Genomic DNA, 224,950 nt, shown 5'->3' with positions numbered 1-224,950 from the left:
GGTCCGAAGTTGGGTCGACCATCTTACCTGTGCGTCGGTTCCGCCCTACTTAATCCCATAGAATCGCCGCGAGGGCGAGGTCGCTCTACCGGTCCCGAGTGACGCTCTCGCCGGGGGCCGTCGTCGCGCCGGGCGAGAGGACGACGCCGGGGTTGAGGCTGGTGTTGATGGCCGTTCGAGCGCCGTCGCCCGCGACGACGCCGAACTTCCGGCGGCCCGTCGAGACGCGGTCGCCTTTCACCGTCAGCTTCACTTCCGTGCCGTCGTGGCGGAGGTTCGCCACCTGCGTCCCCGCGCCGAAGTTCACGTCGTGACCCAGCACGCTGTCGCCGACGTAGGAGACGTGCGGGACGTTCGAGTCGGCCATGACGACGGTGTTCTTGATCTCGACGCCGTGACCGACGTGCGCGTTCTCGCCGAGCATCGTCGCGCCGCGGACGTACGCGTTCGGCCCGAGGTGCGCGCCCGACCGGACGAGCGCCGGTCCCTCGATGGTGACGCCGGGCTCGATGACTGCCCCCTCTTCGACGACGACGTTGCCGCGTAGCTCCGCGTCGCCGCGGACGTCGCCGTCGATGCGGCGGGTCTGCTCGTCGAGTTTCCACTCGTTGGCTTCGAGTAGTTCCCACGGCCGGCCCACGTCCAGCCAGCGGTCCACCTCGACGGCCGTGACCGAGCGCTCCTCGATGACGCGGGCGACCACGTCGGTGATCTCGCGCTCGCCGCGGTCGCTGAGGGGGACGTCCAGCCACTCGCGGGCTTCGGCGGGGAAGACGTACGCGCCGGCGTTCGCCAGTTCCGTCGGCGGCTCTTCCGGTTTCTCGACGACGTCCGTGACGCTGTCGCCGTCCGTCGAGAGGACGCCGTAGTTCGAGGGGTCGCCGACGCGAAACGCCGCGATAGAGGGGGCGGCGTCGAACAGCGTCGAGATGCTCTCCTCGTCGTAGAGGTTGTCGCCGTTGAGAACGGCGAACGGCCCGTCTAAGTATTCGTACGCTGCGCTGACGGCGTCGGCCGTCCCCTGCTGTTCTTCCTGAACGGCGAAGGAGACCGGCGCACCGCGGTACGTCTCGCCGAAGTACGACCGGACGGCGTCCGCTTCGTAGCCCACCACGAAGATCAGTTCGTCGGCCCCGGCCTCGATGGCCATGTCGGCGGTGTGGGCGACGAGCGGTCTGTCGGCGACGGGCAGCATGGGTTTCGGCGTGTTCGCGGTCAGCGGACGCATCCGTGTCCCTTCCCCGGCCGCGAGAACGACTGCTTGCATGTGGACTGTGCGTCTCGTGGACCGCGGAAATAGCTACTGCCTTCACTCTCTTACTGTTCGTTTCGGCGACATCCGCTCCCGGTATCGGTGAATAGTCGCGAAGTGATTGCGAGTCTCACGGATGGACGCCGTCGGTGTTCGCCACGCCGCAAACAAATCCTTCGACGATCTGACCGTCGCCGCTTACGATGTCTCGATACCGTCTGAGAACGTCGCGGCCGCTCCATCGCTCCGTTGCTTCGATAGAAATGTGCTCGGTATGGGATTTGAACCCATGTCCTCGGCTCGAAAGGCCAAGATGATTGGCCGGACTACACCAACCGAGCGCATTCTGGCGTTTCGGGTGCTCCAATTTAACCCCATCGAAATCTCGACTCTCTGGGGCGCGGTCACACGCGCCGCTCGGCCCGTCTCCGAGGCCGTTCGACAACTGGCGAAGTACGGTACGAAAACCGACGCATCGGGTGAGACGAGGGTAACTGACTCGGCGGCGCTGCTTCCCCTGGAAATCGGGCTCACTTCCGTCAGAGCGAGCTCTTACGACGGTTTCCTCACTTCCCTTGGAAGTTCGGTTCTCCGTCGCCCATGAAGGCCGTGATCCCTTCCATCACGTCCTCCGTACCGATGAGGTGGCCGAAGGCCTGCGACTCGACTTCGAGCCCGGCCTCGGTGTCGTCGCGGCCGGCGAGCATCGCCCGCTTGGTGAACTTCTGGGCGACCGGCGGGCCGGCGGCGAGGTCGGCGGCCAGTTCGAACGCGCGGTCTTCGAGTTCGCTGTTGCCGACGACCTCGTTGATGAAGCCGTAGTCGGCCATCTCCTCGGCGTCGTAGCGCTCGGCAGTGAAGATGATCTCCTTGGCGCGGCCCTCGCCGACGATGTTGGCGAGACGCTGGGTGCCACCCCATCCCGGCAGGAGGCCGAGATCGTGTTCGGGTTGACCGAGCTCCGAGCGCTTCGAGGCGACCCGGAGGTCCGCACAGGTGGCCAGTTCCATCCCGCCGCCCAGCGCGTAGCCGTCGATGCCGGCGACGACCGGCATCGGGCATTTTTCCAGTTTGCCGAAGGTCTCTTGGCCCTTCTTCGAGAGTTCGACGGCTTCCAGCGGCGTCGCGTTGGAGGCCATCGACTGGACGTCGGCCCCGGCGGAGAACGCCTTGTCGCCGGCCCCGGTCAGCAGTATCGCGCGGATCTCGTCGTCGTCGCTGAGGATGTCGACGGCGTCCGTGAGTTCGTCCATCAGTTCCGGGCTAATGGTGTTCATTCGGTGGGGGCGGTCGAGTTCGATGCGACCGACCATCTCGCCGACGTCGGCGACGTTGATGTTCTCGAACGTCGCTTCCGAGTCCTCGTCGGCGCCGTAGAAGCCACCCGCCTCGGCGGCCGAGCGCAGACCCTCAGAGACTTCGTAGCGCTCCTCGCTGGTCTCCTCGTGGACGGTCTTGAGCGTCTCGACGAGCGAGTCCAAGCCGGCCTTATCGGCGAGTTTCGCGGGGCCTTCGGGGAAGCCGCCGCCGAGCATGACCGCCTCGTCGATGTCCGCGACGGGCGCGACGTCGTTCTCGACGAGCTTGCCGACTTCGTTGGCCATCACGGCCAGCAGGCGATTCTCGACGTCTTCGCGACCGGCGTCGGTCGGGATGTCAGCGCCGCCGTCGTCGTAGTCGTAGAAGCCCTTGCCGGTCTTCTTCCCGAGTTCCTCGCTATCGACTTTCCGTTCTAAGAGCGGACACGGCTCGTAGGCGTCACCGAGCATCTCGTGCATGTATTCGAGGACGTGCAGGCCGACGTCGTTGCCGACCTGGTCCGAGAGCTCGAACGACCCCATCGGGAGACCGATGTCGAACTTCGTGGTCGAGTCGACCTCCTCGATGGTGGCGACGTCGTCGTGGACGAGCCAGCAGGCCTCGTTCATCAGCGGGACGAGGATGCGGTTGACGATGAAGCCGGGCGAGTCTTTGCGGACGCGGACGGGCGTCTTATCGAACGCCTCGGCGAGTTCCTCGATGGTGTCGAGCGTCTCGTCGGCGGTGTACTCCCCGGAGATGACCTCGACGAGTTGCATCCGGACCGGGGGATTGAAGAAGTGCATCCCGCAGAACTGTTCGGGGCGCTCGGTGACCTCCGAGAGCTCGGTGATGGAGAGGCTGGAAGTGTTCGTCGCGAAGATGGCGTCGTCTTTGGCGTACTTCTCGACGTCGGTGTAGACGTCTTTCTTTATCACCATCTTCTCGGGGACGGCCTCAATGACGACGTCGGCGTCGCTGACGGCGTCCTCGACGTCGACGAGCGCGGTGACCCGACCGAGTGCCTCGTCGGCCTCTTGTTGGGTGAGCTGGTCCTTCTCGGCGAGCTTGTTCAGCGACCACTCGATGTTGTCGTAGCCGTCCTGGACGAACTCCTCTTTGATGTCGCGCATCTGCACCTGGTAGCCGGCGAGCGCGGCGACCTCGGCGATTCCGTGACCCATGTTGCCCGCGCCGAGCACCGCGACCGTCTCGATGTCCTCGAAATCCATGACATATGTCCCCACTGCCGGCCCACGTTTCAACGTTTCTCTCGCCGAAGAACCTCTATCGAGTTTATTTCAGATTACGAACCATTAATTGGGTGCCACGCGAACACATCGCACATGGACTTCGCACTGTCCGACGAACAGCGTCAGATTCGCGACGAGGTACGGCGCTTCGCCGAGAACGAGGTCGCGCCCGTCGCTACGGAGTACGACCGCGAGGAGAAGTTTCCCCGCGAGATCGTCGAGAAAGCCGCCGAGATGGGCCTGACCGAGGCGAACGTCCCCATGGAGTACGGCGGGGTCGGCTACGACACGCTGACCAACGCCGTCATCGCCGAGGAACTGTTCGCCGCCGACCCCGGCATCGGCCTGTGCATCCAGTCCGCGGCGTTCGGCGCGGACGCGCTCGTGGGATTCGGGACGGAGGCCCAGAAGGAGGAGTACCTCGAACCGGTGGCGGCGGGCGAGGCGATCATGGGGACGGCGATCTCCGAACCCGACACGGGGTCGGACGTCTCGTCGGTCTCGACGCGGGCCGAGAAGGACGGCGACGAATGGGTCGTCGACGGTAACAAGATGTGGATAACCAACGGCACCGTCGGCGACTACTTCGTCGTCCTCTGCCGGACGGACCCCGAGGCCGAGGGTCGGTACAACGGCTTCTCACAGATCCTCGTCGAGGCCGACCGCGACGGGTTCGATGCCGAGAAGATAACGGGCAAACTCGGCATCCGCGCGTCGGACACGGCGGAGTTGCGCTTAAACGACGTGCGCGTTCCCGAGGCGAACCTCGTCGGTACCCGGGGGGCCGGCTTCCTGCAGTTGATGCAGTTCTTCGACGAGACGCGGACCGGCGTCGCCGCGCAGGGCGTCGGCATCGCCCGGGGCGCGGCCGAACGCGCGCTCGAATACGCCAAAGACCGCGAGCAGTTCGGTCGATCCATCTCCGAGTTCCAGGCCGTTCAGCACAAACTCGCCGAGATGTTCACCGAGATCGAGGCCGCGAGACAGCTGACCTACAAATCGGCGTGGAGCGTCGACAACGCCGACGACCGGCTCACGAAACTCGCGTCGATGGCCAAGGAGAAGGCCTCTCGGGTCGCCGTCGAGACGGCCGACGAGGCGGTCCAGATCCACGGCGGTGCGGGCTACGTCGACGACTTCGACGTCGAACGGTTCTACCGCGACGCGAAGATCACCCAGATCTACGAGGGGACGACCGAGATCCAGAAGAACATCATCGCCCGGGAACTACTCGGCAAGGGAATGGTATAGCGCGACCGTCGTGAGCCGCCGAAGGACGGCTTACTCTCGTGACAACGCGAGCGCAACGCCGTCACGGTGACCCTTCTACCCGTACTCGCTGGGTAACTAAGCGTCGCCCGGGCGTGTCAGAGGGCGATGACTCGACAGTCACCGTTCGACGACGTGGAGGCGTGGCTCGAACAGATGAGTCGGCAGTTCGAAGAAGCGGCCCAGCGGTGGGGGTCCGGATTCGAGACGCGGTCGGCGAATGCGTCGATGCCGCAGGTTGACCTCGTCGACGCGGACGACGAGTTCGTCGTCACCGCCGACCTGCCCGGCTTCGAGACGGACGACGTCGACGTGTACATCACCGACCAGACGCTCAGCATCGACGCCGAACGCAGCGAGGAAGCAGACGAGTCCGACGCGAACTACGTTCGACGCGAGCGATCTCAGAAGTCGGTCTCCCGTCGGATTAGGCTCCCGAGCGAGATAGACGACGAGGACGTCGCCGCTTCGATGACCAACGGCGTGCTGACGGTCCACGTCGGGAAGGCGGATCCGATCACGGCGGGCCATCGCATCGACATCGACTGACGGACCCTCGACGGTCGAGCGGCTTCTGTGGTCTCCGTCCGAGACACCTCCCATTTTATACCGCTCCGGCTACGAATATCGGGTATGTCCGCCGGGTGTTCGTCCCGCGACCGAACCGTCCGTGCGACCGCACAGCGCGCCCTCACGGTCGGCTGTCGCTGTCGCTACTGAGTCCTGTTCTCCACGTCGCACCTGCTTTCGACCACCCGACACCGTATCCACGATGTTCGACATACCCACGATACTCGACACGGTCCGCGAGGACGTCCGGACGGCACAGGCGAAAGACCCCGCCGCGACCAGCGCCGCGGAGGTCGTCCTCACGTATCCCGGCCTGCACGCCGTCTGGTTGTACCGCCTCGCCCACGCGCTGTGGGCCGCAGATCACCGCTTCGCCGCCAGACTGCTCTCGCACCTGACGCGCTTTCTCACCGGCGTCGAGATCCACCCCGCCGCGGACGTCGGCGAGCGGCTGTTCATCGACCACGGGATGGGCACCGTCGTCGGCGAGACGGCCGACATCGGCGACGACGTGCTGCTGTACCACGGCGTCACGCTCGGCGGCGCGTCGATGCGCCGCGAGAAACGGCATCCGACGCTCGAAGACGGCGTCACCGTCGGCGCGGCCGCGACGCTCGTCGGTCCGATCACCGTCGGCGAGAACGCGACCGTCGGCGCGGGAGCCGTCGTCGTCGACGACGTGCCGCCCGAGACCACCGTCATCGGGAATCCGGCGAAACCCGCCGACGAGGCCGAACACGAGCGCGACGGGACGCCCGACCCCGCGATCGTCGACGGCTGACCGCTCGACGTTCGAACGACGACAGGCGGCAGACGCCCTACGAATCGGACTCGTAATTCGCCCAGATGTATTTCGTGGCCGCTGAACGATGGGGACGCCAGTTCTCCGCTATCTCGCGCATCTCTTCGCGAGTCATGTCTTCGCCGTCGCCGTATAGGTCTGCGATACCTTTCCGTACTGCGAGGTCCCCCAACGGGAGGATGTCGGGACGCTCCATCACGAACAGCAGATACATTCGGGCGGTCCACTCGCCGATTCCCTTGATCTCGGTGAGTCGTTCGATGATCTCCTCGTTCGAGTGGTCTGACAGCCCCTCGCGGGAATAGTCTCGCTCTTGAAAGGCTTCCGCTGCGTTCTGCATGTACTCGACTTTCATCCCCGACAGCCCGGCGTCTCGGAGCGCTTCCTCGTCGGCGCTCAGCACTCTCTCGGGGGTGACTTCCTCGTCGAGCAACTCGAAGACCCGTTCTTTCACCGCCGCCGCGCTCGCGGTGGAGAGCTGTTGGTTGATTATCGAGATACACAGCCGTTCGAACTCGGTCCAATCGGGTTCAGCGTACGGGTCGTATTCTTCTACCAACTCCGCCATCACGGGGTCTTCCGCTAGTACCGGTTTGGCCTCATCAACCATTCTTAGTGCAGAGTTCGTACGTCGTCAGACGGCAAAAGGACAGGGCCTGTTTCTTATCGTCTCGAATCTGAGTGGCGACGCCCTATCGCATATCAATCACGGTTCGTAACGAAACTGTTAGCAGTGGGTGCCCGATCGGAGTAACGCGACGCTCTCCATTTAGCGGGCGGAAAGAGACATCGCCGAGAGCGTCGCGGAAGTAACGGACTGACCCGGCAACGCTATGCGCGCCCACCGCTTGCTTCTCTGTCATGCCCGTCCGGCCGAACGTGCTCGAACGGCTGCTTCTGTTCCGTCTGAACGAGGGGCCCGCGCCGATACTGGATCTGTTCGGCGCGGGGGCGTTCCGCGCCGTCGCGCTCGCTATCGACCTCGGTCTCTTCGAAGCGCTCGACGGGAGCGACCGGCCGCTCTCCGCGACGGCGCTCGCCGACAGCGTCGGCGCACATCCGGACGGATTACGACCGCTGCTCCGGTTGCTCGCCGCGACGGGGTACGTCGAGAGCGGGTCGGCCGGCTACGAGCTGACCGGGACGACCGAACGGTGGCTCACAACCGGGAGCGAGACGAATATGGCCCCGTGGTTCGCGTTCTGGGACGAGCTGGTGTTTCCCTTCTGGACGGAACACCTCGAGACCACCGTTCGAGAGGGCGAACCGCCGCGCTCGATGTACGAGTGGTTCGACGAGCGACCCGAGCGCTGGGAGCTCGCCCAGCGCGGGTTTCGGGCCGCGGCGACGGTGCTGGTCGACGAGATCGCGTCGAAGCTGACCGTGCCGGACGACGCGCGGACGCTCCTCGACGTCGGCGGCGGCCACGGGCTGTACGCCGTCGAACTCTGTTCTCGACACCCGAACCTCCGCGCGACGGTGTTCGACGCGCCGGCGGCGCTCACCGTCGCCCGCGAGGAGATAGCGGCGACCGACTTCGCGGACCGCCTTCGGGTCAGAGCGGGCGACTACGAGACCGACGCGCTCGGGGAGAGGTACGACGTCGCGCTCCTGTTCAACGTTCTCCACGCGCACGACGCCCCCGAGTGTCGCGCGCTGTTCGAGCGGGTGGCCGCCTCGCTCGGTCCGGGCGGTCGGATCGCCGTTCTCGACCAGTTCGCCGACGCCGGCGGCTCCTCACTCGGGCAGACGGGCGTCGGATTCGTCGGGCTCACCTACCGCGTCACGCTGGGAGCGGATGTCCACGCGTACGAGGACGTCCGCACCTGGCTCGAACAGAGCGGCTTCGAAGCGGTGACCGAGAAGACGGTTCGGCGCGGCGGCCCGGGCAACTCGCTGGTCGAAGCCCGACTACCGTCCTGAGCTATTCGAGCGTCGACTCCTCTTCCTCTTCGGAGTCCAGGTCGTCGTACTCGTCGTCCGCGCGTCGGTTGACGTTCACCTGGTAGTGCTTGAGGATGTCCCGGCCCAGCAGGAGGGGGTACTCCATGTGCGAGCGGTCCTCGACGCTGGCGGTGACGGTGTGTTGGGTCCCGCCGATCCCGACGACGAGGTCCACGACCGGCCGCGAGCGGCCGGACTTGACGCTTCCGGACTTCACCTTCACGATGTCGAGGATGGGTCCGGTGCCGATGTCCGCGGCGAGCTCGGCGTCGATGCTGGTCCGGGTCGCCCCGGTGTCGGACTTGGCGAGGACGGTCTTGTTGCCCCGCGTCCCGGAGACGACGACCTCCTCGATGTAGCCGATAGTGACGTTTTCCGGGGTCTGTGTGGTCGGTGTCCGCGGCATCGCGGTCGGTCGGGAGTCGTCGAGCGTGCCGGTGAGTTGCTCGACGTCCTCGTCGGGGACGCTCCCGCCCGCTCGCTCGATAGCCAACTGCGCGATGTAGGGGGCCGGGCTGACGCCGCTGGCTTTGAACAGGCCGCGGAAGCCGGCGGTCGGATTGACCTCGAGGACGTAGTAGCCGTCGTTGCCCTGAATGATGTCGACGCCCGCGTAGTCGAGTCCGATGGCGTCGGTGGCGTTCAGCGCGATCTCCCGAACTCGCTCGGGGAGGTCGTCGGTCATGTCCTCGACCTCGCCGCCGAGCGCGACGTTGGTCCGCCACTCGCCGTCGGGCGCGTAGCGGTTCATCGCACCGACGATCCGGTCGCCGACGACGTAGATGCGCAGGTCGTGGTGCCGGCTGTCGTCGTGGTCGAGGAACTCCTGTAAGAAGGCGTGCCGCTCCCCGACCTGCGCGTTGACCGGGTCGTCGAGTTCGACCATCCACGTCCCGCCGCCGTGGGTACCGATCGCCGTCTTGTAGACTGCTCGTTCGCCGAACCGGCCTCGCTCCTCGTTCAATCGCTTATTCGACAGGGAGAGAAGCGCGTCGGGAATCGGGATGTCGGCGTCGGCCAGCGCCGCGGCGCTGGCGAACTTGTGCAGCGCCGTCGTCGCCGCGGTGGGTTCGTTCAGCATCGGCGCGAGGCGGTTGAGCGTCAGCGCCAGGCCGATTCCCTCGACCGGGTACTCGTCGCTAGAGAGGAGAAGCCGATTGGCGACGACGTCGACGTCCGGGTCGAGGGTCATCTTCCCGTCGGTCACCGAGACGGTCGTGTTCTCCTCGCGGAGCCACTCGGTGTCGTATCCGAGGCTATCGGCCGCGTTCAGGATAGCTTTCGTCTCCTTGCTCGAATGGAGGCTCAGAACACCGACGGTGATATCTTCGTCACTCATGATGTGGTCCTTCAAGTGGCGGTAGGAAAACCCTGATGGGTTCCGATGACCCTGTCGAACGTCACCTAATCGGTCGATGCGCTGGGTCGGCGGGTCGGTGAGCCGACGGGCCGATCAACGGGCGGCTTCAGAGACGGGCTCTCAGCTGAAGGCGTCCTCCAGCGGCGGCACGACCTGCTTCTTCCGAGACATGACTCCCGGCAGGAACGCTTCCCGGTCCGCGAACGTCGTATCCAGGGCTTCCGCGACGGTCTCCTCGTAGTCGCCGGCGAGGAGGGCGGTCGACTCCTCCTCGAGGAGGTCGGTGACGAGCAACAGGAGCGTCGCGTACTCACGCTCGTCGACGACGTCGTCCATCGCGGCGAGGACGGCGTCTCGCCGCTCCAGTACCGCCGCCGGCTCGACGGTCTCCACCTGGCCGATCCCGACCTGGTGCGCGCCGAATTCGAACTCCTTGAAGTCGCCGAGAACCATCTCTCTGGGGCTCTTCTCCCCGATCTTGCTCTTCTGCTGAAGGAGCTCCTTGCCGTACTCCTCGACGTCCAGACCGGCCAGTTCGGCCAGTCGTTCGGCGACCGTCCGGTCCCTGTCGGTGGTCGTCGGCGAGCGGAGGACGACGGTGTCGCTCAGGAGGCCACTGAGAAGCAGTTGCGCGGTCTCCTCGTCGATCGGCTCGTCCGCCGCGTCGTACAGTTCCGCGAGAATGGTCGCGGTGGAGCCGACCGGCTCGTTCCGGAAGAAGATGGGGTCGCTGGTCGTCACGTCGCCGATCCGGTGGTGGTCGACGACCTCGACGATCTCCGCGTCCCGCGCGCCGGAGACGGTCTGACTGTGCTCGTTGTGGTCGACGAGCACGAGCCGTTCGCCCGCGGCGTCGTCTAAGAGCGTCGGCGTCTCGACGCCCGTCCGATCCAGGACGAACCGGGTCTCGGGGTTCACTTCGCCGGCCCGCGCCGGAACCGCGTCTGTCCCCTGCCTCTGTTTCAGTCGAGCGTACGCGATCGCGGAGCAGACCGTGTCGGTGTCGGGCTGTCGGTGCCCGATGACGTAGAGTGGCCGTGCCATGCGGCGACGTACGCAGCCGTCCCGCATAGTTCCATCCAAAGTCGGCCCCCGATGACGGGGCGAGCGCCACCAGGCCGATCTGCGCCATCCAGCGGTCGGGGGGGTTTTACCACGGGGTCTCCCTTGTACCCGCATGGACGAGGCCGAACCGTTCACGTACGACGGTGGGCGGGTTGACCCGGGGGAGACGCAGAACGTGCGGTACACGGTCAGTGAGACGTACATGGGCGATCCGGTGCGGGTGCCGGTCACCATCGTCAACGGCGAGCGCCCGGGACCGACCGGCTTCCTCTCGGCGGCCGCCCACGGCGACGAACTGAATGGCATCGAGGTCGTCCGCGAGGTCGCCCACGAGTGGGACCACTCGACCCTCGCCGGCACGCTGATCTGTCTGCCCGTGTTGAACGTTCCCGCCTTCCTCGCACAGGAACGGTACCTCCCGATTTACGACCGGGACCTGAACCGTTCGTTCCCCGGCAACCCCGACTCGACGAGCGCGAAGCGGATGGCCGACCGCATCTTCCGGAACTTCCTCGAACCCTGCAATTTCGGGCTGGACTTCCACACCTCGACGCGCGGCCGGACCAACATGCTCCACGTCAGGGCAGACATGGAAGACGAGCCCGTCGCGCGAGTGGCCAACGCCTTCGCCTCGAACGTCATCATCTCCTCGCGCGGGCCGTCGGGGTCGCTGCGCCGCGAGGCGAGCGATGCCGACGTCCCGACCATCACGGTCGAGATGGGCGAAGCCCACCGCTTTCAGCGACCGCTCATCGACCAGGCCCTCGACAGCGTTCGGTCGGTACTGGCCGAGTTCGGTATCCTCGATACCGAAGTCGTGCGCTGGCCCGGCTGGCGGACCGTCATCGAGAACAGCGACGAGAAGACGTGGATACGCGCCGACGCCGGCGGCCTCGTCGACATGCACCACAGCGGGGGCGAACTCGTCTACGAAGACGAGGTCATCTGTACCATCGGCAACCCGTTCAAAACGGAGAATACGACGATCAGAGCGCCGTTCACCGGTCTGCTGGTCGGCGTCCTCGAGAACCCGCTCGTCTATCCGGGGAACCCGCTCTGCCATCTCGTCCGCCTCGACGACCGGACCCGTCGCGCCGCCGAGCGGAGTCAGACCGTGGACGTCGAACGAACGCCATCGTCGTAGTCGGGTACGCCCCTCGTATCGGCGAGTCACTCGGCCACCGCTCCGGCGCTGCCAGCGGCTGTTGCTCTTTCGGCACCGTTTTATAGGTAACAGTGGAAATTCGCGATAGCCGACGTCTACCGGTGTCGGAAACTAACCCATCGTTCCGGAGCAGTGACGAAGTCGACAGGTCCGGTACTCGAGACGACCGACAGAGAGTCGATTCCAACCGGTCTGCGGCATGATCCGAGCGGTCCACGCACGACCCGCACCGGTGAAGGTGTGAGACGATACGCATGATCGAGGACGACGCTCTTCCACCGTCAGTTCGCATCGTCGAAGCGCTCGCTCGGTACTACGATACCGATCCGCTCGCCCTCCCGTTCACGCTGGAGGAGAAGATCGATACCGACGCGCTCGACGCCCTTTTCGCCAGCGACCGGCGGTCCGTGTCGGTGACGTTCACCGTCGACGATCATCGCGTCGCCGTCACCCGCGAGACGGTCAGTATCGACGGGCGGGAGTTCGGCGGCGAGGAGTGAGGATAGCTGACAGGATCTGCCGGCGGAGAAATTCACTCGGCCGGATTCCGGCGAGACACGCACGCGGTAGTAACTACTATTTGTCCCCGGACTAACCCCCGAGTGTATGAGTCAGTCTTACAATCGCGGCACCGTCGAGGATTTCGGACGGTGGCGGGAGTTCTCGGCCGGGATGTGGGCCTGGATATTCCACAAGTTCACCGGCTGGGTGCTCGTGGGGTATCTGTTTACCCACATCGCCGTCCTCAGTACGTCCCTCGGGGGTGCGGAGCTCTATACCGGTACGTTGCAGGGGTTAGAGGCCCTGCTCGTCGTTCGCTTCCTCGAAGTCGGACTGCTCGCCGTCGCCGTCTTCCACATCCTCAACGGGATACGACTGCTGATGGTGGACCTCGGCGTCGGCCTCGAATCACAGGACGTGAGCTTCTACGCGTCGCTGGTGCTGACCGGCGCGATCGTCGTCGCCAGCATCCCGACGTTCCTCGGGGGGCCACTAGCCTAATGGCGGAGCACTACTCCTCCTTCGAGCGCGGCGGCCGTCGATGGCTCTGGCAGCGGCTCACGGCGGTGTTCCTCATCGGCGTCCTCGCGTTCCACTTCCTGCTGTTGCACTTTGCCAACCACGCCGCAAACATCACGTTCGCCGGAACGCAGGCCCGGATGAGCCAGATCAGTTACTTCGCCACGATGTGGCTCTTCCTCGTGACGGCGACGTTCCACGGCGTCAACGGCGTCTACAACGCGCTGGTCAACCAGGGCATCGACGGCACCCAGAAGAACGCCGTCAAGTGGGTCCTCATCGTCGCAGGCCTGCTGCTTATCGCGCAGGGGACCCGAGTGGCGCTAGCGATGAACGGATTCCTCTAACTCATGAGCACACAGATAGAGAAACAGGAGACGGAGACCGAAGAACAGGAGAGCGAACCGGCCGTCGAGTCGCCGGGCGAGAAGCGCCGGGAGCAGAAACGACAGCGTCAGGCCGAACGCGAGGCCCAGCGAGAGACCGAAGAGGCGACCCTCGACGACGAGGAGACGGTCATGCTGAAGGTCTTCCGCTACGACCCCGAGGTCGAAGGCAAGCAGGAACCCCGGTTCGACGACTTCCGGGTCCCGTTCCACAAGGGGATGACGGTGCTGGACGCGCTCATCTACGCGCGGGACCGCTACGACTCCTCGCTGACCTTCCGACACTCGTGTCGACAGGCGGTGTGCGGGTCGGACGCGCTGTTCATCAATGGCCGACAGCGACTCGGCTGTAAGACCCAGCTCTCGGACCTCGACGGCCCGGTTCGCATCGAACCGCTCCCGCATCAGGAGGTCGTCAAGGATCTCGTCGTGGACATGGAGCACTTCTACGAGCAGATGCACGCGGTCGAGCCGTACTTCGACGCCGACGAGGTGCCCGAAGACGACTTAGCAGAGCAGCGCCAGAGCCGGGAGAACCGCGAGAAGGTGAAGATGTCCACGCGGTGTATCTGGTGCGGTGCCTGCATGTCATCGTGTAACATCGCCGCCGGCGACAACGAGTACCTCGGTCCCGCGGCCATCAACAAGGCGTATCGCTTCGCGATGGACGAGCGCGAGGGCGAGAACCGCAAGCAGGAACGCCTCCGCATCATCGAGCAGGAACACGGCGTCTGGCGCTGTCAGACCCAGTTCTCCTGTACCGAGGTGTGCCCGAAGGACATCCCGCTGACCGAGCACATCCAGGAACTGAAGCGCGAATCGGTGAAGAACAACCTCAAGTTCTGGTAGTCGGAACGGTAACACACGCAACTATATCACACAATGTACGAACACGACGTTATCGTGGTCGGCGCGGGTGGCGCCGGCCTCAGAGCGGCGATCGCGGCACACGAGGAGGGCGCGGACGTCGCCCTCGTGACGAAACTCCACCCGGTTCGGAGCCACACGGGCGCGGCGGAGGGCGGCATCAACGCCGCGCTCCAGGAGGGCGACTCCTGGGACCTGCACGCCTACGACACGATGAAGGGGTCTGACTACCTCGGGGACGCCCCGGCCATCGACACCTTCGCGAAGGACGCCCCCGAAGAGGTCATCCAGCTCGAGCACTGGGGGATGCCCTTCTCCCGGGAGGAGGACGGACGCGTCTCACAGCGACCGTTCGGCGGTCTCTCGTACCCGCGGACGACCTACGCCGGGGCCGAGACCGGACATCACCTCCTGCACACGATGTACGAGCAGGTGGTCAAACGCGGTATCGAGGTGTACGACGAGTGGTACGTCACCAACGTCGCGGTGACCGACCACGACGACCCCGAGAAACGCGAGTGTCACGGCTGCGTCGCCTACGACATCAAGTCCGGGAAGATAGAGGGCTTCCGCGCCAACGGCGGCGTCATCCTCGCCACCGGCGGCCTCGGACAGGCGTTCGACCACACGACCAACGCCGTCGCCAACACCGGCGACGGCTGTGCCATCGCCTACCGCGCCGGCGCGCCGATGGAGGACATGGAGATGATCCAGTTCCACCCGACGACGCTCCCCTCGACGGGCGTCCTCATCTCCGAGGGCGTCCGCGGCGAAGGCGGGATCCTCTACAACGACAACGAGGAGCGGCTGATGTACGAGTACGGCTACGCGAACAACGACGGCGAACTCGCCTCCCGCGACGTGGTCGCTCGCGCCGAACTCACGGAGGTCAACGCGGGCCGCGGCATCGACGACGAGTACGTCCACCTCGACATGCGCCACCTCGGCGAGGAGCGCATCATCGACCGACTGGAGAACATCCTCCACCTCGCGGAGGACTTCGAGGGCGTCGACGGCCTCGACGAGCCGATGCCCGTCAAGCCCGGCCAGCACTACGCCATGGGCGGCGTCGAGTGCGACGAGAACGGCGAGACCTGCATCGAGGGGCTCTACGCCGCCGGCGAGACGGCCTGCGTCTCGCTGCACGGCGCGAACCGCCTCGGCGGCAACGCGCTGCCGGAACTGCTCGTCTTCGGCGCTCGCGCCGGCTACCACGCCGCCGGCAAGGACATGAAGGCCGCCGAGATCCAGACCGGTCCCTCCGCCGAGAGCGAGGCCGGCGACGTCGAACCGCCGGTCGAACCCGGCGCTATCGACAGGGGCGGCGAAGACGTCGCCGCCGACGGCGCGGCCGTCGAACCGACGAGCGTCATCGAGAACACTGTCGAGCGCGAGCGCACGCGCATCGAGATGCTGCTCGAAAAGGACGGCATCAACCACGCCGAAGTCCGGGCCGACGTCCAGGAGACGATGACGGACAACGTCAACGTCTTCCGCCAGGAGGAGGGCCTGAAGACGGCGCTGCGCGACATCCGAGAGGCCCGCAAGGAGTACGAGAACGTCGCCGTCTCGGACCCCTCGCGCACCTACAACACGGACCTCATCCACACCATCGAGACGCGGAACCTCCTCGACGTGGCCGAGGCCATCACGCTCGGCGCGCTGGCCCGCGAGGAGTTCCGCGGCGCGCACTGGCGCGCGGAGTTCCAGGAGCGCCGTGACGACGAGTGGATCAAACACACCATGCTGGCGTGGGAGGACGGCACGCCGCGCCTGTACTACAAACCGGTCATCCTCGAGGGCGACGAGGAGACCTACGAGCCGAAAGAGCGCAGCTACTAGGGCGCGCCGACGAGGACGAACTGGCTCTCGGTCTCGCCGTTCCGGATCTCTCGTTTCGCGTCCGGTTCGATCCGAATCGCGTCGCCGGCCGACATCGACACGTCGTCGCCGTCGACCGTCACCGTTGCTTCGCCGTCGACGAGGACGTACACTTCCTCCTGTCCGTCGTCGCTGTGGTCGTGCGGCTTCCCGCTCCAGCCGGGCTCGCAGTCGAGGACGCTGACGCCGACGTTCTCGCAGTTCAGTTCGTCTCGGAGGAAGTGAAGCCCCCCACCGACGGCGTCGGTATCCGCGTAGTGCTGTTTCGTGTAGCTCACAGCGGGCGTTGGGACGGATCGGATAAGTATGGCTTGGCCACCGACGGTGGAGAGCGGCAGTCGTGTGCGTCCGCTCTCCGCCGGTCCCGTCACCTATTTAGTCGCTACGACCCAAGGTTTCGCTGTCTGGAAGGGTGGCTCAGTGGTAGAGCGCTGCCCGCCAACGTGCCAGAAATTGGCGGCAGTTTCCCTCGCAGGGCTCCGCGTGGTTCGAATCCCGCCCCTTCCATTTTGCGATGTCATCGTGAGCGAAGCGAACGATTGCTGACGACGAGCGCAGCGAAGTCGGCGTGAACGGACGTGAGGAGCAAATGGAAGCGAGGGGTTCGAGCACGTCTGGCATCGGTTCGAACCCCGCCCAGCGGTCTCGTGACGTTCTGATAGCGCAGGGTGTACGACCGGCGGCGGCCGCTCGTCGATGAAAAGTACGGAAAGTAGGGGGTGGGGGTGCAGGGCACCGGAACGGTGCCGTATCTGAAGAGTAAGAGGGAGTGTATAAAAATCCCCCGCCCAGATTATCAGAATTGGTATTTAGCGAGGAAACGGCGACCGCAGTCGTTGTCGCTCGTTTCCGAGATCGACATCGAGAACCGAGATGGCAGTCGCAGACGCTATACGCGCTTCTCGGGAAAGTTGCTTCGAAAGGATTGTGCGTGGGTGCTGATCCCGGGTAGGGAGAGCACCTGCATCGTGTGGCGGCATCGCCGCCACGGTGTCGAGGGCGACGCCCTCGCGTGCGATGCGTGGGACCGGATTTGAACCGGCGGACCCCTACGGGACAGCGCCCTCAACGCTGCGCCGTTGGCCTGGCTTGGCTACCCACGCTCGCTCTGTCTTACTGCACTCATTCGTTCCCCGTGGGCCAATAAAAGGGCTTTCGTTTGCGCCGCGCCCCGAGAGGGTGTGTCATTCCACCGAACCGGACATTTCAAATACGACGAAACCGCTACCGGGGGCATGGCCAAATACTCGACCGGTAGCGGGGCCGACAGCGCCGGTGGGAGCTGCGAACTCTGCGGTGCCGACGGCGGCGACCTGCAGACCGCGAACGTCGCGGGCGCGACCCTTCAGGTCTGTTCGGACTGCGCGCAGAACCACGGCGAGAACGACCGCTCGCAGTCGAGCGGCGGCGACTCGAACGACGATCGGGACCGGCGTCGCCGCGCCGCCCAGAACGCCGCGAAGATACGGGACTCACAGAAAGCCGACGCCTCCCACTGGGAAGAGGGGGCAGATTACGACGGCGACCAGTTGCCCTACCTCGTCAGCGACTACGGGACGCGCGTCACCGAGGCGCGACAGGAGGAGGGCCTCCAGACGGCCGAACTCGCCGAGGAACTCGGCCTCGACGAGAACGACGTGCTCGCGGTCGAGCAGGGTCGGGCGACGCAGGCGAACGTCGGCGGCTCGACCATCGCCGCCCTCGAATCGTTCCTCGACGTGGAGCTCGCGGACTCTCGATAACTGTCTCTCGTCTTCTTCCGACAGTAGACCTTTGGCAGTCCCACGCATACCGCCGGTATGGACCTCTCGCCCGAACAGCGGGCCGTTCGTGAGACCGTTCGGTCCGTCGCCGCCGAGGAGGTACGGCCGACGGCGCGCGAGGCCGACCGCACCGAGGAGTTTCCCGAAGGCGTCTGGGACAGCCTCGCGGATATCGATCTAACGGGACTGACCACACCGACCGAGTACGGCGGTTTCGACGCCGATAAGCGCACCTACGCCATCGTCAACGAGGAGCTGGCCCACGGCTCGCTGGCCGTCGCCACCGCGCTCTCGGTCCACTGTCTGGCCACGTCCTGCATCGCTCGCTTCGGCGACGAGTCGGTGCGCGAGGAGTGGCTCCCTGATATGGTCGGCGGGCGGCCCGTCGGCGCGTTCGCGCTCTCGGAACCGCAGGCCGGGTCGAACCCGCGAGGGATGACGACCGTCGCGCGGTCGGACGGCGACGAGTACGTCCTCGACGGCGAGAAGCAGTGGATTACCAACGGCGAGCGCTCGGGCGTGGTCGTCGTCTTCGCCAAGACGGACCGCGACGACCCCGATTCCGTCACGCAGTTCCTGGTCCCGAAAGACAGCGACGGCCTCTCCGTCGGCGAGAAGGAGGACAAACTCGGTCTGCGGGCCAGCGACACGACCGCGCTCACGTTCGACGGCGTCCGGATTCCCGAGCGCTACCGCCTCACCGAGGTCGGCGAGGGGCTGGCGGCCGCCCTCTCCATCCTGAACGGCGGTCGGGTCGCCATCGCCGCACAGTCCGTGGGGCTCGCCCAGTCGGCGCTGGACGAGGCGCTCGACTACGCGGCGGAACGCGAGCAGTTCGATCGGCGAATCGCCGAGTTCCAGACGATCCAGCACAAACTCGCGGAGATGGCGACGACGGTGCGGGCCGGCCGACTGTTGACCTGGGACGCCGCGAGTCGGATGGACCGCGGCGAGGACGCCCGCCAGGCCGCGAGCATGGCGAAGTACTTCGCCAGCGAGGGGGCGGTCGAGGTGGCGAACGAGGCGGTCCAGATCCACGGCGGCTACGGCTACACCACCGAGTACCCGGTCGAGCGTCTCTACCGCGACGCGAAGGTGACGACGATCTACGAGGGGACCAGCGAGATTCAGAAGAATATCGTCGCTCGCGCCCTGTTGGAAGGGCGCTGACGGGCGAAGCACATTTGCGAGGGGCTTCCCTACCTTCGGTCGTGAGCTACGACGCCGTAGTGTACGACCTCGACGGGACGCTGGTGCAGTTAGCAGTGGACTGGGACGCGGTGGCGGAGGACGTCGCGACGCTGCTTCGAGAGCGCGGCGTGGACCCCGACGCGGGCGACCTCTGGGAATTACTGGAACGTTCTGACGAAACCGGTCACCGAGCGGCTGTCGAGGCGACCATCACCGACCACGAACGCGTCGGCGCGCGCGAGTCCGAGCGCCTCGCGTTGGCCGACGGGCTGCCTCACGCGGTGCCGGTCGGCGTCTGTTCGCTGAACGCCGAGGAGGCCTGTCGGCTCGCCTTGGAGACCCACGACCTCACGTCGGCTGTCGGTTCCGTCGTCGGCCGCGACACCGTCGGGTCGTCGAAGCCCGACCCCGAGGGGCTCCTCTCGGTCGTCGAGCGGCTCGACGCCGACGCCGAGTCGACCGTGTTCGTCGGCGACTCCGAGCGGGACGCCGAGACCGCTCGCCGCGCCGGCACGGCCTTCGCGTGGGCGAGCGAGTTCGATCAGCGGCGATACCGGGCGTAGAGATAGGCGGCGACGGCCGTCAGGAACCAGATGACGGCGCCGACCCGGACGGCGAATATCGCCCGGCTCGTCCAGGTCGGGAGCGCGGTCCCGATAGAGGCGAAGACGACGATCGGCGACCCGACGAGGATGGTCGTGACGAAGGTGACCTGCATCACCCAGCCGAAGTCCACGCCGTCGGGGTTCGTCTTCTCGACTGCTGGCACGGTCGGGGCTTTCCGTGGCACTCTCAAGCAACTTCCGGTTCGGCGGTCGACCAGACGTTACTTGGGCCGCTCGGCCGAAGCGGCTGTCTATGACAGCGGACGAGGAACTCCCGAAGATACCGGTCGTCTGTACCGCGTGTGATACCCGAAGTCGCGTCGCCTTCGACGACGTCGAGTCGGCCGTCGAGCGTCACAACGAGCAACTACACGACGGGGACGCCGTCGCCGAAGTCGACCCGGACGTGATGGACCAACTGGCGGACCGCGTGGCCGAGGACCTCGGCCTGTACGAGTGACCCGGTACCGACGACGCTCGCGATGATTCGCCCGTACGACGCCGGTGACGCCGACGACGCGGACGCTCTCTGGGATCTGAAGCGCGCGTTCGAACTCTCGCTTGGGTCGGGCACCGGAGACGGCGAGAAAGAAGCGACGTACCGCGAGAAACTCGACGCCGACTACCGGGAGTCGTATCTGGCGTGGGTCGACCGCTGCGTCGAGGAGGACGAGCGCACCGTCCGATTGGCCGAGCGCGACGGCGAGGCCGTCGGCTACGTCTTCGTCCTGCCCGAGTCGCTCGCCCACGTCTGGGACGCCGCGGTGCTGAACGAACTGTTCGTCGTCGAGGAGTACCGAGGGACCGGCGTCGCCGACGACCTGCTGGAGGCGGCGCTGTCGCTCGCTCGTTCGCAGACGCTGCCGCTCGACCGACTGGTGCTCGACGTGGACCCAGACAACGGGCGCGCGGCGGCGTTCTACGACCGCTGGGGGTTCGAGCCGTGGGGCGAGATGATCGCTCGGGAACTGTGATGCGATAGCGCTCGACGCGGGACCCGAACACGTAATAGCGCGCCGCGTCCGGCCATGCATATGACCACTGTTCGGGACGTGCGGGCGATGGCTGGTGACGAGCGGATAACGATGCTGACCGCGTACGACGCGGCGACGGCGAGCATCGTCGAGGAGGCGGGAATCGACGTCGTCCTCGTCGGCGACAGCATGGGCAACGCCGTGCTCGGATACGACGACACGCTGCCGGTCACCCTCGACGAAGTTGCCTCCCGGGTCGGCGCGGTGGCCCGCGGCACCGACGAGGCGCTGGTCGTCGCGGACATGCCGTTCCTCTCGTTCGGTGCGGACGTGGCCGAGAGCGTCGAGAACTGCGGCCGGATGCTCAAAGAGGAGGGGGCCAACGCCGTGAAACTGGAGTCGGGACCGCACACCGTGGAGCTGACCGAGCGACTGTCGGACCTCGGTATCCCGACGATGGCCCACCTCGGGTTGACTCCCCAGAGCGTCAATCAGACCGGCTACACGCAGCAGGCGACGGACCGCGAGGAAGCGACGGAGATTCTGGAACTCGCGGAGGCGCACGAGGCGGCGGGCGCGTTCGCCCTCGTCTTGGAACACGTCCCGACGAACCTCGCCGCGCAGGTCACCGAGGCCGTCGACATCCCGACCATCGGCATCGGGGCCGGCGGCGAGTGCGACGGGCAGGTGTTGGTCTTCACCGACGTCGTCGGACTCGCCGCGTCGAGTCCGCCGTTCGCCGCGCAGTTCGGCGACGCGCGAGCGGAGATCCACGACGCGGTGAGCGATTACGTCGACGCGGTGCGAGCGGGCGAGTTCCCGGCCGAGGAACACGGAAGCGCCGAGGAGGAACTGGACGACCTCTACTGATCTCGCTTGGGCTCGGCGAGAACTTTCAAACGTGTCGCCCTCGTAGCGCGGACGACATTAGATGTCGGCTACGAGTAGCAGCGGTCCGGTTGACGACGAACAGGCCGAGGGTGAGGACATCCTCGAACTCCAGATACGACGCGGGCTGAGCGAGCTAAACCGTCCGACGAGCGGGCTGTCGCTCTCCGCGCTCTCGGCCGGGCTCGACATCGGGTTCGGCCCGTTGCTGATGGGTGTCATCCTCACGGCGGCCGACCCCGCCATCGGCGACCTCCCGAAGCAACTCCTCCTCGGACTCGTCTACGGCGTCGGGTTCATACTGGTCGTCCTCGGCCGGTCTGAGCTGTTCACCGAACACACGACCCTCGCCGTCCTCCCCGTGTTGAACCGGGATGCGAGCGTCGCCAAACTGGGGCGGCTCTGGGGGCTCGTCTACGCCAGCAACGTCGCGGGTGCGCTCGTCTTCGCCGCGTTCGCCGTGGCGATCGGTCCGGCCATCGGCGTCGTCGAGGCGTCGGCGTTCACCGAACTGGCGACGGCCTACACGGAACTCTCACCGGGGACACTCGTCGGCGCCGGCGTGCTCGCTGGATGGCTGATGGGACTACTGTCGTGGCTGGTCGCGGCGGCGGATAGCACCATCGCTCGGCTGGCGGTCGTCTGGCTCATCACTGCGGCGATCGGCTTCGCGCACCTCCCGCACTGTATCGCCGGAACCGTCGAAGTGTTCGGCGGCGTCCTCGTCTCGCCCGAAGTCGGCTACGTCGATTTCCTGCGGTTCCTCCTGTTCTCGACTGTCGGCAACATCATCGGCGGGACGGTTTTCGTCGCGCTCCTGAAGTTCGGTCACGTCGCCCGTAGCGGCCCGTCAGCCCGGGACTTCCGGCTGAACTGAACCGGTCCCGCTCGGGCGATAATCTCGGGCTAGCGACGATAACGCCACTATTACGATACGACCCCGCGTCGACGCGTCGGGTATGCTTTCACAACTGTCCGGCGTCACCGCGGCCGTAGCGCCCGCGTTCACACCCCTGCAGATGGGCGGGGGCGGGTTCCTCTCGCTCGCCGTCCTGTTTTTCGTCCTCGCGCTCGTCGCGGCGCTGCTGGGTGCGCGCGGTATCGCCGGCCTCAGCATGGAGATCGCCAAGTGGCTGATCCTCATCTTCCTCGTCCTCGCGGTGATCTCGCTCCTGCTGTGAGTCGATAGGGTCGCCCTTCGCTCGCGACTCCGCTCACCCGAACCTTTATTCACTCGTCAACTGACGTTTGGAACGTGGTTTACGAGACGGGCAACCGAACGGTAGACGACGCGGTCGCACGCGTGTTAGACGGCGAGCGACTCGACCGGCGGGACGGACTGGCGCTCGTCGCGCAGCCGGTCGACGCCCTCGCGGCGGGCGCGGACTACGTCCGCACGCGGTTGGGCGACGACACCGTCGACGCGTGCTCGATCGTGAACGCCAAGGCCGGGAACTGCGCGGAGGACTGCGGCTTCTGCGCCCAGTCCGTGCACTTCGACACCGGCATCGACAACTACGGCTTCCTGGGCCCGGAGAAGATCCTGGAAGCCGCGAAGCGGGCCGAACGAGACGGCTCACAGCGGTTCGGCATCGTCGTCGCGGAGAAGGGCGTCTCGAAGGAACAGCGCCCCGACGAGTGGGAGGAGGTACTCGAAGCCATCCGACTCGTGCGCGACGAGACGGACGTGGAGGTAGACGCCAGCCTCGGCATTCTCACCGAAGAGGAAGCGGCGATCCTCGCCGAGGAGGGGCTGAACCACTACAATCACAACATCGAGACCTCCCCCCGCTACTTCCCCGAGGTCGTCCAGACGCACTCCTTCGAGGACCGCGTCGAGACGCTCGAAGTCGCCAAGGACGCCGGTATGGACCTCTGTGCCGGCGTCATCCTCGGCATGGGCGAGACGCCGACCGACCGCGTCGAGGCGGCGATCGCGCTGCAGGAGATCGGCGTCTCCTCGCTCCCGGTCAACGTCCTCAACCCCGTCGAGGGGACGCCGATGGCCGAGCGGGGACTGCCCGACATCACGACCGAGGAAGTGATCGAGACCATCGCCGTCTACCGCCTGCTCCACCCCGAGGCCCGCGTGCGCCTCACCGGCGGGCGCGAGGTCAACCTCGACACGGACGGGCAGGTAGCTGCGCTGGAGGCGGGCGCGGACGGCATCCTCACCGGCGACTACCTCACCACCGAGGGCCAGTCGGCGGCCGACGACCTCGAAATCATCGACGAGGCGGGGCTCGAACCGAACACCGAAGCCAACGACTTCGACCCCGACGCCGTCGCTGAACGCGCCGACGACGCCGGCGACTCGGAGACGGCGGCGGGCACCGCACAGAGCAAATCAGAACTCCGATCAGACGACTAAGCATGGACGACGTACGATTCGCGGTACTCGGAACGGGCGGTATCGGCCGACGAACACTCGACGTTTCCCAGCACAAGGACGGCCTCACGCCGGTCGCGGCGTGTGACCGCAACGGCGTCGCCGTGGACCACGGGGGCCTCGACGTACCCGAACTGCTGGAGGCGACGGAGGGCAACATCGCGAGCGAGCCGCGGGACGGTTCGGACGACGATATCGCCACCGACGGCGGAGCGAAGGCTGACGCCGGCACAGCTGCCGACGGCGTCAAACAGCACGGCGAAGAGGCGGGTATCGTCGCCAGCGAACAGGGCCGTCAGACGGCGACGCCTATCGACGATATAATCGCCGAGAGCGACGCCATCGACGCGGTGCTCGTCGCGCTGCCGAACCTCGAACACGACTTCATCCCCCGCGTCGCCGAACGGTTCGCCGAGGCCGAGTACGAGGGCGTCCTCGTGGACGTGCTCAAGCGCTCGCGCGTCATCGGCATGCTGGACGACCGCGAGGACCTCCTGAGAGAGTCCGGCATCACGTTCGTCTGCGGCGCCGGCGCGACGCCGGGTTTCCTGACCGGCGCGGCCGCGCTCGCGGCCCAGTCGTTCGTCGAGGTCGAGGAGGTCGAGATCTGGTGGGGGGTCGGCCTCAAGAGCGGCTACGAGGACAACCGCGGCACCGTCAGGGAGGACATCGCCCACCTCGACGGCTACGACATCGAGACGGCCCGCGAGATGAGCGAGGCCGAGATCGAGGACCTCATCGAGGACCACGACGGCGTTCTGGAGTTCCACGACATGGAACACGCGGACGACGTCCTGCTGGAGCGAGCGGGCATCTGTGACGCGGAGGACGTCCACGTCGGCGGCGTCCTTGACGTGCGCTCGGACGAGAAACCGACGACGACCACCGTCTCCGTCACCGGAACGACCTTCGACGGCGAGACGGGGACCAACACCTTCGAACTCGACGACGCGACGAGCATGGAAGCTAACGTCAACGGCCCGGCGCTCGGTTACCTGAAAGCCGGCGTCCGCAACAACCGCGCGGGCCACTACGGCGTCTTCGGCCCGGCCGACCTCATGCCCGGCTTCTGAGCGGCGCACTCACATCAGATTTCGGCCGCGTCCTCGAAGCAGGCCACGGCCTGGGCGATCTCCCGCTCTCGAACGTCGAGCGGCGGGAGCAGTCTGAGCGTCTTCAGTCCACAGGGGAGCGTGAGCAAGCCCTCGTTCGCACAGGCGGCGACCATCTCGTCGCGGCGGGCCTTCGTCTCGAACTCGACGGCGACGAGCGAGCCGAGGTTGCGCACGTCAACACAACCGTCGACGGGGTCGGCGTCGAGCGACGCCGCCAGTTCGTCGCCCCGCTCTTTCGCGTTCCGTCGGAGGTTCTCGCTCTCGATGACGTCGATGGTGAGCGCGCCGACCATCGAGGAGAGGAGGTCGCCGCCGCCCCACGTCGAGGAGAGCCGTCCGGGCTCGTCGGGGAACATCTCCCCGCGGCCGACGGTCGCGCCGACGCGGAGGCCCTTCGCAACCGCGAGTACGTCGGGTTCGATGGCGAAGTTGTCCGCGCCCCACCACTCGCCGGTCCGTCCCATCCCGGTCTGTATCTCGTCGGCTATCAGCGGGATCCCGTACTCCCGGCAGACGGCGGCCACCTCTTCCATGAACGCCTCGCTGGGGATTCGGTAGCCGCCTTCGCCCTGCACGGGTTCGAGAATGACGTACGCCACCGATCCGGGGTCGATGCTGCCGTCCGGGCCGAGGCGTCGGCGGAGCCACGATTCTCCCGATTCCTCGGGGAAGAACCCACAGGAACAGGTGCTCGGGTAGCAGGTCCGGTCCTCGCAGAACGGGACCGACGAGATTCCGGCTATCTCGGGGAACGCCCGGCGGTGGACGGCCTTCGAGCGGTTGAGCGAGAGCGCGCCGAGCGTTCGCCCGTGGAACGCCCCCTCGAAGGTGATCCCGTACTCCGCGCCCGGACGGGCGTCGTAGCAGATCTTGATGGCGTTCTCGACGGCCTCCGCGCCCGTGTTCGAGAGGAACACCGTGTCGTGGCCGTCGGGCGCGATGTCGGTCAGCCGCTCCATCAACTCGGTCGGTCCCGGGAGATCCCCGAGGTCGGCGTAGAAGTCCTGTCCCGCGAACTTCAGCGGGTCGACGAGGTCGAACTCGTCGAGGCGGGCGAGCAGGTGCGGGTTGTTGTAACCGAGGGGGGCGGCGGCGACGTGGGACGTGAAATCGAGGAGGACGTTCCCGTCTACGTCGGTACAGTAGGGACCGACGGCGTCGGCCGTCGGGTCCCAGACGAACTCGTAGACGTGCGTGCTCGGTGCGGCCACGGTCGCGTGACGGCTGGCGCGGTTCCGAGCGCGCGGTCCCGGGAACGAGTCGGCGACTGGTTCGGCTGTATCACGGTCCATGCCCACTAGTGTCACACCGCGGACGTAAAACCGTATCTGCGAAATCTGTACGTCTAAAGGGGACCGCTGTGATGGTGTGGACGATGACTCACGGGTTCGACTTGGACGCCCGGCTGGACGCACGGGCCGACGACGACCTCCGACGGCACCTCGAAGTCGCCGAGTCCGTCGGCGACCGGACGCGACTGGCCGACGACCCGAAGGGCGACGTCCCCGAGTTCGGCGACGAGGCCGTCGTCTTCGCCGCGAACGACTACCTCGGACTGGCTGACGATGACCGACTCCAACGGGCGGCCGAACTCGGCGCTCGCACGGTGGGGACGGGCGCGGGAGCCTCCCGTCTCGTCACCGGCGACACGTCCGTCCACCGGGAGCTCGAACGTGACCTCGCCGACTGCAAGGGAACGGAGCGCGCGCTCGTCTTCTCGTCGGGCTACGCCGCGAACGTCGGCATCGTCGACGCGCTCTCGCCGGACGTGGTCTTCTCGGACGAACTCAACCACGCTTCGATCATCGACGGCTGTCGACTCGGCGCGGGCGAGACGGTGGTGTACGACCACTGCGACGCCGACGACCTCCGAGCGAAGATGGAGGAACGGGCCGAGGACGGAGCCGCGGCAGCAGACGGGGACGCGGCCGACGAGCGGTGGCTGGTCGTCACGGATTCCGTGTTCTCGATGGACGGCGACGTGGCTCCCCTCTCGGCGCTCTGTGACGCCGCCGAGGAGCACGGCGCGTGGCTCATGGTGGACGAGGCCCACGCCACGGGGCTGTTCGGCGAGCGCGGGGGCGGCGTCGTCCAGCGCGAGGGGCTGAGCGACCGCGTGGACGTGCAGATGGGGACGCTCTCGAAGGCGCTGGCCAGTCAGGGCGGCTACGTCGCGGGGGACGAGACGCTGATCGAGTATCTGCTCAACGCGGCGCGCTCGTTCGTCTTCTCGACCGGACTCGCGCCGCCCGCGGCGGCGTCGGCCCGAGAAGCCCTCCGCATCGCCCGCGAGACGGATCAGGCCGACCGACTGTGGGCGAACGTCGAGACGCTCCGGGAGGGGCTCGAAGCGCGGGGCTACGAGGTACTGGGCGAGACGCAGATCCTCCCGGTGCTCGTCGGCGACCGTGCGGACGCCCTCGAACTCGACGAGCGCCTGCGCGACCGCGCTATCGTCGCGCCGGCCATCCGACCGCCGACGGTGCCGGAAGGCACCTCGCGCATCCGCGTCGCGCCGACGGCCACGCACACCGACGAAGACATCCAACGGTGTCTCGACGCCTTCGAGGCGGCCGGCGAGGAGGTCGGACTGCTGTGAGCGACGAATCGACCGGCGGCGACGCGGACGGCCTGTTCGTCGTCGGAACGGACACCGGCGTCGGCAAGACGGTCGTCACCGCCGGGCTGACGGGGTGGCTCCGCGAGCGGGGGCGAGACGCCATCGCGGTCAAACCCTGCCAGACCGGTTATCCGCCGGACGACGACGCCGGATTCGTCGCCGAGGCCTGCGGGTCCGAGGAGGCGGCGACCTGCCTCAGACGGCTGGAACCGCCGCTCGCGCCCGCGGTCGCCGCCGACCGGACCGACGCCGACCTCTCCTACGACGAGATCCGGGACGGCGTCGAAGCCGCTATATCGGCCCACGAGACCGCCGTCGTCGAGGGCATCGGCGGCCTGCGGGTGCCGCTGGCCGACGATAGGGACGTGCTGGACCTCGTGGCGGACGTCGGCCTGCCGGCGATCGTCGTCGCCCGGTCGGGACTGGGGACGCTCAACCACACCTGCCTGACCGTCGATGCGCTCCGAAACCGCGGAGTATCGGTCCGTGGAATCGTCCTCAACGAGTACGAGGGGGCGACGACGGCCGAACGGACGAACCCCGAGGTGTTGGAAGACATGACCGATCGTCCGGTGTGGCCGCTCCCGCCCCTCTCGCTTTCGGATCCGTCCGCCGCTGTCGACGGCGTTCGAGAGCACCTACCGCTCGCTGTCTTCGGGTCGGGATAGCCGCGGCTCGCGGGCGTTCTCTGCTCAAAGGGTAGAACGGGGAACGGGGTTCCCCGAGCGTGTGACACTACGGAGCCTCTCGGCTCCGGACGGAACTAGTGCGTCAGACAACTTAAAAGTCAGAGGGGGGGGGGGGTTTCGTCTGGAGATACCGACAAAAATCGGTCGAACCGCCGGTTCTAGCCGTTCGGAATCGCAGCCGAAACCGGGGCTACTCGTCGAAGCCGAGCAGGGAGTTGACGTCGACGCCGTCGTCCAGCAACTCCCGCATCCGCTCGACGGTCCGCTCGTTTCGCGTCCGGCCCGAGCGGAGGACGTCCTCCATCCGGTCGATGGTGGTCCGGGTGTCAGATTGGACCAGCAGGATGGGGACGTTCTCCTCCTCGGCGCGGCCGAGGACGGCGCTCGCCGGGCGGAACCCGCCGGTGAGCAGGAGCGCCTTGATCCCCGAGGCTTCGAGCGCGGCGGTCTGGACCTCCGAGCGGTCGCCGCCGGTGACCATCACGGCGTCGCGGGTCCGCCGGAACTGGTCTAAGGCGCTGTTGCCCCCCATCGCGCCGACGGTGAAGCGCTCGACGTGGACGTCGGTCGACGCGTCGTTGGTGAGGACGTCCGCGCCGAGGCTCCGCGCGAGGTCCTCGATAGTGATTCCCGCGAGTTCCTGGACGCGCGGGAGCGACCCGAACACCGGCACGCCGCGGCCTTCGAGGAAGGGGAGCACGTCGTCGGTCAAATCGTCCATCGCCGCGTCGGCGACGCCGTTGAACACCACGCCGGCCAGTCGGTCGCCGAGGGTCCGGGCGGCCGCCAGCACCTCGTCGGTGTCGCCCGCGTCGGTGTACCCGCAGACGAGGAGGACGCGCGCGTCGAGCGCCTCGGCGATGTCGGCGTCGGTGAGGTCGACGATGCCGCCCGTGTCGAGTCGGTCGCTGCCCTCGACGACCATCAGATCGGTCCCCTCGGCGAGCGCCTCGAAGTTCTCGACGACGCGCTCGCGGAGCTCCGCGGGGTCTTCGCGGCCGCGGATGGCCTCCTGGACGAACGTCGGCGAGTAGACGATCGGCTCCATCTCGTGGATCTCGGCGTCCAGTCCGAGCAGTTCCCGGGCGAGCATCGGGTCCTCGTCGCGGGTCTTGCCCACGGCGCTCTGGAGGCGAGTCCCCTTCGGCTTCATGTAGCCGACCTCGCGGCCCGCCTCCTTGGCCGTCTTCGCGAGCGCGAGACTGATCGCTGTCTTGCCGATACCTTCCTCAGTCGACGTGACGAGTAGCGTGTTCGAGTCGGTCATAGTTCCTCCTGGTCGATGGTGAGTCGCAGGTCGACCGCCTGCACCCCGTCGGGGGTCGCGACGAGCGGATTGATGTCCAGTTCGACGATCGCCGGGAAGTCCGTGACGAGCTGCGAGAGCCGCTGGACCGCCTCGACGAGGGCGTCCTCGTCGACGGGGTCGCGGCCGCGCGCGCCCCGGAGCAGCGGCGCGGATTCGATGTCGTCCAGCATGCCTCGGGCGTCGGATTCGCTCACCGGCGCGACTCTGACGGTGTTGTCTTCGAGCACCTCCACGAAGATTCCACCGAGGCCGAACAGCAGCAGCGGCCCGAACTGCGGGTCGCGGTTCATGCCGAGGATGGTCTCCGTTCCCGAGTCGAGGTCGACCATCTCCTGGACCTGGACGCCCAGTATCGCGGCGTCCCGCTGGTAGTTCCGGGCGCGAACCACCAGGTCTTCGTAGGTGTCTCGGACCTCCTCCGGCGGGACGCCGACCTCGACGCCGCCGATGTCCGACTTGTGGAGGATGTCCGGGCTGACGATCTTCATCACCACGTCGTCGCCGATGTCTTCTGCCAGTTCCTCGGCCTCCGTGGGCGAGGAGACGACGCCGCCCGCGGGCGTCGGGATGCCGTAGGCGTCGAGCAGTTCCATCGCCTCGACGCCGAGGCGGTTGGTGTCCCGGCGGGTCGCGGACTCCAGTATCTCGCGGGCGCGCTCTCGGTCCACGTCGAACGTCGCCGGTTCCTCGTACTCCCGGGACTGTATCTCGTCGTACTCCCGGAGCGCGTCTAAGCTCTCGACGGCGCGGGCCGGGTCGAAGTAGTTGGGGATGCCGGCCTCGCTGAGAATCTCCCTGCCCGCCCCCACCGACTTCCCGCCCATCAGCGTCGTGGCGACGGGCGTCTCGTGGGCCCGCTGCTGGGAGACGACGACCTCGGCGAGTTCCTCGAAGGAGAGCACCGCGGTCGGACAGGCGACGACGACGGCCATCGCGACGTTGTCGTCTTCGAGCACCGTCTCGAGCGCCGTCTCGAAGCGCTCGGCGGGCGCGTCGCCGATGATGTCCACGGGGTTGTAGATGTTGGCCTCCTCGGGCATCGTCTCGCGGAGCGCGCCGAGGGTCTCGTCCTCGAACGACGACAGCGAGAGGTCCGAATCGCCGACGGCGTCGGTCGTCATCACGCCGGGACCGCCGGCGTTCGTGACGATGGCGATCTCCTCGCCGTCGGGCAGCGGTTGGCCCGAGAGGATCTGCGCGAAGTCGAACAGCTCCTGAACGGACTCAACGCGGAGCGTTCCGGCCTGTTCGAGACCCGCCTCGTAGGCGCGTTCGGAGCCCGCCATCGCGCCGGTGTGGGAGGCGGCGGCGCTCGCCCCCGCGTCCGTGCGACCGGACTTGACGAGGACGATGGGCGTCTCCTGTGTCACCTCGCGGGCGGTCCGGACGAACTCCTCGCCGTCCGCGATGTCCTCCAGATAGCCGAGGATGACCTCGGTCTCGGGGTCCTCGCCCCACTCGGCGATGAAGTCGCCCTCGTCTAAGATGGCCTTGTTGCCCAGCGAGACGATGTCCTTGAAGCCGACGTCGCGCTCCGCGGCCCAGTCCAGCACGGCCGTCACGAACGCCCCGGACTGGCTCATGAAGGAGATGTCCCCCTCGGTCGCCATCTCGTTGCCGAACGTGGCGTTCAGCCCCCGCGGCGTCGACATGACGCCGAGGCTGTTCGGCCCGACCAGGTTGAGGTCGTACGCCTCGGCGGCCTCCCGCAGGTCGCGTTCGCGGGCGGCCCCCTCGCTGCCGGTCTCCCCGAACCCGGCGGTGATGACGACGACGTTGCCGATCCCGGCCGCGCCCGCGTCGCGGATGGCCTCGATGGCGACGTCGGGCGGGACCACGACGACGGCCACGTCGATGCCTTCGCCTTCGACGTCGCCGACCTCGTCGTAGCACCGAAGGCCCAACACGTCGTCCTTGTAGGGGTTGACCGCCACGACGTCGCCGTCGAACGATTCCAGCAGGTTCGACGTGATAGCGCGGCCGACCGACCCCTCCGAGTCGGTCGCCCCGATCACGGCGACCCGTTCCGGCGCGAACAGCGTCGAGAGTCGTCCCATTCCTCTATTCGTGAGTTGTGGGGCCGACTGCAAATATCTGCCGGGACGTTCTCGAATACCGGGAATATAGGGGTTAAATCGGGTAGTTTCGGAGGGTTTCGGTATCGACAATCGAACGGTCAGAAGGCGAGCGCGGAGTAGCGGCGAGAGCGGTCAGCGAGCGAGTCGCTTTTGCGCCGGAGCGTTCTAACGGCCGGCAATGACGGAGAACGAGTCGAACTCCCCGTTCGAGGACGACGTGATACGGGCCGTGGCGTCGGAGAACGACGTCGAAGAGAGTCAGCTCCGCGACGCGCTCGAGGCGCACCAGCGGGTGATGACCGACAATCCGGGCGTCGAGGACCTCGTCTACGAGTGGCGACGGCAGTACGACGACCCGGTGCTCGGTCGGACGCCGGAGACGTTCTTCGTCGCGGTCCCGCCGACGGTCTGGGAGGAGTACGGCGACTTTCTGGGGCTGGACGACTACGTGTTGCGCGCGGTCAGTGCGGTCCATCAGGAACAGACGCTCCGAAGCGACGACGTGGACCTCTCGGGAATGGCCGACGGCCACGCCGCGGTCGTCGTCTCCCGGACGGACGGCGAGTAGCGGTAAGGCCGTGTCGTCGGGCGACTGATCGACCGAGACGCGCATTATTGTCCGCTTCGTCTCTCGTCCGAGCACCGTACTCGCGGCACCCGGTCGTCGGGGTCGGAGATACTTCTCTCCCGCTGCAGAGTGCGCTGTCCCTCCGCGAACCGACTCGCCGCCGGCGGAAACCGGATGCCGGTACGGTCAAGGATTCTTTTGGGTTTCCTAAAATATCTTTTCTCGACAGGAGGTTTTAAGTGTGGCCCGCGAGTATAATCGAATGCCTATGGCAACTCAGGAACACGTCCGAAAGCACTTCGGTGACGTCGAGGACAACGAACTCCGTCTCGAGAAGGACAAAGCGGAACAGGTAATCGACGCCCTGAACCAGGACTTAGCGGATACCTACGTCCTCTACCACCAGCTCAAGAAGCACCACTGGAACGTCGAGGGCGCGGAGTTCCGCGACCTGCACCTCTTCCTCGGTGACGCCGCAGAGCACGCGGAGGAGGCCGCCGACCTCATCGCGGAGCGAGCGCAGGCGCTCGGTGGCACGCCCATCTCCGGCCCCGCCGCGCAGGAGGAACACGCGAAGGTCGAGTACGAGGGTCAGGACGTCTACGACGTCCGGACGTCGCTCCGACACGACCTCGCCATGTACGGCGACATCATCGAGTCGCTCCGCGATCACGTCGAGCTGACGACGAACCTCGGCGACCACGCCACCGCACAGATGCTCCGCGAGATACTCGTCGAAGTCGAAGACGACGCCCACCACATCGACCACTACCTCGAAGACGACACGCTGGTCTTCCCGGAAGCGATGGATCGATAGAACCGCTCGCTTTCGTTTCGGAACGTCCCGTCGTTTGCCGATTCGGACTGCCAGAGAACGTTACCGCCAGCAATCGACCGTCAGGTCGGTCGCGATCCAGCCCTCTCGGTTCCCGTTTTCGGTGAAGACCGTCTTCTCAGGGCCGCTTCCGTGTGCTGTGACGGTCGGCCGATCGTCGTCTTCGTCGGTGGCGACCGAGATCTCGTCCGTTTGCGTTGGCATTACTAGCGATTAGGCTACCCTAAAGCAAAAAGGGTTTTGGTTGGCCTAGTCAGCGCGGCGGACTTTTGTACGCCTCGCCACAACGTGGGGACATGAGCGCCAGTTCCGGTGACGACGTCACCGCCCTGTTGACGGACCTCGTCAGGACCCTCCAGGAGTTAGAGACGGAGGTCGAACCGACTACCGAGAGCGGCATTCCGCGACCGCCGACGCCCTCGGAACTGCTCCGGTTCACGAGCGACGTGACCATCCCGGCCGCGATCCTCGTCTTGCAGACCAACATCGAGGCGCTGAAGCTCCTCCGCCGAGCGCTCCGGATGGCGGACGGGCGGCCGGCCGCGAGCGAGTCGGCGACGAACGAGGTCCGCCAGCGCGCGACCCAGTTGAGTAGGGTGACGCTCTCTCGCCTCGACGACGCCCTCACGGACCTGCAGGACGCGATGGAGGGCCGCCCGCAGGACGAGGAGGCGCGGGAACTCCTCGACGAGGCCCGGCGACTCCGTTCCGACCTCGACGACCGACTTTCCGAACGGCCCGACGAGAACGGCACCGCGCCCGAGGACTCGGCCGACGAGGTGGACGTCCCCGTCGACGTCGACGCCGAGCTGAAATCCATCAAAGACGACATCGACGGCGTCGACGACGCGGGCGACGGCGAGGGGGGAGATGACGGCGCTGACGGCACCGACGACGAGACGTAGTCGCCTCGCCCCACAGATTGGAAAATAAATATAATGTTTTATTATGTTGTAGGTCTACCTCTCGGTACCGATGCCGAAAACAGAGTGTCCAACGACGCGTCGAGCGGAACTGTTCGTCAGGAGCGATCTCCCACAGCCCTCGCGGAAGCGCCGAGCGGCTATCGAGGAGCGACTCTGTCAGTTACAGCGTCGGGGCGTCTTCGACGGCTTCGAGACGACGACCTGGCGAAAGCGCGTTCCCGTCGAGGGCGACGACGCTCGACCGGAGCGCGACCGGTACAACGAGTTCGCCGAGTGGGCCAGCGAGACGGACGCGTGCCTCGCTCCCTTTTTCGATACCCGACTGTGTTACAGCACCGAGACGGGCGAGAAGCGGACGGAACTCGTCATGCCGGTCCTCTGTCTCGCTATCTACGAGGACGGGAAACTGGCGCAGGTCGCACCCGTCGGCGCGGACGGTAAGACGCGCTCCGTCGACGCGTTCCTGACCGAACTCGCCGACACCGGAACTCGGACGGCGGCCGACGGCGCGACGGTCACGACCGCGAACTGACGATGGCCGGACCGTTCACCGATACGGCTATCCCCGTACCCAGCGTAGGACACTCATTCGGTGGACGATACCATGACCCATACTCGTCGGTTAGCGGTGTACGTGCGCTCTCCCGTCTCTGACGCGACGGAGCAACGCCAGACGGCCGCGTTAGCGCGCGCCGATTCGCTCCGCCAGCAGGGCCTCGTCGACGACGTGAGCGTCACCTACTGGAACCGTCTCGCGACGGCCTCGAACGCGGGCGAGGCGGACGACATCGCCGCGATGGAAGCGTGGGCCGAAGCGCACGACTGTTCGCTCGCGCCGGCGTTCGACCGCCACGACCGCTCCAGCGCGTTCACCGGCCGCGACTCCGTCGTGACGCTGCCGGTGATGTGTCTCGTCGTCCTCGTAGACGACGAGATCGCCGGCGTCTATCCCCACGCCGGCCCCGACGGGCACTGCACCGTCGCGGACGGCCTCGACAGAATCGAAAGCGCGCTACAGTGCGGCGAGGACCTCGCCTACACGGGGTCCCAGCGGTAGCCGCCCCACTCCTGGCTCTCCGGGTTCTCGCTCTTGAGACCGACATCTGGGTCGCGGAGCTCCTCGACGTGGACCGGTTCGATCTCGTCGCCCGTCCCGATCTCTTCGGTCGTCACCTGTCCGAGCGCGCGGACCGCCTCGCCGTCCACGTCGAACTCCACGATGGCGAGCGTGTTCGGCTGCCGGACGCCCGGCGGCGTCGCGGTCGACTTCGTCCAGGTGACGACCTCGGCGGTCTGCCCCGAGAGGTCGTGGGTGTCCTCCTGCGGTTCGCCACACTCCGGACAGCGCGGGTGCGTGGGGTACGAGACGTGACCGTTCGGACATTCGCCTGCTTCCAGGGTCATTCTGCGGCCTCCATGATGGTGGTGATGACGCAGTTGCCGAAGCCGCCGACGTTACACGCCAGCGCGGTGTCGGCCTCGACCTGTCGCGGGCCGGCCTCGCCGACCAACTGCTCGTAGATCTCGACGCCCTGTGCGACGCCGCTCGCCCCCAGCGGATGGCCCTTCGACTTCAGCCCACCCGACGTATTTATGGGTAACTCGCCGTCTTTCGCCGTCTCGCCGTCCATCGCCATCTCCCAGGCGGTCCCCTGTTCCGCGACGCCGATGCCCTCCAACTGGAGGAATTCGAGGATCGTGAACATGTCGTGGAGTTCGGCGACGTCCAGATCGCCGGGACCGAGATCGGCCATCTCGTAGGCCTCCTCGCTCGACTCGACGACGCCGCCCATGACCGTCGGGTCGTCGCGCTCGTGGACGACCTGCGTATCCGTCGCGCCGCCGATGCCGGAGACGACGGCGTACTCGTCGGTGAGCTCCTCCGCTCGCTCCTCCGTCGTGAACATCATCGCCGCGCTCCCGTCCGTGATGGGACAGAAGTCGTACAGCCGAAGCGGGTCGGCGATGATGGGCGATTCGAGCGCTTTCTCCATCGTTATCTCCTTCTGGAACTGCGCCTTCGGGTTGTCGACGCCGTTCTTGTGGTTCTTGACGGCGACTCGGGCCAGCGACTCCCGCGGGGCGTCGAACCGCTCGAGGTAGTGACGCGCGGTCAATCCGGCGAAAGAGGGTAGCGTCACGCCGTGCTTGTACTCCTCGGGATGAGTGATGGATGCGATGATGTCCGTCGCCTCGCCCGTGGTCTTGTGGGTCATCTTCTCGCCACCGACCAGCAGCGTCATCTCGCTGGCCCCGGAGGCGACCGACTGCCACGCCTCGTAGATGCCCGCACCGCCGGACGAGGAGGTCTGGTCCACTCGTTCGGCGTACGCCGGCAGGACGCCGAGGTCGTGAGCCAGCATATTCATCACGCCCGTCTGTCCCTCGAACTCGCCGCTGGCCATGTTCGAGACGTACAGGTGCTCTACCTCCTTCGGTGTCACGTCGGCGTCGTCCAGACACTCCTCGCCCGCCTGCGAGAGTAGCTCCTGAATCCAGGCGTCACGCTGCCCGAACTTCGTCATCGACGCGCCGATTACTGCGACTCCCATGCATATGCACACTCAGGGGGGTCGTGTATTCGTTACGGTCGTAACAGTTCCCCGCGGCGGCCGCACCGTATCGACTCGTCGTCGGCGTTCGCCGGGAATCCACACAAAGTATATCCGTGACTGCTTCGCACACCGACCCATGCAGGAAGCGTGGCTTCAGCTACAGTGCCCCGCCTGCGAGGAGGACTGGGAAGAGAAAGTCGCGGACCTCTCGAGCCCCGAAGCGTCGTTCGAGTGTGACTCCTGCGGGGAGACGCGTCCCCTCTCGGAGTTCATGCAGACGAGCCGGGACCTGGAAGTGCTGCGGGATTTCCACGCCTAACGCGGTTCAGTAGCGCGCTCGCGCCGCGGCCTTCCACTCGTCGCCCCGCTCGACCCGGGCGGGGCGACGCCGTTTTCCGAACCGCTCCAGTCGGCCGGCCAGTGTCCACTCGTTCGCGTAGTCGGCGCTCTCTCGGGTGGCGGCCGCGGCCGCCGCTGCACGCTGGCGGTCGGAGAGGTGCGCCCCGATGGCGGCGCTGATGGCCGCGGCTTCGGCGGCCGTCGCGTCGTCGGGGAGCGACACGTCGAGTTCGTCGCCCGCGGGAACCGTGACCGTCGGTATCGACCCGGCACTCGTCTCGTCGCTCGCTTCCTCGCTGTCTTCGGCCGCCTCGTCTCCGCTCTCGTCGGGTGATTCGAGGGACGACATCACAGCGGGATGTTGCCGTGGTCTTTCGGCGGGCTGTCCTCTCGCTTGCGCTGGAGCAGGTCGAGGTCGTCGATGAGGCGCTTGCGCGTGTCCTTCGGTTCGATGACGTCGTCTAAGTAACCCCGCTTGGCGGGACCGTAGGGGTGGGCGAACTCCTCGCGGAAGTCGTCCATCAGCTCCTGGCGCTTGGCGTCGGGGTCGTCCGCCTGAGCGATCTCCTTCCGATAGAGGATGTTGACCGCGCCGCGCGGCCCCAGCACCGCCATCTCCGACCCCGGCCACGCGTAGTTCACGTCGCTGCCGAGGAACTTCGAGGACATGACGATGTACGCGCCGCCGTACGCTTTGCGGACGACCACCGAGAGCAGGGGCACCGTCGCCTCGGCGTAGGCGTAGATGAGCTTCGCGCCGCGGCGGATGATGCCGTTGTGCTCCTGATCGGTGCCGGGCATGAACCCGGGCACGTCGACGAACGTGAGGATGGGGATGTTGAAGGAGTCACAGAACCGGACGAACCGCGCGGCCTTTTCCGCGGCGTCGATGTCCAAGGTCCCGGCGCTGACTCGCGGCTGGTTGGCGACGACGCCGACCGACTTCCCGTCCATCCGACCGAAGCCCGTGATGACGTTGCGCGCCCAGTTACCGTACACCTCGAAGAAGGACTCCTCGTCGACGATCCGGTTCACGACCTCGCACATGTCGTAGGGCTTTCGCGGCGCGGACGGGACGATGTCCGTGAGCTCGGGTACCTCGCGGTCGGGCTCGTCCCACGGCGAGACCCGCGGCGGGTCCTCCATGTTGTTCTGCGGGAGATACGAGAGCAGGCGGCGGATGTTCTCCAAGACCTCCTCCTCGGAGGGGTACGAGAAGTGCGCGACGCCGGACTTCGTGGAGTGCGAACTCGCGCCGCCCAGTTCCTCCTTCGAGACCTGCTCGCCCGTGACGGTCTCGATGACGTCCGGCCCCGTGATGAACATGTGACTGGTGTCCTGCACCATGAACGTGAAGTCCGTCAGCGCCGGGGAGTAGGTGGCACCGCCGGCACACGGGCCCATGATGGCCGAAATCTGCGGGATGAGGCCGCTGGCCTTCGTGTTGCGCTCGAAGATCTTGGCGAAGCCGACCAGCGAGTCGACGCCCTCCTGAATCCGCGCGCCGCCGGAGTCGTTCAGGCCGATGACGGGGACGCCGTTCTCGATGGCCTTGTCCATCACCTTACAGATCTTGTCGGCGACGACTTCGCCGACGGACCCGCCCAGCACGGTGAAGTCGTGCGCGAAGAGGAACACCTTGCGCCCGTCGATTTCGCCGTAGCCCGTGACCACGGCGTCGCCGGCGTAGCGCTTCTCCTCCATCCCGAAGTTCGTCGAGCGGTGTTCGACGAAGGGGTCGACCTCGTAGAAGGTGCCCTCGTCGACGAGGAAGTCGATGCGCTCGCGCGCCGTCATCTTCCCCTTCTCGTGTTGGGCTTCGATGCGTGCTTCGCCGCCGCCGAGTTCCGCCTCGCGACGCTTCTCTCGGAGTTCCTCGACGGGGTCGGGCGTCTCCGTCTCGTCGTCTGGTTCTTCCTGTTGACTCATGTTACCACTCCATGCCGCCGTTGACGCCGAGTACCTGACCGGTCATGTAGCTGGACTCCTCGCTGGCGACGAACCGGACGATTCCGGCGATGTCGGCGACGGTGGCGAAGCGGTCCAGCGGGATCTCGCGCAGGATCTTCTCCTGGACGCGTTCGGGCACCTCCTCCAGCATGTCGGTCTCGACGAACCCCGGCGCGACGCAGTTGGCCGTCGAACCGGTGTGAGCGAGTTCCAAGGCGAGCGTGCGCGTGAAACCGAACAGGCCGGACTTCGTCGTCGCGTAGTTGGCCTGCCCGATGTTACCCTGCTGGCCGACGACGCTCGAGATGTTGATGAGGCGGCCGTGTTCGGCTCCCTTGATGTCGTCGTAGAAGGCGTCGGTGCAGTTGAACACGCCTCCGAGGTTGACGCTCATGACCGTATCCCAGTCCTCGCGGGTCATGTTCTCGAACTTCTTGTCGATCGTGATGCCGGCGTTGTTGACGAGGACGTCCGCCGGGCCGAACTCGTCGGCGACTCGCTCGCGCATGGCCTGCACTTCCGCGGCCTTGGCGACGTCGGCCTGTGCGGCGATCGCCTCCCCGCCGTCCTCGCGGATGGATTCGACGACCGCCCGCGCTTCGGCCTCCGAGGAGCGATAGTTGACGACGACGTTCGCGCCGTGTTTTCCGAGGTCTTTCGCGATGCCGCGCCCGATACCCCGTGACGACCCAGTGATCACGCACGTCTGGTTATCGAGGTTCATAGTTCCGTGGCACGACCCCGCTTGTTTCGTACACTCATCTCTCGACTAGGGAGGCAAAGCACAGCCAGATAATAGTTCGCCTTATACAACGTTAATCGCGGTCGCGTGAATATTATGGCCTTGGGTACCCTTCACAACATGGCGTCGAAGAGACATATCCACGTGGGCAAGAGATCGAGCGGTCCGGCAGTATTTGTTTGGCGGACCTAAAACGACAGCCTCTTTAGGGCGGCCTAAACAGTTCCGAACAGAATGACGGAAGATATCTGCGTCGTGGTGCCGACGATTCGGAATCACGAGTGTATGCGCGCGTACTTCGAGAACGCTCGCCGTCACGGCTTCGACCTCGATCGGTTGTACGTCGTACTGGTCACCGAGGACTTCTGTGACACCGACGCGATGCGGGAGATGCTGGACGAGGAGGGCGTCGAGGGGAGCGTCTTCGACGGCGAGGCCCGCGAAGCGTGGTTCGCCGAACGCGGTCTCGAGGAGTATTCGCACCTGATCCCGGCGGCCAGTCACGCGCAGACCTCCTTCGGCCTGCTCTATCTCTGGGCCGAGGAGCGCTTCGACTACGGGGTGTTCATCGACGACGACACGCTTCCGCACGAGGACGTCGACTTCTTCGGAACGCACATGGAGAACCTCGCCTTCGAAGGGACTATCGAGGCGGTCGGGTCCGACGAGGACTGGGTGAACGTCCTCTACCAGAACGAGGACGACCACGGGCTCTATCCCCGCGGATATCCCTACGCCGCCATGGACGAGAGTGTGGAGACAGCGGACACGCACGTCGACGACGTCGTCGCCTCGCAGGGACTCTGGACGAACGTCCCGGACCTCGATGCGGTTCGCATCCTGATGGACGGTGACCTGCAGGGGCAGGCCCAGACCCGCACCAGCGCCGAGGACTTCGGCGAGGACTTCGTCGCCGCCGCGGGGAATTACCTCACCGTCTGCTCGATGAACCTCGCCTTCCGCCGGGAGGTCGTCCCTGCGTTCTACCAGCTGCCGATGGACGACAACGAGTGGGACGTCGGCCGCTTCGACGACATCTGGTCCGGGCTGTTCCTCAAACGCGCCTGTGACGTCCTCGACAAACACATCTACAACGGCGACCCGCTCTGTGAGCACAACAAGGCCCCGCGCTCGACGTTCTCGGACCTGACCAACGAGGTCCACGGTCTCGAACTCAACGAGCACGTCTGGGAGATCGTCGACGCCGCCGGCGAGGACGCGGACTCCTACGCCGAAGTCTTCGAGGCGATGGGCCGGGCGCTCGCCGAGGGCGACTTCTCCGACTGGGAGAACGGCGCGTTCCTCAACTACTGCGGGGAGCACATGCTCGATTGGCTTGACTGCCTCGACGAGATCGCGGCAGCCGAGACGGAAGCGGTCCCGGCCGCGGCCGACGACTGAAACGTAAACCATTTAGGCAAACCTAAAACATTACACGACAATGACTGACTCCACTGACTCCTCCGGACGAAACGGGGTTACGGCCTCCCGCCGACGGTACCTCGCCCTCGGCGGTGCAACGGCTGCGGCGGGGCTCTCGGGCTGTTCTGCCATTTCCGACCTCTTCGGCGGCGATGGCGGAAACGCGACTCCACAACAGGGAGGGAGTAGCGGGGAACAGGGCGCGGAGATCGACGTACCCTCCCTGACCGAGTTCCGTGGGTCGGGGACGCTCGTCGAGGGCCGACCCGCTCCGGGCGGGACCTCGATCGAGGAACTCCCCGACCTCTCGGGGTCGCTCAACCTCTACATCGGCGGCGGCGAGGGGGGCATCTACTTCCAGTTCGTCGAGATGCTCCAGGAGATATACCCCGACTTCGACGTCTTCGCCAGCAGCGCCGCCTCCTCGTCGCTCGCACAGACCGTCGTCGAGGAAGTGAAGGCGGGGTCGCCACAGGCCGACGTCTTCTGGTCCATCGACGCCAGTTCGCTCGGCTACGTCGCACAGAACGACGCCTACGAATCGCTGCCCAAGGACGTCGTCGAACCGGTCCCGTCGGACTTCCAGGGCGACGACAACGCGTGGGTCGGCGTCGCCGGACGCGCCCGGAGCGTCCCGTACAACACGGACGAACTGAGCGAGGACGACATCCCGAACAAGGTCGCCGAGTTCCCGAACACGAGCGCGCTGCAGGGGACGATGGGCTGGGCGCCGACCTACGGCGCGTTCAAGTCCTTCGTCACCGCGATGCGACTCCTCCGCGGCCCCGAGGCGACCCGTCAGTGGCTCTCCTCGATGCGTGAGGCGGGCACCGAGCGGTTCCCAAACGAGTTCGTCGTCTCCAATCAGGTCGCCGACGGCGCGCTGAACGCCGGCTTCGCCAACCACTACTACGCCCTGCGCGTGAAGAATCAGCGGCCTAACGCGCCCATCGACCTCGCGTTCACAGAGAACGACGCGGCCGCGCTGGTCAACGTCGCCGGCGCGCTCCGCATCGAAGGGACGGAGAAAGACCAGCTCGTCAACAACTTCATCAGGCACCTGCTGTCGGCGGAGGCCCAGGAGTTCTTCACCACCGTCAGCTTCGCCTACCCGATGATACCGGGCGTCGAACCCGTCGGCGGACTCCCCACCATCGACCAGCTGAACCCGCCGGACGTCGAGCTCTCGAAGCTCTCCGAACTCGAACCGACGCTACAGCTGATGCGCGAGGCCGGCGTTCTGGGATGAGCGTTCGCGAGCGCGTCGCGGCCGCCCGCGAGCGGGCGACCGACGGCGACGAGACGGCCCTCGGTCAGGGGTTGACCCTGTTCGCCGGGGCCATCGCCGCCGCGGTCGTCCTCCCGCTCGGCTGGCTGGTCGTCGACGCGTTCGGCCTGGGCTCGCGAGCCCTCGAACTGCTGGTCGCCGGCCAGACGATACAGGTGTTGCTCCGGAGCGTCGCGCTCGTCGGCGTGGTTACCGCGGCGAGCGTCCTGCTCGGCGTGCCGCTGGCCGTTCTGACGGTACAGGGCGATATCCCGCTCAGCCGCTTCTGGACCGTCGTCGCCGCGTTGCCGTTGGCGATCCCGAGCTACCTCGGCGCCTTCGCCGCCGTCTCGGCGTTCGGTCCCCGCGGGCAACTGGCGAATATGCTCGCTCCGCTCGGAATCGAACAGGTCCCGACCATCTACGGGTTCGTCGGTGCCTCGGTCGTCCTCACGCTGTACACGTACCCCTACGTCTTCCTCACGACCCGGGCCTCGCTGCTGTCGCTCGACGCCTCGCTCGTCGAGGCCGCCCGGACGCTCAACGCCAGTCGCTGGGAGGCGTTCCGCCGGGTGACGCTCCCGCAGATACTCCCGGGGATCGCCGCCGGCGCGCTGCTCGTGGCGCTGTACACCCTCTCGGACTTCGGGACGCCGAACATCATGCGCGTCGAGGTGTTCACCCAGTTCATCTACGCCCGGTACAACGGCTTCATGCGGGACTACGCGGCGCTCCTGTCCCTGCAGCTGTTCGCCGTGACGGCGGTGATACTGGCCATCGAATCGCGCATCGGCGCCGACGACTCCGGGGCCTACGCCTCCGGAGGGGACCGCGGAGCGTTCGACCTCGACCTCGGTCGCTGGCGGTATCCCGCCGCGATACTTCCCGCGGCCGTCGGTCTCGTCGCCATCCTGCTTCCCGTCGGTATCTTCGGCGTCTGGTTCCTTCGGAGCGGACCGGGCTACGCCACCGGCTCGATGGCGTTCTCGTGGAGCTACGGCTGGAACTCCGTCTACGTGGCGCTGCTGGCGGCCGGCGGGTCGATACTGGTCGCCCTCCCCATCGCGTTGCGGTCGGCGGCGTCTTCCTCCCGGCTGGCCTCGCTGGCCGACCGGGCGCCCTACGTCGGATACGCGACGCCGGGCATCGTGTTGGCCATCGCGCTCGTGAGCTTCAGCCTCGACGTGCTGCCGATGTTCTACCGGACGATCCCGTTGCTCGTGTTCGCGTACGTCGTCCGGTTCATGCCCCAGGCCATCGGATCCATCCGCACGTCGGCGCTGCAGGTCGACGCCCGGTTCGTCGAGGCGGCCCGGGTGCTGGGCCGGTCGCCGCTGGGCGCGTTTCGGTCGGTGACGCTGCCCCTGGTGCTCCCGGGTATCGCCACCGGGGCCGCGCTGGTGTTCCTCACGACGATGAAGGAACTGCCGGCGACGCTCATCTTGCGGCCGCTCAGGTTCGACACGCTCGTGACTTACATCTGGCGGGTCCAAGAGGCCGGGCTGTACGGCGCGGCGGCGGTCCCGGCGCTGGTCCTCGTGGTCGTCTCCGGGCTCTCGATGGCGGTCATCCTCGCTCAGGGGACGGGCCCCGGAGCGGAGACCTGAACCATGCTGGAACGGATCCGTCGGTCGGAGTGGATCGCGGCCGTCGCCCTGGCCGCCCTCGGGGCCGTCGTCGTCGCCGTCGTCTCGACCCAGCTGTTTCCGTATCACTCGCTGAACCACGACGAGGGCGTCTACCTCCAGCAGGCCGCGATGTTGCTGGAGGGGCGGCTGTTCCTCCAGTCGCCCGTCGAGGGGGCGTTTCGCCCGTGGTTCTTCGTCGAGAGCGACCGGGGGATGTACTCGAAGTACTCGCCGGTGGCACCCGCGCTGTTCGCCCTCGGGAAGCTACTGGGGGGCTATCGCGTGGCGCTGGTCGGCATCGCGGCCGGGAACCTCCTGCTCGTCGTCGGCGTCGTCCGGGAGGTCTTCGACTACCGGACCGGCCTCCTCGCCGGGGCGTTCGTCCTCGCCTCGCCGCTGTTCCTCATCGACTCGGCGGTGTTCCTGCCCTACGCGCCGACGACCCTGTTGAACCTCGCCTTCGCCTACGCGTACCTCCGGGCCGACCGGGCCGCCGACGGCCGGCGGTGGGCGGCTCTCGCCGGGGCCGCCGTCGGGCTGGCCTTCTTCTCGCGGCCCTACACGTCAGTCCTGTTCGCGGCCCCCTTCATCGCTCACGCGCTCTGGACGCTCGCGACCCGGTGGCGGACCGCCCTTCCTCGACAGGCGATCATCGCCGTGCTCGGGAGCGCCGGCGTCGCTCTCGCGCTGGGATACAACGCCGTCGTGACCGGCTCTCCGTGGGTGTTCCCCTATCAGGCGTTCGCCCCCGAAGACGGACTGGGATTCGGTCACCGGGAGCTACTCGGCCACGAGATCGTCTACACGCCGGAACTGGCCCTGCGAGCGAACCGACTGGTGCTCGAACTGTTCTTCACCGAGTGGGTCGCCGGCGGGTTGCTGGGGACGGCGCTGGCCGTCGTCGGGCTCGCGTACGCGGCCCGCGCGGGCGTCGAACCGCGGCGAGCCGTACTGGCCGGCCTGTTCGTGAGCATCGCAGCCGGGAACGTCTACTTCTGGGGGAACTTCAACATCCTGGGTAACCTCGACGTCGCCGGGGACGGCCTCGTCTCTGCGCTCGGCCCCTACTACCACTTCGACCTCCTGTTGCCGACGGCGGCCTTCGCCGCGCGCGGCGCGGTCGGCGGCTACGAGTCGGTCGGCCGGGCACTCGGTAGCCGCCTCGGGGAGCGCCCCCTCCGGGTCACGCTGGCGGCGCTCGTCCTCGTGAGCGCCGCCGCCCTCGGGGGCGTCACCGCCGGGAACCTCGCGGACCCGGTCGAGGACAACGCGGAGGTGACTCGCACCTACGAGGACGCCTACGAGCCGTTCGAGGGCGGACCGCCGGCGAACTCGCTGGTGTTGCTGCCGGACCCCTACGGAAACTGGCTCAACCACCCGTTCCAGTACCTCCGTAACGACCCCGGCTACGACGGCCGGGCCGTCTACGCCGTCGACGACCGCCCCTTCGCCGTGACCGATGCGTTCCCCGACCGGCGCGTCTACCGATACGTCTACCGCGGGGCGTGGGTCCCGCCCGACGGGTCGCCCGACGCGGCGCGACTCCAGCGCGTCCGCGACGTCTCGGGCGAACAGGTCCGCCTCGACGCGACCGTCGGCGTTCCGAAAGGTGCGATCGGCGTCACCGTCCGCGTGGCCACCGACGACGGGAGCGCCTACTACGTCGTCCCGGACGCGGGCGAGACGGCCGACCTCTCGCTGACCGTCGAGGACGGCGGCGTGGCCGTCGCGGGAGACCCCCGGCCGGTCCGAGATACGACCCTCGCAGTGGCGGGTCGGGACACCGTCCGGGTCACCGTCTTCGTCGACTACGCCGGCGGCGGCGGGTTCGCGTACCGGCTGGACCTCCCGGTCGACGCCGACGGCGAGGGCGTGCGCGCGCTCACCCCGCGCGTCGAGTGGTGTCGGAACGCCCGGGCCTGCGGCGGGGCCGCCGCGTACATACCCGAGGCCGTTCCCGACGGGGTCTCCGTCGGGACGAACCTGACGGCGAGCGAGCGGAAGCGATAAGTTTAGGCTCTCCTAATCGGCCGGATATGGAACTGACTCGTCGGGACGCGCTCGCGGCGCTGTCGGCGGCCGGCGTCGCCGTCGGCGGTGGCGGGGCCGTGATGCTCGCGGCCGACGACGGCGAAGAGGGCGGGGACACCGCATCCGGGCCCTTCGGGGACGAGGAGCTGGCGACGCTGGTGGCCGCCGGAGAGGTGCTGTACCCGGACGCCGTCGAGGGCGTCGAGTCGTTCGTCACCCGGTACGCGGAGGGACGCGCTCGGGACCGACCCGACCACGCCGCCGGAACGGCCGAGGCCGTCGCCTACCTCGACGACTACTGCCGGTCGTGGTTCGACGCGGAGTTCGCCGCGCTCGACGCCGCGACTCGGGAGTCGGCCCTCCGCCGGATGAACGCCGACACGGTCGAACCGGACCCCGACGGGTCCGACACACAGCGCGTGCGGTACTACGTCGTCAACGAACTCCTCTACGCGCTGTACAGCTCGCCGACCGGCGGGAAGCTCGTCGGCATCGAGAACCCGCAGGGCCACCCCGGCGGAACGACGAGCTACCAGCGGGGGCCGGGGCAGTGACGGCACAGCACCAGCGCGACCTCGGAGCCTCGGAGTTCGATACGGTCGAGGCGGCGGTCGACGACCCGGAACGGACCGTCCTCGAGATAGACGGCATCACCAAGGACTACGGACAGGAAGTGGCCGTCGACGACCTCTCGCTCTCGGTCAGGGACGGGGAGCTCCTGACGCTGCTCGGTCCCTCGGGCTGCGGGAAGACGACGACGCTCCGACTGCTCGCGGGTCTCGAACGTCCGACCGCGGGACACATCGACATCGCGGGCGAGCGGGTCACCGGCGACGGCGAAGACGGGTTCCGACAGCCCGACCAGCGGGACGTGGGCATCGTCTTCCAGGACTTCGCGCTCTTTCCCCACCTCTCGGTCGCCGAGAACGTCGCGTTCGGGCTGACAGACCTCGACGAGACGGCGACCCGGCGCCGGGTCGACGACCTGCTCGAACTGGTGGACCTGACCGATCACCACGACAAGATGCCCGGTAACCTCTCGGGCGGGCAGCGACAGCGCGTCGCCCTCGCCCGCTCGCTCGCGCCCGAACCGGACGTGCTCTTGCTCGACGAGCCGTTCTCGAACCTCGACGTCCGTCTCCGCGTCGAGATGCGCGAGGAGGTCCGCAGGATTCTGAAGCGGGCCGGCGTCACCGCCGTCTCCGTGACTCACGACCAGGAGGAGGCGCTCTCCATCAGCGACCGCGTCGCCATCATGAACGACGGGACGGTCGCACAGGTCGGCGACCCGGCCGAGGTGTTCGAGAACCCCGAGAGCCGCTTCGTCGCCAGTTTCCTCGGGCAGGCGAGCTTCCTCTCGGGCCGCGTCGCGGGAGCGGCCGTCGAGACGGGTCTGGGATCGCTGGACGCCGACCGACTGAACGGCTCCGTCGACGCGTACGACGGCGCGACGGTCGACGTGCTCGTCCGCCCGGACGACCTTCGCGCGGTACCGACCAGCGAGTCGAAAGCCGACGGCTACGTCGTCCACCGGCAGTACAACGGCCCCTCGTTCGTCTACCGAGTCGAACTCCACAGCGGCGACGTGGTCCACTGCATGCACAACCACGTCGAGACGTTCGCGGCCGGCGAGCCGGTCGCGGTGAAACTCGCGGCCGACCACGATCTGGCCTGGTACCCCGCGGAGTAGTCTCCGTATCGGCGGGTTCAGCGGAACCGCTCTTGAAGCGCCACGCGGACGATGGACTTCGCGATCGCCGCACCGCCGGAGAAGGGATCGAGTTTCGTCTCCCCCTTGCGCTCGTCGTACTCGATGGGCCGCTCGCGCACGTCGTACTCGCGCATCAGCGGCCGCATGAGCAGCTCCGCGGAGAGGCCGGTGTTCTCGGTCCACTCGATCTTCTGGACGACCTCGCGGCGGTAGGCGCGCATCCCCGTCGTCGTGTCGTGGACGCGTTTCCCCATCAGGACGCTCGCCAAGAGCGCGAACAGCTCGTTACCGAGCTTGTTCATTCTCGGCATCTCCTCGGCTCCGTAGTAGAGCCGGTCGCCGCTGACGACGTCCGCGCCGTCGTTTATCTCCGCGAGGAAGTCCGGCAGTCGCTCCATCGGATAGGTGTCGTCGCAGTCCGTCGTGACGATGACGGGTCGGTCGGGCGTCAGTACGGCCTCGCGGACTGCGACGCCGTATCCCTGTGGTTCCTGCTCGATCACCGTCGCACCGTGTTCCCGGGCGATCTCGGGCGTCCGGTCGCTGGACCCGTCGACGCAGACGACTTCGGCTCGGCCGTCGGTCACGTCGGCGATGTCTGAGAGTACCGTCCCGATGGCGTCCGCTTCGTTGTACGTTCCCATCACGACCGCGAGATCGTCGAACGTGAATCCGTCGTCCGCGGCGCGTTCGGCTCGCTGCGTGCTCATTGAGGGGAACTCTCTGCTCGTCCCTCTTGAATTTTTAGGTTTGCCAAAACCGACCGGTAGCTACGTCCCAGTGTTCACGAACCGCGTCGTTCCCCGACTACACGGACGGCGGCTCGTCTCGGGCGACCTGTATCTCGTAGGCTTCGATGTCCTCGTAGGCCGCCAACTGCCCGCCGACGTCGACCGGGCCGTCGGCCGTCTCGACGACGAGCGTCGCCACCTCGCGGTTGGGGCCGAACGACACCTCCCCGACTTTCCCCTGGACGACCCAGTGGTCGCCCGTCTCGACGTCGCGCCCCTCGATGGTCGCGTAGAACTCCTCGTCGAGCGACGCCAGATCGGAGATACACCGCCTGATGGTCCCGTAGCGACGCGGGAAGGGGATACCCATGCCGTTCTCGGCGATGACGTCCGCCGTCGTCCAGAGGACGGTGTTGAGAAAGCCGGAGACCAGAAAGCCCAGTTCGGAGCGGTTGAAGATGACGCCGTAGCGGTCGGCGTCGCCCCGGATGGACTCGCGCGTGGCGTACATCGAGTAGTTACCGTCGGCGACCGCCACGACGGGCGTCGTGATCCCCCGACGCCCCTTCACCGTCGTCGCCACCGAGAGATAGTCGAACTCGTCCGGGTCGGGGGCCTCTTTCGCCGGCGAGAGAAGTATCTCAGTGGCGATCCCCTCCTCGCGTCGCGTGGCGAGCTGTGACTCCAGCCGGTTCAACAGCGACGGGGTCAGCGACAGCGTCAGTTCGTACTCCGCCGCGTCGATGATGTCTTCGAGGTAGCGTAGAATCGTCGGTCGGGACTTCACCAGCGAGACGGCCTCCGGTTCGCGGGCCGGCGCGGTGTACCGCGAGGAGAGGTCCTCGACGAGGTCGTCGAGCGACTGCTGGATGTCGCCGAAGGCGTCTCTCGGGTCGATGGCGAGCACCTTCATCGGTCGCGACTCCTTGAGCTCGACGAGCCCCACGTCGCTGAGGCTTCGAACCGTATCGTACACTCGCGGCTGCGGGATGTCGGTGTTCTCTGCGATCTCCGACGCCGTCAACTCGCCGTGCTGAAGCACGGCGAGGTACGCGGCAATCTCGTATTCACCGAGGTCGAATCGTGTGATTACTTGCTCGAGTGAAGCTTCCAGGTCGTCGCCTGACATACCCGGGGGTTTATCGGACGGCTACAAAGAAGTTCGGCCCTGCGTGCCTATTGCACGCGGGGCGACCCGGCGGCTTCGAGTTTGCGGTTGTGCAGCGCTTCGCCCGTCTCCCGGTCGAAGAGGTGGACCGCCGACTCCGGGAAGCGCGCGACGAGTTGCTGTCCCGCGTCGACGCTTTTCATCCCGTCGAGGACGGCGGTGAAGAGGTTCTCCTCCGTCCGGTCGTCGCCCTCGAAGACGAGGTGAATGACGTTCTCGTCGCCCATCGGCTCGACGACGTCGACGGTCGCTCTGTAGTCGTGTTCGGAGTCGACGCTGGAGCGCAGTTCGACGTCTTCCGGCCGGATGCCCAACACGAGGTCCGTCGCCTCTCCCAGCGAGGAAATCGTCTCCTCGGAGAGGTCGTACTCGAACTCGTCGGTGACGAGCGTCGACCCCCGCAGCTCGGCCTCGAAGAAGTTCATCGACGGTTCGCCGATGAACCCCGCCACGAAGAGGTTGTTCGGTTGGTGGTAACACTCGAGCGGCGTCGCACACTGCTGGAGGACGCCGTCGTTGAGGATCGCGACGCGGTCGGACATCGTCATCGCCTCCACCTGATTGTGCGTGACGTACACGGTGGCGACGCCGATGTCGTCTTGCAGTCGCTGGAGTTCGGTCCGCATCTCCGCGCGGAGCTTCGCGTCCAAGTTCGCCAGCGGCTCGTCCATGAGGAAGACGTCGGGATCCCGGACGATCGCGCGACCGAGCGCCACGCGCTGTTGTTGCCCACCAGACAACTCGTCAGGACGGCGGTCGATGAGTTCCGGGATGCCGAGCATCTCGGCGGCCTCTTCGACGCGCCCGTTTATCTCCTCGTCCGAGAGGTCGGTCGACTCCTCCAGTCCGAACGCCATGTTCTCCCGGACTGACATATGTGGATACAGCGCGTAGGACTGGAACACCATCGCCGCGTTCCGCTCTTTCGCCGGGATGTCGTTGACGACTTCGCCGCCGAGCCGAATCTCCCCGTCGGTTATCTCTTCGAGGCCCGCGATCATCCGGAGCGTCGTGGACTTCCCACAGCCGGACGGGCCGACCAGTACGAGAAACTCGCCGTCGGCGATGTCGATAGAGACATCGTCGACGGCGACGATCTGATCGCCGTCGTCGTCGAATACTTTCGTTACGTTGTCGAGTGTAAGACTTGCCATCGCTTAGTTCCCCCATTGAGGGACTGTATTTTACCGCTCACTGCCACCCGATCGCTCGGGTCTATACCGTCTGAAACGCCCGCTGGCCGACGTATATAGCTACCGCTTGCCCGAGATCGATAGATTAAACGGAGGTCGGTCGGCGGGCGTTACTGGCTGTACGCGTTGGCCAGTTGGCTGATGACCTCGTCGTTCGAACCGCCGGAGATGAACGAGGAGATGGCGGAGCTGACACCCGAGGAGACGGCGGGCGGTGCCGCGAGTCCGTGGGCCAGCGAGCGGGGCTGAGCGCTGCTGTTCTGGAAGTCCTCGATCTGGTCGGAGGAGAACTCGTTGAACGGCTCGGTCGAGGCGTCCTTCCGGGGCGGAATCGCGCCCTTGCCGGGGCAGAAGATCTCCTGCGCCTCGGTCGTGCCGGCGAACTGGCACCACTTCGTGGTGGCGTCGGGCGACGGGTTGTTGACCGGGTAGGGGAACGAGTCCATGTTCAGGGAGTACGACCCGGAGGTGCCCGGGAAGACGATGTAGTCCCACTCTTCGCCGTACTTGAGGTCGTTCGTGATGTAGGTGCCGGCCGCCCAGTCGCCCTGGTGGATGAAGCCGGCCTCGCCGTTGATGACGCCGTTGTTGGCCTCGGTCCACGAGATAGAGCCGGCGTCGCTCGGGTAGTACTGACTGTACTCGCGGACGATGTCGAGCGCCTGACCGAGGGAGTCGGAGTTGGCGTTGATCTTGCCCTCCTCGAACGTCGCGGCGTACGTCTCGGGGTCCGTGACGCCCAGATACACCGTCGCGAAGAGCTGAACGGTCGACCACGGGGAGTTGGTCTGGTGTGCCATGCCCGTGTAGCCGGCGTCGCTGACGGCCTTGAGCGCGCCGGTGAGGTCCGACGGCGTCTCGAGACTCGACGGGTCTACACCGGCGTCCTCGATGACGCTGACGTTGTAGAAGACGTTGTTGAGACGGTGGATGTTCAGCGGGACCGTCACGTAGTTCCCCGCCGGCTGCGCCGCGGCCTTCGGGCCGGCGAGGTAGTTCTCCTTCATCCCGTTCTCGCTCCAGACGGACTGGCCGATGTCCTTGAGGAGGTTCGCGTCCGTGTACGGCTTCAGCGCCGCACCCGGCCACTGCTGCCAGGTGCTCGGGTGGTTGCCGTTCTGGATACGGGTTCGGATGTTGGACTGGAGGTTCGAACCGGCTCCGCCGGCGATGAGGTTCTCGTCGAACTGGACGTTGGGATACTTCTCGGTGAACGCGTCCATCATGGACTGGATCGCTTCCAGCCCGTCGCCTTCGCCCCACCAGTGAGCGACTTCGAGCGCCTGGGTCTGCGTTGCGCCCCCGTCACCCCCGTCGCCGCTCGTGCTACCGCCGTCACCGCTGGTACTGCCGCCGTCGCCCCCGTCGCCGCCGTCGCCACCACAGCCGGCGAGCGATGCGGCGCCCGCGGCACCGGCGATTCGAAGCGCGTTCCGTCGTGTGAGCCGTCTGTCAGAGTTGTCGTCAGTCATGGTTGCACCAATACCTCACTATTTCGTATTGAGGATTCGCACTTAATACTTCTGTATGACAACAGTCGCTGTTTTACCTTCTGACGATCCGGACTAATCCGGCCGCAGTCCGGCGCTTTTCTGTACATATATGGCCGAAGAACTACTTCACACGCGCTTATATGTCAGAGAACGTTCGGTTTATTACACAGCGGCGACGCTGGATTTGGAAGTGGCTAACGCCGACGTTCTCGGTATAATTATTCCGATACGAAAGAGGGTATCAGAAAGCGAGTAAATCGTTACAGCGTGTCGAACTCGACGACCGCCTTGATCTGTTCCGCGTCGTCGACGAACGCCGGGTCGACTTCGTCGGGCGTCGCAACCGTCGTGACGAGCGCTTCGAGCAGCCACTCCGGCATCGATTCGAGCGTGTCGACGGCGTACTCGAAGTGCTTGATGTGGGAGTTGACGGTGCCGACGAGACACTTGTTCTGCAACACCAGCTCGTTGTGTAGCGACCCGCCGTCGACTTCGAAATCCCAGGGTTCGGGGATGCCGAGCAGCGCGCCGACGCCGTTCGGCGCGAGCGCGTGCACCGTCTCGATGACGTGGGGCGCGAACCCGGTGGCCTCGTAGATGTAGTCGATGGGCTCGTACTCGTCGGGGAGCTCGTCCACGGACGTCTCGCGCGAGTCGACGTAGGTCGCACCGAGCTCTTCGATGATATCGATGGTCGGGTCCGGTCGGTCGCGGCGGCCGACGCAGTAGGTGCGGTCGTACTCCTGCCCGAACATCCAGAGAGTCAACAGGCCGAGCGACCCGTTACCGAGCACGCAGGCCGCCTCGGGCCGCCATTCGAACGGTTCTCGGGTCGCGTACGCGTGCTCGTTCGCCTTCTCCGTGATGGAGATCGGCTCGACGAAGAAGCCGTACTCGGCGAGTTCCTCGGAGACGGGGACGAGGTAGTCCGCGGGCGACGTGAAGTACTCCGCCATGTAGCCGTGCCCACCCACGATCCCGCGTTCGACGTACTCGCCGGCCGGTGCCATGTCCGGCTCGCCGCGGCGGAAGTACTCGTTCGTCTCGCCGTCCGGTTTGCGTCGGACCGTCGGGACGACGACCTGTCCCTCCTCTAAGCCGGTTCCGTTCGGCTCTTCGACGACGCCGACGGCCTCGTGGCCCAGAACCATGTAGTCCTCGCCCTCGGGAAACCCACCGTGCGACCCGGCGATAACCTCGTGATCAGTCCCGTCCACGCCCACCCGAAGCGTGCGAACGAGCGCCTCGCCCTCACCGGGTTCCGGACGCGGCACGTCCAGCAACTGCGGTTCGTCGCCATCGCGGGTGACACCAATCGCTTTCATAATCTACCGGACAGTGAGAGCACTGATGATTAAGTCTTTCTTCACTATTATCGACGCTGGATATGAGGGGTAGAACCCGCGGAGAAGCGCTATTCGACGGAAACGGCGCGACCCCGTTCGCTGGAGCGATAGATGGCGTCCATCACGCGCTGGACGGTCAGCGCCTGTTCGACCGTGTTGGTTCCCGGGGGTTCGCCAGCGGCGACGGCCGCTAAGAAGCGCTCCTGTTCGAGCGCGTGCGGCTCGTCGTCGCCGGTCTCGATCTCCGTCGTTCGGTGGTGCATCGCTCCGGTCGTCGCCGTCTCGTACAGTTCCAGCGAGTGGTCTTTCAGGTCGAGCCCCGCCCCGGCCTCCGACCCGCGGACGTAGTACTGCTGGCTCCCGGGCCGGTTGCTCGCCCACGCGACTTCGAGCGTGATGGTCGTCCCGTCGGCACAGCGGACGAACGCGCTCGCCGAGTCGTCGACGCTGAACTCGCTCGCTCCCCGGTCTTCGCCCCACATGTGGAGATAGGAGTAGTCATCCCTCGTGCCGAACTGCGCGCGGGTCTCGCCGCTCACCTCCACCACGTCGGGATAGCCGAGCAGATACAGCGAGAGGTCGATCGCGTGTGCGCCGATATCGATGAGCGAGCCGCCGCCCGCGACGGGTTTTCGCGTGAACCAGGACCCGCGTCCGGGGACGCCGCGTCGCCGGATGTAGTCGGCCTCGACGTGGGAGATCTCGCCGAACGTCCCGTTTCGTTCGTACTCGACGAGCGCCTGCACCGGGTTCGCGAAGCGGTTGTGAAAGCCGACCATGCAAAAGCCCTCGGCGTCGGCCGCCGCGTCGGCGATGCGTTCCGCGCTCTCGAGCGTGTGCGCCAGCGGTTTCTCTACGAACACGTCCCGGCCCGCACCGAGGGCGTCGACGACGTACCGTTCGTGAAACTTGTTCGGCGTCGTCACGAGGACGGCGTCCACGTCGGCGTAGAACTCGTCGGAATCCTCGTACACTGCCGCACCGTACTCCTCGGCGAATGCGCGCCGCGCGTCGGGGTCGATGTCCATACCAGCGGCGACGAGGTCGCCCAACCCGGCGTTCCGCAGCCGGTCACAGTGGAGGTGGGCGATGTTGCCGAGGCCGACGAACCCCAGACGAATGGATGATAGCTCGCTCATATGTCGAAAAGAGACGAGCGAGACGAAAACTCTCCCGACTCAGTACAGCTGTTTCTCGCGCTCTTCGCGTTCGTCTTCGCGCTGCTGTTCTGCCTTCTCGGCGCGTCTCCCGCGGCGGTACTTGACGAGTCCCGGGATGATCTTGTTCTTCATATCGAAGACGAACGACGCGACGCCGTACGCCCAGAAGAAGAACAGGACTAGCATCCCGCTCCAGTAGACCGTCGCCGCCAGATGCGTGCTCATCGGTTGGGTTAGATCAGTCGTCGGATTCGGCTTCGCTTCCGGTGACGCCGCCGCCGCTCCCGACCGGGTCGAGTTTGTGAACCAGCGCTTCGCCCGACGCGGTGTCGAAGAGGTGGACGTTCCGCCGGTCGATGACCACCTCGATGTCGTCGTCCTCCTCGATGTCGGCGTCGGGGTCGATGCTCATCAGCAACTGGTCGTTCGTCGTCTGCTCCTGGGTCATCGACGTCTCGCCCTCTCCCAGCAGCATGTAGGTGAAGATCTCGTCGCCCATCGGTTCGAGGATGTCGACCGTCGCCGAGATGGGCGAGGACGGGTCCGCGATCTCGTCGCGCTTCGCACTGGGGTGGATGTCCTCCGGGCGGATGCCGACGGTCAGCTCGTCGCCGACGCCGACGCCCTCGACGCTGGCGGGGTCGAACGCGAGCGTGAAGTTCGGCGTCTCTATCGAGTTCTCGGTGACGTTCCCCGAGACGAAGTTCATCGACGGCGAGCCGATGAACCCCGCGACGAAGAGGTTCGCCGGTTCGTTGTAGCAGGTCAGCGGCGGGTCGATCTGCTGGAGCGCCCCGCTGTTGAGCACGGCGATGCGGTCCGAGAGCGTCATCGCCTCCTCCTGGTCGTGGGTGACGTAGATGATGGTCGTGTCCAGTTCCTTGTGCAGGCGCTGGAGTTCGGTCCGCATGTGGACCTTCAGCTTCGCGTCCAGGTTGGCCAGCGGCTCGTCCATGAGGAACACGTCGGGTTCCCGGACGATGGCACGGGCGATGGCCACGCGCTGGCGCTGACCGCCGGACATCTCGTCGGGCATCCGGTCGAGCATTCCCTCTAACTGGACGATGTCCGCGGCCCGCTCGACCCGGCGGTCTATCTCGTCTTGCGGGTAATCTCGCAGTCGGAGGCCGAAGCTTATGTTGTCGTAGACGTCCATGTGCGGGAACAGCGCGATGTTCTGGAACACCATCGCGATGCCGCGGTCCTTCGGCGGGAGGTTCGTCACCTCGCGGTCGCCGATGTACACCTCGCCCTCCGTGGGGATGGTGAGGCCCGCGATGGTCTCCATCGTCGTCGATTTCCCGCATCCGGAGGGGCCGACGAAGCAGATGAACTCCCCGTGGGCGACGTCTAGGTTCATGTCGTCGACCGCGGTGACCGTCTCACCCTGGTCGTCGTAGCGTTTCGTGACGTGTTCGAGTCTGACTCGTGCCATTGTATTACTCCTTGAGCGCGCCTGAGGTCAGTCCGCTGACGATGCGTTCCTGTGCGACGACGACGAGGATGACGACGGGGAGGACCCCGACGATGCTCGCCGCCGCCATGAGGTTGTACTGCGTGGTGTACTGCGTCTGATAGCTGAGGATCCCGCCGAGGATGGGCGACCACTTCGTCGCCTCGGGCGACGTGGCCATGATGGAACTGAAGAAGTACTCGTTGTACACCGCGATGAACGTGAGCACCGCCGCCGTCGCCACGCCCGGTGCCGACAGCGGCATGATGACGCGGAACAGCGCGCCCAGGCGGGTCGTCCCCTCGACGCGCGCGGCGTCCTCCAGTCCGTCCGGGATCTGCCCGTAGAACGTCGTGAGGATGAAGACGGACAGCGGCATGAACAGCGAGCTGAACGGCAGCACCATCGACCCCGGCGTGTTCAGCAACCGCGGGGCCGTGAACAGCCCGATGTCGGTGAACGGGATCACGACGGGCGCGTTCCCGGCGAACACCTTGAACAGCGGGATGACGAACGCGGCCGGCGGGAAGTAACTGATGGCGAGGATCCCGAGCATCAGGAACGCCCGACCGGGGAAACGCAGGCGGCCGAAGACGTAGCCGGCCAGGCTGGCGATGAACAGCACGATGATGGTGGTCGTGACCGCCAGCGCGAAGCTGTTGAGCATGTAGAGGTGGAACGGCACCTGCTCGAAGACCGTGATGAACGCCGCCGGGTTGAACCCCTTCGGCACCGGCAGCGGGAACGTCCCGCTGACGCCGAAGAGATTGACGGTCGGGAGGAAGCTCCCGGCCAACAGGTTCCCCTCGGGCGTCACCGCCAGCACGAGCAGCCAGTAGAAGGGGAACATCGTGGTGACGAGGAAGAACAGCATGGCCGCGTAGAACAGCGCGCGGTACACTCGCTCGGGGTTCTCGATGGCGCTCTGCGTCCAGCGCTCTAGCGGCCCGGCGTCTGAATCTTCGGTTTGCGTAGCCATGTCAGATCGCGTCCTCCCCTTGCCACAGGATGAGTCCCATCACGACTATTCCGATAATAGCGGCGGTGACGAAGGCGATAGCCGCCGAAACCCCCTCGCGCGTGTTGAACGTGGCGACGACCATACACGACAGCGACGGGACCACGGTACAACTCGACACTGTCGGGATGATACCGTAGATGCGCATCACCTGCACGGAGCGGAACAGCACCGCGACGCCGATGGTCGGGAGGATGAGTGGGAGGGTGATGAGCTTGAACTGTTGCCACTTGGTCGCGCCCGCCACTTTCGCGACGTTGTAGAGGCCGCGGTCGATACTCTGGAGACCCGCGAGGATGAGCAGGGCCATGAACGCCGACGTCTTCCAGATGTCGGCGACGATGATAATGAACGTCGCGCTGGCGGTGTCGTTCAGGGTGTTCGTCGGTGCGAGCAGGCCGAGGTCGGCCAACGGCGGCGTGGCGAAACCGACGTTGTTGTTGAACATCAGGAAGAAGATCATCCCCTGGATGACGATGGGCACGGCCCACGGGATGATGATGGCGGCGCGAACCCACCGCCGGCCGTAGAAGTCCTGGTCGAGGATGAGCGCCTGCCCGAGCCCGATGACGGTCTCGAAGGCGACGCTCACGACGGCGATGATGAGGGTGAGGACTAACGCGCTGTTCAGCAGGCTGATGAACTCTAAGTTCGCCGGGAGGAACGTCGTTCCGCCCGGAAGGTAGCGGTTTTTCTCCCCGGTGAACAGCTGTATGTAGTTGTCCAGCCCGACGAAGCTCGTAGTCGAGAGGTCGACGGAGAGGGCGTAGAGCGACAGTTCGAACGTGCGCAACAGCGGATAGAGGGCGACCATCCCCAGCAGGAGAAACACTGGTGTCAACAGCAGATACGCGTACTGCGTGTCGCTCAAGTTCTCCATCCACCGCATTAGGTCGACCAGCGCGCCCGAACGTCGGGACTCTCGGCCGGCCTCGGTGCTCATCCGTTCCCGCCTCCTCGTGGCTCAAGCTTCATAATCAATAATCAAGTGGGTTTATTGTAAAGCTATCCCGCGGTTCTCACGACGATTCGGTGTTCTTGAGGCTCGTTTGCAGGGCCTGCATCGCCTGCTCCGAGGGGACTTCCTGTCCGACGGCGCGGTTGGCCTGCTGGGCGATCTTGCTCGTCTGGTTGCCCCAGACGGCGGTCACCGGTCGCGGCATCGTGTTGTCCCCGGCGACTCTGAGCGTCTCCATGTATCGGCCGAGGATGGGGACGTCCTTAGCCTGTTGCGAGTTGAACAGTTCGGGTCGCGGCGGCAGCCAGCCCTGAATCTCGAGCAGCTTGAGCTGGAATTTCTCCGTCATCGCCGCGCGGATGACCTGTTGGACGGCGTCTTTCTGCCCGCTGTTGGGGTTGACGGTCATGTGCCAGCCGCCGAGAGCGGCGGTCGTGCCGCCGGTACCGGGCTGTGCGGCCTCGCTCTCGGGGACGGCATACGGGATCGGCATCGCGCCGAGGTCCTCGCCGAGGGCGGGCGCATCGGTCTCCTCCGGGTCGCGGCCGCAGAGGGCCAGCGAGTAGGGCCAGTTGCGGTGAAAGACGGAGTTCCCCTCCGCGAACGGCGCGCGCGAGGGCTCCTCGGTCCACCCGAGGATGTTCGTCGGCGTGAAGCCGCCGCCGTAGTCGCTGAACTCGCCGCCGAAGTCCTCGTCGTGGACGAACTTCCGCATCATGTTCAGCGAGTTGATGACCTCGGGCTGGTTGACCGTGACGGGGCGTTCACCGACCGGGCCGAAGAGGTTCTCCCGGCCGCCGAAGTACGCGCCGCCCCAGGAGGACATGACCTCGTTGAACGTACAGCAGGCGGTCCCGACGTAGATGTCCCACTGCGTGGTGAACCCGAAGTCCACGTCGGAGTTGTCGTAGATGTCGGCCGCGATGTTCGACCACTTCTTCCAGGTCATCGGCTCCGTCGCCCAGTTTTCCGACTCGGGGTTGTAGCCCGCCTCGTTAGCCAGGTCCTTCCGGTACTGCATCGTCGGGAAGTCCGGGAACACCGGGACGCCGTAGAGGTTCCCGTTCTGGGGGTTCCGCGCCGTGTCGGTGAACGCGGAGAAGTACTTGTTGTCGACCGTCGAGAGCATCTCTTCGGGGAGCATCTCAGTGAGGTTCTGGATCTGCCCCCGCTGGATGAAGATGTTGGTCCACCCGTTGTCCATCAGGAACATGTCCGGGTCCGTCTCGCCGGCGCTCAGGAGCCGGTTGTAGTTGGCCCGGGCCTTCCCCGTGTCCTGATCGCGGGGGACGAACTCGACCTCGACGCTGTCCGGGAGCCCGTTGTCGTGGAGCGACTGCTTGATAGCGGGGCCGTTGTTCTGGACGGCCACCGGGTCGAAGCCCCACTGCACCGTCGTCGCCTGCCCGCTACTGCCGTCACCGGTCGAGCCGTTGCCGGTCCCACCGCCGCCATCGCCCCCGCCGACGAAGTCCGCACACCCTGCTAGTCCCGCGACGACGCCCGTCGCACCCGCCGCTCGAACGAAGCGACGCCGGGAGACGCCTGACGATCGGTCACTGTCGTGCGTGCCATTTTCCGGCATGTCTATTCGGTGATTACCGGCACCGCACTTAAATGTTATCCATAATTAACCACAGGTGTTGTTAATGGCCTGTGAGAGCGCTGTCAAATATTATTATTACTGACACATACGCCGCAAATCGAACAATCATTATATAATATTTCGGTAATGACAAAAGCCGATTTGCGGCACCCGTCAGCTCAAACGCGTAAACTATCGTATAATTCTCTCTATACGAATCGCGAACGCGCTACTCACTGGTGTTGGACGTCGGTGACGATTATCTGGGTCGCCTCGATCTCCTCGATAACCGCTCCCCAGCCGCCGACCTCGTATCGTTCGCCGTCGACGTCGAGCGTCGCGCTGATTCGACCGGCGAGTTGGGCCAGCGGGATCGGGTCCTTCCGTCCCATCGTACTGCCGGTGTAGCTCACCTCGGCGATGGTTCCGGAGAGATCAACCCGTTCGTTGGTGTCCGTGTCGTAGCCGCGGACGGTCGCCGAGATGGTCGCCCCTTCGTCCAACAGCGGCTCGATGTCGCGAATGGCGTGCCGGAGGTCGACGTACGACGTGGGCGTCTCCGGCGTCCGCTCGGTGTAGACGGTGTCCCAGATCTCCCACAGGCAGGTGATGAAGAACCAGTGGAAGACGTAGGTGTGCGTGCGGTCGTTGACGAGGACGCCGTACTCGCTGACGGAGTGCCGATGCGGCGCGAAACAGGTCCACGTCCGGTCGATCAACACGAGAAACGGCGACGGTATCTTCCGATGGCGCGCCTCCGTGCACGCTCGCTCGATGTCGGCCACGTCGGGTATCCCCTCGTCCGGACCCGTACAGATACACAGTTTGATGGTGACGCCGCGTTCGAGGGCGTCGTGTAACTCGGGAGCCAGTTTGTAGAACTGGTCGGCGTTCACCCCGAGTTGAATCTGGTGCTCCGCTGTTTCGATGAGCTCTCGGGCCCGGTTGAGAACGGTGTCGAACCGCTTGACGATGCTGACCTCGTGGTCGGATATCTCCGGCTGGTTCCAGCGGTCCTCGATGCTCTCGGCGGCGTTCAAGTACTTGTCCGACCGAGAGCGGAGGTCTTCGAGCACGTCGTCCGGGTTGCGCGCCCGCGCGGTGAGGCTGTCCTGCTGGAACGTCTCGATGTACCCCTTCGATTCGAGGTCCCGGAGCACGTCGTAGATCCGCGGGTCGGGGACGTTACACGATTCGGCGATATCCGTCGCCGAGGCCGTTCCCAACCCGAGTAACGTCACGTAGGCCTCCGCTTGATACGGCGAGAGACCGGCGTCTTCCAGTACCGTCGTTAGTTCGTCGTCGTCCATTGTTCGGATGTGTCAGATGCGTATCTGCCAGTCGGTCGTCGCGCCGTCCCCGACTCGCGTCCCGTCTGTTGCAGCTTACCGTAGATACTTCGACGCTTCGATACGACGGGACATCGTCGGTGCCGCAGTCGTGACCGCCTCGTCGTCAGGGGTCGGGCGGGACCGCTTACGGACCGGGCGAAATATCGCGCTGTCGTCGCTGTCCGCGCCGACTGGTCTCCCCGACGCGCCGCCTCCGCGGCTGTCATGCCACTATCTAACAACACCTGTTGTTAAATATCTTGGTGGCACGGCCCGCGGCGGGGGAACGCTAATGTCCCGTCGTCGTAGAGCTATGCGTGATGTCGGCGTTAGACGCTCTTCGAGGCCCAGCGCACACCGGTTCGAACAGATGTTGGCCGTGTACCGTCCTGAATCTACTTCTCGTCGGCGCGTTCGCCTGCTGGTTGCGGTTCCGAGACCGGCGGGTACTGGGGACGCTGGTCGCCGCCGCCGGCGTCGCGATCGTCTACCTCCGCGGGTACGTCGTCCCGTACACACCGGCGTTCGCGCCGAAGTTGGTGGCCGCCTCGCCGCTGCCGAACGAGTGGTTCCACGACGAGCGGTCCCCGGACCCGGCCGACGGGGAGGCGTCGCTGGCAGCGACGGACCTCGACGGCGAGACGGTCCTGCGGGAACTCGTGACGGCCGGCGTCGTCGAAGCGGTCGACGACCGACTGCTGGTCGCCGAGGACGTAGACGGGCCGTGGCACGATGAGATGCGGTCGCTGGCGGCGCTCTCCGTCGACGAGCTGGCCCGCGAGGTCGCCCGTTCGCTCCCCCACGTCGACGAGACCGATCCGCTCGTCGCCGAGGGTCGGTCGTGGGTCGTCGTCGGTCCCGGCGAGGGCGAACTGGTCGCCCGGCCGGTCGCCGTCGCGGAGCTGGCCGCCTACCGCGTCCTGGCGGACTACCTCGACGACGAGTCGATACGACTGGCCGCGGCGCGGGCGCTTCGGATGTTCCTCGAGGAGTGCCCGGCGTGTGGGACGGGGCTCGTCGAGACGTCGGAAGTCTCCTGCTGCGGGGGATACGCGAAGCCGCGGCAGACGCCCGACGAGGTGCTCGCCTGTCCGAACTGCGACCAGCGACTCTACACCTTCCCGAGCGGGGAGTAGCGGCTACACTATCGGTATGATCGGACGCGGCAGGAGACGTGCGTCGGACGGGAGGCCCCGTCCGAGACGCAGGTCGGTGACAACCATGCGTACCGGCCTGACGAACCGGCGGTCGGTGGGGAGAGTGGCCGGGTAGTGCGACGGATATGGGGGAGAGAGGGGTCGGTGCGATGGCAATGACCCCCCGTCGGCGTCGTTCGGCCGTGAACGACTGACAGACCGTCGCTGCGGGATCGGTAAGACACCCGAACGACGACGGCCCGCGTGACACGACCCAGCCGGAGATGAGTAACAACGACCGTTGTAAAAATTTTCCGGCACGTCTCCGACCCAGAGCATGGGCTATTAAGCCCTACCACTCGGAGATGGAGATATGAAGAACATCGACGACCTCGTCGAAAGCGCCGCGGACCTCGCGGAGCGGGGTCTCTCCAAGGGGGAGATCGCGGACGAACTGAACGTCTCCCGGGAGACGGCGAGTTGGCTCGTAGAACGCAGCGGGACCGGTGCCGAACCGAAGGCCGCGCCGACCGGCGGCCCCCACGACATCCACGTCGACTGGTCCGCCATCGGCCGCGACAGCAGCCGTCTCCACCACGTCGGGAGCGCGATGGCCGACCTCCTCTCGAAGCAGGGCGAAGACGTCGACCTGACCATCGGTATCGAGAAGGCCGGCGCGCCGATCGCGACGACCGTGGCCCGCGAACTCGATACGGACCTCGGGACGTACGCGCCGACGAAACACCAGTGGGACGACGACGACAGCGGCACGAACGACGGGACGTTCTCCCGGAACTTCGCGCAGATCCGCAACCGAGACTGCTACGTCGTCGACGACACCATCACCAGCGGAAGTACGATGACCGAAACCGTCGAAGCCATCCGCGAGCAGGGCGGTAACCCCGTCGCCTGCGTCGTGCTGGCGGACAAGCGCGGCCTCGAGGACGTGCAAGGCGTCCCGGTGTACTCGCTCCTCCAGGTCATCCGCGTCGGCAGCGACGACGAGTAACGCCGGTAAGGATCGGGGTACGTCTCCACCAGATGATTTCGGCGTGTATCGTGGCGAACCCGACAGATAGCTGCGGCGCTCTACCGACCGAGGTCGTAGATCCGCGCCTCGTAGGGGGCGAGCGTCGTCGCCGATGCGGTCCGGTCGCCGTAGTTCCCGAATATCACGCGGCCGTCGACGTCGAGGACGTCTGCCAGTCGCTCGCGCTCGCTCTGCCAGTTCAGGACGACGAGCGCCTCGTCGGTACCCGCGTCCGTCTCCAGCGTCCGCCGGTGGGCCCAGACGTTCGGGTGTGACTCGTCGGGCAGAACGTACTCCGTCTCGCCGTAGACGAGGACGTCTCGCGCTTCGCGCAGAGCGATAAGCTCGCGGTAGTAGTGATAGAGCGAGTCCGGGTCGGCCATCGCTCGGTCCGCGTTGACCGCCGGATAGTCGTCGTTGACCTGAATCCACGGGTCACCGTCGGTGAAGCCGGCGTTCGCGGTGTCGTCCCACTGCATCGGCGTGCGAGCGTTGTCCCGCGACCGGTTGCGGACGAAGGGTGCGACGGTCTCGTAGGGAACTCCGTGTTCCGACAGCAGGCGGTCCACCTGTCCGCGGGCCTCGACGTCGCGGATGTCAGCCGGGCTGTCCCAGTCGGCGTTCGTCATCCCGATCTCGTCGCCCTGGTAGAGGAACGGCGTCGCCTGCTGCGTGAGGAGGAACGTCGCCAGCAGTTTCCCGGACTCGCGGCGGTACTCGTCGCCGTCGCCGAACCGAGAGACGAGGCGAGTCTGGTCGTGGCTGCCCATATACAGGCAGTTCCACCAGTCGCCGACGCCCTCGTCCCAACACCGGATGGCCTCTCGTAGGTCCGCGAGGTCCATCCCGTTGAGCATCTCGTCGAGGTCCGCGTCGCTCGCCGTCGCGAGCGTCTCCATCCCCACGTAGTCGGGGCTCCACTTCCCGCCGGGACCGTAGGTCACGTCCATGTGGTCGAAGTGGACCACCACGTCGACGCCGTCCTCGTAGTACTTCTTGGCCGCCTCGGGGTCCGCACCCGGCGTCTCACCGATGAGCAGCACGTCGTAGTCGCCGTACGTCTCGGCGGCCATCTCCCGCATGAACTCGTGGATTCTGGGGCCGTTGAAGTACAGGTCCATGTCGAACCAGTCCTCGCCGGCGTCGGCGTCCGGCAGTCCGTCCGGCTTCGAGATACAGGAGATGGCGTCCATCCGGAAGCCGTCGATGCCCTTCTCCAGCCAGAAGTTCATCGTGTCGTAGATGGCCTCGCGGACGTCGGGGTTCTCCCAGTTGAGGTCCGGTTGCTTCTCGTCGAAGAGGTGGAGGTACCACGCGCCGCGCGCCTCGTCGTAGGTCCACGCCGGGCCGCCGAACAGCGAGATCCAGTTGTTCGGCGGCTCCGTCGGGTCGCCGTCGCGCCAGACGTACCAGTCGTCTCTCCCACCGCTCGGGTCGCGAGACTCTCTGAACCACGCGTGCTCGTCGGAGGTGTGGTTCACGACGAGGTCCATCACGATGTGCATCCCGCGGTCGTGGAGCGCGTCGCGGAGGCGCTCCCAGTCGGCCATCGTCCCCATCTCGTCCATGATGGCCCGGTAGTCGCGGATGTCGTAGCCCATGTCGGCGTTGGGTGAGTCGTACACCGGACAGAGCCACACCACGTCGACGCCGAGTTCGTCGAGATAATCGACGCGTTCGTGTACTCCTCGGAGGTCCCCGATGCCGTCCCCGTCGCTATCGGCGAAGCTCCGGGGATAGATCTGGTAGACGACGGCCTCTTTCCACCATTCGCGGTCGATGTCAGTACTCATGACGCTTGTGGGTGTGATTGTATGCCAAGGTTCTCTCGTAGTCGGTCACTCGTCCGGTCGAAACAAAAAGGCACGCTCAACTGAGGTCGTAGACGCGGGCCTCGTACGGCGCGAGCGTGACCGTCGTCGGGTCGTCGTCCGCCCGGTCGTAGTTCGACAGCAGGAGCGTCGCCGTCTCGAACTCGACCGGGACATCGACGGTCTCCTCGTCTCCGAAGAAGTTGAGCACGACGAGCAGTCGGTCGGTCCCCTCGTGCGTACCGAGCGTTCGCGCGTAGACGTAGACCGACTCGTGGTTGGGCAGGAGGTCACAGTAGTCCCCGTAGACCAGCGCGTCGTGGTTGTCCCGCAACTCGAGGAGCTCCCGGTAGTAGTTGAGGACGGAGTCGGGGTCGTCCTCGGCGTCGCCGACGTTGACCTCGTCGTAGTTCGGATTGACCTGGATCCACGGGTCTCCGTCGGTGAATCCGGCGTTCTCGGAGGGGCTCCACTGCATCGGCGTGCGGGCGTTGTCCCGGGACCGGTAGGAGATGGTGTCCTGGATGTCGGTGTACTCGTCGTAGTCGTCGGTCTCGAGGAGCGCCTTCGCGTGGTTGATCGCGTCGACGTCTCGCATGTCGGCGATCGACGTCCACGGGGAGTTCGTCATCCCGAGCTCTTGTCCCTGATAGATGTAGGGCGTCCCCGAGAGCGTCAACGAGAACGTCCCGAGCAGTTTCGCGGACTCCCGGCGGTAGTTGACCGGGTCGCCGTACCGGGAGACGACGCGCGGCTGGTCGTGATTCTCCCAATAGATGGCGTTCCATCCCTCCTCCGCCAGGCCGTTTTGCCAGCGGCTCGTGATCTCTTTCAGCTCCTTGAGGTCCCACTCTCCGACCGCCCAGCGCTGGTTCTCCGCGTAGTCGAGCTTGGTGTGCTGGAAGTGAAACGCCATGTCCAGCGGGCCGTCGGTACCGGTGTAGGTCTTCGCTTGATCGACGCTCAGCTGGGGCATCTCGCCGACGGTCATCACGTCGTAGTTCGAGAGCACCTGCTCGTCCATCGCGTCCAAATACTCCGCTATCCGCGGGCCGTCGATGAAGTGCTCGGAGCCGACCCACTCGCTGTCCGGGTCGCCGTCGGGCAGCCCGTCGGCCTTCGATAGCAGGTTGATGACGTCCATCCGGAAGCCGTCGATCCCCTTCTCCAGCCACCACTCGATGGTCTCGAAGACGTCCTGCCGAACGGCCTCGTTCTCCCAGTTGAGGTCCGGTTGAGAGGTGTCGTAGAGGTGGAGGTAGTACGCCTCCCGTTCCTCGTCGTAGGTCCACGCCGAGCCGCCGAAGAAAGACTGCCAGTTGTTCGGCGGGCCGTCGCCGTCGCCCTCGCGCCAGATGTAGTAGTCCTCGTACTCGGGATCTCCCCGTCGGGACTTCTGGAACCACTCGTGGTCGATCGAGGTGTGGTTGACCACGAGGTCCATGACGAGTTTCATGTCGCGGGCGTGGATCTCCGACAGCAGTTCCTCCCAGTCGCCCATCGTCCCGTACCGGTCGTGGATGGAGTGATAGTCGCTGATGTCGTAGCCGTTGTCCCGCTGCGGCGAGTCGTAGACCGGATTGAGCCAGATGACGTCCGCACCTAGCGACGAGACGTAGTCGAGGCGGTTGATGAGACCCCGCAGGTCGCCGAAGCCGTCGCCGTTGCTGTCCGCGAAGCTCCGCGGATAGATCTGGTAGACGACGGCCTCTTTCCACCACGCTCGCTCGTCGTCCGCTACTCCCCCGTTGGTTCGTGTCTCGTACGTTGTCATCTCTATCACTCCAGTTCGTAGACGCGGGCTTCGTACGGTCGCAGCGTCAGAACGCCGTCGGTCGTCGGGACCTCGTCGTAGTTAGCGACGACGACTTCGCCCGCTCGTTCCGCGTCGTCGAGCGTCGCCACCGTCTCGGTGTCGTCGAAGTTCAGGACGACGAGTACCTCGTCGGTGCCTCCGTCTGTCGTGAGCGTTCGACGGTAGGCCCATAACTCTTCGTGGTCCGGTATCAGGAGCTGATAATCGCCGTAGACGAGGACGTCGTTCTCGTCTCGGACGTCGACGAGGGTCCGGTAGTACTGCAGGATCGAGTCCCCGTCGCGTTCCGCCGCGGCGACGTTCACCTCCTCGTAGTCGGGGTTGACCGCCAGCCACGGGTCGCCGTCGGTGAAGCCGGCGTGCTCCGACTCGTCCCACTGCATCGGCGTGCGAGCGTTGTCCCGGGACCGGGCGCGAACGATGTCCTGTACTTCCTCGAACGCGTCGACCTCGCCGGCTTCCATGGCCTCCTCGACCTTGCCGATGGACTGGAGGTCGTCGAGTTCGTCGAGGCTCGACCACGGGTAGTTGGTCATACCGATCTCCTGGCCCTGGTAGACGTAGGGCGTCCCCGAGAGCGTGAAGAGGAGCGTCGCCAGCAGTTTGCCCGACTCGCGGCGGTACTCGCCGTCGTCGGCGAACCGCGAGACGATTCGCGGCTGGTCGTGATTCGTGAGATACAGCGAGTTCCACCCGTCGAGTTCGGTCTGCCAGTGTGACATGACCGCCTTCAGGTCGGTGAGGTCCCACTCGGCGGGCGAGAGCCAGCGGTCGCCCACGTCGACGAACATGTGTTCGAAGTGAAACAGCATGTCCATCGGGCCGTCCGCGGAGACGTAGTCGCTCGCCGTCTCCACGTCGACGTCGACGCACTCGCCGACGGTCATCGTATCGTAGTCATCGTAGGTCCGCTCGGCCATCTCCTCCAGATACGCCTGCGCGTTCGGCCCGTTGGCGAAGTGTTCGATGCCGGTCCAGTCCTGTTCGGGATCGCCGTCCGGCAGGCCCTCGGGCTTGGAGACGAGGTTGACGACGTCCATCCGGAAGCCGTCGATCCCCTTCTCCAGCCACCAGTTCATCATCTCGTAGACGTCCTCGCGCACCTCGGCGTTGTCCCAGTTGAGATCCGCCTGCGTCCGGTCGAAGAGGTGGAGATACTGCTCGCCGACCTCCTCGTCGCGCTCCCACGCGGAGCCGCCGAACCCGCTCTTCCAGTTGTTCGGGGGTTCCTCGCCGTCACCGTCTCGCCAGTAGTAGTACTCGCGGTAGCCGTCCTCGCCCTCGCGCGACTTCCGGAACCACTCGTGGTCGGTCGAGGTGTGGTTGACCACGAGGTCCATGATGAGGCGCATACCGCGGTCGTGGACCTCCGCGAGGAGGTCCTCCCAGTCCTCCATAGTCCCGTATTCCTCGTGGATGGCCCGGTAGTCGCTGATGTCGTAGCCGTTGTCCGCCTGCGGCGACTCGTAGACGGGATTGAGCCAGATGACGTCCGCACCCAGCGACTCGACGTGGTCGAGCCTGTCGATGACGCCCTGTAAATCACCGACGCCGTCGCCGTCGCTATCGTTGAAGCTCTTGGGGTAGATCTGGTAGACCACCGCCTCTTTCCACCAGGTGCGCTCTCGGTCCATACGTGCTGGCTAGTCTAATTCCCTACTTAAATCTGTGGGCTCTACAACAACGGGTGTTGTAAATGACATCCCGTACCAATGACCGACTCAGCGAGAGAGCGCGTCGTGGCGGGACAGTTCGAGGTCGTAGCCGACGGCCGAGACGTCGCGGGTCGGCCAGTCGCCCGTCTCCGAGAGCAGTTCGACGCCCCCGCCCGTGACGAGGTGCGTGTCCTCGCTCTTCGCCCCCCGTATCGTCGGGTTGTAGGCGTACCCCTGTGGCACGGCGACGGGCGCGTCCCCGTCCGGCGTCGCGATCCACTCGCGGCCGGCGAACCCGGCCGCGCCGCCCTGGTGGTGGTTGCGCCACTCGCCGTTCCACCCGACGGCGTCGTAGGCGTCCTGAATCGCCGCGAACACGTCGGCGGCCGTTCCGCCTTCCTCGGCGACGGCCCGGGTCGCCGCGAGCGCCGTCGTCTCGACGCGCATCGCCTTCCGCGTCCGCTCTTCGAGCCACTCGGGCGGGTCGAACGCCACCGTCCGTGTGCAACTGGTGTGCAAGCCGTCGCGCTGGGCGGTCACCGACAGGAGCGCGTACTCGCCCAGCGGTTCCTCTTTCGGCGTGTAGTGGCGGTACCGCTGGGCGCGCGCGGCGCTCCCGACTAACGCCACCGGCGATTCGACGCCGCGGGTCGATAGCTCGTGACGCAACTCGGCGGCGACGGCCCGTTCCGTGTCGTCCGCGCTCGCTCCCCCGGCGACGGACTCGATGGCCGCGGCGGCGTCTGCGCTCAGATCGCGGTACTGCTCGATCTGTCGGCCGGTCAGCGGCTGGCGGAGTTCGCCCGCGTCGACGGACGAGAAGTCAGCCACGCCGAAGTCGGCCGCGGCCGGCGTCGGACTCACCGACGCCACCGCTTCGGCCAGCGACGCCTCGTACCACTCGAACGTCTCGATGGCGACGCCCTCGTCGAGTTCCTCCGCTCGGAGCCGGTTCGCCTCGATGTTGTTCGTGACGACGGTCACGCCGTCGCCGTCGTAGCCCGCCGCCGCGACGCCGACGTCGCCCCCTCGGTCGACGACGCTGTCGCCGCCGCCGGTCAGCCACGCGAAACCGTTCGGCCCCGCGAACCACACCGCCCGCAGGTCGTTCTCGGCCAGATACGCGTCGAGACGGCTAGTCAGTGACATACCGTCCCAAGCGAGGAGACGAGTGAAAAGCCAATCGTCTGACGACACGGCCCGGCGTCGGTCGCGGCGGTTCGAACCGCGGCGCGCTACTCGACGGCGACCCACTCGCGCCCGTCGTCGCTGCGCTCGACGGCGTCGAGCACCCGCTGGACGGCCAGTCCGTCGGCGAAACCGGGCTCGTACGCGCCGCCGTCGGCCACCGCCGAGAGGAACTCGTAGTTCTCGTGGACGAACGTGTGCTCCCAGCCGATGACGTGGCCCGGCGGCCACCAGTGGTCGAGATACGGGTCCTCTGGGTCAGTCATCAGAATCGTCTCGTAGCCGCGGCCGCCCTCTCGTAAGAGTTCGAGTTCGTTCAACCGTTCGAGCGAGAACCGCAGGCTCCCCTTCGTCCCCTCGATCTCGATCGTGTGGTTGTTCTTGTTGCCGTTGGCCATCCGAGTGGCCTCCAAGGTACCCATCACGCCGTTCTCGAAGGCGACCTGCGCGGAGTAGGCGTCGTCCACCGTGACCGGCCGCGTCTCGTTTTCCCCTTCGACGGGCCGCTCGTCCACGAACGTCCGCAGGTGGCCGCTCAGCTCCTCGATATCGCCGACGAGGAACCGCGCGAGGTCGACGGTGTGCGCGCCGAGGTCGCCGAGCGCGCCGCTCCCGGCCATCTCCTCGTCGTTGCGCCACGACCACGGGGCCTCGGGGTCGGTCAGCCAGTCCTGCAGATACCGACCGCGGAAGTGCCGGATCTCGCCGAGTTCGCCGTTCTCGACGAGCCGCTTCGCGTACTGGATGGCCGGGATGAATCGGTAGTTGAAGGCGATGCCGGCGGGCACGTCCGCCTCGGCCGCGGCGTCGGCCATCGACTGCGCGTCGTCGAGGGTCGGTGCCAGCGGCTTCTCGCAGAACACGGGCGTTCCGGCTTCGAGCGCCGCGATAGAGGGCTCGGAGTGAACGTGGTTCGGGCCGAGGTTGTAGAAGACGTCGACCTCGTCGATCACGTCCCGCCAGTCGGTCGCCGTCCGCGAGAAGCCGAGGCTGTCGGCCGCCTCGGCGAGCGCCTCCTCGTCGCGGCCGACGACGACCTCGCGGTTGAGCTCGGGCGCGTCGTCGAAGAACATGGGCAACCGCGCGAACGCGTTCGCGTGCGCCTTGCCCATGAACTTGTAGCCTAATACGCCGATGTCGAGTGGTTCCGTCGTCATTGGAGTTTGTCAGTCATGTCGTTGAAAGCGCTATTCCGCCCAGTAGGCGTCGCCCGGCGTCGTCTCGAAGACGGCGCGGTCGAGTACGTCCACGGCCTTCTCCAGTCCCTCGCGGCCGCTGGTCAGCGAGTCCTCGTGTTCGATGGAGAGCGTGTCGTCGTAGCCGACCATCCGCAGGGTCGAGACGACGTCTTTCCAGTGTTCCTCGCCGTGGCCGTAGCCGATGGAGCGGAACAGCCACGAGCGGTCGGCTTCCTCGGTGTAGCCCGTCGTGTCGAGGACGCCCTTCTCGCGGGCGTTCTCCTCGTAGACCTTCGTGTCCTTCGCGTGGAAGTGGTGGATGGCGTCTTCCTCGCCGAGCAGTCGGATGGCGGCGGTCACGTCGATGCCCTGCCAGTAGAGGTGGGAGGGGTCGAAGTTCGCGCCGATGTGCTCGTTCGTGGCCTCGCGGAGTTTCAGCATGCCGTGGGGCTCGTAGACGAGCATGTTCGGGTGCATCTCGATGGCGACGTTCACGTCGTGGTCGGCGGCGTAGTCGGCGATATCCGACCAGTAGTCCGTGGCCACCTCCCACTGATACTCGTGGGCGTCGGCGTGTTCGGTCGGCCACGGCGCGGTGATCCAGTTGGGCACCTCGTCGTCGGGTCCGCCGGCGGGCAGCCCCGAGAACGTCGTGACCGCGTCGACGCCGAGTTGGTCGGCCAGTTCGATGGCCTCCCGCAGTTCGGTATCGGCCTCGCTCGCCCGGTCGTCGTCGGGGTGGAGCGGGTTGTTGTGGGTCGCCAGCGCGCTCACCTCCATCCCGTGTTCGTCGAGCGAGTCTCGGAGGTCCGCTTGCGCGTCCTCGTCGTTCAGGTACTCGTCGCGCGGGAGGTGGTCGTCGCCCGTGAACCCGCCGCAGCCGAGTTCGACGGCGTCGACGCCGATACCGTCCAGATACGAGAGCGCGTCTTCGAGGGACTGGTCGCCGAGCGGCACAGTCAGGACACCGACTTGCATGGGTGACACTGCGAAAATGAGGGTAATAAATCCTTGCCGAAATGCCGCCCGCGGTCGAATCGATCCGAAAACCGGGCGACACCGTGCGGAACGGAGACGATAGTCGCCCTCGCCGCTCAGAAGAGGTCTTCGACGCCGATGCCGTCGTCGTTGTCGTCCCGGCCGCCGGAGGCGATATCGGCGGCGATGGCCGAGGTGAAGGCGTCCATCCCGCGGGTCTGATACCACACTTTCCCCGGCCCGGTGAAGTCCATCACGATGCCTTCGCCGCTCAGGAGCGTCGACTTCAGGCCGCCGATGCGGCGGGCGTCGAAGTCGGTGGTCCCCTCCCACGCGACGACGTGGTCGTTGTCGATGGTGTAGCGCTCGCCCTCGGCCAGTTCGACCGTCTCCAGCCCGCCGAACGCCTCGACGAAGACGTCGCCGCTCCCTTTCAGCGCCAGCGGCGTGACGCCGACGCCCGAGAGCATCGACTTCAGGCCGCCGAACTCGGATTCGATCTCGACATCGGGCGTGGACGCCAGATACGATCCGTCGACGGCGTACAGCGTGCCGTCGTCCATCTCGTGGTGGTGGACGTCCCCGGGCGTCGGCGGTGCGAGCGTCACTTCGCCCCGCCCGCCCTCGGCGGTGAACGTGTTGGCGACGAGCGACTCGCCGCCGAGCATCGATTTCGCCGAACTGAGGATGCCGTCGTTGCTCTTCGACGTGGCGATGGCGACGGTATCTGACATCGAGACCATCGCCCCCGGTTCGGCCTGTATCGAGTCCCCGCTTTCGAGCGTTACTTTGACGAGCGTATACGCGGGCTGCTGAGTGAATTCGAAATCCATGTGTGTACCCCTCTATCTCCACTACTCGTAACTACTCGGGCGTAATTAAGTATTTCTACGATCCTAATAGGAGAAGCAGCGGTAAGAAGATGGTAAGCGTGACCGGGCTTCTCAGTCGTCGGTCTCGTATCGCTCGAACAGCGTCGTGAGCTGCTTCGCGCGCATGGTCAGCATCCGCGCGTTGACGTACATCTCGCCCAGCGCGAGGTTCTGCTCCTCGGCGATGGCGGCGACGTGTTCGGCTTCCTCGACGTTCTCGCGGGAGGTCTCGGCCACGTCGTCGGCGATGGAGGCGACCTCCTCGCTGCTGGCCGCCTGATCGTCGGTGGCGTTGCTGATCTCCTTGACGCCGGAGCTGGTCCGCTGGACGTGTTCCATGATCGATTCGAGCGCTTCGAGGCCCTCGTCGACCGCCTCCTGTCCGTCCTCGACGGAGTCCTGCATCTCCGTTATCTCCTCGACGGCGTCGTCGGTCTGGTCCTGGATGTCCTCGATGAGGTCCTCTATCTGATTGGTCGCGTCCTTGGTCTCCTCGGCGAGGGCCTTCACCTCGTCGGCGACGACGCCGAAGCCGTTGTTCTCCGCCCCCGAGGAGGCGTGGGCGGCCTCGATAGAGGCGTTCAGGGCGAGGATGTTGGTCTGTTCGGCGATGTTGTCGATGAGGTCGACGATCTGGCCGACTTCCTCCATCCGGTCGTTGAGGGTCTGAACCGTCCCGACGACGTCGTCTGTCCGTTCGACCGTCGTCGCCATCGTCTCGTGTGCCTCCTGTCCGGCCTCGATCCCCTCGACCGTCCGGCGCTCGGTCTTGTCGGCCATCTCCGTGACCTCGTTCGAGGAGGCCGCGATCTCCTCGATGGTCGCGGACATCTCGGACATCTCGCTGCTGATGGTCGATATCTGCTGGTGCTGTTCGTGGAAGACGTCGGCGATTCCCTGAACGGTCCCCGCGACGCTCTCGGAGGCTTCCTTGACGGCTTGAGTCGCCGCAGTCACCTGCTCGGAGGATCCGGCGACGTCGTCGGAGAACTCGCTGGCGGTGTCGATGGTCTGTTCGAACGCCGTCGCCATCTCGTTGAACTCCGCGGCGAGTTCGTTGAGCGAGGCCGACGGCGTCTCCTCGCTCATCCGCCGTCGGAGGTCGCCCTCGCCCGCCGCGTCGAGCGTCGCACAGCAGTCGGTGAGGTACGCCGAGAGTTGCTCGGTCGAGAGGTCGTCCGTCGCTACGACGCCGCCGTCCGTCGTCGCGGTCGGTCGCTCCGGCCGCGACGGAGTGGCTACGGACGGCTCGGACGGCTCGGACGGCTCGGCTCGCGCGAACGCGATGTCCGCGACGAGCGCGTCCCGCGTCGCCCGGACCGATTCGAGTTCGTCGGTCAGTCGGTCAGTCTCCGCTTCGAGCGCCGCTCGCTCGGTCTCGCCTTCCGCCAGTGTCTCACGGAGATGCCGCGCGGAGTAGAGGGCACCTCCCGCCGCGACGACGAACCCCGTCCCCGAGAGAACCGGTACCAATCCCGACGGAGCGAAGCCGACGACGCCCACCTGATACAGGGCATGGAGGAACTGCCCCAGTATCGCCCCTGACATCCGTTCACTCACTGCCTCGTTCATACGATTCACTTTCGAGATGGGTTACATAAATCATCGTGTCCGCATAATCACGTCTGAGAACGGGCGGGATAGTTTCTTAACGGCGCAGTGGTGAGGGTATCGGTATGTCACGCTCTTCGTCGGCCCGTGGTGGGACGGGAGGCGGTGTCGAGTTGCTGCATCGACTGGTCGGTGGCGACGGCGGTGCGGCGCTCGAGGCGCTCCTCGACGGGTTCGAACAGCGACATCCCGACGTCTCTCTCGGCGACGTCACCGACGAGAACCTCAGTCTGGAAGTCAAGAGTCGCATCCTCAAGGAGAATCCGCCGGACGTCTGGATCGAGTGGCCCGGCAAGAACCTCAAGCCCTACGACGACGCCAGCGTCCTCGGCGACGTCTCGACGGTCTGGGAATCGGGGACGATGGAGCGGAACTACCTCGACGGGCCGAAGGAGGCCGCACGCTTCGAGGGGACCTACCGCGCCGTGCCGATCAACATCCACCGCATCAACAACCTCTTTTACAACGTCTCGCAGGTGGAGGCCGTCGGCGTCGACCCGGCCAGTCTCGACAGCCCGCGTGCGCTCGCGGAGGAACTCCGTCGAATCGGCGAAGAGACGGACTGCCTCGGGATGCTGTTCCCGATGAAGAACCCGTGGACCGTCCTCCAAATGTGGGAGACGGTGTTGCTCGGCGAGCACGGCCTCGATACGTACGTCGGCGTCACTGACGAGTCCGCGTCCGCGCACCGCCGGGCGGTCGCCGACGCGCTGGACATCGTCAGGCAGTACGGCGAGGCGGCGCCCGAGGACAAACTGTACACGTCGCTGACCGACGCGAACGCGCGGTTCACGCGGGGCGAATCGGTGTTCTTCCATCAGGGCGACTGGGCGGCCGGCGAGTACGCCGACGCCGACGGGTTCGGCTATCGAGACGACTGGGACCACGTCCCGTTCCCAGGGACCGACGGCCTGTACGCGATGAACATGGACTCCGTCGTCTCCGCCGCGGAGACGGAGAACCCCGAGGCCGTCTCGACGTTCCTCGGCTACGTCGGCTCCGCCGACGGGCAGAAGCGATTCAACCAGAAGAAGGGGTCGATACCGCCCCGCACGGACGTCGATACGGACGCGTTCACGCCGTTCTTGCAGGACCAGCAGACGGCCTTCCAGCGCTCGCGGGACCAACCGCTCTCGATCACGCACGGGCTCGGCGTCCGTCCCGCACAGCTCATCGAACTGAAGACGGCGATGTCGACGTTCGTCTCGACGTGGGACGTCGATGCCGTCGCGGACGAGGTCGTGGCGGCGTTCGACGCGCGGGCCTGATCGAACGATTTCCTCTAGACTTTTGTAACGGGCGTAGGAAGCCCCCCTCATGGGACTGGCGAACGACGTAGACTACGCTGACTTGCACGACCCCAACGCCGAGTACACGATGCGAGAGCTCTCCTCGGAGACGATGGGCGTCACCGCGAAGCGCGGCGGCGGCCGCGACGTCGAGATCACCGACGTCCAGACGACGATGGTCGACGGGAACTTCCCGTGGACGCTCGTCCGCATCTACACCGACGCCGGCATCGTGGGCACTGGGGAGGCCTACTGGGGCGCCGGCGTCCCGGAACTCATCGAGCGCATGAAGCCGTTCGTGGTGGGCGAGAACCCGCTCGACATCGACCGCCTCTACGAACACCTCGTCCAGAAGATGTCGGGCGAGGGGAGCGTCGAGGGCGTCACCGTCACCGCCATCGCGGGCATCGAGGTCGCGCTGCACGACCTCGCCGGCAAAATCCTCGAAGTGCCGGCCTATCAGCTGCTGGGTGGGAAGTACCGCGACGAGATGCGCGTCTACTGTGACTGTCACACCGAGGACGAAGCCGACCCCGACGCCTGCGCCGAGGAGGCCCGCCGCGTCGTCGACGAACTGGGCTACGACGCCCTGAAGTTCGACCTCGACGTCCCCTCGGGACTGGAGAAGGACCGCGCGAACCGTCACCTCCGCCCGGGCGAGATCCGCCACAAGGCCGAGATCGTCGAGAAAGTCACTGAAGAAGTCAAAGACGAGGCCGACGTGGCCTTCGACTGTCACTGGACGTTCTCCGGCGGCTCGGGCAAGCGACTGGCCGAGGCCATCGAGGACTACGACGTCTGGTGGCTCGAAGACCCCGTTCCCCCGGAGAACCTCGAAGTCCAGGAAGAGGTCACGAAGTCCACGAACACGCCCATCACGGTCGGTGAGAACCGCTATCGCGTGACCGAGGAGCGCCGCCTCATCGAGAACCAGGCGGTCGACATCATCGCGCCCGACATGCCGAAGGTCGGCGGCATGCGCGAGACGCGGAAGGTCGCGGACGTGGCCAACCAGTACTACGTCCCGGTGGCGATGCACAACGTCTCCTCGCCGGTCGCCACGATGGCGAGCGCCCACGTCGGCGCGGCCATCCCCAACTCGCTGGCCGTCGAGTACCACTCCTACGAACTGGGCTGGTGGGACGACTTAGTCGAGGAGACCGTCATCGAGGACGGCTACATCGAGATCCCCGAAGAGCCGGGTCTGGGCCTCACGCTCGACATGGACGCCGTCGAAGAGCACATGGTCGACGGCGACACGCTGTTCGACGAGGAGTGAAACGGAGCTTCGTCGGGCTCGATAGGCGAACGAAGTGAGTCTATCGGCGTTCGACGAGGCGTGAAGCGACGGCTCCGGCTTCGTAACTAAACCGGCACGACGGACCGACTCGTCCCCCGATTTCGGTGATTCGAGTCCGCACTGATTATCAGACGCTGTAACGCGACGGCAACTTATTGTCGGTTGGAGAGAATATAGGTTCATGGTGGAGACGATCAGGGTCCTCCACGTCGACGACGACCCGGCCTTCGTCGAGTTGACAGCCGAGTTCCTCGAAGCGGAGGGCGAGAGAGTGGTGGTCAGTACCGCGACGTCGGCGAGTGAGGGACTGGAGACGCTGGAAACGGAGTCTATCGACTGCGTCGTCTCTGACTTCGAGATGCCCGAGATGAACGGGCTGGAGCTGCTCGACGCCGTCCGCGAGAAGTATCCGGAGCTGCCGTTCGTCCTTTTCACCGGGAAGGGGTCCGAGGAGGTGGCGAGCGAGGCGATCGTCCGGGGGGCGACCGACTACCTGCAGAAACAGAGCGGCACCGACCAGTACGCGCTGCTGGCCAACCGCATCCGGAACGCCGTCGAGACGTATCGCTCGGCCCGGCACGCCGCCGAAGAGGAGCGCATCAGTACCGTCGTGCGAGAGGTCAACCGGGTGTTAGTGCGCGCCGGATCCTGTGCGGACATCGAGACGCGGATCTGCGAACTCGTCAGTCGCGCCGACCCGTACCAGTTCGCGTGGATAGGCCACCTCGACGCCGAGACGGACCGTATCGAACCCAGCAGTTGGGCCGGCGACGGCGCGTATCTCGACGACATCAGGGTTACGGCCGACGAGAGTGACACCGGGCTGGGACCGGCCGGGACCGCGCTCCGCGAACAGCGATTCGCCGCCACCCAGGACGTGAAGGCAGACCCCGACTTCACGCCGTGGCGCGAGGCCGCCCTGGAACGCGGCTTCCGGTCGGTCGCCGGGATCCCGCTGACCTACGACTCGGAGCGCAACGGCGTCCTCGTCGTCTACGCCGACCGGCCGCGCGCCTTCGACGAGACCGAAGAGCAACTGCTCACCGAACTGGGCGACGACATCGCCCACGCGCTACACGCCCGACAGGTCCGTACAGACCTCGAACGGACGACGGTACGCCTCGAAGGGCTCTTCGAGAACTCGCCGGACATGATCGACCTCCACGACGAGACGGGGACCATCGTCGACGCGAACCCGATGCTCTGCGAGAAGTTGGGGTACTCCGTCGAGGAACTGGTCGGCACTAAAGTCTGGGAGATCGACGACCGGCTCTCCGCCGAGGACGCTCAGGATCTCTGGACGGGTCTCGATCCGGGAGAGCGCTACGAGCTGCGGAGCGAGTTCCGACGGCGTGACGGGTCTACGTTCCCCGTCGAGGTACACCTGCGCCGTCTCCGCGACGAGGGCGACGACCGCTTTCTGGTCACCAGTCACGATATCACCGACCAGCGAGAGCGCCAACAGCAGTTAGAGGCGCGGTCGGCCGCCATCGAGTCGGCGACCGACGGGATGGCGATCCTGGACGAGGACGACGGGTACACTTTCGTCAACCAGGCCCACGCCGACGTGTACGGCTACGACTCGCCCGAGGCGTTCTACGGCGAAAGCTGGCGGATGTGTTACGAGCGAGCGGAGGCCGAACGCTTCGAGCGCGAGGTCATGCCGACACTGGCCGCCGAGGGAGAGTGGCTCGGGAAAGCTACCGGCAGGCGGCAGAGCGGCGAGACGTTCACGCAGGAGATATCACTGACCCAGCTCGACGACGGGTCGATCATCTGCGTCGTTCGAGACATCACCGAGCGAGAGGCCCATCGGCAGCGCCTCGAACAGCTACAGCGCCGCACGAAGGCGTTGATGACGACCCAGTCCGTCGCGGAGACGGCGACGGTCGCCGTCGACGTCGCAGACGACGTACTCGGCGCGGAGCTCAGCGGGTTCCACGAGTTGAGCGAGGACGGCCGACGGCTCCCCCTGCTCACGGAGACAGACAGTCTCCAATCGACGTTCGAGACGCTTCCGAGGTACGAACGCGACAGCGGCGACCCGGTCGCCTCGGTCGTCTGGGAAGCTTACGACCGGGAGTCACCGCGCTACATAGACGACTGCACCGAGCACGAACGGTTAGCCGGTAACACGCCGGCCGGTAGCGGAGTCATCTATCCGATACCGGACCACGGCGTGTTCATCGTCTCGGCGAGGGAACCGAACGCGTTCGACGAGACGGACCACGCCCTGACCGACATCTTGGCGTCGACGGTCACGGCGGCGCTCCAGCGAGTGGACCGCGAATCGCTCCTGCGCGACCGGGAACGCGAACTGACGAGACAGAACGAGCGGTTGGCGGAGTTCGCGAACGTCGTGAGCCACGACCTGCGGAACCCGCTCAGCGTCCTCGAAGGCTCGCTGGAACTGGCCGAGGAGACTGGCGACGCCGAACACTTCGAGCGGGGCCGGCAGGCCCTCTCGCGCATGGAGCAACTCATCGACGACGTCCTCGCGCTCGCCCGACAGGGAGGGAGCGTAGACGACGTCGACGTAGTCGAGGTCGAGACGATAGCCGAAGCGTGTTGGCGAAACGTGGCGACCGGCGAGGCGTCGCTCCACGTCGAACCCGGGGGAAGTATCCGGGCCAGCGAGAGCCGGTTCAAGCAACTGGTCGAGAACCTGTTCAGGAACTCGGTCGAGCACGGGGACCAGCCCGTCGCCGTGACGGTCGGCGTCCTCGACGACGGACGGGGATTCTACGTCGAGGACGACGGCGACGGCATCCCCCCGGCGGAACGCGAACGGGTCTTCGAGAGCGGTTACTCGAACGCCTCGGACGGGACCGGGTTCGGTCTCGCGATCGTCGAGCGCATCGTCGCGGCCCACGGCTGGCAGATCGCCATCGGCGAGAGCGACGCGGGCGGCGCGCGCTTCGAGATAACCGGCGTCGAACCGGTCGAGTAGCCCCGACGCTCGCGGAGCTCCGATAGCCACATGTCCGGGCCCGTGCAACGTCGACGCGTGTCGATCGCCGCCCTGAACTCGCTCTCCAACCTACTGGTCACCGTCGCCGTCGGGCCGGGCATCGTCACCCACGAGTACGCCCACTACGCCGCCTGCAAACTGACCGGCGTCGGGGTGCTCGGGCCGCCGGCGATGCGGCCGACGGCCGACGACGCCGTGCTGGAACACGAACCGGTATCGGCGTTCGGCCCGGACTTCGCCATCGCCGTCGCCCCGTTCGTCGTGAACTCCTCGTTGGCGCTCGCCTGTTTCGCCGCGGCGAACGCCGTCACCGGTCCCCTCGGCTGGCTCTGCCTGTGGCTCGGCGTCGCCTTCGGGTTCACGTCGTTTCCGAGCGACGCCGACACGGAGACGCTCTTTGCGACCGCCGCCGAACTGCCGCGAGCCACCCGACCGGTCGGCTACCTGCTCGCGGTCCCGGTCAGAGCGGCGTCGTGGTCGGTACTACTGGCCGGAATGCTGACGTTCGGTTGGACGAGCGCGCTGTTCGCGGCCGGGAGCGGTATCACGTAGACAGCGGCCCGATATCGACGCTACTCCCCGAACCGCTCGGTGACGGCCTGTCGATCTATCTTGTCCGGACCGATGGTCGGCATCGCCTCGACGAACGCGAGGTGCTGCGGGTGTTTGAACCGGGCGAGCCGCCCGTCGAGGAACTCCCGGAGGTCGTCGAGCGAGAGCGACGCCGCGCCGGGTGCGAGTTCGACGACGGCCTTCCCGACCTGGCCCCACCGCTCGTCGGGGACCGGGACGACAACGACCTCCGAGACGGCGTCGTGGTCGGCGATGGCGTCCTCGACCTCGGCGGGATAGACGTTCTCGCCCCCGCTGACGAACATGTGTTTCTTCCGTCCCTCGATGTGGAAGTAGCCGTCCCCGTCGACGCGAGCGAGGTCGCCGGTGGCGACCCATCCACCGCCGAAGGTGGCTTCGGTCTCCTCGGGGTTGTCGAGGTAGCCCGCGGCGGCGTGCGGTGAGCGCAGTTCGAGTTCCCCGACCTGGCCCCGTTGGACTTCCTCCCCATCTTCGGCGGCTCGCGGCTCCGTCCCGTCGCCGCTCGCTCGTTCCGAGTCGTCCGCCGACTCGCGGACGACTCGTGCATCGACGTGCATCGCCGGGACGCCCACGGCGTCGGCGCGCTCGCGGGGCCATCCCTCCGGCATGGCGAAGTTGTTCGGGCCGCACTCGGTGAGGCCGTATCCCTGTGAGAGTTCCACGTCGCGGTCCCACCACGCCTCCATCACGGACTGGCGACAGGGACCGCCGCCGGACTTGGCGAAGCGCAGCGTCGAGAGGTCCGTCGACTCCCACGCCTCGTGGTCGGTCATCATCCGCAACACGGCGGGGACCGCGACGAGGACCGAACCCCCCTCTTCCTCGATGACTCGCAGGAGGTCGCCGGGGTCGAACTCGCGGGCGACGACGACGGTGCCGCCCATGTGCCAGAGCGGAACCGTGAGGACGTTCCAACCGCCGGTGTGGAACATCGGGAACACCATCGGCGTCGCGTCGTCGTCGCGCAGCCCCCACGCGGTGATCGTGTTCACGGAGTTCCAGACGATACCGCGATGGGTGACGACCGTCTCCTTCGGCGTCCCCGTCGACCCGCCGGTGTGCAGCAGGAGATGCGGGTCCTCGGGCGAGAGCGTCGCCGTCTCGACGGGTGAGTCGTCCTCGGGGAGCGCGTCTGCGTAGGTCGAGAGATCGGCCGGCACGTCGTCCGTCCCGTCGCCCGAATCGGACGCTTCGACCGCCAGCAGCGTCGTCTCGAGCCCGTTCGTCTCGTCGAGCGCCTCGCGCACGTCGGCGAGGAACGGCGTTTCGACCGCGAGCAAGCCGGGGTCGACGCGTTCGAGCAGTTCGCCCAGCTCCGGCGGCGCGAGGCGGTGGGAGAGCGGCGCGAGGACGCCGCCGATCTTGCCGGTGGCGAAGAAGCAGTCCACGACCGCCGGGCGGTTGCGCGAGACGACGGCGACCCGCCCGCCGTCGGCGACGCCGTGTTCGCGCAGCAGTCGCGCCGTCCGGTTCGCCCGGCGGTCCAACTCGGCGTAGGTGAAGCGGTCGCCGGTCGTCGCGTCCACGAGACCCTCCCGGTCGGGCGTCAGCGAGGCCCGTTTCTCGCTCCACGCGCCGACCCACGCCTGCGGTCCCGCGGCGAACTCAGACATCTTCGAGGAACTCCGTGAGCAACCGGTTCACCTCGTCGCGGCGTTCGACGAAGAGGAGGTGCGGGGCGCCTTCGAGGGAGACGAACTCGGCGTCGGGCAGGTCGCCGGCGAGCCGTTCCCCGTTCTGTATCGGGACGACCCGGTCGGCGGTGCCGTGGAGGACGAGCGCGGGGACCTGGATTTCGCCCAGCCGGTCGTGGACGTCGAAGCCCTCGACGGCGGCCCCCTGCCACTGTCGCGCCTGTTCGCCGGCGTCGCTGTCGAGCCGCCAGTCCACGATGCGCTCGAGGAGGTCCTCGTTCTCCTCGGCGAACTCGTCGGTGAGCGCCGGGGCCATCTTGTAGCGGATCGCCTCCCGCTCGTCCATCTCGCCCGGCGCGCCGTACATCCGCTGGACCGTGGTTTCGGGAGTCGGCACCTCCTCGGGACCGCCGGGGGAGGTACACATGAGCGTCAGCGACTCCGCCCGGTCGTCGTCGAGCGCGAACTGCATGGCGACCATCCCGCCCATGCTCGCGCCGACGACGTGCGCCGAATCCACGCCCGCGTCGTCGAGAACCGCCGCGAGGTCGCCGGCCATCTGTTCGATGGTGTAGGGGCCCTCGGGTTCGCTCGACTCGCCGGTCCCGCGGTTGTCCCACAGAATCGTATCGTAGTCGTCGGCGACGGCGCGGCGCTGCCACCGCCACATCCAGCGGCCGTATCCCAATCCCTCGACGAAGACGACCGTCTCGGCGTCGGCGGGTCCCCCGCGTTCGTAGGCGAGGCGGACGCCGTCGTTGCGTGCATCTGGCATGGACTACCCTACTCTCGGAACGCCCTTCAAGGGGGGCGTTACCATGTAAACGTCCCAGTGAACCGACCAGTGCGGGCTACGCCGTGCCCCACTCCAGCACCGACGCCGCCCACGTGTAGCCGGTCCCGGCCGCGAGACAGAGAATCACGTCGCCGGGCGCTAAGTCTCCCCTGATCGCATCGAGGGCCAGCCCCTGGTCACAGCTCTGGACGTGGCCGTACTCGTCTAGGTAGAGGTGGTCGTCCGGGCCGAGGCCGAAGTCGTCGCACAGCGTCTCGTGGAACGACCGCTTCATGTGGGTGATGGCGGCGAAGTCCACGTCGGCGCGGTCGTACCCCGAGCGCGAGAGCGCGTCGTCGGCCACTCGCCGGAAGTTCGGCAGGCTGACCTCGCCGAGCCGGCGCTTCATCCGCTCGTGCTCGGGGACGCGCAGCGTGTGTTCGTCGTTCGCCACCGTGTCGTGGCTCGGCGGCCGGCGGGTGCCGCCGGCCGGCATGACCACGTCCTCGCTGAAACTGCCGTCGGTCAGCGAGGCGCTCGCGCGGACGCGAGCGACGGCGCGGTCGGGCGCGTCGGCTTCGAGGACCAGCGCCGTCGCGCCGCTCCCGAAGTTGAACATGAAGGAGGTGTCGGGATCGTCGTAGTCCACGAGGTCCTCCTCGCGGCTGGCGGCGACGAGGAGTATCTTGTCGAGGCCCGCGTCCGTTTCGAGGAGGGCCTTCGCCTCCCGCACCGCGACGGGGAGGCCGGCACAGAGCGCGTAGCTCTCGGTGGCCGACGCGCCGTCCGCGCCGAGGGTGTCGGCGACGGCCGCGGCGGCGTTCCAGACGACGTAGTCCTTGAACTCGCTGCCGTGGTAGCGCACGCTGTCGAGTTCGTCGGGGCGGAGGGCCGCGTCAGCGAGGGCGTCCTCGGCGGCGGCGACGCACATCTCCGCGGGGTGGTCCTCGTCGGGCGGGCAGACGTGCTTCTGCCTGACGCCCATCTTCTCGACGATCACCTCCTCGGGGATGTCGGTCCGTTCGGCGATGTCCGCGCCCGTGAGCACCACGTCGGGGAGGTAGGTGCCGAGACCGGTGACGTGGACGGTCACTGCTCGTCACCTCCGGCGTCGTCGGTCGGGGGGTCGGGGCTCGGGTCGCCGAACGCGCCGACCGAGACCACCGCGAGCTTGCCGCCGGCCCGCTGGCGGATCGTCCCCAGCAGGCCGTCGGGCACGTAGAGGACGAACAGGACGAACACGAGGCCGACGTAGAGGGCCGCGTGACCGTTCAACAGCGTGTCGATGAGGCCGCCGAAGGTCATGTCGCCCACGACGGGGGTCCCGAGCGTCTCCTCGCCAAGGAGCGCGCGGAGATAGGGGAGGAGGCCGCCGCCCTGTCCGGACGTCGAGAGGAACTCCCGGATCGTCTCGTCGAACAGGCGGCCGAACAGCGGTCCGGCGAGCGTGCCGAAGCCGCCGATGATGCTCGCCAGCAGGGCGTCACCGGTCGTCAGGAAGTAGAAGGCGTTCTCCGGACTCGCGGAGCGGCGGAAGCCCGCGAACAGGCCGCCGGCGACGCCGGCGAAGAAGCCGCTGATGGCGAACGCCGCCAGCTTGTAGCGATAGGTGTCGTATCCGATGGCGACGGCGCGCTCCTCGTTCTCGCGGATGGCGAGCATCACCTGCCCGAACGGGGAGTGGATGATTCGCTGCATGGCGAGGTAACAGACCAGCACCACGAGGCCGACCATGTAGTAGGAGACGGCGGTGCTGCCGAGCGTCTGACCCAGCAGCGACACCTCGTCGCCGGTGAGGATGCCGATGGCGAGGTTCAACTGGTCGATCCCGGGAACGCCGATCTCGAACCCGGCGCGGTGGGCCGACCCGACGGAGGGGCCGTCCCGGGGGTTCGTCGCCACGTAGTCCCACCCGCGGACGAAGACGTACACCACCTGCGCGAACCCGAGCGTTATCATGGCGAAGTAGACGCCCGAGAGGCGGAAGGAGACGAGGCCGACGAGGACGGCGAGCACGACCGCGAGCAGGCCCGCGACGAGCAGCGACACCATGAACGGCGTCCCCGAGCCGAACAGGGGAACCGCGCCGTTAGCGACGAGGATGACCGTGTACGCGCCGGTGCCGTAGAACGCGGCGTGGCCGAACGAGAGGTAGCCCGTGTAGCCGCTGATGAAGTCGAAGGACATGGCGAACAGGCCGAAGTACAGTACCGAGGTCATCGTCTCGACGGTGGGCAACAGCATCGTCGCCTCGTAGCTCACCGCGGAGTTGACGAGGAAGTGATAGATGGAGGGGTAGACCAGCAGCGCGAGGACGACCGCGAGGTGCGGGACGTGCGCCCGGAGGTAGTCTACCGGCCAGTCGGTCCCAGTCGCGGCGGCGGACTGGGTCTCGGTGTCGGTGCTAATGGCCGCCCACCCCCTCGACGCCGAAGAGGCCCTGCGGCCGGACGATGAGCGTCACGACCAGCACGAGGAACAGGACCAGTTCGGGCAGCCCGGTGAAGGTGATGTAGTTCTGGAACCACCACGTCATCACCGAGTCGGTCATCCCGACGACGAGCGAGGCGGCGACGGTTCCCCGGAACGTCCCCAGGCCGCCGACGATGACGACGATGAACGCCGGAAGCAGCGTCTCGGCCGCCAGCGGGACGCTCGCGCCCCAGGAGACGTCCCACATCAGGAGCGTCCCCGCCGCGCCCGCGAGGCCGACCCCGAGGGCGAAGACGACGGTGAACACGCGCCGCACGTCGATGCCGAGCGCCGAGGCCATCTCGGCGTCCTCGCTCCCGGCCCGGATGTAGAGGCCGTAGCGCGTCCGCGTGAGGAAGCCCCAGATGAGCGCGACGGTGAGCAGGCCGAGCAGGATCTCGAAGACGGCCAGCCACCGCACGTCGATGGGGCCGAGCGCGGCCGGCTGGCGCAGGAACTGGGGTTTCGTCGCCAGCGCCGCGTTCCAGTCCGACAGCGGCTGCATCCCGTAGATGCCCAGCACGATGCGGACGAGCTCGTCGATGACGAGCGTCAGCCCGAACGTCAGCAGGATCTGATAGATGGGGGGTCTGTCGTAGAGCGGCCGGATGACCCGCGTCTCGATGGCACCGCCCAGCAGCGTCAGCGCGCCGAAGACGGCGACGATGGCGACGAAGAACAGCGCGAGGCGACCGACCGTCCCGGTCGCCTGCGTGACGGTCAGGACCATGATCAGCCCGCCCAGATACGCGCCGACCATCGTCAGCGACCCGTGCGCGAAGTTCAGCACGCCCATCAGTCCGAAGATGAGCGTCAGCCCGCTGGCTATCATGACGTACAGCGCCGACTTCGCCAGGCCCTCGATGAAGACGCTTCCCAGTTCCGAGAGCGTGAGGAAGTCCGCGAGCGCTTCGAGTATCATGCCGAGAGGTACCTCCTGAAGCGCTCGTCGTCGGCCGACACCGCGTCAGTGTCGCCGTCGTCGACGACCCGGCCGTTGTCGACGATGTAGAACCGGTCGGCGAGATCTAACGCCAGCGGGAGGTTCTGTTCGACCAGCAGGACGGTAGTGTCCTCGGCCGCGCGCGCGAGGGCTTCGGCCACGTCCGCGACGATCTGCGGGGCCAGCCCCTCGCTCGGTTCGTCGACGAGCAGCAGGTCGTTCTCGCCGACGAGGCCGCGGGCGATGGCGAGCATCTGCTGTTGGCCGCCGGAGAGGGTTCCGGCCTCCTGCCTGCGGCGCTCTTCGAGGATGGGGAACGACTCGAAGGCCAGTCCCAGCCCCTCCCGAACGCCGTCGGCGTCGGGGATGGCCGCCCGCAGGTTCTCCTCGACGGTCAACTGCGAGAATATCCGCCGGTCCTCGGGGATCCACCCGAGGCCGCGGCGGGCGACCTCGTGGGTTTCGAGGCCCACGAGCGAGTCGCCGCGGAACCGAACGTCGCCCTCGCGCGGCGGCGTCAACTGGAGGATAGACCGAAGCGTCGTCGTCTTGCCGACGCCGTTTCGTCCCACTAGCGCGACGACCTCCCCCGACGAGACGGAGAGGTCCACGCCCTCGAGGATGTGGCTGTCGCCGTAGTAGGCGTGGACGCCGTCGAGTTCGAGGAGGGTCACGCGACGCCCCCCGAGTCGGTCGATTCGTCGTCGGTCGCGTCTCCGGTCGTCGTCTCGTCCAGCGTTCCGGGTTCGTAGCCGCCCAGGTACGCCGACTGGACGTCCGGGTTCGCCCGCACGTCCTCGGGCGGGCCGTCGGCGATGACCGCGCCCTGATGGAGGACGACGACGCGGTCGGAGACGTCCATCACGATGTCCATGTTGTGTTCGACCAGGAGGACCGCGTGGTCGTCGGCGACGTCCCGGATGAGGTCGCGCACCTCGTCGACGCTCTCGGAGGAGACGCCCGCGTTCGGTTCGTCCAACAGGAGAACCGACGGATCGCCGGCCAGCGCGATGGCGACTTCGAGTTTCCGCTTGGCCCCGTGGCTGAGCGTGCTCGCCGGGTCCTCGGCCCGGTCGGCCAGTCCGACCCGGTCGAGCTTCGCGTACGCCCGCTCGGTGTACCCCTCGAAGTGGTCGACGTTGCGCCAGACGGTCATCGAGTCGCCGCCGGCGGCCTGTTCGGCCACGCGGACGTTCTCTAAGACCGTGCGCTCGGGGAAGACGTTCGTCACCTGATACGAGCGGTGGACGCCCCGCTGGGCCGTCTCGTGGGGCGAGGCGTCGGTGATGTCCTCCCAGTCGTCGCCGCGACGCAGCGAGACGGTCCCCGCGGTCGGGTCTAACACCCCGGTCAGGAGGTTGAAGAACGTCGTCTTCCCGGCCCCGTTGGGGCCGATGAGCGAGCAGAGTTCGGTCCCCAGTTCGAAGTCGACGCTGTCGACGGCCGTCAGCCCGCCGAAGTCCTTGGTCAGGCCCCGCGTTCTGAGCATGTTACAGCGAGCAACCCATCTGGTCGCTGTCTTTCGGAATCGTGGTCTCGCTCTCCCCGATTCGGGCCAGCGGCTCGCTGGGCATGATGGCCGCGCCCCAGTTCTCCGCCCACTCGTCGGTGGTCGGGATCGGGTCGGCGACGGTCATCGCGGAGCGGGCCTGATTGTTGTACTCCTGGAAGGTGTACCCGCCCTCGCCCTTCGGCGTGTCCGTGACGGTCATCCCCTTCAGCGCGTCGGCGACGTCCGCGCCCGCCGTCGAACCGCCCTCGGTGATGGCCTGATGGATGGCCGACGCGCCCGTGAACGTCCCCGAGGTGAACAGGTCGGGGACGACGCCGTAGGTGGCGGTGTAGCGATCGACGAACGTGGAGTTGATCTCGTTGTCGTACTGGTTCCAGTGATAGCGCGTGGTGAACGGGCCGAGCCGCGCGTTTCGGATCTTTTCCCCGGTGAGCGGTTCGCCGAGGACGTTCTGGAGGGTCCCGCCGACGACGCTGTTGGTGATGCGCGTGGCGAACCCGCCGAAGACCCGGAAGGAGTAGTCGCCCGAGAGGAAGGCGTTGAACATCAGCGGGAGCGTGGCGACGGTGAAGCCGCCGACGACGCCCTCCGCGCCGGCCTCCTCGGCGTTGTCGAGCAGCCCGCTCCACTCCTCGTATCCCCGCTCGACGAAGCGGGTATCGAGGATCTCGACGCCCTCCTGCTGGAGGACGGCCTTGTAGTTGTTCACCACCGCGCGCCCGAAGGAGTAGTCCGCGCCGAAGAGGTACACCTTCGAGACGTCGGTCTCGTTGGCGACGTACTTCCCGCCGGAGCGGGCGTCCATCGCGGTGGTCTCGCTGGCGCGGTAGACCAGGTCCGAACACGTCTCGCTGTTGGCGGTGATGCCCGCCGACGCCGCCGGACCGACCATCATCGGGACGCCGGCCTGACTGACGACGTTGCCGATGACCCGCCCGGCCGCGCCCGAGGAGGAACACCCGGTGAGCATGTCGACGTCCTGGTTGCTGACGAGGTTCGTCGCGGCCGTCTGTGCGGTGTCCGCGGCGAACTCCGTGTCGCGGATGTAGAGCGTGTACTCCACGTCGCCGACGGTCATCGACAGCTCGCCCGTACTGGATTGCTCCGGCGGGCTCCGGTCGGCCTTGTACGACAGCCCCGAGAGGAACCCCCACAGCGACTGCTTCCCGTAGTACGAGAGGTCCCCCGAGAGGGGCTGGAGCACGCCGATGCTGACCGATTGTGCGCTGTCCGACCCGCCCGTCGAGGTGCCGTCGCTTGTCATGTCTGAAGTTCCACCGTTGCCGTCACCACCGTCGCCGCCATCGCCGCCGTCGCCGCCGTCTTCGTTTACACAGCCACTGAGGCCGGTGATCCCGACACCGAGCGCACCGAGTACGCGCCGCCGTGTGATGTGATCTCGCATACAGATGTAACTACACGAACGATTACCATAGTGTGTCGCGTTCACATGTTAACGCCGACGAACGAGCCTCAGGAGTCGATGTCTTCGAGCGCGTCGACGACGCGTTCGATCATCTTGCGCTCGCCCCGGCGGAGGTTCTTCGAGACGGCGGGTTTCGAGACGCCGAACTCCTCGGCCAGCGTCCCGAGCGTCGCGTCGCGCGGGCTCTGGAAGTACCCCGAGGAGACGGCCTCTTCGAGCGTCTCGCGTTCGGTCTCCGAGAGGTCGCGACACCCCTCGATGAGCGTCATCGCCGCGCCCGCGTTGTGGGCGACGTCCTGTAACTCGGGCAGGCTGGCCGGCGAGCGCTCGATGACGTCGAACTCGTTGTCGCGGTCGAGTTCCGAGAGCGTGTCGTCGGCGTCCCGGCCCCGGTCGAAGCCGACGTGCCAGACCTCGCTGCCGGCCTCGATGTGGAACGGACCGGTGATGTACCCCCCGTTGTCCCGGATCGTCTCCATGGCCGTCGTCTCGACCATGACCGTCCGGATGTGAGCAGCGGCGTCCTGCCGGCGCAGCAGCGAGACGTCGTTCATGTTCGGGTGGTCCTGCAACGTCGAGAGCCCGTGGTCGAGCACCTCCCGGTCGTCGGCTTCGACGACCATCCGCGTCTCCAGTTCCCGCTTGGCGGTGTCGAAATCCCAGTGGACCGCCGCGAACGCGACACCATGGTCCGCCGTCGTGTCGATGAACGGACAGTCGTACTGCTCCATGTCCATGGCGATGTCTATCATGGGCTGTCCACGCTACCGAAGATGATATCTCCGTAATGATAAATCATTCTTCCCACGACGGTATCGACCGGCCCGCGAGAACCGCCGCGAAAAGTTAGGTATGGTGTCACGAACCGTTGTCGATTTCCGCCGCCACACCCCTTCTATCACGAATTACTACAGACGTTTCCGCCGTCGTGCTACGCCGTTTCAATAGTGTTTTAGGCCTCCCCTCGGGAAAGACTGGTATGACTTTGCACGCCAGAGAGGTAAGTCAGGACGTGCGGGAGTTAGGCGAGCTCCTCGGCGAGATCGTGGAGGCGCAGTCGTCGACGGAAGCGTTCGAGATCGTCGAGGACATCCGGACGTCCTCCATCGAGTATCGGCGTGGCGACGCGGACGATCGAGAAGGCGTGGGACAGACGCTCGACCGCCTCAACCCCGAGATGGAGGACATCGTCGCGCGGGCGTTCACGACGTACTTCGAGCTCATCAACCTCGCGGAGGAGCGCGAACGCGTCCGGGAGATCCGCGAGGGCAGTCAGGAGGGCGTCTTAGAGGACAGCGTCCTCGACGCCGTCAAGCGGCTCTCGGACCGCGACGCCGACGCCGAAGAGGTACAGCGAGTCCTCGACGACGTGCTCATCCAGCCGACGTTCACCGCCCACCCGACCGAGGCCCGGCGGAAGACGGTGAAAGCGAAGCTCCGCGCGGTCGCGAACGACCTCGAAACGCTCGACGAGGTCCGCCTCACCGACCGCGAGGAGGAGACCGTCGAACGCGATCTCGCGGCGGAGGTCACGAGCCTCTGGCAGACGCCGCAGGTCCGCGACCGCCGCCCCGAGGTCACCGACGAGGCGCTCAACGTCCAGTGGTACTTAGAGAACGTCCTCTTCGAGGTCATCGACGAGGTGTACGACGAACTCGAAGACGCGCTGGACGAGGAGTACGCCGAGGACATCGACGTCCCCAAACTGTACGAGTTCCGTTCGTGGGCAGGTTCGGACCGCGACGGCAACCCCTTCGTCACGCCGGAGGTCACCGAGGAGACGCTCGAACGCCAGCGCGACACCGTCCTGCCGCTGTACCGCGACAAGCTCAAGGAACTCTCCGGCGTGCTCAGCCAGGACGCCTCGAACATCACGACCGACGCCGCCTTCGACGAGCGCCTGAGCGAGCACAAGACCCGGCTTCCCGGCGTCGCCGCCGAAGCCGAGGAACGCTACCCCGACGAGCCGTACCGCCAGAAGCTCAAGCTGATGCGCGAGTCCGTCCTCCGGGTCAGCGACGTCCGGCAGGGCGGCTACGACGGGTCGGGAGAGCTCATCAGGGACCTCCGGACCATCGCGGAGAGCCTGCGCGAGAACGAGGCGGAAGTCGTCGCCGAAGCGCACGTCGATCCGCTGATTCGGAAGGTCGACACCTTCGGCTTCGCGTTCGCCAGTCTCGACCTCCGGGACCACCGGAAGATGCACACCGACGCCATCACTGAGGCCGTCGACCGGCAGGGCATCGACTACGCCGGGATGGACGAGGACGAACGCGTCGAGTTCCTCACCGAGGCCGTCCTGCAGGACGAACCCATCGTCGACATGGAGGACACCGAGGGGCTCTCGGACGACTCCACCCGCGTCTTCCGCCGCTTCCGGAAGACCGCCGACTGGCAGAACGAGTTCGGCGTCGACGCCATCGACACCTACGCGATCAGCTGGTGCGAGGAGCCGAGCCACGTGCTCGAAGTCCTCTTCCTCGCCGATCAGGTCGGCATCGTCGATCTGCCGGGCTACTGCGGGCTGGACGTCGTCCCGCTGCTGGAATCGGAGTACGCCCTCTCCGGCGCCCGGCGCATCATGGGGACGCTGTTCGACAACGAGGCCTACTCGAAGGCGCTCGACGCTCGCGAGGGCATTCAGGAGATAATGCTCGGCTATTCGGACTCCAACAAGGAGAACGGATTCCTCGCGGCGAACTGGTCGCTGTACAACAACCAGAAGCGACTGGCGAACATCACCGACGACTACGACGTGGAGATGCGCCTGTTCCACGGCCGCGGCGGCTCGATCTCCCGCGGCGGCGGCCCGATGAACGACGCGATGCTCGCGCTGCCCAACGAGACGGTGACCGGCCAGATCAAGTTCACCGAGCAGGGCGAGGCCATCGCCGAGAAGTACGCCAACCACGACATCGCCGAGCGCAACTTAGAGCAGATGCTCAACGCGCAGGTCCGCGCCCGCCACAACTCGATGCACGAACCCGTCGAGGAGATCCCCGACGAGTGGTCCGAGGCCATGGAGACGGCCGCCGACGCCGCCCGCGAGGAGTACCAGGACCTGCTGGAGACGGACGGCTTCGTCGAGTACTTCGAGCAGGCGACGCCCATCACCGTCATCGAGAACCTCAACATGGGTTCGCGGCCGGCCTCCCGCAGCGAGGACCGCAGCGTCGACGACCTGCGCGCGATCCCGTGGGTGTTCTCGTGGACGCAGGCCCGCTGTATCATCCCGGGCTGGTACTCCATCGCCACCGGACTCAACGCCTATCTGGACGACGGCGGCGACGTCGAGACGCTCAAGGAGATGTACGAGGAGTGGCCGTTCTTCCGGACGAAGCTGGACAACGCCTCGCTGGCGCTCGCCCGCACGGACATGGACATCGCCCGCCAGTACGCCGACCTCGCCGACGACGAGCTGCGAGAGCGCATCTTCCCGCGCATCGAGGAGGAGTACCGCGAGACGGTCGATCTCGCCCTCGAGATCGGCGGCCGCGAGGGTCTGCTCTCGCGTGACTGGCTCGAAGAGAACCTCGAACGGCGGAACCCGTACGTGGACCCGCTGAACCTCCTGCAGGTCCGCCTGCTGGCGCAGTCACACCTCACCGAGACCGAGAAGCGGACGCTCCGCCTGACGGTGCAGGGTGTCGCGGCCGGCATGAAGAACACCGGATAACGCCGGCTCCGACGCTCGTTCGGTACCCTCTGCGGGCGAGGTGGTGAATCAGACCATCGAGGGGTACATCGAACCCCAGACCGGACGATAACGATGCACCGCGAAGTCACTACCACGGTACGAGTCAAACTTCACTCGCTCACCGAACGGAAAGCCCACGATGTTAGCGTGGGAGAAGTCACAACGGGCGTAGTAGTCACCGAAGCCTTTACTTCCGAGCCCCGTGGAGGGCCGCTATGGCACTAGAGAGAATTCTCCTCGCAGTCGGACCGAACGACAAGGACCGAATCGACGAACTCGCCGCGGCCGTCACGGACATCGCCGGACCCGCGGGGGCCAGCGTCGTCATCGCCCACGTATTCACCGACGACGAGTACGACAACGTCGTCGACCGACTGGAGTTCGCCTCCGCCAGCGAGGCCGACCCGGACGAGGTCGCCGATCGGCACACGACCGTCCGCGAGCTCGAAGACCGCTTCAGCGACGCCGGCATCGACTACAGCGTCCGCGGTGCCGTCGGCAACCACGGCCAGCAGATCGTCGATCTCGCCGAGGAAGAGAACGCGAATCTCGTCGTCGTCGGCGGCCGCAAGCGCTCGCCGACCGGCAAGGCCGTCTTCGGCTCCACGGCACAGGAAGTCATGCTGAACGCGCCGTGTCCGGTCACGTTCGTCCGCGGCGAGTAACGTCCGAAAGACTCGTCTTCTCGCCTTCGCGCTAGGCCACCAGCGCCGACTCCAGCAGTTCGAGCGGATGCCGAATCTCGTAGCCGCTGCCGTGCTCCATCTGCATCGCACACGTCGGACACTCGGTCATGCCGGTCGTCCCCTCGGCGTCCTCCATGTGGTCGAACATCTCGTCGCCGATGGCCATCGACTTCTCGTACTTCTCTTCCTTCCAGCCGTAGGTGCCGGAGATGCCCGAACAGGACTCGCCGACGTCCTCGACGCCGACGCCCTCCAGGTCGCGGAACAGCTCGACGGCCTGTCGATCGAGCCCCTGATTGCGGGCGTGACACGGCGCGTGGTAGGCGAACTCGCGGGCGAGGTCGCCGGAGACGTCGGCCTCTCGAACCTCGTCGCCGAGGTCCTCGTGGATGCGGAGGTACTCGACGGCCTCGAAGGTGTTCGCGGCCACTTCCTCGATGCCGTCGATGTCGAACAGCTCGGGGTACTCCTGTCGGAGCGCCATCGAGCACGACGTACACGACGCGATAGCGTCGTATCCCCTCTCGACGAGGTCCGACATCGAGGAGACGTTGACCTCGGCGTGGCGGCGGGCGTCGTCCAGCATTCCGTTGGCGAACATCGGCGTTCCCGAGCACTTCTGCTCGGGTGCGACGACCTCGTAGCCGAAGTGCTCGTAGACGCGGACCATCGCCTTGCCCACCTCGGGCGTGTTGTAGTTCGAGTAACAGCCGTGGAAGTACGCCACCTTCTTCTCGGCGTCCGCGGGGTCGCCCAGTCGCTCGCGGGCGCGTCGGGCGTTCCGCCGCGAGGCGTCCGCGCCGCCGCGGTCGGCCCACCACTCGCGGAACGTCTGCCGTGCGAACTCGGGGAAGTCGCGCTCGCTCGTGATGCCCATCGTCTTCTCCATGACCCAGCGAGCGGGGCCGAAGTTCATGGCGAAGTTCGCCACCTTCGGGGCTTTGCTGGCGAACCACGCCGAGGTCCGGTAGTTGGCGAGGATGCGGTTGCGCCAGTACTCGACGGACGTCTTGTCCATCTGCTCGCTGACGTACTCCCCGCGGGCGGTGTTGTGCATCTGCGAGAGCGGGACGCCCGACGGGCAGGCGTTGTCACAGCGCATGCAGTTCGAGCAGTCCATCACCGAGTCGTCTATGTCGTAACCGTCGTCGGTCTGCTTGAGCCGCCACTGCTCGGGGCCCTGGAACTTCGGCCCGGGGAAGTCGTCGTCCACCTCCGCGACCGGGCAGTTCGTATCGCAGATCGAGCACTTGTAACAGGCGTCGGCGCCCGGCCGCAGGTCGAAGTCGTCGCTCTCGGGGAACACTTCGGTCGGTTCGAAGTCCTCGCCCGTGTTCGGTGCAACAGGGTCGAAGTCTGGGGATTCTGCGTCGCTCATCGTAGTTCCTCCGCGGCGTTCGTGCCCGCCGCGTAGCCAGTCGCAATCGAAACGCCGCTGCCGGATTTCTCCGCCGCGAAGTCGTAGCCGCCCAGCACGCTCCCGGCGGCCCGCACGTTCTCGAACTCTACGTCGCCGTCGGCCGCGAGCGGCCGCATCCGCCCGTCCGTCTCGACTCCGAACCCGGCGAAGGGGTGGTCGCCGAACACCTCGGTGTCGAACCAGTCGTAGCGGTCAGCGGGGTGCGGGACGTAACAGTCGAATATCGGTTCGGAGACGCCCTCGCGGTCCGACTCGATTCCCTTTCCGACGAGGCCGCCCGTGGCGAGGACGAACTGCTCGGCCGCGTAGGGGATCTCAGCGCCGTTCTTCTCGACGAAGACTCGCTCTACATCGCTTTCGCCCTCGTAGGAGACGACCGGGTTCCCGGTCTCGATGCTCGCACCGGCTTCGTCGAGCGCCGCGAACAACCGGTCCTCGAGGCGGAGACCGGGCAGCGACGGCGGTCCCATGGGCACCTCGAAGACGTCGACGCCCATCTGCTCGCTTAGCGCCGCCCGAATAGCTCCGGGGTGGTCGTCGCCGAGAACCGCCGGGAAGCCCACGCGCTCCTCGTCTTCGACGAGAGGGTTCACGCGCTGGGCGAGCGCTTCGCGGGCCGGTCGCTTCCGGCCGCGGACCGCCACCTCGCCGTCGGTATCGAGCAGTTTCGCGTATCGGGTCACCTTCGCGTCCGCGCGCAGGTCGCCCGGGAACCGAATCGTCTCCCCGCGCACGTCGAAGGGGACGCCGGCCGCTTCGAGGTGGGAGGCGACGTGGGGCGCGTCGAAGTCGGTCATCGACTCGATGCCGACCAGCAGCACGTCCCGGTCGTCGCTGGCCAGTCCCGCCGACGCGCTCTGGGGGTATCGGGCGGTCGGTTTGACCGTCCCGCCGTGGGTCGGCAGGAGTGCGTTGGTATCGGTGTGTCCGCCCTCGTAGTCGGTCACGTCGTCGAACAGCGCCATCGCCTCGCGGACCGTCTCGACGCCGACGGTGCTGTAGGGATGGGACTCAGGTAGGTCCGCCATCGCCGCGTACGGGTCGGTCAGCGGTCCCTCGCCGTCGGGCGTGTAACCGAGCAGATCGACCAGCCCGGAGGCCTGCCGGAGCGTGCTCTGCTTGTAGGAGAGCAGTCGCACGTCCGCGCCCCCGCGGGCGGCGGCGAGCGCGCTCGTCAGCCCCGCGAGTCCGCCGCCGACGACCAGCACCTCCGACTCAATCGCCATTCCGCCCTCCGTCGGCGGCGACGTCCGCCGCACCTGCCGTGTCGCCGTGGTCGACGCCGGTATCGAAGGCGGCGAAGTCCACGGGGTCGCCCCCGGCGGGGTCGTGGTCGCGGTTCTGCGTCGTCGCGTGCAGGGCGTAGTTCAGCATCGCCTGCGAGAGCTGCTGACCCCACAGGGCGTGTCGCTGGCCCTTCCAGCGCTCCTGGAGCAGTTCGTCCCACGCCCGCCGGACGACGCCCTCCTCGTATTCGGGGTGGAGTTCGCTCGCCAGCCGGTGACAGCAGATGCCGCCCTGACAGTTGCCCATCGACGCGCGGGTGCGGATGCGGACGGCGTTCAGATCGGAGCCCGATTGACTGATAGCGTCTCGAACCTCGGCGCGGGTGACGCCCTCGCATTCGCAGACGGTGGGATTCGGGCTGTCGGTCTTGAGCACCTCGTCGGCCCGCGACCCGAGGCGTTCGACGCTCCGGCGGCCGATGGGCGAGCGGAGGCCGAACTCGTCCATGTAGTCGCGCAGGACCGAGAAGTCCTCGCTCCCGGGCAGCGGTTCCTCGGCGGTGCGGCAGTCGGCGTCGATGCCGAACTTCCCGCAGACGTGGTCGGAGATCTGCTCGCCCATCATCCGGTAGGTGGTGAACTTCCCGCCGACGATGCTGGTCATGCCCGGCAGGTCGTCGCGCTCCTCGTGGTCCAGCAGGAAGAAATCGCGCGTGATGTCGGTCGGATCCGTACTGCCCACGTCCGGCGGTTCGTACAGCGGCCGGACGCCCCAGAACGAGCGGATGGTGCGGGCCTCTCGGAGCATCGGAACGAGCTCCGAGAGCGTCTCTATCATCAGGTCGACCTCCCACTGCTCCTCGGGGTAGTCCTCGGGGTCCTCGACCTCCTCGTCGGTGGTGCCGAGGATGGCGGTCGTCTCGTGGGGGACGACGATGTCGGCGTCGCCCTTGGGCCGACAGCGGTTGATGACGGTGTCGACCTGCCGGACGTTCATGATGGTCATGACGCCCTTCGAGGGACGAACCGCGATGTCGAGACCGGCCATGTCGCCGATTCGACCGGCCCACGCGCCCGTCGCGTTGACCACGTAGTCGGCGCGGATCTCCTCTTTGCCGCCTTCCTTACCGTGGACGCGCGTGCCCGGCCCGGACGTGTGTTCGACTTCGAGACCGACGACCTCGCCGCCCTCGACGAGGAGGTCGGTCACCTTCGAGTGGGTCTCGATGCGCGCGCCGTGTTCCTGTGCGCTCCCGGCGTTGGCGACGACGAGGCGGAACGGGTCGATGGCCCCGTCGGGGACGACGATGGCCTTCTCGATGTCCTTCGCCAGATGCGGCTCCATCGAACGCGCCTCCTCGCGGGAGACGACTTTCGCGGGGATGCCACACTCCTCGCAGCCGGCGAGCTTCTCCTGGAAGTACTCCTCGCTGTCCTCGGGTCGTTTGACGAACATGCCGCCGGTCATCTCCACGCAGTGACTGGCGATGTCCCGGAGGACGCGGTTCTCCTCGATGCACTCGGTCGCGCTGGCCTGGTCCGAGACGGCGTAGCGACCGCCGCTGTGGAGGAGGCCGTGCATCCGCCCGGTCGTGCCGTGCGTGAGGTTGCCCTGCTCGACGAGCGTCACGTCGAGACCGCGCATGGCGAGGTCGCGGGCGATACCCACGCCGGTCGAACCGCCGCCGATGACGGCGATGTGTGGTGTCGGTCCCATCTGTTATAACCGGTCTTCGGAGCGCACGCACTTTATTTTACCGTTGAACCCCCTCCCTACAGTAAATTTCATAAGTAATCGTGACTATTTCGTCGCCGACAGCCGTGATAGAGAGGTGAGTTCACAAGTAGCACGAAAGCGGCAGGAGTGACCAGAGATGACGATATAATCCATATTTCGGCACGAGACGGGCGATATCTGACCGAAGCAGATCGTCGATACCGAGGCCACTTCGTTACCGTCGGTCTCCTACCGCGGATAACCGACGCCGATGTTCACCGGTACCGCGACTCTCCTCAGACGCCGGTAATCCCCTCCGAACGCGCCGTTCCGGAGATCTCGCTCAGGCATTCCCCTGTTTCACCTCGGAAGAGTCGGTCGTCTCTCGGCTTCCTAGGAAAGATTGAGCCGCGCTCACGGGGTGCGTGACCCGACCGACGCACAGACCGGCGTTCGAAGACCCACAACGGTTCGGCCCCGCGCTGTCGGCCGCTTCTGGAACCTGTATCGCGGATACGTCGCCTTCGTGGGCTACTGCCTTCGCTCGAAAAGTGGTGGGAACGACTGCGCCGGACGAATTTTATGCATAGTCGGCATTCGTCAGTAATCTTTATAATGATTCACCATATTGTTTACCAGTAAGGCAAGGCCCTCGGTAAACAAGGTTTGCCCGACGGAGTACATACGAATGACAGACACGTACGTCGCCTCGATAGATCAGGGAACGACAGGCACGCGGTTCATGGTGTTCGACCACAGCGGACAGGTCGTCGCCAACGCCTACGAGAAACACGAACAGATCTACCCGGAACCGGGCTGGGTCGAACACGACCCGATCGAGATCTGGGAGAACACGCAGGACGTCGTCCGACAGGGGCTCGAAGACGGCGGCATCGATGCGAGCCAACTCGAAGCGCTGGGCATCACGAACCAGCGCGAGACGACCGTCGTCTGGGATAAAGAGACCGGGAAACCCGTCCACAACGCCCTGGTCTGGCAGGACCGCCGGACCACCGACCGCGTCGAGGAACTGCAAGAGGCCGGGAAAGTCGACGAGATCCGCGAGAAGACGGGGTTAGAAGCGGACGCGTACTTCTCGGCGACGAAGACCGAGTGGATCCTCGACAACGCCGAACCGCTGAAGATGCAGAGCGCTCGCGGCGAGAGCCTCCGCGACCGTGCCGAGGCCGGCGAACTGATGATGGGGACGATCGACGCCTGGCTCATCTACAACCTCACGGGCAACCACATCACCGACGTCACCAACGCCTCCCGGACGATGCTGTACGACATCCGGGAGATGGAGTGGGACGAGGAACTCCTCGAAGAGTTCGGCGTTGACGAGTCGATGCTGCCCGAGGTACGGCCCTCGTCGGACGAAGAGTACTACGGCCACACCGACCCCGACGGCTTCCTCGGCGAGGAGATCCCCGTCGCCGGCGCGCTCGGCGACCAACAAGCGGCGCTGTTCGGCCAGACCTGCTTCGACGCGGGCGACGCCAAGAACACCTACGGCACCGGCTCGTTCTATCTGATGAACACCGGCAACGAGGCGGTCGCGTCCGACCACGGGCTGCTGACGACCATCGGGTTCCAGATGTCCGGCGAACCCGTCCAGTACGCGCTGGAAGGGTCGATCTTCATCACGGGTGCGGCCATCGAGTGGCTCGAAGACGTCGACCTGATCAACAACGCCGCGCAGACGGCGGAACTCGCTCGCTCGGTCGACTCGACGGACGGCGTCTACATGGTGCCCGCGTTCACCGGTCTCGGTGCGCCTCACTGGGACGGGCGCGCACGCGGGACGATAGTTGGGATGACCCGCGGGACCCGCAAGGAACACATCGTCCGCGCGACCTTGGAATCGATCGCCTACCAGACCCGCGACGTCGCCGAGGCCATGGAGGCCGACTCCGGCGTCGAGATGACGTCGCTGCGCGTCGACGGCGGCGCGGTCAAGAACAACTTCCTCTGTCAGCTCCAATCGGACATCATCCAGACGGACATCGCTCGACCGGAAGTGGACGAAACCACGGCACTCGGTTCGGCCTACGCCGCCGGGTTGGCCGTCGGGTACTGGGACACGGTGGACGAACTCCGAGACAACTGGCAGATCGACCGCGAGTTCAGCCCGGAGATGGACGCCGAGAAGGCAGACAAGATGTACAGTCGATGGGACGACGCCGTCGAGCGCTCGCTCGACTGGGCGCGGGAGGAGTGACCGATGGCGATCGTCTTCGGCCTCACGGCTATGGACATCCTGGTCCTCGTCATCGCCTCGTTCGCCGGCGGCGCGTTCGGAGCGTCCATCGGGGCGCTGCCCGCGTTCATCTTCACGGGCTTCATGGTCCTCGTCGGCGAGGCGGGTAACGTCGTCTCGGACGGGTTCGTCGGCGGCTCGCCCGACGTCATCGCCGGCGCGGCCGGCGGCTACGGTGCAGGAATCGTCGGCCCACTGGCTTTCGGACCGGTGTTCGGCCCGCACGTCGCCTTCGCCGGCGGCGTCGCCGCCGCGGCTTACGCCGCGAAAAACGACGGCATGCCGGCACCGGACGACGGTGACTACCACCCCGCGAAGGACATCGCCTACGCCCTCGGCACCCGACCCGACATTCTTGCCGTCGGCGGCGTCTTCGGCGTTCTCGGGATGGCGATTCGCCAGACGTCCGGCGGCCTCGGAATCCCGATCGACCCGCCCGCGGCGGGCGTCGTCCTCTCCGCGATCGTCGCGCGACTCGTCTTCGGCTATCCAATCGTCGGCAAGGTGCGCGGCAGCGGCCTCTTCGACATGACGCCCTTCGAGGGCGGAAAAATGCGGATGGAGCAGGTCGACGGCGAGGAAGTCACGGCCGACGGCGGGTACAGCGCGAAGCGACCCGCAGTCGAACCGTGGCTCCCCCACCAGTACGAGTGGAGCCACGTCGTGATGATCGGCCTCGTCACCGGTATCCTCGGGGCGTACATCTTCGCCAAGACCGGGAGCCTCTTCATCCCGTTCGGCATCTCGGCGGCCAGCCTCCTCTTCCTGAACCTCGGCGTCGAGAAGTTCCCCGTCACCCACCACATGACCCTGCCCGCGACGTTCGTCGCGAGCATGGCGATGACCGACGGGTCCCCCGTGGTCGTCGCGCTCGTCCTCGGCGCGCTCTTCGGCGTCCTCGGTGCGGTGTTCGGCGAGGTCTGGCAGCGCGTCTTCTACGCGCACTCGGACACGCACTTCGACCCGCCCGCGGCCTCGATCGTCACCACGACGTTCATTCTCGGACTGCTCGCCATCGCCGGCGTCTTCACGACGGCCGCAGCGGTCCCGCTCCCGTAATTCACACCTCTTTTTGTTTATCAGTGCGTCTGCTACACATCGACGATTCGAACTAAGCATGGACATCGAAGCGAGGATCAAGCGACGACAGCGCCGAAACGGGCACCCGCGTCTGATACAGGACTACGAGTCCCTCTCGCCCGTCGCACACATCGACGAACCGGCCGACCGCGGCCCGGTCCTCGAACGGTTGCTCGACCACTTCGACCCCGTATTCGACGGGAACCTCCCCCCGAACGCGTACGTGTACGGTCCCGCCGGCTCGGGGAAGTCCGCCGTCGTCACGGCGCTGTTCTCCCACCTCGACCGCCTCCCGTCGGAAACGCGCGCGGTCATCCAGACCAGCACGCGCGCGCAGACGCCGACGTCGCCGGCGTTCGTCTACGTCGACGCCCGACGGACCGCCAGCGAGTTCGCGTTCTATCACGCGGTGCTGGACGCCCTCGTCGACGAATCGGTGCCCGAACACGGCATCGGGACCGACAGGCTCCGCGCCCGGCTCGACGATCGGCTGACCGGGTCACGGGCCGGGGTCGTGATCGCGGTGGACCACGTCGGCGAACCGCGAAGCATCGACGAGGGGGACCTCGTCGACCGCTTCGCCGGTCTCCCGAGTAACGTCAGTTGGCTGGCCATCGGCCGGGACGACCCCGAGGAGACCGACCTCACCGGCTACACGGCGGCGTCGATACACGTCGACCGCTACCAGCGACAGATGCTGGTCGACGTCCTGATGACGCGGGCGTCGCTCGGCCTCTCACAGCAGGCCCTCGACCACGGCCTCGCCCGGTCGATCGCCGAGTGGGCCGAGGGCAACGCGCACGACGGCCTCACGGTGTTGTTCGTCGCGACCGACCACGCGAGCGAGGCAGGACGCGCGCGGCTCACCGAGGCGGACGTCGAGCGGGCGATCGACGAGATGCCGCAGCCCTGTATCTCACTGGGCGTCGTTCTCGGGCTCCCTGCGAACAGACAGGCGGTACTGCGGGCGCTCGTCGACGTCAGCCCGGAAGACCGGTCCTCGGTGACGGCGACCACCGCCGCCATCAGCGAGTCGTCCGCGGTCGACCTCTCGGAGGGCACCGTCAAACGGTTCCTCTACGAGATGGCCGAGGCGGGCGTCGTCGAGCGGGTCCAATCGGAGGCGCGACACGAACAGGGCCGACCGCCCAGTCGGGTCGTCCCCCGGTTCCCGCCGACGGCGTTTCGCCGGCTGTACGACCTCCGACAGTGAGCTAGACGCCCTTCGCCGGGTCACCGGTCCCGTCGGTGAGCGCCGACGCGAGCGCCCCGCGGACGCCGACGTCGTCGCCGAGGTTGGTCAGCTGGATGTCGGGGATGTTCGACATCACCATGTCGTCTAAGCGGTCTCGGATGGGATCTAACACCTGCTCGGGGTTGTTCATCGCGACGGCACCGCCGACGTAGATGACGAGCGGCGCGTAGGAGTGGACCATGTTGGCGACGCCGATGGCGTTCCAGTGACAGACCTGTTCTAAGACGTGGGACGCGAAGTCGTCCTCGCCGGCGTACTCGAAGACGTCGGCGGCGCTGAACCCCTCGGTGTCGAGCGGCAGCGCCGTCTCGACGGGGTCCTCGCGGTGGAGGCGCGTGGCGTATCGGGGGATGTTCTCGCCCGAGCAGTACGCCTCCCAGTGCCCGTCGTGACCGCAGCCACAGGTCATGAACCCGTGCGGGTCGATGGTGAGGTGGCCGACCTCGCCGGCGTTGCCGTCCCATCCGCTGAGGACGTTGCCGTCGACGACGACGCCCGCGCCGACGCCCGAGGAGATAGTCAGGTAGATCATGTCGTCGGGGTTGCGGTCGGCGTAGAAGCGTTCGCCGATAGCGCCCGCGTTGGCGTCGTTGTGGAGGTACACCTTGGACGTGCCGAGCAGCTTCTCGACGGGGCCGGTGAGCGGGATGCGGTCGATGGTGTCGGGGAGGTTCGCCGGGTTCTCGACGATGCCTTCCGCGAGGTCGAGCGGGCCGAACGAGCCGATCCCGGCCGCGACGACGTCGGTGGGCTCGACGTCGGCCGCCGCACAGGCCTCCCGCAGCGCGTCGAGGACCGCCTCGGTGACGGCGATCCCGTTCGGCCCGCGCGGCGTTTCCGTCTTGTACGACGATATCGGCGTTCCGGACTCGTCGCCGATGATGGCCCGGATGTGCGTCGCACCGAGGTCGACCCCAGCGTATGTGCCCATGTTGCTGGGGAAGTCGCTCTTGCGCTACTTAATTGCACATATTCGTCCCGCCCGTGCTATCGCACGTCGTCCAGGCGCTCTCGGCCGACGGCCTCCTCGTAGACGACGCCGCGTTCGGCGTCGAGCGTGATGACGGCGCCGTCCTCGACGTCGTCGGGGAGACGGGCGTCGGACACCATCGGGATGGAGAGCTCCCGAGCGACGATGGCGGCGTAACTCGTGATCCCCTCGTGGGCGTCGACGACGCCGCCGACGCGGCTCGTATCGCCGGTGAACTCCCCGTCGAACCCCTCGGGGATCGAGAGGATCGCGCCGTCCGGGGCGTCCGTGAGGTCGCCGTCCTCGACGTGATACACCGGGCCGGTCACCAGCCCGGAGACGACCGACCGGCCGCTGACCAGCGTCTCGGCGGCGACGTGGACCTTCAGCATGTTCGCCGTGTTCATCCCGTCCAGTTCGGTCATCATCCCCGAGAGGACGACGACGGTGTCACCGCCCTCGGCGGCCCGGGTGTCGAGGGCCGCCTGCACGGAGGTCTGGATGATCGCGTCGGCTCCCTCGTTGGTGTACTTCGTCGTCACGGGGGTGATACCCCACGAGAGGGCGAGCTTGCGCCGCACCCGCTCGTTGGGCGTCGAGGCGACGATCGGGATCGACGGGCGGTACTTCGCGGCCTTGAGTGCGGTGTAACCGGACTCGGAGGCGGCGACGACCGCGGACGCGCCGATGTCCCGCGCGAGGAAGCGGGCCGACCGGGCCAGCGCGTCGGTCCGCGTGTCGCCCGCGGTCGGGACGCGCTGTTCGCGCGACTCGGCGTACTCGTCGCTCTCCTCGACGTCGCGGACGATTCGGTCCATCGTCTCGACCACGCGCGCGGGGTGGTCGCCGATGGCCGTCTCGCCCGAGAGCATCACGGCGTCCGTGCCGTCGAGGACGGCGTTGGCCACGTCGGAGGCCTCCGCGCGGGTCGGCCGTCGGGAGTGGACCATCGAGTCCAGCATCTCCGTGGCGGTGATGACCGGCACCCCCGCCTGGTGGCACTTGCGGATGATGCGCTTCTGGATGATGGGGACGTCTTCGAGGGGGCACTCGACGCCGAGGTCGCCGCGAGCGACCATCACGCCGTAGGCGGCCTCGATGATCGAATCGAGGTTCTCGACGGCCCCCGAGCGCTCTATCTTCGCGATGATGGGGATGTCGATACCCCGTTCCTCCATCGCCTGGCTGATCTCGTAGATGTCCTCGCCGTCGCGGACGAACGAGGCGGCGACGAAGTCCGGTTCCTTCTCGGCGGCCACGTCGAGTTCCCGCTCGTCGTTCTCGGTGATGGTCGGCAGGTCCAGCTCGACGCCGGGGACGTTGACGCCCTTCCGCGCGCCGAGTTCGCCGCCGTTCTCGACGTGTGCGAAGACCACTTCGTCCTCGATGCGTTCGACGGTGGTCTCGATGCGGCCGTCGTCTAAGAGGACGCGGTCGCCGGGTTCGGCGTTGGTGATCGACTGCGAGAGGCCGATCTCCTCGGGGGTCGCTTCGTCGCCGACGACGAAGCGGACGGTCGTCCCCTCGACGAGTTCGATGGGCTCTCGGACCGGCGCGGTCCGAACTTCCGGCCCGGGCATGTCCAGCATCGCCGCGACCGGCGAGTCGACGGCGTCGTCGACTTCGCGGATGCGGTCGATCATCTCCCGGCGGTGCTCGGGAGATCCGTGGCTGGCGTTGAGCCGGGCGACGGACATCCCGGCCTCGGCGAGCGCCGCGATCTTGTCGACGGATTCGCTCGCGGGACCCAACGTACAGACGATTTTCGCGTTACGCATCGGCACAGTCACCCGGGAAAAACGGCAGTGAACGCGCGTTTCGGTTGTTCATAGGAGTGGCTAGCGAGGGAGGGGATAAGAAGGTTGGCGGATAGCGAAAGGAGTTCTTCGCGACCGAGTTACCGCGAGATCGCGCTCGTGTCGCCCGCGATGACTTCTCGGACCTCGTCCGGCGAGACGACGGCGATATCGCCGGGGACGGAGCGCTTGAGCGCCGCCGTCGCCGCGCCCCACTCGAGCGCGTCGGGGACGGACTCGCCCGCGAGGTACTGCGAGAGGAAGCCGCCGACGAAGGAATCGCCCGTCCCGACGGGGTAGGCGTTCGACGCCTCGTAGGTCGGCTGCTCGTAGACGTTCCCGTCCGCGACGGCGAGGGCACCCTCCGCGCCGCGGGTGACGAGCGTCACGTCGAACCCGTAGTCGTCGGCCAGCCCGCGAGCGACCGCCTCGGCGTCGCCGTGGCGCTCCAAGACGAGCTCGGCGTCTCGCCGGGCGACGACGAGCACGTCCACGTCGGGGAAGAGATCGGTGAGAACGGCCTTCGCCTCGGCGGGCTCCCAGAGCTTCGACCGGTAGTTCAGGTCGAAACTCGTCACCGTGTCGGCGTCCTGCGCGAGCGAGAGGAGGTCGGCGGTGGTCGCTTCGAGCGTCTCCGAGAGCGCGGGCGTGATACCGGTCGTGTGGAAGCCGGTAGCCGTCTCTATCTTTTCGGTCGGCAGTTCGGCCGTCTGTGCGGTCGTCACGCTCGCGCCCGCGCGGTCGTAAATCACTTCGTTACCCCGCGGCGGCTGGCCCTGTTCGAGGTAGTACGTCCCCTGTCTGCTCTCCTCGGAATCGTCCCACGCGATATCGGTGGTGACGCCGTGATTGCGGAGTTCTCCGACGACGCGCCGGCCGACCGGCGAGTCCGGTAGTTTCGAGGCCCAGACGGCGTCGAGGCCCAGTCGCTGCGCGGCGACGGCGACGTTCGACTCGGCCCCGGCGGCACGGACGTTGTACTGGTCCGCGGTCTCTAACCGTTCCTCGTCCGGCGGAGAGAGCCGGAGCATCGTTTCGCCGAACGTGACCAGGTCTGTCATGTGCCTCTCTCGTAGTCGACCCGGTATAAATCCACGAGAGACGACTGTCCGCGCTCCGGGTGTAACTGTGCCGTAATATTCGAACCAATACCTCCTAATTTGGTCTGTAACTATCGATATTCTCCAAAGGCTTTTGTACCACTATTTTACACAAGTGTCTATGGGTCGTAGGCAAGCGAGTGGCGGGAAACCCCTTTCTCGGAGACGATTTATTCAGGCGGCGGGGGTGTCCGGCGTCGCCGGGCTGGCCGGCTGTGGCGGGGGCGGCGGTGGCGGCACCCCGACCGCAGAACGCATCGGTAACTACCCCGTGACGGGTGAGACCGTCGCGTTCGGCTTCAACGTCGCGCGGTCGGGACCGTTCTCGACGACCGGCGAAGAGGAGCTTCGGGGGCATCGCCTCGCGGTGAAACACATCAACGAGGGCGGGGGCTGGGTCGATACGCAGTACTCCGGTCAACTGAGCGGCGACGGGTTGCTCGGGAAGACCGTCGAGCCGGTGGTCGGTGACACCGAGAGCGACCCCGACGCCGCTCGCGCCTCCGCGACGTCGATGATCGAGAACGACGAGATTATCATGCTCTCCGGCGGGTCGACCAGCGACACCGGTCTCGCACACCAGCGACTGGCCGCCGAGAAGGAGGTCATCTTCATGGCGACGATGACGCACATCGATACGCTGACCGGGGCCTCCTGTAACCGGTTCACGTTCCGCGAGCTGTTCAACGGCTACATGACGGCGAAGGCGTTGAAACCCGTTCTCGTCGACGAGTACGGCGAAGACGTCGATTTCTTCCAGATATACTCACGGGACGACTGGGGGAGCGCCCAGCGGGACCTGATGAAGCAGTCGCTTACGGACGCCGGCTGGACGCCCGTGGGAACGCTGAGCGCTCAGCTCGGAACGCGCGACTTCAGTCAGTACGTCCCCGACCTCGAGAACGCCAGCGAGGACGTGCTGATCCTCAACCTCCGCGGCCTCGACGCCGCGAACGCCGTGCGAGCGGTTCGAAAGGCGTTCCCCGAGGAGAATATCGTGATCCCGCTGTACACGCGGGCCGTCGCACAGACCGCGGGCGGGGCGATCGAAGACGTCATCGGGACCATCGAGTGGGATCCGTCGATCGAGACGCCCCTCTCGGAGGAGTTCCGGTCCGCGTTCAGCAGCGAGTACAGCGGCGGAACGGGGTCGGCATCGTCGTCGATCCCGTCGGGACCGGCTCACGTCGCGTACACGCAGACGCTGCAGTACGCCTACGCGGCCCAGAAGGCGGGGACGTTCGACCCGAACGAAGTCATCTCCGCGCTGGAGGGACTGGAGTACGGAGCCGGTATCGGGTCGGAGACGCTGCGGGCGTGCGACCACCAGTCCATGCGGCCGGTGCCGGTCGTCCGCGGACGCCCCGGCGACCGGCAGGCGTTCGGACGGTACTACAATCTGATAAACACGACGCGGGACGCGATGTACCCGTGTAGCGAGGGTCCGGCGGCGGAATGTTCGCTGGGCGGTAACTGACTATGAGTTCACAGGATACGACTTCGGCAGGGGAATCGGGAATCGACGACACCGACGGCGGCCTCGCAGCGACGGTCGTCCCGAACGCGATTCGCCGGAACTTCGCACTGAAGTTCGCTATCGTGCTGATGGTCATGGCGCTGTCGGTGGGCGCGATCGGGCTGTTCGCCACGGGACAGATTCAGACCTACACCGAGACGCAGGTGACCGACGAGTACCGGGGGATCGCCCAACAGGAGGGCGACATCATCGAGCAGTGGTTCGAACGCAACCGCCTGTCCGCCCAGTTCGTCTCCTCTAGCGGCGTCTGGGCCTCCGGCGACACCGAGGACCTCCGGGCGGAGCTCCGGAATCGGGAGGCGGGGCTGTCCGCCGACGTGGCGGACGTCCACCTCGTAGAACGACAGATCACCGGGACGTCTATCGTCGCCAGCACGTCGCTGAGCGCCGGAACGAACGTCTCGGACGTGCGTCGCGGCTGGACGAACGGACCGGCGTTCGACCGCGCGGGCGAAGTCGTCAGCTCCGACGTCTACCGGACCCAGACCGGGCCGGTCGTCGGGTTCATGAGTCCCGTCGACGCGACGCAGAACCGCTACATCGTCATCGAGTACTCCCTTTCGGACATCACCGAGTCCCTTCAGGGGTCCGAACGGGCGGCGGGCGGGTTCACGCAGGTCGTCAACGCGTCTAACGTCGTGATGTTCGACGAGCCGACGGGCGAGAACAGCGGTATCGGCGAGGACACGCTGCGGCCGTACGCCGAAAGCGACCGCGCGCTCCAGCCTATCAGCGCGGCCAACGACCTGCGCGGTGGCGAGCGAGAAGCCGGTGTCGTCGCCGCCATGCCGGCCGGTTCCGTCCTCGACGAGCGGTACACCGTCGGCTACTCGCCGATAGCGGGGACCGACTGGGTCGTCCTCGTTCACGCGCCGTACTCGGCCGTTTTCGGGTTCGTCGAGAACGTCCAGCTATACGGGCTCGTCGGCACGGCGCTGATGGTGCTGCTCATCGGCGGCGTCGGAGCCGCACTCGGGTACAACACGGCGACGTCGATCGACCGCCTCACGCGCAAGACCGAGCAGATGCGACAGGGGAACCTTGACGTGGATATCTCCACCGGCCGCATCGACAACGTCGGTCGGCTCTACGCCGGGTTCGGCGACATGCGCGACGCGCTCAAACAGCAGATCGACGACGCCGAACGCGCCCGCAAGGAGGCGGAGGTGTCCCGCGCCGAGGCGATGGAGATGAACAGCTACCTCCAGGAGAAAGCCGAGGAGTTCTCCGACGTGATGGAGGCCGCCGCCGCCGGCACCCTCACCGAGCGGATGGAAACCGACGGCGAAAACGAGTCGATGGACCGCATCGCGGGCGAGTTCAACGGCATGATCGCCGAACTGGAGAAGACGCTGGGCCAGCTCAAGAGCTTCGCCGACGAAGTCGCGGAGTCCGGTGATGTCGTACTCACGAGCGCCGAGTCGGTTCGAGACGCATCAGAACAGGTCGCAGAATCCGTCCAGATGATCTCCGACGACGCTTACGACCAGAAAGAGCGCCTCCGGGACGTCTCCGAGGATCTCGATCACCTCGTCGAGACCCTGGAGCAGGTCGAGGCGGAGAACCCCGACGTCGACCTGGGGAGCTCCGTCGGGCAGTTCCGGGCGACGGCGACCTCGCTACAGGAGGCCGCGGACACCAGCGAAGACATGATGGCCGAAGCCGAGAACGTCGCCGGTGCCGCAGAGGAGCAAGCCGCCGAGCTCAACGAGGTCTCCTCCCGCGCCGAACAGCTCAAGCGCTACGCCCAGCCGCTGGGCGACATCCTGAACCGCTTCGAGACCGAGGCCGAACACGAGTTCGTCTTCTCCGGCGGTCCCTCGCAGGGACTGGCCGAGAACGACGACCGGTAGCCGCCCGCCGCGCGATCGACTTTTCCGCTCCGGAACCGATTTCCCACGGCCCCGAGTAGCTTCGGCGATGCCCACCGACGATACGGGCGACCCGACCCCCGAGGACTACGCCGAGTACTGCCAGACGCAAGCCGCCCTCCTCGCCGGCCGGATAGAGACGATGCGCGAGGACGTCGACGAACTGCTGGCGGACGTCGAGGCCGAGACCGCGGCGGTTCGCGAAGAACTCGACCGGGCGAAGACGGACTCGCCGACCGGCCCGACGTCGCCCGACGCCGGCCGCGATCCCGAGGCGGACGTCGAAGCCATCGAGGCGAAACAGGAGACCATCCGAGAGAAACAGGCCGCGATGGAGACGTACCGCGATCTCGCCGACGGCTACGCCGATCTCGCGGAGCGGCTGTCAGACCAGACGTTCGACGCGAGCGAGGCGCTCGTCGAAGTCGTCCGCTTCGAGACCGAGCGCGATGCCGCCGCGTGCTTCGACCGGACGACGCTCGCCGAGACAGTCGCCGACGCCGCCGAAGACGAGCAGAGCGAGTGAGCGCGCGACGTGGCTCCGTTCTCTGCGACAAATCAAATTTCCCATCTCCGTTCCGCCGAACGCGGCTATGTTTGATATAGCACTCTACAATTTATGCGGCTGGGGCGCGACAGACTATCCCGATCCAATCGGGTTGATATTTTGTCACTACGCCCGCCTCGACCGAGGAGAACGGCCGCTGACTACGATTCGAATGTATAGCCGATCAGATACTTGACGAGATAGAAAGAGCCGACGAGTCCGACCAGCATCACGACGAGGACGATGACGACCATGTAGAGGCGGACGAGAGCGGGGTCAGCCATCGATACCACTTCTCCTCGCCGCGGCCGGTTTCGGGGCTGCCGAGTCCATACGTCGCGCTATCGCTCGGAGACGGGAAGCGATTTCGGATTACGCACCCTGGGCGATTAAACGACGAACTCGCGCGAACAGGGTGGTCTCTCTCTCTTGTAATCGTCCATGAGGACCTACGGTTACCACTGCTACTCTCGCTACAGACTCGAAGTCATCGTTCGGCGATCGGATATGTACTCGACTCTCAGAGACGTCGCTGCTCGCTCGAGGTCCGACCACGCGTCTCGATGGGGTTCACGAAGGTGGCTAAGCAGTACGACGTATATTCCTTTGTGGGAAAGTATTTCTCTGGCTGACATCCCGTTCCGTACGTAGAGTTGGCTGAGAACAGGGTATTCGACGGTATGGCGGGCAAGAGTATATCGAGATCTGACGTAGAGTTCGACTTCCGATGAACGGCGACGAGCGCAGCGAGAGCGCTCGAGGGGACGCCGAGACGATCGATCGCATGATCGATCGCATGAGAGCACCGTAACGTCCCGCAACGTCACTTCTAACGACGAGAGCACGGAAGACGACGGTGGGTTGAGAAGCGAGAAGCGATCTCCCGGTCGACGGGAGGCCGCCCGTCGGGTTCGTTCGGACTTCCGCTTCGCGGCAGCGGTGCGTCGCTGCTCGGATTCGACGTCCATCTCTAAGGCGTGGCTCGAGTTCGTTCTACGCCTAACGCAGCTGGCATCTATCAGTTACCGGTCTATCTACGGCTGTTCGCTTCCGAACCACTCCGACAGCGTCGGCGGTAAATCCGCCGAATAGATCCATCGGGATCTCACTCTTCTCTGGCCGCGGGAAGAGAATACGATTGGCCGACCCCCGAAAGAACAGATGGAGGCGCCACCGATGGTAACGGATACCGCGCATATCGTGAACCAGATCACGGTAAGGGAGCGGTCACTGGAACGGTCCACACGAGCGTCGAGGACGGCCCGTTCGGGACGGTATCCCATCGCCGAGAATGGGGGACAATTCTCGCCCGAAAAGCCGACCGCCAAGGGACGCCTTCTACAGTCCTCCGTGAAGTGCACCGCTAAACGAGTATCAGTAACCCTATCTCGATCAGAGCGGAACACGACCGATCGATCCAGGGGGGGACTCGAACTGCGATCGAAGCGCGACGAGTCGATCTCCGTCCACTCGACTTCGAACTGAGTCGATGTTTAGATGCGTGCGTATGGCCCCATCAAAATCCGCGACGCCGTCGCCTGCTTAGATTTATTTGTGTATATGCGCCCAGGATCTGGCATACTACAGTACTAGCCACCCAAATAAGGGCATTTATCCGTGCGTATGGGAGTAGATTGAAGTGAGCGCGCAGAGAGGTGACGATATGGCAGCAGACGGCGAAGGCGACGAGCGGACCTCCGTTCGGACGTACGTGCCAGCCTATCAGAAGGAACTGTGGCGCGAACACGCCGACGAACTCGACATGAGTCAGAGCGAGTTCGTCCGGACGATGGTGCAGGCGGGCCGTAGCGGTTTCGAACCCGCCGAATCGAACGCTACGAGCGAGACCAGCGAACGACCCACATCCGAGGAACCCCCTTCTCCCGACGCAACCCCTGGGGTCGACGGGTTGAAAGACCGTGTCCAGGCGGTTCTCGCTGACGGCGAGCCTCACGACTGGGACGAACTGCTCGCGGAGCTCACCGACGACATCGAGGAGCGTCTCGACCGGACGCTCCAGGAGCTCCAGTCGTCCGGCCGGGTCCGATACAGCGGCCGCCACGGGGGGTACGTACTCGACGAATGAGTTCTGATGCCGCCGACGCTACGGACGAGGAGGACCCGATCGCGTACTTCCTCGACGACATTACCTACCACGGTAAGAGCGACCGGACTCGAGCGTTCTACGAGCGAGTACTGCGGGACTTCGAGGTGTTTCTCACCGAGGGAAGTCGACCGGTCCCCGTCGCAGAGGCGTCACATCGGGACTGCATGGCGTACGTCCACGGGCTCCGCGGCGAGAAGAGCGAGAGCACGATCGCGACGTACGCCTCGTATCTCCACCGCTTTTTCGCCTACATGATACAGATAGGGACGTTCGAATCGAACCCGATGGCGCTGGTCGTCGAGGAGATGGACGAATCGATCAACACGGACCCGACGCGCCGGGAGATCGGCGTCGCGCCGATGCGAGAGTTCGTTTCGGCCGTCCGCCATCCGCTCGAACGGGCCGTCGTCGTCACGCTGCTCAAGACCGGGATACGCGTCGGCGAGCTGTGTAACTTAGACGCTCGGGACGTCCACCTCGAAACTCCCGGACCACGCCCCGACGTTCCCGTTCGCGCCGGGCTAGACGGCCGCCCCGACTCGATGTACGTCTCGGCGTCGCCGTCTCGCGGGCAGGTCTCTAACGGCGAGGAGCGAACCGCCTCGAACAAGCGCAAGCGGGATACGACGATACCGATAGACGGAGAGCTCGCCCGCGCCCTGCGGCACTGGCTGGCGATTCGGCCGGATACGCGCTCCGCGGCGACGCCGTTGTTCGTCTCGACGAGCGGCGAGTGGGGGGCACGTCTCACACCCGATATGGTGCATCACCTCGTCGAGACTCACGCTCGGGACCGAGGCTGGTATCGAGACGGCGGCGGTGCCGAAGAGAACGTCACGCCCCACTACTTCCGGCACTTCTTCACGACGCACCTCCGCGACCGCACCGGTGACCGCGGGGTCGTCAAGTACCTCCGGGGTGACGTCGCACAGGACGTCATCGATACGTACACGCACGACTGGGGCGACCGGGTTCGGGACGTCTACGAGGCGAATATCTACTCGTTGCGGATCTAGCGCTGTATTCTGTCGTTCTCACTCCAACCGATTTCTGGGCCGTGGGAGACGAGTAAATCTTATATTGCTATATAGAACTGCGATGAATACCTCCGAATCGCACTGAACGAGCTTTCGGGAGAGACGAAAATATCGATAGTACGTTCGTTATTCGGATATCATCTCATCAAATACGGCCCGAAAGCACGGTGAGACTGCAGTCTGCGAGGTGGGACAGAAAGCGTTCGCAGGTGACGAACGAACTCCTCGTTTCTCCGGGAACAGCAGCCCCGCGCGATCTCCGGGAACAGAGCGGTCTGAGTCGCGTCGATCCGGAAAGACGAGCCGGGTTACTTAGGCGTGGTTCTCACCGACTTCGGAGATCTGTTCGGCGATTCCGAACGGTCTGGCACCGTCGTCTGACGGGGGCTCTGCTGTGCCGACCAGCGGCGAGAGTCGCGTTCACAAGTGACCTCTGACGGCCTGTGAGACTCCGCGGCGAGTCCCCCACAGCGACGGGCGACTATCGGTGCGGGCGATGCTGGAGAAGCGACGTGCGACGGCCATCAGTCGGTCGAGGCAGCGGCCTCGTCGTATTCGTCGATCGCCGTCTCGATCCCGTCCATCAGCAACGAGACGTCCTTCCCGGCGATGAGGAAGTCGAACCCCTGGGCGACTCGCTTGGGGACGTCCCGAACATCGACGGTGAGTGTGCCGACGGGGACGTCGGCAGCGTTGCCAGCGCGGACGACGGCTTCGAGCGCGTGGTCGAACTCCTCGGAGTGCCACTCCCCGAAGAGATCGAGGGCCGCCGAGAGGTCCGCGGGACCGACGAACAGCGCGTCGATGCCGTCCACGCGCGCGATCTCCGCGACGTTGTCGAGGCCCTGCTGTGTCTCGATCTGCGCGACGGTCAGAATCGAACCGTTGGCCGTCTGGACGTACTCTTCGAAGTTGCGCCCGTAGCCGGTCGCGCGACTCCCGGCGATACCGCGAATCCCATCGGGGGGATAGCGGAGCGCGCGGACGAGCGTCCGTGCTTCCTCGGCTGTGCCGATCATCGGGGCCATCACCCCGGCGACGCCGATGTCGACGATCCGTTTCAGCCTGACCGGATCGTTCCACGGCACGCGAACAACCGTATCGGTGTCGCCCTCGGCGGCGTCCACGCCGCGGGCCATCCCCTCGACGGTCTCTAAGCACATCGTCGTGTGTTCCATATCGACGAGGACGAAGTCCACGTCGAGTCCGGCGGCCGCCTCCGCTACGGTGGGGTGCCCGATGGAAAGCCACGTTCCGAGCGGCTGATCGAACGCTTCGATGGCGCGCTTGATGTCGGTCATATCACGCCCTCGGGACGATCGACGCGGCTGGACCTAGCGCTACCGGCGAACCTGGATAGTGCATGGTATTATCTACCGTTACAATTTCAGGCGGGACTACAAAAGCGTTGAGGGTCGGTCGCGAACGAAGCGACTCCCGCCCCGGCCACGAGAGGGCCGCTTCGGGCGGCCGTCCGAATGCCGACGACCTAACGGGTAGTCAGCGGCTACCGCCGCGGCTGCGCACCGTCGTGGGGACCGGATCGCGAGTTCGTCGTCGCACGGGCTAGGTTTTTGCCGTCGGGCGTCGCAGTACGACTCGTATGACCGGACCGATTTCCGGCGAGAGCGCCGGGTTTCGACGGCCGAGCGTGCCGAAAACGACCGCGCCGAGAGCGGACGGGAGGCGATACCCGTGACCTACGACGTCGGCTTCGTCGGGTACGGACTGATGGGGAAAGCCCACGCGAACGCGCTCGCTCGCCTGCCGATGTTCTTCCCGGACGCACCGGCGACGAACCGGCGGATCATCGCCGGCCGGGACGAAGACGCGCTGACCCGGGCGGCGGATCGGTACGGGTTCGACCGGACGACGACGGAGTGGCGGGACGCCATCGACGAGGTGGACGTCCTCTACAACCTCACGCCGAACGACCTCCACTCCGAGCCGTCCATCGCGGCGCTGGAAGCGGGCGTCCACGTCCTCTGTGAGAAACCGCTGGCGTCGACGCTCGACGCGGCCGAGGAGATGGTCGAGGCCGCGGCGAACTCGAACGCCCGGGCCGCCTGCGCCTTCAACTATCGGTACGTGCCCGCGGTGACGCTGATGAAGCGGCTGGTCGAGGAGGGCGCACTCGGCGAGATCCGGCACTTCCGCGGGACGTACTTACAGGACTTTCAGGCCGACCCCGAGGAGTCGTGGATCTGGCGCAACGACGCCGACGTGGCGGGCTACGGGCGCGTCGGTGACGTCGGCGCGCACACGATCGACCTCGCCCGGTGGCTCGTCGGCGACGTCGAGCGGGTGGCCGGGACGCTCTCCCGGTTCGTCGAGGAGCGGCCGCATCCCGACGACGGGACGCCGACGCCGGTGACGACGGACGACGCCTACGGCGCGCTCCTGCGGTTCGAATCCGGCGCGCAGGGCGTCATCGAGGGCTCGCGCGTGGCGACCGGTCACAAGAACACCAACGCGATAGAGATAATCGGCACCGACGGTGCGGTCAGGTACGACGTCGAGCGGTTCAACGAACTCGGGCTCTGCGGTGCGGGGGATCGGGGGTTCCAGCGAATCAGCGTCACGGAGCCGTCGGATCCCTACATGGACGCGTGGTGGCCCGCCGGTCACGGTATCGGGTGGGAACACTCGTTCGTCCACGAGAACTACGAGTTCCTCACCGCCGTCGATGCCGACGAGAGTTACGAGCCGAACTTCGCCGACGCCTACGCCGTCCAGACGGTCGTCGACGCTCTCGTCGAGAGCGACGAGAGCGGTTCGTGGACGACGGTCTGAACCGGTATCACGACGGTCGGCGGACGCTTCGTGTATCTACAACGGTTTTTTGAGAAAGATATTTATATCGCGTAGGAGAACAATCATGCGTGTTAAACCCATGGTAAGCGATAGCCATTGTGACGACCGTCTCTCGCGACGCAAGTATATCACCGCAGTCGGCATCGGGGCCACGGTCGGCCTCGCCGGCTGTGGCGGCGACGGTGGTGATGGCGGCGACGGCGGTGACGGTGGCGGTGGAACCGCGACCGGCGGCGGCGCTACCACCGGCGGAGAGACCTCGACCACGGGCAGCGGCGGCGGGGAGTCCTACCGGTTCGGGTTCTCCATCAAGAACATGAACAACCCGTGGCTCCAGGTGTTCCGCAAGATCGGGGAGGTGTACGCCCAGGAACTGGGCCACGAGATTCAGGTCACGCAGGCCGGTGGACAGGCGCAGCGGCAGATTCAGAACGTCAGGAGCATGCTGAACAGCGGCATCGACGGTCTCCTCATCAGTCCGTACTCCTCTGACGCCGCCGTCGGCGTCATCGAACGCGCCGCCGAACAGGGCGTACCGGTCTACACGGCCAACTCCTCGGCTCCGACCGACGCCATCGAACTGTTCACCGGGTTCGGGAGCTTCAACGCCGGCTACCGTGCCGGCGAGCTGATGGTCGAGGCGCTGAACGACACCTACGGCGGGAGCCGCGTCGTCGACCTCGTCGGCGACCAGGCCGACCAGTCGGCCGTCCGGCGGAGCGAGGGGTTCCGACAGGCTATCAGCGAGGCCGACGGCGTCGAGATCGTCCAGGTAATCTACAACAAGGGCTGGAGCCAGCAGGCGGCGACCCAGAACCTGAGCGCGTTCCTGGAGAGCGACAGCGACATCGACGGCATCTACGCCGTCTGGGGCGGCGGCGCGCTCGCGGCGGTCAACGTCTTAGACCAGATGGGGATGCTCACGACGATGGACGACACGGAGAACTACATCCCCATCATGAACATCGACGGGTTCCCCGGCGTCCTCGACAACATCCGGGAGGGGTACATCCACACGACGCTCCAGCAGCCGATGCCGTTCTACGCGCCCATCTCGATGGAGTACATGATCCACCAACTGGACACGGGCGAGGCCGCTGTCCCGCAACCCGACAGTGAGGTGACGGCGGCGGACTCCGCGAGTCTCCCCAACGAAGTGGCGGTCGAGAACATCGAGTACAACGGCGTCCAGCCGCTGTCGAACAGTTACTGGTCGCCGGGGACGGTCACGCAGTGGTCTTCGGGCGACACGGACTACTACCCGTGGCTGCAACCGAAGACCGTCGCCATCACGCAGGAGAACGTCGACGCGGAGTACCTCTGGGGCAACTACGCGAGCGACCTCCTCGGGTAACTACCCTATCAAATCAGCATTCACATGAGCATTCGAGACCTCGACTGGAGCAGTTGGTTGGACCGGACGAGCGGCGAGGGTACGAAGTGGCTCCTCTGGGGCCTCGACAACATGATCTGGCCCATCGTGGTCGTCACGTTCGTCATCTTCGCCATCCTGATGCCGCAGGTGTTCACCTCGGCGAGCAACATCCAGTTCATGCTGTATTCGAGCGCGGGGCTGGGGGCGCTCGTGCTCGCGGAGTCGCTGTGTCTGCTCAGCGGGAACTTCGACCTCTCTATCGGCTCTATCGCGGGCTTCTCCTCGATGGTGACGGCCCTGTTCCTGAACACGTGGTTCCCGGGGACGCCGGGTCTGGTGGGCGTCGTCCTCATCCTCTTCATCGGCGGCGCTATCGGCTTCGTCAACGGCGTCTCCATCGGCTACTTCGGCATCAACCCGTTCCTGCAGACGCTCGCCTTCTTCATCATCTTCCGCGGGGCGGTCTTCCTGCTCTCGACGATCACCGTCGCGCCGCTCCCGGAGTCCTACCTGTTCGTCGGCGGCGCGCTCATCGGTGACTTACCGGGTCTCGGCGGCGCGGATTCGCTGTGGATATTCGGCGGCATCCCGATCGCGGTCCCGCTGATAATCGCGCTGTACGCCGGCGTCTGGTTCATCATGAACTACCGGCGCATCGGTCTCGCCATCATGGCGGTCGGCGGCGACGAGAACGCGGCCGAAGAGGCCGGCATCCCGCGCGAGCGCGTCCTGCTCATCGTCTTCACCGCGTCGGGCGTCCTGAGCGGGCTCGCGGGCCTGCTGTACACGGGCTACCTGAGCGCGGCACCGCCCGGGCTGGCCGAAGGCGACCTGTTCCCGGCGTTCGCGGGCGCGGTCATCGGCGGTATCAGCCTCGACGGCGGTCGCGGCGACATCAAGAACGCCTTCGGCGGGATGTTCCTCCTGACGATGATCCAGGTCGGGCTGGTGCAGGTCGGCGTCGGCGGCGACGCCATCCAGTTCATCAACGGCCTCGTCCTGCTGGTCGCCATCTACCTCTACACGACCGAGTCGAAGATCCGCCACCGCCTCCTCTCCACCTGAGCGGTGTTTTCGCCCGTTTCTCTGCCCCCTGTCAACACCCCGCAAATTATAAGAGAGCAGTCGCCGAACCACTCGCTATGGTTCGCCTGAACGGCAGTGAAATCATCGCGGAGTACCTGGAGCGCGAGGGCGTCGAGTACATCGTCGGCATTCCGGGTCACGGCAGTACACTGATGATAGACGCTTTCAACGACTCGTCGGTCGACGTGGTCCAACCGCGACACGAACAGGGAGCGGCGCACCTCGCTGACGGGTACGCCCGCGCGAGCGGCGACCCGCTGGTCGTGTTCACCTCCATCGGGCCGGGTGCGACGAACACGGTGACGGGCGTGGCGACCGCCTTCGTCGATTCGGTACCGATGGTCGTCCTCACCGGCGGTCCGCAGACACACGAGTACGGACAGGGTATCCTCCAGGAGATCGAGCGCAAACGCCCCGGCGACTTCCCGAACGTGATGGAGCCCATCACGAAACAGACGTTTCAGGTCCACGACGTCGAGCAGTTACCCCGGACGCTCCGCCGGGCGTTTCAAGAGGCGGTGACCGGGCGGCCCGCGCCGGTTCACGTCGAGATCCCGATGGACGTACAGGCCGCCGTCGCCGACGTGGAGATCCCGGACCCGGCGCACTCGCGGGCGCAGTACCGACCGGCCGGCGATCCGCGGGCGGTCTCAGAGGCCACGGAGTTGCTAATGGACGCCGAGCGCCCGGTCATCGTCGCGGGCGGCGGCGCGATGCTGGCGGAAGCGTGGGACGAGGTGCGCGAACTCGCGGAGTTCCTGCAAGCGCCGGTCAGCCCGACGTTTCAGGGGAAGGGTATCGTCCCCGAGGACCACGACCTCTTCGTCGGCTACGCGGGCGCGTGGGGGACGACGGCGGGCAACGAGCTCTGCAGCAGCGCCGACGTGATTCTCGCGCTGGGCTGTCGGTTCTCGGACCTCCACACGTCGTCGTTCGACCCCGGCGTGAGCTTCGAGATCCCGCCGACGAAGCTCGTCCACGTCGACGTCGACAGCCACGAGATCGGGAAGAACTACCCCGTCGAGGTCGGCGTGCAGGGCGACGCCAAGGTCGTCGCGCGCCAGCTCCGCGACGAACTCGAAGAGCGGACCGACCCCGTCGGCACCGAGGACAACGAGTACTACGAGGAGGTGCAGCGCCGCTGGGAGGAGTGGGAACGGCGCATCGAGGAGCGCCACACCGACGACTCGGTGCCGCTGAGCATGGCCCGCGTACTGGGCGGCCTGCGCGAGGTGCTCGACCGCGACGCCATCGTCACCTCCGGCGCGGGCCACCCGCAGGACATCACGAACCCCGAGTTCCCGGTGTACGAACCGCGGTCGAACATCTCGGCGGGCGGGTTCTCCACGATGGGGTTCTCCCTGCCGGCGTCGATGGGCGCGAAGCTCGCCGCGCCGGATAGACAGGTCGTCTCGATTCAGGGCGACGGGAGCTTCCTCCACTGCAATCAGGAGCTCATCGCCGCGGTGCAGGAGGACATCGACGTGAACGTCCTCGTCCTCAACAACCACGCGTGGCTCTCGATCCGGAACCTGCAGGTCACCCAGTCCGGCTGGGACCGCGTCATCGCCACGGAGTTCGACGAGGAACACGACTACGACGCCGTCGGCATGGCCGAGTCGATGGGCGTCGGGTTCGCCGAGCGCGTCTTCGAGGCCGACGACCTCGACTCGGCGCTCGAAGCGATGGTCGAACACGACGGCCCGGCGCTGGTCGAAGCCGTCGTCGAGCGCGATTCGACCGAAACCGGCGGTATCATGACCGGCGCGTGGCACCTCCCGGGGCTCGGCGAGGGGTACGAGGCCGGAGAGCGACCCGGCGAAGAGAACGCCGAAGCGGAAGAGGAGGCCGCCGGAGACGACTGAACCATCGCCCAGTCGTCGCTACGACGGGACTGCACCGCGCTGCGGGAAACGCTTATGTGACCGAGTCGTGTAACGATTCTCATGGCAGACGGTAGCACGGAGAACCTCGTGGAGATGCGCGGCATCGAGAAGCACTTCGGCCGCGTCGTCGCGCTGAACGGCGTCGACCTCGAAGTGAGGGAAGGCGAGATAATGGGGCTGCTCGGCGACAACGGATCGGGGAAGTCCACGCTCATCAAGACCCTCGTGGGCGTCCATCAACCGGACGCCGGCGAAGTGTACATCCGCGGCGAACGGGTCCATATCTCGAACCCGAAGGAGGCCCGCAAGTACGGTATCTCGACGGTGTATCAGGACCTCGCGCTCGTGGACACGCTCTCGGTCTCGGCGAACCTGTTCCTCGCTCGCAACCCGATGAAGAAGTTCGCCGGCGTCTCCGTCGTCGACTGGGACACGATGAACGAGCAGTCAGAGGAGATCATCCGCAGTCGGCTGAACCTCGAGATCGACCCGACGGCCCGCGTCGAGTTCCTCTCGGGCGGCGAGCGACAGGCCATCGCCATCGCCCGGTCGCTCGTCACCGACCCCGACCTCGTCATCATGGACGAGCCGACCTCCGCGCTGTCGGCGGACTCGGCGCGGCGGGTCCGCGAACTCGTCCGGACGCTCAACGACGAGGGCATCACCGTCCTCCTCATCACGCACAACATGGACGAGGTGTTCGGGCTCACCGACCGCGTCACCATCCTCGACAGCGGCGACCTCGTCGGCACGGTCGACACCGACGCGGTGACCAAAGAGGACATCGTCCAGATGATGGTCTCCGGGGAGATGCCGTCCGACGTGCAGGCGGCCTCCGACACCGAGGCAGAGGTGTAAGTCGACTCCGCGCGGTTCTGCGCTTCTCACTCCATCACGAGCGTCACCGGCACGTCGACGCTCAGGAGGACCTCCTGTGCCGTATCGCCGAAGACGGCCTTCCCCGTCGGCGAGCGCCGCCGGCCGGTCAGGAAGACGTGGGTGCAGTCGAACTCCTCGACGGCGGCGACGATCCGCTGGGCCGTCTCGCCGAACGCGCCCTCGACGGCGAAGTCCACGTCGTCCGCGAGCAGTTCCTCGCCGAGGTCGGTCGCGAACTCCTCCGCGCCCTCGATACCGGACCGATAGTTGTGATCGATCCCGGTGAGGTCGCGCATCTGCTCGCGGACGGCGTTGCCGTCGAACGTGTCGGTGACGTGGAACAGGAGCAACTGCGCGCCCGACCCGCGGGCGAAGTCGCTGGCGACGTCCAGCAGCTCCTTGACGCGCGGTTCCGGTTCTACGACGACGAGTGCACGTGGCATACGGTAACTGACGGCATAGCGGGACAAAAAACGATAGGTCTGTCAGGGCGAGACGAGCACTTTGACGAGGCCGTTCTCCGGGTCGTCGATGGCCTCGAACCCCTCCTCGACGATGTCGTCTAAGCCGATGGTCGCCGAGACGAACGCGTCGGTGTCGACCTCGTCGGCCGCGAGCGACTGGATGACGGCGTCGAACTCGGAGCGGAACGACAGCGGCGGGTAGGCGTAGGTCTGACTCCCGAGTACCGTCCGCTCGGTCGTGACGATCTCCTTGAGGTCCGTCGAGGTCTCCTCCTCGAAGACGGCCCCGACGGTGACGGTGCCGCCCCGACGCGTGCTCTTGACGGCGGCGTTGAACGAGGGGTCGACGCCGGCGTACTCGAAGGCGGCGTCGACGCCGCCCGGCGTCTCCGCTCTGATGCGCTCTACGGGGTCCGTCGAGAGCGGGTCTATCGTCACGTCCGCACCCAGCTCGGCCGCCTTCTCCCGGCGGGCCGTCTGAGGTTCGGAGACGAACAGGCGCTTGACGCCGGCCGACTGCGCCGCGTGGACGACCGTGAGACCGATGGGACCGGCTCCGAAGACGGCGGCGGTGTCGCCGGGGCTGATACCCGCTCGGCGGACGGCGTGAAGGCCTACGGCGAGCGGTTCGACCAGCGCGCCGTCTTTCAGCGACACCTCGTCGGGCAGTTCGTGGACCTGCTGTTCCGGAACGACGGCGTTCTCGGCGAAACCGCCGGTGTCGGTCTGGAGGCCGATGGCCGCGGCGTTCTCACAGAGGTTGTAGCGCCCCTCCTCGCAGTAGTAACACTCGCCGCAGGGGATGTTCGGCTCGACGACGACGCGGTCGCCGACGGAGAGGCGCGATACGTCTGTTCCCACTTCCGCGACGGTCCCGGTGAACTCGTGGCCGAGCGTCAGCGGGAGCGTCTTCCCGGTTCGGGGATGGGGCTCGTCCGGAACGAAGATCGGGCCGCCGAGGTACTCGTGGAGGTCCGTCCCGCAGATGCCACACCACGCGACGTCGATGCGGACGTCCGAGGGACCGACCTCGTCTGCCGATACGTCTTCGACGCGAACGTCTTCCGGTCCGTAGTACACTGCTGCTTTCATGATTGAGTCGGAAACGGTCGGCCGGTGACCGAGCGTATCGATACGTTCACCGCCCCGTCGCTTAAGGTTTCGGCCGCCAGCGGATGGAGTTCGGAAACGGGGGCAAACGCTATTGGCCGAGCCCGTCAATCGTCGCACTGTGATGTCACAGCGCAGCGACCGAAACGGCGCGCGTAGCGACCGACAGTTATCGAGGAGATTCCGCGAACCGAACCGGAGGCAAGACTGATGCCGGCGCTGTCGGTCTGTCTGGAGATGCTGTACACCGATCGGGCCTTTATCGACCGCTTCGAACCCGTCGCCGACCTCGGGGCCGACGCCGTCGAGTTCTGGACGTGGCAGGACAAGGACCTCGATGCCGTCGAGCGAGAACTGGACGCACACGGTCTCGACCTCGTCGGGATGGTCGGCACGGAGGGGCCCCTGACCGACCCCGGCCGTATCGACGAGACGGTGGCCGAGATCGAGCGCTCGGTCGAGGTCGCAGCGGATCTCGACTGCCCGACGCTGTTCGTCCTCACGGGCGACGAACGGGACGACGCCTCCAGAGCGCGCCAGCGCGAACTCGTCGCCGAGGGCTTGGAGGCCGCCGCGCCCGCGGCGGAGGCGGCCGGCGTCACGCTGGTTCTGGAACCGCTGAACACCGCCATCGACCATCCGGGGTACTTCCTCGAAGCGGCCGAGGAGGGGTTCGATATCGTCCGGACCGTGGATAGCCCGGCGGTCGAACTCCTCTACGACGTCTACCATCAGCAAGTGACCGAGGGCAACATCATCCAGACGGTGACCGAAAACGTCGAGGACATCGGTCACGTCCACGTCGCCGACGTTCCCGGCCGGTACGAACCCGGGACCGGCGAACTCAACTATCCGAACGTCGTCGAAGCCGTCGAGGACGCCGGATACGACGGCTACTTCGGCTTCGAGTTCCGGGCGAAAGAGGAGTCGGACGAGGCCATCCAGGCGGGACTCTCGCTACGGGAGTGACCTGTTTCGCCGGAGGACCGTCGAGCGAACTCTCCGGCCGCTCGGCCGCCTACTCATTTCGAGCGGCGTCTGAGAGATGCTGCTCTCGAGGGAAGCTCCCAGAGAGGTTCGGCTCCTGCGAACGGTTATTGGTATCAGTACACACGGAGGTCGCACCGGTCGCGGTACCCACCGCGTTCAGAGTGCCGGGCCGTACGGCGGATTACAGCGAATCGCACGCTCCAGAGACACCGCTGAGACGCCCGTTACTGAGTTCGAGTCTGCCGAACGGTCGCTGCGACGCGAGGGGGAGCGGGTTCGACCGTCCTCGCATCGTCCCGGAGACTCGACGCGGACCGACGCACTCGTCTGGGAGCGGCGATGGCACTATCGACGAGTGGGGCGACTATTAGTCACCTATGATCGCCGAACCGGTAGCGTCCTTCGTTCGAGCGCCGTCTGAATAATGTACGTACTTTTGTTATACAAGTGCGTCCGGGGGCGATTCTACGTTTGCCACAGGTTGCTCTCAGCGGTGAACTCTGTTGAGACAGGCGACAACACGCGGGAAGTAAGAAGATTTATTACATTACAGGCTGTTGCTATCGATATGTCCGCATCAGAGGAACTCGCAGAAAAAGCCAGATTTTCCGTCGAGAATATCGGTGGTATCGACGAGGCCGAACTCTCCGTCTCGAGCGGTGTGACAGTCCTCTCGGGGAAGAACGCCACGAACAGGACGTCGTTCCTGCAGTCGATCATGGCCGCGATGGGGAGCCGACAGGCGACGCTCAAGGGCGACGCGGACGAGGGGAACGTCGAGATGGAGTTCCGCGGCGAGACCTACCAGCGGACGCTCACTCGGGCCGGCGACAGCCTCCAGTTCTCGGGCGAGGGCTACCTCGAGGACTCCGACGTCGCGGACCTCTTCGCGTTCCTCTTAGAGACCAACGAAGCGCGACAGTCGGTCGCCCGGGGCGACGACCTCCGGGACCTGATCATGCGCCCGGTAGACACCGAGGCGATCAAACGCGAGATCGAAGAGCTAGAGGAGGAGAAAGGCGAGATAAACGAGGAGCTCGCTACCATCGAGTCCCGACAGCGCGACCTCCCCGACCTCGAACAGCGCCGGAACTCCCTGCGAGAACAGATCGAGGAGAAGCGGGAAGAGCTGGCCGAGAAAGAGGAGGAGATCGACGAGAGCAGCCGGGACGTCCAGGAGAGTCGACGGGAACAGGAGAAGCTCGAAGAGAAGCTCGACGAACTCCGTTCGACCCGGTCCGACCTCGAGTCGCTGCGTCAGCAGATAGAGTCCCAGGAAGCGAGCGTCACCTCGCTCAACCAGGAACAGAGCGAACTCGAAGACGAGTTCGAGGACCTGCCGGACGCGCCGATGGGGGATAAGGACCACCTCGAAGGCGAGATCGACCGACTTCGAGAGCGACGACAGGAGCTCAACAGCGACATCTCCGACCTGCAGAGCCTCATTCAGTACAACGAGGAGCGGATCGAGTCGGGCGACTACGACGTCCTCGATACCCTCGAGGGCGACGGCGGCGAAACCGCGGACGGCGGTGCCCTGACCGAGCAACTGCTCGACGACGGTGACGAGGACCAAGTCGTCTGCTGGACGTGTGGTTCTACCGTCGAGCAGGAACAGATCGAGTCGACTATCGACCGCCTTCAGGACCTCAGGGAGGAGAAGCTCTCGGAGCTCTCGTCGGTGAAAGACGACCTCGAAGAGCTGAAGAGCGACCAGCGCGAGGCCGAGCAGAAACAGCAGCGCCGCGAGCAACTCCAGCGGAAGATCGACGACATCGAGGACGAACTCGATCAGCGTACCGAGCAGATCGATTCGCTGAAAGAGCAACGAAACGACCTGAAGGCCGAGGTCGAAGACCTGGAGACGGCCGTCGAAGACCTCGAATCCGAGGACTTCGAGGACATCCTCACGCTCCACAAGGAAGCCAACCAGCTCGAGTTCGAGATCGACAGCCTCGAATCCGATCTGGACGACGTCAGCGAGGAGATCGAGGAGATCGAGGGCCGGGTCGAAGACGCCGACGACCTGCGCGAGGAGCGCGACGCCCTCATGGACGAGCTCACCGACAAGCGGACGAAGGTCGGACAGATCGAGGAAGACGCCGTCGAGGCGTTCAACGAGCACATGGAGGCCGTCCTCGACATCCTCGGCTACGAGAACCTCGAACGGGTCTGGATCGAACGGCTCGAACGGACAGTCCGGGAGGGTCGCCGGAAGGTCGATAAGAGCGCCTTCGAACTCCACATCGTCCGGAGCACCGAGAACGGCGCAGCCTACGAGGACACGGTCGACCACCTCAGCGAGAGCGAGCGCGAAGTCGTCGGCCTCATCTTCGCGCTGGCGGGCTACCTCGTCCACGACCTCCACGAGACGGTGCCGTTCATGCTGCTCGACTCGCTCGAAGCGATCGACTCGGACCGCATCGCCGCGCTGGTCGATTACTTCGCCGACTACGCCGACTTCCTCGTCATCGCGCTCCTCGAAGAGGACGCGCAGGCGCTCGACAGCGACTACGAGCGCGTCACCGCCATCTGAGCACAGCAGCCTTTTTAAGTGCCAGTTGCGAAGGGAGGGTAAGAGATGTCAGAGACGACCGACGACCGACCGCCGAGCAAAGTCGCGCGACTCATCGACGAGTACGAACTCGACGGGCTCGGCGCGGACCTGGAGACGCGATGGACGGGCGAGGGAGTCGAGCGGATGAGCCTCCGCGACCTCGCCGACTACTTCAACAAGCAGCTCCTCGAACAGGCGCTTCGAAACGCGGGGATGAGTACGCTCGATACGGACGTCGACAGCACCTACGTCAACCTCACGGACGACGAGGTGAGCACCGGCGTCCGGACCGACACGCGGAACCGCCTCGAACAGAACGGCGTGGACGTGGACGCGGTGGAGACGGACTTCGTCACCTATCAGGCCATCCGCTCGTATCTCAAGGAGTGGCGCGGCGCGGAGTACGATCACCCCTCCGACGAGGAGAAGCGAGCGAACGACCGCGAGAGCATCCAGCGGCTGCTCACCCGGACGCTTTCGGTGACCGAGGACCGCATCGAGAAGCTGCGTGACACGGAGCGGATCGCCGTCGAGGATTTCGAGGTGTTCGTGGAGGCACAGGTGCTCTGTCAGCGCTGTGGAACCCAGTATTCCGTGACGGAGTTCATCGACAACGGCGGCTGTGACTGCCTGCTCGACGACGCCGAGTGAGCGTCGCCTCGTAGGACCCCCCTACTCGGTTCGAGGGCCGCGGTTCGCGGGCGATATCCGGTTCGAGCGACCGGTTCGGCGACGGAGGCGTTCCGTCGAACGCTTCTCGGCGGGGTCGAGAGCCGACGGCGGGCTAGGACCTCGCTACGGCGGCGTGGGCGGCGAATACTAAATACCGTCTCCGCAGTGTGCAGTTGTATCATGATACATCATGGCACGAAACGGGGCTCGGCGGAGCGAGACAGTGACGCGCCCCGAAGGGCAGGCCCGTGAGCACCGACCGGCCCGCGTCGGCGAGCGCCGGAGAGACGCGGCAGCAGGAGTTGCGGAGCGTCTTCGTCGAGGTGACCGGGACCGAGGAGTTCGTGACCGAGCAGGAACAGGAGACGAGCGGGACGCGCGACGTCACGGCCGGCGGCGCGGCGTCGGCCGAGACGCTCTCGGAGTACGTCTCGGCGATGGTACGGGCGGACGGCCTCGCCGAGACGTACGACGACCCCGAGAGCGAGTCGGGGGAGTGACTTCGAACGCGGTCGTCCCGGCGGTAATCGGTCGTTACCGCCGCCGTCTCTCGATAACAGGCATACCTTTGTTACTGCGCGCGGTCGGACTCTGCGGTAGACTCCGCCGATAGCAGGCGGCCGTGGCGGTCGATCTCGCCGTCGCGGATGCGCGTGCTACTGATGCGGTGACCGTCCTCGGCGACGACGAACGGCGAGGTGTGGATCTCGAGGGGGCGAAACCCGCGGTCGATTCGCTCGTCGTTCAGGTCGTGGGCGCGTCGGTGAGCTTTCCCCTCCGGCGCGACGATGAGGGCGTCCGCGTCCTCGCGGCTCACCGCGGGTCCGTACGCGTCGGTGATCTTCGAGATCTCGTAGGAGGCCGTGTAAGCCCCGCTGACGCGTCCGAGCGTCTCTTCCAGCGCGTCTCGGCGAGCGTCGAACGGGCCGAGCAGTTCCGCGTGCGAGGGGTCGCTCCGGGTCTCCGTCGCCAGATCGGTCGAGGTCAGACCGACGACGACGTGGCCGTCGCCGTCACCGTCGTGCGAGGCGGTCTGGAACGCGCTGTGCAGGAGGGCGCGGTGCCCGTCGTGCAGGGGCGTGAACGTTCCCCCGAGGATGGCCATGCGGTCGTTCATGCAGGGTCGTCGCGGGGGACGTTCCTATAGTTGTGGGACCCCGCAAGCGGAGTAGTGACAAAAACTTAACTACTGGTGCGTGGTACTCCGGGTATGGAGCACATCCTGTTAGCGACGGACGGGAGCGAGTACGCTCGCGCGGCCGCGAAACACGCGATCGATCGCGCCAAGGAGACGGGCGCGACGCTGCACGTCCTCTGTGTCGTGGACGAACGACGGTTCAACGAACCGGCGCTGAGTTCGGCGGAGCTGGCGACGATATACGCCGAGGATCACGCGAACATGTGCGTCACCGAGGTCTCGGAGATGGCGGCGGGCAGCGGCGTCCGCGTCGAAGGGGACTCCCGTCACGGCCTGCCCCACGAGGTCATCGTCGAGTACGCCGCAGACGTCGGGGCCGAGACTATCGTGGTCGGGGAACACGGCAGTCACGACACGCACTTCTCCGGCGTCGGTAGAAAGGTCCGGGAACTGGCCGACTGCCAGGTGGTCGTCGTCGGCGCACCGGCCCAGGCCTGAGCGGCGACGAAGCGGCTGTAAATCCAGCGAGCACATCGACCGCGGCGATCAGGCTCGGACTGACCGGCGACGTGATGTCGGGCCGGCTCGTAGACGAACGGTGGCGACACCGACCGGTGACGGCGGTCTGGGGCGACCTCCGGGAGCGTCGGGACTCTCCGGCTGGTACCGACGGAGATCGCCGACCTCGCGGCCCGCGAAGCGAGCGAGACGGCCGCCGCGTGGGGGCGCGACCGGATGCGCGAGCGCTCGGCGCCGTTCGGAACGACGTTCGAACGCGACGGCGACCACCTCGTGCTCCCGGTGGCGGACCGAGCCGCACTTTCATCACGCCGGCCCGCGTCCCCGCGCACATGCGACTCGAGATCGACACGGACGAGCGGGTCACCGTCGAAGACGTCACGTCAGCGGTCGCCGAGACCGTCCCCGATGACGTGGAACGGGGCGTCTGTACGGTGTTCGTGCGACACACGACGGCCGGCGTCTGCGTCAACGAGCGCGAGCGACGACTACTCGGTGACGTCGAGCGGGCGCTGGACCGACTCGCCCCCGCCGGAGAGGCGTACGACCACGACGAGATCGACGACAACGCGGACGCTCACCTCCGGGCGATGTTACTGGGGTCGAGCGTCTCGGTTCCCGTCGCGGACGGCGACCTCGACCTCGGGACGTGGCAGTCAGTCCTCTTGGTGGAGTGTGACGGCCCGCGGACACGTACGCTCGACGTGGCGACGACGATCGCCCCGTAACGCGACGTTCGAGGTCTCCGAGCGGCGAACAGCCGGGACTATTGGTACGATTGGCGTTCACGTTTATACTAGAAGTTACTCGTTTACTCACTGAAGGTAGCGACTCACCGTGTGATTCGTCACCTTACTTCGTCGTAGCGGGCAGTAACCCGCGTATGCTCATAATGGACCGTTCACAATGTGGGGTTGTCGCGTCCAGTGTCGAGGCCCTCACTGGTCCTGTCCTCGGACTGCGTCGCGGCACGGAACGCGTTGGGACGGAGCGACGCATCCGGACTCACCCCCAGCGTGACGCCCCACACGGATACACGTGCCAACCTCAGCTCAGGCGGGGACGGCGGGGCGAGCGTCAGACCGGACATCACCCGCATCCAGTTCGATTCGCCGAACTGGATCGCGGCGTCGCTTCTGTAACCGATACCCGTTTCTCCCGATGAGCGATTGTCGCGTCTCATTCGTCGTCGGCCAGTTCCGCCTGGGCTTCCCGCTCCTCGGCTTCCTCGCGTTCTTCGAGTTCCGCTTTCAGTTCTTCCTCGCGCTGTCGTTCGCCCTCGCGCGGGCCCTTCTCGTCGCGGCCCGCTTTGGTGTCTCCCATACTGATGATAGATCGGTGCAGAGCGACATAACACCGTCTTATCGACAGCTGTGTGACGGCAGAATCGCGAGAACCGGTGTGATCGCCCGATGGCACGGTCCCTCGAAAGTCCGGCTTGTCGTGACCGGACGACGGCGTGAAGGAGATAGCTGGGGTATACTAATGCCCGGCGACGACGACACCCCGAAGGCCGGAGCCACTCCGGTAGATACACGATGACACACCAATTCGGCTGTAGCGCCTGCGGATTCATGATTCGCTCGGACGACGACCGAGAGGTAATCGACCTGGTCCGAACTCACGCGGACGAGAAACACGACATGGACGTCTCGGAGGAGGACGTCCGAAACGGCTGGGAAGAAGTCGAAGCGGCGGCTGACGACTGACCCCGTCGGGCGACCGGTCGGCGGTCAGTCGTGATGATGGTGGCCGTGACTCCCGTGCGTGAACCGCCCCGAGAAGGCGCGCTGGACCACTTCCGGCAACGCCGGGTGGACGTGGACGGACTCGCGGACGTCAGTGACAGTCCCCGTTCCGGCCTTCATCGCCACGACGACCTCCTGAATCAGCGCTGAGGCGTCCGGGCCGACGATATGCGTCCCGAGGATCTCGCCGTCGGGCGCGACGAGTACCTTCGCGAGTCCCTCGGCGTGCATCGCGTTCCCGCGAGCGGTGTCCTCGTAGCGGTAGGTGGAAGTCGCGTACTCCCGGTCGGCCGCGGCCAAGTCCGACTCGCGCGCCCCGACGCCGGCGACCTCCGGCGACGCGAACACGGCGAAGGGCATCGCGGTGTAGTCGACGGGGCGGCGTTCCGAGCCGAACAGGTTGCGGATCACGGCGCGGGCCTCGTGGTTGGCGCTGTGTTTCAGCAGGTACTCGCCGACGATGTCGCCGAGCGCCCAGACGCCGTCGGCGGTCGTCCGCAGGTACTCGTCGGTCTCGACGAACCCGGCGTCGTCGACGGCGACGCCCGCCGCGTCGGGGTTCAGCGTGTCCGTGTTCGGCCGCCGTCCGGCGGCGACCAGGAGGGCGTCTCCCGTCGCCGTTACCGGGTCCGCGTCGGCGTCGATACCGCCCGACTCCCCGCTTCCTCCGTTCTCCGCGTCCTCGCCGTACGCGTACGGGCGTGCGGTCAGCGTCACCGCACCCCCGTCGCCTTCGGTGACGGCCGTGACGGCGTGGCCGGTGTGGACGGTGAAGCGGTCGGCGTACCGGTCGGTGAACAGTTCGGCCACTTCTCCGTCCGCCTCGGGGAGCAAGTGCGGCCGGCGGCCGACGATAGTCACGTCGCTGCCGAACGTCCCGAAGAAGTGCGCTAACTCGGCGGCGACGTAGCCGCCGCCGACCACGAGGAGGTGCTCGGGCGGCGTCTCCAGCCGGAGCGCCTCCGCGCTCGTCAAGTAGTCCACGTCGTCGATGCCGTCCACGTCCGGAATCGCCGGGCGCGTCCCGGCGGCTATCAGCACGGTCTCCCCCTCGATTCGGGTGCCGGCGTCGGTGCCACTGGTGATCTCGATAGTTCGCTCGCCGACGAAGCGCCCCTCGCCCTCGAACAGCGTGTGGTTGGGCGACTCGTGTAACCCGCGGCGGATCGCCTCGGCCTCTCCGGCCACCTCCTCGTTCACCTCGCGGACGATGGTCTCGAAGTCCACGTCCCGTACTTCGACGCCGACGTGGAACTCCCCGGCCCGTCGCACCGTCTCCAGGACGTCGGCGTGATACAGCAGCAGCTTCGAGGGAATACAGCCGCGGTTGAGACACGTCCCGCCGAGCGGCCCCTTCTCGACGACGGCGACGGACTGCCCCCGGTTCGCCGCGACGCTCGCCACGCTGAGACCGGACCCCGACCCGACGACCGCGAAATCGTATGACTCCATGCGAGAGTGTTGGTTCGCTCACGTAATGAATCTCCGTGCGGCGACGCGGAGCCGGTCATCGGTACCCGGGGCGGGGCCGACTGGCAGCGGGCCGCTCACAGAGTACGACCTCCCTATGCGCGCGACCGCCCTCGTTTCGGACGATGCCGCTCGCCCGAGGCGACCGCCCGAAGGTCGGCTTACCCGACTGCCGTCACCGATCCTCAGCGCATAACTACGCCGTCTGACAGCGTCTCTCTCCCCATGTCACAAGAACCCACAGACAGCCCGGCGGAGCTGCCGGACGCGCAGATCGCACCGCTTCGAGAGCGCGTGCGGGGCGAGCTCGTCACTCCGAGCCACCCCGAGTACGACGAGACCAGAGCCATCTGGAACGCGATGATAGATCGGCGACCGGCGCTCATCGTTCGCTGTACCGGGGCGGCCGACGTCGTCGCCTGCGTCGATTTCGCGCGGGAGAACGACCTCGAGATCGCCGTCCACGGCGGCGGCCACAACGTCGCGGGGAAGTCGGTCACGGAGGGCGGTCTGATGATCGACCTCTCGCCGATGAACGGCGTCCGCGTCGACCGAGCGGCTCGAACCGTTCGGGCGGGCGGCGGCGCGGAACTGGGCGACGTCGACCACGAGACGCAGGTGTTCGGCCTCGCGACGGCGCTCGGTGCCGTCTCGGAGACCGGCATCGCCGGCCTGACGCTCAACGGTGGCTACGGCCACCTCTCGCGGGAATACGGCCTCGCGGCAGACAATCTGGTGTCCGCGGACGTCGTAACCGCGGACGGCGAGGTGCTGACCGTCAGCGAGGACAGCCACGAGGACCTGTTCTGGGCCATCCGCGGCGGGGGCGGCAACTTCGGCGTCGTCACGTCCTTCGAGTACGAACTCCACGAGGTCGGTCCCGAGGTGTACGCCTTCTTCGCCTGGTTCCACGGCGACGACGCCGAGACCGTCTTCGACGGGTTCCGAGAGTGGGCCGACACCGCGCCCCGGGACGCCGGCGTGTTGCCGTTCCTCGGACACGTCCCGGAGCTCGACGAGTTCCCCGAACCGTCGTGGGGCGAACCGGCGGTGGCGATGCTCGGGTCGTTCCGGGGCGAGAGAGGCGACGCCGAGGACGTCTACGCCGCCCTGCGCGAGAGCGCGACCCCTATCGCCGACCTCAGCGGCCCGATGCCCTACGAGGCGCTCCAGTCGATGCTCGACGCGGACTACCCCGACGGCCTGCGCTACTACTGGAAGTCCGTCTTCCTCACCGAACTCACCGACGAGGTGGTGGACATCGCCGTCCGATACAACGAGTCGGCCCCGTCCGCCCTCTCGACGCTCGACGTCTGGCATCTCGGCGGTGCCGTCGCCGACGTCCCAGAGGACGCGACGGCGTTCTGGCACCGCGACAAGCCGTTCATGTTCAACGTCGAAGCCAACTGGGAGGACGCGAGCGACGACGACGCGAACGTCGAGTGGGCTCGCGACTGCTTCGACGAGATCGCGGCTCTCGACGTCGCATCCGGTCGATACGGGAACTTCCCCGGGTTCGCCGAGGACCCGACGACGATGCTGTACGGCGACAACTACGACCGACTGGCCGAGGTCAAGACGAAGTACGACCCGGAGAACGTCTTCCACCTGAACCAGAACGTCGAACCGCGGACGTAGAGAGAGGTCGTCCGGGAAGGCAGTGATTCACTCGAGGTCGTACTGCGGGAGTTAAACACTCTTTTCGCCGCTATACGATGACTTCAATGGGGATTTTAGCCAGGTGTAAGACAGCCCTACCGACGGACGGCGGCCCCTTTCGTTTGACGCTTGGTCGAGCGACGTGAACTATCTGAACGATGATGAACATTAGGGGAAGGAGTGAGGCGAATCCAGAAGGAGAGACGGCCGTCGTAATCTGACGCCCGGCTCCGGGACTTGCAGTAGAGCGGGACCAGGGACTCGACGCGTTCGATCGAGCAGTCGTCGTTCTCGACTCGACTGCCCCGCCACTCGCGTCGCGTGCGCCCGTCGATGAGAGACCGGGTCCTCACGCCACCCTCGCGGTCGGTGACGGTCGCCACAGCCGCCGCTCGTCCGTGGTCGCCGGCGGAAGTGAAGAAGCGGTGGAGATGATCGAGACAGCGCCGGTCGCGCCGCGGTCAGTTGTCGGTGCGGGACTCGGCCAGCCAGTGGCAGGCCGAACAGAATGTGAACGTCCCGACGACGAGACCGACGAGCGCCATCAACACGCCGCCCGTGAGCCCGGCCGCCGCCGAGAGGGTCACTACGGCGAGACCGATCCCCGAGATGGCGGCGTAGTAACGGTGCCAGCGGACGGCGGTCGCGTCGCTCGGCGTGTCGAGGTACTCCGTCAGGTAGTCGGCCGCGGGCGCGAGCGCGACGTGACCCCTGTCCTGGTTGAAGTCGACGACGCCCATGTCGTCCATCTTCGGGAGGTGACACTGATACAGCCCGACGTAGACGCGCTTTCGCTCGCTCGACGTCAGCGCGTCCGTGGTAGTGTCGTTCTCGATCGCGGCGACGTGTTCGGCCAGCTCTCCCAGCGAGACCCGTTCGTCCGGGTCCGCCTCGCGGAGATAGTGCAGCACTTCGCGGCGGCGGCTGTTCTTCAGGATCTCGAATATCAGGTCGAGCGAGAGCGAACTCTGCTCGGCCTCCTCCGCCTCGACGTCGGCCGGCGCTTCCTGTTCGGCCTCCACCGACTGACTGCGTTCGCGTCCTGACTCCTCGATGCTCGTTCCGGTGGTGGATTGGTCCTGTGTGCTCATGGATAACCCTCGACGGCGTGGTCTCGGACGGCGAATCGGAACCGCGTCGGGATAGTCTCGACCGCACCCCCGTGTGGTCTCGACCAGTAGTACCGTCCGAACCCAAGCGCGTGTCAAATCAGTCACGCGATTAGCACTTAATACTTTGTTATGGAAGTATTCTTACACATAAGGCGGGAACTACGAACCCGTTCGCCGCGTTCGTTACCGAGACATGTGTTAACAGGACAAAATCGAACGGCGCGCTCATCGCGTGCCGCTACCGACCGTGTAGACCGGCAGCGACTCCCCGTCGAGGACCGCCCGCGTATCGACCGCGACCGCGTCCTCGAACGCGCCGTAGTCGATGCGTTCGTACTCCTCGTGGGCCGTCACGAGGACGACGGCGTCGAAGCGCGCGGCGGCGTCCTCGATGCCGTCGTGGTCGAGCGGCGTCGCGTCGAACTCCGGGACGCCCGACACGTCCACGACCGGGTCGGTAGCCCAGACCGACGCGCCGAGTTTCGAGAGCCTATCCGCGATCGGGCGGGCCGGCGTCTTGCGCGTCTCGTCGACTCCGGCGCGGTAGGCGACGCCAAGTAGCAACACGTCCGCGTCCGCGACGTCGACGTCACGGTCGTCGAGGCACCTGACGACGGCGTTGGCGACGAACGTCGACATGGCGTCGTTGACGGACCTGCCGGTCTCGACGAGCGGCAGCTGGATGTCGACCTGCGAGGTGAGGAAGTGCGGGTACAGCGGGATGCAGTGGCCGCCGACGCCCGGTCCGGGGTCGTGAATCTCACAGAACGGCTGGGTGTTGGCCACCTCGATGGCCCGGTTGACGTCCACGTCCAGCAGGTCGGTCACGCGCGCGAGCTCGTTGGCGAGCGCGATGTTCACGTCGCGGTAGATCCCCTCGAACACCTTGACGCACTCGGCGGTGGTCGCGTCGCCGACGCGGATGACCTCGTTGCTCGTCACCTTCTCGTAAAGCAGGCCCGCGACGCGCTCGCTCTCGTCGTCGACGCCGCCGACGACCTTCGGGTAGGCACCGCGGATGTCCCGTAGCGCGCGGCCGCTCGCGGTCCGCTCCGGGCAGAACGCGACGCCGAACGACGACGGATCCAGCCCGCTTCGCTCCGCCAGACGCGGCGTGACCACGTCGCGCGTCGTCCCCGGCGGCACCGTCGACTCGACGACGACGAGATCGCCCGAGTCGAGACCCTCCCCGACGGCGTCGACGGCCGCGAGCAGCGCCGAGAGGTCGGGTTCGTTCGTCTCGTCCAGCAGCGTCGGGACGATGAGGACGTGCATCCGCGCCCCCTCGGCCGCCGCGGCGGGGTCGGCGCTCGCGGTCAGCGACCCGTCGGCCGCCGTCTCGGCGACGAGTTCGGAGAGCCCGGGTTCGCCGCCGACGGGGGACTCGCCCGCTTCGACCGCGTCCACCACCTCGGGGTCGATGTCGACGCCGGTGACGTTCCCCGTCACGTCGGCGAGGACGGCCGCGAGCGGCAGACCCATCTTCCCGAGCCCGTAGACGGCGACCGGAATCTCGCCGTCGACGAACGCCTCCTGGATCGCCAACCCGCCGGTCTCGGCGGCGTAGAGCGCCCCCTCAGGTCGTGCTGCCGTCACTGACGCTCACCTCCCTGTGTTCGAGCTCGTGAGCGGACGCGAGGTCGCTTATCTCGTTGGCTATCGAGAGCGCGCGGAGGCCGTCCTCGCCGGTGATGCGCGGGGTCGTCCCCTCGCGCACGCAGTCGACGAACGAGCGCAGTTCACGCTTGAGCGGTTCGTCGCTCTCGACGGCCGGGCGCTCAATGATGCTCTCCTGGCTGTACCTGACGTCGCCGTCTTTCGTGTGGTAGGACGGGTCCGAGTGGCGGTAGATGCGCATCGATTGGTCCATGAAGTCGACGTCGACGTGACACTCCCGGGCGGTCACCGAGAGGTCTCGTATCCGTTCCTGCGTGATGCGGCTGGCGGTCAGCGAACAGACGGTGCCGTCCGCGAACTCGATCTGCGCGTCGGCGTAGTCGCCGTTGCACGCGCCGAGAGCGCTGACGCCCGCCACGTCGTCGTCGAACAGCGAGCAGACGACGTCGATGTCGTGTATCATCAGGTCGATGACCACGTCGTCCTCGACGTCGCGCGAGACCGGCGGGCCGAGGCGGCGGGCCGAGGCGGCGATCGGTTCGACGTCGGCGAGGACGTCTTTGAGCACGTCTACGACCGGATTGAACCGCTCAACGTGACCGACCTGCAGCTGGACGCCGACGTCGTCGGCGTGGCGGATGAGCTCGCGGCCGTGCTGTGGGTTGCTGACGAAGGGCTTCTCGATGAGGACGGAGGTGCCCGCCTCGATGGCCTTCGAGGCGACGTGATAGTGAAACCGCGTCGGGACGGCGATGGAGACGAGGTCGACCACCTCCAAGAGGTCGTCCGCGTCCGCGACGCCGGTCCCGTACTCGGCGGCGACCTCGGCGGCCGCCGCGTCGTTCGCGTCGGCGACGCCGGCGAGTTCGACGCCGGGGAGTTCGTTGTACACGCGTGCGTGGTGCTTTCCCATGCTCCCGACGCCGACGACGCCGGCGGCGAGCGGATTTCTCGTGTTCATGCTTCGTACTCCGTGAGCGCGACTGTGATCCGCCGAACGTCGTCCGTCGAGAGCGACGGGTGGACCGGCAGCGAGAGGACCTCCTTCGCCGCGCGTTCGGCCGCCGGGAGCGACGCGTCGACGTTGTCGTAGGCCGGTTCCTCGTGTATGGGGGTCGGGTAGTACACCGCGGGACTGATGCCGTAGTCTCGGAGGTGGGACCGCAGCGCTTCGCGGTCGTCACATCGGACGGTGTACTGGTGGTAGGCGTGCCGACAGCCGTCGGGTTCGACCGGCCCGACGACGTCGGTTTCGGCCAGCGCGTCGTCGTACGCCGCGGCGTGCTCTCGCCGGGCGGCGACGTAGTCGTCGAGTTTCCCCAACTGCACGCGCCCGACGGCCGCACAGATGTCCGTCATCCGGAAGTTGTGGCCGACGACGGCGTGGTTTCCCTCGCCGTCGCGACCGTGGTCGATGTAGCTCCGCAGCCGGTCGGCGAGCGCGTCGTCGTCGGTGACGACCATCCCGCCCTCGCCCGTCGTCATGTTCTTCGTCGGGTAGAAGCTGAAGCAGGCGACGTCGCCGAGACTGCCGACGGGGCGGCCCCGATACGCCGCGCCGTGGGCCTGTGCGGCGTCCTCGACGAGGGCGGCGTCGTATCGGTCGGCGATCTCGCGCAACTCCGCCATCGGGGCGGGACAGCCGTAGAGGTGGACGGCGAGGATGGCGTCGATGTCTCCGTGTGCTTCGGCGGTCGCCTCGACCGCCTCGGGGTCCAGGTTGTACGTCGTCGGGTCGATATCGGCGAAGACCGGCGTCGCGCCGACGTGACGCACGGCGTTGGCCGTGGCGACGAACGAGAACGGGGTCGTGAGGACGGTGTCGTCCGCGCCGAGCTCCAGCGCTTCGAGGGCGGCGTGGAGAGCGGTCGTTCCGTTGCTGGTCGGAACGCCGTGTGCAACTGTGCAGTAATCCGCGAATTCCTCGCCGAACGCGGCCACCTCGTCGCCGCCGCTGAGGTGGCCGGAGCGCAGTACATCGTGGATACGACGTAGCTCCGTCTCACCGACGTCCGGCGATGCGATGGCGATGTCGGGTTCGAGCGGTCGGGTATCGCTCATCCCGTCTCACCACCGTGCGGGGAGTCGGGCCGACGCTGTCCCGTCGGCGTCAGTTGTGCAACTATCACGGTTTGGGGCAAGCAAAGTATAGCCATTGTTATGGGCGTCCTGTGTCTCGAAGGCGTAGATTTCGCCCTCCCCGGGGGGTACTTGCGCCGTCGTCGGAACGTTCCTTCAACTACGTTGGTATTGTGTCGTTTCCCCCGGGATACCGTCTCGCGCCCGACGGATATGTAATACGTAACAAAGGGTGGCCCATGTGATTGTCACTCAACAGTGGCTTCAGGACACGGACACCTCCGCACACGTCGACGCGTCCGGAGGGGACGATGACAGCGCCGGTCGCCCGAGATACGGTGTTCGAGGTGTTGAGTAACAACCGGCGGCGGTTCATCATCTCGACGCTCCGGCAGCGCGACGAACCCGTGGAACTGACCACGCTCGCCAGAGAGATCGGGGGGCACGAGGCGAACATCGACCCGTCGGCGGTCGATTCGGCCGAGCAGAAGCGAGTCTACGTCTCGCTGTACCAGACGCACATCCCGAAACTGGAGAGCGCCGGCTTCGTCCGGTACGACGAGGAGACGCGCACCGTCGCCGCGACGCCGTCCGTCACCGAAGTCGACCGGTACCTCGGTCCGGTGCAGTCGGCGCTCCCGTGGTCGCGACTCAACGGCGCGCTCTCGCTGGTCGTCGGCGGACTGTTTCTCGGGACGCTGTTCGAGATCTCAGTACTGACCGGCGTGTCTCCGCTGTTGCTGGCGAGTGCGATCGTCGTCGTGTTGCTCGTCGTCGCCGCGGCACAGCTCGTCGATTACCGGCGGTGTCAGCGCGCCCGCCCGCTCGAACTCAGAGATCCGTGAAACTGCAACGATGCTCCACACTAAAACCTCAAGACGGCATATCGATCAACGACCGAAATGGTTATCGACAGTCCTCGGCAAGCAACAGACGCGCCCTCGCCATGCGGCGGGGCCCCGCAGCAGGTGGACAGATGAGTGATTCAGACCCGTGGGACGACGTCAGCTACGTCATCAGCTCGCGCTATCGCGTCGAGACGCTCAAACGACTCGCCGAGGGACCGGCCACCCCCTCGCTCATCGCCGACGAGACCGGGTTGAGCATCGCGCACGTCTCGCGCGCCTTACAGGAGCTCAAAGAGGGAGACCTCGTCACGTTACTCGTCTCGGAGGACCGGCGAAAGGGGCGCGTCTACGGGATCACCGATTCGGGACAGGAAGTCTGGAACACCATCGAAGCGGAGAACATGCTGTAGAGCGCTATTCGGCCGTCGACGCGTCGTCCGGTTCGTGCTCGTCGAGTGCCCCTTCTGGGAGGAGTTGTTCCGGCCGTCTGCGGTGTTTCGGAGTCTGTGCGAACTCCGTGATGCGTCGCCACTCGTCCGACGTAAGGTGACCACTCATACAACCCTGTAGTGAGGAGTCGATACTCTTCGTAATTTGTGGGTTACGGCGAGAAATGTCCGCCTAGCGGACACGTGGGCTACTCGCGAGCGACGGTGACTTCCGACGACGAGACGGTGACCGAGTGGCCTTCGTGCGTGAAGGCGAGTTCGAAATCCGCGTCGCTCTCTCGGAAGAACGCGTTCAGCGCGTCGGTGTTTATCGATTCGGACAGCGGCGCGATCTCCATCGGATCCTCGTCTCGGACCGCCGCGAGCTCGAGTGCAACGACCGTCGCTACTGACCGCTCCGGCCCGATAGACCGACTGCTTGTGGCCCCCTCTCCCATGCAAATCTCCATACGAAACCACTTCCGGAGCGAGGGTATATATTTTTCGAAACCGTGGTAAACTCAATCATCGATCCTCGTATCGTCGGTACGACCGGATTACCGTCGACCGAACGATGGAAGCGGGAACCGACGAGCGATCTAACGCGTCGACGGCTCAGTCCTCGGCGAGCGTCAACGCGAGCCCCTCGCGGAGCCCCACGTCGGCTTCGAACCCGAGTCGGTCGCTGGCGACGGTCACGTCCGCCTCGCTTCGCTCGATATCGCCCTCGCGGGGCGGGACGTGTTCGATGGGGACGTCGGCACCCACCACGTCCCGGACGGTCTCGGCGAGGTGGTTGATACTGACGCTCTCGCCGGTGCCGACGTTGAACGGGCGGCCGGTCGCGTCGGTGGTCGCCGCCCGCAGGTTCGCCCGGACCACGTCGCCGACGTAGACGAAGTCGCGGGTCTGCTCGCCGTCGCCCTCGACCGTCAGCGGCTCGCCGGCCTGTGCCTGCCGGACGAACGTCCCGATGACGCCGGCGTACTCCCCGTCGAGGCCGCGCGGCCCGTAGACGTTGAAGTACCGGAGCGGCACGGTCGGCAGGCCGTACGTCTCCGCGTAGAACCTCGCGTACTGCTCGTTCGAGCGCTTCTCGAAGCCGTACGGCGAGGCGGGCGACAGCGCGTCGCCCTCCTCGACGGGGACCTTCTCCGGCGTCCCGTAGACGGCGGCGCTGGACGCGAGGACGACCCGGGCGTCGTGCCGGCGCGCGCAGTCGAGGACGCCGACCGTCGCCCCGCCGTTCAGCCGGTGGCAGTCCACCGGCCGCTCGACTGACTCGGGCACGCTGACCATCGCCGCCTCGTGGAAGACGACGTCGACGCCCGCCATCGCCTCGTCGACGACGGACTCGTCTCTGACGTCGCCCTCGACGACCGTGACGTCCTCGGGGAGGTGGTCCCGCGCGCCCGTCGAGAAGTCGTCCAGGACGGTCACGTCGTTCGTCGGTGCGAGCGCGGCGACGAGGTGGCTCCCGACGAACCCCGCGCCGCCGGTGACGAGCACTCGCCGGTCGCTGACTGACTCCAGTGCCATCTTCTCGGGTCCCACTCCCCTTCGGCGGTAAGTTATGCGGTGGCGAACCCGCCGTTGGGACCGCCTACGACACGAGAGCCGCTCTCCCCGCCGCCAGCCGGTGAGTCGAGAACCGTGCGTGCGCGCGAACGCGGAGTATAACAATGGGTATCTCTCGACAACCCGAGTCCGATGACGGAGCAAGTCCCGTTCACAGACGTCTACGTCGACGACGCCATCGTCGAGAGGGTGGTGGAGACGATCGAATCGCGGCGATACGTCAAAGGACCGCGCGTCGAGGAACTCGAAGCGCAGTTCGCGGACACCTGCGGCGTCGACCACGCGGTCGGCGTCAGCAGCGGTACCGCCGCGCTGTACCTGACTATGAAAGCCGCCGGCATCGGCCCCGGCGACGACGTGCTGGTGCCCGCCCACACGTTCTTCGCGACGGTCAGCCCCGTCGTCGAACTGGGTGCGAACCCGGTCTTCGTCGACGTCGACCCGCAGACGTACACCATGAGCGGGACCGACCTCGCCGAGAAGGCCGAGGACGCAGAGAACCCCGAAGCCGCCGTCCCGGTCCACCTCTACGGCCAACCGGCGGCGATGGACGCGATTCACGGCGTCGCCGACGCGCACGACCTGACGGTTATCGAAGACTCCTGTCAGGCTCACGGCGCGACTTACCGCGGGGACCCCACGGGGAGTCTCGGCGACGCGGGGTGTTTCAGCTTCTACCCGTCGAAGAACATGACCGTCGCCGGGGACGGCGGCATCCTGGTCACGGACGACGCGGACCTCGCGCGCGCGGCCCGCGAGCTGCGCAACCACGGTCGCGACGGCGATGGCAATCACGTCCGAATCGGCCTGAACCACCGCATGAACGAGACGAGCGCCGCCGCCGGCATCGAACAGCTCTCGCACTTAGCCGACTGGAACGCGGAGCGGGCGGCCGCCGCGGAGCGTTACGACGAGCGACTGGCCGACGTCGACGCCGTCGAACTGCCGGTGCGGATGGACGACGCGACTCACGTCTATCACCTGTACGTCGTGCAGGTCCCCGACCGGGAGGGTCTGCGCGCGCACCTCGACGAGCAGGGGATCCAGACCGGCGTCCACTACGACCCGCCGGTCCACCGGACGCCGGCGATGCGGGAGGCGCTGGACGAGATCCCCTCGCTGCCCGTGACCGAGGAACTCAGCGAGCGCATCGTCTCGCTCCCGATGCACCCCCGCATCACCGGCGAGGAGATCGACCGCGTCGCCGCCGAGATACGGGGGTACTACGAATGAGGTACGGCGTCGTCGGCACGGGCTACTGGGGGAAGAACCACGTCAGGGTCGCCAAGGAACTGCTTGACGACGGGCGACTGGACGAAGTGGTCATCTGCGACGTCGACGAGAGCCGCGTCGAGTCGCTGGCCGACACCTACGACCTGCCGTACGTCACCGACGTCGACGACTTAGACGTCGACGCCGCGACGGTGGCGACGCCCTCGACGACCCACCCGGCCATCGGCGACGCGATGCTGAACCGCGGCATCGACCTCCTCGTCGAGAAGCCGCTGGCGCTGACCAGCGAGGAGGCGTGGGAACTCGTCACGACGGCCGAGGACAACGACTGCACGCTCGGCGTGGGTCACATCTTCCGCTACCACCCGGCGCTGCGGGCGCTGAAACGCCGCATCGACCGCGGCGAGCTCGGGCGCATCAAGTACCTCCAGACCCGCCGCTTCTCGTTCCGCGTCCCGCGGACGACGACGGGCGTGGTCTACTCGCTGGCCGTCCACGACGTGGACATCTACGACTACTTACTCGACAGCCGGCCCGACACCGTCCACGGGCAACTAGACTCGTTCGTCCGCGAGGGGATCACCGAGACGGCGACGATAACGCTGGGCTACGGCGACACCACCGGCGTCGTCAACTCCTCGTGGCAGATCCCGGTGTTCGATAAGACCCGCGACCTCGTCGTCGTCGGGTCGAACCGCTCGGCGTACATCGACTACTTGGAGAACACGAAACTCGAACTGTTCGACGCCGAGGTGTTCTCGGACCCGCACGACGGGCTGAACTCCCGCAATGACGGCTCCATCACTCACACGGCCGAGGAGCGCGAACCGCTGAAGTTCGAGGTCGAGTCGTTCGTCGAGGCCAGCGAGAACGGGACTCAGCCGCCCGCGAGCGGCGCGGTCGGAGCCCGCGCCGTCGAGACGCTGGAACGCGTCGAGCGCTCGGACGCGGAGGACATCGTCGTGGACGTCGAACAGCCGCCGATGGTGCAACAGCCCTGACGCGGCGCTCTTCGGTATCGTTCGAACGAAGCTGATTCTGCTTTGCCACTCGGTTCTTGGAGCGCTCGCGCCGTCAGTCCTGTGCGAGCGGCGTCGACTCCTCGGGCGCGTCGACCTCGAAGTCAGGGACCGGCGCGTCCTCGAAGAGGTCCTCGTAGGACGTGGCGGTCAACTGGACGCGGTGACCGCCGAGTGTCGTGTAGGCGGGCTGGAACGGCGGGAAGTCGAGCGCGCGGATCTTGTCGTACACTTCGAGCTGCGTGGCCTCGTCGGTCGCCGCCAGTCGCTCGGTCGGGATCTCCTTCTCGCCGTCGAGGCTCTGCTTGGTGTAGAAGTACCGCTCGCCGTCGAACTCAGACTGTGGGGTCGCCAGCTCGCGGACGCGCTTCTCCCGCATCGTCGGGAGCTGTTCGCGGAACAGTTCGACGGACTTCTCGGTGACGCGGTCGTACAGCGTGCGGGCGGTATCGCTCTCGCGGATGGGGACGAACGCGCGGGCGACGACGTCGCCGGCGTCGACCTCCGGAGCCATGACGTGGAACGTGGTGCCGTACTGCCAGTGGTCGTCTTCGCGGGCGTTCAGGATGGCGTGACTGAAGACGTTGCTCCCGCGGTAGCGCGGCAGTTCCGCCTGGTGGAGGTTCAGCGGCGCGACGTTCGGGTGGTCGAGCAGTTCCTCGCCGAGGATGTTCGGGTAGTAGACCGAGAGCAGGTAGTCGATGTCGAGGTCGAGCACGTCCCGCTCGTCCTCGCGCGTGACGACGGCGTGCCCGAGTGACTCGGCGGTGTCGTACAGGCAGCCGTCCCACCACGTCTCCTCGTCGGGACCGTAGGTGACGACCAGTTCCACGTCGAAGGCGTCGTCGTCGGTGAGCAGTTCGAGGCATCGTTCGCCGAGGGGGTGGCTCCCCATGAACGCGACTGATGGCATGGCCGGTTCTAGTCGCAAGGCCGGTGTAGTTATAGAGTCCCTGTGGCGACAGTCGTCGCCGATCGCGCCGACCGCCCATTCAGCTCTCGGCTCTCAGCTCATGAAGGCGAGGACGGCGCGGGGCTTGAGCAGGCCGCTGGCGACGGAGAGTCCGGCCCAGACGCCGCCGCCGACGACGATGGCCCCCGCGAGCGTGAGGAGGCCGGAGACGTGGGGCATCACCGTCATCACGGCCCCGGCCATGACGGCGGCGATGGCGAGGACGCGCGCGAGGTGACTGCCGATCGCCGTCGCCTCGAAGGGGAGCTCGCGGTGGATGTAGTAGACGTTGACCAGCGTGTACGCGGAGTACGTTATCACCGTCGCGATCCCGGCCCCGAGCGCGCCGAGCGGCGGGATGAGGAGGATGTTCAGGCCGACGTTACAGGCGGCGCTGACGCCCCTGGCGATGGCGCGGACGCGGGCCAGTCCGAGGTAGTCGAGGGCGGAACCGGTAATCTTGTGGACCGCCCGAACGACGACGAAGAGACCGTAGAGTCGGATCAGCGGCACCGCGCCGAGGTAGTCGGAACCGACGACGTACCGGACGGTCGGTTCGGCGACGACGGCGAGGCCGAACGCCGCGGGCACGTACAGCAGGAGGACGTTCCGGAGCGACGTGGCGTAGATGTCGCCCGCTCGATCGCGGTTCTCGGCGGCGGACTGTTCGCCCAGCGTGGGCGTGATAGTGAATCCGAGCGACTGCGCGGGGGCGATACAGAGATCGGCTATCTGGCGGGCGAGCGTGTAGAAGCCCACGGCTGCCGGCGTCGCGAGCACGCCGACGAGGACGGTGTCCATCTTGCTGTCGACGACGACGCTCGCTCGCGTCGCCGCCGTCGGGACGCTGTACCGGAGCAGCCGGCTTCTGAGGTCGGGTTCTATCGACCCGTCGGTCGGCAGCGTCCGGTAGAACCGGACGTACAGGAGACCGAGTCCGACGACGACGGTGACGAAGAAGCCGACGACGTAGCCGGTCATCGCCCCGGCGATGCCGTGACCAAGCGCGACCAGTCCGGCGGCGGTCAGCAACCGCACGACGCTGTTGATGCTGGTCAAAACGGCGCTGTAGGTGACACGGTTGAACGCTTGAAAGGCCGACTTCAGGTAGCCGAAGAGCGAGCGACCGACGACGTAGAAGCCGCCGATGGCCAGCAGCGGCGCGGCCTCCGGTCGCCCGAGCAACGACGCGATGAGGTCGCTGGCCAGCGTGAAGACCAGTGCGACGGCGACGGCGATACCCGTGATGACGGCGAGCGACGATCGGAGTATGTAGCGGACCTGTGTCGCGTCCCGCTCCACGTACTCGTTGACGTAGCGGGCCGTCGCCTTCGGGACGCCGAGCGTCCCGAACAGCTCCGCGACGCCGACGACAGAGATGGCGAAGTAGAGCAGGCCGTACTGGGCGGGGTCGAGGAGGTAGCGCGTCAGAACGAGCAGGAGCGCCCCGTTCGCGAGCGCGTGAACGACGCGCGCCGCGAGTGTCGCCTTGAACCCCGTGGCGATGCGCTCCTGGATGCTCATCGAAGGCAGTCCTCACCTCTGACGAAGTAGAGGCGGTAGTCGCCGTTCGACTGGACGCGGTAGACGTCGGGGTTCTGCCGGAAGTTCCGGAAGTCCTCCGCGGAGTAGCGGAACCCGTCGTACAGCCCGACCTCCTTCTCGTAGTCGCGCGAGGTCAGCGGAACGTACCGGCAGTGGGAGTAGTGACTCGTCGTGTTCGTTCCGAAGACGGCGAAGGGTATCTTGTCCTCCTTGCCGGGGAAGTGCTCGCCGGACGGCGTGTAGTCGGAGTAGGTCGTCCCGTAGTAGGCGTCGACGTAGCGGCGCGGCCCGCCGCGCGGGCCGGCGAACCACACCGACGGGTCGCGGTTCTCGAAGGTGGTGACGTGGCCCTCCATGTACGTCTCGGGGACGTGGTCGGAGGTCTTGTACATGTGCGGCGACTGGTGGAGAATCAGCGCCTGCGGGATCAACAGCAGGACCAGCACCACCGCGACGGCGGCCCGCCAGTTGTCCGAAGAGAAGGAGAGGCCGAACGGGATGCCGTCGGAGACCGCCACTGCCGTCAGGACGGTCACGAACACCATCATGAATCCGAGATAGCGGAACGGCTGGCGGGTGACGCTCGTGACGAAGAAGATACCGAACAGCATGAACACGGGAACGAACCCGAAGGTGACGTACCGCAACAGCGCGTTGCGGTCGGGATAGCGGTCGTCGAGTCGACCGGAGAGCGCCGCCAGCATCACCAGACCGGCGACCAGCGAGAGGACGGCGCTGACGAGGAATATCTTGGCGAAGAGGACGCCGATACCGCTGCCGATCGCGTCGAGCGAGCTCGCGGAGGTGGATATCTCGTCGGCCGGGTTCGCCCCGTATAACAGGCCGCTGACGACGGTTCCCATCGTCCCCGTGGCCCGGTCGAACCGAGGCGTCCACAGCGCGAAGAACAGCCCGACGACGACGGCCTGGGGCGCGAGCGAGCGATGGCTCGTGTACCGCGTCCCCGCCCGGTCGTAGATGGTGGAGAGCGACGCTCGATTCCTGCGCTCGTCCCATATCTCGTAGAGACCGGCGAGCACCTGCAACCCGAACCCGGCGGCGATGACGAACAGCACGTTCGACCCGGACTGCGGGTGAATGAGGATGGCGCTGATGCCGGCGAACATCAATAGGAGACCGAGCGGGGTCAGGACGCGCCGGCCGGCGACGGAGAACAGCGAACTGTCGTCGCCGAGGTATCGGAGCACGAGGTACAGCGCGAAGGGCGTGAAGAAGATGGCGGCGCTCGTCGGGTAGGGGAAGATGTAGGTGTGGATGTTGTTGATGGGCAGGAACAGGAGCGCGAAGAAGACGCCGACGGCGAGCGCGTTCGACCGGGCGGCGAGCCGTGCCACGCACAGGCCCGTGAACAGGATGTACAGCGCGATGAAGAACACCATCACGAGCTGGAGCGTCCGGCGCGGTTCGAGCCCCGTTACCGAGGTCAACACGACGGCGGTGCTGTGGATGCCCGGATAGAGGAAGTTCACGGGGTTCATCGTCCCCTCGGCGATCATCCGCGTCCAGCCGAGATAGGAGAGGGCGTCGCCGAGACCGTAGTAGTAGTAGTCCCGTATCGTCGGGAGCGCCGCCATCGAGATGCCGACGAGCGTCCCCAGCAGGAGCGCGAGGCGGTTTCGGAGCGTTCCCGTCGGCGCGTTCAGGCCGACGAGGACGGCGGCGACGAACGCGACGGCGACGCCCGCCCAGAACGCGATCGGCGTCGCTCTGTATATCGATATCTCGTACCCGGTCGGCTGTTTCTGTGCGGCGAACCACACGCCGATCGTGTAGGCGAGGAAGCCGACGAGGAGGACGGCGACGTGACGGCGTCTATTCGGTGACATTTCGGCTATCTGACCCCTGCTGTGAAGTGTTCGGGCATTGTTATGGTCTGGTTGTGCGTGGTATGGGTCTCTTTCCGTTCAGTCCTCTATCACTTTCTCGTAGACGGCGACGATGCGCTCGCCCATCCGTTCGAGGGCGATGTCGGCGGCGTACTCGCGGCCCGTCGAGCGCTCGCCGCGTTCGAGTATCTCCGTGAGACCGGCGACGAGGTCGTGGTCGTCGTCGCTGACCGTCGACGGGTCCACGGGGTCGAGGCGCGTCCGAACGTCGCCGACGTCCGTCGAGACGACGGGGAGGTTGCAGGCCATCGCCTCCTTGACCGTGTTGGGCGACCCCTCGCGGCGGGAGGTCATTATCATCGCGTCGGCGGCGTTGAGGTAGTACGGCATCCGGTCGTGCGGGACGCCGGTCGCCGTCTCGAGCGTGACCGACTCGCCCACGCGGTCGCTCGCGCGCTCGACGATGCGCTTCGCTCGCGGGTGGTTCTTCACGTCCCGCTTCGGCGGGTACGGGAACAGGACGACGCGTTCGTCCCGCGGCCAGCCGAGCGCTTCGCGCGCCTCGGACTGCTCGATGGGGCGGAACACCGAGAGGTCGACACCGTGGGGGATGACGAGACAGTCGCCGTCGTACTCCTCGGCCATCCCCTCGGACATGACGATGACCTCGTCACAGAAGTGCGCGAACCGCTTGGTGACCGGGCCGTACTTGCCCATGAGGTCTGTCCCCCACAGCGAGAGGACGACGGGCAGTCGCGGCTGGGCGACGGCCATCGGCGCGGTCAGGCCGTAGTTGGCGTGGATGAGGTCGTAGCTGTCGAGCGAGTTCGCCAGCACCGACGGGTAGAACCGGGCGTACTCCAGTATCGACCGCTCGCCGTCCTCCTCGGCGTCGATGGACTCGGAGCGGTTCCGGCCGGGCACCGACAGCGTCGTCAGCTCGACGCCGCGACGTTCGAGCTCTTCGACCTGCGCGCGGAAGAACTGCGCTTCCTCGTTGGTCACGAGGTTGAGGACGCGCAACGGCATCACCTCGTCACCGCCATGAACGCCGACTTCGCGATGTTCATGGCCGCGCTGTCCGTCTCGATCGTGTAGTACGGGACCAGCTCGCCGGCGAACTTGCCCTTGTAATCACAGAGGCGTCGGGTGTTCGCGCCCATTAGGTCGTACTCGGTGACGCCCTCGAACGTCGGGTCGGCGAGGATGTCCTCGATGACGCGCCAGTGGATGAGGCTGTTGACGACGATGCCGTCGTGGTCGGTCTTCGCGCCGCCCTGCCAGAAGTACGCCGTGTCCGGGCCGTAGAGGACGGTCACGCCCGAGAGGAACTCGCCGTCGGCCGACCGCGCGACGTAGGTGCGGGCGTCGTCGCCGAGTTCGGTGACGAGGTCGCGGACGTAGGGCCACGACAGCGAGAAGCCCCGGTTCTGGTCGGCGTAGCGGTCCCGCGTCGTCCGGTAGATGTCCTCGGCGGCGTCCAGCCCCTCGACGGAGACGGTGACGTCGCTCTCTCGGCCCCGGCGGATGTCCCGTCGGAGGCTCTTCGAGAAGGATTCGAGGACCGTCTCGGCGTCCGTCTCGGCGAGGTCGACCACGTACGTGAACTGCGTCGTGAGGTCGAAGTCGGCCCACTGGAACGGGCGCGGGTCGCCGTACTGTCGCGGCGTCAGGAGCCGGACCAGCGACAGCGGTCCCATCGCGTCGATCTCCTCTAACACGGACTCGACGAACTTCTTGTTCACCCGCTCTCGCTTGCGCTGTTTCGGGCTGGTCGGCATCACGATCGGGCCGAGGCGCGGGATGTTCATACCCGGCGGCGGGGACATGAGCGTCCGGCCGACGGTTCTGGTCGTCTCGACGACGGGGAGTAAGCCGACCGGTTGGTCGCCCTTGAACCCGCCGAACAGGACGAGTTCGCCGTCGGCGTAACGCTCGACGACGGAGAGCGCCGCCGGTCTGTGAAACACCTCGTAGCCAGTGTTCGGTAGCGCGTCCCCCCACTCGGAGAGCGTCAGTCGTTCGACTCGCATGTTGCTCGACTCCGAGTCGCTATGGAAGGGTATTGGTTATCGGGTTCCTACGCGGTCGCTGTAGAGGTCTCCGGGCGACCCGACCCACGCGCCGCGGTCGAGCGCGGTCCGCACGAGACGGCGGTACAGCCGGTCGAATCCGGGGTGGTCCGAGCTGAAATACCGCGGGTGCCACAGCACCGTCATCACCGCGTCGTTCGCCTCGGCCTCCGAAAGCAGCGACTTACAGGCGGCCCACGCCGCCTCGAAGGAGTCGCTCGGGTCCGGCAGCGCGGCCTCCATCGCGGTCAGCGGGAAGACGACGAACTCGTCGCCGAACGGTCTGAACGGTTCGTAGCCGTCGGTGAACCCGTACTCGGTGGGACTGCCCAGCGTCGTGTCGTATTGGAGACCGAGGTCGCGGTAGTGCTCCCACGTCTCGGGTTCTTCGAGGCGCAGGTAGTGTTGCCGCCCGCCCAGCACCGACTCGCCGAGGACGGTTTCGAGGTGGTCCTTCTCGGCGGCTAACCGCTCCCGGTCGTCGACTGACTCGTAGGAGCCGTGGAGACCGACCTCCCACCCGCCGTCGAGCAACTTCGAGAGCAGGCCGCGGATGCGCTCGTCCTCGATGTCGTACCGGCCGGCGTACAGCTGCCAGCCCTCCATCGTCAGCCACTCCGCCGGCGGGCGGTCGGTGAACAGCGACTGCTCGTCCAGGATGTAAAAGGCCGAGCGGACGCCCTCGCCGCGCTCGAAGTCGAGCAGTTCGTCGAACGTCCAGTAGGGCGTCCGCCACGGCGCGAGGTCGAGCAGGTGGCTCGGGTCCTGTCGAGTGAGCGCGTAGAAGACGGACTGATAGGTCTTGAACGGTCGGTCCACGTCGTGGGTGAGACAGAGCGCGAACTCGTGGCCGTCCGGAACCCAGTCGATGTCGGCGACCTCGTTCTCGGGTGCGTCGCGGCGGCTCGTCGTCTCGGTGCGGCCGTTCGCCGTCGAATCGGGCTGTCTAGTCGTCATTCTGCGGCACCCAGTGCCTCTTCGAGAACCACGTCGGTCACGTCGACGCGAGTCTCCAGGAGCCGCTCGCGCCGGCCCTCCCACTGGGCCGCCGTCTCCGGGTCCTCGACCAGTTCCTTCAGTTTCGCGACCGCGTCGCCCTCCTCCCGGAAGTTGAAGACGAGACCGTGGGCTTCGAGTTCGCCGAACATCGAGACGTCGTCGTCGCCGACGAAGGAGTTCGAGCGGATCGACGGCGTCCCCAGCAGCCCGGCCTCCATCGCCATCGTCTGCGAGTCGCCGACGTAGCCGTCGGCGTAGTACAGCAGGTCGTGGATCGTCTCGGGGGGGACCGGGAGGCGGTACTCCTCGAAGGCCTCGGGGAGTTCTGATTCGCTGGTGATGTACACCTCGCCGTGCCCGGAGAGGTACTCGACGAGCTCGCGCTTGGCCTCGCGGCTGAACCCGGAGTTGCCGACGTCGTGGTGGGCCTCCCAGGAGACGAACCGCAGGACGTAGTACGGTTCGTCCACGGCCACGCCGTGCTCGCGCAGCTGCTCGGGGTCGGGATCGAACCGGTCGGGATGGAGGTACGCCAGTTCGTGATAGCCGTCGTAGCGGCGGTGCTTCCGGCCGAAGTCCATCTCGAAGTTAGCGGGCGTGCAGATGCGGGCGGTAAAGGGGACGGTCAGGCGTTCGAGCGTCCGCGTCTCCACCTCGTCGTCGGTGAAGGTGACGCTCGGCGTCCCGGTCAGGCGCGCGGCCTGTGCCGCGACGGGGCTCAGGTGGCTGACCACCACGTCCGAGCCGAACTCGCGGATGGCCCGCACCAGTTTGAGTTCGCGCAGCGCCCACTCTAAGATGAGCCCCGGCGTCGAGTCCGCCTGCCGGGAGAGCACCTGATAGTCGATGCCGTAGGCGTCGAGTAACTCCGTCGTCACCTCTTTCTCGCGGGCCGTCACCAGCGTCTCGTGGCCCGCTTCCTCCAGGTCCCAGATGGCGTGCTTGAACAGGTGGACGTGTGCGGGGTGGCCCACCTCGAAGTGGACGTTCATCGCAGCAGCGTCAACCCCCGCTTGCCGACGTTCGTGATCGCGTCCTTGGCCGTCTCGGCGACGTACTCCGTGGTCGAGTCCGCCCAGCGGTTGGGATGGGTCAGCAGACACGCCCGGGGGACCCGCCCCTCCCGGAGGAGGGCCTCGAGGTCGGCCGTCGAGTCGGCGCTGACCCGCTTGTCGCCCTCGCCCATGGTGTGGTCCTTTATCTTGAGCGCGCCGTCCTCCCACGTCCGGCCGGTGTCCGAGAAGTACGTCACGTCGGTGAAGTCCATCGACAGGTAGGCCTCACCGACGACGTCGAACGGCTCGAGGTCGGCGGGGTCGTCCCACATGTCGCGGTTGTCGTGCGGCGTCAGCGGGTTGCCGTGCATGCAGACGGTGTCGACGTCGACGTGGTCGCGCAGCAGCGCGAGTTGACTCCCGAACGACTGTCGCGCTTCCCTGACGTCGCCGTCCGCCCGGTCTAAGTCCTCGTAGTGGTAGCCGACCTCGTGGCCGAGCGCCGCGAGATCGCGGACGAACTGCGGGTCGAACACCTTGTCGATGGTGCGGACGTAGTACGTGCTCGAAATGTCCCGCTCGGCCTCGATGTGAGCGAAGCGAGTCGAGTTCTCGGGTTTCCGGTCCACGTCGTGCCGGAGGATGACGAACCGCTCCGGGAGGGTCTCGCGTCGAATGTACTCCTCGACGGTGAGGAAGTCGTATCCCGCGTCGAGCCCGGTGTCGAGCAGGCTCGCGTACGCCGCGTCGGTGAAGTCCCGCATCATCGGTAAGCGTTGACCGCGTCTAAGTGCTCGGGAAGCGGGCGGTGTTTCGCCGGCGTCCCGACGGCAAGCGTCCGGGGCGGCACGTCGTCGGTGACGACGGCCCCGGCCGCGACGAACGAGCGCTCGCCGACGGAAATCCCCGGCAGCAGCGTCGCGTTCGCGCCGATGGAGACGTCGTCTTCGAGCGTCGGCCCGAGGAGGTCGCCGCCCCGTCGCAGCGGGTAGGGGTCGTTCGTCAGCACGGCCCGCGGCCCGAGGAACACCCGGTTCCCGATGGTCGTCTCCGGCGGGACGTAGACGCCCGTCTGCATGCTCACCTCGTCGCCGACGTCGCACTGGCCGTCGATGACCGTCTGCGTGCCGACGACGGCGTCGTGCCCGATAGTCGTCTCCTCGCGGATCAACGCGCCGTGACCCGTCTGTAACCGGTCGCCGACGACCACGTCGGGGTAGAGTATCGTTCCGCCGCGTATCACGGAGTCGTCGCCGATGCTCGCGGGCGACTGCTCGCCGTCCGGCGGGAGGAGCTGTGCGGACTCGGCGATGCGACAATTGCTGCCTATCCGGCACTTACTCATCGAGATACCTCCGTTCGGGCTGTCGGTGCGTCACTGGCTGGCCGCGACTGTCGGAGCCGGTCATCTTGCGTTCAGGCGGGATTTCGGCCAGTTCGAGGCTTTGTTATGGAGAGCCTGTGTGCTCTCCGGACTCGCCGGCACGGTTTCTATCCTCGGTAAACGAACGCTACGGCGCGCTTACCGCCGTATCGTCGTCGTATAACCAAGGTGAGCGCCGGCCACTCGACGACAAATGGGAACCGTCGTCATCTCCGTCGACGCCGAACTGGGCTGGGGGTTTCACGACTACGAACCGGAAGACCGCCCGACCGAACGCATCGAGCGGTCGCGCTGGGGGTGGAACCGACTCGCCGACCTCTTCGAGGAGTTCCGGGTCCCCGCGACGTGGGCGATCGTCGGCCACCTCTTCGAATCGGAGTGCAACGGCGCGCACGTCGGCCACCCGTCGCCGCCGGGGTGGTTCGACCACGAGCGCGACCCCGACCCGATGCCCGCGGAGTTCCGTTTCGCGCCGGACCTCGTTCGCGACCTCGTCGACGGGCCGGTCGACCACGATATCGGTTCGCATACGTACTCACACGTCGAGTTCGGCGAGGCGTACGCGACGCCCGACCTCGCGCGCGCCGAGTGCGAACGCTCGATGGAAGTCGCGGAGGCCGCGGGTCTCTCGCTGTCGTCGTTTATCTTCCCTCGGAACAAGGTCGGCCACCGAGCGGCGCTCGCGGAGGCCGGGTTCACCTGCTACCGGGGTCCGGCCCCGGAGCCCGCCATCGACGGGCCGCTGTTGGCCCCGGCGCGGAAGCTCGCGCGCGCGACGGTCGTCGACGCCGCGCCGCCGCTGGTCGAGCCGACGGTCGACGAGCACGGGCTGGTGAACGTCCCCGCGTCGCTGTTCCTCTACGAACTCGAAGGCCCCGCGCGCCGGGCGATCGCGTCGGCCGTCGGCGACCCGGTGCTGAAGCAGGCCCGCCTCGGCATCGACGCGGCGGCGACCGGCGACGGCATCTGCCACCTCTGGTTGCACCCGAACAACGTCAGGCAGGAGCACGACGTCGAGCCGCTCCGGGAGATACTGCGCTACCTCGACCGCACGCGCGAACGCACGGACCTGACCGTCGAGACGATGGCGGACGTCGCGGAGGCGACGCTGCGGGGCGAGCGTCAGCGGGCGAAGCAGGTCTGAGAGAGAAGTACGTTTTACGCTCGAACGCGCCGAGGCGGCGTCGCGTTCACTCCGACTGCGCGGCCGAGGCGCTCTCTCCCTCTCCGCTCTCGGAGTCGGCGTCGGCGGCGCGGGGTTCGCCCCGGAGACGGCGCTCGGCCTCGTCGCGGTCCTCGGGGTAACCGATGTCGTTTCGCCAGCCGTTCATCCGAATCGCGTCGATGGTTCGACCCGAGTCCAGGAGGAGGTCGACGGCGTCGCTGATCTCGTACTCGCCGCGGTCGGACGGCTGGACGAGGTGGCAGGCGTGGAAGATGGCCGGCGTGAACGTGTAGAACCCGGTCATCACGAGATTCGACGGTGGGTCGTCGGGCTTCTCGACCACATTGGTTATCTCGCCGTATTTGTTGGTGTCGCAGACGCCGTAGCGACTCGCCTCGTCCCAGGGTACCTCCTCGACGAGGAAGGCGGCGTCGGCGCGCTCCTCCTGCTGGCGGTTGACCACATCGTGGAGGTTGGCCTCGAAGATGTTGTCCCCGAGCATCAGCATGAAGTCGTCGTCGATGTGCTCCTCGACGGTGAGCATCGCGTGGGCCAGCCCCTTCTGCTCGCGCTGGTGCGTGTAGGTGATCGGGACGCCGTCGAAGCTGTCCTCGTAGTGATTGATGATCGCCTGTTTCTTGTAGCCGACGACGACCAGTAACTCGTCGGCGCCGAGTTCGATCAGCTGCTCGAAGCAGTGTGTCAGGATGGGCTTGCCGTCGACCTCGACCATCCCCTTGGGCTTGTCTTCGGTGAGCGGGCGGAGGCGGCTCCCCTTCCCGGCCGCGAGTATCACAGCGTCCATCGTACCCAGAGTACGGAACCTGACCGGGGAAAGGTATAGTCCGCCTTCGCGGAGTAGCGAGCGGTTTCGACGGTTTTCCCGGCCGGGAACCGTCTGCCCGAGGACCGGTCTGACGCCGGCGAGTCGGGACTCGGCTCGTTGCGGATCGACGGGCAGGAACCGTCGCCGACAGCCGCTAATACGCCGTTATTTCCCGCCCGCCGGCGTCTCGGTCTCCATAACAAAGTACACCCGAAGCGTGTGCGTAACTATGACACAGAAGTGGACTATCAGCGGCGACTACGTCGAGGCGTGCAACTGCGACGTCGCCTGCCAGTGCGTCTGGCTCGAACCGCCGGACGACGACGTCTGCACCGTCTCGCTCGCGTGGCACATCCGCGAGGGGAACTACGGGGACGTGGACCTGAGCGGCCTCTCCGTGGGAATGCTCATTTCGACCGAGGAGGGAGTCATGTTCGATCCCGAGACCGAGTGGGACGTCGTCCTCATGATAGACGAGACGGCCGACGACGACCAGCGCGAGGCTATCGAGGACATCTACTTCGGTCGGGCCGGGGGAATCTGGGAACCGGTCGCCGACACGCACGTCAGGTCGGGTGATGTCGCCGTCGTCCCGATCGATTTCTCCCGTGACGGCGACGAGTACGCCGTCGAGATCGGCGACGCCGTCACGATGGCCGCCCACGGAGCCGTCGGCTTCAACGAGGAGGTCGGCACCGTCTCACCGCATCCGCTCACGGAGAGCACGGAAGTCCAGACCGGCAAGTCGACGGCGGCGACGGTGTCCTACGGCGACGGCGAGTTCGAGTGGGACGTCTCTGGCAACAACGCCTACCTCGGGGACTTCGAGCTGGCGAACTCGTAGGCCATGGCCGACGACCGCCCCGGTGGCTCTATCGACCGCGAGGGAGGCGATGCGAGAGGCATTTAGACGGCAGTTCGGGCTACAGCGCATCCCGACGGTCGCACTCGTCACCTACGTCGTCGCGCTGCTCGCGTGGGTCGCCGTCGTCGGGCGCTGGCTCCCGATGGCGGGGGCGGGCAGTGGTATGGGGATGCAGATGTCGGCACCCGGCGTTCCCGAGGCGATGGCGCTCTCGAACGGCCTCCGGGGCGTGGCGCTGTACCTCCTCATGTGGGGCGTGATGATGGTCGCGATGATGTATCCGTCCTCGGTGCCGCTGTTTCGCATGTACCACCGGACGATATCGGGGGCCACGCCCGCGGGCAGGGCCGCTCGTCTGGCGGCGTTCATGGGGACGTACGCGCTCGTCTGGACGCTCACCGGCGTCGTGCCGCTCGCGGTGAACGCCGTCGTGCCCGTCGCCGCCGTCGCCGAAGCGCACACCGCGCTCCTGTTCGGCGGGACGCTGGTGTTGCTCTCGGCGTATCAGCTCTCGCCGTACAAGTACCGGTGCTTGACGTACTGTCGGACGCCGCTCGGGTTCCTGATGGAGTACCAGCGGCCGGGGGTCCGCGGCGCGGCCTCGATGAGCGCCCGCTTCAGCGTCTTCTGCGTCGGCTGTTGCTGGGCGCTGTTCGCCGTGATGGTCGTCGTCGGCTCGATGAACGTCCTCTGGATGGCCGCGCTCACGGTCGTGCTCTCACTGGAGCGCCTCGTCGGATGGGGAGAGCGGCTGGCCAGAGGCGTCGGCGTCCTCGCGGGCGTCGGCGGGGTGGCCTTGCTCCTGCTCGCGGTCTCGTAAGCGGGAGAGACGAACGGCGTTTCAGGCTTCGATGTCGTCGTCTTCGGCCACTCTCGCCGGGCGGCCGACGAGCCGACGCGCGCCGTCGACGTCGGCGAGGTCACGGAGGGAGTTGCGCGCGAGTTCCGCGACCTGCCGAACGAGTTGCGCGTTGCGCGATACCGGTGTCTCGGGGTCTAAAAAGAGGTTGTCTTCCATCCCGACCACCGGGTGGGCACCGAGGAAGAACGCCATCGCCGTCAGCGGGTACTGGTTGGGACCGGTCGCCCGCACCAGGCAGTGGGCTCGTTCCGGGACGGCGTCGAGCGACGCCAGCAGGTTCTGCGGCGTTCCGACCGCCCCGTCGGGAGCGCCGAACAGCAGCGTCACGACCGGCGGCCCGTCGAACACCCCCTGTTCGCGCAGGCGGTCGACCTCGTGGAGGTCCCGACCGCCGGTGACCAGCAGGTTCGGAACGACGCCCCGGTCTTGCAGTTCGCCCACGAACTGGTCGACGTCGCGGCGGCTAGTGGCCGACGTTCCGCGGTAGCCGTGCTGTTCCGGGCCGACGCGGACCGACGCGAGATCCGGCAGCGGCCCTTCGTCGACGATGGCGAGGAAGTCTCCGGGCGGGCAGTCCGGCCCGACGGCGTACTCCACCAACACGTCGTCCCCACAGCGGTCGCGGACGGCGCTGCCGAACGCCGGCAACCGGGTCGGCGCGGGGTCGCCGTCGCTATCGCGCCCGTGGAGATGCACGATAGACGCGCCGAGAGTGACAGACTCGTAGACCTGGTCCGCCACGTCTGCTGCGGTCACGGGCAGCGAGTCGTTCGCGTCGGTCGAGTAGCGATACCCCGTCGGCGCGACACCGAGTGTGACCTCGTCACCGCGGATGTAGTCGTCGTACGTCATCGTCGGCCCCCGAAATCGGGTGTGTGGTCACACCACGGACCGACCGTTAGTTATGGAGGTCTTTCGTCACTCCTTCAGTTCGACGAGGGCCTCCTCGTCGGCGACGATGAACGCCTCCTCCAGCAGTTGGTCTTCCTCCGCGGGGAGGAAGACGTACCGGTCGTCGGTCTCTGACTGGATGACTGTCAGTTCCTCCAGTTCGTAGCCGAGGTTCTCGTGTGGGTCCGGGTCGTCGGGGACCTCGTCCCAGTTGCCGTCCGAGAACATGCTCAGTCCCGGAAACGGTTGACGTCGGCTTTCCCGTGAACGTCGATGGAGCGAACCTCGCCGCTGTAGTAGTAAGCGGCGACGCCGTTGCAGACCCGACCGGACGCGGAGCTACCTCTGACGGCGCGCTCCTTCGCTTCGAGCGTCGTCCCACCTTTGACGACGGTTCGCTCCTCGTCGACGACGAGGTCACCGGAGACGTCAAGGCCGTACATCGCGGATTCCTCCGCGTCGCCGGTCCCGTCGATCTCGATGCGGTTGGGAAGCGGCTGACTCGCTTCGGACTCGCTTTTGGCGTCGTCCGACGAACTCTCGGACGACTCGTCCGAGGCCGTTTCAGACGACGCGCTTGCAGGCGAGGAATCGTCCGACTGCGAGTCGGCCAGCGTCCCCGTAATCGTCGTCGAATCCGCTTCGGACTCGCCCGACGAGGAGTCGTCTTCCGCGCTGGCGTCGCCGACCGACGATTCGTTCGCGGAGCTATTGGACGCGGACGGGGCCGAAGCGTTCGAGGACTCCGGTGTCGGAGTCGACGGTTCAGTCGAGGCGCTATCGTCCGACGAACCGTCGTCCGCCTCCGACTCATCGGTCTCCGCAGCCGTCTCGTTCGACGCGCTTTCGGTGGCGGTCTCCGTGTTTTCAGTTTCGGTCTCCGTGCTCTCGGTTTCCGTTTCCGTGCTCTCGGTCGATGCCTCGGTGGTGTTCGTCTCGGTGGATGCGTCGGAACTGTCCGCGCTGGTCACGTTAGACGACCCGCTCTCGGTCGTTCCCGCGGAGCTGTCGCCGACGGGCGTCCAGATCGCGTAGTCGGTGTTGGGCGCGGTGGCCTCGCTGCCGGTGACGGCCTCGAATCCCTCCGGCAGTTCCGTGTCACCGCTACCGGTCAGGCTGATGTTCTCGCCGGACCAGTTGCCCTGGACGTCCCACTCCGTGTCGATGGGCGCGCTGTCGGAGTCGTTCCGGATGCGGCAGTTCCGGACGACGCCGGACCCGCCCTCACCGCGCTCGTGGAAGTCGAAACAGGGGCCGCCCGGGTCGCCCCAGACGAAGTCGCAGTCCTCGACGACGACGTCCTGCCCGGCGTCGTCGAACTTGACACCGCGCTGGGCGACCCCGCCGCCCTCCTCCGCCGGTGCGGTCTCGGTCGCCTCGAAGTAGCAACCGCGAATGACGCTGTCGCCGGGCGCGAAGCGGACGCCGGCCGCGTTCGTGTTCCGGAGAACGCAGTCTTCGACGACGACTTTCCCGTTACTGCCCGCGTAAGGGTCGGAGACGTACAGCGCGACGTTGCCGAACCCCTCGAGATAGCACGATCGGATCCGGAGCGTGCCCGCGTGGTCCGTCCCGGCGTAGAGTCCGGTCGAGTCGGAACCGTCGACGGTCCCGTCGGGCATGTTGACGTTGACGACCTCCATCGTCGCGCCCTCGGCGGCACCGACGCGCCAGCGGGACTGCTCCTGCCCGCGCTTGCCCTTGACCGTGATGTTCTCGACGCGGACGGTCCCGCTCGTCGCGCGGATGCCCGGTCGGACCGTGGTCTCCGGGTCGTCCGGTCGATTGAACGTGACGCCGTCCGGCGACCCGACGAGCGCGCAGTTCCCCTTGTCGCCGCCGAGTCCGGCTCCCGTGTACTCGTACTCCCCGGCCGGGATCAGTACCTCGTTCCCGTCTGTGAAGTGCTCCTCGAGGTACGAGTCGATGTTGTCGCCGTTCGAGAGCCCCTGTTCGCCGAGGTCGACGGTCGTCTCGGCCGCGGTGGCACCGCCGAACGTCGAACTGCCGAGCGCCGCCGTCGCGGCGATGCCGACCGTCTTCACGAACGTTCGTCGGGTAGTACGCTGACCTTTCTCCGCTTGTCCGTCGTCGTGGCGTTTTGCCATAGTCGGGCAGGCTGGACTTACCGGAAAAGGCGTTCTGGCCAGCTACCGCGTAGGGCTCACCTACTAACCGGTGGATATCCACCGAACGAGTACAGCCTCCTTACCACCTGCTCTTGGTTCCTCGAAAGGGGGGCTTAATTCAGCGAACGTCGCCACACACGTATTATATCCTATGAAGGAATTATTTTCTGTTCCATCTGGCATAGTAACCGTCACGTAGCCCAAACGAACTGTCGGTAAGGCTTCGATAACAAAGCCGAACGGCGAGAGAGACGCCCACGATGCGGACGCTCCTGCTCGGACTGGACGGCACCTGCCGGTCGGTTCTGGACCCGGTGTTCGAGGCCGGCGTCGCGCCCACGCTCGAATCGCTGTTCGAGGAGAGCGCGACGGGGCCGCTCACCTCGCAGCTGCCGCCGTGGACGCCGAGCGCGTGGCCGTCGCTGTACACCGGCGTCAACCCCGGGAAACACGGGGTATACGGCTTCCTGACGTTCGACGGCTACGACTACGACGTCGTGGACGCGACGGACGTGCGCGCCCACGCGCTGTGGGAGTTACTCGACCGGCGGGGCCGTTCGAGCGTCGTCGTCAACGTCCCCGTGACCGCACCGACCAGACCTATCGACGGCGCGATACTCCCGGGGTACGTCTCCCCGGAGGACCCGCCGGGCCACCCCGAGGGAATCTTCGACGACGTGCGCGAGGAAATCGGAGCTTACTCGGTCTACGGGCCGATGGACACGCCCGGCGAGGCCGACTTAGACGACGCGGCGGCCCACTCGAAGACCCGCGGGGACGCCTTCGCCTACCTCGTCGACCGGTTCGACCCGGACTTCGGCTTCCTGGAGTTCCAGCAGACCGATACCGTCTTCCACCGCCGCCCGACGGACACCGAAGCGATCGAACGCGTCTTCGGGGCCGTCGACGACGCCGTCGAGACTGCGCTCTCCGCCGCCGACCCGGACAACGTCGTCGTGGTCAGCGACCACGGCATCGGCGAGTACGCGGGGCACGAAATCCGCGTTAACGAGTGCTTACGCGACTGGGGCCTGGTTTCGGCGACGGCCGGCGGGGAGGGGATGCCGTCCTGGGACGCCATCGCTCGCCGCCGCCTCCAGCGCGGTGAGAGCGGCGGGACGCCCGACCCCGGACTGCTGGAACGCGGCGTCTCGTCGCTCGCCCGCGTCGGCGTGACCAGCCAGCGGATCGAGGCGGTGCTCGAACCGTTCGGACTGGCCGAGGTCGTCGCTCGGATCGCGCCCACGGACGCCGTCCGCGCGGGGACCGAACAGGTCGACTTCCGGAACTCCAGGGCGTACATGCGCGACCGGATCGAACTCGGCGTCAGGATCAACCTCGCGGATCGGGAGCCCGAGGGCGTCGTCGACCCGGACGAGTACGAGGCGACGCGGACCGAACTGCTCGACAGACTGCGCGACCTCGACGACCCGGACGGCGACCCGGTCTTCGAGGCGGTTCTCCCGCGAGAGGACGTCTTCGAGGGACCCTACGTCGAGGATGCACCGGACGTGGTGGTCGTCCCCCGACAATTCGAGAACTTCCTCAACGGCTCGCTGCTGGGCGAGCGGTTCGGGACGCCGCGGGAGTCGTGGAACCACAAGCGCGACGGGATCGTCGCCGCGACGGGCGCGGACGTCGACGAGACGGCGTCGCTCGCCGACGCGCACCTCTTCGATATCGCGCCCACTGTCCTGGGAACGCTGGGGGTTCCACAGTCCGACCTGATGGACGGTGCGGCGCTACCGGTCGTCGAACCGCCGCCGGTCGAGACGTATCCCGAGTACGAGGACCGGGACGCGAGCACGCGGGACGACCACGACGTGACCGATCGCCTCGCGCATCTCGGCTACCTCGCCGAGGATCAGTAGCGCCGGCTCGACGCCCTCAGCGGCAGCCGCACGACGGACCGCCGAGTGCACCGATCCGACCGAGCGAGTGGAGGCTGACGTCCCGCCGGGCGAGCGGCGCTCGCCGCGTTACGAGCGGCCGTCCGGTGACGGTGATGTTCGCTCGGCGGAGCACCCCGTCGGCGGAGGCGAGGACGTGGACGCCGTCGCGGTCGAGACCGGACTGGCAGAGACAGAGGTCCTCGATGAGCGTCCCGTCGCGGTACGAGACTTTGACTGCCGCGCCGCGGGCGGCCGGGCCGTCGACCGTGAGTCTCCGGAGCTGAATCGGGTGACTGCGAACGTCCGCCCCGACCGCATTCGGCTCTTTCGCCCAGACCGCCGGGACGTCGTCGGCCGCGACGGTGACGTGCGTGTCCCGGATCGTCGCCTCGTCGAGCCACTTCGCGCAGGTGATGCCGCCGTCGCTCGCCGTCACTCGCTCCATGACGACCCGACAGTTCTCGACGAGGACCTCCGACCCCTCGCGGAGGCGGATACCGCGCATGTTCGGGACGCCCCGCCGGGCCTCGTTACAGCGGACCGTGACGCCGCGCACCGTCGCCGGGCCGCTGACGCGGACGTTCGAGACGCCGCTGTTCCGGTAGACGCCGCCGACGACGTCCACGCGGCCGACGGCGGGCGAGGCGTACAGTCCGTTGTCGGGGAAGCCGTCGATGCGGCAGTCCGCGAACGCGACGTGACCGCGATGGTCCTCGCCGACGTAACAGCCGGTGTTCGTAAAGCGGGGGTCGCCGCCGTCGGGCATCCGAAGGCGGCGAACGACGCCCGCGCCGCCGTCGCGAGTCACGCCGAAGCGCATCCCGTCCTGGTCTAAGTCCATCTCGCCGCGGACGGTCACGTCGCTGACCGTCAGCCCGTCCTCGACGGCGGCGTATATCGGTCGCGGCCCGGTGTTCGCCCGCCGGAAGTCGAACGTCAGGCCGGAGATCGCGAGGTCGCGGGCGTCGCCGTCGCCGCCCAGTCCGAACAGCGGGCCGGTGATTCCGGGGTCGGTCGTGATCGTCGCCTCCGGGCCGACGACGGCGAGGCGCTCGAACTCCTCGACGCGCCAGCTCCCGTCGAGGCGGTACTCGCCCGGCGGAAACCTGACGAGTGTGTCGTCGGGGTCGAGCGATTCGAGGACCGGTAGTACGGACTCGGAGCCGCCGGTGTCCCCGCCAGCCTCGGCGACGTCGACGACGGTCTCGTACCGCTCGGCGTCGGGCGGCCACTCTCCCGTCCGTCGCTCGACATCGAACGGCGTCTCGCTCTCCGGCGTCGGGCCGGGCGTCCTCGGCGTCGGCGTCTGCTCGTCGGGTCCCGGCCCCGGATCGTCGCTCGGGCACCCGGCGAGCGAGCCGAGCAGCCCCGCCGCTCCCAGTCGCTCGACGAGCTCTCGACGGGTCCAGTCCCTGCCCATACGCACGCTGTCGGTGGTCGAGGAATTGTTATAGTGGCCGTACAGGGAGTAAGGCCGCTCTGTTCGTCCGGGCTATCGAGCCGCTCTAGTCCTGTCCGACAGGGGCGGAGACGGCCGCAGCGTCGTCGTCATCGTCGTCGCCGTCGTAACCGCTCGCTTCCGCCTCGACTGTCGCCCGGTCGTCGAGATAGCTCTCGTGCGAGTAATCGAGCAGCATCGCGCCGAGGAGGAACACGGCCGAGAGAGCCAGCGCCGCGACCGCTCGAGAGAGGATCGAGAGCGGTCCCCCGTCGCTGCGGGCCGCGCGGACGAGGCCGGCCACGCCCGTCGCGCCCGCGGTCCCGTACAGCACCGCGACCGGGTGGACGCCGTCCGAGAGGTGTTTCGCCCGGAGCCGCCAGAGGAAGTTCCGGAACAGCATCCCCGACACGCGCGGGATGTACGAACGGTAACTGATGTGGCTCTCCTCCTCGCCGTAGTTCGCCGGTCGCGGCACGTCGAGGACGCGCAAGCCCGCGACGTTCAGCCGGACGAGGAGGTCGTTGCAGTAGCCGTAGAACTCGTACATGTCCTCGATGCCGGCCGTCTCCAGCGCGTGCAGCGAGATCGCGGTGTAACCGTTCTGCGGGTCGCCGATGGACCAGTAGCCGCTGGCGATGCGCGTGAGCCACGTCAGGATGCGGTTGCCGACGTACCGGAAGCGCGGCATCGTCCCGTAGTGCCCGTCGAGGAGGCGATTCCCCTTCACGTAGTCGGCCTCGCCCTCGACGATCGGGCGGATGACGCCTTCGAGCAGTTCGGGCTGCATCTGCGCGTCGCCGCCCATCACCGCCGTGACGCCGATTCCGTCCTCGCGGGCGGCGAGGTAGCCGGTCTTTATCGCGCCGCCGACGCCGCGGTTCTCCTCGTGACGGATGGGGACGACGCGGCGTTCGAACCCGTTCCGGCCGCTCGCGCGCTCGTTGACTCGGCTGGCCGTCTCCCGTATCTCCCGCCACGTTCCGTCCGTCGACCCGTCCTCGACGACGTAGACGCGGTCGACGTAGTCGGGGACCGTCTCGATGACCGTCCCGACCAGTCCCTCCTCGTTGTACGCTGGAACGACGACGGCAACAGTTGTCTCCCGGTACATCTCACCTGCCCCCGACGCGGCGTGGATGCTCGAAACCCATTCTCATCAGTACTGCCAGCGAGACCCGCATTGTTATGGTCGGCTTGCGGAGACGGCCGGACGCCCGGCGGCTGTTTCGGCGACGTTCGCCGGCGTACGGCGGCCTTACGCCCGCCGCTACCGGTGGTAAATTCCGATTACCGGCCCACACAGCGCCTATAACAATACCCGCAGGACCGAGGTACTGTGACGATGACGCTCGAAAGCGCGGTCGTCGGCGGTGGAACCGTCTCGGACTTCCATCTGTCAGGCTTAGAGAAGTGTCCAGCGACGAACCTCGTCGCCATCTGTGACGTAGACGAGTCGAGAGCACGCAAGAAGGCCACGGAGTACGACATCAGCGCCTACGCCGACTTCGAGGGAATGCTGGCCCGGGAGGACCTCGACTGGATCCACCTCTGTACGCCCGTCCAGACCCACCTCGACCTGGCCCGGATGGCGATCGAGGACGGTCTCGCGGTCCAGATCGAGAAGCCCGTCACGACCTCCGTCGCCGAGGCCGAAGAGCTGGAGAAACTCGCCCGGCAACACGACGTGCCGGTCTCGGTCGTCCACAACCACAACTTCGACCCGGCGGTTCGCAAGGCGTCGAAGCTCATCGAGGCGGGGGCCATCGGCGACGTGCGCTCGGTCGACTTACTCTACTCCGGCGAGACCTACCCCGACGACGTCCGCCGGGGCGCGTGGGCGTTCGACCTCCCCGGCGGCGAGTTCGAGGAGGGGCTCCCGCACCCGGTATACCTGGTGTTGAAACTCGGCGGCTACCCGGTCGACGCGGCCTCGATCCAGTCGCAGACGGAGCGGACCCGCGAGTACGAGCAGGGCTTCGACTACGACAGCGCCAGTTTCCAGTACACGAGCGAGGACGGCGTGCTGTGCAGCGGGACGGTACTCGCGAGCGACGTCCCGCACAAGGCGATCCGGGTCCACGGCGAGCGCGGGAGCCTGGACATCGACATCGTCTCCCAGTCCGTCACCGTCCTCGATAAGGACTACGAGGCCTCGCCGAAGGCTCGGGCGCAGACGAACATCGACCACGTCCTCGGGCGCGTACAGGGGACCGTCGAGAACGTGGTCGCCGTCGCACGGCGGGCCCTCGGCGACGACTGGACGGCGGAGCGCGACCTCGATTCGCACTACTACCAGATCGACGCCGACGCGCGAGCTATCATCCGCGGCGACCCGATGCCGGTCCCGATCGAGGAGGGGACCTGGACCATGCGAATCATGGAGTCGGTGCGGGCGGCGGCCGTCCAACCGATAGACGACGGGCAGATTCGAGTCAACACCGATTCGGCGTAAGCGGTCGTTACCGGAGCGAGTCGCGGCGACGGCGCTCCATAACAAAGCGGGAATCTTCTGAAATCCGAGCATACTGAGGCGGGCATCAGCCCGTAGGACCACAATGGAACGGGACACACTAGCCATCACGAGCATCGCGTGGATACTGCTGGTCGTCGGGGCCAGTATCACACCGTTTACGCCGGTCGGGACGGCCGCCGGGAACGTCGAGAACGTCGAAGAGCGGCCCGACGCGTACGCGGTCGTCCAGGGGAGCCAGTGCATCCCGCTGGCGACGGTCGGCGACGCCTCCCAGAACGTCTCGACGTACTACGACTACCGGGGCGGGAACGACTCCGATTACAGTTCCCACGGGACCGACGACCTGCAGGTCTCGGGGGTGAGTCAGCTCTACGTCTACCGCGGCGAGAGCGGTGATAGCCTCGTCTTCCTCCACGATAGCCGGAACGACGACACCGGCGGCGGGGCGGTCTCGATGGACATCACCGGCATCCCGACCCAGGCGGGCTGGGCCGTCGAGGACGACAACTACGACGGACAGGACGATAGCTTCGAGCACACCGACACGACCAGCGAGATCGACTGGCAGTGGCAGCCCGCACGGAACGACGGGGGCGCGCTGCGCGGAATCGCTCACCTCTCCGGGAGCGACGGCATCGAGATATCGGCGAGCTTCGGCACGAACAGCGACTCGCCGGACTCCGACTGGGCCGAGGACCCGGTCGCCTGGCGAGCGCGAAGTCCGAGCGGCCTCGTCGAACTCGACAAGTCCCAATCGGTCTCCGTGGTCGCGGGCAGCTGCCCGACCGCGGACCTGACCGCGACGCCGGCCGACCCCGCCGTCGGCGCGAACGTGACCTTCGACGCCAGCGGTTCGACGCCGGCGGCCGACATCGTCAGCTACCGCTGGGACGTCGGTGACGACGGGAGCTTCGAGGCGCAGACGGCCCGGCCGACCTTCGAGCGAGCGTTCGACACGGCCGGCGAGAAGACGGTCGCCGTCGTGGTCGAGGACGCGAACGGCAGACAGAGCGAGGCCAACGCGACGGTGACGGTCGGATCGAGCCAGCAGGTCGACGCCGTGATCGAAGCGCCCGGGTCAGCTCTCGTCGGTGACGCGGTGCAGTTCGACGGCCGGAACTCGACGGCCGGCCAGTCGGCCACCTACCAGTGGGCGTTCGGGGACGGCGCGACGGCCACCGGGCCAGTGCCGACCCACACGTACGGGAGCGCCGGCACGTACGACGCGACACTCACGGTGACCGACGGTGGTCAGAGCGACACGGCCAACGCGACGCTCGTCGTCGAAGCGAACGCGAGCGACGACCCGACCGCGGCGCTCTCCGGGCCGGCGACGGCGACGGTCGGCCAGTCAGTCACGTTCGACGCCTCGAACTCCACGGCCCCGCGCGGCGGTGCGACCTACCAGTGGGACGTGAACGCGGACGGCACCGTCGAGACCGAGACGAGCCAGCCGACGCTGACGACGGCGTTCGACGCGCCCGGTGACCGGACTGTCGGGGTCACCGTGGTCGACCGGACGAACCGGTCGGCGACGGCGAGTACGACAGTCACCGTCGAGCGCCAGTCACAGGGCGGCGGTGGCGGTAACGGCGACGACGGCGGTGACGACGACAGCAGTAGCGGCGGCAGCACGGGCGGTGGCGGCGCTGCCCCGCCGCCGTCCGACGACGGACCCCCCGCGACTGCGACGCGAACCGACGAGGGCGTCCGCGTCGAGGTCAGCGATCCGGGGACCGGTACCGTCGGCGTGGCGCTGGACGACGGGACGCTGGGCTCCGGTCCGGCAGCGGTCCAGCGGCTCGCGCTCGCCGACGCCCGAGCGGGGACGACCCTCACCGTGACCGACGCGTGGAACGGGAGCGGGGGACCGCCGACCGGGAGCGACGAGACCCTGTTGGCGCTCGACCCGACGGTCGAGGGCGGGTCGGCACCCTCGTCGGTCACCTACCAGATAGCGCTCGACCGGGAGGCGATTCGCAACCGCGGCGGCTCCGTCGAGTCGCTCGCGGTGGCGACGTGGACCGGGTCAGACTGGCAGGCGGCCGAGACGACCGTCGTCAACAACGGTTCGACTGTCGTGGTGAACGCCACCGCCGGCCCGGAGACGCCGCTCGCGGTCGGTCTCGCGCGACCGAACATGGTCGGCGGTGAGCTGACGGTCGAGGGGAACGCCGTCGCCGAACAGCCGGTGAACGTCACGGCGACGCTCACGAACGCGGGACAGCTCGACGGGACGAAGACGATAACCGCGGTACTGGGCGGTCGCGTCGTCGGGTCCGAGCGAGTGACTCTCGGCCCGGGCGAGACGAGACGAGTCACGATGTCGGTGGTGCCCGCCGCGCCGGGCCGCCAGCGGCTCACCATCGCCGGACAGAGCCGAATGGTCGACGTCGCGCCCTCCGAGGCGAACATCAGCCAGCCGACCGTCACCGTCGAACGCGACGCCGTCAACCCCGGCGAGCCCGTGCGCGTGACCGCGACGTTCACCAACGACGGGACCGAGTCGGGCACCGTCACCGCGTCGTTCGTCGCCTTCGGCGACGTCGTCGGGACGGAGCGCCTCACCGTCGCCGCGGGGGCCTCCGAGACGGTCACGTTCGAACAGCGCATCGAGCAGCCCGGGCAGTACACGGTCGGCGTGAACGGCCAGAACGCCAGCGTCACCGTCGACGGCGACGCGACGCAGCGCCGGAGCGAGACGCCCGCGGACGGGAACGGCGAGCCCGACGGCGGGATGTCCCCGCTGTTCCTCGGTCTCGTCGCCGTCGGGAGCGTCGGCGTGCTGGCCGGCGGCATCGTCGTCCTCAGCCGACAGCTCTGAGACGGACGAGGCGCTTTTTTCCCGCCGCGGGGCTTTCGCTACCATTCGGTACGCGGTCAGACGACGCACAGTCGAAGCGCGACTACCGAGCGGTCGATCACGATAGACGGCCGGGGGATCGGCGCTCGGTACCGCGCTCGACGCCGCCGATGCGTGCGCGCGGCCGACGACACCGACCCGTATCGGCGTCTTCTCACGACGCTTATAGAGACTCGAGGTCCAGTAGGATCCGGACGCCGGCTGGTGAGTTCCCGCACTTCGTCGCACGGCAAACCACGCTGTGACCGAGCGACGAGCTCGAGCCGACTGGACGACGGGCCAGTGCCGGCCAGTGCCGACTGAGCGACGAACCGGTTCGGCTGTACGGCGAGCCGACGGCCACCCGCGCGGTTCATTCACCGACGCCGCGTAGCCGGCGAGTCGGCACGGAGCGACACGCCACTTTCACGGGGAGGCGACGACGATGACAGCGGCGCTGTACCGACACGACTGCTGTGAAAATTGTCTCGATTACCGGACGGGAGAGCGTGTCGTCGTCGGCTCGGAACAGTATCGACGAGAGGGCGGCGCGGAAAAGACGGGACTGCGATCGAACCGCGGCGTTACTGCGACGGCGTCGGCGTCTGCGTCGCGTTCGCCGACTGCGCCGGCTGTGACTGGTCGGTCGGCGTCACGTCGAGTCGGAGGTAGAGGACCCGCTCGGCCGTGTTCTCGTTCACGTCGTCCGGCATCGGCCCGCGGACGACGTAGTAGACCAGCCGGAGGTCCTGTCCGGCCATCGACGGGCTGACGGTGTGGTCGTAGGTCCACGTCTCGTTGACGCCCACGCGCCGGCTCTGGGTCAGCAGGTCGTTGCTCGCCAGCACGGTACCGCCGTCCACGCGCTGGATCTTCGACACGACGGTGTAGTTCGCCGCCGTCTGGTGGTGGTTCGTGACCTCCACGACGAGCTGCTGCGGCTGGCCCTGCGTGACGTTAGTGGGATAACCGCCCAGTCCGCCGTCGCCGGATTTCGTCAGCAGCGAGGCGCTGGTGTAGGACATCGACTGCTGCGGCCCGGCGAGGGCGACGGTGGCCGACCCGAGGGCGGCCACGACCGCGAGGCACAGACAGACCGTCAGCACGTTCGTCACCGCGTCCCCGGCGAAGACGCCCTGGTTCCGGGGCTGCCGTGCGACGGTCAGCGGATCGAACCGCTCTCGGGACGGCAAGAGCAGTCGCCGCGCGCCGCCGACGACGACGCCGGCTCCGACGATTGCCCACACCGCCGCCAGGACGGACTCGGTCGTCAGCAGAACGCCCGCCGCGCCGAGGGCGACCGCGAAGAGCGGAATCAGCGTGACGCTGACGCCGAAGGCGAGCGCCAGTCGCTCCTGTGGGAGCAGGCCGTCGTGCGCCGAGGACAGCGAGAGCCCGGTCGACTGGTCGCCCGCGTCCCTGTTCCGCGCCCGACCGGGAAAGAGCGCCGCGACGACGGCGTAACCGGGGGCGAAGAAGACGAGTATCGACCCGACGACGAACAGGCCGACGTCGCCGCCGACGTCGCCGGCGACCGCCGCCGTCGCGAACGCGACGTACGCGACGAGGACGACGAGGTCCACCGGGACGACGTCAAGAGTCGATTCCACGAGACGACGGGCGGTTTCGGTGACACTCACACGTCGGTCCCCCACTGGTCGGCCGAGTGCGAGGCGTCGGCCGGGTCGCTGACCACAGACATTGTTCGATTACGGCCTTTCCCCGAACGTCGCTTTGTTATACCGAGCATACCACCGCCCTCAGTCGGCTTGGGACCGATAGACTACCGCACACGTCGCCGCCGTAGGCTGGGTATAACTTACCCCCCGGGGCGGCCACTTTCTGGCCGACAGATGTGGGCGTGTAACTGCCAATGGCAAGGGCCGACACACCGCGGGAGGGACCGATGAGTCTGGAGATCGCGAAACTATCGACGAACGAGAGAGCGGTATGGAACGACGCGCTCGACCGGACCGACGAACGGACGCCGTTTCACCGGTTCGAGGCGCTCGAAGTGTTCGCCGCGCACTCGGGGGCGGAGTTTCACCCGCTGGTCGGCTACAAGGGACAGGAGGAGGTCGGCCTGTTCCCGCTGTTCACCCTGGAGAAAGGGCCGATAACGACGGCGTTCTCCCCGCCGCCGAACCTGAAGGTGAGCTATCTGGGGCCGGTCTTGCTGACCCAGCCGGGGATGAAAGCCAACACCGTCGAGCGCAGGCGACAGCGGTTCATCTCCGCCTGTATCGACTGGCTCGACGAGACGCACGCGCCCCGGTACGTCCACGTTCGGACGGCCATCACGACGCCGGACACCCGCCCGTTCGACTGGGAGCTGTTCGAGGAGACGCCGCGTTTCACGTACGTCGTCGACCTCGACACCGGACCGGAGACGCTGTTCGACCGGTTCAGCCGCGACGCGCGCTCGAACGTGCGCGAAGCCGAGGCGGCCTGTTCCGTCTCGCTGTCCGGACGAGACGCCGCTCGGCGGATCATCGAGCAGGTCAAACAGCGCCACGACGAGCAGGACATCGGCTTCCCGGTGACGCCCGAACTGGTCGACGACCTCTACGACGTGCTCCCGGATGGGCACCTCAGACCGTACGTCTGTACCATCGACGGCGAGTTCGCGGGGGGGAGCCTCGTCCTCGACGACGGCGAGCGCGCCTACGGCTGGCAGGGGACCGTCAAACAGGACATCGAGTACGACATCAACGACCTGCTGCACTGGGAGATCATCCGGGACGCCGCCGGCCGCGGCGTCAGAAGCTACGACCTCGTCGGCGCGAACAACCCGCGCCTCTCGCGGTACAAATCGAAGTTCGCGCCGACGCTGACGCGGTATCACTCCCTCGAACGGAGCGCTACGGGATTCGGGATGATGGCACAGCTGTACCGACGGCTCCAGTGAGAACCCCGGGTCAGGATTCGTCGATAGCGGCGAGCCACGTCTCGATCCGCTCGTCGCCGCGGTACCGGACGCTGTTCGTCTCGCGGTCGTAATCGACGACGCCTGCGGCGTCGAGCTTCGGGAGGTGTGCGTGATGGAGCGAGACGGCGATCCGATGGCTCGGCGTCGCACCGAGACCGGACGCTCGCTCGGTCTGTGCGATGGCCGTCGCGAGCGACCCCAGCGTAACGGCCCCGTCGGCGTCGACGAGCAGCCCCAACAGGGTCCGCCGTCGCCTGGAGGCGAGCAGTTCGATGGCGTCGGCATCGGGGAGCAACCCCGTCTCGCTGTCCCCGTCACGGAGCGGCGATTCGTCGTCCTCAGGCGACATGGATAGTCCGAAGTCGCGGGCCGATCGGTTCGCTTTCGACGACCGCCTTACTCATCGCGGGACGATGAACGGAGGGTTCTGTACCAGACGCCGAAGGCGAGCGCTGCGATGCTGACCAGCAGGATTCGTTTCGATGCGAACATCACGTCGGATACACACACGACGGGGCAGTAGTTATACGTCGTCTTCCCGCGTTTCCGGGTTCGACATTCGAGCGAAACGGTTCGCCTCGTCCGGCGGACGAACGACTGCCTACCGACGCTAACCAGGGAATAACAATACAACTAGCCCCTGCAGTCAGAACGCGGGGAGAGCGACACTGCACGTACTGGCCAACCGGTCCATCCCTTGCCAACTCACCCACCCCACCCCCCACTCAGGCCACGCGACGGCGGCCGTCGTCGTCCGAACTGCGCTGTCCGCTCTCCCCCAATGCGACTCGTCCGGGAGTTTCGGGGAGAACGTTCGTAAGAGTTTCTTAGCCCCGAAAAGGCTGTGTGTATTTAATACCGTGCTCGGGACATCCCAATCCGAGACAAATGAGTTCAGGTGAGACCCACGAACACCTCGATGGGCTGTTGCCCTCCAACGAAACAGATCTTCGTGTCGAGGTGTTCGTCCACTCTCTCGCGCCCGTGGGGTGCAAAGAGAAGCAAGATACCCTGGTCGAACGACTCAGGGCACTCGTCGCGGACGGCGAGCTCGTAGACATCGATCTGCATGTCTGGGGCGACAGCGTCGCGACCGGCGGCCCGCTCGCGGAGGTCGGGGCCGGCGAGCGAATCGCGGCCGCGATCAGCGAGTTCTACGAGCTGGCCGCGAAGACGGACGTCTCCATCTCGCCGTTCTTCCGTATCTCGAAGGTGACGTCCAGCGTCACGGACGAGTCGTTCCGACGTATCGTCCCGCCGCACTGCTGTATCGCGCTGTACGCCGAGGACGAACTGGTCGGCGTCTTCCCCAGTCTGATAGACGGCGTCGCCTGCACGCCCGACGACGCGATCGCGTACCTCGAAGCGCGCACGCCCAGCGAGCTACCCTCACAGATACTCGCCGACGAACGCACCTAACCGCAGAGGTGAGCGTAGCGGGCCAGCAACAACCCATTGTGGCCCACGGCGTACAGTTGCGGCAGCGAGAACGCGAGCAGCGCCGCGTACCGATAGGTCGTATCGAGGCGGCGACAGACCGCGAACAACACGCCCAGCGCAGCGGCCTTCAGGGCCAGTAACCCGACGCCGCCCGCGACGTCGAGGATCGCTCTCGCGACCGGGTTCGCCTCGCTGAAACACAGCGATAGCCCAACGAGCGTCAGGACGACGTCGGCGCTCGATGCACCCAACACGACACCCCAGAGAACGTGGTCGTATCGCAGCCGGGAGTCCCGAACGAATCCGACGTTCGCGGCGAGATCGGAGGTCACCAGTGGGTAGTGATCGGGACGCGCAATGGTAACAGACCGTATAACGGGCCGCTGCAACGATCGAAGGAAGCGATTACCGCGATAAATCCGGACCTAGGTGGCCCGACCGCCGCGGAACCCGTTATCCGGGTCGTACGTCCCAGCGAGGCCCCGTACAGAGTGGGTAACTATACCATAGTCTCCTGTTCTCTCGCTGTGATGTCCAATACAGACAGCAGTTCGGAATCCCGAGATGGGGGTGACCGATGACCGCACGCCTCGCGACCGTCGGCGTGGTCCTCTTGGTGGCGCTCACCGCGCCGATCGCCGGCGTGGGTGCCGTCGCCGCCGCACCGGGGGACGACACGCGCGAGATAGCCTACGGCGAGACGGTGAGGGGCGCGGTCGATAGCGTCGACGCGATACGAGACAACCCGACCGAGAACGGCCACGTCGGTGAGTGGTACTACGAACCGGTCTCGTTCGAAGGGAACGCCGGCGACGTGGTCAACGTCAGCCTCTACGGCCCGACGGACACCTCGATGGTGCTCGTCGGTCCCGACGGCCAGCGCCTCTCGCACAACGAGGACGGCGGGTCGGGCAACAACTCCGAGATCGTGACGCGGCTGCCCGCGGACGGGACCTACACCATCCAGGTGACGAGTCACTTCCCGGAAGACAGCTACGAGTACCTGCTCTCGCTGCACCGACTGGACGCCGAGGAGCGGACGTCCATCGAGCTGGGCGAGACGGTCGTCGGCACCGTCGATGAGACGAACCCGGAGAGCGAGCAGTTCCACGGTCGATACGCCGAACTCTCGCTTTCGGCACCCGCCGGGCAGGAGATCGAGCTGACCCACTCCTCGGCGGCCGACTCCGGGCTGTTCCTGATCGGTCCGAACAACCAAGTGGTGGCCCAGAAGGTCGCTCCGTACGCTGGACAGGACGTCACGCTCCGGTACGTCGTCGAACAGGATCGACCCTACACGGTCATCGTCGCCAGCGACGACTACGAGGGCGAGTTCTCCTACCAGGTGAGCGCGAGCGCGGTCACGGAGAACGAGAGCGCGAACGACAGCGCGGCGGGGAACGACACCGCTGCGAACGAGACGGACGAGACTTCCGGGGGCGACGGCCACAGCGGCCACGCCCCGGACGCTCCCGCCTCGCCGTCGCTCCGCGTGCTCGACGGCGGACTCAACCAGTCCGCGACGACGCTCGGGACGTCCGTGACGCATACGGTGACCGTCGCCAACTTCGGTGACGCCGCCGGGACGTTCGACGAACCGGTCCTCGTCGACGGCACCGAGACCGTCCGATACGAAGCGACGCTCGCGCCCTACGAGATGCGGACGCTCAGCGTCAGCATGACGCCGAACCGGACCGGCCAGTACGCCGTCGCGCTCGGTGACGGAGACGCGCAGTCCCTGACCGTCGTGCCGCCGGCGAACGCCGACGGCAACACGGTGCAGATCGGCAACGACACCTACGTCGGCGTCGCCCAGAACGCGACGGCCGGGCAGACGGTCCCCTTCGAGTTCGAGATGGGGACGGCGGACGCGACCCTCCAGACAGTGTCGGTCGACGCCGGCGGGTCGGGAACCCTGTGGCTCGAGGCGAAGCGAACGGCGAACCTCTCTGCCGGTGGCCCGCCCGCCGACGGTCTCGCCGTTCAGCACGGCTTCGCGCTCAGCCCGTCGCTGCAGGCCAACGGGACCACGGTCGATCAGTCCATCCAGCGCGGCACGGTCACCGTCGACGTCTCCCGGGCCGCGCTCGGCGAGACCGCCGAGGCCAACGTCGTCCTCTACCGGTACGACGAGGGCGCGGGAACGTGGACCGCGCTGCCGACGACCCGCGTCGCGTCCACCGCGGAGAACGTGACCTACCGGGCGGAGACCGACCGGTTCTCCACGCTCGCGCTCGGGACCGTCACGCCCGTTCAGGCGGGCGGCTCGCTCTCGACGAACGCCGTCTCGGCCGGTGAGACGGTCACCGTGACCGCGACCGTCCGGAACGACGGATCCGCGCCCGTCGAGACGACCGTCCCCGTCACCGTCGACGGCGACACCGTCACCGAGCGAACGCTGACCGTCCAGCCGGGCGGCGAGCAGACGTTCACCGCGACGCTCTCGCCGGCCGCCGGGACGCACGCCGTCGGCGTCGGTGGCACGCAGGTCGGCACGCTCGACGTCGCGGCGTCGGGAACGGCCGACGGCGAGAACGCGATGACGACCGACGCGACTCCGACCTCGACGACCGGCGGCGACGGCCCCGGATTCACCGCCGTGGTCGCGCTGCTCTCGGTCGTGGCGGCGCTGCTGTTGGGCTACGGGCGCAGAGAAGCGTAAAGCCGACTCCCGAACGGCCCACCAAGCCGTTCGAGACGACAGGTATCGTTACTCCGGCGGCGAAATCTCTATTCTCCCGCCGCTGGAGACGACGATCTCGAACCCGTCGACCGCGGCCGTCACGCTCACCGAGTCGCCGCTGCCTAGGATTATCGCGTCGAGCGCGTCCGTGTCTATCTCGTCGTACAGCGGGCTGAGCGCCGTCGTCTCGCAGTGACGGACAGACGCCAGCGCCTCGGCGACCGCGATACTGGGTGACACGTCCGCAAACGAGACAGTCGTCGCGTACGAATCGGTCATCGGATCGTAGGTCGGTTCGGGCGCGTCCGCGTCAGCCAACTCACCGCCAGTTAGTTCCCATGCCTGTGCTTGTTCACGATGGCCGGAGTCGTTGCCGTTCATCGAGTTAACAGGTGGAGGATGGACAACGTAATAAAAGCTCCGTCAGACACGGCCGACGAGGGTAACTAGCGCGCCCCTACCGACTGTTCGCGCGCGGTCGAAGCAGGTCGAGACCGGGCCACCCGTCGGCCCGCCACAGGAGGAGCGTCGCCCCGAGCAACAGCGCTTCCAGCGCGAGAAACCGATGCCCCGCGGGCGTGCCGAGTATCTCGACGAACTCGACGAACAGCTCGCCGGCGCGGGCGAAGATCGCCGTCGGCTCCATGGGATGCGCCGGGATCACCGGCCAGAACAGGAAGCCGAGCCTGAGGTGTCCCCCGAGGACGAACGAGTAGACCGCGTCGGCCGGCGGGTGTGCGAGATACGCGAGCGCGAACCCGACGCCCACCGAGGAGCGGCCGTACCGACGCGCGACCGCGACGACCAGGAGCGATATCGGCACGGCGAACAGGAGCGAGTGTGCGAGCGACGTCCCCGAGGGCAACAGCGTCGTCCCCCAGCCGAGCGGTTTGTCGACGAGGTCGGGGAACTGCGAACCGACGGCGACGGCGACGACGTCGACGCCGCTCGGGCGTTCCCGTCCGCGGACGCGAACGTACAGCGAGTAGACGAGGTATCCGACGGCGAGGTGTTCCCACGGCCACATCCGCTATCCACCTCTCGGCGCGACTGCAGTTGACTGTCTCACGCCAGCCGCTGAGGAGCGTTCGGGTATTGTTATACTGATTATACTCCGGGGCGATACCGCTCCCGTCTGCCGGTTTTTCCGCCGCTCGACGGGAACGAACCCCGCCGCCCGACTCGCGAAGTATGAGCTACATTATCCGTCATATGAACTCAATTACTAACCCTGAAGGAGGGGTTGTCGCCGGTGATGCCTGAGCACATCACGGACCAGGAGTTGGAACGGATGGCCGAGTTCGCGAACACCCCGGTGTACCTGCGAAAGCCCGAACAGTTACTCCCCGAAGAGGAGGAGTGACCGCGCCGGAACCGTTCACTCGGTGAACTCGACCGGCGGCGGGCGCTCTCGCCAGCGGTAGACGACGTGGACCGCCGTCAACACGACGAACGCGCCCACCACGATCATCGCCACCGTCCCTTCCGCGACGCCGAGTCCGGCGACGGACGCGGCGATGAGGAGCGTACTCAGGACGGCCAACCCGAGATAGTACAGGTACCAGCGCGGTTCTTCGGACTGCTCGCCGAGATACGGGTCGATCTCGGACGCCTTCCGCGAGATCGACACTTCTCCCGAGTCCTCGTCGTACTCGACGAGTCCGGAGTCCGCGAGTTTGGGGAGATGTGTCTGATACAGCGACACGTACACGCGCTTGCGCTGCTGTGTCGAGAGCTCCTCGACCGTCGTGTCGTTCTCCCAGGCCGCGACGTGTTCCGCGAGGTCGGTCAGCTGGATCGGGTTCGGCTCGGTCCGCAGGAAGTACAGGACGTACCGACGGCGCGGGCTACTGAGGATGTCGAAGACACGGTCGCGTGAGAGTTCTGTATTATTTTGTTCCATCGCATCCGTCACTGCGGTTGGTGAGGAGGCTGTTCATCTGGCTGTCGTCCGAGACGACACGAACGTACCGATAATCGGACACCCATTTGTTACAGCGTCGTTACTCCCGAGACAGGCCGGATTACTGCCTTCGGCGGCAGCTAGGTCCGAACCTAATACCGGCGCCCGCGACGCGTCGGGGCGGTCCCGACAGCCGGTCGCTTCGCCATCGAACTGGTTAGAAACCCGGAAAGAGCTATATACTTCGATTGTCAGGTAAGAAGTGGAACCGTCGCTACCGCACCGTCGCCGGACCCCGCTCCCGAAATTCAACTAACCGTGACAGATAACGCGAATCCACAGGCGAGATCGAAGCCGAACGCGCCGGACGAAGCCGACGGGTCGACCGAATCAGCCGACAGTAGCGGCGACAGCGCTGCGGAACGCGTGGATTCGACCGCCGCGCCTCTCACCGACAGCGAACTGTTCGACATCTTGAAAAACGAGCGCAGACGCGCGACCCTCTCGCTGCTCTTCGCCTCGGACGAGGCGTCGGTCTCGGTCAGTTCCGTTTCCGAACACGTCGCGGCCCGGGAGAACGACACGACGGTCGATTCGCTCGGAGAGCAACAGCGAAAGCGCGTCTACGTCTCCCTGTATCAGTGTCACCTCCCGAAGATGGACGGGCTGGGAATCGTCGAGTTCGACCGCGAGACGGGCACCGTCGCGCTGGGCCCTAACTCGACGGTGCTCAGCGGCTACCTCGACGGCGAAGCGAACACCGGGCGAGCGTGGTATCGCTACTACGCTGCGGTGGCGGCCATGGGGGCGGTCGGCGTTCTCGTCAATCAAATCGCCGGGCAGATTCTCGCTGCCGAACTCCTCACCGGTGGCGTCCTCCTCGCCCTCGCCGCCTGTGCAACTGCCCACTGGTACCAGGAACGCTAACGCGGCCGGTAACCCGCTCGTACCGGTAAGCGGCAGCGCTCAGACCGACTGCAGCGCCGTCTCCTCGGGGGCGGTAAAGAGGTCGGCGACTCGCCGGGTTGTATCGTCGCCTTCGCTGGCGTTCTCCAGGAGGACGGTCTCGCTCGGGAAGAGGCGCTCGCCGAGTTCGAGGTCGTGGTCGCGCGCGGTCGATCCCGTCACCGTGAGGTAGACGCCGATGCCCGTCTCGGCGATGTCGGCCTCCTCCTCGTCGCCGTTGTCGGGGTAGGTGAACGTGATCCCGTCCAGGGCCGCCGTTCCCAGCACCGCCTCGACGAGCCGCTCGTAGCGCGGCGAGATACACAACTCGCCCTCGTACTCGGTGACGAACTCCCGGTTCAACGCTCGGTCCTGGGCGTCGATCACGTCGGGTATCGCTAACAACGTGTGATAGACCGTATCGCCGAGCCCGGTGACGACCCGGACGTCCGTATCGAGCGGGTCGATGCGGTCGTTTATCTCGCCGATGCTCGCGAGCGGGTCGTCTCGCAACTGGACGACCTCCTCCAAGACGAGGTCGGCGCTGTCGAAGCCGAGCGCGAACTCGTGGGTCCGGAGGGCGCGGAACGGTTCCTCGCGGCCGATCAGCTGCACGTCGCCGTGGTCGGTCGGGACGGTGACGCTGTCGAAGACGACGCGGCGCGGCATCCCGTCGCGGTCGTCCCGGAGCAGCGTGTACTCCGGCCGGCGCGGGTCCGAGAGCGTCGAGTACTCGGCGAGGCGATGGTAGACGTCGTCGTCGGCGCGCTGGTTCCCCTTGGTGATGGCCTTCTCGTAGCGAAGCGTCGAGATGATGTCGTCGGCCAACTCGGCGGTCCCGGTCCGAGACGCGAGCCGTTCGAGGACGGCTTCGAGGGGCCTGCCCTTTCGCGGCACGGCCACCCTGGTCGTCGTCATTACGGGAATCCACAGGTGCGAGCGGTAAAACCAGTTCGATTCAGACGAGAACCGCGGCTCGGTCAGTTGCCGCCGCCGCCGATGACCGACGAGAGCTGTTCGCGCCACGCTTTGAGGTCCTCGATCTCGTCTTCGAGGGTCGTGAGACGTTCGTCCACTTCGCCGTCGCCGATCTCCTCGCGAAGCGAGTCGAGCTCCGATTCGAGGTCGTCGAGCTGGCCGTCCAACTCCGCTACGGTCCCCTCCACGTCGTCTACGTCGGACTCGATGGTCTCGACGTCGTCGTCGAGTCGGTCGACGTCCTCGCTCGCCGACTGCGCGGTCGACTTCGCGCTCTGAATCTCGGACTCGAAGCTCGCGAGTTCGGACTCGAATTGCTCCAGTCGATCACTAAAGTCCGAGATCATCTGGTCTCCGGTCCCGTTTTCCGAAAGGAACTCTTCGAGCGCGTCAGTATACGCGCGAAGGTCGGAGATATCCCCCTGAATCCTCTCTATCCGCGCCTCGTTGACGCCGTCCGCCGACTCGTCGTCCTCAGAGACGGCGTCGAGCGCTCGCTGGAGGAGCTTAACGTCCTCGGGCGAGACGTTCTGTCGTCTGATCTCGTCGGCCATCGCCGCGACGACGCCGTCTTCCACGTCGGGTGCCGTTGCCTCGTCCCCGTTCGCCGCTTCGTCGCTGCCGCCGGGGCCGTTCGGGTCCTTCAGGTCGAGCGTCTCGATGTCCTCGTCGTCTTCGTCTTCCAGTCCGGGGACGCTGTCGGCGTCGCCCGCGATGACGTCCCTGACCGCGTCGTCGCCGCTTCCCACCAGGTCGGCGTCGTCCTCGTCCATCGGCGGGTCGACGGACGCGATCTCCGGTTCCGTGAGGAACTTCTCGACGTCTTCGGTGCCGGTCGCGCGGATGCCGTAGACCGTCGTGTAGTCCGCGTCGGCTTCGACCTCCTTCTCGAAAGCGATGCGGTCCTCGTTGATGTCCCAGTACTCGGAGCCGTACTCCGGGTGGAAGCCGAGGTCCTCGACGGCCACGTCCTCCGGCACTTCGTCGACGAGGCGGAGCGTCACCGGTTCCGTTCGACGGGACTGTACGTTGAACGCGATCGCGGGCACGGGGAACTCGTCGGCCTCGAACCGCTTGGTGACGGCGACCCCATCCGAGGCGACGGTAACCTCTTCATATGTTTGCGAATCACTCATGTTTGTTAGTCCATACCCCGCAGTATTAAAGCTACTTCGCCTCCCGCAGTTACTGATTTCGACCGCTGCGGTCAGAGGTCCACGCGGTCCCCGATCTTCGCGATTTCCAGCGACTGGGGATATTCGAAGCTGTTGGCGTGGTTGTGCAGGACCGTCGGCTCGGTCGTCATCCCCTTCCACATGTCCCAGTGACTCGGCAGGAGCCGGTCGAGTCGGAGGTCGTTCGCCGCTTCGACGATCATGTTCTCGTCGTTGTACCACTGTGTGCGCGTCGGCTCGCCGGTGTCGCTGTCGTCGATCATACCGATGGTCCCGAACGCGAGGACGCCGAGGTCGATGTCGTACTCCTCGCCGACCGGCTCGAAGTCGCCAGGGCGGGCGTCGCCGCCGTGGAAGAACGTGCCCGACTCGTGTTCGAAGACGTAGGAGACGGGGTGTTCGGCGTCGGGATCGTTGGCCGGTTCGACGTGTACCGTCAGGTCGCCAATCTCGAGCGTGTCGCCCTCCTCGACCTCGTGGAGCTGGTCGTCGGTCACGGACCAGTCGTCCATCCACGCCTCTTCGCGGACGACGTCGTGGCCGCTGTCGGTCGTGTAGTAGTCCGCGTTCGTGCCCGCGAGGATCGGGGCCTGCGAGGGACCGTGGACGTGGTCGGTGTGCTCGTGGGTACCGAGTACCGCGTCGGCCTCCTGGACCTCCGTCGGGTCGAACGGCACCGGCACCATGCGAACGGTGCGCGGCGGGTCGCCGATGCCGAGGTACGGGTCGATGAACACCGTCGTGTCCCCGCTGGACTTGAGGATGAAGCCGTTACACCCGAGATACCAGATCGCCAGCCCGTCGGGGTCGGCGTCTTCGACGGCGCGCAAGAGCCAGTCGTCCCAGTCGGAATCAACCGTCATGTTCCTGCCTGCGACGGGGGCGGGCTAAGTCGTTACGGACTCCGGAACTCCTCGATTCGCTCGTCGCCGTACTCCACGTTCGCGACCGACGGCAGCGAGCGAAGCGACCCCGAGATGAGGAAGTACAGCGTCCCGACGAAGTTCGCGCCGCCGACGAACAGGACGATGGGGACCGGGCCGACGACGGCCGCCGCCGCCCCGCCGAGGAGCGACCCGAACGGCGTCGCGACCTGCCCGAGCGTCGACATCGCACTCGTCACCCGTCCCAACTTTTGCTCCGGAACGACCGTCTGGACGAGCGTATCGAAGAGGACGCTGTTGCCGCCCGAGTAGACGATCGCGAGCGCGAAGAACGCGACGATGACCGGCGTCCACGTCGCGAGGCCCGCGCCGATCCACGCGAGACCGGTCAGCGCCGTCCCGCCGAGCATGAAGTAGCCGTAGGGCACGCGGTCGAGCCGCGCCGAGAGCACCGACCCGACGAGCGCGCCCGCGGCCAGTGCCGAGAGCAAGACGCCGTACAGGCCGGCGCTCCCGCGGAGTTCGGCGAAGGCGGGGAGGATAGCGAGCATCATCCCCGTGGCGAAGCTGATGAAGATCTGTGGGAGCAAAACCGGAACGAACGCCGTCCCGCGGAGGTAGTCGACGCCGTCGCGGAAGTCGCCGACGTACCGCCGCGTCCGCTCGCGGAGCGACTCCGAATCGGCACCCGCTCGCTCGGTGTCTCCGCCGTCGGGAGCGGCCGTCACTTCGCCGCCGGGGTTCGCGTCGTCGGCGTCAGCGCCGTCCCCGTCGGGGTCGCCCCTGCGCTCGGGCAGGGCGAGACCGGCGAACAGCAGGATCGCGACGCCGAACGTCGCCGCGTCGACGAGGAACGCGCCGACGGCACCGATCGCGGCCAGCCCGACGAGGACGCCGCCCACCGCGTTGAACGCCATGTTGACGCCCTCGTGGGCGGTGTTGAACACCGCGTTGGCCGACGAGAGGTTCTCCCGGCCGACGGCGCGGGGGAGCGCGGCGGACTGCGCCGGGTAGGTCATGAGGTTCACGAGCGACGCCAGCGGGATGACGACGAGGACGAGTTCGACCGTCAGCGCGTCGAACCACGCCGCGGCCGGGATCGTCAACACGAGCAGGCCCTGCACGGCCTGCGTCACGACGAGCGCCCACCGCACTTCCACGTCGTCGACCAGCGGCCCGACCGCGAAGGAGAGCAGGCCGGGGACCATCACCAGGAAGGAGGCGACGCCGGTGTAGAACGTCGACTGGGTGAGGTCGTGGACCAGCCACAGCGCCGCGACGTAGTAGATGCTGTCGCCGGCGTTGGTCACCAGCCGGCCGACGAGCAGGCGGAGGAAGGTTCGATTGGAGAGCAGTTCGCGCACGATGCGTCTCTCGCACGACGATTTAAATATGTGTTGTGGTGGTTCCTCGCAGTTCTGAGCGAGGCGAACTCACCTCGGACCGGCGGTCGAGGGACCGACTTCCCAAAAGGAGACGCTCCGCGTCAGTCCTCGCAGCAGCCGCCGGCCTTCTGCCCGAAGTCGACGGTCAGCTGCTCGGAGACGAGTTCGTTGAGTTCCTGCAGGCGGAGTTCGAGGTCGTTCTGGACCTGGAGGTACTCGCTCATCACGGGGATGTCGTGAAGCTCTTCTTGGGCGTCCTGTAGTTTCCGGAGGTCCTCCTGGGAGGCGCGGCCGGTCTGGCGGGCGAGCTGGAACTCCTCGCGGAGTTGCTCGAACTCCTGGATGGCCTTCTGGGCCTCCTCGTGGTTCTCGACGGCCTCCTTGGCTTCGAGGTAGCGCTGGTACACCGGCAGTTCGGTGATGGCCTCGCCGAACTCCGCGGCGAGTTCCTCGACGCTGTCGTCGGTCGGGTCGGCGGCGGTGTCGCTCTCGATGCTCACGTCGCGGGATTAGGACTGGCGATGTATAGACCTGCCGGAACCCCACCCGGAAGCGCGGAGGTTTTACACCGCGAGGCAGTAAGCCGTCTCAATGAGCCAAGAGCGTACCGAGGGCGACCTCCGAAACACGGGCCTCTCGCTGAAGCACGACCGGGAGTGGGACTACGAGATCGACCGCATCGTCGAGGCGGTCGAGGAGCGCGACGCCGAGACGGTCGGGTTGCAGTTCCCCGAGGGACTCAAGCGGCGCGGCCCCGCCGTCACCGACGACCTGCGGGAGACGCTCCCGGACGACGTGCAGGTAATGATGTCGGGCCAGCCCTGTTACGGGGCCTGCGACCTCGACACCTACATGATGCGCCGAACCGACGTGTTCGTCCACTTCGGCCACTCCCCGATGAAGGAGTCTGACAAGATCATCTACGTCCCGCTGTTCTCGAACGTCGACGTCTTCCCGATGATGGAGCGGGCCACGGAGGAGAAGCTGGCGAGTCCGGACGAGGACCCCGACGTGGGCCTCGTGACGACCGCCCAGCACATGAACAAGTTCGACGAGATGCGCTCGTGGCTCGAGGAGCGGGGCTACGAGGTCCACGTCCGCAAGGGCGACGACCGCCTGACCCACGAGGGGCAGGTGCTCGGCTGTAACTACGCCAGCGCCGACGTCGACGCCGATCAGATCCTCTACGTCGGCGGCGGCAAGTTCCACCCGCTCGGCCTGGCGATGGAACACCCCGAGAAGAAGGTCGTCATCGCCGACCCGGTCAACAACGCCCTGACCATCGCCGACACGGAGCAGTTCATGAAACAGCGCTACGCGTCGGTCCACAAGGCGATGGACGCCGAACAGTGGGGCGTCATCTTCTGTACGAAAATCGGGCAGGGCCGCTGGGAGAAGGCCCAGGAGATCGTCGAGAACAACGACGACGCCTACCTCATCACGATGGACGAGGTGACGCCAGACCGCCTGACCAACTTCGGGATGGACGCCTACGTCAACACCGGCTGTCCGCGCATCACCACCGACGACGGCCCGCAGTTCAAGAAGCCGATGCTCACCCCCGGCGAGTACGAGATCGCCATCGGCGAGAAGCCGCTCGACTCGCTGGAGTTCGACACCTTCCACGGGACGTGGTGAGGATGAAGTACGAATAACTCCCAGGCATTCCCAAAGGTTTTTGCATGAATCTGGCGTATCCCCGCTGATGCCGACAAAGAGCGCCCTCGCCCAGCAACTCGCCGTCGTCGCCGGGTTCGACGACCCACGGGCAGACCTCGAACAGTACCGGACGCCTCCGGAACTGGCGGCACATCTCGTCCACACGGCGGACCTCCAAGGCGACGTTCAGGACCGCACTGTCGTCGATCTCGGATGCGGGACCGGCATGCTGGCGCTCGGTGCGGCGCTCAGGGGACCGGACACCGTCGTCGGCCTCGATATCGACCCCGCACCGCTCTCGACGGCCCGGAAGAACGAGCGCAAGGTCGGCTCGACCACCTCCGTCTCGTGGGTGCGCGCCGACGCGACGCGGGCCCCGCTCTGCCCGCCGGAGGAGACCACCGTCGTCATGAACCCGCCCTTCGGCGCGCAGTCGGGCAACGAACACGCCGACCGCGGCTTCCTCGAAACGGCCGCCGAGGTGTCGGAAGTCTCCTACTCCGTCCACAACGAGGGAAGCCGCGAGTTCGTCGAGTCCTTCGCCGCGGACAACGGCGGCGAGGTGACCCACGCCTTCGAAGCCGAGTTCGACCTCCCCCGCCAGTTCGACTTCCACGACCAGGAGTCGCAGGTCATCACCGCGGAAGTGTACCGCATCGTCTGGGACTAGCGGGGCATCATCGCCGCCCCTCGTCAGTTCCGCGGTTTCCGCTTCTCCGCGACGATCACGCGCGTCCCGTTCTCGCCCGCGTACAGCCGCGTCCGGTTGCGGTCGAACGTGAGGCCGCCGATGGTGCTGGCCGTCATATTCGCTGGAATAGGCCCCCGACCGATGGTCTGATTCCCGCGGCTGACCGCTATCTGGAATCCCGCGTCGCTCGGGCGAACCGTGACGTTCCTCTCGGCGATCGTGGCGTCGGCCGTCGACGGCGGCGACGTGAACGCCGTCCGACGCTCGCCGCCCTCGCGGCGGAGTTGGACCCGGTAGACGGTGTCGTTGCCCAGCACCGACCAGCCCGTGCGGTTGGCGTACACCGTCTCGCGCCAGCCCACGCCGCCGACGATCACGGGAACGCGCTCGTTCAGGGAGAGCCGGCCCTTCGGCACCGCCGCGATCCACACCTCCCGGTCGGCGTTGGCGACGACGACGCCGCTCTGGGAGACGTTGGTCTGGGCCTCGCCGATGCCGAACGGGGTCGGGATACCGCCGACGTAGGCGTCCCGGACGTTCTCGTCGTAGGTGACGACGTAGTCCCTGACTTCGACTCCGTCTTCGGGCACCTCGTCGGGACCGATCTGGACGAGGTTCGTCGGTACCGACGCCAGACAGAGCGCGCCGAGCGCGATCACTATGACGAGAGTCGCAATCGAGGGGCCGTGCCACTCGAAGCGAGGGAAGCGGCCGTCGAGCGGCCTCGTCCCGGCCGCGAGCAGGAGCGCGAGGAGGAAGACGAGTCCCGTGCCGAGCCACCGGTACAGCGTGAACCGGCCGCCGCCGACAGGGAGGTACACCGCCCAGAGACCGTTCGAGATGGCGAAGACGAGCGTGGCGAAGAACACGCCCGTCGGCCGCGGTCGCTCCTCGCGGGCCCGGAGGAGCATCCCGGCGACCACGACGCCCCCTAGCAGTCCGATGGCGTGGCCCTGGATGGCGATGTCGGCCCACCACGGCGTGATGTAGCGGGTCGCGCCGCCGACGGTCGGTTCGGGGTAGCGAAGCGCCGTGTAGACGAGGTCGACGATGCGGTTGGCGAGAAAGGCTCCGAGAAAGAGGAACGGGCGCGTGACGAGGGCGAACCCGGCGAGCGCGAACACCACGCCGGAGAAGCCGACGACGGGACCGATGGCGAAGACGCCGGTGAATACGCCGACGACGGCCATCGCCGCCGGAACCGCGAGGATCCGCGCGAACGGGTTCGTCGCGAGCGAGGAGAACGTCTGCGTGCCGCGCTCTCGCGGATAGTGGCCCCACACGTACTCGACGACGGTGCCGTAGACGAGCGTCGCCATGAGGTTCCCCGTGACGTGACCCTCCCCGGCGTGGGTGAAGGGGCCGGTCAACATACCGAGCGGGTAGAAGTACGACCACGTCCGGAACGGCGTCACCAGCGGCCGCGCGTGCCACCAGGCTCCCTGTACGAACCAGTAGATAGCGAGGACGCCCGCCATCGTCAGCAGCGTTCCCCACGGTATCCCGAACAGGAGGCGACGGCGGAGCGGATCCAGCAGTCGCCCGCCGGCGAGGCGACGCAGCGCGACCAGCGCGACGGCGACGGCGACCACGACGGCCAGCGGTCGGAACGGCACCGCGGCCGCCCACCCCCACAGCGACGACTGCATCATTCATCCACTCTCGGGACGGCGACGGCTTAGATGTGGCGACGATATCGGCGGCGGGAACGCGTTTGAGGCGCCGATGTCGACCCGGTTAGAACAGGCCCACGCCGACGCTGTAGGGCCACGACGTGCCCGCGAGCGTCAGGACGACGAGCGCGCCGCCCGCGAGTGCGACGTTCTTCAGGAACTGCGTCATCTCGTCCTGTTGCTGGTCTTCCGGGACGGCCCAGAAGTCGTGCATCGCCACCGCCGAGGCGACGAGGAAAACGGCGAGCGCGCCCGCCGCGACGACGGGGTACGCCCCCAAGATGACGAGCAGGCCGCTGAACACCAGTAACCCCCCGCTCCCGTACACCGCCGCCGCGGGCGCCGGCAGCCCCTTCGCCTCGGCGTAGGGGATCATCCCGCCGGCGTTCAGGAAGTGATTCAGCCCGGTGAACGCGAGGACGCCACCGAAGAGGAGCCGACCGAGCAGGAACAGTTCAGCCGACCCCGCAGTCTCGAACGCCATCAGCGCGGCACCTCGAGGGCGACAGTGGCAGTTTCGGCTCGGTTCGACCGCGCAGCGAGTTGTGGTTTCATCACGTTACTTGGTTCGGATGCGAACCTATATATCGATTCGCGGACATAGTCGATACCAGGTAACGTCGATGTCATCTGAAATCTTCTCCGAGGACGCGGCCGACGCCGAGGACGGCCCCTGCGCGCTGGTCGAATCGCTCGAACAGATCGGCTCGAAGTGGCGACTGGTCGTCCTCCACGAACTCCAGGGCGGCGAGCGCCGGTTCAACGAACTCAAGCGCGCGACGGACGCGAGCTCGCGGACGCTCTCGCGCGTCCTCGACGACTTACAGGAGATGGAGTTCGTCGAGCGGCGACTGGAGGAAGACGCCCCGGTCGCCACCTACTACAAGCTGACGCCGAAGGGCGAGTCGCTCTGTCCCGTCTTCGACGAGATCGAGTGCTGGGCCGGCGAGTGGCTGGCGGCGTGCGACGAGTGACGAACGAGCGTAACCGTCCGAGCGACCGAGAACACAGCCTTTTCCACCCGGTAGGTCGATAGAGGTACTGATGGGAGTACGGCCACCCGCAGACGACAACGACGACCCGGACGTCATCGAGTTCGGTATCGCGGCGCTAGACGCGACCCTATCGGACGCCGATATCGAGTACCCCGCTGACGAACGCGAGGTGCGCGAGCGGGTCGGGCACGTCGAGGTGCCGTACGACGCCGCCGGACACACGACGACCGTCGGCGAGGCTCTCGACGAGATCGACCTCGGGCGATTCGAGAACGAACAGGCGCTGTTGAACGCGCTCCACCCCGTGTTCGAGCGCAAGCGCGAAGCGACCGGCAACAGCATCCTCTCGCAGCTGCGCTCGCTGGTGCCGTTCTAGTTCTGCCGGTCGTTCGTCGTCACGGCGGTCCCCGTCTCGGTACGTTCGGCTTCCCCGCCTCCCTCTGCGTCCGCCGGGTCGGCAGTAGCGTCCGCATCGGCGCTCCCTACCGTCTCCGCCGGCGGCCCGGACTGACGTTCCGTGCCGACGCGGTTCGCGATGTCCTCGAGCCGCCGGGTCTGCTCTCTGTTGACGGTCACGATCATATCCGAGAGGACGCCGAACATCAGCAACTGGAGCCCCAGGATGATCGCGACGCCGCCGACCATCGCGATGACCTCGTGTGAGATGCTGTTGACGACGTAGTCGTAGACGACGAACATCCCCAGCAGGACGCCGAGACCGATGGAGCCGAACCCGACGCTGCCGAAGTAAAACAGGGGGTTGTTGGTCTTGGCCATCCGGTAGAGCGTGACGATGATCGTCGCACCGTCGCGGAACGGCCGGAGGTTCGTCTCGGACTCGTCGGGCCGCGGCCGGTAGGTGATGGGGACCACCGCCGTCGGGACGCCGTGTTTCACGCACTCGACGGCCATCTCCGTCTCGATGCCGAAGCCCTCCGAGTTGAGCGTGAGCCGTCGGAACGACTCGGCGGTGAACGCTCGGTACCCCGAGAGAATGTCCGAGAGGTAGCGACCGTGGATGACCGAGAAGGCCCAGTTGATGACGGTGTTGCCCGTCTGGTTGAGGCGGGTCATCGCGCCGGACCGCATGTCCGCGAAGCGGTTACCGATGACGTGCTCGGCCTGCCCCTCGAAGAGCGGTTCCAGCATCCGGTCGGCGTCCTCGGGCCGGTAGGTCATGTCGGCGTCGGCGAGCAACACGTACGGGGCGTCGATGTGCCGCTCGACGGCCTCGCGGACGGCCTGTCCCTTCCCCGAGCCCTCGCCGCCGACGGTCTGTTCGACGACGCGAGCGCCCGCCGCCGCCGCGAGGTCGCGCGTGTCGTCGCTCGACCCGCCGTCGATGACGAGGACGTTCTCGAACCCCGCCTCGCGGAACCCGGAGACGACGGCTTCGATGGTCTCCGATTCGTTGTAGGCGGGCAGGAGGACGCAGACGTCGTCGCGGTCGGCCATTGACCCAACGTCGGCCACGCGCACCCAAATAAATGCGGGTCCGCGCCTGGCCGTGTTCGGTTCGGCTGGAATAGAGAACGATGACAGTACAGACAGCCAGAAAGCTCCGGCCGCTCGATTTCCCGGGCTCGCTGTGGTCCTCACCGGTAGCTTCGGTCCTTATTTCGCCCGGGCTAATCGAGCGACCGACTCCTTTCATTCCCGCCCGTGTCGGACGTTCCGTCGACTACGAGAGACCGAACCCTCAGTCCGCGTTGTTCTCTCGCTGTTCGCTCAGGTGCTCCCAGATCTCCGTACAGCCACAGCCGTCTTCGACGCCGTCGAGGTGACCTTCGGGGTCGTCGGCAGCGTCGTCGATGTCGTCGTCCCGCTGTCCCCGTGCGGACTGTCGTTGGTTACTCACTCTGCGAGTAACTATCCACGTCAAATGATAAATACGTTCCGGCGACGGGGCCAAACAGGTTGACGACTCCGACTACCACAGCCAGAACTACACGGCCACATAGGTTTGCGGCGGGACGAAGAACGCGATGCGAGGCGAGGGCAACGGTCCTTGATAGAAGACAGGAGGCTAACTCCAACCTTGGTTAGACACCCCGCTAGTGGCGTCGATACCTGAATCGATTTCCCCTAGGAAGATATCCCTCTACGAGTGTCGGCTAAGCTCGAATCGAATCGGAAAACAGGGTGATAGGAGGCGATCATTGCGTGTTTGTCAACTCTCGGACGCATTTGACAGATTGAATTCAGCTTCCAAGGTTAGGGTAATCGATATACTGCGACAGACTTGGACGGTATCTCTAGCCGAAATCTACTAAATCTGTTATTATTTTCTCGCTGTGAGTCTGTTTATGTGTTTCCGTATCTATGAGAGAGCGCGTCTCAAGCGCCTATATACCGGGATTGAGCGGTCTCGAATCTGGTCTTTAGCTCAACGTCTGCTCCAGAATCAACTCGTTCTGAACTCTGTTTTGCCCCTTCTCTCTCGGTAATAGCGGGAGGATCTCCAAGGTTGGGTGAATACGGATTCGTGTAGATGTCTCAAAAACTTACAGAGTCGTACTCCGCGAAAACATCTGCCTTCTCTTAGCTGTGACGGCGATCTCATTGAGTGCCCACCCCAGATACGAGCGCTCTCATTCGGTGCCTAACTAACTATGTATCCGCTAGAACAACGAGACCCAGATGGAGAAACCGTACTCCGTGTAGAAACGGTAATTTCTGATTCATCTCTCACTTGGCTACTTCTGGAGATGAAGTAACCTACAGTTAGAGTGACTCTCGGTGGCACTATATAGTCTGGACCACCTCAGCTGGCGTCCGTCGAGCACTTGAGTAGGTTGTTCGTGGTTGAAGTGGTGTTTGAAGCGTCGTAACTACTATCTCACGCTGGATTAACTGCCCCTCCAGCAGGAGTGAAAGCGGTCGATGCGCATGCTCACAGTCTGGAACCATTTTTCGATGCGGTTCCGGCGGTCCCCACGCGTTTTACGTACCGGGAGGTGAACCACTCCGTATGGCCGATGCGTCCGACGTGTTCGACCGCGTTGGGCTAACCGAGTACGAGACGACGGCGTTGGAGGAACTCCTCTCGCTGGGCCGGACGACCGCGCCGAACCTCGCGGAGGCCAGCGGCATCCCGAAGGCCCGCGTCTACGGCGTCCTCGATTCGCTCGCCGACCGCGGGTTCATCAAGGTGATTCCGGGCCGACCCAAGGAGTACCAACCCAAATCGCCGGCCGAGATCCTCGACCGTGCCGTCGAGAACAGGCGGCAGTCCTTCGAGGGCTTCGCCAGCGACGTCGAAGAGTACCGGGAGGCCTTCCTCTCGGAGTACCGCCCCCGTTACGAGCGGGCGAGCGAGGACATCTCGCCGACGGCCGAACTGTTTCACGTCGTCGACGTCGGCGACCCGAGCGAGCGGGAGACGCGCCGCCTCTACGACCGCGCCGGCGAGACGCTGCGAGTCATCACCAACAGTTTCGCCTACCTCGACAGCGTCGACCGGGCGCTCGCCGATGCGGTGGAACGCGATGTCGACGTCGCTGTCCTCTTTCTCGACCCGGAGAAGCTACCCCCGGAGAAGGCCGCGGTGCAAGCAGAGGTGGTGGCGCGACTGACCGACGAGTTCCCTGAGGTAGCGGTCCGCTTCAGCACCGAGAAACTCCCCTGGCGCGGGACCCTGGTGGACCCGAGCATGGACTACGACAGCGGCGAGGCGATACTGCTCGTTGAGGAACCCGACGTGCCGAACCACATGCGACAGGCCGCGCTGACCGATAACGGGTCGTTCGTCGCGGGGATGCAGCGGTACTTCGATTTAGTGTGGGAGTACGAGAGTAATCCTCCGGCCTATTAACTCGCTGTTTATACCGGTGCATTGTCCCGTATTGTCTCGCGAAATTGACCAGATAACCCTATTAGCGATAGGAAGTATACGGCTGCCCCGATGATTACCAGCGTGAGAGCCTGTAGTATTACCAATGGGACGATCGCGACGACAGTCGATTCAATAAAAAAGACGACCCCACCCATCGTGCCAGCGGCCCCCCACTGCCGGAGATACTCGCTTAGCGGTATTTCGAACGAAACCAGCCGCTGTAATGCGATATAAGCGGCGACGAGTCCGACGGCCGCAGCGACGGTGGTCGCGATGGCGGCTCCTATCCATCCATATAACCACACGAGGACAACGTTTAGTGCAATATTGCATCCCACGAATACGAGATTGACGCGGAAAGCGATATTTGGAAAATCGAGCGCATTTATTGAGGTTACGAGTTGTGCCTCGTAAGCATATATCAACCGAGCTAAGACCAGCAGCGGCAATACAGTAGTCGCGCTAGTAAACTCAGATCCATAGATCGCCAGAACATGCTCGCCGATAAATATGACGCCAACCAACCCTGGGATTAAAAACAGCCCAACATACGTCATACCGTCAGTTATGAGGTTACCTGCTTCTAGCCGGTTTTCTCTACTACCTAGCTCACTAATTGCTGGAAATAGTGACTTTGTTACCGAGTCGCCAAATATAGCCAATAGTGAAGCCAAATTCCAGGCCACTTCGTAATAGCCGATGAGGTTAGCGCCAACGAAGAGGCCAAGGACTACTGTATCGAGCGCTGAAAAGGCACGTTCCTCAATACCCGAGAGCCAAGCATAACGAGAGAACGAGGTAACGTTCCGAAAATCTTCTCGGGTCGGACGTCGTAACCGACTAGAAATCATCGCGAGTCCCGCCAGAGAAGCGACGGCACCACCGGCGATGTAACCCCAAACGAGTCCGGCTATTCCCCCTCCGAGTAGTCCAACAAACACAACCGCTAGCTGGACACCACTTCGGATTACACGGTCAAGCGGAGATAGAACGGCCGCAAGGTGGACTTTCTGCTCTCCCCGTAAAATCGCTTTGACGGTCGAAAACAACAAAAGCGCCAGAAGTCCAATGATGAGCAGTCCCGTACCTTGAAACCCTAGGTAGCTATCGACCCAATTATGAAACAACAAAACAAGCATCGAAACGAAAATGAAAATGAACAGTTGAACTAGAAGTGCAGCGCTGAGCACCGGTCCGCTTTCCCCGATCTCGCTCAAACGTTTCGCAATCGTCTGCTGAGTCCCAGCACCAACGCCAGTCTTCAACCAAATAAGGACTGCCGCAAATAACGCATAAGAACCCAGTACCGCCCCTCCTAATTCCTGCGCAATGTAGACCGTGGCGACAAATCCAGCAACCGACGCAATAAGTTGCGAGCCGAAATGTACCACTGATGTCTGGCCGATTCGCACAGTTGCATCGGCTGACCCCACCGGTATAAGCACATCGGAACTGGCTGCTCTCAACTACTTTATGATGAGTTCACTCGTCTCGCGAGTTGTCTAAGCCGAGCGGAGATATCAGTCACCTCAAAGCTAACAGTAGGTGGTGATAAACATGTATCAATTCGAGGTATTTGATATCGTTCTTGGTTCGTCTTGAGTAACTCCGGCACGGATGTTACTGCTAACTCGTGAGTTTCAGTAACAATTTCCTGCGCACGGTCGTCCATACTACCGTATGGATAACTGAACTGTTGTATTGACGTACCGAGTATTTGTTCTAGCTCTCGTTTCCCTCTGTGTATTTCCTCGGCTATCGACTGTTGATCACTTAGATTTTGTAGGTCAGGATGGCTGTACGTGTGATTTCCAATCGTAAATAGGTCATCCTCACTCAATTGACGGAGCTGCCCTGTAGTCAGCATAGTATCGCGACTATTTGTAGGTATATTGTGACGTTCGTTAAAAATGGCCAGATTCTTGCCGTCAAGAAACGCTGGTGAGACGAACAGCGTCGCAGGGACGTCAAACTCTCGAAGGATGGGGACTGCAGTTGAATACACATTCTGGAAGCCATCATCAAACGTGACAGCGATTCGCTTAGTATCTGCAACCGGTTCGTCGACAAGTGTCGCAAGATCGACGAGTTCAAACCGCTTGTCTAGTTCTTGAATCTGCGCTCGGAAATCCTCAGCAGAAAGATCCCATTTGTAGTCAATCCCAGGGAGGCCACCCACAGAGTGGTAGAGCAGGACAGCGTCTCGACCATGGTCAAATGCGGCGAACCCAGTAATCCAGTCTAATCTTGCGAGTGCTCGCCAGGGTCTCGGTCGAGACTCAGGATATCTATCAGCGGTCCCGAACATTATACGTAACATTAAGAGGGAATCGCGTATAAAACGTGCTGAACTCTGGAATCCAAACGATACTAATCCTTGGCCGAGAAAGAGAATCGTATGAACGTAATCGTTGTCGTTATCGATGCACTCAGATCCTCTGACGTGGGATGTCTCGGACGAAAAGACGATACGACCCCGAATATCGATCGTCTAGCTGAAGAGTCGCTCGTTTTCGAGCACGCATTTTCGATGTCCAACTATACCGACGTCTGTATGTCTAATATACTCTCAGGCAAGATGCCTCGCGAACACGGAGTAACGCATCACGGCACGGCTCACACGAAAGCGAACTTACGCCGTATCGAAGAGCGATCACCGACGTTTTTGCCGGAACTCCTTCAAGAGAACGGCTACGAAACAATTGGTGTTGATTGGATGGGACGGTGGCATGAATGGGGATACGACACATACGGCTTGGATAACGACGACGGAAACGATGAACAGTCGGCACCTGAAGCCGTTGTTAACCGGATTAAAGATATCGTCATTGAGCTACCGGAGCCATTACTCGCTCCGATTATGAAACAGTATTATCGATGGATGGGATATAATGACTTCAGAGTTAACTGCGAGGAACTAACAGATATTGCTCTTGACCGGATACAAGACGCTGACAACCCATTTTTCACGTTGCTGCACTACTGGGATGTCCACCCGCCATATCTACCGCCGGACGAATACAAACAGTTTAGCTACGAGGGTGAAGACGAACCATTATCTAAATACTTCGGAAGTGACGCTAAAGGCCCGCTGGCAGCTGAGTATCAGCCTTATGCACGTGGCGAGCGTACTACTATCGCTGATAGCAAGGAAGCCTACGACGGAGCCATCTCCTGGGTCGATGAGCAGTTTGGTCGGCTGCTCGCTCACCTTCGCGAACAGGAGATACTGGATGAAACTATGGTCGTTGTCACAGCGGACCACGGTCATAACTTCGGCGAGCATGGTATCTTCTCAGACAACTGCGGACTGTACGACACGTCTATCCACGTACCGCTGATTGTACATGATCCCCGACGTGAACATCAGCGTATCAAAGGAATCGTTCAGCACGCAGATATTGTTCCGACGATATGTGAATTCGCTGATATTGAGGTTCCAGATGATCTCCGAGGAAACATACTGCCGGCAACCCGCCAATACGCTTTCGCCGAAACCATCGGGCAACGCATGCAGATGGTTAGAACCGACAGATGGAAGCTCATCGTACCGAACGATATCACGTATCTTCAAGAGCAGTACTGGTACAATGGAGACGGAAGCGTTGAGCTCTATGACCTCGAAACAGACCCGACTGAGTCCGAAGACATTTCTGATGACCACCCAGAGATAGTTGAACGACTACGAGGAACACTTGAAGAGGAACTTGAAACACAAGAGCAAATAGCAAAAGCCGGCGCTGGGCGATCCGCTGAAATCAATGACGAATCTATGGACGAAATCAAGTCCCAACTGAGCGCTCTCGGTTACGCGGATGACGACAACGTCTAGACGATACGTTCTAATTCCTTAACATAAGCCGAATTACTCTCGGCGCGAGAAAACTGTCGGCGCTGTTTTGCTGTTGCCCTATAGGTGAAGTTCCCTGTTCGGATACGGTCAATAGCGTCACTAACTCCCTCGGTATCTCCTGGTCTGACGACAATTCCGAAACCATGGTTGCGGATTACTTCTGCTATCCGAAATGTAGGGTCCACAATAGCTAAAATCGGTTGCCCAGCACCGATGTAGTCGTATATCTTTGAAGGCAGGTTCCGTCGATTCCGTGGGTCGTCTCCTCCAATGTACAATAGTATGTCGGATCCTTTTAGATGGCTAATGACCTCCTCATGAGGAATAAACGGCTGTGGCGATACGTACTTGGCCACTTCGGCTTCTTCAGCGGCGGCTGCGTATTCTTCCTGCCAGTCGCCGTAGAACCGGGCTGTAATATCTGACGTAGCCGTTTCCCTATTACAGTACTCGGCTAATCCTTTGATAAACGTGTATGGTTCTATCCACCCCTCGTAAAATGAACCAGCATAGGAAATAGTAAAATTCTCCCAAGCGGTCGGTTCCGTGTCTTCAAATTTCTTCGTCTCATAACCAATCGGAGGTAACTTCCTACAGATGGTTGATGAAACGTCCGGATAAGTATTCTCAAAGTAGTTATCCGGAATCTGAATACCATCGTACCAAATGACCCTATCAGCATGCGTGAGAATATATCGCTCCAAAAGTTGCCGGAGTCTGGTGGCGAACCCGTCGTTCGGAACATCCGGATTCGCAACTAACGGATCCCGGAATTCCGCAAGCCAAGGCGTCTTAGTGACCCGCGCAGCGATAGCACCCGCAACTTGGAGATGTGGCGGGTTGCTTATGGAATTAATGACATCAGCGTCACGTGCCAACTGAATACATTTGAGGGTCCCGATTGGGAGCCCGGTCATCGACGGCTCAACGTATCCGATTTTCATGTCCCATCCCTGTTCGGTAAGGAGTCGGGAACGTGTTTTGAGTTTCTCTGCCCTCCCAGCGTTTTCGTCGCATCGGCGGTTTGAAACAACTAAGACAGTTTGTATATCATTTGAACTCATCTATCTTGTGAGATATTTGTTGTCCAAACTATGTTTCCAATGAACTGGACCCAAGGATTTGTATTTGGTGTCATGATAAATTGATTTACTCTGCTAAACTCTCCCGAAGTACTTTCGCGTAGTCGGAAGCAATTTGCTCCCAACTGTACTCAGCAGCAAGGGCTTGAAATTCGTCAATTCTTTTTATATCAGAGGCAACAGCTCGTTGAATCGCATGGGCGATAGACTTAGTGTCGTTTTCACAGAACTCAACCATACCTTCAAACTTCTGTCGAGCCTGACCGGATAGCTGGACGGTTGGTAATCTCGCAGCCCCGTACTCTAAAACCTTTAGCGTGTGTGGGTCGTTAACAAGGCTGACCCCAACATCAGCGACCTGCAAGTATCCCGGAACGTGGTCATGGGGAACAGTCCCCAAATAGACTATTTTCGGTTCATTCTCTGCGGCGGTGATAACGAAGTCTTCTAATGACCCAGAACCGAGGATAACGAGTGACCAATTATTCAAGTAGCTGACGCTCTCAACGAGTTTCCTTATGTGGTAGATCGGTTCAAGTCCACCGATATAGATAGCGACGTTTTCCTCAAGTTGCTTCTCAGCCAACTGTGACTGAGCGACTTCAACGATACTTGAATCGGGATGAGCAAAGCGTTCATATTCGACGCCAAGATTTGTCTGACTGAACGCTGGAGCTCGTTGGCTAATCCGTTCCTTTTCTTCGGAGTAAACGTATAACGTATGTTCAGAGCGGCGAAAAGCCAAATTTTCCATTCGTTCAACCACCTTAGCAATTGGCCACCAATCGGTTTCAGCGAGCTGTTGGATGGGGTCAACGTGGTCAACTACTAGTGGACTACCAGTGAGGATTGATAGTGCGCAACCAAATATCGCGCCAGCGCGTGTTGTCCCAATTATAATATCATGTCTCTGAGAGGATAATGACTCATAGAGGACAGTTGGCCTGCCTGCCCGCATCTCAATCTCGAATCCATTCGATTCAAGATGCGAAGCGATACGTTGACGGCCTACGCTGATATTTGCGGGCTTTTTCGGTGTCAACCAGAGAACGCGGATCATATGCTACTGTAGTTAGACAGATCTCGATTCTGAAGTCTGATTAAAAACTCCATGTTGACTAGTTAGCTGAAGTGCGCGGGATCTTTTCTCTGATTGAAACGGAAATAAATATGCTGGTACTGCTCATGGATGCATAGGGTACTAGCCCCAAGTACATCTTCCATATAAGTATCCTACGCCGACTGCGCCGGTCAACACGAATAGAAAGACGAGTTGCAAGACCGCACTCACCGACGGTGAACGAACGATTCCGCGAAGCCGGTCGGGCACGAACGTGAACAGCAGGTCGCCGAGGAAGTCCGACTCGTCACCGGTCGATTCGGGGACGAACACTTCCATTCCGCGCTTGGAGTAGCCCTGCCAGAACGCCCGGTCGACGAGCCAGCCGGGGTCGGTTCGGTAGTCGAACACCTTGTGCGCGACGAGGGCGTCGGGGACGTAGTAGACGCCGCTGTCGTACTCGCGCTGGAGTCGAGCGCACAGTTCCGTCTCGCCGCCCTGCAGGTTCTTCTCGCCCGTTCGACCGCCGATGTCGTCTTCGAACCCGCCAAGCTCGAGGAAGGCGTCGCGCCGAAAGGAGATGTTCGAGCCGAAGGTGTTGCGGACCTCGCCCGCTTTTTCGGGGTCGCCGTCCGGACCGAACCCGCGGTGCGTGACGCCGACGAGCCAGTAGAACTCGTCGGGGAGGAAGGCGGGTTTGCCGGCGACCCACGCCGGGACCATCCGCCCGCCGACGGCCAGCACGTCCTCGTCCGCGTCGTCGCGCTGGTACCCGGCGACGAGTCTCTCGATCCAGTCCTCGGCGGCGACGGCGTCGTCGTCGATAAAGGCCACCACCTCCCCCGTCGCCAACTCGGCACCGTTGTTTCGGCTCTCCAGTAAGCCGACGTTCTCGTCGTTGCAGTGGACGATGACGCCCTCTCGGTCGCCGAAGTCGGTTTCGAAACGGTCGGCGACGGCCTCGCTCCCGTCGGAGACGAGGACGAGTTCGACGTTCTCGTGGGTCTGTGAGAGGACGCTCTCGGCCGCCGCCCGGCAGTCGTCGTACCGCTCTATCGTATGCGTACACAGGACGACCGAGACGCGCATGCACGCAGGTGCACGACGGCCGCTGTTAGGCGTTTCCATCCTGCGTCCGGTTGAGGTCAAAAGGCTTATGCGCGCGTTGGAAGTGTTTCCGGCAATGAGTCAATCGCGGGGCTATCTCGACGAGAACCCCGAGCTCGAGTCCGCCCTGGACTGGGTACAGGAGTGGTACCACATCCCAGCCCTCGTGGTGCTGATCGGGTTCATGCTGTGGAATCGGGTTCGCAACTACTCGCAGTTCATCGTCGACGGCGAGGTACTGTTCAGCGCACAGGACCCCTGGTATCACTATCGGACGACGATGTTCGTCGTCGAGAACTGGCCGGCGACGATGCCGTTCGACCCGTGGACCTACTTCCCGTACGGCACTCGCTCCGGCCAGTTCGGGACGCTGCTTGACCAGGTGGTAGCGACCGTCGCGCTCGTCGTCGGCCTCGGATCGCCGAGCGAGCAGACGGTCGGCATCGTCGCCATCCTCACTCCGGCGGTCATCGGCACGCTCGCGGCCATCCCGGTGTACTTCATCGGCCGCCGCCTCGGCGGTCGTCTCGGCGGCGTCACGGCCGTCGTCGTCCTCGCGCTCTCGGCGGGCGTGTTCCTCCAGCGGAGCCTCGTCGGGACGTACGACCACCAGGTCGCAGAGGGGTTCCTCCAGACGCTCGCGGTGCTGGGCGTGATGGTCGCTCTCGGCGTCGCAGAACGCGAGAAACCCATCTACGAGCAGTTCCTCGAACGCGACGTCGACGCTCTCAGAGACACCGTCGGCTACTCGCTGCTCGCCGGGTTCGGTATCACGCTGTACCTCTGGACGTGGCCCCCGGGCGTCCTCCTCCTCGGCATCCTCGGCGTCTTCTTCCTCCTGTGGCTCACGATGGAGTTCGTCCGCGGGAAGAGCCCGGAACACGTCGCCATCGCCGGCGCGATAATGATGGGGGCGGTGACGGTGTTCGAACTGGCCGTCATCAAGACGCTCTCGATCACCGCGACGGACCACTCGCTGCTGCAGCCGCTGATGGCCGTCGCGATCGGCGTCGGCTGCGTGTTCATGGCGTGGCTAGCCCGCTACATGGAGGCGGAAGACTACGACCGCAGCCTCTACCCGGTGACGGTCGGCGGCATCCTCGTCGTCGTCACGGTCCTGATGGCGGTGCTGACGCCGAGCCTCCTGAGCTACATCGTCGACCAGGTCCTCCGCGTCGTCGGCTTCACGTCGAGCCCGTCGGCGACCGTGACCTCCGTCGGCGAGGCGACGCCGCTTCGGAATCCGCTTCGCCTCTATCAGTACCACGGCCTCGCGCTGTTCGTCGCCATCGCCGGGGCGATCTACATCGCCGCGAAGCAGTTCCTCGACCGCGACGCTCCCGCAGAGCAGTTCCTCGTGGTCGTCTGGGGCGCGTTCATCCTCGCGGCCTCCTTCACGCAGATCCGCTTCGGCGTCTACCTGGTCTTCCCCGTCGCCGCCCTGACCGGGTTCGCCATCGACCGCATCGTCAGCTGGGTCGACCTCTCGGCCGACGACGGCGTCGAGGTGTACGAGGTGTTGACCATCATCGTCCTCGTCTTCACCGTCGTCGGGCCGCTGTTGTTCGTCGCCCCGACGGCCACCGCGGTCGGCGGGTCGGCCGCCCCGGGATTAGAGGCCCAAGGGTGGGACGACGGCCTCGATTGGATGGCGAACCACACGCCGGAGGTGGGGGCCTACGGCACCGGCGGCGAGCGCTCGCTCGACTACTACGGCACCTACCAGATTCGGGACGATTTCGACTATCAGAACGGCGAGTACGGCGTGTTGTCGTGGTGGGACTACGGGCACATGATAACCGTTGAGGGCGAACGTATCCCGCACGCTAACCCCTTCCAGCAGGGGTCGACCACCGCGGCGAACTTCCTGCTCGCGCCCAACGAGTCACAGGCCAACGACGTCCTCGAGAACATCAACGAGGACGACGCGAAGGTGCAGTACGTCGCGGCCGACTGGAAGATGGCCAGCGTCAACAGCCAGTACGGCGGGAAGTTCTTCGCGCCGCCGCGCTTCTACGACGTCTCGAACGTCTCCGCGAGCGACTACTACCGATCGATCACGAGCAGGAATACCGGACAGCAGTTCAACTACCGGACGCAGTCGTACTACGACACCACCGTCGTCCGGCTCTACCGGTACCACGGTAGCGCCGTCGAACCGCAACCGGTCGTCCTCGACTGGGAGATCGCGACCCAGAACGGCCGGAGCGTCGCGGCGACGCCAGCCGACGGCCGAGCCATCAAGACCTTCCGGTCGATGGAACAGGCGCGGGCGTACGTGGAGAACGACTCCACGTCACAGGTCGGTGGCTTCGGGGGGCTCCCCAGCGAACGCGTCCCGGCGATGGAGCACTACCGCTACGTCGGGTCGAGCGAGCGCAGCGCCTACTCGTCCGATAGCTTCAACTACGCCACCCTCATCGAGGCGCAGGGCGCCGGATTCGCGCCGCGGCCCGCCGGCAATCAGAGCTGTTTCGCAAACGAGACGTCGATGCCGGTCGGCGGGCAGCAGTACTGCCTGGCCGACGGCATCGCTAACGCCATGAACGAGAACAACCCTGCGTGGACCAAGATATTCGAGCGCGTCCCCGGCGCGACCGTCGAGGGGACCGGCCCCGCGAACACGACGGTCACGGCCTCGGTGCAGATGCGCAACCACGAGACTAACGAGACGTTCGTCTACCGCCAGCAGGCCCGGACGGACGCGAACGGGAACTTCGAGATGACGCTTCCCTACTCGACGACCGGCTACGACGAGTGGGGCACCGAAGCCGGCTACACGAACGTCAGCGTCCGCGCCGAGGGGCCGTACCAGTTCAGCACGCCGGCGAGCTTCCAGAACGAGAGCATCACCCGGTCGACGGGCACGGCCGACGTGAGCGAGGGGCAGGTCATCGGCGAGACCCAGTCGCCGGTGACGGTCGAACTGGAGGAGACGAGCCGCGACATCAACGTCGGCAACGACTCGTCGGATAACGGAACGGCCGGCGACTCGCTGAATCAGACGGCGAACGGCACCGACGGGTCGACGAATACTACGTCCGGCGGCGAGCAGTCCGGAACCGCGACGCCCGCACCCGGGACCGATACCGGCACGGCGACGGCCGAACCCGCGACCGACGCGGGGACGCCAGCCGCGACCGAGACGGCGTAACTCGTCGGCGATCAGGTCACCGACGCGAGGCTCGATTTTTCCGGGGGTTCGATCTCCTCACACCGGCTCGTCCGATCCGACCGCGCCCGCTCGCCAGTCACCGAATCGGTCGAGGAGATCGGCTTCTTCGAAGCGCTCGATACAGGGCACGTCGTAGGGGTGCAGCGATTCGACTCGCTCGGTGAGTTCGGGATAGCGCTCGTCGGTCGTCTTCGCCAGCAGAATTACCTCCGCTTCCTCGTGAACGTCGCCCTCCCAGCGGTAGACCGAATCACACTCGAAACGGTTGACGCAGGCCGCGAGGCGCTCGTCTACGAGGGTGCGTGCGATGTCACCCGCGGCGTCCGGCGGCGCGGTGATGTAGGCAGTCGGCATAGCCGACCCGATACGCGGAAGCGAGAAGAACGTTCGGGCGGCTCGCGGTCGGTGCTCTAAGGGAGGGGATTGAACGCACCGTTGATGTCCCACTCGTGGAGACAGTGGGGGTTTCCGGCCAGTTTCTCCCCGTCTTCGACGGCGATCCGCCACGTCGTCTCCGTCGCGTCCCACACGTCTTTCCGGCCACAGCACTCACACTCCCGTTCCGTGGGCGATACGATCCTTGCCATGACTGACTCAAGCGCGTGAACGGTTATCAGCGTGCCGGTCTCTAGGGGAGTTTTGTCCGTCGGCGCGCTACTTCGACGGGATGGGATTCCACACGTTCGACCCCGACCGCGCAGACCAGTTGGAGGACCCGAGTCGCTACGAGTACGTCTCCGTCGACGAGTTGCTGGCGCTGTTCGACCCCGGTCCCGACGACGTGGTCGCGGACCTCGGGAGCGGGACCGGTTTCTACACCGACGACGTGGCGGCCGCGGCGGGGACCGTCTACGCCCTCGACGTCCAGTCGGAGATGCACGACATCTACCGCGAGAAGGGGATGCCCGAGAACGTCGTGCCGGTGACGGCGACGGTGGAGGCGATGCCCGTCGACGAGCCGCTGGACGCGGTGTTCTCGACGATGACGTTCCACGAGTTCGCCACGTCCGAGGCGATGGCGGCCGTCGCCGACGCTCTCGAACCGGGCGGCCGAGTCGGCTTCGCCGACTGGACGCGCAACGGCGCGGGAACCGACGGCCCGCCGGTCGAGGAGCGCTACGCCGCGGCCGACGCCGTCGAAATGTGCGAGGCGGTCGGCATCGAGGTCCACCGGGCCGAGGACCGCCGCGAGACGTTCGTCCTCGAAGGCAGTCTCTAGAAGTCCGGTAAGTCGCCCGCGTCCACCTCGTCGGCCTCCCAGTCGAGGTAGTCGTCGGCCAGGACGTCACAGACGACCTGGCCGAGTTCGGTGAGCGAGGCGTTGATGGACGAGACCGTCTCCCAGGACTCGATGTCCGGGTGGATGTTCCGCTCGCGCCAGTTCTCCGGTAAGCCCGGCGCGTGATAGCCGACGCGACCGGCGAAGGAGTCCCAGAAGAAATCGAACTCCTCGACGAGGTCGAGGTCGGTGACGACGTCCCAGTCCGCCTCGTCCAGATTCGTCTCGGCCGCCCACGACTCGAAGGCCTGGGCCCACGCGCCGTCGTCCAGCGCCTCGGCGAGTTCCTCGCGGCGGTACTCGTCGCCCTCGACGGTCACGTCCTCGTAATCCTCGGCGCTCATCGCGCTTTCGAGCTCGGGCCGGTCCGGCGTCGCCACGTCGAGTGTCATGGGCCGTCTTCGCCGCCGACCGTGAAAAACCTCAGCGCTCGCCGTCGAGGGCCGCCGCCCGCAACTCCTCGCCCCGCTCGGAGTCGACGGTGAGCGCCGGCACTTCCAGCGGGTCGCCGTCCTCGTCGACGGCGACGTAGACGGAGTAAGACTCCGTGGTCGGTTCTCGCTCGCCGGTGCGCGGGTTCTCGCGGGCGGCCTTCAGTCGGACCTTGACGCTGGTCGTCCCGGTGTCGTAGACGTACGCTTCGACGAGCGCCGTCTCGCCGACGTTGATCGGGCGCTTGAAGTTCACCTGGTCCATCCGGGCGGTGACACAGCTCTCGCCGGCGAAGCGCATCGCGGCCATGCCGCCGAGTTCGTCCATCCACTTCAGGACGTTCCCGCCGTGGGTCGTCCCGAGGTGGTTGGCGTGGTTCGGCTGGACCATCCAGCGGTTCTCCAGGTACGTCTCCAGCAGTTCCGGCATACCGATTCCTGTCCGGCCCACCTAATTGAGTGTACCGGCGAGGTGGCTGTCGTTCAGGCCGTGACGTACTGCGCTTCCCAGTCCTGTCGGGCGTCGAGTTCGCGCTCGCCCCGGCGTGTCAGCGTATAGAAGTTGGTCCGCCGGTCGAGTTCGCCCTTCTCGATGAGTCCCTTCTCGACGAGCGTATCGAGGTTCGGGTACAGTCGCCCGTGGTTGACCTCGCTCTCGTAGTAGTCCTCGAGTTCGTCCTTGATAGCGAGTCCGTGCGGTTCGTCGAGCCCCGCGATGACGTACAGCAAGTCGCGTTGAAAGCCAGTCAGATCGTGCATGGTTCCCGCTCGTTCCGTCGGACTCCCCACATATCACTATTGCTAAACGGGAGGTGAGTAGATAACCTCTAGGTAATCTTTCGCCGTCACGTAATTACTACCCTTCGAACCCGCAAAATAACAGTGAAAACGACCGTCAGTCAGAGGAACGTGTATGTCTACTGAATATTATGCTCCCCGGCGGCCGGTGATAGGCAGCGTGCCGCCGACCCGACAACGGTAAAGGAAACGCCCGTGTACCCCGGGTTGATGACCGAACACGCGGCGTCGGCGGGCGACGACCCCCCGCGACCCTCGGGTGAGGGGGCCGTCACCGTCGTCGGGACCGCCCACGTTTCAGAACACAGCGTCGAGGAAGTCGAGACGAGCATCGAGGAGACTCGGCCCGACATCGTCGCGGTCGAGCTCGACGAGGGCCGGTACAAGCAGATGCAGGGCGAGGCCCCCGACGACCTCGACGCCGGCGACCTGCTCCGGGGGAACACCGTCTTTCAGTTTCTGGCGTACTGGATGCTGTCGTACATACAGACCCGACTCGGCGACCGATTCGACATCGAACCGGGCGCGGACATGAAAGCCGCCATCGACAAGGCCGAGGAACTCGGCCTGGGAGTCGCTCTCGTCGACCGCGACATCCAGACCACCGTCCAGCGGTTCTGGGCGCGCCTGTCCTTCCGTGAGAAGGTCGCCCTCGTCGGCAGCCTCGCGGCCGAGATGGGCCCGCCACTCTCCGTCGGCCTCACTATCGGCGCGACGATCGGTGCGGGAGTCGCCGTCGTCGCCGGCGCGTTCGGCGGCCCGTTCGTCGTTCCGCCGGGGTTCCTCGCCGGGATACTGCCCGGCGGAATCGCCAGCACGATCGCCGGCTTGCTCGATACGCTGTTGCTCGTCGTCGGCGCGAGCCTCGTCGTCGGCTTACCCATCGCCGCCTTGCTCGCGCGGTTCCACAGCGAGACCGACGACGTCGAGGAGTTCGACATCGAGCAACTGACCGAGACGGACGTCGTCAGCGCGATGATGGAGGAGTTCCGCCAGTTCTCCCCCGGCGGTGCCGAGGCGCTCATCGACGAGCGCGACGCCTTCATCGCCCATCGACTCGTCGGCCTCCGCGAGGCCGGCTACGACGTGCTGGCCGTCGTCGGTGCCGGCCACCGTGCGGGTATCGAGCACTACCTCGAACACCCCGAGGAACTCCCGCCGCTCGAATCGCTCACCGGCACCGAGGACGGCCGGCGAATCTCGCTGTATCAGGTCGTCGGCTACGGCGTCGGCCTCGTCTTCCTGGTCTTCTTCGGCCTGCTGATACTCGGCGGCGCGAGTCAGGCGGTCCTCCTCGAACTGTTCGTCGCGCTGGTCGTCGTCAACGCCGTCTTCGCGGGCGGGCTGGCGAAAGTGGCCGGCTCGCACTGGTCCAGCGCCATCGTCGCGGGGGCGTTCGGCTGGCTGACGAGCCTCTTCCCGCTGCTCGCGGCCGGCTGGTTCGCCGGCTACGTCGAACTGCGCTACATCTCGGTCAACGTCGGCGACATCGCGAAGCTCAACGAGATCCTCGGCGACGAGCAAGCACCGATATCGGACCTCCTCGCGCGGATGCGCGCGGTCCCGCTGTTCCGCCTCATCCTCATCGTCGCGCTGACCAACATCGGCAGCGCCGTCGCCTCCTACGTCGTCTTCCCGGCGCTGTTGCCCTACCTCGCCGCGGACATCGGCGGAATGGCAGGAGTGACTTCCCTCCTCTGGGAGGGTATCAACCGCGGCACGCAGATACTCGTGGGGGCGCTGTAATGGGACTCAGCTTCAGTCGGCAGGAGCTTCGAGACTTGCTCGTCGCGTGGCTGGCGCTCGGACTGGCGTTCACGCTCCTCTTGCAACCGCAGTTCCGGTCGGCGCTGCTCGGACAGGTGGGCGACCTGACGCTCGCCTCCGTCGTCTCGACGCTCGTCGTCAGCCTGCTGACCGTCGGCGTCGGCTTCCTGCTCCACGAACTGGCTCACAAGGTCGTCGCGGTGCGCTTCGGGCAGGTCGCGGCGTTCCGCGCGGACTACCGGATGCTCGGGTTCGCCATCGTCGGCGCGCTGGTCGGCTTCCTCTTCGCCGCGCCCGGGGCCGTCGTTCACCGCGGCCGCATCAGCGCGAAGGAGAACGGCCTCATCGCGCTGGCCGGTCCGGTGACGAACCTCCTGCTCGCCGTCGTCTTCCTCGTGCCGTTCGTCGCCGCCTTGCTGTCGGGTACCGACGGCTTCCTCTGGGAGGTCGCCTACCGCGGCCTCCAGATCAACCTCCTGCTCGCCGGGTTCAACATGCTCCCGTTCGGCCCGCTGGACGGCCGCAAGGTGCGAGCGTGGAGTAATATCGTTTTCTTCGTCGTCGCCGTCCCGTCGATTCTCCTCGCCGTGGGCGCGCTGTTCGTCCTCTGAACGCGGGGGAACGATGCGCTTTTGCCCGCGCCGCGTGCCCCCTCTGGTATGACCGACGACGACGCCTCGGCCGATGACACCGAGGAGACGGAGGGACTGACCTACGCCGAGACCGGCGTGGACATCGACGCGAGCGAGGCGGCGACGAAGGCGCTCATCGGCGCGGCCGGCGAGTTCGAGGGCGACTACGCCGGTCTCGTCGACATCGGCGACCAGTACCTCGCGCTGGCCACCGACGGCGTCGGGACGAAGTTGCTCGTCGCGGAAGCTATCGACGACTACTCGACTATCGGCATCGACTGCATGGCGATGAACGCGAACGACCTGCTGGCCGCGGGCGTCGAACCCGTCGCGTTCGTGGACTACCTCGCCGTCGAGCACCCCGACGAGGAGACCAGCGAGGAGATCGGGGCAGGGCTGAAAGCGGGGGCCGAACAGGCCGGCGTCGCCCTCGTCGGCGGCGAGACGGCGGTGATGCCCGACGTCATCAGGGGCCTCGACATCGCCGGCACCTGTGCCGGTCTGGCTCCGAAAGACGCTGTCTTCCCCGGGGAAGCCGAAGCCGGCGACGCCATCGTCGGGTGGCCCTCCTCGGGTATCCACTCGAACGGGCTGACGCTGGCCCGGGAAGCCGTCACCCGAGAGCACGACTACACCGACCCGTTCCCGCACAACCCCGACGTGACCATCGCCGAGGAGCTACTGACCCCGACCCGGATCTACAGCGAAGTCCTGGCCCCGTTACGGGACGCCGAGACCCACGCCGCGGCCCACGTCACCGGCGGCGGCTGGACGAACCTCGCGCGCATGGGCGAGTTCCGCTACGAGATCACCGACGCGTTCGACGCCCAGCCGATCTTCGAATTCGTTCAGGCGGAAGGCGACGTGGACGACGAGGAGATGCATCGGACGTTCAACATGGGCACGGGGTTCGTAGCGGCGCTTCCGGAAGGGGACGCCGAAGAAATCGTCGAGGCGTCTGCCGACGCGCGCGTTATCGGTCACGTCGAGGAAGGCAACGAAACTGTCGCGGTTCGCGGGCTCGAACTCGAAAGCTAACGGACCCGAGGAACGAGGGTCCGCCTTTTTCGCCCACGTTTTTCAACGAGTGGTGCGCGGAGCGCACCCGAGGCAGAAAAAGGTGGATGCGGGATGGGATTCGTCGCCGCGCTTCCGGAAGCAGATGCCGAGGCGGTCGTCGAGGCCTCTGCCGACGCACGAGTTATCGGTCACGTCGAGGACGGTAGTGGAACGGTCGCGGTTCGCGGGCTCGAACTCGATAGCTAACTCAGGCGGAGAGGGGGCCGCCGGGCCGTTCGTCGGTGACGTCTTCGTTCTCCGCGATGCGCAACTGCATCGCTTGGCGCAGGTGATACAACGTCGTCTCGTCTTCGGCCGCGGCGAGCGCCGCTTCGAGGTGGAAATCCAGAGAGGTGTCCGTCGATGGCATGTCTCGATTGCTACTCCAGCGACGACCAGTATATAATATCTGGACCGTTCTCGCGGTTAGGGCGCGTTTACGGCGGAGAAAAGACCGTTTTCACCGATATTCAAAAGAGAGGATAGGAGATGGGAGCGCGTACCACGAGCTAACTCACGGTTCGAGCGATGTCGGCCTCCGTGATGACGCCGATCGTCTCGCCGTCTTCGACGACCATCACGGCGGCATTGTGGTTGAGGTACGCGTCCACCTCGTCGATGGTCGCGTCGGGTTCGACGGTAGCGATGGACTCGTGCATCACCTCGGCGACGGGGAGTTCGCCGACGTTCTCCTCGGGCCGCTGGCGGATGTCCGAGTTCCCGATGAGGCCCTGCGGCGCGCCGTCGCGGATGACCGGAACCTGCGAGTACCCCTTCTCGTCCATGAGCTGCTTGCTCTCGTGGACGGAGTCGTCGGGCGCGACGCCGACGACCGGCGAGTTCATCACGTCGCGCGCTCTGACGATGCCGCCCTCGGCCTCGTCGAGCGCGTTGACGATGCGTCGCAGCGTCGAGAGCCGCGGGTCCACGTCGCCGCCCTCGATACGGGCGATGAGCGGTTGGGAGACGTCGGCTCGCTCGGCCAGTTCGCTCTGGGTCAGGTCGAGCTCGTTTCGCCGCTCCCGCAGATCGTCGGGCGTGGGCAAGTCCATGCCCCACGATAACTATGGGTAATACAAAAAGCCACCGGCTCGGGGTGTTCGGTCGCCTCGTTCAGGCTCGGTCTTCGCTCTCGTCGTCGTCCTCCTCGGTTTCGAAGACCTCGATGACCTTCAGCGGGACGTCCCGGAGCGCGCCGCCGATCTCGCTCTTGGCGATGCGCTGGGCGTGTTCGGTCGATTCGGCGTTGAAGACGTCCATCTCCAGCACCAATCCGACGAGGGCGGTATCCGCCGCGATGAACGCGGAGTCGAACGGCTCGCCGCAGGCGGGGCAACCGGTCGCGCCGACTTCCACCTCGACGTAGTCCATCTCGGCCTCGTTGAGGCGCTTGCCGGCCTCGCTCACCGCGACGCCGATGGCGTCGTCGATGTCGTCTACGTCACGGACCAACCAGGCTGCTTCCATCGCCACCAGGTAGTTCATACGAAGAGTCACACAGTCGCGCTACTCGTTAGTTTTGATTCGCGCCCGCTGCGCACGTCACCGTTACTATCGCCATAAGTTACGAGAACGCCGAGCCGTTCCAATGCTCCAGTTACGCTCCCTCGGCCGACTATCTCTCATCTACTTGTCCTTTCACCAAGTCTGGTTTAATCGCTGTACGGCGGCGTGACTATCCCTCACGAACGTAGTTGTATGTTGCTGATACAGGCAGAAGATACTTATATCGGCCTCTCCCTGCCAGCTATCGAGGGACGATGGAAGCCCGACTGTACCCCGCGACGCTGCTCGTGCTGTATCAACTCACGCTGCTCGCCGGCATCGTGTTACTACCCCTGGCGATGGTCACCGAACGCCTCGGCCTGCGAATCCCGATCGACCGGGCCGTGACCGGGCTCAACGACGCCTACGAAGAGGCACGAGCGTAGACGAAACTGGCCGGGAGGCGGTCAGCCTCACCACAAAAAGAGGTTTTATCAGCGCCGGTGTGATACGGAACGGTAATGAGAGACACGACTCCCGACTTCTCACGCCCCCAGACGGCCGACGAGTTCCAGACCGACCCCTACGAACCGGAGGTAGGGTCGCTGCCCGAACAGAGCGGCCGCGACGACGAGAAGGTCAACAAGACCGGGACGACGACCATCGGCATCACGACCAGCGAGGGCGTCGTCATCGCCACGGACATGCGCGCGTCGCTCGGCGGCCGGTTCGTCTCGAACAAGAACGTCCAGAAGGTCGAGCAGATCCACCCGACGGCGGCGCTGACGCTGGTCGGTAGCGTCGGCGGCGCACAGTCCTTTATCCGCTCGCTTCGCGCCGAGGTCAACCTCTACGAGGCCCGCCGCGGCGAGGAGATGAGCATGCAGGCGCTCTCGACGCTCGCGGGCAACTTCGCCCGCGGCGGCCCCTTCTTCGCCATCAACCCGATCCTGGGCGGCGTCGACGAGAAGGGCCACCACGTCTACTCGATCGACCCCGCGGGCGGCGTCATGAAAGACGACTACACCGTCACCGGCTCGGGGCTCACCGTCGCCTACGGGACGCTCGAAGACCGCTACGAGGACGACATGAGCAACGAGGAAGCCCGCGAAGTCGCCGCCGCCTCGATCAAGGCCGCCGCCGAGCGCGACACCGGCTCCGGCAACGGCATCTTCCTCGCGGAGGTCACGAGCGACGGCGTCGACATCCAGGGCTACGACTTCGACGAGCTGCTCTGAGACCACTTTTTACTTCGTCGGGTGAGCGCGTCGCGCTCACCACTCCTCGCAAAAACGTCCTCAGAAGTCTTCGACTTCTGATGGGCTGCATCAGAGCTTCGCTCTGATGAACGTGGGGAAAAACAACCGGAATCGCCGCCGGCGATTCCGGTGAACCTCGCTCACTCCGTTCGCTCGGATGATCTCTCGCATAGCGGCGCTCAACAGCCACACGCTTCCCCAACCGACTGCGTCGCTCGCCGACGCTGCGCGACTCGTCCCTCGCGGTCTGTGAATCGCGAGGGTGCGCGCCATTGCTCTATTCGTCCCGAGAGCGGGAGAACTATACAGGAACCGGCCGGAGTAACGGATATGAACTTGTTCGGGACTGCCGGAATCCGCGGGGACGTCGTCGAGCGAGTGACCCCCGAACTCGCGCTTCGAGTGGGGCGGGCGGCGGGCCGCGACGCCGGGGAGTTCGCGCTCGGTCACGACGGGCGGGTGAGCTCGCCCGCGCTGGCCGCGGCGCTGACTGCCGGACTGGAGAGCGCCGGAGCCGACGTCGTCTCGGTCGGTCAGGTCCCGACGCCCGCGCTGGCCTACGCCTCGCGGGGCCGCCGGGGCGTGATGGTGACGGCGAGTCACAACCCACCGGCGGACAACGGTATCAAACTGTTCGAGGACGGGCAGGAGTACGACGGCGACGCGGAGAGTCGAATCGAGGACCGGATGACCGACGCCGACGGGCCGACGGCGTGGGGCGAGTGGGGCCAACCGAGACGGACCGACGTCCTCCCGGCGTACCGCGAGGCGGTCACCGAGTACGCGAGGGGGCACGGGGCGGACCCCGAGGATTTGACGGTGGCCGTCGACTGCGGCAACGGGATGGCCGGCGTCGCCACGCCGCAGGTCCTCGGCGCGCTGGGTGCCGACGTCCGCGCGACGGAAGCCAACGTCGACGGCTACTTCCCGGCCAGGGGGAGCAAGCCGACGGCCGAAACCCTCTCGAAGTTCCGGTCGTTCGTCGCCGCGACGGACGTCGACTTCGGCATCGGCCACGACGGCGACGCCGACAGAATCGTCGTCGTGGACGGCGACGGCGAGGTGGTCCACGAGGACACGGTCCTGGCGATGCTCGCCGAACACTACGTTCGGGCGTCGGCCGCCGACGACCCCGTGGTCGTCACGACGCCGAACGCCTCGGGACGCATCGACGAACGGGTCGAGGCGGCGGGCGGGCGCGTCGAGCGCGTCCATCTGGGGGCGCTCCACGAGGGCGTCGCCCGCGAACGGGCGGCCGGCGACGCGAATACCGAGATCGCCTTCGCCGCCGAACCGTGGAAACACCTCCACACGGCCTTCGGCGACTGGATCGACGGCGTCGTCAGCGCCGCGGTCCTCACGCGGCTGTTCGCCGCCGAATCGCTGGAAGACCGACGGAAAACGGTCACGGAACGCCCCTACCGCAAGGTCAGCGTCGACTGTCCCGACGAGCGGAAGGCCGAGGCGATGGTCCGTATCGAGGAGACGCTGCCCGAGGCGTTCCCCGAGGCGAGCGTCTCGACGGCGTACGGCGTCCGCCTCTCCTTCCCCGACGACGCGTGGACGCTCGTCCGCCCGAGCGGTACCGAACCCTACGTGCGGATCTACGCCGAGAGCGACGACGTGGACGAACTCGTCGCCGAGGTTCGGTCCGTCGTCGAGGCGGCTATCGAGTTCGCCCAGTAACGGCGGTGAAACCGCCGGTGGGTATTTGCCTCACCCGACCGACCCGTCGGTATGGACGACCTGCTGGAAGCCGCCCGCGAGGCGATGGAGTCCTCCTACGCCCCCTACTCCGAGTACCGCGTCGGCGCGGCCATCGAGACGGCCGACGGTTCGGTGTACACCGGCTGTAACATCGAGAACGCAAACTACAGCAACAGCCTCCACGCCGAGGAAGTCGCTATCGGCAGCGCAGTCAGGGACGGCCACCGCGAGTTCGAGCGACTGGTGGTCACCTCTGCCGAGCGCGACGGCGTCACGCCCTGCGGGATGTGCCGGCAGACCCTCTCGGAGTTCTGTGACGCGTCGTTCCGTATCTACACCGACGGCGAGGACGCCAAGGAGTACACGCTGGGCGAACTGCTCCCGACCACGATCTCACGGTCGCACCTGGACAGATGACCGGCGACAGCGAGGACCCCAACGACGAGGAGCAGTACCACCTCGAAGTCGGTCCCGAGGACGTGGCCGACAGCGTCCTCCTGCCGGGTAACCCCGAACGCGTCGAGAAAGTCGTCGAGGGATGGGACGACCACGAGGTCGTCGGCGAACATCGGGAGTACCGCACCGCCACGGGCACCCACGAGGGGACGACCGTCTCGGTCACGTCGACGGGGATCGGTTCGCCCTCCGCCGCCATCGCCGTCGAAGAACTGGCCCGCGTCGGCGCGGACACCTTCCTCCGCGTCGGCTCGTGCGGAGCCATCCAACCCGAGGCCGGCGTCGGCGACCTGATCATCACCACCGGCGCGGTCAGGCAAGAGGGGACGAGCAAGGAGTACGTCCGCGAGGACTACCCCGCGAGCGCGGACCACCGCGTCGTCTCGGCGCTCGTCGCCGCCGCCGAGGAACTGGGCTACGAGTACCACCTCGGCGTCACCTGCTCGACGGACAGTTTCTACCCCGGCCAGTCGCGGCCCGGCTTCGACGGCTTCGAGGCCCGCGACAGCGAGGCGAAAATCGACGAACTCCGCGAGGCCGGCGTCTACAACTTCGAGATGGAGGCCGCGAGTATCCTCACGCTCGCTAGCATCTACGGCCTACGAGCCGGCGCGGTCTGTACCGTCTACGCCAACCGCGAGACCGGCGAATTTCGCACCGAGGGCGAGCGCAAGGCTGCGAAGTGCGCCAGCCTCGCGGTGACATATCTCGAACGGATGGACGAAGCGGTCGAAGAGGCCGACGCCGACGGCTGGCACGCCGGGCTCTCGATAGAGCGGTAGCGGAGGCTATGGCCGAGAGCGCGCTCCGTCGCGCGAAGACACCCTCAGAACTTCGTTCTGACGAGCCTTCATTCGCTCCGCTCACGAAGACGGGGAAGGGCAGGCTGACGGGACTAGCATACCGCGCCGAGCGACGTGAGGCGTGGTTTCACCGGAAGCGCGGCGTCGCCGCGCTTCCGGCCTTTTTCGCCCACGTTTTTCGAGGAGGGGTCGCCTACGGCGACCCGACGAAGAAAAAGGTGGTCTTCACATGTCCGGCCACGCCTTCAGGGCGCGACCGAGGCCGGCGACGTCGTTGATCCAGTTGGTGGCGATGCCCTTCTTGAGCAGTTCCGCCGGGAGACCGCCGAAGGTGTCGATGGGAACGCCCTTCACGTCGTGGGCGACGGCCTCGTCGCCGACGGAGATGACGGTCCCCTTGTCCTTGTGGGTCCACGTCTTCAGGGGCTGGCTGCGGACCGCACGAGCCAGATTCTCGCCGGCGACCTCGGCGGCCTGCCAGGCGGCCTGTGCCGTCGGCGGGGCGGGCTGGTCGCCGGGCTGCTCGATGAGGGCGCAGTCGCCGATGGCGAAGACGCGGTCGTCCTCGGTCTGGAAGTCGCCCTCGGAGTGGATGCGGTGGTTGCGCTCGTCTTTCTCCAGGTCGACGTCGCGGACGCAGTCGCGGCCGGTGATGCCGCCGGTCCAGATGAGCACGTCGTAGTCGAGTTCCTCCTCGTCGCCGATGTAGACGGTCTCCTCGTCGACCTCGCCGATGAAGTCGCCGCACATGATGTTGACGTCGCGGGCCTCCAGTCGCTTGCGGAGCGCGCCCTGGAGCTCGGGGTCGTTGCCCGGGAAGACGTCGTCCAGGCCCTCGACGAGGTGGATGTCGATCGGCGCGCGGTGTTCGTCGCGGAACTTGGCGATCTCGCCGGAGGCCTGGATGCCGGAGAGGCCGGCACCGCCGACGACGACCTGCGCGGGGTCGCTCTGGGAGGCCTCGCGGGCGGCCTGCTGGACCGCGTCGTGGATGCCCAGCGCGTCGCCGAGGCTCTTGAGCGTGTGGGCGTGCTCTTCGAGACCGTCGATGCCGAAGAAGGCGGTCTGCGAGCCGATACCGACGAGCAGGTAGTCGTAATCGACCGTCGAGTCGTCGTCTAAGACGACCTCGCGGTCGTCGGTGTCGATGTCGGCGACGGTGGCCTGGACGAACTTGGTCGTCGGCTCCTTGATCTCGTGGACCGGGATGGAGATCTTGTCCTGGATCGTCGGGTCCCGGATGCAGCGGTGGGACTCGTGGAGCACGAGGTGGTAGTCCGTATCGGAGATCCACGTCACGTCGGCTTCGCCGTTCAGTTCGTCTTCGAGGCTCTTGATAGCGCCTGCACCGGCGTAGCCAGCACCGAGCACGACGACCTTGTCACTCATACCCTCGTCTCGGAGGTGGGGTGATACAAAGGCTACGGAATCGCCATCAGCGACCGGCTAAACCGTGGTAACGTGAGTCAGGGGTGAGAGACGCACGCACACCGGGCGGAGAAAAAAAGAGACCGACTAGTGTTCGGGTTCGCCGGCGGGGGCCCGCATGTCGTCGATGGTGAGGATGAGCTTGTTGTTGGTGTCGTCTTTGCCCTCCAGGGTCCCGATGATCTGGAGTTTCGAGAGGGGCGTCGGGCCGACGGTGACCGAGTCGCCCTCGTGGAACGCGGAGATAGAGCCCTGCAGTTGGATCTCGGCGCGGCACTCCTCGGGGTGGTGGACGCTCGTCAGGTCGATCTCCTCGACGTTCGAGTGTTCGACGAGGTCCCCGTTGTGACGCAGCGGGACCTCGGCGGCCTGGTCCATGTCCTGTATCTGCAGCGCGTCGTAGGCCGTCGCGGTCGGCTTGTACCCGCCTTTCGGGCCGGGAACGCCCTCGACCAGTTGGAGCGCTTTCAGGCTCTGCATCTGGTTCCGGATCGTGCCCGGGTTCCTGTCGACCTTCTCCGCGATGTCCTCGCCCTTGACTGCTGTCTCGCTCTCGCGGTATAGATTTACGAGCTCCTGCAGAATATTTTTCTGACTGGGAGTCAGTTCGATTGATGACATAGTCGATGGTTCGGTTTAGCCGTCCTTAAAGGCGACGGTGGTGGCCGTCCTCCGCGGATTTTGCCGGCTAACCGCAGGAGCCGAAAGCGATACGGATTTACGAACCGACAGACCTCCTACAGATATGCAGGACAAGCGGATCTTAGTGACCGGCGGCGGCGGTTTCATCGGCTCGAATCTGGCGAACTCGCTCGCGGCCGAAAACGACGTCGTCGCGCTCGACGACGGCTATCTCGGGACGGTCGACAACGTGGACGAGCACGTCGAATACGTCGAGCGGAGCGTCCTCGACGACGACTTGCCGACGGACGTGGACGTCGTGTTTCACCTCGCCGCGCTGTCCTCGTACGCGATGCACGAAGACGACCCGACGACGGGCGCTCGCGTCAACGTCGAGGGGTTCGTCAACGTCGTCGAGCAGGCCCGCGACGACGGCTGTGACACCGTCGTCTACGCCTCGACGTCTTCTATCTACGGGGACCGTACCGAACCCTCGCCGGAGGACATGGAAGTACACGCGAACACCGGCTACGAGGCGTCGAAGCTCGCTCGGGAGAACTACGCCGAGTACTTCCACAATCACTACGACGTGTCGCTGGCCGGGATGCGCTTTTTCTCCGTGTATCAGGGGATGGAAGAGGGGGCCGAAGCGCACAAGGGCGAGTACGCCAACCTCATCGCGCAGTTCGCGGACGACATCGCCAACGGCGAGAACCCCGTGATCTGGGGCGACGGCACGCAGACCCGCGACTTCACGCACGTCGACGACGTCGTTCGCGGGCTCGAGCTCGCGGCCGACCGCGAACTGAACGGCATCTACAACCTCGGAACCGGCGAGCAGTACAGCTTCAACCATCTCGTCGACGTGCTCAACGAGACGCTCGGAACGGACGTGGAACCGGTGTACGAAGACAACCCCATCCCGGAGGACGTGTACGTCCACGACACCTGTGCGGACTACTGGAAGATCCACGAGGCGACGGGCTGGGAGCCGACGATCTCCTTCGAGGAGGGCGTCGAACGCGTCTGCGAACAGTACGACTGAGACGGAGAGGATCGAGAGAGCGAACAGTTACTCGCCGTCGCTCCCGGCCGTCGCCGTGACGGTCTAGTCGTGTGCCTCGACGATAGAGGAGATGCGAGGCGACCTCGTCTGACCCCATCGATGAGTGATAACACGAGCGATACTGCCTCAACTAATGTCCCTACTTTTATTCGGTCGCTGACGTAGCACGGTGTATGGACAGAACCGTCCGCGTCCTCGGCGTTCCGATGGACCTCGGGGCCGACCGGCGCGGCGTCGATATGGGGCCCTCGGCGATCCGCTACGGGGGGCTGGCCGAACAGTTGGACGGACTCGGCGTCGACTGCACCGACGGCGGCGACCTCGCAGTGCCGAGACCGGAAGCCCGCGACCCGGACGCGGACCAGCCCCGCGGCGGGCGGGCGAAGTTCCGCCGAGAGACGAGAGAGGTCTGCGAAGACGTGCGAACGGCCGTAAGCGGCACTATCGACGACGGCGAGTTCCCGCTGGTTCTGGGCGGTGACCACTCTATCGCCATCGGCACCGTCGCGGGTGCGGCCGAACCCGACGAGTCGCTCGGCGTCGTCTGGTTCGACGCCCACGGCGATTTCAACACCCCCCAGACGACGCCGAGCGGGAACATCCACGGGATGTCGCTCGCGGCCATCCTCGGCAAGGGGTCGTTCGCCGACGAATCGTGGGCCCACACGCCCGCGGTCAGCGAGGAGAACGTCGTACTGGTCGGACTCCGTAACCTGGACGAAGGCGAGCGGCGCCTCGTCCGCGAGAGCGACGTGACGGCGTACTCCATGTCCGACGTCGACGCTCGGAGCGTCCCGGAAGTCGTTGAAGAGGCCCTCGGTATTGCGGCGGACGGCACCGACGCTATCCACGTCTCGCTCGATATGGACTGGCTCGACCCGACGGAAGCCCCCGGCGTCGGGACGCCGGTTCGGGGCGGCGTCTCCTACCGCGAAGCCCACGTCGCCATGGAGTACGTCGCGGAGCGACACGACAAACTTCGGACGATGGAACTGGTCGAGGTCAATCCCATCCTCGACGACCACAATCAGACCGCGGAACTCGCCTGCGAACTGGCCGCGAGCGCGTTCGGCAAGCGAATCCTCTAGGGCTCACCCGAACCCTTCGTACTGCATCGAGTCCTCGGGGACGCCGACCGCTTTCGCCGCGCGGACGAGCGTCGTCACCATCGCCGTGACGCCACAGGCGTACAGTTCGGTGTTCTCGGGACGGATTCTCGCGTCGACGTCCGTCTTCGGCCGTTCGGTCGCGACGTCCGCGAACGCGTCGGGTAGGTCCGTCTCGTCGAGTTCGTCATCCAAGTACTTGATGAACACCTGCTGGACGTAGTCGGTCTCGCCGTCCCAGTCGGTCAGCAGCGACTCGCGGGTCAGCGTCGGGACGAAGTGGAAGTTCTCCCGCTCGTCGGCGAGCTCGCGGAAGTGCTCCCGGTGTGGGATGTCGTCTTCCCAGCCACAGCCCAGGAACAGCCAGACGTCCCGCTGTTCCCCGTCGACGGTGTCTCTCCCCTCCTCGAACGTGTAGTCGATCATGCTCTTGAACGGGGCGGCACCGGTCCCCGTGGCGAGAAACACCATGTCCCGGTTCGAGGGCTCGTCCAACGTCATCTCCCCGTTCGGACCGCGGACGACCACCTGGTCGCCGACCTCGAGTTCCTGGAACAGGTCGCTCGTCAACCGGCCGCCGGGGACCCGCCGGACGCCGAAGGCCAGTTCGTCCTCGTTGGGCGAATCCGCCAGCGAGTACGCCCGCGGCGTGTCGTGGAACTGGAGCGTGACGTACTGCCCCGGTGCGAAGTCGAGTTCCTCTTCTGCCCGGACCCGCACCTGCAACAGCGACGGATACGCCCGTTCGAGTCGGTCGACGAGCGTCGAGATGTCGTCGCGGCGGTGCTCCGAGACGTCGATCGCGTCCAGTCGCTCCGATAGCTCCTCCCATTGGTACTCAGCGCCGTCGTGAATCTCGTCGAGCCAGTTCGCCCCGTCGAGGGGTTCCAGCTGGCCGCGGATGGCGTCTTCCACCGCTTCCGTGCGGTTGTCGTCCATCGCCTCCGCGAGCGTCACCGTCGCGGACTCCGTCACGAGGGGGAGCTGTTCGACCCGCTCGTGTTGAGACAGATGCTCCCGAACGTCCATACCCGCCGTAGCGTCCCCGCCCTGTTAGTCCCTCACCTTTCATTGACAGCGGCGCGTCGCTGACCGGACGGATTTGTTGCCAAAACGCCCGAATCGCAGAGCGATTCGAGTCCGCTATTCTTCGGCGACCGCCGCCGGAACGACCGTCACGCTCGCCACACGGTCGTCGTCCTCCAGTTCCATGATGGTCACGCCCATCGTGTTCCGCCCGAACTGCGAGACGTCACCGGCCCGGATGCGCATTATCTGGCCGCGCTCGGACATGATGACGAGGTGGTCGTCCTCGCCGACCGCCTTGGCCGTTCGGACCCGACCGTTCCGGTCGTTGGTCTTGATGTCGACGAGCCCCTTGCCGTAGCGGGACTGCGCGCGATACTCCGCGAGGAGGGTCCGCTTCCCGTAGCCGTTCTCGGTCACCGTCAGCAGCGCCCGGTCGTCGTCGTCGTCGGTGGCGACCATCGCCGCCACCTTGTCGTCGCCGGTCAGTCTGATCCCGTTGACGCCGCGGGCCGACCGGCCCATCTCGCTGACCTCGTCCTCGTCGAAGCGGATGGTCATACCCTCTTCGGAGGCGATGACGAGGTCCATCGTGCCGTCCGTGACCTCGACGTCGATCAGTTCGTCCCCGTCTTCGAGCTTCGCGGCGCGGATGCCGGTCGAGAGGATGTTCTCGAAGTCCGTCGCGCACGTCCGCTTGACGTAGCCGTCGCGAGTGACCATCGTGATGCACTCGTCCTCCTCGAAGTCGTCGGTGGAGACGACGGCGGTGAGCTCCTCGCCGTCGTCCAGGTCGATGAGGTTGATGGCGGACTTCCCGCGCGCCGTGCGGGACATCTCGGGCACCTCGTAGGTCTTCAGCCGATAGACCTGCCCCCGGTTGGTGAAACAGAGCAGGTAGTCGTGGCTGTTGGCCCTGAACACCTTCGAGACGCGGTCGCCCTCCTTGGGGTCGGCCCCGATAATGCCCTTCCCGGCGCGGTTCTGCGGATCGAACTGCTCGACGGGCATCCGCTTGATGTAGTCGTCTTCGGTGATGACGACGACGCAGTCCTCCTCGGGGATGAGGTCCTCGTGCGTGACCTGTCCCGCGTCCTCGATGACGTTGGTCCGCCGTTCGTCGTCGTACTCGTCTTGGATCTCGCGGAGTTCGTCCGTGATGACGCCGTCGAGTTTCTCGCGGCTGGCGAGGACGGCTTCGAGGTAGGAAATGGTGTCCTGGACGTCCTCGTACTCCTCCTGTATCTCGGCGGACTCCATCGAAGTGAGCGAACCGAGTTGCATCCGGACGATGTGGGCCGCCTGCTCCTCGGAGAAGTCGAAGGACTCCTGGAGGCCGCTTCTGGCGGCGTCGCGGTCCTCGCTGTTGCGGATGAGTTCGACCACGTCCTCGACGTTCTCTAAGGCCTTCAGCCTGCCTTCGAGGATATGAGCGCGCTCTTCGGCCTCCGCTAAGTCGTGTTCGGAGCGGCGGCGAACGACCTCGCGGCGGTGCTCGACGTAGTGTTGCAGGCTCTCCTTCAGCGAGAGGACCTGCGGTTGGCCGTCGACCAGCGCGAGGTTGATGACGCCGAAGGTGGATTCGAGGTGGTGGTCGAGCAGTCGGTTCTCGACCACGTCGACGTTCGCGCCGCGCTTGAGCTCGACGACGACGCGGACGCCGTTGCGGTCGGACTCGTCGCGCAGGTCGGAGATACCCTCGATCTTCCCCTCGTTGACGTCGTCGGCGATGCGCTCGACGAGGCGGGCCTTGTTCTCCTGATAGGGGAGTTCGCTGATGACTATCTGCCCGGCCTCGCGGTCGACCTCGTACTCGGCGCGCACTCGCAAGCGGCCGCGGCCGGTCGCGTACGCCGAGTAGATGGCGTCGCGGCCGACGATGTTGCCGCCGGTCGGGAAATCGGGTGCCTTGACGTGTTCCATCAGCTCCTCGACGGTCGCGTCCGGGTTCTCGATGAGGTGGACCGTCGCGTCGACGAGCTCGCCGAGGTTGTGCGGCGGGATGTTCGTCGACATCCCGACGGCGATGCCCGACGAGCCGTTGAGCAGGAGATTCGGCACCTTCGCCGGCAGCACGTCCGGTTCCTGCAGGCGGTCGTCGTAGTTACTCGAGAAGTCGACGGTGTCCTTCTCGATGTCTTCGAGCAGTTCCTCGGCGAGGGGGGCCATCCGCGCTTCCGTGTATCGCATCGCTGCGGCCGGGTCGCCGTCCATCGACCCGAAGTTGCCCTGACCGTCCACGAGCGGATAGCGCATCGAGAAGTCCTGTGCCATCCGGACGAGCGTGTCGTAGATGGCCGAGTCGCCGTGCGGGTGGTAATCACCCATCGTCTCGCCGACGATGGACGAGGACTTCCGGTGGGCGGTGTTCGAGGAGACGCCCATCTCGTGCATCGCGTAGAGGATGCGGCGGTGGACCGGTTTCAGCCCGTCGCGCACGTCCGGCAGCGCGCGGCCCGCGATGACCGACATCGCGTAGTCGATGTAGGACTGCTCCATCTCCTCCTCGATGCGGACGTGCTTGATGCGGTCCGCCGGCGCGTCGGAGTCGGGTACGTCGGAGCTCATATGTCCACCCACTCCGCCTCAGGCGAGTGCTCCTTGATGAACTCCTTGCGCGGTTCGACGGCGTCGCCCATCAGGATGTTGAACATCTTGTCGGCGGCCGCCGCGTCCTCGATGGTGATCTGCTTGAGGATGCGGTTGTCGGGGTCCATCGTCGTCTCCCAGAGCTGCTCGGGGTTCATCTCGCCCAGTCCCTTGAACCGCTGGACCTGGGTCGGGTTGCCGTCGCACTTCTCCTCGACGATGCGGTCGCGTTCCTCCTCGGTCATGGCGTCGTAGGTGTTGCCGCGGTAACGGACGCGATACAGCGGCGGTTGCGAGGCGTAGACGTAGCCGGCCTCGATGAGCGGCTTCATGTGCCGGTAGAGGAGCGTCAACAGCAGCGTCCGAATGTGCGCGCCGTCGACGTCGGCGTCCGTCATCATGATGATCTTCTCGTAGCGGACGTCCTCGATGTCGAACTCGTCGCCGATGCCGGTTCCCAGCGCGGTGATGAGGTTCCGGATCTCGTTGTTCTCCAAGATGCGGTCGAGGCGGTGTTTCTCGACGTTCAGAATCTTCCCCTTGATGGGGAGGATGGCCTGGAACTCGGGGTTGCGCCCCTGCTTCGCGCTCCCGCCCGCGGAGTCGCCCTCCACGACGAACAGTTCGGCCTCCTCGGGATCTCGGGTCTGACAGTCGGCCAGTTTCCCGGGCAGGGCCGTCGAGTCGAGCGCGGACTTCCGGCGCGTGAGCTCCTCGGCTTTCTGGGCGGCCTTGCGGGCCTTCGCGGCCTCGACGGCCTTCCCGACGATGACCTCGGCGGTGTCGGGGTTCTCCTCGAAGTACGTCGAGAGCCCGTCGTGCATCGTCGACTCGACGATGCCCCGCACCTCGCTGTTGCCGAGTTTGGTCTTCGTCTGGCCCTCGAACTGGGGGTCGGGGTGTTTGACCGAGATGACCGCCGTCAGGCCCTCGCGGATGTCGTCGCCCTTCAGCGTGTCGTCCAAGTCGTTCAACAGGTCGTTGTCGGTCGCGTAGTCGTTGATGACGCGCGTCAGCGACGTCTTGAACCCGGTGAGGTGCGTCCCACCCTCGCGCGTGTTGATGTTGTTGGCGAAGGCGTGGATGGAGCCCTGCAGGTCGTCGGTCCCCTGCAGGGCGATCTCGACCTTGACCGGGCCGTCCGCGATCTCCTCCTCGGCCTCGAAGAAGACGATATCGGGGTGGAGCGGTTCTTTGGTCTCGTTTAAGTACTCGACGAACTCGCGGATACCGCCGCCGTACTCGAAGCGCTCTTCGGTGCCGTCTCGTTCGTCGTTGATCGTGATGGCGACGCCGGAGTTGAGGAAGGCGAGCTCTCGCAGACGGGACTCCAGCGTCGAGAAGCTGAACTCGCCGGTCTCGAAGATGTCGTCGTCCGGCCAGAACCGAACCGTCGTGCCGGTCTCTTCACCGGGTTCGAGGTCTCGAACCCGCTCTAGTTCGTACTCGGGTTCGCCGTGGTCGAAGCGCTGCTTCCAGAGCGCGCCGTCCCGCTTGACCTCGACTTCGAGCCACTTCGAGAGGGCGTTGACGACGCTCACCCCGACGCCGTGCAGGCCGCCGGAGACCTGGTAGGACTTGTTGTCGAACTTCCCCCCGGCGTGGAGGATGGTCATCACGACTTCGACGGCCGGGCGGCCGTGCTCCTCGTGTTCGTCCACGGGGATGCCTCGGCCGTCGTCGGTGACGGAGACCGAACCGTCCTCGTGGATGGTTACGTCGATAGTGTCACAGTAGCCCGCGAGGGCCTCGTCGATCGCGTTGTCGACGACCTCGTAGACGAGATGGTGGAGACCGCGGGCATCGGTCGACCCGACGTACATCGCCGGCCGCTTGCGGACGGCCTCTAACCCTTCTAAGGTCTGGATCGACTTTGCGCCGTACTCATCAGACTCTCCTGACATAGGAACTGATTTCCCCTAGTCGATGCGGGATTATAAAGTTCCCGCACGCGCGTGTGCGCGGCGGCCGATCGAGATGATAAGCCGGTCCTACCGACCGCCGCCTCTCGGCGCGAGCGCCTTTCACTTTCACCCCGGTGGCGATTACCTTTTAACCTCGACGGCGGTACCTTAGGCACGACATGACCTCGTATCAGTCTCAACTCGGCGAGGGAGAAGGCATCGCCGAGGAGCTGGCCGAATCGCAACGGGCCATCTCCATCGCCGAGTTCTTCGAGAAGAACAAGCACATGCTCGGCTTCGACTCGGGGGCCCGGGCGCTCGTCACCGCCGTCAAGGAGGCGGTCGACAACGCGCTCGACGCCTGCGAGGAGGCCGGCATCAAACCGGACATCTACGTCGAGATCCAGGAGGCCGGCGACTACTACCGCCTCGTCGTCGAGGACAACGGTCCCGGCATCACGAAGGAACAGCTCCCGAAGATCTTCGGGAAACTCCTCTACGGCTCTCGGTTCCACGCCCGCGAACAGAACCGCGGTCAGCAGGGTATCGGTATCTCCGCCGCCGTCCTCTACTCGCAGCTCACCTCCGGCAAGCCCGCGAAGATAACCTCCCGGCCGAAGGGGCAGACCGACGCGCAGTACTTCGAGCTCATCGTCGACACGGACTCCAACGAGCCCGAGATCAGCGTCGACGAGACCACCTCGTGGGAGCGCCCGCACGGCACCCGCATCGAACTGGAGATGGAGGCCAACATGCGCGCTCGCGGCAGCCTTCACGACTACATCCAGGACACCGCGGTCGTCAACCCCCACGCCCGCATCGAGTTCGACGAGCCCGGGCTGGACGAGCCGCTGAAGTTCGAACGCGTCGAGGGCGCGGGCCTTCCCGACGAGACCGAGGAGATCCGCCCGCACCCCCACGGCGTCGAACTCGGCACGCTCCTGAAGATGCTGGAGGCG

At 66.0% G+C, this 224,950-nt stretch carries 211 protein-coding genes, 3 tRNA genes and 1 pseudogene (2 of these 215 running past the window's edge); 98 read left to right on the top strand and 117 right to left on the bottom strand.

Going from position 1 to position 224,950, the window contains the following annotated elements; all coding sequences use genetic code 11:
* From EGH23_RS04770 to EGH23_RS04755, 4 genes are all read right to left on the bottom strand, one after another.
* On the bottom strand, window positions 1-22 hold the 5' portion of the coding sequence (locus tag EGH23_RS04770; protein ID WP_220578866.1) for a DUF7576 family protein. It extends 164 nt beyond the left edge of the window; only the first 22 of its 186 coding nucleotides appear in the window; it begins with the start codon at window positions 20-22; the stop codon falls past the left edge of the window.
* Between the two features lie 63 nt (window positions 23-85).
* Window positions 86-1,267 (bottom strand): bifunctional sugar-1-phosphate nucleotidylyltransferase/acetyltransferase, encoded by a 1,182-nt coding sequence (gene glmU / locus EGH23_RS04765; protein ID WP_220578865.1) that lies wholly within the window; start codon window positions 1,265-1,267, stop codon window positions 86-88.
* A 251-nt stretch (window positions 1,268-1,518) separates the two neighbouring features.
* A tRNA-Glu gene (locus tag EGH23_RS04760) sits at window positions 1,519-1,593 on the bottom strand.
* 225 nt (window positions 1,594-1,818) lie between these two features.
* Window positions 1,819-3,783, bottom strand: a complete 1,965-nt coding sequence (locus EGH23_RS04755) for a 3-hydroxyacyl-CoA dehydrogenase/enoyl-CoA hydratase family protein (RefSeq protein ID WP_220578864.1) — start codon at window positions 3,781-3,783, stop codon at window positions 1,819-1,821.
* A gap of 114 nt (window positions 3,784-3,897) precedes the next feature.
* Between EGH23_RS04755 and EGH23_RS04750 the strand changes: the two genes are divergently transcribed.
* From EGH23_RS04750 to cysE, 3 genes are all read left to right on the top strand, one after another.
* Window positions 3,898-5,055, top strand: coding sequence for an acyl-CoA dehydrogenase family protein (locus tag EGH23_RS04750; RefSeq protein ID WP_220578863.1), 1,158 nt, complete (start codon window positions 3,898-3,900; stop codon window positions 5,053-5,055).
* A gap of 126 nt (window positions 5,056-5,181) precedes the next feature.
* Window positions 5,182-5,622: an Hsp20/alpha crystallin family protein gene (locus tag EGH23_RS04745; RefSeq protein WP_220578862.1), complete on the top strand. Its 441-nt coding sequence runs from the start codon at window positions 5,182-5,184 to the stop codon at window positions 5,620-5,622.
* 223 nt (window positions 5,623-5,845) lie between these two features.
* Complete coding sequence (cysE, locus tag EGH23_RS04740; RefSeq protein WP_236044612.1) at window positions 5,846-6,424, top strand: serine O-acetyltransferase; 579 nt, start codon at window positions 5,846-5,848, stop codon at window positions 6,422-6,424.
* Window positions 6,425-6,461: 37 nt separating this feature from the next.
* Here the strand turns inward: cysE and EGH23_RS04735 are convergent, their stop codons facing one another.
* Window positions 6,462-7,055 carry a DNA-3-methyladenine glycosylase family protein gene (locus EGH23_RS04735; RefSeq protein WP_425433194.1) on the bottom strand — a complete coding sequence of 198 codons (594 nt, stop codon included), beginning with the start codon at window positions 7,053-7,055 and terminating at the stop codon, window positions 6,462-6,464.
* 251 nt (window positions 7,056-7,306) lie between these two features.
* On the opposite strand from EGH23_RS04735, the gene EGH23_RS04730 reads away from it, so the two are divergent.
* Window positions 7,307-8,368 carry a class I SAM-dependent methyltransferase gene (locus tag EGH23_RS04730; RefSeq protein ID WP_220578860.1) on the top strand — a complete coding sequence of 354 codons (1,062 nt, stop codon included), beginning with the start codon at window positions 7,307-7,309 and terminating at the stop codon, window positions 8,366-8,368.
* 1 nt (window position 8,369) lies between these two features.
* On the opposite strand, the gene EGH23_RS04725 is transcribed toward EGH23_RS04730, so the two are convergent.
* Window positions 8,370-9,728: a RimK family alpha-L-glutamate ligase gene (locus tag EGH23_RS04725; protein ID WP_220578859.1), complete on the bottom strand. Its 1,359-nt coding sequence runs from the start codon at window positions 9,726-9,728 to the stop codon at window positions 8,370-8,372.
* 141 nt (window positions 9,729-9,869) lie between these two features.
* Window positions 9,870-10,793 (bottom strand): manganese-dependent inorganic pyrophosphatase, encoded by a 924-nt coding sequence (locus EGH23_RS04720; protein ID WP_220578858.1) that lies wholly within the window; start codon window positions 10,791-10,793, stop codon window positions 9,870-9,872.
* A gap of 133 nt (window positions 10,794-10,926) precedes the next feature.
* Between EGH23_RS04720 and EGH23_RS04715 the strand changes: the two genes are divergently transcribed.
* The 6 genes from EGH23_RS04715 (at window position 10,927) to EGH23_RS04690 (ending at window position 16,094) form a co-directional block, all read left to right on the top strand.
* Window positions 10,927-11,958: a succinylglutamate desuccinylase/aspartoacylase family protein gene (locus EGH23_RS04715; protein ID WP_220578857.1), complete on the top strand. Its 1,032-nt coding sequence runs from the start codon at window positions 10,927-10,929 to the stop codon at window positions 11,956-11,958.
* Between the two features lie 275 nt (window positions 11,959-12,233).
* Entirely contained in the window at window positions 12,234-12,479 is a 246-nt protein-coding gene (locus tag EGH23_RS04710; RefSeq protein WP_220578856.1) for a HalOD1 output domain-containing protein, read from the top strand.
* 106 nt (window positions 12,480-12,585) lie between these two features.
* Window positions 12,586-12,981: a succinate dehydrogenase, cytochrome b556 subunit gene (sdhC, locus tag EGH23_RS04705; protein WP_220578855.1), complete on the top strand. Its 396-nt coding sequence runs from the start codon at window positions 12,586-12,588 to the stop codon at window positions 12,979-12,981.
* Window positions 12,981-13,346 (top strand): succinate dehydrogenase hydrophobic membrane anchor subunit, encoded by a 366-nt coding sequence (locus tag EGH23_RS04700; RefSeq protein WP_220578854.1) that lies wholly within the window; start codon window positions 12,981-12,983, stop codon window positions 13,344-13,346. The genes sdhC and EGH23_RS04700 overlap by 1 nt, the downstream gene beginning before the upstream one ends.
* 3 nt (window positions 13,347-13,349) lie before the next feature.
* Window positions 13,350-14,234: a succinate dehydrogenase/fumarate reductase iron-sulfur subunit gene (locus EGH23_RS04695; RefSeq protein WP_220578853.1), complete on the top strand. Its 885-nt coding sequence runs from the start codon at window positions 13,350-13,352 to the stop codon at window positions 14,232-14,234.
* Window positions 14,235-14,267: 33 nt separating this feature from the next.
* Window positions 14,268-16,094, top strand: a complete 1,827-nt coding sequence (locus EGH23_RS04690; protein WP_220578852.1) for an FAD-binding protein — start codon at window positions 14,268-14,270, stop codon at window positions 16,092-16,094.
* On the opposite strand, the gene EGH23_RS04685 is transcribed toward EGH23_RS04690, so the two are convergent.
* Window positions 16,091-16,411: a cupin domain-containing protein gene (locus EGH23_RS04685; protein WP_220578851.1), complete on the bottom strand. Its 321-nt coding sequence runs from the start codon at window positions 16,409-16,411 to the stop codon at window positions 16,091-16,093. The genes EGH23_RS04690 and EGH23_RS04685 overlap by 4 nt on opposite strands.
* 128 nt (window positions 16,412-16,539) lie before the next feature.
* On the opposite strand from EGH23_RS04685, the gene EGH23_RS04680 reads away from it, so the two are divergent.
* A tRNA-Trp gene (locus EGH23_RS04680) sits at window positions 16,540-16,640 on the top strand.
* Between the two features lie 511 nt (window positions 16,641-17,151).
* Here EGH23_RS04680 and EGH23_RS04675 read toward each other — a convergent pair.
* Window positions 17,152-17,236, bottom strand: a tRNA-Leu gene (locus EGH23_RS04675).
* Between the two features lie 132 nt (window positions 17,237-17,368).
* Between EGH23_RS04675 and EGH23_RS04670 the strand changes: the two genes are divergently transcribed.
* Genes EGH23_RS04670 through EGH23_RS04660 form a run of 3 tightly spaced genes read left to right on the top strand, consistent with a single transcriptional unit; the run spans window position 17,369 to window position 19,650 of the window.
* Window positions 17,369-17,875: a helix-turn-helix domain-containing protein gene (locus EGH23_RS04670; protein ID WP_220578850.1), complete on the top strand. Its 507-nt coding sequence runs from the start codon at window positions 17,369-17,371 to the stop codon at window positions 17,873-17,875.
* A 57-nt stretch (window positions 17,876-17,932) separates the two neighbouring features.
* Window positions 17,933-19,066, top strand: coding sequence for an acyl-CoA dehydrogenase family protein (locus EGH23_RS04665; RefSeq protein WP_220578849.1), 1,134 nt, complete (start codon window positions 17,933-17,935; stop codon window positions 19,064-19,066).
* Window positions 19,067-19,107: 41 nt separating this feature from the next.
* Window positions 19,108-19,650 carry an HAD family hydrolase gene (locus tag EGH23_RS04660; RefSeq protein WP_220578848.1) on the top strand — a complete coding sequence of 181 codons (543 nt, stop codon included), beginning with the start codon at window positions 19,108-19,110 and terminating at the stop codon, window positions 19,648-19,650.
* Here the strand turns inward: EGH23_RS04660 and EGH23_RS04655 are convergent.
* Window positions 19,629-19,805, bottom strand: a complete 177-nt coding sequence (locus EGH23_RS04655) for a DUF5822 domain-containing protein (protein WP_236044679.1) — start codon at window positions 19,803-19,805, stop codon at window positions 19,629-19,631. The two genes, EGH23_RS04660 and EGH23_RS04655, sit on opposite strands and share 22 nt — an antisense overlap.
* A 140-nt stretch (window positions 19,806-19,945) precedes the next feature.
* On the opposite strand from EGH23_RS04655, the gene EGH23_RS04650 reads away from it, so the two are divergent.
* The 7 genes from EGH23_RS04650 to bioU all read left to right on the top strand — a co-directional run bounded on the left by EGH23_RS04650 (window position 19,946) and on the right by bioU (window position 25,016).
* Entirely contained in the window at window positions 19,946-20,152 is a 207-nt protein-coding gene (locus EGH23_RS04650; RefSeq protein WP_220578846.1) for a DUF8149 family protein, read from the top strand.
* Window positions 20,153-20,174: 22 nt separating this feature from the next.
* Window positions 20,175-20,666 (top strand): GNAT family N-acetyltransferase, encoded by a 492-nt coding sequence (locus tag EGH23_RS04645; protein WP_220578845.1) that lies wholly within the window; start codon window positions 20,175-20,177, stop codon window positions 20,664-20,666.
* A gap of 60 nt (window positions 20,667-20,726) precedes the next feature.
* A complete protein-coding gene (panB, locus tag EGH23_RS04640; RefSeq protein WP_220578844.1) occupies window positions 20,727-21,536 on the top strand; it encodes a 3-methyl-2-oxobutanoate hydroxymethyltransferase in 810 nt (269 codons plus the stop codon).
* Window positions 21,537-21,597: 61 nt separating this feature from the next.
* A complete protein-coding gene (locus tag EGH23_RS04635; protein WP_220578843.1) occupies window positions 21,598-22,431 on the top strand; it encodes a formate/nitrite transporter family protein in 834 nt (277 codons plus the stop codon).
* A gap of 82 nt (window positions 22,432-22,513) precedes the next feature.
* On the top strand, window positions 22,514-22,735 hold the full coding sequence (locus tag EGH23_RS04630; RefSeq protein WP_220578842.1) for a DUF1328 family protein: 222 nt from the start codon (window positions 22,514-22,516) through the stop codon (window positions 22,733-22,735).
* Window positions 22,736-22,809: 74 nt separating this feature from the next.
* On the top strand, window positions 22,810-23,925 hold the full coding sequence (bioB, locus tag EGH23_RS04625) for a biotin synthase BioB (protein ID WP_220578841.1): 1,116 nt from the start codon (window positions 22,810-22,812) through the stop codon (window positions 23,923-23,925).
* A 2-nt stretch (window positions 23,926-23,927) separates the two neighbouring features.
* Entirely contained in the window at window positions 23,928-25,016 is a 1,089-nt protein-coding gene (gene bioU / locus EGH23_RS04620) for a (S)-8-amino-7-oxononanoate synthase BioU (RefSeq protein ID WP_220578840.1), read from the top strand.
* 14 nt (window positions 25,017-25,030) lie between these two features.
* Here bioU and EGH23_RS04615 read toward each other — a convergent pair whose 3' ends face one another.
* A complete protein-coding gene (locus tag EGH23_RS04615) occupies window positions 25,031-26,350 on the bottom strand; it encodes a class-III pyridoxal-phosphate-dependent aminotransferase (RefSeq protein ID WP_220578839.1) in 1,320 nt (439 codons plus the stop codon).
* 83 nt (window positions 26,351-26,433) lie between these two features.
* On the opposite strand from EGH23_RS04615, the gene EGH23_RS04610 reads away from it, so the two are divergent.
* Window positions 26,434-27,657, top strand: a complete 1,224-nt coding sequence (locus tag EGH23_RS04610) for an aminotransferase class I/II-fold pyridoxal phosphate-dependent enzyme (protein WP_220578838.1) — start codon at window positions 26,434-26,436, stop codon at window positions 27,655-27,657.
* On the top strand, window positions 27,654-28,346 hold the full coding sequence (gene bioD, locus EGH23_RS04605) for a dethiobiotin synthase (protein ID WP_220578837.1): 693 nt from the start codon (window positions 27,654-27,656) through the stop codon (window positions 28,344-28,346). Before EGH23_RS04610 ends, bioD begins: the two co-directional genes overlap by 4 nt.
* Before the next feature lie 211 nt (window positions 28,347-28,557).
* Here bioD and EGH23_RS04600 read toward each other — a convergent pair whose 3' ends face one another.
* Together EGH23_RS04600 and acs are read right to left on the bottom strand one after the other, a co-directional pair.
* Window positions 28,558-29,634: a phosphotransacetylase family protein gene (locus tag EGH23_RS04600; protein ID WP_220578836.1), complete on the bottom strand. Its 1,077-nt coding sequence runs from the start codon at window positions 29,632-29,634 to the stop codon at window positions 28,558-28,560.
* Window positions 29,631-31,733, bottom strand: coding sequence for an acetate--CoA ligase alpha subunit (gene acs / locus EGH23_RS04595; RefSeq protein WP_220578835.1), 2,103 nt, complete (start codon window positions 31,731-31,733; stop codon window positions 29,631-29,633). Before acs ends, EGH23_RS04600 begins: the two co-directional genes overlap by 4 nt.
* A gap of 199 nt (window positions 31,734-31,932) precedes the next feature.
* On the opposite strand from acs, the gene EGH23_RS04590 reads away from it, so the two are divergent.
* Window positions 31,933-32,322: a DUF8048 family protein gene (locus EGH23_RS04590; protein ID WP_220578834.1), complete on the top strand. Its 390-nt coding sequence runs from the start codon at window positions 31,933-31,935 to the stop codon at window positions 32,320-32,322.
* Window positions 32,323-32,590: 268 nt separating this feature from the next.
* The gene (dpsA, locus tag EGH23_RS04585; RefSeq protein WP_220578833.1) at window positions 32,591-33,139 is read left to right on the top strand and encodes a DNA starvation/stationary phase protection protein DpsA; all 549 of its coding nucleotides are present in this window, start codon (window positions 32,591-32,593) and stop codon (window positions 33,137-33,139) included.
* 60 nt (window positions 33,140-33,199) lie between these two features.
* Here the strand turns inward: dpsA and EGH23_RS04580 are convergent, their stop codons facing one another.
* Window positions 33,200-33,361, bottom strand: coding sequence for a hypothetical protein (locus EGH23_RS04580; protein ID WP_220578832.1), 162 nt, complete (start codon window positions 33,359-33,361; stop codon window positions 33,200-33,202).
* 92 nt (window positions 33,362-33,453) lie between these two features.
* On the opposite strand from EGH23_RS04580, the gene EGH23_RS04575 reads away from it, so the two are divergent.
* From EGH23_RS04575 to EGH23_RS04565, 3 genes are all read left to right on the top strand, one after another.
* Complete coding sequence (locus EGH23_RS04575) at window positions 33,454-34,062, top strand: DUF7547 family protein (RefSeq protein WP_220578831.1); 609 nt, start codon at window positions 33,454-33,456, stop codon at window positions 34,060-34,062.
* Between the two features lie 70 nt (window positions 34,063-34,132).
* On the top strand, window positions 34,133-34,615 hold the full coding sequence (locus EGH23_RS04570) for an HTH domain-containing protein (protein WP_220578830.1): 483 nt from the start codon (window positions 34,133-34,135) through the stop codon (window positions 34,613-34,615).
* 72 nt (window positions 34,616-34,687) lie between these two features.
* A complete protein-coding gene (locus EGH23_RS04565) occupies window positions 34,688-35,140 on the top strand; it encodes an HTH domain-containing protein (RefSeq protein ID WP_220578829.1) in 453 nt (150 codons plus the stop codon).
* Here EGH23_RS04565 and EGH23_RS04560 read toward each other — a convergent pair.
* Together EGH23_RS04560 and EGH23_RS04555 are read right to left on the bottom strand one after the other, a co-directional pair.
* Window positions 35,119-35,487, bottom strand: a complete 369-nt coding sequence (locus tag EGH23_RS04560; RefSeq protein WP_220578828.1) for a Zn-ribbon domain-containing OB-fold protein — start codon at window positions 35,485-35,487, stop codon at window positions 35,119-35,121. The two genes, EGH23_RS04565 and EGH23_RS04560, sit on opposite strands and share 22 nt — an antisense overlap.
* On the bottom strand, window positions 35,484-36,635 hold the full coding sequence (locus EGH23_RS04555; protein ID WP_220578827.1) for a thiolase family protein: 1,152 nt from the start codon (window positions 36,633-36,635) through the stop codon (window positions 35,484-35,486). Before EGH23_RS04555 ends, EGH23_RS04560 begins: the two co-directional genes overlap by 4 nt.
* Before the next feature lie 139 nt (window positions 36,636-36,774).
* Between EGH23_RS04555 and EGH23_RS04550 the strand changes: the two genes are divergently transcribed.
* Window positions 36,775-36,957, top strand: a complete 183-nt coding sequence (locus tag EGH23_RS04550) for a DUF7836 family putative zinc-binding protein (protein ID WP_220578826.1) — start codon at window positions 36,775-36,777, stop codon at window positions 36,955-36,957.
* Between the two features lie 6 nt (window positions 36,958-36,963).
* Here EGH23_RS04550 and EGH23_RS04545 read toward each other — a convergent pair whose 3' ends face one another.
* The 3 genes from EGH23_RS04545 to EGH23_RS04535 are packed head-to-tail and all read right to left on the bottom strand — an operon-like array spanning window position 36,964 to window position 39,651.
* Entirely contained in the window at window positions 36,964-37,326 is a 363-nt protein-coding gene (locus EGH23_RS04545) for a DUF8022 family protein (protein ID WP_220578825.1), read from the bottom strand.
* Window positions 37,326-38,906, bottom strand: a complete 1,581-nt coding sequence (locus EGH23_RS04540) for an acyl-CoA carboxylase subunit beta (protein ID WP_220578824.1) — start codon at window positions 38,904-38,906, stop codon at window positions 37,326-37,328. Before EGH23_RS04540 ends, EGH23_RS04545 begins: the two co-directional genes overlap by 1 nt.
* 1 nt (window position 38,907) lies before the next feature.
* A complete protein-coding gene (locus tag EGH23_RS04535; RefSeq protein WP_220578823.1) occupies window positions 38,908-39,651 on the bottom strand; it encodes a beta-ketoacyl-ACP reductase in 744 nt (247 codons plus the stop codon).
* A gap of 252 nt (window positions 39,652-39,903) precedes the next feature.
* On the opposite strand from EGH23_RS04535, the gene EGH23_RS04530 reads away from it, so the two are divergent.
* The 6 genes from EGH23_RS04530 to EGH23_RS04505 are packed head-to-tail and all read left to right on the top strand — an operon-like array spanning window position 39,904 to window position 47,707.
* The gene (locus EGH23_RS04530; RefSeq protein ID WP_220578822.1) at window positions 39,904-41,070 is read left to right on the top strand and encodes an alpha-1 4-glucan-protein synthase; all 1,167 of its coding nucleotides are present in this window, start codon (window positions 39,904-39,906) and stop codon (window positions 41,068-41,070) included.
* Between the two features lie 40 nt (window positions 41,071-41,110).
* Window positions 41,111-42,340 (top strand): extracellular solute-binding protein, encoded by a 1,230-nt coding sequence (locus tag EGH23_RS04525; protein ID WP_220578821.1) that lies wholly within the window; start codon window positions 41,111-41,113, stop codon window positions 42,338-42,340.
* Window positions 42,337-43,965: an ABC transporter permease gene (locus tag EGH23_RS04520; protein WP_220578820.1), complete on the top strand. Its 1,629-nt coding sequence runs from the start codon at window positions 42,337-42,339 to the stop codon at window positions 43,963-43,965. The genes EGH23_RS04525 and EGH23_RS04520 overlap by 4 nt, the downstream gene beginning before the upstream one ends.
* 3 nt (window positions 43,966-43,968) lie before the next feature.
* The gene (locus EGH23_RS04515; protein ID WP_220578819.1) at window positions 43,969-45,996 is read left to right on the top strand and encodes an ArnT family glycosyltransferase; all 2,028 of its coding nucleotides are present in this window, start codon (window positions 43,969-43,971) and stop codon (window positions 45,994-45,996) included.
* A 26-nt stretch (window positions 45,997-46,022) separates the two neighbouring features.
* Complete coding sequence (locus EGH23_RS04510) at window positions 46,023-46,571, top strand: gluconate 2-dehydrogenase subunit 3 family protein (RefSeq protein WP_220578818.1); 549 nt, start codon at window positions 46,023-46,025, stop codon at window positions 46,569-46,571.
* Window positions 46,568-47,707, top strand: coding sequence for an ABC transporter ATP-binding protein (locus EGH23_RS04505; protein ID WP_220578817.1), 1,140 nt, complete (start codon window positions 46,568-46,570; stop codon window positions 47,705-47,707). Before EGH23_RS04510 ends, EGH23_RS04505 begins: the two co-directional genes overlap by 4 nt.
* A 17-nt stretch (window positions 47,708-47,724) precedes the next feature.
* On the opposite strand, the gene EGH23_RS04500 is transcribed toward EGH23_RS04505, so the two are convergent.
* From EGH23_RS04500 to EGH23_RS04445, 12 genes are all read right to left on the bottom strand, one after another.
* Window positions 47,725-48,438: a dolichyl-phosphate hexose transferase gene (locus EGH23_RS04500; RefSeq protein WP_220578816.1), complete on the bottom strand. Its 714-nt coding sequence runs from the start codon at window positions 48,436-48,438 to the stop codon at window positions 47,725-47,727.
* A gap of 97 nt (window positions 48,439-48,535) precedes the next feature.
* Window positions 48,536-49,588, bottom strand: coding sequence for an HTH-type sugar sensing transcriptional regulator TrmB (gene trmB, locus EGH23_RS04495; RefSeq protein ID WP_220578815.1), 1,053 nt, complete (start codon window positions 49,586-49,588; stop codon window positions 48,536-48,538).
* A 47-nt stretch (window positions 49,589-49,635) separates the two neighbouring features.
* Complete coding sequence (locus tag EGH23_RS04490; protein ID WP_220578814.1) at window positions 49,636-50,781, bottom strand: ABC transporter ATP-binding protein; 1,146 nt, start codon at window positions 50,779-50,781, stop codon at window positions 49,636-49,638.
* Between the two features lie 149 nt (window positions 50,782-50,930).
* Window positions 50,931-52,292: an ABC transporter substrate-binding protein gene (locus EGH23_RS04485; protein WP_220578813.1), complete on the bottom strand. Its 1,362-nt coding sequence runs from the start codon at window positions 52,290-52,292 to the stop codon at window positions 50,931-50,933.
* A 281-nt stretch (window positions 52,293-52,573) separates the two neighbouring features.
* Window positions 52,574-53,638 carry a glucose 1-dehydrogenase gene (locus EGH23_RS04480; RefSeq protein ID WP_220578812.1) on the bottom strand — a complete coding sequence of 355 codons (1,065 nt, stop codon included), beginning with the start codon at window positions 53,636-53,638 and terminating at the stop codon, window positions 52,574-52,576.
* 89 nt (window positions 53,639-53,727) lie between these two features.
* Complete coding sequence (locus EGH23_RS04475; protein ID WP_220578811.1) at window positions 53,728-54,798, bottom strand: Gfo/Idh/MocA family protein; 1,071 nt, start codon at window positions 54,796-54,798, stop codon at window positions 53,728-53,730.
* A 39-nt stretch (window positions 54,799-54,837) separates the two neighbouring features.
* Window positions 54,838-55,044: a DUF8005 family protein gene (locus EGH23_RS04470; RefSeq protein WP_220578810.1), complete on the bottom strand. Its 207-nt coding sequence runs from the start codon at window positions 55,042-55,044 to the stop codon at window positions 54,838-54,840.
* A 13-nt stretch (window positions 55,045-55,057) separates the two neighbouring features.
* Window positions 55,058-56,254 carry an ABC transporter ATP-binding protein gene (locus tag EGH23_RS04465; protein ID WP_220578809.1) on the bottom strand — a complete coding sequence of 399 codons (1,197 nt, stop codon included), beginning with the start codon at window positions 56,252-56,254 and terminating at the stop codon, window positions 55,058-55,060.
* Window positions 56,255-56,258: 4 nt separating this feature from the next.
* Window positions 56,259-57,251, bottom strand: a complete 993-nt coding sequence (locus EGH23_RS04460) for a carbohydrate ABC transporter permease (RefSeq protein ID WP_220578808.1) — start codon at window positions 57,249-57,251, stop codon at window positions 56,259-56,261.
* A gap of 1 nt (window position 57,252) precedes the next feature.
* Window positions 57,253-58,233, bottom strand: coding sequence for a carbohydrate ABC transporter permease (locus EGH23_RS04455; RefSeq protein WP_220578807.1), 981 nt, complete (start codon window positions 58,231-58,233; stop codon window positions 57,253-57,255).
* A 76-nt stretch (window positions 58,234-58,309) separates the two neighbouring features.
* On the bottom strand, window positions 58,310-59,833 hold the full coding sequence (locus EGH23_RS04450; protein ID WP_220578806.1) for a substrate-binding domain-containing protein: 1,524 nt from the start codon (window positions 59,831-59,833) through the stop codon (window positions 58,310-58,312).
* A gap of 233 nt (window positions 59,834-60,066) precedes the next feature.
* Window positions 60,067-61,143 (bottom strand): TrmB family transcriptional regulator, encoded by a 1,077-nt coding sequence (locus EGH23_RS04445; RefSeq protein ID WP_220578805.1) that lies wholly within the window; start codon window positions 61,141-61,143, stop codon window positions 60,067-60,069.
* Between the two features lie 341 nt (window positions 61,144-61,484).
* On the opposite strand from EGH23_RS04445, the gene EGH23_RS04440 reads away from it, so the two are divergent.
* Both EGH23_RS04440 and gfcR read left to right on the top strand, forming a co-directional pair.
* Window positions 61,485-62,300 carry a DUF8054 domain-containing protein gene (locus tag EGH23_RS04440; RefSeq protein WP_220578804.1) on the top strand — a complete coding sequence of 272 codons (816 nt, stop codon included), beginning with the start codon at window positions 61,485-61,487 and terminating at the stop codon, window positions 62,298-62,300.
* A 373-nt stretch (window positions 62,301-62,673) separates the two neighbouring features.
* Complete coding sequence (gfcR, locus tag EGH23_RS04435) at window positions 62,674-63,309, top strand: transcriptional regulator GfcR (protein ID WP_220578803.1); 636 nt, start codon at window positions 62,674-62,676, stop codon at window positions 63,307-63,309.
* Window positions 63,310-63,389: 80 nt separating this feature from the next.
* On the opposite strand, the gene EGH23_RS04430 is transcribed toward gfcR, so the two are convergent.
* The 8 genes from EGH23_RS04430 to EGH23_RS04395 form a co-directional block, all read right to left on the bottom strand.
* Window positions 63,390-65,123 carry an alpha-glucosidase gene (locus EGH23_RS04430; protein WP_220578802.1) on the bottom strand — a complete coding sequence of 578 codons (1,734 nt, stop codon included), beginning with the start codon at window positions 65,121-65,123 and terminating at the stop codon, window positions 63,390-63,392.
* Window positions 65,124-65,199: 76 nt separating this feature from the next.
* Window positions 65,200-66,915 carry a glycoside hydrolase family 13 protein gene (locus EGH23_RS04425; RefSeq protein ID WP_220578801.1) on the bottom strand — a complete coding sequence of 572 codons (1,716 nt, stop codon included), beginning with the start codon at window positions 66,913-66,915 and terminating at the stop codon, window positions 65,200-65,202.
* A gap of 5 nt (window positions 66,916-66,920) precedes the next feature.
* Window positions 66,921-68,591: a glycoside hydrolase family 13 protein gene (locus tag EGH23_RS04420; RefSeq protein ID WP_220578800.1), complete on the bottom strand. Its 1,671-nt coding sequence runs from the start codon at window positions 68,589-68,591 to the stop codon at window positions 66,921-66,923.
* Between the two features lie 87 nt (window positions 68,592-68,678).
* Window positions 68,679-69,761: a M24 family metallopeptidase gene (locus EGH23_RS04415; protein WP_220578799.1), complete on the bottom strand. Its 1,083-nt coding sequence runs from the start codon at window positions 69,759-69,761 to the stop codon at window positions 68,679-68,681.
* A gap of 86 nt (window positions 69,762-69,847) precedes the next feature.
* Window positions 69,848-70,957 carry a Gfo/Idh/MocA family protein gene (locus EGH23_RS04410; protein ID WP_220578798.1) on the bottom strand — a complete coding sequence of 370 codons (1,110 nt, stop codon included), beginning with the start codon at window positions 70,955-70,957 and terminating at the stop codon, window positions 69,848-69,850.
* Between the two features lie 30 nt (window positions 70,958-70,987).
* Entirely contained in the window at window positions 70,988-71,956 is a 969-nt protein-coding gene (locus EGH23_RS04405; protein ID WP_220578797.1) for a sugar phosphate isomerase/epimerase family protein, read from the bottom strand.
* A gap of 116 nt (window positions 71,957-72,072) precedes the next feature.
* Window positions 72,073-72,789 carry a TIGR00266 family protein gene (locus EGH23_RS04400; RefSeq protein ID WP_220578796.1) on the bottom strand — a complete coding sequence of 239 codons (717 nt, stop codon included), beginning with the start codon at window positions 72,787-72,789 and terminating at the stop codon, window positions 72,073-72,075.
* A 111-nt stretch (window positions 72,790-72,900) separates the two neighbouring features.
* Entirely contained in the window at window positions 72,901-74,400 is a 1,500-nt protein-coding gene (locus tag EGH23_RS04395; RefSeq protein ID WP_220578795.1) for a methyl-accepting chemotaxis protein, read from the bottom strand.
* A gap of 104 nt (window positions 74,401-74,504) precedes the next feature.
* Here EGH23_RS04395 and EGH23_RS04390 point away from each other — a divergent pair, with 104 nt between their 5' ends.
* The 4 genes from EGH23_RS04390 (at window position 74,505) to EGH23_RS04375 (ending at window position 80,551) form a co-directional block, all read left to right on the top strand.
* Complete coding sequence (locus tag EGH23_RS04390; RefSeq protein WP_220578794.1) at window positions 74,505-75,707, top strand: ABC transporter substrate-binding protein; 1,203 nt, start codon at window positions 74,505-74,507, stop codon at window positions 75,705-75,707.
* Window positions 75,708-75,756: 49 nt separating this feature from the next.
* Window positions 75,757-77,007 (top strand): mandelate racemase/muconate lactonizing enzyme family protein, encoded by a 1,251-nt coding sequence (locus tag EGH23_RS04385; RefSeq protein WP_220578793.1) that lies wholly within the window; start codon window positions 75,757-75,759, stop codon window positions 77,005-77,007.
* Window positions 77,008-77,209: 202 nt separating this feature from the next.
* Window positions 77,210-79,978, top strand: a complete 2,769-nt coding sequence (locus EGH23_RS04380; RefSeq protein WP_220578792.1) for a PAS domain S-box protein — start codon at window positions 77,210-77,212, stop codon at window positions 79,976-79,978.
* Window positions 79,979-80,035: 57 nt separating this feature from the next.
* Entirely contained in the window at window positions 80,036-80,551 is a 516-nt protein-coding gene (locus EGH23_RS04375; protein ID WP_220578791.1) for a hypothetical protein, read from the top strand.
* Window positions 80,552-80,571: 20 nt separating this feature from the next.
* Here the strand turns inward: EGH23_RS04375 and EGH23_RS04370 are convergent, their stop codons facing one another.
* The 9 genes from EGH23_RS04370 to EGH23_RS04330 all read right to left on the bottom strand — a co-directional run bounded on the left by EGH23_RS04370 (window position 80,572) and on the right by EGH23_RS04330 (window position 90,108).
* Window positions 80,572-82,206 carry an AMP-binding protein gene (locus tag EGH23_RS04370; protein ID WP_220578790.1) on the bottom strand — a complete coding sequence of 545 codons (1,635 nt, stop codon included), beginning with the start codon at window positions 82,204-82,206 and terminating at the stop codon, window positions 80,572-80,574.
* Window positions 82,199-83,002 (bottom strand): alpha/beta fold hydrolase, encoded by an 804-nt coding sequence (locus tag EGH23_RS04365; protein ID WP_220578789.1) that lies wholly within the window; start codon window positions 83,000-83,002, stop codon window positions 82,199-82,201. Before EGH23_RS04365 ends, EGH23_RS04370 begins: the two co-directional genes overlap by 8 nt.
* Before the next feature lie 76 nt (window positions 83,003-83,078).
* Window positions 83,079-84,095, bottom strand: coding sequence for a 3-oxoacyl-ACP synthase (locus EGH23_RS04360; protein WP_220578788.1), 1,017 nt, complete (start codon window positions 84,093-84,095; stop codon window positions 83,079-83,081).
* Complete coding sequence (locus tag EGH23_RS04355) at window positions 84,092-85,291, bottom strand: branched-chain amino acid ABC transporter permease (RefSeq protein ID WP_220579224.1); 1,200 nt, start codon at window positions 85,289-85,291, stop codon at window positions 84,092-84,094. The genes EGH23_RS04360 and EGH23_RS04355 overlap by 4 nt, the downstream gene beginning before the upstream one ends.
* Window positions 85,292-85,406: 115 nt before the next feature.
* Entirely contained in the window at window positions 85,407-86,396 is a 990-nt protein-coding gene (locus EGH23_RS04350) for a branched-chain amino acid ABC transporter permease (RefSeq protein ID WP_220578787.1), read from the bottom strand.
* The gene (locus EGH23_RS04345; RefSeq protein WP_220578786.1) at window positions 86,393-87,091 is read right to left on the bottom strand and encodes an ABC transporter ATP-binding protein; all 699 of its coding nucleotides are present in this window, start codon (window positions 87,089-87,091) and stop codon (window positions 86,393-86,395) included. The genes EGH23_RS04350 and EGH23_RS04345 overlap by 4 nt, the downstream gene beginning before the upstream one ends.
* Window positions 87,088-87,906 carry an ABC transporter ATP-binding protein gene (locus tag EGH23_RS04340; RefSeq protein WP_220578785.1) on the bottom strand — a complete coding sequence of 273 codons (819 nt, stop codon included), beginning with the start codon at window positions 87,904-87,906 and terminating at the stop codon, window positions 87,088-87,090. Before EGH23_RS04340 ends, EGH23_RS04345 begins: the two co-directional genes overlap by 4 nt.
* A gap of 1 nt (window position 87,907) precedes the next feature.
* Window positions 87,908-89,335, bottom strand: a complete 1,428-nt coding sequence (locus EGH23_RS04335; RefSeq protein WP_220578784.1) for an ABC transporter substrate-binding protein — start codon at window positions 89,333-89,335, stop codon at window positions 87,908-87,910.
* A 68-nt stretch (window positions 89,336-89,403) separates the two neighbouring features.
* Complete coding sequence (locus EGH23_RS04330) at window positions 89,404-90,108, bottom strand: helix-turn-helix domain-containing protein (RefSeq protein WP_220578783.1); 705 nt, start codon at window positions 90,106-90,108, stop codon at window positions 89,404-89,406.
* Between the two features lie 227 nt (window positions 90,109-90,335).
* Here EGH23_RS04330 and ppc point away from each other — a divergent pair, with 227 nt between their 5' ends.
* On the top strand, window positions 90,336-93,032 hold the full coding sequence (gene ppc / locus EGH23_RS04325; protein ID WP_220578782.1) for a phosphoenolpyruvate carboxylase: 2,697 nt from the start codon (window positions 90,336-90,338) through the stop codon (window positions 93,030-93,032).
* Window positions 93,033-93,268: 236 nt separating this feature from the next.
* On the top strand, window positions 93,269-93,718 hold the full coding sequence (locus tag EGH23_RS04320) for a universal stress protein (RefSeq protein WP_220578781.1): 450 nt from the start codon (window positions 93,269-93,271) through the stop codon (window positions 93,716-93,718).
* Between the two features lie 31 nt (window positions 93,719-93,749).
* On the opposite strand, the gene EGH23_RS04315 is transcribed toward EGH23_RS04320, so the two are convergent.
* From EGH23_RS04315 to glpA, 3 genes are read right to left on the bottom strand one after another with little or no spacing between them, the layout of a single operon-like run.
* Window positions 93,750-95,117: an anaerobic glycerol-3-phosphate dehydrogenase subunit C gene (locus EGH23_RS04315; protein ID WP_220578780.1), complete on the bottom strand. Its 1,368-nt coding sequence runs from the start codon at window positions 95,115-95,117 to the stop codon at window positions 93,750-93,752.
* The gene (glpB, locus tag EGH23_RS04310; RefSeq protein ID WP_220578779.1) at window positions 95,114-96,385 is read right to left on the bottom strand and encodes a glycerol-3-phosphate dehydrogenase subunit GlpB; all 1,272 of its coding nucleotides are present in this window, start codon (window positions 96,383-96,385) and stop codon (window positions 95,114-95,116) included. Before glpB ends, EGH23_RS04315 begins: the two co-directional genes overlap by 4 nt.
* Window positions 96,375-98,102 (bottom strand): anaerobic glycerol-3-phosphate dehydrogenase subunit GlpA, encoded by a 1,728-nt coding sequence (gene glpA / locus EGH23_RS04305; RefSeq protein WP_220578778.1) that lies wholly within the window; start codon window positions 98,100-98,102, stop codon window positions 96,375-96,377. Before glpA ends, glpB begins: the two co-directional genes overlap by 11 nt.
* Window positions 98,103-98,790: 688 nt before the next feature.
* On the opposite strand from glpA, the gene glpK reads away from it, so the two are divergent.
* From glpK to EGH23_RS04290, 3 genes are read left to right on the top strand one after another with little or no spacing between them, the layout of a single operon-like run.
* Window positions 98,791-100,323 (top strand): glycerol kinase GlpK, encoded by a 1,533-nt coding sequence (gene glpK / locus EGH23_RS04300; protein ID WP_220578777.1) that lies wholly within the window; start codon window positions 98,791-98,793, stop codon window positions 100,321-100,323.
* 3 nt (window positions 100,324-100,326) lie between these two features.
* On the top strand, window positions 100,327-101,421 hold the full coding sequence (locus EGH23_RS04295; protein ID WP_220578776.1) for a DUF7973 family transport facilitator: 1,095 nt from the start codon (window positions 100,327-100,329) through the stop codon (window positions 101,419-101,421).
* 58 nt (window positions 101,422-101,479) lie between these two features.
* Complete coding sequence (locus EGH23_RS04290) at window positions 101,480-102,655, top strand: Cdc6/Cdc18 family protein (protein ID WP_220578775.1); 1,176 nt, start codon at window positions 101,480-101,482, stop codon at window positions 102,653-102,655.
* Between the two features lies 1 nt (window position 102,656).
* Here the strand turns inward: EGH23_RS04290 and EGH23_RS04285 are convergent, their stop codons facing one another.
* The 3 genes from EGH23_RS04285 to kdgK1 all read right to left on the bottom strand — a co-directional run bounded on the left by EGH23_RS04285 (window position 102,657) and on the right by kdgK1 (window position 106,524).
* Window positions 102,657-103,628: an ROK family protein gene (locus EGH23_RS04285; protein ID WP_220578774.1), complete on the bottom strand. Its 972-nt coding sequence runs from the start codon at window positions 103,626-103,628 to the stop codon at window positions 102,657-102,659.
* A gap of 56 nt (window positions 103,629-103,684) precedes the next feature.
* A complete protein-coding gene (gene pyk / locus EGH23_RS04280) occupies window positions 103,685-105,445 on the bottom strand; it encodes a pyruvate kinase (protein WP_220578773.1) in 1,761 nt (586 codons plus the stop codon).
* 119 nt (window positions 105,446-105,564) lie between these two features.
* Complete coding sequence (gene kdgK1 / locus EGH23_RS04275) at window positions 105,565-106,524, bottom strand: bifunctional 2-dehydro-3-deoxygluconokinase/2-dehydro-3-deoxygalactonokinase (protein ID WP_220578772.1); 960 nt, start codon at window positions 106,522-106,524, stop codon at window positions 105,565-105,567.
* Window positions 106,525-106,684: 160 nt separating this feature from the next.
* Here kdgK1 and EGH23_RS04270 point away from each other — a divergent pair, with 160 nt between their 5' ends.
* The 3 genes from EGH23_RS04270 (at window position 106,685) to EGH23_RS04260 (ending at window position 110,497) form a co-directional block, all read left to right on the top strand.
* Window positions 106,685-108,040, top strand: coding sequence for an ABC transporter substrate-binding protein (locus EGH23_RS04270; protein WP_236044610.1), 1,356 nt, complete (start codon window positions 106,685-106,687; stop codon window positions 108,038-108,040).
* Between the two features lie 2 nt (window positions 108,041-108,042).
* Window positions 108,043-109,953: a PDC sensor domain-containing protein gene (locus tag EGH23_RS04265; protein WP_220578771.1), complete on the top strand. Its 1,911-nt coding sequence runs from the start codon at window positions 108,043-108,045 to the stop codon at window positions 109,951-109,953.
* Window positions 109,954-110,020: 67 nt separating this feature from the next.
* Window positions 110,021-110,497, top strand: coding sequence for a hypothetical protein (locus EGH23_RS04260; protein WP_220578770.1), 477 nt, complete (start codon window positions 110,021-110,023; stop codon window positions 110,495-110,497).
* 182 nt (window positions 110,498-110,679) lie between these two features.
* Here EGH23_RS04260 and EGH23_RS26795 read toward each other — a convergent pair whose 3' ends face one another.
* Window positions 110,680-110,802: a hypothetical protein gene (locus EGH23_RS26795; RefSeq protein ID WP_268899411.1), complete on the bottom strand. Its 123-nt coding sequence runs from the start codon at window positions 110,800-110,802 to the stop codon at window positions 110,680-110,682.
* A 1,379-nt stretch (window positions 110,803-112,181) separates the two neighbouring features.
* On the opposite strand from EGH23_RS26795, the gene EGH23_RS04255 reads away from it, so the two are divergent.
* Window positions 112,182-112,604, top strand: coding sequence for a DUF5805 domain-containing protein (locus EGH23_RS04255; RefSeq protein WP_220578769.1), 423 nt, complete (start codon window positions 112,182-112,184; stop codon window positions 112,602-112,604).
* Window positions 112,601-113,641 (top strand): tyrosine-type recombinase/integrase, encoded by a 1,041-nt coding sequence (locus EGH23_RS04250; protein WP_220578768.1) that lies wholly within the window; start codon window positions 112,601-112,603, stop codon window positions 113,639-113,641. Before EGH23_RS04255 ends, EGH23_RS04250 begins: the two co-directional genes overlap by 4 nt.
* A 545-nt stretch (window positions 113,642-114,186) precedes the next feature.
* Here the strand turns inward: EGH23_RS04250 and EGH23_RS04245 are convergent.
* On the bottom strand, window positions 114,187-114,963 hold the full coding sequence (locus tag EGH23_RS04245; RefSeq protein ID WP_220578767.1) for an HpcH/HpaI aldolase family protein: 777 nt from the start codon (window positions 114,961-114,963) through the stop codon (window positions 114,187-114,189).
* A 394-nt stretch (window positions 114,964-115,357) separates the two neighbouring features.
* Between EGH23_RS04245 and EGH23_RS04240 the strand changes: the two genes are divergently transcribed.
* The 5 genes from EGH23_RS04240 to EGH23_RS04220 all read left to right on the top strand — a co-directional run bounded on the left by EGH23_RS04240 (window position 115,358) and on the right by EGH23_RS04220 (window position 121,681).
* Window positions 115,358-116,455: a Gfo/Idh/MocA family protein gene (locus EGH23_RS04240; RefSeq protein ID WP_220578766.1), complete on the top strand. Its 1,098-nt coding sequence runs from the start codon at window positions 115,358-115,360 to the stop codon at window positions 116,453-116,455.
* Window positions 116,456-116,555: 100 nt separating this feature from the next.
* On the top strand, window positions 116,556-117,830 hold the full coding sequence (locus EGH23_RS04235) for a sugar ABC transporter substrate-binding protein (protein WP_220578765.1): 1,275 nt from the start codon (window positions 116,556-116,558) through the stop codon (window positions 117,828-117,830).
* 24 nt (window positions 117,831-117,854) lie between these two features.
* Window positions 117,855-118,916, top strand: a complete 1,062-nt coding sequence (locus tag EGH23_RS04230; protein ID WP_220578764.1) for an ABC transporter permease — start codon at window positions 117,855-117,857, stop codon at window positions 118,914-118,916.
* 77 nt (window positions 118,917-118,993) lie between these two features.
* Window positions 118,994-120,802 carry a thiamine pyrophosphate-binding protein gene (locus tag EGH23_RS04225; protein ID WP_220578763.1) on the top strand — a complete coding sequence of 603 codons (1,809 nt, stop codon included), beginning with the start codon at window positions 118,994-118,996 and terminating at the stop codon, window positions 120,800-120,802.
* A gap of 81 nt (window positions 120,803-120,883) precedes the next feature.
* Window positions 120,884-121,681, top strand: a complete 798-nt coding sequence (locus EGH23_RS04220) for an ATP-binding cassette domain-containing protein (protein ID WP_220578762.1) — start codon at window positions 120,884-120,886, stop codon at window positions 121,679-121,681.
* Between the two features lie 26 nt (window positions 121,682-121,707).
* On the opposite strand, the gene EGH23_RS04215 is transcribed toward EGH23_RS04220, so the two are convergent.
* Both EGH23_RS04215 and EGH23_RS04210 read right to left on the bottom strand, forming a co-directional pair.
* Window positions 121,708-122,145: a universal stress protein gene (locus EGH23_RS04215; RefSeq protein WP_220578761.1), complete on the bottom strand. Its 438-nt coding sequence runs from the start codon at window positions 122,143-122,145 to the stop codon at window positions 121,708-121,710.
* A gap of 42 nt (window positions 122,146-122,187) precedes the next feature.
* Window positions 122,188-123,258: a 2,3-butanediol dehydrogenase gene (locus tag EGH23_RS04210; protein WP_220578760.1), complete on the bottom strand. Its 1,071-nt coding sequence runs from the start codon at window positions 123,256-123,258 to the stop codon at window positions 122,188-122,190.
* Between the two features lie 228 nt (window positions 123,259-123,486).
* Here EGH23_RS04210 and EGH23_RS04205 point away from each other — a divergent pair, with 228 nt between their 5' ends.
* The 4 genes from EGH23_RS04205 (at window position 123,487) to EGH23_RS04190 (ending at window position 127,995) form a co-directional block, all read left to right on the top strand.
* Window positions 123,487-124,245 carry a hydroxypyruvate isomerase family protein gene (locus EGH23_RS04205; RefSeq protein WP_236044609.1) on the top strand — a complete coding sequence of 253 codons (759 nt, stop codon included), beginning with the start codon at window positions 123,487-123,489 and terminating at the stop codon, window positions 124,243-124,245.
* A 589-nt stretch (window positions 124,246-124,834) separates the two neighbouring features.
* The gene (locus tag EGH23_RS04200) at window positions 124,835-126,802 is read left to right on the top strand and encodes an archaea-specific SMC-related protein (RefSeq protein WP_220578759.1); all 1,968 of its coding nucleotides are present in this window, start codon (window positions 124,835-124,837) and stop codon (window positions 126,800-126,802) included.
* 45 nt (window positions 126,803-126,847) lie between these two features.
* The gene (gene rdfA / locus EGH23_RS04195; RefSeq protein ID WP_220578758.1) at window positions 126,848-127,474 is read left to right on the top strand and encodes a rod-determining factor RdfA; all 627 of its coding nucleotides are present in this window, start codon (window positions 126,848-126,850) and stop codon (window positions 127,472-127,474) included.
* A 269-nt stretch (window positions 127,475-127,743) separates the two neighbouring features.
* Complete coding sequence (locus tag EGH23_RS04190) at window positions 127,744-127,995, top strand: hypothetical protein (RefSeq protein WP_220578757.1); 252 nt, start codon at window positions 127,744-127,746, stop codon at window positions 127,993-127,995.
* 71 nt (window positions 127,996-128,066) lie between these two features.
* Here the strand turns inward: EGH23_RS04190 and EGH23_RS04185 are convergent, their stop codons facing one another.
* On the bottom strand, window positions 128,067-128,612 hold the full coding sequence (locus tag EGH23_RS04185; RefSeq protein ID WP_220578756.1) for a phosphopantetheine adenylyltransferase: 546 nt from the start codon (window positions 128,610-128,612) through the stop codon (window positions 128,067-128,069).
* A 93-nt stretch (window positions 128,613-128,705) separates the two neighbouring features.
* Here EGH23_RS04185 and EGH23_RS04180 point away from each other — a divergent pair, with 93 nt between their 5' ends.
* Window positions 128,706-129,131 carry a universal stress protein gene (locus EGH23_RS04180; protein ID WP_220578755.1) on the top strand — a complete coding sequence of 142 codons (426 nt, stop codon included), beginning with the start codon at window positions 128,706-128,708 and terminating at the stop codon, window positions 129,129-129,131.
* A 353-nt stretch (window positions 129,132-129,484) separates the two neighbouring features.
* Entirely contained in the window at window positions 129,485-129,880 is a 396-nt protein-coding gene (locus EGH23_RS04175; RefSeq protein WP_220578754.1) for a secondary thiamine-phosphate synthase enzyme YjbQ, read from the top strand.
* Between the two features lie 451 nt (window positions 129,881-130,331).
* On the opposite strand, the gene EGH23_RS04170 is transcribed toward EGH23_RS04175, so the two are convergent.
* Complete coding sequence (locus EGH23_RS04170; protein WP_220578753.1) at window positions 130,332-130,475, bottom strand: hypothetical protein; 144 nt, start codon at window positions 130,473-130,475, stop codon at window positions 130,332-130,334.
* A gap of 215 nt (window positions 130,476-130,690) precedes the next feature.
* On the opposite strand from EGH23_RS04170, the gene EGH23_RS04165 reads away from it, so the two are divergent.
* A complete protein-coding gene (locus EGH23_RS04165) occupies window positions 130,691-130,861 on the top strand; it encodes a DUF1059 domain-containing protein (RefSeq protein ID WP_220578752.1) in 171 nt (56 codons plus the stop codon).
* 24 nt (window positions 130,862-130,885) lie between these two features.
* On the opposite strand, the gene EGH23_RS04160 is transcribed toward EGH23_RS04165, so the two are convergent.
* A complete protein-coding gene (locus tag EGH23_RS04160) occupies window positions 130,886-132,352 on the bottom strand; it encodes a dihydrolipoyl dehydrogenase (protein ID WP_220578751.1) in 1,467 nt (488 codons plus the stop codon).
* Between the two features lie 243 nt (window positions 132,353-132,595).
* Between EGH23_RS04160 and EGH23_RS04155 the strand changes: the two genes are divergently transcribed.
* Window positions 132,596-134,008, top strand: a complete 1,413-nt coding sequence (locus EGH23_RS04155; protein WP_220578750.1) for an FAD-binding oxidoreductase — start codon at window positions 132,596-132,598, stop codon at window positions 134,006-134,008.
* 482 nt (window positions 134,009-134,490) lie between these two features.
* Here EGH23_RS04155 and EGH23_RS04150 read toward each other — a convergent pair whose 3' ends face one another.
* From EGH23_RS04150 to EGH23_RS04135, 4 genes are all read right to left on the bottom strand, one after another.
* Entirely contained in the window at window positions 134,491-135,120 is a 630-nt protein-coding gene (locus EGH23_RS04150) for a DUF7344 domain-containing protein (protein WP_236044608.1), read from the bottom strand.
* Window positions 135,121-135,366: 246 nt separating this feature from the next.
* Window positions 135,367-136,737: a nucleotide sugar dehydrogenase gene (locus tag EGH23_RS04145; RefSeq protein ID WP_328765796.1), complete on the bottom strand. Its 1,371-nt coding sequence runs from the start codon at window positions 136,735-136,737 to the stop codon at window positions 135,367-135,369.
* Window positions 136,718-137,719, bottom strand: a complete 1,002-nt coding sequence (locus tag EGH23_RS04140) for a Gfo/Idh/MocA family protein (protein WP_220578749.1) — start codon at window positions 137,717-137,719, stop codon at window positions 136,718-136,720. Before EGH23_RS04140 ends, EGH23_RS04145 begins: the two co-directional genes overlap by 20 nt.
* A complete protein-coding gene (locus EGH23_RS04135; RefSeq protein WP_220578748.1) occupies window positions 137,716-138,819 on the bottom strand; it encodes a DegT/DnrJ/EryC1/StrS family aminotransferase in 1,104 nt (367 codons plus the stop codon). The genes EGH23_RS04140 and EGH23_RS04135 overlap by 4 nt, the downstream gene beginning before the upstream one ends.
* Before the next feature lie 329 nt (window positions 138,820-139,148).
* Here EGH23_RS04135 and EGH23_RS04130 point away from each other — a divergent pair, with 329 nt between their 5' ends.
* Entirely contained in the window at window positions 139,149-139,682 is a 534-nt protein-coding gene (locus EGH23_RS04130) for a DUF7344 domain-containing protein (protein WP_220578747.1), read from the top strand.
* A 131-nt stretch (window positions 139,683-139,813) separates the two neighbouring features.
* Entirely contained in the window at window positions 139,814-140,095 is a 282-nt protein-coding gene (locus EGH23_RS04125) for a winged helix-turn-helix domain-containing protein (RefSeq protein WP_220578746.1), read from the top strand.
* 4 nt (window positions 140,096-140,099) lie between these two features.
* On the opposite strand, the gene EGH23_RS04120 is transcribed toward EGH23_RS04125, so the two are convergent.
* The 3 genes from EGH23_RS04120 to EGH23_RS04110 all read right to left on the bottom strand — a co-directional run bounded on the left by EGH23_RS04120 (window position 140,100) and on the right by EGH23_RS04110 (window position 141,652).
* Window positions 140,100-140,243: a hypothetical protein gene (locus EGH23_RS04120; RefSeq protein ID WP_220578745.1), complete on the bottom strand. Its 144-nt coding sequence runs from the start codon at window positions 140,241-140,243 to the stop codon at window positions 140,100-140,102.
* A 79-nt stretch (window positions 140,244-140,322) separates the two neighbouring features.
* Window positions 140,323-140,583 carry a HalOD1 output domain-containing protein gene (locus tag EGH23_RS04115; protein ID WP_220578744.1) on the bottom strand — a complete coding sequence of 87 codons (261 nt, stop codon included), beginning with the start codon at window positions 140,581-140,583 and terminating at the stop codon, window positions 140,323-140,325.
* A 145-nt stretch (window positions 140,584-140,728) separates the two neighbouring features.
* On the bottom strand, window positions 140,729-141,652 hold the full coding sequence (locus tag EGH23_RS04110) for an NAD-dependent epimerase/dehydratase family protein (protein WP_220578743.1): 924 nt from the start codon (window positions 141,650-141,652) through the stop codon (window positions 140,729-140,731).
* Between the two features lie 171 nt (window positions 141,653-141,823).
* Here EGH23_RS04110 and EGH23_RS04105 point away from each other — a divergent pair, with 171 nt between their 5' ends.
* Window positions 141,824-142,924 (top strand): DegT/DnrJ/EryC1/StrS family aminotransferase, encoded by a 1,101-nt coding sequence (locus EGH23_RS04105; protein WP_220578742.1) that lies wholly within the window; start codon window positions 141,824-141,826, stop codon window positions 142,922-142,924.
* Window positions 142,921-143,925 (top strand): Gfo/Idh/MocA family protein, encoded by a 1,005-nt coding sequence (locus EGH23_RS04100; RefSeq protein ID WP_220578741.1) that lies wholly within the window; start codon window positions 142,921-142,923, stop codon window positions 143,923-143,925. Before EGH23_RS04105 ends, EGH23_RS04100 begins: the two co-directional genes overlap by 4 nt.
* A gap of 73 nt (window positions 143,926-143,998) precedes the next feature.
* On the opposite strand, the gene EGH23_RS04095 is transcribed toward EGH23_RS04100, so the two are convergent.
* The 9 genes from EGH23_RS04095 to EGH23_RS04055 form a co-directional block, all read right to left on the bottom strand.
* Window positions 143,999-144,856: a formyltransferase family protein gene (locus tag EGH23_RS04095; RefSeq protein ID WP_220578740.1), complete on the bottom strand. Its 858-nt coding sequence runs from the start codon at window positions 144,854-144,856 to the stop codon at window positions 143,999-144,001.
* A 93-nt stretch (window positions 144,857-144,949) separates the two neighbouring features.
* Entirely contained in the window at window positions 144,950-146,419 is a 1,470-nt protein-coding gene (locus EGH23_RS04090) for a flippase (RefSeq protein ID WP_220578739.1), read from the bottom strand.
* Window positions 146,416-148,287, bottom strand: a complete 1,872-nt coding sequence (locus EGH23_RS04085) for a hypothetical protein (RefSeq protein ID WP_220578738.1) — start codon at window positions 148,285-148,287, stop codon at window positions 146,416-146,418. Before EGH23_RS04085 ends, EGH23_RS04090 begins: the two co-directional genes overlap by 4 nt.
* 78 nt (window positions 148,288-148,365) lie before the next feature.
* Window positions 148,366-149,310 (bottom strand): glycosyltransferase family 4 protein, encoded by a 945-nt coding sequence (locus EGH23_RS04080; protein WP_425433200.1) that lies wholly within the window; start codon window positions 149,308-149,310, stop codon window positions 148,366-148,368.
* Between the two features lie 5 nt (window positions 149,311-149,315).
* Window positions 149,316-150,320 (bottom strand): lipid II:glycine glycyltransferase FemX, encoded by a 1,005-nt coding sequence (locus EGH23_RS04075; protein WP_220578736.1) that lies wholly within the window; start codon window positions 150,318-150,320, stop codon window positions 149,316-149,318.
* A 36-nt stretch (window positions 150,321-150,356) separates the two neighbouring features.
* Window positions 150,357-151,316 carry a polysaccharide deacetylase family protein gene (locus tag EGH23_RS04070; protein WP_236044607.1) on the bottom strand — a complete coding sequence of 320 codons (960 nt, stop codon included), beginning with the start codon at window positions 151,314-151,316 and terminating at the stop codon, window positions 150,357-150,359.
* Entirely contained in the window at window positions 151,313-152,350 is a 1,038-nt protein-coding gene (locus EGH23_RS04065) for a DUF354 domain-containing protein (RefSeq protein ID WP_220578735.1), read from the bottom strand. Before EGH23_RS04065 ends, EGH23_RS04070 begins: the two co-directional genes overlap by 4 nt.
* Window positions 152,347-153,120, bottom strand: coding sequence for a polysaccharide deacetylase family protein (locus EGH23_RS04060; protein WP_220578734.1), 774 nt, complete (start codon window positions 153,118-153,120; stop codon window positions 152,347-152,349). Before EGH23_RS04060 ends, EGH23_RS04065 begins: the two co-directional genes overlap by 4 nt.
* Window positions 153,117-153,698: an acyltransferase gene (locus EGH23_RS04055; RefSeq protein ID WP_220578733.1), complete on the bottom strand. Its 582-nt coding sequence runs from the start codon at window positions 153,696-153,698 to the stop codon at window positions 153,117-153,119. The genes EGH23_RS04060 and EGH23_RS04055 overlap by 4 nt, the downstream gene beginning before the upstream one ends.
* Window positions 153,699-153,930: 232 nt before the next feature.
* On the opposite strand from EGH23_RS04055, the gene EGH23_RS04050 reads away from it, so the two are divergent.
* Window positions 153,931-154,881, top strand: coding sequence for a polysaccharide deacetylase family protein (locus tag EGH23_RS04050; protein WP_220578732.1), 951 nt, complete (start codon window positions 153,931-153,933; stop codon window positions 154,879-154,881).
* Between the two features lie 46 nt (window positions 154,882-154,927).
* Here EGH23_RS04050 and aglF read toward each other — a convergent pair whose 3' ends face one another.
* On the bottom strand, window positions 154,928-155,707 hold the full coding sequence (gene aglF, locus EGH23_RS04045) for a UTP--glucose-1-phosphate uridylyltransferase AglF (protein ID WP_220578731.1): 780 nt from the start codon (window positions 155,705-155,707) through the stop codon (window positions 154,928-154,930).
* Window positions 155,708-155,957: 250 nt separating this feature from the next.
* Here aglF and EGH23_RS04040 point away from each other — a divergent pair, with 250 nt between their 5' ends.
* On the top strand, window positions 155,958-156,572 hold the full coding sequence (locus EGH23_RS04040; RefSeq protein WP_220578730.1) for a DUF1326 domain-containing protein: 615 nt from the start codon (window positions 155,958-155,960) through the stop codon (window positions 156,570-156,572).
* Between the two features lie 49 nt (window positions 156,573-156,621).
* A complete protein-coding gene (locus EGH23_RS04035; RefSeq protein ID WP_220578729.1) occupies window positions 156,622-157,413 on the top strand; it encodes a DUF2182 domain-containing protein in 792 nt (263 codons plus the stop codon).
* A gap of 21 nt (window positions 157,414-157,434) precedes the next feature.
* Here EGH23_RS04035 and EGH23_RS04030 read toward each other — a convergent pair whose 3' ends face one another.
* The 3 genes from EGH23_RS04030 to EGH23_RS04020 form a co-directional block, all read right to left on the bottom strand.
* Complete coding sequence (locus EGH23_RS04030) at window positions 157,435-158,307, bottom strand: beta-keto acid cleavage family enzyme (RefSeq protein WP_220578728.1); 873 nt, start codon at window positions 158,305-158,307, stop codon at window positions 157,435-157,437.
* Between the two features lie 66 nt (window positions 158,308-158,373).
* A complete protein-coding gene (locus tag EGH23_RS04025; protein WP_220578727.1) occupies window positions 158,374-158,574 on the bottom strand; it encodes a hypothetical protein in 201 nt (66 codons plus the stop codon).
* A 2-nt stretch (window positions 158,575-158,576) separates the two neighbouring features.
* The gene (locus tag EGH23_RS04020; RefSeq protein WP_220578726.1) at window positions 158,577-160,454 is read right to left on the bottom strand and encodes a hypothetical protein; all 1,878 of its coding nucleotides are present in this window, start codon (window positions 160,452-160,454) and stop codon (window positions 158,577-158,579) included.
* Between the two features lie 281 nt (window positions 160,455-160,735).
* On the opposite strand from EGH23_RS04020, the gene EGH23_RS04015 reads away from it, so the two are divergent.
* Complete coding sequence (locus tag EGH23_RS04015; RefSeq protein ID WP_220578725.1) at window positions 160,736-162,346, top strand: alkaline phosphatase family protein; 1,611 nt, start codon at window positions 160,736-160,738, stop codon at window positions 162,344-162,346.
* Window positions 162,347-162,362: 16 nt separating this feature from the next.
* Here the strand turns inward: EGH23_RS04015 and EGH23_RS04010 are convergent, their stop codons facing one another.
* Together EGH23_RS04010 and EGH23_RS04005 are read right to left on the bottom strand one after the other, a co-directional pair.
* Window positions 162,363-163,787 carry a hypothetical protein gene (locus EGH23_RS04010; protein ID WP_220578724.1) on the bottom strand — a complete coding sequence of 475 codons (1,425 nt, stop codon included), beginning with the start codon at window positions 163,785-163,787 and terminating at the stop codon, window positions 162,363-162,365.
* 85 nt (window positions 163,788-163,872) lie between these two features.
* A complete protein-coding gene (locus EGH23_RS04005) occupies window positions 163,873-164,919 on the bottom strand; it encodes a glycosyltransferase family 2 protein (protein WP_220578723.1) in 1,047 nt (348 codons plus the stop codon).
* Window positions 164,920-165,150: 231 nt separating this feature from the next.
* On the opposite strand from EGH23_RS04005, the gene EGH23_RS04000 reads away from it, so the two are divergent.
* A complete protein-coding gene (locus EGH23_RS04000; RefSeq protein ID WP_220578722.1) occupies window positions 165,151-166,260 on the top strand; it encodes a Gfo/Idh/MocA family protein in 1,110 nt (369 codons plus the stop codon).
* Window positions 166,261-166,363: 103 nt separating this feature from the next.
* Window positions 166,364-169,105, top strand: coding sequence for a PKD domain-containing protein (locus EGH23_RS03995; RefSeq protein ID WP_220578721.1), 2,742 nt, complete (start codon window positions 166,364-166,366; stop codon window positions 169,103-169,105).
* A 602-nt stretch (window positions 169,106-169,707) separates the two neighbouring features.
* Here EGH23_RS03995 and EGH23_RS03990 read toward each other — a convergent pair.
* On the bottom strand, window positions 169,708-170,763 hold the full coding sequence (locus EGH23_RS03990; protein WP_220578720.1) for a DUF1616 domain-containing protein: 1,056 nt from the start codon (window positions 170,761-170,763) through the stop codon (window positions 169,708-169,710).
* 266 nt (window positions 170,764-171,029) lie between these two features.
* Between EGH23_RS03990 and EGH23_RS03985 the strand changes: the two genes are divergently transcribed.
* The gene (locus EGH23_RS03985) at window positions 171,030-172,031 is read left to right on the top strand and encodes a GNAT family N-acetyltransferase (protein WP_220578719.1); all 1,002 of its coding nucleotides are present in this window, start codon (window positions 171,030-171,032) and stop codon (window positions 172,029-172,031) included.
* A 10-nt stretch (window positions 172,032-172,041) separates the two neighbouring features.
* On the opposite strand, the gene EGH23_RS03980 is transcribed toward EGH23_RS03985, so the two are convergent.
* Window positions 172,042-172,401 (bottom strand): DUF7344 domain-containing protein, encoded by a 360-nt coding sequence (locus EGH23_RS03980; protein ID WP_220578718.1) that lies wholly within the window; start codon window positions 172,399-172,401, stop codon window positions 172,042-172,044.
* A gap of 539 nt (window positions 172,402-172,940) precedes the next feature.
* Between EGH23_RS03980 and EGH23_RS03975 the strand changes: the two genes are divergently transcribed.
* Window positions 172,941-173,471, top strand: coding sequence for an HTH domain-containing protein (locus EGH23_RS03975; RefSeq protein WP_220578717.1), 531 nt, complete (start codon window positions 172,941-172,943; stop codon window positions 173,469-173,471).
* Here the strand turns inward: EGH23_RS03975 and EGH23_RS03970 are convergent.
* Window positions 173,468-173,824: a DUF5658 family protein gene (locus EGH23_RS03970; protein ID WP_220578716.1), complete on the bottom strand. Its 357-nt coding sequence runs from the start codon at window positions 173,822-173,824 to the stop codon at window positions 173,468-173,470. The genes EGH23_RS03975 and EGH23_RS03970 overlap by 4 nt on opposite strands.
* Window positions 173,825-174,069: 245 nt before the next feature.
* On the opposite strand from EGH23_RS03970, the gene EGH23_RS03965 reads away from it, so the two are divergent.
* Window positions 174,070-176,154: a pre-peptidase C-terminal domain-containing protein gene (locus EGH23_RS03965; RefSeq protein WP_220578715.1), complete on the top strand. Its 2,085-nt coding sequence runs from the start codon at window positions 174,070-174,072 to the stop codon at window positions 176,152-176,154.
* Between the two features lie 48 nt (window positions 176,155-176,202).
* Here the strand turns inward: EGH23_RS03965 and EGH23_RS03960 are convergent, their stop codons facing one another.
* From EGH23_RS03960 to EGH23_RS03950, 3 genes are all read right to left on the bottom strand, one after another.
* A complete protein-coding gene (locus EGH23_RS03960) occupies window positions 176,203-176,556 on the bottom strand; it encodes a HalOD1 output domain-containing protein (RefSeq protein WP_220578714.1) in 354 nt (117 codons plus the stop codon).
* 76 nt (window positions 176,557-176,632) lie between these two features.
* Window positions 176,633-177,202, bottom strand: coding sequence for a metal-dependent hydrolase (locus tag EGH23_RS03955; RefSeq protein WP_220578713.1), 570 nt, complete (start codon window positions 177,200-177,202; stop codon window positions 176,633-176,635).
* Between the two features lie 351 nt (window positions 177,203-177,553).
* Window positions 177,554-178,078, bottom strand: a complete 525-nt coding sequence (locus EGH23_RS03950) for a DUF7344 domain-containing protein (protein WP_162316255.1) — start codon at window positions 178,076-178,078, stop codon at window positions 177,554-177,556.
* 318 nt (window positions 178,079-178,396) lie between these two features.
* Between EGH23_RS03950 and EGH23_RS03945 the strand changes: the two genes are divergently transcribed.
* Window positions 178,397-179,005 carry a DUF7344 domain-containing protein gene (locus EGH23_RS03945; protein ID WP_220578712.1) on the top strand — a complete coding sequence of 203 codons (609 nt, stop codon included), beginning with the start codon at window positions 178,397-178,399 and terminating at the stop codon, window positions 179,003-179,005.
* Between the two features lie 39 nt (window positions 179,006-179,044).
* Here the strand turns inward: EGH23_RS03945 and EGH23_RS03940 are convergent, their stop codons facing one another.
* From EGH23_RS03940 to EGH23_RS03920, 5 genes are all read right to left on the bottom strand, one after another.
* Entirely contained in the window at window positions 179,045-179,941 is an 897-nt protein-coding gene (locus tag EGH23_RS03940) for a phosphoribosyltransferase HisG-related protein (RefSeq protein ID WP_220578711.1), read from the bottom strand.
* Window positions 179,942-180,003: 62 nt separating this feature from the next.
* A complete protein-coding gene (locus tag EGH23_RS03935; RefSeq protein ID WP_220578710.1) occupies window positions 180,004-181,137 on the bottom strand; it encodes a hypothetical protein in 1,134 nt (377 codons plus the stop codon).
* 71 nt (window positions 181,138-181,208) lie between these two features.
* The gene (locus EGH23_RS03930) at window positions 181,209-182,039 is read right to left on the bottom strand and encodes an MBL fold metallo-hydrolase (protein ID WP_220578709.1); all 831 of its coding nucleotides are present in this window, start codon (window positions 182,037-182,039) and stop codon (window positions 181,209-181,211) included.
* A gap of 32 nt (window positions 182,040-182,071) precedes the next feature.
* Entirely contained in the window at window positions 182,072-183,424 is a 1,353-nt protein-coding gene (locus EGH23_RS03925; protein ID WP_220578708.1) for an MFS transporter, read from the bottom strand.
* A gap of 122 nt (window positions 183,425-183,546) precedes the next feature.
* Window positions 183,547-183,945 (bottom strand): YlbF/YmcA family competence regulator, encoded by a 399-nt coding sequence (locus EGH23_RS03920; RefSeq protein ID WP_220578707.1) that lies wholly within the window; start codon window positions 183,943-183,945, stop codon window positions 183,547-183,549.
* Window positions 183,946-184,036: 91 nt separating this feature from the next.
* Between EGH23_RS03920 and dph2 the strand changes: the two genes are divergently transcribed.
* Entirely contained in the window at window positions 184,037-185,083 is a 1,047-nt protein-coding gene (gene dph2 / locus EGH23_RS03915; protein WP_220578706.1) for a diphthamide biosynthesis enzyme Dph2, read from the top strand.
* Between the two features lie 67 nt (window positions 185,084-185,150).
* Window positions 185,151-185,774: an METTL5 family protein gene (locus tag EGH23_RS03910; RefSeq protein ID WP_220578705.1), complete on the top strand. Its 624-nt coding sequence runs from the start codon at window positions 185,151-185,153 to the stop codon at window positions 185,772-185,774.
* A 23-nt stretch (window positions 185,775-185,797) separates the two neighbouring features.
* On the opposite strand, the gene EGH23_RS03905 is transcribed toward EGH23_RS03910, so the two are convergent.
* Window positions 185,798-187,447, bottom strand: a complete 1,650-nt coding sequence (locus tag EGH23_RS03905; protein WP_220578704.1) for a rhomboid family intramembrane serine protease — start codon at window positions 187,445-187,447, stop codon at window positions 185,798-185,800.
* Between the two features lie 85 nt (window positions 187,448-187,532).
* Window positions 187,533-187,952, bottom strand: coding sequence for a DoxX family protein (locus tag EGH23_RS03900; RefSeq protein WP_220578703.1), 420 nt, complete (start codon window positions 187,950-187,952; stop codon window positions 187,533-187,535).
* 139 nt (window positions 187,953-188,091) lie between these two features.
* On the opposite strand from EGH23_RS03900, the gene EGH23_RS03895 reads away from it, so the two are divergent.
* Together EGH23_RS03895 and EGH23_RS03890 are read left to right on the top strand one after the other, a co-directional pair.
* On the top strand, window positions 188,092-188,442 hold the full coding sequence (locus EGH23_RS03895) for a winged helix-turn-helix transcriptional regulator (protein ID WP_220578702.1): 351 nt from the start codon (window positions 188,092-188,094) through the stop codon (window positions 188,440-188,442).
* Window positions 188,443-188,512: 70 nt separating this feature from the next.
* Window positions 188,513-188,839, top strand: a complete 327-nt coding sequence (locus tag EGH23_RS03890; protein WP_220578701.1) for a DUF5789 family protein — start codon at window positions 188,513-188,515, stop codon at window positions 188,837-188,839.
* Here the strand turns inward: EGH23_RS03890 and aglJ are convergent.
* The 3 genes and pseudogenes from aglJ to EGH23_RS03875 all read right to left on the bottom strand — a co-directional run.
* Window positions 188,836-189,918: an S-layer glycoprotein N-glycosyltransferase AglJ gene (aglJ, locus tag EGH23_RS03885; protein ID WP_220578700.1), complete on the bottom strand. Its 1,083-nt coding sequence runs from the start codon at window positions 189,916-189,918 to the stop codon at window positions 188,836-188,838. The two genes, EGH23_RS03890 and aglJ, sit on opposite strands and share 4 nt — an antisense overlap.
* A 244-nt stretch (window positions 189,919-190,162) precedes the next feature.
* Window positions 190,163-190,321: a hypothetical protein gene (locus EGH23_RS03880; RefSeq protein ID WP_220579237.1), complete on the bottom strand. Its 159-nt coding sequence runs from the start codon at window positions 190,319-190,321 to the stop codon at window positions 190,163-190,165.
* Between the two features lie 838 nt (window positions 190,322-191,159).
* A pseudogene (locus EGH23_RS03875) lies at window positions 191,160-191,390 on the bottom strand (hypothetical protein); the annotation flags it as partial.
* A gap of 44 nt (window positions 191,391-191,434) precedes the next feature.
* On the opposite strand from EGH23_RS03875, the gene EGH23_RS03870 reads away from it, so the two are divergent.
* On the top strand, window positions 191,435-192,277 hold the full coding sequence (locus tag EGH23_RS03870) for a TrmB family transcriptional regulator (protein ID WP_220578699.1): 843 nt from the start codon (window positions 191,435-191,437) through the stop codon (window positions 192,275-192,277).
* An 8-nt stretch (window positions 192,278-192,285) separates the two neighbouring features.
* Here the strand turns inward: EGH23_RS03870 and EGH23_RS03865 are convergent, their stop codons facing one another.
* Together EGH23_RS03865 and EGH23_RS03860 are read right to left on the bottom strand one after the other, a co-directional pair.
* A complete protein-coding gene (locus EGH23_RS03865; protein ID WP_220578698.1) occupies window positions 192,286-193,710 on the bottom strand; it encodes an oligosaccharide flippase family protein in 1,425 nt (474 codons plus the stop codon).
* A gap of 59 nt (window positions 193,711-193,769) precedes the next feature.
* Entirely contained in the window at window positions 193,770-194,477 is a 708-nt protein-coding gene (locus EGH23_RS03860; protein ID WP_220578697.1) for a polysaccharide deacetylase family protein, read from the bottom strand.
* A gap of 219 nt (window positions 194,478-194,696) precedes the next feature.
* Here EGH23_RS03860 and EGH23_RS03855 point away from each other — a divergent pair, with 219 nt between their 5' ends.
* Window positions 194,697-196,130, top strand: coding sequence for a sulfatase family protein (locus EGH23_RS03855; protein ID WP_220578696.1), 1,434 nt, complete (start codon window positions 194,697-194,699; stop codon window positions 196,128-196,130).
* Here the strand turns inward: EGH23_RS03855 and EGH23_RS03850 are convergent.
* The 3 genes from EGH23_RS03850 to aglG form a co-directional block, all read right to left on the bottom strand.
* The gene (locus EGH23_RS03850) at window positions 196,127-197,215 is read right to left on the bottom strand and encodes a glycosyltransferase family protein (RefSeq protein ID WP_220578695.1); all 1,089 of its coding nucleotides are present in this window, start codon (window positions 197,213-197,215) and stop codon (window positions 196,127-196,129) included. The two genes, EGH23_RS03855 and EGH23_RS03850, sit on opposite strands and share 4 nt — an antisense overlap.
* Window positions 197,216-197,300: 85 nt before the next feature.
* The gene (locus tag EGH23_RS03845) at window positions 197,301-198,293 is read right to left on the bottom strand and encodes a glycosyltransferase (protein ID WP_220578694.1); all 993 of its coding nucleotides are present in this window, start codon (window positions 198,291-198,293) and stop codon (window positions 197,301-197,303) included.
* Between the two features lie 141 nt (window positions 198,294-198,434).
* Entirely contained in the window at window positions 198,435-199,382 is a 948-nt protein-coding gene (gene aglG, locus EGH23_RS03840; protein WP_220578693.1) for a glucosyl-dolichyl phosphate glucuronosyltransferase, read from the bottom strand.
* A 94-nt stretch (window positions 199,383-199,476) separates the two neighbouring features.
* Between aglG and EGH23_RS03835 the strand changes: the two genes are divergently transcribed.
* A complete protein-coding gene (locus EGH23_RS03835; protein WP_220578692.1) occupies window positions 199,477-202,554 on the top strand; it encodes an oligosaccharyl transferase, archaeosortase A system-associated in 3,078 nt (1,025 codons plus the stop codon).
* 57 nt (window positions 202,555-202,611) lie between these two features.
* On the opposite strand, the gene cutA is transcribed toward EGH23_RS03835, so the two are convergent.
* Together cutA and EGH23_RS03825 are read right to left on the bottom strand one after the other, a co-directional pair.
* On the bottom strand, window positions 202,612-202,929 hold the full coding sequence (cutA, locus tag EGH23_RS03830) for a divalent-cation tolerance protein CutA (protein WP_220578691.1): 318 nt from the start codon (window positions 202,927-202,929) through the stop codon (window positions 202,612-202,614).
* Between the two features lie 56 nt (window positions 202,930-202,985).
* Window positions 202,986-203,162 (bottom strand): HEWD family protein, encoded by a 177-nt coding sequence (locus tag EGH23_RS03825; RefSeq protein WP_220578690.1) that lies wholly within the window; start codon window positions 203,160-203,162, stop codon window positions 202,986-202,988.
* An 80-nt stretch (window positions 203,163-203,242) separates the two neighbouring features.
* Between EGH23_RS03825 and EGH23_RS03820 the strand changes: the two genes are divergently transcribed.
* Complete coding sequence (locus tag EGH23_RS03820; protein WP_220578689.1) at window positions 203,243-203,794, top strand: class I SAM-dependent methyltransferase; 552 nt, start codon at window positions 203,243-203,245, stop codon at window positions 203,792-203,794.
* Here EGH23_RS03820 and EGH23_RS03815 read toward each other — a convergent pair.
* Genes EGH23_RS03815 through EGH23_RS03805 form a run of 3 tightly spaced genes read right to left on the bottom strand, consistent with a single transcriptional unit; the run spans window position 203,791 to window position 205,044 of the window.
* Entirely contained in the window at window positions 203,791-204,246 is a 456-nt protein-coding gene (locus EGH23_RS03815) for a DUF7992 family protein (RefSeq protein ID WP_220578688.1), read from the bottom strand. The genes EGH23_RS03820 and EGH23_RS03815 overlap by 4 nt on opposite strands.
* A gap of 31 nt (window positions 204,247-204,277) precedes the next feature.
* Window positions 204,278-204,715: an acyl-CoA thioesterase gene (locus EGH23_RS03810; RefSeq protein ID WP_220578687.1), complete on the bottom strand. Its 438-nt coding sequence runs from the start codon at window positions 204,713-204,715 to the stop codon at window positions 204,278-204,280.
* Between the two features lie 53 nt (window positions 204,716-204,768).
* Window positions 204,769-205,044, bottom strand: a complete 276-nt coding sequence (locus EGH23_RS03805) for a PadR family transcriptional regulator (protein ID WP_220578686.1) — start codon at window positions 205,042-205,044, stop codon at window positions 204,769-204,771.
* Window positions 205,045-205,293: 249 nt separating this feature from the next.
* Between EGH23_RS03805 and EGH23_RS03800 the strand changes: the two genes are divergently transcribed.
* From EGH23_RS03800 to EGH23_RS03785, 4 genes are all read left to right on the top strand, one after another.
* Window positions 205,294-206,829: a TraB/GumN family protein gene (locus tag EGH23_RS03800; protein WP_220578685.1), complete on the top strand. Its 1,536-nt coding sequence runs from the start codon at window positions 205,294-205,296 to the stop codon at window positions 206,827-206,829.
* Window positions 206,829-207,461, top strand: coding sequence for a zinc metalloprotease (locus tag EGH23_RS03795; protein ID WP_220578684.1), 633 nt, complete (start codon window positions 206,829-206,831; stop codon window positions 207,459-207,461). Before EGH23_RS03800 ends, EGH23_RS03795 begins: the two co-directional genes overlap by 1 nt.
* Before the next feature lie 48 nt (window positions 207,462-207,509).
* The gene (purM, locus tag EGH23_RS03790; protein ID WP_220578683.1) at window positions 207,510-208,520 is read left to right on the top strand and encodes a phosphoribosylformylglycinamidine cyclo-ligase; all 1,011 of its coding nucleotides are present in this window, start codon (window positions 207,510-207,512) and stop codon (window positions 208,518-208,520) included.
* 93 nt (window positions 208,521-208,613) lie between these two features.
* A complete protein-coding gene (locus EGH23_RS03785) occupies window positions 208,614-208,748 on the top strand; it encodes a hypothetical protein (protein ID WP_425433193.1) in 135 nt (44 codons plus the stop codon).
* A gap of 1 nt (window position 208,749) precedes the next feature.
* On the opposite strand, the gene EGH23_RS03780 is transcribed toward EGH23_RS03785, so the two are convergent.
* From EGH23_RS03780 to EGH23_RS03770, 3 genes are all read right to left on the bottom strand, one after another.
* The gene (locus EGH23_RS03780) at window positions 208,750-208,911 is read right to left on the bottom strand and encodes a hypothetical protein (RefSeq protein WP_220578682.1); all 162 of its coding nucleotides are present in this window, start codon (window positions 208,909-208,911) and stop codon (window positions 208,750-208,752) included.
* 139 nt (window positions 208,912-209,050) lie between these two features.
* Window positions 209,051-209,593, bottom strand: a complete 543-nt coding sequence (locus EGH23_RS03775; protein WP_220578681.1) for a CBS domain-containing protein — start codon at window positions 209,591-209,593, stop codon at window positions 209,051-209,053.
* A gap of 61 nt (window positions 209,594-209,654) precedes the next feature.
* Complete coding sequence (locus tag EGH23_RS03770; protein ID WP_220578680.1) at window positions 209,655-210,026, bottom strand: DUF555 domain-containing protein; 372 nt, start codon at window positions 210,024-210,026, stop codon at window positions 209,655-209,657.
* A 275-nt stretch (window positions 210,027-210,301) separates the two neighbouring features.
* On the opposite strand from EGH23_RS03770, the gene EGH23_RS03765 reads away from it, so the two are divergent.
* The 5 genes from EGH23_RS03765 (at window position 210,302) to EGH23_RS03745 (ending at window position 214,230) form a co-directional block, all read left to right on the top strand.
* Window positions 210,302-210,472 carry a hypothetical protein gene (locus EGH23_RS03765; RefSeq protein ID WP_220578679.1) on the top strand — a complete coding sequence of 57 codons (171 nt, stop codon included), beginning with the start codon at window positions 210,302-210,304 and terminating at the stop codon, window positions 210,470-210,472.
* A gap of 75 nt (window positions 210,473-210,547) precedes the next feature.
* Entirely contained in the window at window positions 210,548-211,264 is a 717-nt protein-coding gene (psmB, locus tag EGH23_RS03760; protein ID WP_220578678.1) for an archaeal proteasome endopeptidase complex subunit beta, read from the top strand.
* Window positions 211,265-211,615: 351 nt separating this feature from the next.
* Entirely contained in the window at window positions 211,616-212,971 is a 1,356-nt protein-coding gene (locus EGH23_RS03755) for a phosphohexomutase domain-containing protein (protein ID WP_220578677.1), read from the top strand.
* A 51-nt stretch (window positions 212,972-213,022) separates the two neighbouring features.
* Entirely contained in the window at window positions 213,023-213,409 is a 387-nt protein-coding gene (gene cdd, locus EGH23_RS03750) for a cytidine deaminase (protein ID WP_220578676.1), read from the top strand.
* Window positions 213,406-214,230 (top strand): nucleoside phosphorylase, encoded by an 825-nt coding sequence (locus tag EGH23_RS03745; protein ID WP_220578675.1) that lies wholly within the window; start codon window positions 213,406-213,408, stop codon window positions 214,228-214,230. The genes cdd and EGH23_RS03745 overlap by 4 nt, the downstream gene beginning before the upstream one ends.
* Window positions 214,231-214,476: 246 nt before the next feature.
* On the opposite strand, the gene EGH23_RS03740 is transcribed toward EGH23_RS03745, so the two are convergent.
* Together EGH23_RS03740 and EGH23_RS03735 are read right to left on the bottom strand one after the other, a co-directional pair.
* Window positions 214,477-215,640 (bottom strand): NAD(P)/FAD-dependent oxidoreductase, encoded by a 1,164-nt coding sequence (locus tag EGH23_RS03740; RefSeq protein ID WP_220578674.1) that lies wholly within the window; start codon window positions 215,638-215,640, stop codon window positions 214,477-214,479.
* A gap of 126 nt (window positions 215,641-215,766) precedes the next feature.
* Entirely contained in the window at window positions 215,767-216,300 is a 534-nt protein-coding gene (locus EGH23_RS03735) for an HTH domain-containing protein (RefSeq protein ID WP_162316296.1), read from the bottom strand.
* A 124-nt stretch (window positions 216,301-216,424) separates the two neighbouring features.
* Between EGH23_RS03735 and EGH23_RS03730 the strand changes: the two genes are divergently transcribed.
* Together EGH23_RS03730 and rocF are read left to right on the top strand one after the other, a co-directional pair.
* Window positions 216,425-217,345, top strand: coding sequence for an NAD-dependent epimerase/dehydratase family protein (locus EGH23_RS03730; RefSeq protein ID WP_220578673.1), 921 nt, complete (start codon window positions 216,425-216,427; stop codon window positions 217,343-217,345).
* A gap of 194 nt (window positions 217,346-217,539) precedes the next feature.
* Complete coding sequence (gene rocF, locus EGH23_RS03725; RefSeq protein WP_220578672.1) at window positions 217,540-218,454, top strand: arginase; 915 nt, start codon at window positions 217,540-217,542, stop codon at window positions 218,452-218,454.
* A gap of 3 nt (window positions 218,455-218,457) precedes the next feature.
* Here rocF and EGH23_RS03720 read toward each other — a convergent pair whose 3' ends face one another.
* The 3 genes from EGH23_RS03720 to gyrB form a co-directional block, all read right to left on the bottom strand.
* Window positions 218,458-219,501 (bottom strand): ferredoxin--NADP reductase, encoded by a 1,044-nt coding sequence (locus tag EGH23_RS03720; RefSeq protein ID WP_220578671.1) that lies wholly within the window; start codon window positions 219,499-219,501, stop codon window positions 218,458-218,460.
* A 114-nt stretch (window positions 219,502-219,615) separates the two neighbouring features.
* Window positions 219,616-222,066: a DNA gyrase subunit A gene (gyrA, locus tag EGH23_RS03715; protein WP_220578670.1), complete on the bottom strand. Its 2,451-nt coding sequence runs from the start codon at window positions 222,064-222,066 to the stop codon at window positions 219,616-219,618.
* Window positions 222,063-223,991 (bottom strand): DNA topoisomerase (ATP-hydrolyzing) subunit B, encoded by a 1,929-nt coding sequence (gyrB, locus tag EGH23_RS03710; RefSeq protein ID WP_220578669.1) that lies wholly within the window; start codon window positions 223,989-223,991, stop codon window positions 222,063-222,065. The genes gyrA and gyrB overlap by 4 nt, the downstream gene beginning before the upstream one ends.
* Before the next feature lie 179 nt (window positions 223,992-224,170).
* Between gyrB and EGH23_RS03705 the strand changes: the two genes are divergently transcribed.
* Window positions 224,171-224,950, top strand: the beginning of a protein-coding gene (locus EGH23_RS03705; protein ID WP_220578668.1) for a DNA topoisomerase VI subunit B. The gene runs 1,653 nt beyond the window's last position; the window shows 780 of its 2,433 coding nt (coding positions 1-780); its start codon is at window positions 224,171-224,173; the stop codon falls past the right edge of the window.

This window comes from Haloarcula nitratireducens, from assembly GCF_019599505.1.
Note: the sequence above shows the minus strand (reverse complement) of the source record. Positions and strands in the feature narration are given on the sequence as shown.

What these genes read in the sequence shown, in the direction of transcription:
- glmU (WP_220578865.1), bottom strand. Translation starts at nt 1,267, where the DNA reads ATGCAAGCAGTCGTTCTCGCGGCCGGGGAAGGGACACGGATGCGTCCG.
- EGH23_RS04755 (WP_220578864.1), bottom strand. Translation starts at nt 3,783, where the DNA reads ATGGATTTCGAGGACATCGAGACGGTCGCGGTGCTCGGCGCGGGCAAC.
- EGH23_RS04750 (WP_220578863.1), top strand. Translation starts at nt 3,898, where the DNA reads ATGGACTTCGCACTGTCCGACGAACAGCGTCAGATTCGCGACGAGGTA.
- EGH23_RS04745 (WP_220578862.1), top strand. Translation starts at nt 5,182, where the DNA reads ATGACTCGACAGTCACCGTTCGACGACGTGGAGGCGTGGCTCGAACAG.
- cysE (WP_236044612.1), top strand. Translation starts at nt 5,846, where the DNA reads ATGTTCGACATACCCACGATACTCGACACGGTCCGCGAGGACGTCCGG.
- EGH23_RS04735 (WP_425433194.1), bottom strand. Translation starts at nt 7,055, where the DNA reads ATGGTTGATGAGGCCAAACCGGTACTAGCGGAAGACCCCGTGATGGCG.
- EGH23_RS04730 (WP_220578860.1), top strand. Translation starts at nt 7,307, where the DNA reads ATGCCCGTCCGGCCGAACGTGCTCGAACGGCTGCTTCTGTTCCGTCTG.
- EGH23_RS04725 (WP_220578859.1), bottom strand. Translation starts at nt 9,728, where the DNA reads ATGAGTGACGAAGATATCACCGTCGGTGTTCTGAGCCTCCATTCGAGC.
- EGH23_RS04720 (WP_220578858.1), bottom strand. Translation starts at nt 10,793, where the DNA reads ATGGCACGGCCACTCTACGTCATCGGGCACCGACAGCCCGACACCGAC.
- EGH23_RS04715 (WP_220578857.1), top strand. Translation starts at nt 10,927, where the DNA reads ATGGACGAGGCCGAACCGTTCACGTACGACGGTGGGCGGGTTGACCCG.
- EGH23_RS04710 (WP_220578856.1), top strand. Translation starts at nt 12,234, where the DNA reads ATGATCGAGGACGACGCTCTTCCACCGTCAGTTCGCATCGTCGAAGCG.
- sdhC (WP_220578855.1), top strand. Translation starts at nt 12,586, where the DNA reads ATGAGTCAGTCTTACAATCGCGGCACCGTCGAGGATTTCGGACGGTGG.
- EGH23_RS04700 (WP_220578854.1), top strand. Translation starts at nt 12,981, where the DNA reads ATGGCGGAGCACTACTCCTCCTTCGAGCGCGGCGGCCGTCGATGGCTC.
- EGH23_RS04695 (WP_220578853.1), top strand. Translation starts at nt 13,350, where the DNA reads ATGAGCACACAGATAGAGAAACAGGAGACGGAGACCGAAGAACAGGAG.
- EGH23_RS04690 (WP_220578852.1), top strand. Translation starts at nt 14,268, where the DNA reads ATGTACGAACACGACGTTATCGTGGTCGGCGCGGGTGGCGCCGGCCTC.
- EGH23_RS04670 (WP_220578850.1), top strand. Translation starts at nt 17,369, where the DNA reads ATGGCCAAATACTCGACCGGTAGCGGGGCCGACAGCGCCGGTGGGAGC.
- EGH23_RS04665 (WP_220578849.1), top strand. Translation starts at nt 17,933, where the DNA reads ATGGACCTCTCGCCCGAACAGCGGGCCGTTCGTGAGACCGTTCGGTCC.
- EGH23_RS04655 (WP_236044679.1), bottom strand. Translation starts at nt 19,805, where the DNA reads ATGCAGGTCACCTTCGTCACGACCATCCTCGTCGGGTCGCCGATCGTC.
- EGH23_RS04650 (WP_220578846.1), top strand. Translation starts at nt 19,946, where the DNA reads ATGACAGCGGACGAGGAACTCCCGAAGATACCGGTCGTCTGTACCGCG.
- EGH23_RS04645 (WP_220578845.1), top strand. Translation starts at nt 20,175, where the DNA reads ATGATTCGCCCGTACGACGCCGGTGACGCCGACGACGCGGACGCTCTC.
- panB (WP_220578844.1), top strand. Translation starts at nt 20,727, where the DNA reads ATGACCACTGTTCGGGACGTGCGGGCGATGGCTGGTGACGAGCGGATA.
- EGH23_RS04635 (WP_220578843.1), top strand. Translation starts at nt 21,598, where the DNA reads ATGTCGGCTACGAGTAGCAGCGGTCCGGTTGACGACGAACAGGCCGAG.
- EGH23_RS04630 (WP_220578842.1), top strand. Translation starts at nt 22,514, where the DNA reads ATGCTTTCACAACTGTCCGGCGTCACCGCGGCCGTAGCGCCCGCGTTC.
- bioU (WP_220578840.1), top strand. Translation starts at nt 23,928, where the DNA reads ATGGACGACGTACGATTCGCGGTACTCGGAACGGGCGGTATCGGCCGA.
- EGH23_RS04615 (WP_220578839.1), bottom strand. Translation starts at nt 26,350, where the DNA reads ATGGACCGTGATACAGCCGAACCAGTCGCCGACTCGTTCCCGGGACCG.
- EGH23_RS04610 (WP_220578838.1), top strand. Translation starts at nt 26,434, where the DNA reads ATGACTCACGGGTTCGACTTGGACGCCCGGCTGGACGCACGGGCCGAC.
- EGH23_RS04600 (WP_220578836.1), bottom strand. Translation starts at nt 29,634, where the DNA reads ATGACCGACTCGAACACGCTACTCGTCACGTCGACTGAGGAAGGTATC.
- acs (WP_220578835.1), bottom strand. Translation starts at nt 31,733, where the DNA reads ATGGGACGACTCTCGACGCTGTTCGCGCCGGAACGGGTCGCCGTGATC.
- EGH23_RS04590 (WP_220578834.1), top strand. Translation starts at nt 31,933, where the DNA reads ATGACGGAGAACGAGTCGAACTCCCCGTTCGAGGACGACGTGATACGG.
- dpsA (WP_220578833.1), top strand. Translation starts at nt 32,591, where the DNA reads ATGGCAACTCAGGAACACGTCCGAAAGCACTTCGGTGACGTCGAGGAC.
- EGH23_RS04580 (WP_220578832.1), bottom strand. Translation starts at nt 33,361, where the DNA reads ATGCCAACGCAAACGGACGAGATCTCGGTCGCCACCGACGAAGACGAC.
- EGH23_RS04575 (WP_220578831.1), top strand. Translation starts at nt 33,454, where the DNA reads ATGAGCGCCAGTTCCGGTGACGACGTCACCGCCCTGTTGACGGACCTC.
- EGH23_RS04570 (WP_220578830.1), top strand. Translation starts at nt 34,133, where the DNA reads ATGCCGAAAACAGAGTGTCCAACGACGCGTCGAGCGGAACTGTTCGTC.
- EGH23_RS04565 (WP_220578829.1), top strand. Translation starts at nt 34,688, where the DNA reads ATGACCCATACTCGTCGGTTAGCGGTGTACGTGCGCTCTCCCGTCTCT.
- EGH23_RS04560 (WP_220578828.1), bottom strand. Translation starts at nt 35,487, where the DNA reads ATGACCCTGGAAGCAGGCGAATGTCCGAACGGTCACGTCTCGTACCCC.
- EGH23_RS04555 (WP_220578827.1), bottom strand. Translation starts at nt 36,635, where the DNA reads ATGGGAGTCGCAGTAATCGGCGCGTCGATGACGAAGTTCGGGCAGCGT.
- EGH23_RS04550 (WP_220578826.1), top strand. Translation starts at nt 36,775, where the DNA reads ATGCAGGAAGCGTGGCTTCAGCTACAGTGCCCCGCCTGCGAGGAGGAC.
- EGH23_RS04545 (WP_220578825.1), bottom strand. Translation starts at nt 37,326, where the DNA reads ATGTCGTCCCTCGAATCACCCGACGAGAGCGGAGACGAGGCGGCCGAA.
- EGH23_RS04540 (WP_220578824.1), bottom strand. Translation starts at nt 38,906, where the DNA reads ATGAGTCAACAGGAAGAACCAGACGACGAGACGGAGACGCCCGACCCC.
- EGH23_RS04535 (WP_220578823.1), bottom strand. Translation starts at nt 39,651, where the DNA reads ATGAACCTCGATAACCAGACGTGCGTGATCACTGGGTCGTCACGGGGT.
- EGH23_RS04530 (WP_220578822.1), top strand. Translation starts at nt 39,904, where the DNA reads ATGACGGAAGATATCTGCGTCGTGGTGCCGACGATTCGGAATCACGAG.
- EGH23_RS04525 (WP_220578821.1), top strand. Translation starts at nt 41,111, where the DNA reads ATGACTGACTCCACTGACTCCTCCGGACGAAACGGGGTTACGGCCTCC.
- EGH23_RS04520 (WP_220578820.1), top strand. Translation starts at nt 42,337, where the DNA reads ATGAGCGTTCGCGAGCGCGTCGCGGCCGCCCGCGAGCGGGCGACCGAC.
- EGH23_RS04515 (WP_220578819.1), top strand. Translation starts at nt 43,969, where the DNA reads ATGCTGGAACGGATCCGTCGGTCGGAGTGGATCGCGGCCGTCGCCCTG.
- EGH23_RS04510 (WP_220578818.1), top strand. Translation starts at nt 46,023, where the DNA reads ATGGAACTGACTCGTCGGGACGCGCTCGCGGCGCTGTCGGCGGCCGGC.
- EGH23_RS04500 (WP_220578816.1), bottom strand. Translation starts at nt 48,438, where the DNA reads ATGAGCACGCAGCGAGCCGAACGCGCCGCGGACGACGGATTCACGTTC.
- trmB (WP_220578815.1), bottom strand. Translation starts at nt 49,588, where the DNA reads ATGTCAGGCGACGACCTGGAAGCTTCACTCGAGCAAGTAATCACACGA.
- EGH23_RS04490 (WP_220578814.1), bottom strand. Translation starts at nt 50,781, where the DNA reads ATGGCAAGTCTTACACTCGACAACGTAACGAAAGTATTCGACGACGAC.
- EGH23_RS04485 (WP_220578813.1), bottom strand. Translation starts at nt 52,292, where the DNA reads ATGACTGACGACAACTCTGACAGACGGCTCACACGACGGAACGCGCTT.
- EGH23_RS04480 (WP_220578812.1), bottom strand. Translation starts at nt 53,638, where the DNA reads ATGAAAGCGATTGGTGTCACCCGCGATGGCGACGAACCGCAGTTGCTG.
- EGH23_RS04475 (WP_220578811.1), bottom strand. Translation starts at nt 54,798, where the DNA reads ATGAGCGAGCTATCATCCATTCGTCTGGGGTTCGTCGGCCTCGGCAAC.
- EGH23_RS04470 (WP_220578810.1), bottom strand. Translation starts at nt 55,044, where the DNA reads ATGAGCACGCATCTGGCGGCGACGGTCTACTGGAGCGGGATGCTAGTC.
- EGH23_RS04465 (WP_220578809.1), bottom strand. Translation starts at nt 56,254, where the DNA reads ATGGCACGAGTCAGACTCGAACACGTCACGAAACGCTACGACGACCAG.
- EGH23_RS04460 (WP_220578808.1), bottom strand. Translation starts at nt 57,251, where the DNA reads ATGGCTACGCAAACCGAAGATTCAGACGCCGGGCCGCTAGAGCGCTGG.
- EGH23_RS04455 (WP_220578807.1), bottom strand. Translation starts at nt 58,233, where the DNA reads ATGAGCACCGAGGCCGGCCGAGAGTCCCGACGTTCGGGCGCGCTGGTC.
- EGH23_RS04450 (WP_220578806.1), bottom strand. Translation starts at nt 59,833, where the DNA reads ATGCCGGAAAATGGCACGCACGACAGTGACCGATCGTCAGGCGTCTCC.
- EGH23_RS04445 (WP_220578805.1), bottom strand. Translation starts at nt 61,143, where the DNA reads ATGGACGACGACGAACTAACGACGGTACTGGAAGACGCCGGTCTCTCG.
- EGH23_RS04440 (WP_220578804.1), top strand. Translation starts at nt 61,485, where the DNA reads ATGTCGGCGTTAGACGCTCTTCGAGGCCCAGCGCACACCGGTTCGAAC.
- gfcR (WP_220578803.1), top strand. Translation starts at nt 62,674, where the DNA reads ATGAAGAACATCGACGACCTCGTCGAAAGCGCCGCGGACCTCGCGGAG.
- EGH23_RS04430 (WP_220578802.1), bottom strand. Translation starts at nt 65,123, where the DNA reads ATGAGTACTGACATCGACCGCGAATGGTGGAAAGAGGCCGTCGTCTAC.
- EGH23_RS04425 (WP_220578801.1), bottom strand. Translation starts at nt 66,915, where the DNA reads ATGACAACGTACGAGACACGAACCAACGGGGGAGTAGCGGACGACGAG.
- EGH23_RS04420 (WP_220578800.1), bottom strand. Translation starts at nt 68,591, where the DNA reads ATGGACCGAGAGCGCACCTGGTGGAAAGAGGCGGTGGTCTACCAGATC.
- EGH23_RS04415 (WP_220578799.1), bottom strand. Translation starts at nt 69,761, where the DNA reads ATGTCACTGACTAGCCGTCTCGACGCGTATCTGGCCGAGAACGACCTG.
- EGH23_RS04410 (WP_220578798.1), bottom strand. Translation starts at nt 70,957, where the DNA reads ATGACGACGGAACCACTCGACATCGGCGTATTAGGCTACAAGTTCATG.
- EGH23_RS04405 (WP_220578797.1), bottom strand. Translation starts at nt 71,956, where the DNA reads ATGCAAGTCGGTGTCCTGACTGTGCCGCTCGGCGACCAGTCCCTCGAA.
- EGH23_RS04400 (WP_220578796.1), bottom strand. Translation starts at nt 72,789, where the DNA reads ATGGATTTCGAATTCACTCAGCAGCCCGCGTATACGCTCGTCAAAGTA.
- EGH23_RS04395 (WP_220578795.1), bottom strand. Translation starts at nt 74,400, where the DNA reads ATGAACGAGGCAGTGAGTGAACGGATGTCAGGGGCGATACTGGGGCAG.
- EGH23_RS04390 (WP_220578794.1), top strand. Translation starts at nt 74,505, where the DNA reads ATGTCACGCTCTTCGTCGGCCCGTGGTGGGACGGGAGGCGGTGTCGAG.
- EGH23_RS04385 (WP_220578793.1), top strand. Translation starts at nt 75,757, where the DNA reads ATGGGACTGGCGAACGACGTAGACTACGCTGACTTGCACGACCCCAAC.
- EGH23_RS04380 (WP_220578792.1), top strand. Translation starts at nt 77,210, where the DNA reads ATGGTGGAGACGATCAGGGTCCTCCACGTCGACGACGACCCGGCCTTC.
- EGH23_RS04370 (WP_220578790.1), bottom strand. Translation starts at nt 82,206, where the DNA reads ATGTCTGAGTTCGCCGCGGGACCGCAGGCGTGGGTCGGCGCGTGGAGC.
- EGH23_RS04365 (WP_220578789.1), bottom strand. Translation starts at nt 83,002, where the DNA reads ATGCCAGATGCACGCAACGACGGCGTCCGCCTCGCCTACGAACGCGGG.
- EGH23_RS04350 (WP_220578787.1), bottom strand. Translation starts at nt 86,396, where the DNA reads ATGATACTCGAAGCGCTCGCGGACTTCCTCACGCTCTCGGAACTGGGA.
- EGH23_RS04340 (WP_220578785.1), bottom strand. Translation starts at nt 87,906, where the DNA reads ATGCTCAGAACGCGGGGCCTGACCAAGGACTTCGGCGGGCTGACGGCC.
- EGH23_RS04335 (WP_220578784.1), bottom strand. Translation starts at nt 89,335, where the DNA reads ATGCGAGATCACATCACACGGCGGCGCGTACTCGGTGCGCTCGGTGTC.
- EGH23_RS04330 (WP_220578783.1), bottom strand. Translation starts at nt 90,108, where the DNA reads ATGATAGACATCGCCATGGACATGGAGCAGTACGACTGTCCGTTCATC.
- ppc (WP_220578782.1), top strand. Translation starts at nt 90,336, where the DNA reads ATGACTTTGCACGCCAGAGAGGTAAGTCAGGACGTGCGGGAGTTAGGC.
- EGH23_RS04320 (WP_220578781.1), top strand. Translation starts at nt 93,269, where the DNA reads ATGGCACTAGAGAGAATTCTCCTCGCAGTCGGACCGAACGACAAGGAC.
- EGH23_RS04315 (WP_220578780.1), bottom strand. Translation starts at nt 95,117, where the DNA reads ATGAGCGACGCAGAATCCCCAGACTTCGACCCTGTTGCACCGAACACG.
- glpB (WP_220578779.1), bottom strand. Translation starts at nt 96,385, where the DNA reads ATGGCGATTGAGTCGGAGGTGCTGGTCGTCGGCGGCGGACTCGCGGGG.
- glpA (WP_220578778.1), bottom strand. Translation starts at nt 98,102, where the DNA reads ATGGGACCGACACCACACATCGCCGTCATCGGCGGCGGTTCGACCGGC.
- glpK (WP_220578777.1), top strand. Translation starts at nt 98,791, where the DNA reads ATGACAGACACGTACGTCGCCTCGATAGATCAGGGAACGACAGGCACG.
- EGH23_RS04295 (WP_220578776.1), top strand. Translation starts at nt 100,327, where the DNA reads ATGGCGATCGTCTTCGGCCTCACGGCTATGGACATCCTGGTCCTCGTC.
- EGH23_RS04290 (WP_220578775.1), top strand. Translation starts at nt 101,480, where the DNA reads ATGGACATCGAAGCGAGGATCAAGCGACGACAGCGCCGAAACGGGCAC.
- EGH23_RS04285 (WP_220578774.1), bottom strand. Translation starts at nt 103,628, where the DNA reads ATGGGCACATACGCTGGGGTCGACCTCGGTGCGACGCACATCCGGGCC.
- pyk (WP_220578773.1), bottom strand. Translation starts at nt 105,445, where the DNA reads ATGCGTAACGCGAAAATCGTCTGTACGTTGGGTCCCGCGAGCGAATCC.
- kdgK1 (WP_220578772.1), bottom strand. Translation starts at nt 106,524, where the DNA reads ATGACAGACCTGGTCACGTTCGGCGAAACGATGCTCCGGCTCTCTCCG.
- EGH23_RS04270 (WP_236044610.1), top strand. Translation starts at nt 106,685, where the DNA reads ATGGGTCGTAGGCAAGCGAGTGGCGGGAAACCCCTTTCTCGGAGACGA.
- EGH23_RS04265 (WP_220578771.1), top strand. Translation starts at nt 108,043, where the DNA reads ATGAGTTCACAGGATACGACTTCGGCAGGGGAATCGGGAATCGACGAC.
- EGH23_RS04260 (WP_220578770.1), top strand. Translation starts at nt 110,021, where the DNA reads ATGCCCACCGACGATACGGGCGACCCGACCCCCGAGGACTACGCCGAG.
- EGH23_RS26795 (WP_268899411.1), bottom strand. Translation starts at nt 110,802, where the DNA reads ATGGCTGACCCCGCTCTCGTCCGCCTCTACATGGTCGTCATCGTCCTC.
- EGH23_RS04255 (WP_220578769.1), top strand. Translation starts at nt 112,182, where the DNA reads ATGGCAGCAGACGGCGAAGGCGACGAGCGGACCTCCGTTCGGACGTAC.
- EGH23_RS04250 (WP_220578768.1), top strand. Translation starts at nt 112,601, where the DNA reads ATGAGTTCTGATGCCGCCGACGCTACGGACGAGGAGGACCCGATCGCG.
- EGH23_RS04245 (WP_220578767.1), bottom strand. Translation starts at nt 114,963, where the DNA reads ATGACCGACATCAAGCGCGCCATCGAAGCGTTCGATCAGCCGCTCGGA.
- EGH23_RS04235 (WP_220578765.1), top strand. Translation starts at nt 116,556, where the DNA reads ATGGTAAGCGATAGCCATTGTGACGACCGTCTCTCGCGACGCAAGTAT.
- EGH23_RS04230 (WP_220578764.1), top strand. Translation starts at nt 117,855, where the DNA reads ATGAGCATTCGAGACCTCGACTGGAGCAGTTGGTTGGACCGGACGAGC.
- EGH23_RS04225 (WP_220578763.1), top strand. Translation starts at nt 118,994, where the DNA reads ATGGTTCGCCTGAACGGCAGTGAAATCATCGCGGAGTACCTGGAGCGC.
- EGH23_RS04220 (WP_220578762.1), top strand. Translation starts at nt 120,884, where the DNA reads ATGGCAGACGGTAGCACGGAGAACCTCGTGGAGATGCGCGGCATCGAG.
- EGH23_RS04215 (WP_220578761.1), bottom strand. Translation starts at nt 122,145, where the DNA reads ATGCCACGTGCACTCGTCGTCGTAGAACCGGAACCGCGCGTCAAGGAG.
- EGH23_RS04210 (WP_220578760.1), bottom strand. Translation starts at nt 123,258, where the DNA reads ATGAAAGCAGCAGTGTACTACGGACCGGAAGACGTTCGCGTCGAAGAC.
- EGH23_RS04205 (WP_236044609.1), top strand. Translation starts at nt 123,487, where the DNA reads ATGCCGGCGCTGTCGGTCTGTCTGGAGATGCTGTACACCGATCGGGCC.
- EGH23_RS04200 (WP_220578759.1), top strand. Translation starts at nt 124,835, where the DNA reads ATGTCCGCATCAGAGGAACTCGCAGAAAAAGCCAGATTTTCCGTCGAG.
- rdfA (WP_220578758.1), top strand. Translation starts at nt 126,848, where the DNA reads ATGTCAGAGACGACCGACGACCGACCGCCGAGCAAAGTCGCGCGACTC.
- EGH23_RS04185 (WP_220578756.1), bottom strand. Translation starts at nt 128,612, where the DNA reads ATGAACGACCGCATGGCCATCCTCGGGGGAACGTTCACGCCCCTGCAC.
- EGH23_RS04180 (WP_220578755.1), top strand. Translation starts at nt 128,706, where the DNA reads ATGGAGCACATCCTGTTAGCGACGGACGGGAGCGAGTACGCTCGCGCG.
- EGH23_RS04175 (WP_220578754.1), top strand. Translation starts at nt 129,485, where the DNA reads ATGCGACTCGAGATCGACACGGACGAGCGGGTCACCGTCGAAGACGTC.
- EGH23_RS04170 (WP_220578753.1), bottom strand. Translation starts at nt 130,475, where the DNA reads ATGGGAGACACCAAAGCGGGCCGCGACGAGAAGGGCCCGCGCGAGGGC.
- EGH23_RS04165 (WP_220578752.1), top strand. Translation starts at nt 130,691, where the DNA reads ATGACACACCAATTCGGCTGTAGCGCCTGCGGATTCATGATTCGCTCG.
- EGH23_RS04160 (WP_220578751.1), bottom strand. Translation starts at nt 132,352, where the DNA reads ATGGAGTCATACGATTTCGCGGTCGTCGGGTCGGGGTCCGGTCTCAGC.
- EGH23_RS04155 (WP_220578750.1), top strand. Translation starts at nt 132,596, where the DNA reads ATGTCACAAGAACCCACAGACAGCCCGGCGGAGCTGCCGGACGCGCAG.
- EGH23_RS04150 (WP_236044608.1), bottom strand. Translation starts at nt 135,120, where the DNA reads ATGAGCACACAGGACCAATCCACCACCGGAACGAGCATCGAGGAGTCA.
- EGH23_RS04140 (WP_220578749.1), bottom strand. Translation starts at nt 137,719, where the DNA reads ATGAACACGAGAAATCCGCTCGCCGCCGGCGTCGTCGGCGTCGGGAGC.
- EGH23_RS04135 (WP_220578748.1), bottom strand. Translation starts at nt 138,819, where the DNA reads ATGAGCGATACCCGACCGCTCGAACCCGACATCGCCATCGCATCGCCG.
- EGH23_RS04130 (WP_220578747.1), top strand. Translation starts at nt 139,149, where the DNA reads ATGACAGCGCCGGTCGCCCGAGATACGGTGTTCGAGGTGTTGAGTAAC.
- EGH23_RS04125 (WP_220578746.1), top strand. Translation starts at nt 139,814, where the DNA reads ATGAGTGATTCAGACCCGTGGGACGACGTCAGCTACGTCATCAGCTCG.
- EGH23_RS04120 (WP_220578745.1), bottom strand. Translation starts at nt 140,243, where the DNA reads ATGAGTGGTCACCTTACGTCGGACGAGTGGCGACGCATCACGGAGTTC.
- EGH23_RS04115 (WP_220578744.1), bottom strand. Translation starts at nt 140,583, where the DNA reads ATGGAGATTTGCATGGGAGAGGGGGCCACAAGCAGTCGGTCTATCGGG.
- EGH23_RS04110 (WP_220578743.1), bottom strand. Translation starts at nt 141,652, where the DNA reads ATGGCACTGGAGTCAGTCAGCGACCGGCGAGTGCTCGTCACCGGCGGC.
- EGH23_RS04105 (WP_220578742.1), top strand. Translation starts at nt 141,824, where the DNA reads ATGACGGAGCAAGTCCCGTTCACAGACGTCTACGTCGACGACGCCATC.
- EGH23_RS04100 (WP_220578741.1), top strand. Translation starts at nt 142,921, where the DNA reads ATGAGGTACGGCGTCGTCGGCACGGGCTACTGGGGGAAGAACCACGTC.
- EGH23_RS04095 (WP_220578740.1), bottom strand. Translation starts at nt 144,856, where the DNA reads ATGCCATCAGTCGCGTTCATGGGGAGCCACCCCCTCGGCGAACGATGC.
- EGH23_RS04090 (WP_220578739.1), bottom strand. Translation starts at nt 146,419, where the DNA reads ATGAGCATCCAGGAGCGCATCGCCACGGGGTTCAAGGCGACACTCGCG.
- EGH23_RS04085 (WP_220578738.1), bottom strand. Translation starts at nt 148,287, where the DNA reads ATGTCACCGAATAGACGCCGTCACGTCGCCGTCCTCCTCGTCGGCTTC.
- EGH23_RS04075 (WP_220578736.1), bottom strand. Translation starts at nt 150,320, where the DNA reads ATGCGAGTCGAACGACTGACGCTCTCCGAGTGGGGGGACGCGCTACCG.
- EGH23_RS04070 (WP_236044607.1), bottom strand. Translation starts at nt 151,316, where the DNA reads ATGACGACTAGACAGCCCGATTCGACGGCGAACGGCCGCACCGAGACG.
- EGH23_RS04065 (WP_220578735.1), bottom strand. Translation starts at nt 152,350, where the DNA reads ATGAACGTCCACTTCGAGGTGGGCCACCCCGCACACGTCCACCTGTTC.
- EGH23_RS04060 (WP_220578734.1), bottom strand. Translation starts at nt 153,120, where the DNA reads ATGATGCGGGACTTCACCGACGCGGCGTACGCGAGCCTGCTCGACACC.
- EGH23_RS04055 (WP_220578733.1), bottom strand. Translation starts at nt 153,698, where the DNA reads ATGAGTAAGTGCCGGATAGGCAGCAATTGTCGCATCGCCGAGTCCGCA.
- EGH23_RS04050 (WP_220578732.1), top strand. Translation starts at nt 153,931, where the DNA reads ATGGGAACCGTCGTCATCTCCGTCGACGCCGAACTGGGCTGGGGGTTT.
- aglF (WP_220578731.1), bottom strand. Translation starts at nt 155,707, where the DNA reads ATGGACGCTGTGATACTCGCGGCCGGGAAGGGGAGCCGCCTCCGCCCG.
- EGH23_RS04040 (WP_220578730.1), top strand. Translation starts at nt 155,958, where the DNA reads ATGACACAGAAGTGGACTATCAGCGGCGACTACGTCGAGGCGTGCAAC.
- EGH23_RS04035 (WP_220578729.1), top strand. Translation starts at nt 156,622, where the DNA reads ATGCGAGAGGCATTTAGACGGCAGTTCGGGCTACAGCGCATCCCGACG.
- EGH23_RS04030 (WP_220578728.1), bottom strand. Translation starts at nt 158,307, where the DNA reads ATGACGTACGACGACTACATCCGCGGTGACGAGGTCACACTCGGTGTC.
- EGH23_RS04025 (WP_220578727.1), bottom strand. Translation starts at nt 158,574, where the DNA reads ATGTTCTCGGACGGCAACTGGGACGAGGTCCCCGACGACCCGGACCCA.
- EGH23_RS04020 (WP_220578726.1), bottom strand. Translation starts at nt 160,454, where the DNA reads ATGGCAAAACGCCACGACGACGGACAAGCGGAGAAAGGTCAGCGTACT.
- EGH23_RS04015 (WP_220578725.1), top strand. Translation starts at nt 160,736, where the DNA reads ATGCGGACGCTCCTGCTCGGACTGGACGGCACCTGCCGGTCGGTTCTG.
- EGH23_RS04010 (WP_220578724.1), bottom strand. Translation starts at nt 163,787, where the DNA reads ATGGGCAGGGACTGGACCCGTCGAGAGCTCGTCGAGCGACTGGGAGCG.
- EGH23_RS04005 (WP_220578723.1), bottom strand. Translation starts at nt 164,919, where the DNA reads ATGTACCGGGAGACAACTGTTGCCGTCGTCGTTCCAGCGTACAACGAG.
- EGH23_RS04000 (WP_220578722.1), top strand. Translation starts at nt 165,151, where the DNA reads ATGACGCTCGAAAGCGCGGTCGTCGGCGGTGGAACCGTCTCGGACTTC.
- EGH23_RS03995 (WP_220578721.1), top strand. Translation starts at nt 166,364, where the DNA reads ATGGAACGGGACACACTAGCCATCACGAGCATCGCGTGGATACTGCTG.
- EGH23_RS03985 (WP_220578719.1), top strand. Translation starts at nt 171,030, where the DNA reads ATGAGTCTGGAGATCGCGAAACTATCGACGAACGAGAGAGCGGTATGG.
- EGH23_RS03980 (WP_220578718.1), bottom strand. Translation starts at nt 172,401, where the DNA reads ATGTCGCCTGAGGACGACGAATCGCCGCTCCGTGACGGGGACAGCGAG.
- EGH23_RS03975 (WP_220578717.1), top strand. Translation starts at nt 172,941, where the DNA reads ATGAGTTCAGGTGAGACCCACGAACACCTCGATGGGCTGTTGCCCTCC.
- EGH23_RS03965 (WP_220578715.1), top strand. Translation starts at nt 174,070, where the DNA reads ATGACCGCACGCCTCGCGACCGTCGGCGTGGTCCTCTTGGTGGCGCTC.
- EGH23_RS03960 (WP_220578714.1), bottom strand. Translation starts at nt 176,556, where the DNA reads ATGAACGGCAACGACTCCGGCCATCGTGAACAAGCACAGGCATGGGAA.
- EGH23_RS03955 (WP_220578713.1), bottom strand. Translation starts at nt 177,202, where the DNA reads ATGTGGCCGTGGGAACACCTCGCCGTCGGATACCTCGTCTACTCGCTG.
- EGH23_RS03950 (WP_162316255.1), bottom strand. Translation starts at nt 178,078, where the DNA reads ATGGAACAAAATAATACAGAACTCTCACGCGACCGTGTCTTCGACATC.
- EGH23_RS03940 (WP_220578711.1), bottom strand. Translation starts at nt 179,941, where the DNA reads ATGACGACGACCAGGGTGGCCGTGCCGCGAAAGGGCAGGCCCCTCGAA.
- EGH23_RS03935 (WP_220578710.1), bottom strand. Translation starts at nt 181,137, where the DNA reads ATGAGTGATTCGCAAACATATGAAGAGGTTACCGTCGCCTCGGATGGG.
- EGH23_RS03930 (WP_220578709.1), bottom strand. Translation starts at nt 182,039, where the DNA reads ATGACGGTTGATTCCGACTGGGACGACTGGCTCTTGCGCGCCGTCGAA.
- dph2 (WP_220578706.1), top strand. Translation starts at nt 184,037, where the DNA reads ATGAGCCAAGAGCGTACCGAGGGCGACCTCCGAAACACGGGCCTCTCG.
- EGH23_RS03910 (WP_220578705.1), top strand. Translation starts at nt 185,151, where the DNA reads ATGCCGACAAAGAGCGCCCTCGCCCAGCAACTCGCCGTCGTCGCCGGG.
- EGH23_RS03905 (WP_220578704.1), bottom strand. Translation starts at nt 187,447, where the DNA reads ATGATGCAGTCGTCGCTGTGGGGGTGGGCGGCCGCGGTGCCGTTCCGA.
- EGH23_RS03900 (WP_220578703.1), bottom strand. Translation starts at nt 187,952, where the DNA reads ATGGCGTTCGAGACTGCGGGGTCGGCTGAACTGTTCCTGCTCGGTCGG.
- EGH23_RS03895 (WP_220578702.1), top strand. Translation starts at nt 188,092, where the DNA reads ATGTCATCTGAAATCTTCTCCGAGGACGCGGCCGACGCCGAGGACGGC.
- EGH23_RS03890 (WP_220578701.1), top strand. Translation starts at nt 188,513, where the DNA reads ATGGGAGTACGGCCACCCGCAGACGACAACGACGACCCGGACGTCATC.
- aglJ (WP_220578700.1), bottom strand. Translation starts at nt 189,918, where the DNA reads ATGGCCGACCGCGACGACGTCTGCGTCCTCCTGCCCGCCTACAACGAA.
- EGH23_RS03870 (WP_220578699.1), top strand. Translation starts at nt 191,435, where the DNA reads ATGGCCGATGCGTCCGACGTGTTCGACCGCGTTGGGCTAACCGAGTAC.
- EGH23_RS03855 (WP_220578696.1), top strand. Translation starts at nt 194,697, where the DNA reads ATGAACGTAATCGTTGTCGTTATCGATGCACTCAGATCCTCTGACGTG.
- EGH23_RS03850 (WP_220578695.1), bottom strand. Translation starts at nt 197,215, where the DNA reads ATGAGTTCAAATGATATACAAACTGTCTTAGTTGTTTCAAACCGCCGA.
- EGH23_RS03845 (WP_220578694.1), bottom strand. Translation starts at nt 198,293, where the DNA reads ATGATCCGCGTTCTCTGGTTGACACCGAAAAAGCCCGCAAATATCAGC.
- aglG (WP_220578693.1), bottom strand. Translation starts at nt 199,382, where the DNA reads ATGCGCGTCTCGGTCGTCCTGTGTACGCATACGATAGAGCGGTACGAC.
- EGH23_RS03835 (WP_220578692.1), top strand. Translation starts at nt 199,477, where the DNA reads ATGAGTCAATCGCGGGGCTATCTCGACGAGAACCCCGAGCTCGAGTCC.
- cutA (WP_220578691.1), bottom strand. Translation starts at nt 202,929, where the DNA reads ATGCCGACTGCCTACATCACCGCGCCGCCGGACGCCGCGGGTGACATC.
- EGH23_RS03825 (WP_220578690.1), bottom strand. Translation starts at nt 203,162, where the DNA reads ATGGCAAGGATCGTATCGCCCACGGAACGGGAGTGTGAGTGCTGTGGC.
- EGH23_RS03820 (WP_220578689.1), top strand. Translation starts at nt 203,243, where the DNA reads ATGGGATTCCACACGTTCGACCCCGACCGCGCAGACCAGTTGGAGGAC.
- EGH23_RS03815 (WP_220578688.1), bottom strand. Translation starts at nt 204,246, where the DNA reads ATGACACTCGACGTGGCGACGCCGGACCGGCCCGAGCTCGAAAGCGCG.
- EGH23_RS03810 (WP_220578687.1), bottom strand. Translation starts at nt 204,715, where the DNA reads ATGCCGGAACTGCTGGAGACGTACCTGGAGAACCGCTGGATGGTCCAG.
- EGH23_RS03805 (WP_220578686.1), bottom strand. Translation starts at nt 205,044, where the DNA reads ATGCACGATCTGACTGGCTTTCAACGCGACTTGCTGTACGTCATCGCG.
- EGH23_RS03800 (WP_220578685.1), top strand. Translation starts at nt 205,294, where the DNA reads ATGACCGAACACGCGGCGTCGGCGGGCGACGACCCCCCGCGACCCTCG.
- EGH23_RS03795 (WP_220578684.1), top strand. Translation starts at nt 206,829, where the DNA reads ATGGGACTCAGCTTCAGTCGGCAGGAGCTTCGAGACTTGCTCGTCGCG.
- purM (WP_220578683.1), top strand. Translation starts at nt 207,510, where the DNA reads ATGACCGACGACGACGCCTCGGCCGATGACACCGAGGAGACGGAGGGA.
- EGH23_RS03785 (WP_425433193.1), top strand. Translation starts at nt 208,614, where the DNA reads ATGGGATTCGTCGCCGCGCTTCCGGAAGCAGATGCCGAGGCGGTCGTC.
- EGH23_RS03780 (WP_220578682.1), bottom strand. Translation starts at nt 208,911, where the DNA reads ATGCCATCGACGGACACCTCTCTGGATTTCCACCTCGAAGCGGCGCTC.
- EGH23_RS03775 (WP_220578681.1), bottom strand. Translation starts at nt 209,593, where the DNA reads ATGGACTTGCCCACGCCCGACGATCTGCGGGAGCGGCGAAACGAGCTC.
- EGH23_RS03770 (WP_220578680.1), bottom strand. Translation starts at nt 210,026, where the DNA reads ATGAACTACCTGGTGGCGATGGAAGCAGCCTGGTTGGTCCGTGACGTA.
- EGH23_RS03765 (WP_220578679.1), top strand. Translation starts at nt 210,302, where the DNA reads ATGGAAGCCCGACTGTACCCCGCGACGCTGCTCGTGCTGTATCAACTC.
- psmB (WP_220578678.1), top strand. Translation starts at nt 210,548, where the DNA reads ATGAGAGACACGACTCCCGACTTCTCACGCCCCCAGACGGCCGACGAG.
- EGH23_RS03755 (WP_220578677.1), top strand. Translation starts at nt 211,616, where the DNA reads ATGAACTTGTTCGGGACTGCCGGAATCCGCGGGGACGTCGTCGAGCGA.
- cdd (WP_220578676.1), top strand. Translation starts at nt 213,023, where the DNA reads ATGGACGACCTGCTGGAAGCCGCCCGCGAGGCGATGGAGTCCTCCTAC.
- EGH23_RS03745 (WP_220578675.1), top strand. Translation starts at nt 213,406, where the DNA reads ATGACCGGCGACAGCGAGGACCCCAACGACGAGGAGCAGTACCACCTC.
- EGH23_RS03740 (WP_220578674.1), bottom strand. Translation starts at nt 215,640, where the DNA reads ATGAGTGACAAGGTCGTCGTGCTCGGTGCTGGCTACGCCGGTGCAGGC.
- EGH23_RS03735 (WP_162316296.1), bottom strand. Translation starts at nt 216,300, where the DNA reads ATGTCATCAATCGAACTGACTCCCAGTCAGAAAAATATTCTGCAGGAG.
- EGH23_RS03730 (WP_220578673.1), top strand. Translation starts at nt 216,425, where the DNA reads ATGCAGGACAAGCGGATCTTAGTGACCGGCGGCGGCGGTTTCATCGGC.
- rocF (WP_220578672.1), top strand. Translation starts at nt 217,540, where the DNA reads ATGGACAGAACCGTCCGCGTCCTCGGCGTTCCGATGGACCTCGGGGCC.
- EGH23_RS03720 (WP_220578671.1), bottom strand. Translation starts at nt 219,501, where the DNA reads ATGGACGTTCGGGAGCATCTGTCTCAACACGAGCGGGTCGAACAGCTC.
- gyrA (WP_220578670.1), bottom strand. Translation starts at nt 222,066, where the DNA reads ATGAGCTCCGACGTACCCGACTCCGACGCGCCGGCGGACCGCATCAAG.
- gyrB (WP_220578669.1), bottom strand. Translation starts at nt 223,991, where the DNA reads ATGTCAGGAGAGTCTGATGAGTACGGCGCAAAGTCGATCCAGACCTTA.